Origin of the sequence: Dyadobacter sp. CECT 9275 (assembly GCF_907164905.1) — a bacterium.
Taxonomy (GTDB): domain Bacteria; phylum Bacteroidota; class Bacteroidia; order Cytophagales; family Spirosomataceae; genus Dyadobacter; species Dyadobacter helix.
Genome location: NZ_CAJRAF010000002.1, coordinates 1095759 through 1326444 on the forward strand (window position 1 = coordinate 1095759; position 230686 = coordinate 1326444).

The 230686-nt window shown below is 44.3% G+C and carries 216 protein-coding genes, 1 other RNA gene and 2 pseudogenes (2 of these 219 only partly in view); 140 read left to right on the top strand and 79 right to left on the bottom strand.

The annotated features are described in order from the left end of the window. The 6 genes from KOE27_RS12555 to KOE27_RS12580 all read right to left on the bottom strand — a co-directional run. On the bottom strand, nucleotides 1-225 hold the start of the coding sequence (locus tag KOE27_RS12555) for an alpha/beta hydrolase-fold protein (protein ID WP_215239224.1). Its footprint begins 1701 nt before the window's first position; the window shows 225 of its 1926 coding nt (coding positions 1-225); it begins with the start codon at nucleotides 223-225; its stop codon lies off the left edge, out of view. A 48-nt stretch (nucleotides 226-273) separates the two neighbouring features. Continuing rightward, nucleotides 274-1965: a glycoside hydrolase family 43 protein gene (locus KOE27_RS12560; protein WP_215239225.1), complete on the bottom strand. Its 1692-nt coding sequence runs from the start codon at nucleotides 1963-1965 to the stop codon at nucleotides 274-276. A gap of 64 nt (nucleotides 1966-2029) precedes the next feature. Next, the gene (locus KOE27_RS12565) at nucleotides 2030-3115 is read right to left on the bottom strand and encodes a Gfo/Idh/MocA family protein (RefSeq protein ID WP_215239226.1); all 1086 of its coding nucleotides are present in this window, start codon (nucleotides 3113-3115) and stop codon (nucleotides 2030-2032) included. A gap of 39 nt (nucleotides 3116-3154) precedes the next feature. Continuing rightward, the gene (locus tag KOE27_RS12570) at nucleotides 3155-4207 is read right to left on the bottom strand and encodes a glycoside hydrolase family 43 protein (protein ID WP_215239227.1); all 1053 of its coding nucleotides are present in this window, start codon (nucleotides 4205-4207) and stop codon (nucleotides 3155-3157) included. 148 nt (nucleotides 4208-4355) lie between these two features. Continuing rightward, nucleotides 4356-6170 carry a RagB/SusD family nutrient uptake outer membrane protein gene (locus KOE27_RS12575; RefSeq protein WP_215239228.1) on the bottom strand — a complete coding sequence of 605 codons (1815 nt, stop codon included), beginning with the start codon at nucleotides 6168-6170 and terminating at the stop codon, nucleotides 4356-4358. A 7-nt stretch (nucleotides 6171-6177) separates the two neighbouring features. After that, entirely contained in the window at nucleotides 6178-9417 is a 3240-nt protein-coding gene (locus KOE27_RS12580) for a SusC/RagA family TonB-linked outer membrane protein (RefSeq protein ID WP_229252758.1), read from the bottom strand. Nucleotides 9418-10056: 639 nt separating this feature from the next. Between KOE27_RS12580 and KOE27_RS12585 the strand changes: the two genes are divergently transcribed. After that, a complete protein-coding gene (locus KOE27_RS12585) occupies nucleotides 10057-14172 on the top strand; it encodes a hybrid sensor histidine kinase/response regulator transcription factor (protein ID WP_215239229.1) in 4116 nt (1371 codons plus the stop codon). A 163-nt stretch (nucleotides 14173-14335) separates the two neighbouring features. Here the strand turns inward: KOE27_RS12585 and KOE27_RS12590 are convergent, their stop codons facing one another. Further along, on the bottom strand, nucleotides 14336-14875 hold the full coding sequence (locus KOE27_RS12590; RefSeq protein WP_215239230.1) for a hypothetical protein: 540 nt from the start codon (nucleotides 14873-14875) through the stop codon (nucleotides 14336-14338). 540 nt (nucleotides 14876-15415) lie between these two features. Here KOE27_RS12590 and istA (KOE27_RS12595) point away from each other — a divergent pair. The 9 genes from istA (KOE27_RS12595) to KOE27_RS12635 all read left to right on the top strand — a co-directional run bounded on the left by istA (KOE27_RS12595) (nucleotide 15416) and on the right by KOE27_RS12635 (nucleotide 24763). Further along, the gene (gene istA / locus KOE27_RS12595) at nucleotides 15416-16966 is read left to right on the top strand and encodes an IS21 family transposase (protein WP_215236846.1); all 1551 of its coding nucleotides are present in this window, start codon (nucleotides 15416-15418) and stop codon (nucleotides 16964-16966) included. Nucleotides 16967-16987: 21 nt separating this feature from the next. Next, nucleotides 16988-17737: an IS21-like element helper ATPase IstB gene (gene istB, locus KOE27_RS12600; protein ID WP_215236847.1), complete on the top strand. Its 750-nt coding sequence runs from the start codon at nucleotides 16988-16990 to the stop codon at nucleotides 17735-17737. A gap of 150 nt (nucleotides 17738-17887) precedes the next feature. Further along, nucleotides 17888-19741: a copper-translocating P-type ATPase gene (locus KOE27_RS12605; RefSeq protein ID WP_215239231.1), complete on the top strand. Its 1854-nt coding sequence runs from the start codon at nucleotides 17888-17890 to the stop codon at nucleotides 19739-19741. A 319-nt stretch (nucleotides 19742-20060) separates the two neighbouring features. After that, nucleotides 20061-22325: a heavy metal translocating P-type ATPase gene (locus KOE27_RS12610; protein WP_215239232.1), complete on the top strand. Its 2265-nt coding sequence runs from the start codon at nucleotides 20061-20063 to the stop codon at nucleotides 22323-22325. Nucleotides 22326-22385: 60 nt separating this feature from the next. Beyond that, on the top strand, nucleotides 22386-22595 hold the full coding sequence (locus KOE27_RS12615; protein ID WP_082218007.1) for a heavy-metal-associated domain-containing protein: 210 nt from the start codon (nucleotides 22386-22388) through the stop codon (nucleotides 22593-22595). Nucleotides 22596-22701: 106 nt separating this feature from the next. Continuing rightward, on the top strand, nucleotides 22702-23328 hold the full coding sequence (locus KOE27_RS12620) for a DUF305 domain-containing protein (protein ID WP_215239233.1): 627 nt from the start codon (nucleotides 22702-22704) through the stop codon (nucleotides 23326-23328). 198 nt (nucleotides 23329-23526) lie between these two features. Then, nucleotides 23527-23703 (top strand): four-helix bundle copper-binding protein, encoded by a 177-nt coding sequence (locus KOE27_RS29960; protein ID WP_310590076.1) that lies wholly within the window; start codon nucleotides 23527-23529, stop codon nucleotides 23701-23703. Nucleotides 23704-23950: 247 nt separating this feature from the next. Then, the gene (locus tag KOE27_RS30045) at nucleotides 23951-24127 is read left to right on the top strand and encodes a four-helix bundle copper-binding protein (protein WP_310590076.1); all 177 of its coding nucleotides are present in this window, start codon (nucleotides 23951-23953) and stop codon (nucleotides 24125-24127) included. 174 nt (nucleotides 24128-24301) lie between these two features. After that, the gene (locus tag KOE27_RS12635) at nucleotides 24302-24763 is read left to right on the top strand and encodes a hypothetical protein (RefSeq protein WP_082218010.1); all 462 of its coding nucleotides are present in this window, start codon (nucleotides 24302-24304) and stop codon (nucleotides 24761-24763) included. Nucleotides 24764-24969: 206 nt separating this feature from the next. Here the strand turns inward: KOE27_RS12635 and istB (KOE27_RS12640) are convergent, their stop codons facing one another. The 3 genes from istB (KOE27_RS12640) to KOE27_RS12650 are packed head-to-tail and all read right to left on the bottom strand — an operon-like array spanning nucleotide 24970 to nucleotide 27675. After that, nucleotides 24970-25707 (bottom strand): IS21-like element helper ATPase IstB, encoded by a 738-nt coding sequence (istB, locus tag KOE27_RS12640; RefSeq protein WP_215239235.1) that lies wholly within the window; start codon nucleotides 25705-25707, stop codon nucleotides 24970-24972. 48 nt (nucleotides 25708-25755) lie between these two features. Then, nucleotides 25756-27459: an IS21 family transposase gene (gene istA / locus KOE27_RS12645; RefSeq protein ID WP_215239236.1), complete on the bottom strand. Its 1704-nt coding sequence runs from the start codon at nucleotides 27457-27459 to the stop codon at nucleotides 25756-25758. 3 nt (nucleotides 27460-27462) lie between these two features. Further along, nucleotides 27463-27675: a hypothetical protein gene (locus KOE27_RS12650; protein ID WP_215239237.1), complete on the bottom strand. Its 213-nt coding sequence runs from the start codon at nucleotides 27673-27675 to the stop codon at nucleotides 27463-27465. Between the two features lie 664 nt (nucleotides 27676-28339). On the opposite strand from KOE27_RS12650, the gene KOE27_RS12655 reads away from it, so the two are divergent. The 10 genes from KOE27_RS12655 (at nucleotide 28340) to KOE27_RS12700 (ending at nucleotide 39294) form a co-directional block, all read left to right on the top strand. Further along, on the top strand, nucleotides 28340-28723 hold the full coding sequence (locus KOE27_RS12655) for a DUF6799 domain-containing protein (protein WP_082218011.1): 384 nt from the start codon (nucleotides 28340-28342) through the stop codon (nucleotides 28721-28723). Between the two features lie 611 nt (nucleotides 28724-29334). Then, the gene (locus KOE27_RS12660; RefSeq protein WP_229252759.1) at nucleotides 29335-30210 is read left to right on the top strand and encodes a hypothetical protein; all 876 of its coding nucleotides are present in this window, start codon (nucleotides 29335-29337) and stop codon (nucleotides 30208-30210) included. A gap of 29 nt (nucleotides 30211-30239) precedes the next feature. Then, nucleotides 30240-32249, top strand: coding sequence for an FAD-binding oxidoreductase (locus tag KOE27_RS12665; protein WP_215239238.1), 2010 nt, complete (start codon nucleotides 30240-30242; stop codon nucleotides 32247-32249). A 23-nt stretch (nucleotides 32250-32272) separates the two neighbouring features. Further along, entirely contained in the window at nucleotides 32273-33034 is a 762-nt protein-coding gene (locus KOE27_RS12670; RefSeq protein WP_215239239.1) for a hypothetical protein, read from the top strand. Then, nucleotides 33031-33801 carry a cytochrome c3 family protein gene (locus tag KOE27_RS12675; protein WP_215239240.1) on the top strand — a complete coding sequence of 257 codons (771 nt, stop codon included), beginning with the start codon at nucleotides 33031-33033 and terminating at the stop codon, nucleotides 33799-33801. The genes KOE27_RS12670 and KOE27_RS12675 overlap by 4 nt, the downstream gene beginning before the upstream one ends. Before the next feature lie 719 nt (nucleotides 33802-34520). Further along, the gene (locus KOE27_RS12680) at nucleotides 34521-34706 is read left to right on the top strand and encodes an SHOCT domain-containing protein (RefSeq protein ID WP_229208596.1); all 186 of its coding nucleotides are present in this window, start codon (nucleotides 34521-34523) and stop codon (nucleotides 34704-34706) included. A gap of 413 nt (nucleotides 34707-35119) precedes the next feature. Then, the gene (locus tag KOE27_RS12685) at nucleotides 35120-36502 is read left to right on the top strand and encodes an NAD-dependent succinate-semialdehyde dehydrogenase (RefSeq protein WP_082218017.1); all 1383 of its coding nucleotides are present in this window, start codon (nucleotides 35120-35122) and stop codon (nucleotides 36500-36502) included. 371 nt (nucleotides 36503-36873) lie between these two features. Beyond that, nucleotides 36874-37455 carry a hypothetical protein gene (locus KOE27_RS12690; RefSeq protein WP_215239241.1) on the top strand — a complete coding sequence of 194 codons (582 nt, stop codon included), beginning with the start codon at nucleotides 36874-36876 and terminating at the stop codon, nucleotides 37453-37455. Between the two features lie 39 nt (nucleotides 37456-37494). After that, complete coding sequence (locus tag KOE27_RS12695) at nucleotides 37495-37806, top strand: hypothetical protein (RefSeq protein WP_082218019.1); 312 nt, start codon at nucleotides 37495-37497, stop codon at nucleotides 37804-37806. Between the two features lie 396 nt (nucleotides 37807-38202). After that, nucleotides 38203-39294, top strand: coding sequence for an oleate hydratase (locus KOE27_RS12700; RefSeq protein ID WP_255573948.1), 1092 nt, complete (start codon nucleotides 38203-38205; stop codon nucleotides 39292-39294). Nucleotides 39295-39481: 187 nt separating this feature from the next. Here KOE27_RS12700 and KOE27_RS12705 read toward each other — a convergent pair whose 3' ends face one another. Both KOE27_RS12705 and KOE27_RS12710 read right to left on the bottom strand, forming a co-directional pair. Further along, nucleotides 39482-40717 (bottom strand): hypothetical protein, encoded by a 1236-nt coding sequence (locus tag KOE27_RS12705; RefSeq protein ID WP_215239242.1) that lies wholly within the window; start codon nucleotides 40715-40717, stop codon nucleotides 39482-39484. A 29-nt stretch (nucleotides 40718-40746) separates the two neighbouring features. Then, nucleotides 40747-41382 carry a Crp/Fnr family transcriptional regulator gene (locus KOE27_RS12710; protein WP_215239243.1) on the bottom strand — a complete coding sequence of 212 codons (636 nt, stop codon included), beginning with the start codon at nucleotides 41380-41382 and terminating at the stop codon, nucleotides 40747-40749. A 293-nt stretch (nucleotides 41383-41675) separates the two neighbouring features. Between KOE27_RS12710 and KOE27_RS12715 the strand changes: the two genes are divergently transcribed. The 11 genes from KOE27_RS12715 (at nucleotide 41676) to KOE27_RS12760 (ending at nucleotide 50952) form a co-directional block, all read left to right on the top strand. After that, nucleotides 41676-42137 carry a c-type cytochrome gene (locus tag KOE27_RS12715; protein WP_215239244.1) on the top strand — a complete coding sequence of 154 codons (462 nt, stop codon included), beginning with the start codon at nucleotides 41676-41678 and terminating at the stop codon, nucleotides 42135-42137. A gap of 29 nt (nucleotides 42138-42166) precedes the next feature. Next, nucleotides 42167-44143: a Sec-dependent nitrous-oxide reductase gene (gene nosZ / locus KOE27_RS12720; protein ID WP_215239245.1), complete on the top strand. Its 1977-nt coding sequence runs from the start codon at nucleotides 42167-42169 to the stop codon at nucleotides 44141-44143. 11 nt (nucleotides 44144-44154) lie between these two features. Next, complete coding sequence (locus KOE27_RS12725) at nucleotides 44155-45189, top strand: nitrous oxide reductase accessory protein NosL (protein ID WP_215239246.1); 1035 nt, start codon at nucleotides 44155-44157, stop codon at nucleotides 45187-45189. A gap of 12 nt (nucleotides 45190-45201) precedes the next feature. Then, nucleotides 45202-46455 (top strand): nitrous oxide reductase family maturation protein NosD, encoded by a 1254-nt coding sequence (locus tag KOE27_RS12730; RefSeq protein WP_229252760.1) that lies wholly within the window; start codon nucleotides 45202-45204, stop codon nucleotides 46453-46455. Then, nucleotides 46452-47207: an ABC transporter ATP-binding protein gene (locus KOE27_RS12735; RefSeq protein WP_215239247.1), complete on the top strand. Its 756-nt coding sequence runs from the start codon at nucleotides 46452-46454 to the stop codon at nucleotides 47205-47207. The genes KOE27_RS12730 and KOE27_RS12735 overlap by 4 nt, the downstream gene beginning before the upstream one ends. A gap of 16 nt (nucleotides 47208-47223) precedes the next feature. Next, complete coding sequence (locus tag KOE27_RS12740) at nucleotides 47224-47982, top strand: ABC transporter permease subunit (RefSeq protein WP_310590065.1); 759 nt, start codon at nucleotides 47224-47226, stop codon at nucleotides 47980-47982. Nucleotides 47983-48050: 68 nt separating this feature from the next. Then, nucleotides 48051-49007 (top strand): iron-sulfur cluster repair di-iron protein, encoded by a 957-nt coding sequence (gene ric, locus KOE27_RS12745; RefSeq protein ID WP_215239249.1) that lies wholly within the window; start codon nucleotides 48051-48053, stop codon nucleotides 49005-49007. 318 nt (nucleotides 49008-49325) lie between these two features. Then, a complete protein-coding gene (locus KOE27_RS12750) occupies nucleotides 49326-49721 on the top strand; it encodes an ArsR/SmtB family transcription factor (protein WP_019991102.1) in 396 nt (131 codons plus the stop codon). Next, a complete protein-coding gene (gene merTP, locus KOE27_RS12755; RefSeq protein WP_207509718.1) occupies nucleotides 49718-50305 on the top strand; it encodes a mercuric transport protein MerTP in 588 nt (195 codons plus the stop codon). The genes KOE27_RS12750 and merTP overlap by 4 nt, the downstream gene beginning before the upstream one ends. Nucleotides 50306-50311: 6 nt before the next feature. Beyond that, nucleotides 50312-50521 carry a GDCCVxC domain-containing (seleno)protein gene (locus tag KOE27_RS29635; protein ID WP_083940642.1) on the top strand — a complete coding sequence of 70 codons (210 nt, stop codon included), beginning with the start codon at nucleotides 50312-50314 and terminating at the stop codon, nucleotides 50519-50521. A gap of 26 nt (nucleotides 50522-50547) precedes the next feature. Further along, complete coding sequence (locus KOE27_RS12760) at nucleotides 50548-50952, top strand: bleomycin resistance protein (protein ID WP_229252761.1); 405 nt, start codon at nucleotides 50548-50550, stop codon at nucleotides 50950-50952. 37 nt (nucleotides 50953-50989) lie between these two features. Here the strand turns inward: KOE27_RS12760 and KOE27_RS12765 are convergent, their stop codons facing one another. Continuing rightward, nucleotides 50990-51604, bottom strand: coding sequence for a recombinase family protein (locus KOE27_RS12765; RefSeq protein ID WP_019991099.1), 615 nt, complete (start codon nucleotides 51602-51604; stop codon nucleotides 50990-50992). Nucleotides 51605-51724: 120 nt separating this feature from the next. On the opposite strand from KOE27_RS12765, the gene KOE27_RS12770 reads away from it, so the two are divergent. Continuing rightward, nucleotides 51725-54712, top strand: a complete 2988-nt coding sequence (locus tag KOE27_RS12770; protein WP_138279465.1) for a Tn3 family transposase — start codon at nucleotides 51725-51727, stop codon at nucleotides 54710-54712. A gap of 4 nt (nucleotides 54713-54716) precedes the next feature. Here the strand turns inward: KOE27_RS12770 and KOE27_RS12775 are convergent, their stop codons facing one another. The 14 genes from KOE27_RS12775 to KOE27_RS12835 form a co-directional block, all read right to left on the bottom strand. Next, nucleotides 54717-55175: a di-heme oxidoredictase family protein gene (locus KOE27_RS12775; RefSeq protein WP_215239250.1), complete on the bottom strand. Its 459-nt coding sequence runs from the start codon at nucleotides 55173-55175 to the stop codon at nucleotides 54717-54719. Nucleotides 55176-55311: 136 nt separating this feature from the next. Next, nucleotides 55312-57345 (bottom strand): heavy metal translocating P-type ATPase, encoded by a 2034-nt coding sequence (locus KOE27_RS12780; protein WP_215239251.1) that lies wholly within the window; start codon nucleotides 57343-57345, stop codon nucleotides 55312-55314. A gap of 13 nt (nucleotides 57346-57358) precedes the next feature. Then, nucleotides 57359-57979, bottom strand: a complete 621-nt coding sequence (locus KOE27_RS12785; RefSeq protein ID WP_215239252.1) for a hypothetical protein — start codon at nucleotides 57977-57979, stop codon at nucleotides 57359-57361. Between the two features lie 3 nt (nucleotides 57980-57982). Beyond that, a complete protein-coding gene (locus tag KOE27_RS12790; RefSeq protein ID WP_215239253.1) occupies nucleotides 57983-59194 on the bottom strand; it encodes an efflux RND transporter periplasmic adaptor subunit in 1212 nt (403 codons plus the stop codon). Between the two features lie 42 nt (nucleotides 59195-59236). Continuing rightward, nucleotides 59237-63628, bottom strand: coding sequence for a CusA/CzcA family heavy metal efflux RND transporter (locus KOE27_RS12795; RefSeq protein WP_215239254.1), 4392 nt, complete (start codon nucleotides 63626-63628; stop codon nucleotides 59237-59239). An 86-nt stretch (nucleotides 63629-63714) separates the two neighbouring features. Then, on the bottom strand, nucleotides 63715-64035 hold the full coding sequence (locus tag KOE27_RS12800) for a DUF6660 family protein (protein ID WP_215239255.1): 321 nt from the start codon (nucleotides 64033-64035) through the stop codon (nucleotides 63715-63717). 848 nt (nucleotides 64036-64883) lie between these two features. After that, a complete protein-coding gene (locus KOE27_RS29855) occupies nucleotides 64884-65015 on the bottom strand; it encodes a hypothetical protein (protein WP_255573771.1) in 132 nt (43 codons plus the stop codon). Nucleotides 65016-65129: 114 nt separating this feature from the next. After that, a complete protein-coding gene (locus tag KOE27_RS12805; RefSeq protein WP_215239256.1) occupies nucleotides 65130-66314 on the bottom strand; it encodes a hypothetical protein in 1185 nt (394 codons plus the stop codon). 159 nt (nucleotides 66315-66473) lie between these two features. Beyond that, nucleotides 66474-67475, bottom strand: a complete 1002-nt coding sequence (locus tag KOE27_RS29945) for a helix-turn-helix transcriptional regulator (protein WP_304488614.1) — start codon at nucleotides 67473-67475, stop codon at nucleotides 66474-66476. Between the two features lie 2 nt (nucleotides 67476-67477). Then, a complete protein-coding gene (locus KOE27_RS12815) occupies nucleotides 67478-68053 on the bottom strand; it encodes a GNAT family N-acetyltransferase (RefSeq protein ID WP_215239257.1) in 576 nt (191 codons plus the stop codon). 193 nt (nucleotides 68054-68246) lie between these two features. Beyond that, a complete protein-coding gene (gene mobC / locus KOE27_RS12820; RefSeq protein ID WP_215239258.1) occupies nucleotides 68247-70238 on the bottom strand; it encodes a conjugal transfer protein MobC in 1992 nt (663 codons plus the stop codon). A 14-nt stretch (nucleotides 70239-70252) separates the two neighbouring features. After that, complete coding sequence (locus KOE27_RS12825; RefSeq protein ID WP_215239259.1) at nucleotides 70253-71536, bottom strand: relaxase/mobilization nuclease domain-containing protein; 1284 nt, start codon at nucleotides 71534-71536, stop codon at nucleotides 70253-70255. Further along, nucleotides 71524-72003 (bottom strand): plasmid mobilization protein, encoded by a 480-nt coding sequence (locus tag KOE27_RS12830; protein WP_310590077.1) that lies wholly within the window; start codon nucleotides 72001-72003, stop codon nucleotides 71524-71526. The genes KOE27_RS12825 and KOE27_RS12830 overlap by 13 nt, the downstream gene beginning before the upstream one ends. Nucleotides 72004-72109: 106 nt before the next feature. Next, nucleotides 72110-73006, bottom strand: a complete 897-nt coding sequence (locus KOE27_RS12835) for a toprim domain-containing protein (protein ID WP_215239261.1) — start codon at nucleotides 73004-73006, stop codon at nucleotides 72110-72112. Nucleotides 73007-73180: 174 nt separating this feature from the next. Here KOE27_RS12835 and xth point away from each other — a divergent pair, with 174 nt between their 5' ends. From xth to KOE27_RS12860, 5 genes are all read left to right on the top strand, one after another. Further along, nucleotides 73181-73966: an exodeoxyribonuclease III gene (gene xth, locus KOE27_RS12840; protein ID WP_215239262.1), complete on the top strand. Its 786-nt coding sequence runs from the start codon at nucleotides 73181-73183 to the stop codon at nucleotides 73964-73966. A gap of 6 nt (nucleotides 73967-73972) precedes the next feature. Next, on the top strand, nucleotides 73973-74119 hold the full coding sequence (locus KOE27_RS12845; RefSeq protein ID WP_215239263.1) for a hypothetical protein: 147 nt from the start codon (nucleotides 73973-73975) through the stop codon (nucleotides 74117-74119). Then, on the top strand, nucleotides 74095-74379 hold the full coding sequence (locus tag KOE27_RS12850; RefSeq protein ID WP_229252762.1) for an ester cyclase: 285 nt from the start codon (nucleotides 74095-74097) through the stop codon (nucleotides 74377-74379). Before KOE27_RS12845 ends, KOE27_RS12850 begins: the two co-directional genes overlap by 25 nt. Nucleotides 74380-74538: 159 nt before the next feature. Then, nucleotides 74539-74817, top strand: a complete 279-nt coding sequence (locus tag KOE27_RS12855; RefSeq protein WP_215239264.1) for a hypothetical protein — start codon at nucleotides 74539-74541, stop codon at nucleotides 74815-74817. A gap of 169 nt (nucleotides 74818-74986) precedes the next feature. Next, entirely contained in the window at nucleotides 74987-75562 is a 576-nt protein-coding gene (locus tag KOE27_RS12860; RefSeq protein WP_215239265.1) for a hypothetical protein, read from the top strand. A 13-nt stretch (nucleotides 75563-75575) separates the two neighbouring features. Here the strand turns inward: KOE27_RS12860 and KOE27_RS12865 are convergent, their stop codons facing one another. From KOE27_RS12865 to KOE27_RS12880, 4 genes are read right to left on the bottom strand one after another with little or no spacing between them, the layout of a single operon-like run. Beyond that, nucleotides 75576-76079: a GNAT family N-acetyltransferase gene (locus tag KOE27_RS12865; RefSeq protein WP_215239266.1), complete on the bottom strand. Its 504-nt coding sequence runs from the start codon at nucleotides 76077-76079 to the stop codon at nucleotides 75576-75578. A gap of 16 nt (nucleotides 76080-76095) precedes the next feature. Then, nucleotides 76096-78219: a DEAD/DEAH box helicase gene (locus tag KOE27_RS12870; RefSeq protein WP_215239267.1), complete on the bottom strand. Its 2124-nt coding sequence runs from the start codon at nucleotides 78217-78219 to the stop codon at nucleotides 76096-76098. Nucleotides 78220-78221: 2 nt separating this feature from the next. Continuing rightward, the gene (locus KOE27_RS12875; protein WP_215239268.1) at nucleotides 78222-79535 is read right to left on the bottom strand and encodes an ATP-binding protein; all 1314 of its coding nucleotides are present in this window, start codon (nucleotides 79533-79535) and stop codon (nucleotides 78222-78224) included. Further along, nucleotides 79532-81334, bottom strand: a complete 1803-nt coding sequence (locus tag KOE27_RS12880; protein ID WP_215239269.1) for a tellurite resistance TerB C-terminal domain-containing protein — start codon at nucleotides 81332-81334, stop codon at nucleotides 79532-79534. Before KOE27_RS12880 ends, KOE27_RS12875 begins: the two co-directional genes overlap by 4 nt. Nucleotides 81335-81461: 127 nt before the next feature. Between KOE27_RS12880 and KOE27_RS12885 the strand changes: the two genes are divergently transcribed. Then, nucleotides 81462-82379: a BRCT domain-containing protein gene (locus KOE27_RS12885; RefSeq protein WP_215239270.1), complete on the top strand. Its 918-nt coding sequence runs from the start codon at nucleotides 81462-81464 to the stop codon at nucleotides 82377-82379. Here KOE27_RS12885 and KOE27_RS12890 read toward each other — a convergent pair. Both KOE27_RS12890 and KOE27_RS12895 read right to left on the bottom strand, forming a co-directional pair. Next, entirely contained in the window at nucleotides 82376-83347 is a 972-nt protein-coding gene (locus KOE27_RS12890; RefSeq protein WP_215239271.1) for a DUF4238 domain-containing protein, read from the bottom strand. The two genes, KOE27_RS12885 and KOE27_RS12890, sit on opposite strands and share 4 nt — an antisense overlap. A gap of 84 nt (nucleotides 83348-83431) precedes the next feature. Next, entirely contained in the window at nucleotides 83432-83644 is a 213-nt protein-coding gene (locus KOE27_RS12895; RefSeq protein WP_215239272.1) for a hypothetical protein, read from the bottom strand. Between the two features lie 221 nt (nucleotides 83645-83865). Here KOE27_RS12895 and KOE27_RS12900 point away from each other — a divergent pair. Next, nucleotides 83866-84282, top strand: a pseudogene (locus tag KOE27_RS12900) (XRE family transcriptional regulator). An 83-nt stretch (nucleotides 84283-84365) separates the two neighbouring features. Here KOE27_RS12900 and KOE27_RS12905 read toward each other — a convergent pair. Together KOE27_RS12905 and KOE27_RS12910 are read right to left on the bottom strand one after the other, a co-directional pair. Further along, complete coding sequence (locus KOE27_RS12905) at nucleotides 84366-86990, bottom strand: hypothetical protein (protein WP_215239273.1); 2625 nt, start codon at nucleotides 86988-86990, stop codon at nucleotides 84366-84368. Next, nucleotides 86990-89623 (bottom strand): hypothetical protein, encoded by a 2634-nt coding sequence (locus KOE27_RS12910; protein ID WP_215239274.1) that lies wholly within the window; start codon nucleotides 89621-89623, stop codon nucleotides 86990-86992. Before KOE27_RS12910 ends, KOE27_RS12905 begins: the two co-directional genes overlap by 1 nt. Nucleotides 89624-89979: 356 nt before the next feature. Between KOE27_RS12910 and KOE27_RS12915 the strand changes: the two genes are divergently transcribed. The 18 genes and pseudogenes from KOE27_RS12915 to KOE27_RS13000 all read left to right on the top strand — a co-directional run bounded on the left by KOE27_RS12915 (nucleotide 89980) and on the right by KOE27_RS13000 (nucleotide 104033). Beyond that, a complete protein-coding gene (locus tag KOE27_RS12915; RefSeq protein WP_215239275.1) occupies nucleotides 89980-90147 on the top strand; it encodes a hypothetical protein in 168 nt (55 codons plus the stop codon). A gap of 73 nt (nucleotides 90148-90220) precedes the next feature. Continuing rightward, nucleotides 90221-90463, top strand: a complete 243-nt coding sequence (locus tag KOE27_RS12920) for a hypothetical protein (RefSeq protein WP_215239276.1) — start codon at nucleotides 90221-90223, stop codon at nucleotides 90461-90463. A gap of 99 nt (nucleotides 90464-90562) precedes the next feature. After that, a complete protein-coding gene (locus tag KOE27_RS12925) occupies nucleotides 90563-90889 on the top strand; it encodes a DUF4134 domain-containing protein (protein ID WP_215239277.1) in 327 nt (108 codons plus the stop codon). Between the two features lie 11 nt (nucleotides 90890-90900). Next, nucleotides 90901-91242 (top strand): DUF4133 domain-containing protein, encoded by a 342-nt coding sequence (locus KOE27_RS12930; RefSeq protein ID WP_215239278.1) that lies wholly within the window; start codon nucleotides 90901-90903, stop codon nucleotides 91240-91242. Then, entirely contained in the window at nucleotides 91223-93229 is a 2007-nt protein-coding gene (locus tag KOE27_RS12935) for a TraG family conjugative transposon ATPase (protein WP_215239279.1), read from the top strand. Before KOE27_RS12930 ends, KOE27_RS12935 begins: the two co-directional genes overlap by 20 nt. A gap of 583 nt (nucleotides 93230-93812) precedes the next feature. Continuing rightward, the gene (ltrA, locus tag KOE27_RS12940) at nucleotides 93813-95474 is read left to right on the top strand and encodes a group II intron reverse transcriptase/maturase (RefSeq protein WP_215239280.1); all 1662 of its coding nucleotides are present in this window, start codon (nucleotides 93813-93815) and stop codon (nucleotides 95472-95474) included. Nucleotides 95475-95584: 110 nt separating this feature from the next. Next, a pseudogene (locus KOE27_RS12945) lies at nucleotides 95585-96058 on the top strand (TraG/VirB4 family ATPase); the annotation flags it as partial. Further along, complete coding sequence (locus KOE27_RS12950; RefSeq protein ID WP_215239281.1) at nucleotides 96055-96732, top strand: conjugal transfer protein TraI; 678 nt, start codon at nucleotides 96055-96057, stop codon at nucleotides 96730-96732. The pseudogene KOE27_RS12945 and the gene KOE27_RS12950, both read left to right, overlap by 4 nt. A gap of 8 nt (nucleotides 96733-96740) precedes the next feature. Further along, a complete protein-coding gene (locus KOE27_RS12955) occupies nucleotides 96741-97382 on the top strand; it encodes a hypothetical protein (protein WP_215239282.1) in 642 nt (213 codons plus the stop codon). Between the two features lie 6 nt (nucleotides 97383-97388). After that, nucleotides 97389-98021, top strand: a complete 633-nt coding sequence (locus KOE27_RS12960; RefSeq protein ID WP_215239283.1) for a TerB family tellurite resistance protein — start codon at nucleotides 97389-97391, stop codon at nucleotides 98019-98021. Nucleotides 98022-98032: 11 nt separating this feature from the next. Beyond that, complete coding sequence (traJ, locus tag KOE27_RS12965; protein WP_215239284.1) at nucleotides 98033-99154, top strand: conjugative transposon protein TraJ; 1122 nt, start codon at nucleotides 98033-98035, stop codon at nucleotides 99152-99154. 11 nt (nucleotides 99155-99165) lie between these two features. After that, a complete protein-coding gene (gene traK, locus KOE27_RS12970) occupies nucleotides 99166-99783 on the top strand; it encodes a conjugative transposon protein TraK (RefSeq protein ID WP_215239285.1) in 618 nt (205 codons plus the stop codon). 33 nt (nucleotides 99784-99816) lie between these two features. Beyond that, a complete protein-coding gene (locus tag KOE27_RS12975; RefSeq protein ID WP_215239286.1) occupies nucleotides 99817-100209 on the top strand; it encodes a hypothetical protein in 393 nt (130 codons plus the stop codon). Then, nucleotides 100184-101500 (top strand): conjugative transposon protein TraM, encoded by a 1317-nt coding sequence (gene traM / locus KOE27_RS12980; protein ID WP_215239287.1) that lies wholly within the window; start codon nucleotides 100184-100186, stop codon nucleotides 101498-101500. The genes KOE27_RS12975 and traM overlap by 26 nt, the downstream gene beginning before the upstream one ends. Before the next feature lie 28 nt (nucleotides 101501-101528). Then, complete coding sequence (gene traN / locus KOE27_RS12985; protein WP_215239288.1) at nucleotides 101529-102356, top strand: conjugative transposon protein TraN; 828 nt, start codon at nucleotides 101529-101531, stop codon at nucleotides 102354-102356. Nucleotides 102357-102379: 23 nt separating this feature from the next. Further along, nucleotides 102380-103174, top strand: a complete 795-nt coding sequence (locus KOE27_RS12990) for a hypothetical protein (protein WP_215239289.1) — start codon at nucleotides 102380-102382, stop codon at nucleotides 103172-103174. A gap of 308 nt (nucleotides 103175-103482) precedes the next feature. Continuing rightward, nucleotides 103483-103755: a helix-turn-helix domain-containing protein gene (locus tag KOE27_RS12995; protein ID WP_215239290.1), complete on the top strand. Its 273-nt coding sequence runs from the start codon at nucleotides 103483-103485 to the stop codon at nucleotides 103753-103755. Next, entirely contained in the window at nucleotides 103752-104033 is a 282-nt protein-coding gene (locus KOE27_RS13000; protein WP_229252763.1) for a hypothetical protein, read from the top strand. The genes KOE27_RS12995 and KOE27_RS13000 overlap by 4 nt, the downstream gene beginning before the upstream one ends. A gap of 469 nt (nucleotides 104034-104502) precedes the next feature. Here KOE27_RS13000 and KOE27_RS13005 read toward each other — a convergent pair whose 3' ends face one another. From KOE27_RS13005 to KOE27_RS13015, 3 genes are all read right to left on the bottom strand, one after another. Continuing rightward, the gene (locus KOE27_RS13005) at nucleotides 104503-105555 is read right to left on the bottom strand and encodes a DUF932 domain-containing protein (RefSeq protein WP_215239291.1); all 1053 of its coding nucleotides are present in this window, start codon (nucleotides 105553-105555) and stop codon (nucleotides 104503-104505) included. A 485-nt stretch (nucleotides 105556-106040) separates the two neighbouring features. Beyond that, nucleotides 106041-107321: a site-specific integrase gene (locus tag KOE27_RS13010; protein WP_229252764.1), complete on the bottom strand. Its 1281-nt coding sequence runs from the start codon at nucleotides 107319-107321 to the stop codon at nucleotides 106041-106043. A 545-nt stretch (nucleotides 107322-107866) separates the two neighbouring features. Continuing rightward, nucleotides 107867-108319, bottom strand: a complete 453-nt coding sequence (locus tag KOE27_RS13015) for a hypothetical protein (protein WP_215239292.1) — start codon at nucleotides 108317-108319, stop codon at nucleotides 107867-107869. Between the two features lie 434 nt (nucleotides 108320-108753). Between KOE27_RS13015 and KOE27_RS13020 the strand changes: the two genes are divergently transcribed. From KOE27_RS13020 to KOE27_RS13090, 15 genes are all read left to right on the top strand, one after another. Continuing rightward, nucleotides 108754-109392 carry a hypothetical protein gene (locus tag KOE27_RS13020; protein ID WP_215239293.1) on the top strand — a complete coding sequence of 213 codons (639 nt, stop codon included), beginning with the start codon at nucleotides 108754-108756 and terminating at the stop codon, nucleotides 109390-109392. A gap of 177 nt (nucleotides 109393-109569) precedes the next feature. Continuing rightward, nucleotides 109570-110985, top strand: coding sequence for a replicative DNA helicase (locus KOE27_RS13025; RefSeq protein ID WP_215239294.1), 1416 nt, complete (start codon nucleotides 109570-109572; stop codon nucleotides 110983-110985). A gap of 1 nt (nucleotide 110986) precedes the next feature. Continuing rightward, nucleotides 110987-111340, top strand: coding sequence for a helix-turn-helix domain-containing protein (locus tag KOE27_RS13030; protein ID WP_215239295.1), 354 nt, complete (start codon nucleotides 110987-110989; stop codon nucleotides 111338-111340). A gap of 44 nt (nucleotides 111341-111384) precedes the next feature. Then, the gene (locus KOE27_RS13035) at nucleotides 111385-112008 is read left to right on the top strand and encodes a hypothetical protein (protein WP_215239296.1); all 624 of its coding nucleotides are present in this window, start codon (nucleotides 111385-111387) and stop codon (nucleotides 112006-112008) included. Nucleotides 112009-112239: 231 nt separating this feature from the next. Then, nucleotides 112240-113439, top strand: coding sequence for a DNA cytosine methyltransferase (locus KOE27_RS13040; RefSeq protein WP_215239297.1), 1200 nt, complete (start codon nucleotides 112240-112242; stop codon nucleotides 113437-113439). Between the two features lie 292 nt (nucleotides 113440-113731). Then, the gene (locus tag KOE27_RS13045) at nucleotides 113732-114094 is read left to right on the top strand and encodes a hypothetical protein (RefSeq protein WP_215239298.1); all 363 of its coding nucleotides are present in this window, start codon (nucleotides 113732-113734) and stop codon (nucleotides 114092-114094) included. A gap of 122 nt (nucleotides 114095-114216) precedes the next feature. Further along, nucleotides 114217-114489: a hypothetical protein gene (locus KOE27_RS13050; protein ID WP_215239299.1), complete on the top strand. Its 273-nt coding sequence runs from the start codon at nucleotides 114217-114219 to the stop codon at nucleotides 114487-114489. 6 nt (nucleotides 114490-114495) lie between these two features. After that, the gene (locus tag KOE27_RS13055) at nucleotides 114496-115137 is read left to right on the top strand and encodes a DUF3560 domain-containing protein (protein WP_215239300.1); all 642 of its coding nucleotides are present in this window, start codon (nucleotides 114496-114498) and stop codon (nucleotides 115135-115137) included. A 25-nt stretch (nucleotides 115138-115162) separates the two neighbouring features. Then, nucleotides 115163-115417: a hypothetical protein gene (locus KOE27_RS13060; protein WP_215239301.1), complete on the top strand. Its 255-nt coding sequence runs from the start codon at nucleotides 115163-115165 to the stop codon at nucleotides 115415-115417. 11 nt (nucleotides 115418-115428) lie between these two features. Beyond that, nucleotides 115429-115869 carry a phage N-6-adenine-methyltransferase gene (locus tag KOE27_RS13065; protein ID WP_215239302.1) on the top strand — a complete coding sequence of 147 codons (441 nt, stop codon included), beginning with the start codon at nucleotides 115429-115431 and terminating at the stop codon, nucleotides 115867-115869. Between the two features lie 56 nt (nucleotides 115870-115925). Next, complete coding sequence (locus tag KOE27_RS13070) at nucleotides 115926-116669, top strand: DNA methyltransferase (RefSeq protein WP_215239303.1); 744 nt, start codon at nucleotides 115926-115928, stop codon at nucleotides 116667-116669. Nucleotides 116670-116898: 229 nt separating this feature from the next. Further along, nucleotides 116899-117276, top strand: coding sequence for a DUF7694 domain-containing protein (locus KOE27_RS13075; protein WP_215239304.1), 378 nt, complete (start codon nucleotides 116899-116901; stop codon nucleotides 117274-117276). A 1-nt stretch (nucleotide 117277) separates the two neighbouring features. Then, nucleotides 117278-117550, top strand: a complete 273-nt coding sequence (locus KOE27_RS13080; RefSeq protein ID WP_215239305.1) for a hypothetical protein — start codon at nucleotides 117278-117280, stop codon at nucleotides 117548-117550. Next, entirely contained in the window at nucleotides 117531-117920 is a 390-nt protein-coding gene (locus tag KOE27_RS13085) for a YopX family protein (protein WP_215239306.1), read from the top strand. The genes KOE27_RS13080 and KOE27_RS13085 overlap by 20 nt, the downstream gene beginning before the upstream one ends. Nucleotides 117921-117923: 3 nt before the next feature. Beyond that, complete coding sequence (locus KOE27_RS13090; protein WP_215239307.1) at nucleotides 117924-118280, top strand: RusA family crossover junction endodeoxyribonuclease; 357 nt, start codon at nucleotides 117924-117926, stop codon at nucleotides 118278-118280. A 116-nt stretch (nucleotides 118281-118396) separates the two neighbouring features. Here the strand turns inward: KOE27_RS13090 and KOE27_RS13095 are convergent, their stop codons facing one another. Continuing rightward, a complete protein-coding gene (locus KOE27_RS13095) occupies nucleotides 118397-118993 on the bottom strand; it encodes a hypothetical protein (RefSeq protein WP_215239308.1) in 597 nt (198 codons plus the stop codon). Nucleotides 118994-119004: 11 nt separating this feature from the next. Further along, a complete protein-coding gene (locus KOE27_RS13100) occupies nucleotides 119005-119247 on the bottom strand; it encodes a hypothetical protein (protein ID WP_215239309.1) in 243 nt (80 codons plus the stop codon). Nucleotides 119248-119624: 377 nt separating this feature from the next. Here KOE27_RS13100 and KOE27_RS13105 point away from each other — a divergent pair, with 377 nt between their 5' ends. From KOE27_RS13105 to KOE27_RS13285, 37 genes are all read left to right on the top strand, one after another. Next, complete coding sequence (locus KOE27_RS13105; RefSeq protein ID WP_215239310.1) at nucleotides 119625-119957, top strand: hypothetical protein; 333 nt, start codon at nucleotides 119625-119627, stop codon at nucleotides 119955-119957. A gap of 13 nt (nucleotides 119958-119970) precedes the next feature. Beyond that, nucleotides 119971-120246, top strand: coding sequence for a hypothetical protein (locus KOE27_RS13110; RefSeq protein ID WP_215239311.1), 276 nt, complete (start codon nucleotides 119971-119973; stop codon nucleotides 120244-120246). 234 nt (nucleotides 120247-120480) lie between these two features. Next, entirely contained in the window at nucleotides 120481-120885 is a 405-nt protein-coding gene (locus tag KOE27_RS13115) for a hypothetical protein (protein ID WP_215239312.1), read from the top strand. A 245-nt stretch (nucleotides 120886-121130) separates the two neighbouring features. Next, nucleotides 121131-121391, top strand: a complete 261-nt coding sequence (locus KOE27_RS13120) for a hypothetical protein (protein ID WP_215239313.1) — start codon at nucleotides 121131-121133, stop codon at nucleotides 121389-121391. After that, complete coding sequence (locus tag KOE27_RS13125; protein ID WP_215239314.1) at nucleotides 121354-121992, top strand: ERF family protein; 639 nt, start codon at nucleotides 121354-121356, stop codon at nucleotides 121990-121992. The genes KOE27_RS13120 and KOE27_RS13125 overlap by 38 nt, the downstream gene beginning before the upstream one ends. 19 nt (nucleotides 121993-122011) lie before the next feature. Continuing rightward, complete coding sequence (locus tag KOE27_RS13130; RefSeq protein ID WP_215239315.1) at nucleotides 122012-122239, top strand: hypothetical protein; 228 nt, start codon at nucleotides 122012-122014, stop codon at nucleotides 122237-122239. Between the two features lie 130 nt (nucleotides 122240-122369). After that, entirely contained in the window at nucleotides 122370-122582 is a 213-nt protein-coding gene (locus KOE27_RS13135) for a hypothetical protein (protein WP_215239316.1), read from the top strand. A 73-nt stretch (nucleotides 122583-122655) separates the two neighbouring features. Continuing rightward, complete coding sequence (locus KOE27_RS13140; RefSeq protein ID WP_215239317.1) at nucleotides 122656-123135, top strand: hypothetical protein; 480 nt, start codon at nucleotides 122656-122658, stop codon at nucleotides 123133-123135. A gap of 1 nt (nucleotide 123136) precedes the next feature. Beyond that, nucleotides 123137-123520, top strand: a complete 384-nt coding sequence (locus KOE27_RS13145) for a hypothetical protein (protein WP_215239318.1) — start codon at nucleotides 123137-123139, stop codon at nucleotides 123518-123520. 215 nt (nucleotides 123521-123735) lie between these two features. Beyond that, nucleotides 123736-124773 carry a reverse transcriptase/maturase family protein gene (locus KOE27_RS13150; RefSeq protein ID WP_215239319.1) on the top strand — a complete coding sequence of 346 codons (1038 nt, stop codon included), beginning with the start codon at nucleotides 123736-123738 and terminating at the stop codon, nucleotides 124771-124773. Nucleotides 124774-125046: 273 nt separating this feature from the next. Beyond that, nucleotides 125047-125526: a DUF4494 domain-containing protein gene (locus tag KOE27_RS13155; RefSeq protein ID WP_215239320.1), complete on the top strand. Its 480-nt coding sequence runs from the start codon at nucleotides 125047-125049 to the stop codon at nucleotides 125524-125526. After that, nucleotides 125523-126050: a hypothetical protein gene (locus KOE27_RS13160; protein ID WP_215239321.1), complete on the top strand. Its 528-nt coding sequence runs from the start codon at nucleotides 125523-125525 to the stop codon at nucleotides 126048-126050. The genes KOE27_RS13155 and KOE27_RS13160 overlap by 4 nt, the downstream gene beginning before the upstream one ends. Before the next feature lie 242 nt (nucleotides 126051-126292). After that, nucleotides 126293-126553 carry a hypothetical protein gene (locus KOE27_RS13165; RefSeq protein WP_215239322.1) on the top strand — a complete coding sequence of 87 codons (261 nt, stop codon included), beginning with the start codon at nucleotides 126293-126295 and terminating at the stop codon, nucleotides 126551-126553. A gap of 9 nt (nucleotides 126554-126562) precedes the next feature. Then, nucleotides 126563-126853, top strand: a complete 291-nt coding sequence (locus KOE27_RS13170; protein ID WP_215239323.1) for a hypothetical protein — start codon at nucleotides 126563-126565, stop codon at nucleotides 126851-126853. Nucleotides 126854-127384: 531 nt separating this feature from the next. Next, nucleotides 127385-127618 carry a hypothetical protein gene (locus KOE27_RS13175; protein ID WP_215239324.1) on the top strand — a complete coding sequence of 78 codons (234 nt, stop codon included), beginning with the start codon at nucleotides 127385-127387 and terminating at the stop codon, nucleotides 127616-127618. A gap of 39 nt (nucleotides 127619-127657) precedes the next feature. Next, nucleotides 127658-127888: a hypothetical protein gene (locus KOE27_RS13180; protein ID WP_215239325.1), complete on the top strand. Its 231-nt coding sequence runs from the start codon at nucleotides 127658-127660 to the stop codon at nucleotides 127886-127888. A gap of 213 nt (nucleotides 127889-128101) precedes the next feature. Beyond that, nucleotides 128102-128380, top strand: coding sequence for a hypothetical protein (locus KOE27_RS13185; protein WP_215239326.1), 279 nt, complete (start codon nucleotides 128102-128104; stop codon nucleotides 128378-128380). 21 nt (nucleotides 128381-128401) lie between these two features. Then, nucleotides 128402-128905 (top strand): dATP/dGTP pyrophosphohydrolase domain-containing protein, encoded by a 504-nt coding sequence (locus KOE27_RS13190; protein ID WP_215239327.1) that lies wholly within the window; start codon nucleotides 128402-128404, stop codon nucleotides 128903-128905. A 294-nt stretch (nucleotides 128906-129199) separates the two neighbouring features. Further along, entirely contained in the window at nucleotides 129200-129451 is a 252-nt protein-coding gene (locus tag KOE27_RS13195) for a hypothetical protein (protein ID WP_215239328.1), read from the top strand. Nucleotides 129452-129770: 319 nt separating this feature from the next. Further along, nucleotides 129771-130226 carry a hypothetical protein gene (locus KOE27_RS13200; protein WP_215239329.1) on the top strand — a complete coding sequence of 152 codons (456 nt, stop codon included), beginning with the start codon at nucleotides 129771-129773 and terminating at the stop codon, nucleotides 130224-130226. Nucleotides 130227-130306: 80 nt separating this feature from the next. Further along, nucleotides 130307-130807, top strand: coding sequence for a terminase (locus tag KOE27_RS13205; protein ID WP_215239330.1), 501 nt, complete (start codon nucleotides 130307-130309; stop codon nucleotides 130805-130807). 4 nt (nucleotides 130808-130811) lie between these two features. After that, the gene (locus tag KOE27_RS13210; protein ID WP_215239331.1) at nucleotides 130812-132161 is read left to right on the top strand and encodes a hypothetical protein; all 1350 of its coding nucleotides are present in this window, start codon (nucleotides 130812-130814) and stop codon (nucleotides 132159-132161) included. 6 nt (nucleotides 132162-132167) lie between these two features. Next, on the top strand, nucleotides 132168-133967 hold the full coding sequence (locus tag KOE27_RS13215; protein WP_215239332.1) for a hypothetical protein: 1800 nt from the start codon (nucleotides 132168-132170) through the stop codon (nucleotides 133965-133967). Between the two features lie 225 nt (nucleotides 133968-134192). Next, a complete protein-coding gene (locus KOE27_RS13220; protein ID WP_215239333.1) occupies nucleotides 134193-134435 on the top strand; it encodes a hypothetical protein in 243 nt (80 codons plus the stop codon). 221 nt (nucleotides 134436-134656) lie between these two features. Beyond that, nucleotides 134657-135190 (top strand): hypothetical protein, encoded by a 534-nt coding sequence (locus KOE27_RS13225; protein WP_215239334.1) that lies wholly within the window; start codon nucleotides 134657-134659, stop codon nucleotides 135188-135190. Nucleotides 135191-135255: 65 nt separating this feature from the next. Then, nucleotides 135256-136140: a hypothetical protein gene (locus KOE27_RS13230; RefSeq protein ID WP_215239335.1), complete on the top strand. Its 885-nt coding sequence runs from the start codon at nucleotides 135256-135258 to the stop codon at nucleotides 136138-136140. Between the two features lie 27 nt (nucleotides 136141-136167). Next, the gene (locus tag KOE27_RS13235; RefSeq protein ID WP_215239336.1) at nucleotides 136168-136527 is read left to right on the top strand and encodes a hypothetical protein; all 360 of its coding nucleotides are present in this window, start codon (nucleotides 136168-136170) and stop codon (nucleotides 136525-136527) included. 37 nt (nucleotides 136528-136564) lie between these two features. After that, nucleotides 136565-136924, top strand: a complete 360-nt coding sequence (locus KOE27_RS13240; protein ID WP_215239337.1) for a hypothetical protein — start codon at nucleotides 136565-136567, stop codon at nucleotides 136922-136924. Nucleotides 136925-137154: 230 nt separating this feature from the next. Then, nucleotides 137155-137526, top strand: a complete 372-nt coding sequence (locus KOE27_RS13245) for a hypothetical protein (protein WP_215239338.1) — start codon at nucleotides 137155-137157, stop codon at nucleotides 137524-137526. Between the two features lie 371 nt (nucleotides 137527-137897). Then, nucleotides 137898-138806, top strand: coding sequence for a hypothetical protein (locus KOE27_RS13250; RefSeq protein WP_215239339.1), 909 nt, complete (start codon nucleotides 137898-137900; stop codon nucleotides 138804-138806). Nucleotide 138807: 1 nt separating this feature from the next. Beyond that, entirely contained in the window at nucleotides 138808-139905 is a 1098-nt protein-coding gene (locus KOE27_RS13255) for a hypothetical protein (protein ID WP_215239340.1), read from the top strand. A gap of 301 nt (nucleotides 139906-140206) precedes the next feature. After that, the gene (locus KOE27_RS13260; protein WP_215239341.1) at nucleotides 140207-140833 is read left to right on the top strand and encodes a 2OG-Fe(II) oxygenase; all 627 of its coding nucleotides are present in this window, start codon (nucleotides 140207-140209) and stop codon (nucleotides 140831-140833) included. Further along, nucleotides 140823-141857 carry a hypothetical protein gene (locus tag KOE27_RS13265; RefSeq protein ID WP_215239342.1) on the top strand — a complete coding sequence of 345 codons (1035 nt, stop codon included), beginning with the start codon at nucleotides 140823-140825 and terminating at the stop codon, nucleotides 141855-141857. Before KOE27_RS13260 ends, KOE27_RS13265 begins: the two co-directional genes overlap by 11 nt. Beyond that, nucleotides 141854-142390, top strand: a complete 537-nt coding sequence (locus KOE27_RS13270) for a hypothetical protein (protein ID WP_215239343.1) — start codon at nucleotides 141854-141856, stop codon at nucleotides 142388-142390. The genes KOE27_RS13265 and KOE27_RS13270 overlap by 4 nt, the downstream gene beginning before the upstream one ends. Nucleotides 142391-142815: 425 nt before the next feature. Continuing rightward, nucleotides 142816-143424 (top strand): hypothetical protein, encoded by a 609-nt coding sequence (locus tag KOE27_RS13275; protein ID WP_215239344.1) that lies wholly within the window; start codon nucleotides 142816-142818, stop codon nucleotides 143422-143424. Nucleotides 143425-143679: 255 nt separating this feature from the next. After that, nucleotides 143680-144240, top strand: a complete 561-nt coding sequence (locus KOE27_RS13280) for a hypothetical protein (protein ID WP_215239345.1) — start codon at nucleotides 143680-143682, stop codon at nucleotides 144238-144240. Nucleotides 144241-144390: 150 nt separating this feature from the next. Continuing rightward, on the top strand, nucleotides 144391-147762 hold the full coding sequence (locus KOE27_RS13285; RefSeq protein WP_215239346.1) for a hypothetical protein: 3372 nt from the start codon (nucleotides 144391-144393) through the stop codon (nucleotides 147760-147762). A 3-nt stretch (nucleotides 147763-147765) separates the two neighbouring features. Here KOE27_RS13285 and KOE27_RS13290 read toward each other — a convergent pair whose 3' ends face one another. After that, a complete protein-coding gene (locus KOE27_RS13290; RefSeq protein WP_215239347.1) occupies nucleotides 147766-148023 on the bottom strand; it encodes a hypothetical protein in 258 nt (85 codons plus the stop codon). 414 nt (nucleotides 148024-148437) lie between these two features. On the opposite strand from KOE27_RS13290, the gene KOE27_RS13295 reads away from it, so the two are divergent. The 13 genes from KOE27_RS13295 to KOE27_RS13355 all read left to right on the top strand — a co-directional run bounded on the left by KOE27_RS13295 (nucleotide 148438) and on the right by KOE27_RS13355 (nucleotide 162713). Continuing rightward, nucleotides 148438-150258, top strand: a complete 1821-nt coding sequence (locus tag KOE27_RS13295; RefSeq protein WP_215239348.1) for a hypothetical protein — start codon at nucleotides 148438-148440, stop codon at nucleotides 150256-150258. Further along, nucleotides 150258-152852: a hypothetical protein gene (locus KOE27_RS13300; RefSeq protein WP_215239349.1), complete on the top strand. Its 2595-nt coding sequence runs from the start codon at nucleotides 150258-150260 to the stop codon at nucleotides 152850-152852. Before KOE27_RS13295 ends, KOE27_RS13300 begins: the two co-directional genes overlap by 1 nt. Nucleotides 152853-152902: 50 nt before the next feature. Beyond that, nucleotides 152903-155428, top strand: coding sequence for a hypothetical protein (locus tag KOE27_RS13305; protein ID WP_215239350.1), 2526 nt, complete (start codon nucleotides 152903-152905; stop codon nucleotides 155426-155428). 1 nt (nucleotide 155429) lies between these two features. Then, a complete protein-coding gene (locus KOE27_RS13310; protein WP_215239351.1) occupies nucleotides 155430-156914 on the top strand; it encodes a hypothetical protein in 1485 nt (494 codons plus the stop codon). A gap of 59 nt (nucleotides 156915-156973) precedes the next feature. Then, on the top strand, nucleotides 156974-157525 hold the full coding sequence (locus tag KOE27_RS13315) for a hypothetical protein (RefSeq protein WP_215239352.1): 552 nt from the start codon (nucleotides 156974-156976) through the stop codon (nucleotides 157523-157525). Nucleotides 157526-157689: 164 nt separating this feature from the next. Next, on the top strand, nucleotides 157690-157938 hold the full coding sequence (locus tag KOE27_RS13320) for a hypothetical protein (protein ID WP_215239353.1): 249 nt from the start codon (nucleotides 157690-157692) through the stop codon (nucleotides 157936-157938). Nucleotides 157939-157944: 6 nt separating this feature from the next. Beyond that, a complete protein-coding gene (locus KOE27_RS13325; protein WP_215239354.1) occupies nucleotides 157945-158346 on the top strand; it encodes a hypothetical protein in 402 nt (133 codons plus the stop codon). Next, nucleotides 158343-158705: a hypothetical protein gene (locus tag KOE27_RS13330; RefSeq protein ID WP_215239355.1), complete on the top strand. Its 363-nt coding sequence runs from the start codon at nucleotides 158343-158345 to the stop codon at nucleotides 158703-158705. Before KOE27_RS13325 ends, KOE27_RS13330 begins: the two co-directional genes overlap by 4 nt. After that, the gene (locus tag KOE27_RS13335) at nucleotides 158702-159112 is read left to right on the top strand and encodes an N-acetylmuramoyl-L-alanine amidase (RefSeq protein WP_215239356.1); all 411 of its coding nucleotides are present in this window, start codon (nucleotides 158702-158704) and stop codon (nucleotides 159110-159112) included. The genes KOE27_RS13330 and KOE27_RS13335 overlap by 4 nt, the downstream gene beginning before the upstream one ends. A gap of 316 nt (nucleotides 159113-159428) precedes the next feature. Next, nucleotides 159429-159947 carry a hypothetical protein gene (locus tag KOE27_RS13340; protein WP_215239357.1) on the top strand — a complete coding sequence of 173 codons (519 nt, stop codon included), beginning with the start codon at nucleotides 159429-159431 and terminating at the stop codon, nucleotides 159945-159947. Further along, on the top strand, nucleotides 159944-160453 hold the full coding sequence (locus tag KOE27_RS13345) for a hypothetical protein (protein WP_215239358.1): 510 nt from the start codon (nucleotides 159944-159946) through the stop codon (nucleotides 160451-160453). The genes KOE27_RS13340 and KOE27_RS13345 overlap by 4 nt, the downstream gene beginning before the upstream one ends. After that, the gene (locus KOE27_RS13350; RefSeq protein WP_215239359.1) at nucleotides 160453-160818 is read left to right on the top strand and encodes a hypothetical protein; all 366 of its coding nucleotides are present in this window, start codon (nucleotides 160453-160455) and stop codon (nucleotides 160816-160818) included. The genes KOE27_RS13345 and KOE27_RS13350 overlap by 1 nt, the downstream gene beginning before the upstream one ends. Beyond that, nucleotides 160818-162713, top strand: coding sequence for a right-handed parallel beta-helix repeat-containing protein (locus KOE27_RS13355; RefSeq protein WP_215239360.1), 1896 nt, complete (start codon nucleotides 160818-160820; stop codon nucleotides 162711-162713). Before KOE27_RS13350 ends, KOE27_RS13355 begins: the two co-directional genes overlap by 1 nt. A 7-nt stretch (nucleotides 162714-162720) precedes the next feature. Here the strand turns inward: KOE27_RS13355 and KOE27_RS13360 are convergent, their stop codons facing one another. The 3 genes from KOE27_RS13360 to ssrA form a co-directional block, all read right to left on the bottom strand. Continuing rightward, on the bottom strand, nucleotides 162721-163284 hold the full coding sequence (locus KOE27_RS13360; protein ID WP_215239361.1) for a helix-turn-helix domain-containing protein: 564 nt from the start codon (nucleotides 163282-163284) through the stop codon (nucleotides 162721-162723). A 29-nt stretch (nucleotides 163285-163313) separates the two neighbouring features. Next, nucleotides 163314-164459: a phage integrase SAM-like domain-containing protein gene (locus tag KOE27_RS13365; protein WP_215239362.1), complete on the bottom strand. Its 1146-nt coding sequence runs from the start codon at nucleotides 164457-164459 to the stop codon at nucleotides 163314-163316. A 214-nt stretch (nucleotides 164460-164673) separates the two neighbouring features. Then, nucleotides 164674-165045: a transfer-messenger RNA gene (ssrA, locus tag KOE27_RS13370) on the bottom strand. Between the two features lie 739 nt (nucleotides 165046-165784). On the opposite strand from ssrA, the gene KOE27_RS13375 reads away from it, so the two are divergent. Further along, the gene (locus KOE27_RS13375; protein WP_215239363.1) at nucleotides 165785-166921 is read left to right on the top strand and encodes a plastocyanin/azurin family copper-binding protein; all 1137 of its coding nucleotides are present in this window, start codon (nucleotides 165785-165787) and stop codon (nucleotides 166919-166921) included. Then, nucleotides 166918-168405 carry a DUF7133 domain-containing protein gene (locus KOE27_RS13380; protein WP_215239364.1) on the top strand — a complete coding sequence of 496 codons (1488 nt, stop codon included), beginning with the start codon at nucleotides 166918-166920 and terminating at the stop codon, nucleotides 168403-168405. The genes KOE27_RS13375 and KOE27_RS13380 overlap by 4 nt, the downstream gene beginning before the upstream one ends. Nucleotides 168406-168518: 113 nt before the next feature. Here the strand turns inward: KOE27_RS13380 and KOE27_RS13385 are convergent, their stop codons facing one another. After that, nucleotides 168519-168989 (bottom strand): Hsp20/alpha crystallin family protein, encoded by a 471-nt coding sequence (locus tag KOE27_RS13385; RefSeq protein WP_215239365.1) that lies wholly within the window; start codon nucleotides 168987-168989, stop codon nucleotides 168519-168521. Nucleotides 168990-169054: 65 nt separating this feature from the next. Further along, nucleotides 169055-169351, bottom strand: coding sequence for a hypothetical protein (locus KOE27_RS13390; protein ID WP_215239366.1), 297 nt, complete (start codon nucleotides 169349-169351; stop codon nucleotides 169055-169057). 408 nt (nucleotides 169352-169759) lie between these two features. On the opposite strand from KOE27_RS13390, the gene KOE27_RS13395 reads away from it, so the two are divergent. The 3 genes from KOE27_RS13395 to KOE27_RS13405 all read left to right on the top strand — a co-directional run bounded on the left by KOE27_RS13395 (nucleotide 169760) and on the right by KOE27_RS13405 (nucleotide 174498). After that, entirely contained in the window at nucleotides 169760-171163 is a 1404-nt protein-coding gene (locus KOE27_RS13395; RefSeq protein ID WP_215239367.1) for a purple acid phosphatase family protein, read from the top strand. A gap of 65 nt (nucleotides 171164-171228) precedes the next feature. Then, nucleotides 171229-172749, top strand: a complete 1521-nt coding sequence (locus KOE27_RS13400; RefSeq protein WP_215239368.1) for an ArnT family glycosyltransferase — start codon at nucleotides 171229-171231, stop codon at nucleotides 172747-172749. 69 nt (nucleotides 172750-172818) lie between these two features. Next, nucleotides 172819-174498 carry a glycoside hydrolase family 32 protein gene (locus tag KOE27_RS13405; RefSeq protein WP_229252765.1) on the top strand — a complete coding sequence of 560 codons (1680 nt, stop codon included), beginning with the start codon at nucleotides 172819-172821 and terminating at the stop codon, nucleotides 174496-174498. Between the two features lie 107 nt (nucleotides 174499-174605). Here KOE27_RS13405 and KOE27_RS13410 read toward each other — a convergent pair whose 3' ends face one another. After that, nucleotides 174606-175685, bottom strand: a complete 1080-nt coding sequence (locus KOE27_RS13410; protein WP_215239369.1) for a glycosyltransferase family 9 protein — start codon at nucleotides 175683-175685, stop codon at nucleotides 174606-174608. A gap of 57 nt (nucleotides 175686-175742) precedes the next feature. Beyond that, entirely contained in the window at nucleotides 175743-176609 is an 867-nt protein-coding gene (locus KOE27_RS13415) for a lipopolysaccharide kinase InaA family protein (protein ID WP_215239370.1), read from the bottom strand. Nucleotides 176610-176914: 305 nt separating this feature from the next. Between KOE27_RS13415 and KOE27_RS13420 the strand changes: the two genes are divergently transcribed. From KOE27_RS13420 to KOE27_RS13435, 4 genes are all read left to right on the top strand, one after another. Continuing rightward, a complete protein-coding gene (locus KOE27_RS13420) occupies nucleotides 176915-177331 on the top strand; it encodes a hypothetical protein (RefSeq protein WP_215239371.1) in 417 nt (138 codons plus the stop codon). A gap of 364 nt (nucleotides 177332-177695) precedes the next feature. Continuing rightward, the gene (locus KOE27_RS13425) at nucleotides 177696-178607 is read left to right on the top strand and encodes a metallophosphoesterase (RefSeq protein WP_215239372.1); all 912 of its coding nucleotides are present in this window, start codon (nucleotides 177696-177698) and stop codon (nucleotides 178605-178607) included. Nucleotides 178608-178661: 54 nt separating this feature from the next. Beyond that, nucleotides 178662-178847 carry a hypothetical protein gene (locus KOE27_RS13430; protein WP_215239373.1) on the top strand — a complete coding sequence of 62 codons (186 nt, stop codon included), beginning with the start codon at nucleotides 178662-178664 and terminating at the stop codon, nucleotides 178845-178847. Further along, nucleotides 178844-179395 (top strand): HD domain-containing protein, encoded by a 552-nt coding sequence (locus KOE27_RS13435; RefSeq protein WP_215239374.1) that lies wholly within the window; start codon nucleotides 178844-178846, stop codon nucleotides 179393-179395. Before KOE27_RS13430 ends, KOE27_RS13435 begins: the two co-directional genes overlap by 4 nt. A 1-nt stretch (nucleotide 179396) precedes the next feature. On the opposite strand, the gene KOE27_RS13440 is transcribed toward KOE27_RS13435, so the two are convergent. The 27 genes from KOE27_RS13440 to KOE27_RS13570 all read right to left on the bottom strand — a co-directional run bounded on the left by KOE27_RS13440 (nucleotide 179397) and on the right by KOE27_RS13570 (nucleotide 208114). Then, complete coding sequence (locus tag KOE27_RS13440) at nucleotides 179397-179792, bottom strand: RapZ C-terminal domain-containing protein (protein WP_215239375.1); 396 nt, start codon at nucleotides 179790-179792, stop codon at nucleotides 179397-179399. Between the two features lie 40 nt (nucleotides 179793-179832). Further along, the gene (locus tag KOE27_RS13445; protein ID WP_215239376.1) at nucleotides 179833-180378 is read right to left on the bottom strand and encodes a hypothetical protein; all 546 of its coding nucleotides are present in this window, start codon (nucleotides 180376-180378) and stop codon (nucleotides 179833-179835) included. A 52-nt stretch (nucleotides 180379-180430) separates the two neighbouring features. Beyond that, nucleotides 180431-180895 carry a hypothetical protein gene (locus tag KOE27_RS13450; protein WP_215239377.1) on the bottom strand — a complete coding sequence of 155 codons (465 nt, stop codon included), beginning with the start codon at nucleotides 180893-180895 and terminating at the stop codon, nucleotides 180431-180433. A 215-nt stretch (nucleotides 180896-181110) separates the two neighbouring features. Then, nucleotides 181111-182514 (bottom strand): serine/threonine protein kinase, encoded by a 1404-nt coding sequence (locus tag KOE27_RS13455; RefSeq protein WP_215239378.1) that lies wholly within the window; start codon nucleotides 182512-182514, stop codon nucleotides 181111-181113. Beyond that, on the bottom strand, nucleotides 182502-182786 hold the full coding sequence (locus tag KOE27_RS13460; RefSeq protein ID WP_215239379.1) for a hypothetical protein: 285 nt from the start codon (nucleotides 182784-182786) through the stop codon (nucleotides 182502-182504). Before KOE27_RS13460 ends, KOE27_RS13455 begins: the two co-directional genes overlap by 13 nt. A gap of 32 nt (nucleotides 182787-182818) precedes the next feature. Further along, nucleotides 182819-183409, bottom strand: coding sequence for a DUF4339 domain-containing protein (locus KOE27_RS13465; RefSeq protein ID WP_215239380.1), 591 nt, complete (start codon nucleotides 183407-183409; stop codon nucleotides 182819-182821). A gap of 15 nt (nucleotides 183410-183424) precedes the next feature. Next, complete coding sequence (locus tag KOE27_RS13470) at nucleotides 183425-184216, bottom strand: caspase family protein (RefSeq protein WP_215239381.1); 792 nt, start codon at nucleotides 184214-184216, stop codon at nucleotides 183425-183427. A gap of 1 nt (nucleotide 184217) precedes the next feature. After that, nucleotides 184218-185558, bottom strand: coding sequence for a PP2C family protein-serine/threonine phosphatase (locus KOE27_RS13475; RefSeq protein WP_215239382.1), 1341 nt, complete (start codon nucleotides 185556-185558; stop codon nucleotides 184218-184220). 56 nt (nucleotides 185559-185614) lie between these two features. After that, nucleotides 185615-186184 (bottom strand): FHA domain-containing protein, encoded by a 570-nt coding sequence (locus tag KOE27_RS13480; protein WP_215239383.1) that lies wholly within the window; start codon nucleotides 186182-186184, stop codon nucleotides 185615-185617. Nucleotides 186185-186250: 66 nt separating this feature from the next. Further along, nucleotides 186251-186997: a hypothetical protein gene (locus tag KOE27_RS13485; protein ID WP_215239384.1), complete on the bottom strand. Its 747-nt coding sequence runs from the start codon at nucleotides 186995-186997 to the stop codon at nucleotides 186251-186253. Nucleotides 186998-187121: 124 nt separating this feature from the next. Then, nucleotides 187122-187745, bottom strand: a complete 624-nt coding sequence (locus tag KOE27_RS13490) for a hypothetical protein (protein ID WP_215239385.1) — start codon at nucleotides 187743-187745, stop codon at nucleotides 187122-187124. Between the two features lie 28 nt (nucleotides 187746-187773). Then, nucleotides 187774-188391, bottom strand: a complete 618-nt coding sequence (locus KOE27_RS13495) for an FHA domain-containing protein (RefSeq protein WP_215239386.1) — start codon at nucleotides 188389-188391, stop codon at nucleotides 187774-187776. A 139-nt stretch (nucleotides 188392-188530) separates the two neighbouring features. Continuing rightward, nucleotides 188531-189250, bottom strand: coding sequence for a hypothetical protein (locus tag KOE27_RS13500; RefSeq protein WP_215239387.1), 720 nt, complete (start codon nucleotides 189248-189250; stop codon nucleotides 188531-188533). Next, nucleotides 189241-189825: an RNA polymerase sigma factor gene (locus KOE27_RS13505; protein WP_215239388.1), complete on the bottom strand. Its 585-nt coding sequence runs from the start codon at nucleotides 189823-189825 to the stop codon at nucleotides 189241-189243. The genes KOE27_RS13500 and KOE27_RS13505 overlap by 10 nt, the downstream gene beginning before the upstream one ends. A gap of 147 nt (nucleotides 189826-189972) precedes the next feature. Further along, a complete protein-coding gene (locus tag KOE27_RS13510) occupies nucleotides 189973-190380 on the bottom strand; it encodes a hypothetical protein (protein WP_215239389.1) in 408 nt (135 codons plus the stop codon). 162 nt (nucleotides 190381-190542) lie between these two features. Then, nucleotides 190543-191076 (bottom strand): hypothetical protein, encoded by a 534-nt coding sequence (locus KOE27_RS13515; protein WP_215239390.1) that lies wholly within the window; start codon nucleotides 191074-191076, stop codon nucleotides 190543-190545. Nucleotides 191077-191226: 150 nt separating this feature from the next. Next, on the bottom strand, nucleotides 191227-193233 hold the full coding sequence (locus tag KOE27_RS13520) for a hypothetical protein (protein ID WP_215239391.1): 2007 nt from the start codon (nucleotides 193231-193233) through the stop codon (nucleotides 191227-191229). Then, nucleotides 193224-193844: a hypothetical protein gene (locus tag KOE27_RS13525; protein ID WP_215239392.1), complete on the bottom strand. Its 621-nt coding sequence runs from the start codon at nucleotides 193842-193844 to the stop codon at nucleotides 193224-193226. Before KOE27_RS13525 ends, KOE27_RS13520 begins: the two co-directional genes overlap by 10 nt. Then, complete coding sequence (locus tag KOE27_RS13530) at nucleotides 193841-195889, bottom strand: hypothetical protein (RefSeq protein WP_215239393.1); 2049 nt, start codon at nucleotides 195887-195889, stop codon at nucleotides 193841-193843. The genes KOE27_RS13525 and KOE27_RS13530 overlap by 4 nt, the downstream gene beginning before the upstream one ends. A gap of 12 nt (nucleotides 195890-195901) precedes the next feature. Then, on the bottom strand, nucleotides 195902-197431 hold the full coding sequence (locus tag KOE27_RS13535; RefSeq protein ID WP_215239394.1) for an Hsp70 family protein: 1530 nt from the start codon (nucleotides 197429-197431) through the stop codon (nucleotides 195902-195904). Then, entirely contained in the window at nucleotides 197428-200958 is a 3531-nt protein-coding gene (locus KOE27_RS13540; protein WP_215239395.1) for a hypothetical protein, read from the bottom strand. Before KOE27_RS13540 ends, KOE27_RS13535 begins: the two co-directional genes overlap by 4 nt. A gap of 12 nt (nucleotides 200959-200970) precedes the next feature. Further along, on the bottom strand, nucleotides 200971-202539 hold the full coding sequence (locus KOE27_RS13545) for a hypothetical protein (protein WP_215239396.1): 1569 nt from the start codon (nucleotides 202537-202539) through the stop codon (nucleotides 200971-200973). Nucleotides 202540-202548: 9 nt separating this feature from the next. Next, complete coding sequence (locus KOE27_RS13550; RefSeq protein ID WP_215239397.1) at nucleotides 202549-203007, bottom strand: hypothetical protein; 459 nt, start codon at nucleotides 203005-203007, stop codon at nucleotides 202549-202551. 25 nt (nucleotides 203008-203032) lie between these two features. Next, nucleotides 203033-204307: a hypothetical protein gene (locus KOE27_RS13555; RefSeq protein WP_215239398.1), complete on the bottom strand. Its 1275-nt coding sequence runs from the start codon at nucleotides 204305-204307 to the stop codon at nucleotides 203033-203035. A 59-nt stretch (nucleotides 204308-204366) separates the two neighbouring features. Further along, the gene (locus KOE27_RS13560; RefSeq protein ID WP_215239399.1) at nucleotides 204367-205056 is read right to left on the bottom strand and encodes an SH3 domain-containing protein; all 690 of its coding nucleotides are present in this window, start codon (nucleotides 205054-205056) and stop codon (nucleotides 204367-204369) included. A 242-nt stretch (nucleotides 205057-205298) separates the two neighbouring features. Beyond that, a complete protein-coding gene (locus KOE27_RS13565; protein WP_215239400.1) occupies nucleotides 205299-207392 on the bottom strand; it encodes a tetratricopeptide repeat-containing sensor histidine kinase in 2094 nt (697 codons plus the stop codon). Between the two features lie 2 nt (nucleotides 207393-207394). Beyond that, on the bottom strand, nucleotides 207395-208114 hold the full coding sequence (locus KOE27_RS13570) for a LytR/AlgR family response regulator transcription factor (RefSeq protein WP_215239401.1): 720 nt from the start codon (nucleotides 208112-208114) through the stop codon (nucleotides 207395-207397). 286 nt (nucleotides 208115-208400) lie between these two features. Here KOE27_RS13570 and KOE27_RS13575 point away from each other — a divergent pair, with 286 nt between their 5' ends. The 6 genes from KOE27_RS13575 to KOE27_RS13600 all read left to right on the top strand — a co-directional run bounded on the left by KOE27_RS13575 (nucleotide 208401) and on the right by KOE27_RS13600 (nucleotide 218921). Continuing rightward, on the top strand, nucleotides 208401-208997 hold the full coding sequence (locus tag KOE27_RS13575; RefSeq protein ID WP_215239402.1) for an RNA polymerase sigma factor: 597 nt from the start codon (nucleotides 208401-208403) through the stop codon (nucleotides 208995-208997). A 132-nt stretch (nucleotides 208998-209129) separates the two neighbouring features. Beyond that, nucleotides 209130-210344 (top strand): FecR family protein, encoded by a 1215-nt coding sequence (locus KOE27_RS13580; RefSeq protein WP_215239403.1) that lies wholly within the window; start codon nucleotides 209130-209132, stop codon nucleotides 210342-210344. Between the two features lie 312 nt (nucleotides 210345-210656). Next, nucleotides 210657-214202, top strand: a complete 3546-nt coding sequence (locus tag KOE27_RS13585) for a SusC/RagA family TonB-linked outer membrane protein (RefSeq protein WP_215239404.1) — start codon at nucleotides 210657-210659, stop codon at nucleotides 214200-214202. A gap of 15 nt (nucleotides 214203-214217) precedes the next feature. Further along, entirely contained in the window at nucleotides 214218-215792 is a 1575-nt protein-coding gene (locus tag KOE27_RS13590) for a SusD/RagB family nutrient-binding outer membrane lipoprotein (RefSeq protein ID WP_215239405.1), read from the top strand. Nucleotides 215793-215912: 120 nt separating this feature from the next. Then, the gene (locus KOE27_RS13595; RefSeq protein WP_215239406.1) at nucleotides 215913-217205 is read left to right on the top strand and encodes an amidohydrolase/deacetylase family metallohydrolase; all 1293 of its coding nucleotides are present in this window, start codon (nucleotides 215913-215915) and stop codon (nucleotides 217203-217205) included. A gap of 45 nt (nucleotides 217206-217250) precedes the next feature. Beyond that, nucleotides 217251-218921 (top strand): selenocysteine synthase, encoded by a 1671-nt coding sequence (locus KOE27_RS13600; RefSeq protein WP_215239407.1) that lies wholly within the window; start codon nucleotides 217251-217253, stop codon nucleotides 218919-218921. 98 nt (nucleotides 218922-219019) lie between these two features. On the opposite strand, the gene KOE27_RS13605 is transcribed toward KOE27_RS13600, so the two are convergent. Then, nucleotides 219020-219331 (bottom strand): EthD family reductase, encoded by a 312-nt coding sequence (locus KOE27_RS13605; RefSeq protein ID WP_215239408.1) that lies wholly within the window; start codon nucleotides 219329-219331, stop codon nucleotides 219020-219022. Between the two features lie 467 nt (nucleotides 219332-219798). Here KOE27_RS13605 and KOE27_RS13610 point away from each other — a divergent pair, with 467 nt between their 5' ends. The 3 genes from KOE27_RS13610 (at nucleotide 219799) to KOE27_RS13620 (ending at nucleotide 226147) form a co-directional block, all read left to right on the top strand. After that, complete coding sequence (locus tag KOE27_RS13610) at nucleotides 219799-223125, top strand: SusC/RagA family TonB-linked outer membrane protein (RefSeq protein ID WP_215239409.1); 3327 nt, start codon at nucleotides 219799-219801, stop codon at nucleotides 223123-223125. Nucleotides 223126-223145: 20 nt separating this feature from the next. After that, the gene (locus tag KOE27_RS13615; RefSeq protein WP_310590066.1) at nucleotides 223146-224735 is read left to right on the top strand and encodes a SusD/RagB family nutrient-binding outer membrane lipoprotein; all 1590 of its coding nucleotides are present in this window, start codon (nucleotides 223146-223148) and stop codon (nucleotides 224733-224735) included. A 161-nt stretch (nucleotides 224736-224896) separates the two neighbouring features. Further along, nucleotides 224897-226147, top strand: coding sequence for an outer membrane beta-barrel protein (locus KOE27_RS13620; protein ID WP_215239411.1), 1251 nt, complete (start codon nucleotides 224897-224899; stop codon nucleotides 226145-226147). 14 nt (nucleotides 226148-226161) lie between these two features. Here the strand turns inward: KOE27_RS13620 and KOE27_RS13625 are convergent, their stop codons facing one another. The 3 genes from KOE27_RS13625 to KOE27_RS13635 form a co-directional block, all read right to left on the bottom strand. After that, the gene (locus tag KOE27_RS13625; RefSeq protein WP_215239412.1) at nucleotides 226162-227727 is read right to left on the bottom strand and encodes an FG-GAP repeat domain-containing protein; all 1566 of its coding nucleotides are present in this window, start codon (nucleotides 227725-227727) and stop codon (nucleotides 226162-226164) included. Nucleotides 227728-227885: 158 nt separating this feature from the next. Beyond that, nucleotides 227886-229463 carry a carbohydrate-binding domain-containing protein gene (locus KOE27_RS13630; protein WP_215239413.1) on the bottom strand — a complete coding sequence of 526 codons (1578 nt, stop codon included), beginning with the start codon at nucleotides 229461-229463 and terminating at the stop codon, nucleotides 227886-227888. A 186-nt stretch (nucleotides 229464-229649) separates the two neighbouring features. Beyond that, on the bottom strand, nucleotides 229650-230686 hold the 3' end of the coding sequence (locus KOE27_RS13635; protein WP_229252968.1) for a PVC-type heme-binding CxxCH protein. The gene runs 1798 nt beyond the window's last position; only the last 1037 of its 2835 coding nucleotides appear in the window; the start codon falls outside the window, past its right edge; the stop codon is at nucleotides 229650-229652.

The following is a 230686-nucleotide window of genomic DNA, read 5'->3' on the forward strand; positions in this document are numbered from 1 at the left end:
GACTGGGTATTTTTTCTTTTTATCAAAACCAGGAGGTTTATAAATCAGCGCCTTACGTATGGTACCAACCGTATTCGACCGATACGTAACCGAATCAATTTTCCCTATGGGCACACCCGCCTGTGCAACATCATAACCTGCGGGCATTTTTTTTAGGATTTCCTGCGCGTTACCCGCTGGCGCAAACAGCAAAATGCCCATTAAAAGGGAGATAAACTCTTTCATCGTTTCAAAGGATGTTTTATAAATTATTACATTACTATGCGCTAACCCTTATTTTGATATCTTCGGATACATTGGGTCGTTACCACTATATTTCAAATATTTAAAGGAGGCATTATTTGTTGCTGGTTCACCGTTTGAAGTGGCATACATACCAAACAGGCAACCAATAAATCCTCCCGCAACCTGCGTGCTCAGAAATTTAGCGTCAACATTATCTTTCAGTAGCTGCCAGGACGCTCCCTTTGAAAAGTAAAAGCTGTAAGAATCGCCTTCGGCTATAATGCGCAGTTTAACCGGTTTTGAAACATCGGTGAAAGGCATTTGTGCCAATAGCTCCAAATCCTTTTTACCGGTCCTGCTTTTGTAAAGCTGGATCATCGGCTTACCATTTTCAATGGATTTACTCAAAAAATAAAAATGAGATTCATCCTGAAAAATGGTCAGCCCTGCTTTCTCGTTCTCAGACCTAGCGGAAAATGTAAGTTCCACTTCGGTTGTGCAATACAAATGCTGCTGACGTTTCCCGATAAAGGATGGATTACCCATTTCCATTATCGTTTCCGGTTTTAATTTCATCGTCAGGCCACTTTTCTTTGATAACGAGAATGAACTGCTATCGATAGTTCTCATAAAAAGTAGCGCCGGATCCAGCGTTTTTTCAAAAGTGAGGGTGTACGCAAAGTTACCAGCCTGCGGATTTGCATCCTTTTGCTTTACTTCCTTATAATTTACAGTATACTCATATTTGATTTCTTTGCTATGCGGATTAATGATCGGCCAGTCATTCTTCCATTCAACCGGTGCCATGAAAGTTTCGCGGCCTGTATTGTAAAAATTGCCCTCATAAGGTCTTACAGCAAGAAAAATGGCATAGGTTTTGCCATCCGGTCCGTCCACAAACTGCGCATGACCGGCCGAGGTGATCGGGTCTATACGGTCATCTGGCAAGCCTTTTTGAGTCAGAATCGGATTATTCTCATACGGAATAAAAGGTCCCCAAACCGATTTGCTGCGAAAAACAACTTCTGTATGGTTGACCGAAGTTCCGCCTTCTGCAGCATACAAATAGTACCAGCCATTTCTTTTCATGATGTGCGGTGCTTCAATCCATACCGGCTTCGTGCTTAGGTCTACCCCACCATTGACCAGCTGTTTTTCCTGGCCTGTTACCTTCAATGTTACAGGATCAATTTCATAAATCCGGATTGTTCTGTGGCCAGGGTATAACGGTTTTCTCTCAGGAGCATCACTGTTGTAGACGATATAGTCTTTGCTGTCTTCATCAAAAAAAAGGGATGGATCAATGCCACGGACCTGCGGAACGCGAACAGGATTACTCCACGGGCCAGCGGGGTTTCTGGAGGTGACAATGAAATTCCCGTCGTGGTCAATATCAGTACAAGTAACATAATAGGTACCGTTGTGAAAGCTGATGGCGGGAGCAAACAAACCTCTGGTGAGTTTTTCGCCCATAAAATCCATTTGTGAAGGGCGATCAATCACATTTCCGATCTGCTTCCAGTTTTTAAGATCCTTACTATGAAAAACGGGAATACCCGGAAAGTATGAGAACGTAGAATTTACCAGATAATAATCCGTTCCAACCTGCACTACACTGGGATCAGGGTAAAAACCAGTTAAAACAGGATTGACAATATGAGTAGTCTGCGCACTTGCGCATGAGCTAAAAAATAGTGCGCCGACAAAGAACACACTACTAAATAAATCTCTGATCTCCATTTAAATACCTTAATCGGCCTTTTTGGCTATCTAATCTGCGGAGACAAGCCGCTGAAACACCTGCCTATATTTTTACAACTTTCCCCGAGGCCGCCGATTTGTAAATGGCTTCCACTACCCGTATATCTCTGAGCCCCTCTTCTCCCGGCACGAGCAGATCCGAACCCTGCAGTATCGCGTCGCAATCTTCGTCCATCTGTTTGGCCTGCTGATTTTTGATAGCAAATTCAATCAAGGTACCGTCTGACATACTTCCTTTATTGCCGTTGTAACCCGACTGCGGTTCAAGCCTCGCCCATCCTTTTTCATAATTGACCCGCAGGTAATTCATATTGATACCAAAACTGGTCTGACAGGATGCTTTTGCACCGCTTGGGAAATCCAGCATAAACATCATGGTTTCTTCCACTTCTTTATAAATCTGCGGACGGGTGGTAGAAGCCTGGGCAAAAACACTAATGGGTTCCTCTCCGGTTGCCAGCCGCGCACCCTGCAAAGCGTACACGCCCATATCACCCATGACGCCGCCACCGAGCGCTTTCTTTTGTTTCCAGTGATCGGTGCGTGCATCAAAATAACCTGCCGCGCTGGTAACCATTTTTACTTTACCAAATTTTGGCTCCTTGGCAAGCTTCATAATGGCCTGGATATTAGGATCATGCTGACACCGGTAGCCAATCGCCAATTTCACTTTGCTGCTGTTGCAAGCCTTGATCATCGCCTCACAATCTGCTACCGAGGGCGCCATAGGTTTTTCGCAAAAGACATGTTTGCCTGCCTTTGCAGCGCGCACAACATACTCCCGGTGCATCGAAGGCGGCAATACTACATATACTACATCAATATCGGGGTTGTCTGCAATCTGATCGAAATTTTGATAGTTATAGATATTTTTATCCGGAATATTATATTTTGTCTTCCAGGCCTCGGCTTTGGAAGGTGTGCCGGTAACAATACCGGCCAGATAACATTTTTGGGTCATCTGAAGCGCCGGTGCCAGAAGATCTGTGCTGTAATAGCCCAGCCCCACCAGGGCGATACCCAGTTTCTCCTTTTTCGGAGCCGTAGCCGCCAGTAGCGGGTTACCCGAAAATACAGCCGCTCCCGCCAAAGCCAGGGCTGATAAAAATTCTCGTCTTTCGATTTGCATAGTAATTTTTGATAGAAATGAATAATGATATATTTATTATCAAGGAGTTATTGTCTTAATATTTCCATTACTATCTCTGAACAGCTCTCTTACTTTTATATTGCGCAGATGGGTTTTCCCCGACAGTTCAGCATCATGATAGAACAGATACCATTTCCCCTTTACTTCAACAATCGAATGGTGCGTTGTCCAGCCTTCAACCGGAGTCATAATGACGCCCTTGTAGGTAAAAGGACCGTAAGGTGACGTTCCCTCTGCATAACACAGCAGGTGGGTGTCGCCCGTGGAATAAGAGAAATAATATTTTCCATCAAATCGATGCATCCATGCTCCTTCAAAAAAGCGTCTGCTGGCATCGGAGGCAAGCAAAGGCTTACCTGTTGCGTCCAGGATCTGCACATCTCGCAGCGGCTCCGCGAATGATAGCATGTCTTCCTTCATCAGGGCAACCTTTGCACTTAAAGCAGGCTCGTTTTCATGGCCTTTGCCAAGATCGGTCTTTAAAGTTTTATTGTAAACGCCCGTATGCCAGCGCTGGAGCTGCCCGCCCCAGATACCTCCCAAATACATATATGACTTACCGTTAGCATCTGTAAACACAGCCGGATCAATACTGTAACTTCCTTCAATAGGCTTGGCCTGGGCTTTAAAAGGTCCGCCCGGTGCCTTGCTGGTAGCAACGCCAATGCGAAAGACGCCCTCTTTGTCCTTCGCAGGAAAATAAAGAAAGTAAGTCCCATTTTTGTAGGCGGCGTCCGGGGCCCACATTTGCTTATCAGCCCAGGGTACATCTTTCACATCGAGCACCACCCCGTGATCGGTCACTTTACCACCGATCTTGTCCATGGAATACACGTGGTAATCGCGCATCTGAAAGTGCCCGCCCTCATCGTCCTGCGGTACCTCTGCTTCCACATCATGAGAAGGATAAATATAGATTTTCCCATTAAAAACATGGGCTGACGGATCTGCTGTGTAAATACCTTCAACCAAAGGTTTGATTTTTTCAGGCGTTTTCTGGCAGATCGCCTGTCCGGAAACGGTGACAGCAATCAAAAAACTGATTATCAGATTTTTATTAAATCGTCTCATTATTTATTTTTTCATTAAAAAGCCTAAGCGTTGGATTTTTACTACTTGTCTGAATGGATCCGATCAGCCGCAAAATCAAATCCTGGGACGCAGCACCACTCCTAGCAGTCATACGTCCCAGGCTTATTGTTTTTATACCACTTTGTTACTAGTAACCTGTATTTTGTGGAAATTTAGGACCCTCTACCACCCTGTCAATCTGCGACTGCGGGATAGGACGTAACATGTGGAAATCTTTGATGTAAGGAGCCGCCTCTTTGTTCCACTCCTGCACACGACGGACAAGTGAGCGTGTTCTTACAAGGTCATGCCAACGCTGCCATTCCCCGAAAAACTCACGGCTTCGTTCGTCAAGGATAAAATCCAGTGTTACGTCAGCCGAAGTGATGGTCATAGCCGCGGCAGCAGCGGCATTCTGAGCGGAAGTATTGGTTTTACGGAATGCTGCGCGCTGGCGCAAAACATTAATCATTGCCGCGGCTTGGGAAGCCTCACCTGCTTTGAAATGCGCCTCAGCACCGGTCAGGTATACATCAGCAAAGCGATACAAAACACATGGGCGTGTAGAAGGATCATTGAAATTAGCACCTCGGCTGGGGTCCATGTATTTTTTTAATGCCGGATAAATGCTGTTGTTCCAAAGACTTGGCGGCACTACAATACCCTTAAATGGCCTGGACCCTACAAACTGGGGGGCACCTGGCACTTCATAGTCGGGCAGCCAAACGGCTGTGTCCGCACCCGGTACGGTCGTGTAACCAATCCCCCGGCTGTTGTTGGCAGCAGTAGCTGAATTGGTGACAGCCGTGTTTGAGATATAAACCGTGTAAAATGAATTTGCAAAACGAGAATCGACATCACGGTTTGTGAAAGCCTGATCCAGAAAATAATTTTTACCAGCGCGCGTACCGGTGGCCTGCTTATCTGAATTAGGACGCATACGCACGTATGGCCGGCCATAGTACGAATCGCGGATCATTCCGGAAGTTCCGTTGTTGACAAAACCTCCCGAAGCATTTTTGAAGGAATTGATACCACTGTTGTTCGGATAATTCCAGTTGGTGAACCAGGGGGTCAGGTTTTGCGCTGCTCCGCCCCCGGCAGCTCCACCGACGCTATAATAACCATACTTGGGATCCAGCACATGGTCGCTGACAAACATCGTTTCTTTTCCATAGTCGTTTGCAGGCACAAATGCGTCTCCGTAATCCTGCCATAGATCCAGACCATAAGCAGATTTGCTCGCAATAATTTCATCACAGATTTTTGCAGCCTGCGTAAAATCAGCGGCCGTATTATTCAGCCATCCGCGGGTTAGATATACTTTGGCGAGCAGGAATTGTGCAACGGGTTTGGTTGCCGCCTTTCCAAGAAATGGAGCGGTAGGCTGGTTAGGCAGGTCGGCTGCCGCTTCCGTAAGGTCCTTAATGATCAGTTCATAAACCTCTGCCGCAGGCTGCCGCGAAGCTGCCTGTGAGGCTACGGTTATGAATTCCGTATGCAGCGGCACATCTCCCCAGGTCTGTACAAGGTAGAAATACCAGAAAGCTCTCAGAAATTTGGCCTGCGCCAGGTACTGCTTCCGCGTGGTTTCAGGTAATTCAATTGTCTGACCATACTGAAGCACGCCGTTCAGGGTGTTGATATCCTGGAAGGCAATTCCCCATGCTGAACCAAAGTTACTGCTATTCAATCCATTGTAGGTATACGCATTACCCGTACCCGCATTGACACCTTGAATAAACTCGTCGGTTCCGGCTTGCATTTCAACCGTAAACCCTTCGGTACCCCATTGGCTCCGAATATCGTTATACACCCCTGCTATGCCTCCCAGTACACCTGAAGGACTGTTAAAATAAGAAGGGACAATTTGGGACTGCGGATGCTCTTCGAGCACTTTTTCACAACCGGAGCTAAGTGAAACGATGAGCCCGGCAGTAATCAGAATTTTTATAGATTTCATGATCGGATTAGAATTTAAGGTTAACACCCACAGTGAATTGTCTTACCGGAGGATTATTAAGATTGACCGAGATCTGACGTTCCGGCGTTCCTCGCTCGCTGGAAGCATCCGGGTTGAGCGTCGACTGACCGCTGGCGTAGCTGTTTCCTTCCGGATCTATCGCCAGATTATCTTTCACCAACGGAGAATAGATGATGAAAGGATTGGTCAGGTTTACATAGATACGGGCCGATGTAGCGCCGATCTTTTTGATCAGATTACTTTCAAAAGTGTAACCCAGGTTGATGCTACGGCATTTGATAAATGAACCATCATAATACCCAAGCGTAGAGCCAAAGTTCGCCACAGCTCCGCTGGCATCGGGAGCAGGAAATGCGTTGGTCGGATTTGTTTCTGTCCAGTAATCCGTTTTCACCTGGTTCACCCGGCTTTGGTTGAAAAAGGCAAATCCTCCTGACCCTGTTGAGTTACCGGTGAGGTAAGGCACAATTACTTTCATTCCCATCCGCGCATAAGTAACAACGGACGCATCAAAATTTTTGAAACTGAACCGGGTGGTAAGGCCTCCCTCCCATTTGGGCTGAAAATTACCCAGCAACTGACGGTCATTTGCATCAATCTTTCCGTCACCGTTAAGATCTTCCACTCTGATTTGCCCAGGATGCTGTACAGGAGAAGTTTGTTTAGCCAAAGTACCATTTTCTTTGTCGGCTGTTTGCCAGATACCCAGCTTTTTGTAATCATAGATAACTGAAAGTGGTTGACCCACAAACCAGCCCGCACCTATGTTAGACATTTCCTGGGGTGTTGTCAGCTGCGTGATTTTCTCACGGTTGAAGAAATAAGTGGCATCTACGCTCCAGTTGAATCCTTTTGGTTTTCTGATGATCTCAAAGGTGGCGGCTACTTCCACCCCTTTGCCTTCTGTTTTACCAAGGTTTTTCAGCGTAGAACTGGCACCGTTACTCGCGGGAAGCGGCACTGATAGCAAAATATTCTTGGTTTTTTGATGATACCAGTCTACCGAACCAGTAATACGGTTGTTCAGAATTCCGAAATCGATACCAATATCCACCTGTGCTGTAGATTGCCAGGTCAGGTCACTGGCCGGAAGACTGGTTACCGTATAAGCCAGTTGCTGGCCTGCAGTACCCGTTCCGAAATTGTAGTATCCTGCTGTTAATGCTCCGAGCGTTGAATAGGCACCCACATTCCTGTTTCCGGATATACCCCAACCACCACGTAATTTAAGATTGGAGATAAAATCGGCTGATTTTATAAAATTTTCTTCGATCAGGTTCCATCCAAGACCGATAGCCGGATAGTTAAAATACTGGTTCCCGGGAGACAGTGTTGAAGATCCGTCTCTGCGAAGCGTCATGGTCAGCAAATACTTGTCGGCGTAACTATAGTTAAGCCTTCCCATGTATGAAAGCAAGCCGGTTTCAGAAAACGAGTTCCCAAAATCCGAACTTGCGACAGGCTGACCCGATGCAAGCGAAAAGTTTGATGTTTTGATATAATCCGCCGGTACCCCTGTTACCGTGAAACGGCTACCCAGCGAGTGATTTTTGGTATACTCATAAAGTGCTGTAAAGCCCAGCTTGTGCTTGCCAGCAAATGTTTTATCGAAATAAAGCAAGTGCTGAAGATTTACATCCCAATATTCTGTATTGCTGATCTCGGCATTCGATGACGCTTGAGTGGTAGCAGAATTGAAATAGGTCAGCGGACCATTGTAGTTATTGAAATTGGACTGGCTGAAATTCAGACCCGCGTTGAACCGGTATTTCAGTCCCGGTAAAATATTGACCTCCGCAAAAATACTGTTGAATGTCCTGAGCGCACGTGTACGGCCCATGTACGAATCTTTTTTGGTCAGAATCGTAAGCGGACTTACACCGGCCGCATCAATAGAACCTTCCGCAGGAAACATATTAACGGTACCATCCGCATTATAAGGCGACGCCAGGGGTGTCAAACGCACCAGTCCGCCGGGCACGCCTCCCCCACCGGGCGTTTTCGTATAGGTGAGGGTATTCAGCGTATTGAGCCCGATTTTCACATGTTTTCCAATCTTCTGATCGATAGTCGCGCGGATGTTGAACCGTTGGAAACTCTGGCTCGGGATGATTCCGGTTTCATTGAAATAGCCTAACCCCAGTGAATACTGTGTATTTTCGCTACCACCCTGTACGCCCAATTGATGGTTAGACATAAAACCCGGCTTGTAAATAAGATCCTGCCAGTTGGTGGAAATACCTTTATCAAGTGCTTCCTGTTCTTTTGGAGTCAGCACATAACCGGATGTTCCCGGGCTGGTACGGTTGTATTTGGCCGCATCGGCTTTAAACTGGGCATACTCGGGGCCATTCATCACATTGAATTTTCCCATGACCCTTGTTTCTCCGTGATATCCGTCATAGCTGAATACCGGCTTACCCACCTTACCTCTTTTCGTTGTTACCAAAATTACCCCACCCGAGCCACGAGAACCATAAATCGCGGTTGCCGAGGCATCCTTCAGTACTTCAAGACTGAGGATATCGTCGGGGTTGATGTCATTAAGGCCTCCAAATGGTATTCCGTCGACTACCACAAGAGGGCCATCCTGGCTGTCGGCAGTACCTGAACTTGTCGTAAGGGTCCGGTTTCCCCTGATCCTGATTTGCCCCTGCGAACCGGGCGTACTTCCATTACTAATGATTGAAACGCCAGCTGCACGGCCTTTCAGTTGACTGATCAGGTTTGGTGCAGGCACTTCTTTTAACGTGCTTTCACTTACAGACACAACGGAGCCTGTTACGTCCCTTTTACGCTGCACCCCATAACCTACAACGACTACTTCTTCCAATACCCTGCTATCTCCCTTGAGGGTAACGTTGATCAGTTTTTGTGATCCAACCGTGATTTCCTGAGAAACATAACCTACAAGAGACACCACCAGAACCGCATTTCCGCTGTCAACCACAAGCTTAAAGTTTCCATCCGCGTCGGTAATGGTACCTCGGGTGCTGGACTTTACAAGAATACTGGCACCAGGCAAACCGGCGCCGTCTTCACCTGTCACCTTACCGCTAATCTCTATCTCGGCAACTGACTCGAATCTTTGTTTAACGTTATGGTTCACCAAAGCTCCACCACTGGCAAAAGCGCTGGCCGAAGTCCCGCCCAGCAATAAAATCGGCAGCGCGGATAAACCCGCAATCCTCGCCACCATGTTACGGTTTAATAGACAATCGTGCATAATTTAATTATGGATTAATATGTTAGGTTAAATGGAATTAAGGACCCGGAATGGCCTCCACCCGGGATCAGAAGTACGTGCACGCCGGCCCGCAATTTTTTCAGGGAGTATAATATCATGTCATAGAATTTGAGGTTTATAAGATGTTCAGGACTTCAGGTAGTTATCATGGACGGTAAATAAAAATTCAATCTGCTACTGTGGAAATAAATTAGTGTCAATTTGACAATACTAAATTTGGACATAGTTATACCGTTCCAATGTATCTGCTCATCTGAGGCGTTCAGATCACAATGGCGATCCGGACTGCTTTTGAGTGCTAAGCATGCACATGAGGACTGTTCATAATTTTTTCCAGATATTATTTGATTTATTTTCTACAAAAGTAGTTCACGACAACACTCGGGTGTGAGCATATTTGTTCATTTTAAAGATACAATTGTTCAAATGCGCTAAAAAAATGCCCGATTCGGAGACAATCTTGTATTTTTAGCATTATTTTCCCGTTTTTCGCATAGAAATTATCATCAAAAGGTGGAGGCATCATATCATGCAGGGAGTATCCTCTCTGCAACCGTTTAAAGCAGTTTAAAATCTAGTCGCTATATAATTGGGTTGCTATTTGAATCTCATCCATCCATGCACTCCAGGATCCTTTTTATAATCCGTTTTACTTACTTAGCTATCCTGCTAAGCTCGGTACTGCCTGCTGCACAAGCCCAGCGTATCGAGCCCAAATTTACATCGCTTACCTCGACAGACGGGCTATCATCCAATACCGTGACTGCTATTTTAAAAGACAGTCATGCCCTGATGTGGTTTGCAACTGACGACGGACTGAACCGATTTGATGGCACAGATGTGCAGGTGTACCGCCATAACAAGAAAGATTCCACATCGCTAAGATCCAGTGATATTTCCAGCTTGCATCAGGACCACAAGGGCCGGATCTGGGTGGGTACGATTGGGGGAGGGCTGCACCTCTACGACAGAAGAAAGGATTCGTTTGTGAGTATCCCCTCTCCGCATAGCGTCACAAGTATCACCAGTGACGCAACCGGGAAACTCTGGGTAGGCACAACAGGTGGACTCGTTCATGTGGACGCAGAGAGCCATCAGATCCATACATTTTCCGCTGTATCCGACATTCCCGACCAGATATCCAAAGGCCTGATACTCTCCGTTACCATCGACAGCAAGCAAAGAGTATGGATCGGATCAAAAAATGGTTTGTTCCGAATCGACCCGGCCCATCAAGACGATGAATACATTAACTACCTGGAATTTTTACCGAACGAAGATGGCGCCCGTACCGTAAAGTCTATTCTCGAGGACCGTCATGGAAATATATGGGTAGGTACCTACAGTGGTTTAATTCAGCTTAATGCGGACGGACAGCTCATCAGGCACTTTCAGTACCAACCGGGCAATAAAAATTCTCTGAGTACCAATATGGTCTTTGCAATCGCACTGGAAAACGACCATCACATCTGGATTTGCACGGACGCCGGACTTAACATTCTTGATACCCGCAACGGAAACATTTCGCGGTACAGCCCTGATCCTAGAACGCAGTTCAGTCTGACTAACAAATCGGTGCGCTGCATACTGTTAGATAATGAAGGCATCTGGTGGCTGGGAACCTATAAGGGGGGCGTGAATAAGTTTGATAAAAATCTGGCGATTTTCGGATTGAAAAGATCTGATGTGAACGACCCGTATGGTTTGAGCGGACCGTTTGTCACCTCTTTTGCCCAAACCGGATCCGGAGAAATATTTGTAGGTACAGATGGCGGAGGACTTAATCAGTATAACCGCAGCACCAATCTTTTCAGGAAATTCCCGATCAATCCTAAAAACAAGAATGCCGCCTCGGGACTGGCTATTCTGACGCTCGAACTAGTATCTGAAAATGAACTCTGGATCGGAACGTTTCAGGACGGGCTCTTCCGGTTTAACCCAAAAACAGGCGGCTACACACAGTACATCCGTGGGAAAGATTCTACCAGCCTGAGCAGCAATGAGATTTTCTGTCTCGAAAAAGACAAGTCAGGCAAGCTGTGGGTCGGCACCAATGGCGGAGGCGTACTGTTGTTTGATCCGGCAACAGAACGGTTTACAAGATATTTCAATCAGGGGACGCCGGTTTCCCAGCGGCCTATTCCGCTCAATGGCTACATCCGGGATATTTTACTGGACAAACAGGGCAAGCTCTGGATCGCCTCACACGGCACAGGTATTGCTGTCTATGATCCGGTCACCCGCAAATCGGTGCTGCTGGATAAACAATCCAGCAACCTTCCAGGCAATATCGTGGCATCTATTTTAGAAGATAAAAAAGGGAATATCTGGGTGGGTACATTTGGAGAAGGATTGGCCCTGTATGATCAACGATCCGGAAAATTCATTTCTTACGGAGAAAAAGAGGGATTAGCCAGTAATACCATCAACAAGATACTCGAAGATGCCCAGGGGCGCATCTGGGTAAGTACCAACCAGGGGATCAGCTCTTTGGATATTAAAAAGAAAAAATTTACAAACTACACCACGCACAACGGAATTCAGGACCGGACATTTGTACTTGGCTCGGGTCTCCGCGCTTCGGATAACATGCTTTTTTTCGGAGGAATTGCAGGATTCAATTACATCGATACGCGTAGCCTGCCCTCAGCCAAAAACATGCCACCCATTATTCTGAAAGATCTCAGGATAGGCAACCGTATTATTACTCCGGCCGATTCAAATTTCATAGACGCCGATATTTCAGTGGCCAAAACAATCAGCCTGGACTACAAACAGAATTTTTCGATTGGGTACGCCGCGCTGGATTACACCAATCCCAAGCAGGTACATTACCGGCACAGACTCCTGGGCATGCAAACCGACTGGAACGAAACCGGTCTGAATAACTTTGTCAGCTACACCAACCTGGGACCGGGCAATTATGTATTTGAAGTGCAGGCCAGCAGGGACGGTATTAACTGGAGCCCTCAAACCACCTCGGTTGAGATTATCGTAAAACCGCCTTTCTACCTTACCATCTATGCCTATATTTTTTATATTCTGACACCGCTTGTCATTTTGTTTTTAATGAGGCGCCGCGGTATACAAAAGCTGCAAAGGCAGTTTAAAGAACAGCAGCAACGTGCGGAAGCTGAACAAGCGCAGGAACTTGACAGGCTCAAAATAAAGTTTCTTACCAATTTGAGTCATGAGTTCAGAACACCCATTACCTTGATTCTGGCACCGGTGGAGACTTTGCTGGCCAAGACCAAAACGACGGAACTGAATCCCCCGGTGGAAGCTATAAAACGGAACGCAAAGCGACTGCTCAACCTGGTGGATCAGCTGCTGGATTTGAAAAACATGCAGCAGCAGGAGGTAAATCTGGATCTGTGCCGTAACGATATCATTTCATACATTAAAGATACCAGTGATCAGTTCAGCGACCTTTCGATCAGAAAAGGTATTCAGTTTAAAACTGTCAGTACGCTCAGCCAGCTATACATGGATTTTGATGCAAACAAGCTGGAACGGATCCTGTTCAACCTGCTGTCGAATGCCTTCAAATTTACGCCTAATGGTGGCCAGGTAACCCTGGAAATTTCTCAGCAAACCGACCAGGAAGAAAAACAATGGCTCCTGATCACTATCACTGACACCGGTATTGGTATTCCTCAGGATAAACACGACAAAATTTTTGACCGCTTTTTCCAAAATGACACGGACCCTTCCGTACTCAACCAGGGAAGTGGCATCGGCTTGTCTATCGTTCGGGAATTTGTACAGTTACACCAGGGAACGATTACGGTCCAAAGCCATCCTGGTTCTGGTACTACCTTCATCGTTAAGCTTCCCGTCGGAACTGACTGCCAGCCAGTATCTCTACCTGAAAAGCGTAATCCTGAGCCGGCACAAATGGCTATTGATACTTTCGTCATCAAGCAGGAAAAGCCTAATACCGAGGATCCCTCCAATGTCCTGATCATTGAAGACAACGATGAGTTCAGACACTATCTCAAAGAAAGTCTGATGCCATTTTATAACGTAATAGAAGCCATTAATGGAAAAGAGGGCTGGCAGAAAACCCTGAGCCACCATCCCGAACTTATTGTAAGCGATATTGCAATGCCTGAGATGGACGGCATTACCCTGAGCCAGAAAATCAAATCCGACAAAAGGACGCAACATATTCCAGTCATACTTTTAACCGCTTCGATCGGTGAGCAGCAGCAACTGGAAGGCCTCAGCTCCGGAGCAAACGATTACCTCACAAAACCATTTAATTTCGAAATTCTGAATGCCAAAATCAATAATCTGATCCTGCTGGGCCGTTTGTTAAAAGGAGTGTATTCCCGGCATATCAAAATATCAGGGCAGGAGCCACAGATCCAGTCTAACCAGGAAAAGCTTCTAAAAGATATCCTTTTTTATATTGAGGATAATCTGCATACCTCACAGCTTAGCGTGGAAAATCTTAGTAAACACGTGGGAATGAGCCGCGGAACTTTATACAATAAAGTACTTGAAATGAGCGGACAAACGCCAATCGAATTCATTCGCTCGATAAAGCTCGAAAAAGCGGCGGTGCTATTGGAAAACAGTGATCTGAGTATCTCTCAGATTTCGTACATGACAGGCTTCACCGCACCCAACTACTTCGCAAAGTCCTTTAAAGCCAAATTTAATGTACTACCGACCGAATATAAGTCAAAAAAAAGGATGCATCGCACGCAACTGACAGGCAAGATGTGAACAGACCTGCAGCCCACGGATATGCCGGAAGATACACAGGGTGTCAAACGGATCAGGTATACGCCTTCATCTGCCCACCCTGCGTGCCCGCTTATTTCGCGTAAAGATCCCCGCCTGTATCATAATGAAGTGGTTAGGTCATAGAATATTCCAGTTCGATTGATCAGTCCTGACGAAAACGGATTGCCCAATGTAATGGCACAAAACTTACTCCCTCCATACCGTTATTCTCAATTTTGAATTTATAGTCTTTTTTTAAGGTTTCTTCCAGCGCATATAGCTCATCTGGTGTAAACTGGGTATCCTCCCTCAAAAGAAATTCCAACTCTCTGATATCACCAGAAGGGCCAATATAATAACGCACTATCACCGTTTCATTTTTAAATTTGTCAATTATTGAAGCGAATTTCGCTATAATAATATCTTTTACTTTCTTTTGCTCTGATTCTGTCGTCACAATATCGGTTAAAATATGATCCCTGATTTTGGCTGGCATCTCGATCTTTTCATTTTTAAGGGTATTCCCTGAATTCGCAATTCTCAAATACCCTGGATGCGAGTTGCCACTTTCAGTTTTATCGATATGTTCGATATTGTAGGTTGCGTCCTTTACTTGGAATGAGGTCATTCCCAAATACCTCTGGGCATTGGAAATATTGTAGTTTAGCAATAATAATATTACTATAAGTTTCGACTTCATCATTCGGCTGATTAAGTGTCTCTGGGATAAATCAATTATGCTGATGAACATGGTACTGCTGGTACATGTGGTGGAGTGTATCATTTTACCCCCCATTAAAAATTAGTCGGAAAAGTTAAGCCAAATCCTGCCTTTTATTCCTATATCTTTACGCCTTTTTTCAAAATCCCCTTTCGTTTTTGATCCACATTGGGACTTGTCCTGAAAATCATTTTTTATCCGCTTAATGATGTCATAGTACCTTCCGACCTGTCAATTTTTTTGTGCATTACTTAAATTTTATCGAAAGTAAAACGAGAACCGTATCCGGCCCCAAAGGCCAATGCTGGGATTAAATCTTCTTTCTATAATCTTTGGGTGGAAAATTCGGTGAAACTGACCACCCCAATTCGGTTTAAACTGACCACCTGTTCCGGGCGAAATTGACCACCCCATTTCGGATCAAACTGACCACCTGATTCCGGAGTAAACTGACCACCTGAGAGATTAGAAAATGCTGTAGAATCAACCATATTTTTGGCACGAACCAATCGTGTAAAAGGTATGGCCAATTCGACAATCAGCATGAGCAAAATAAGACAGATTTTACGGATGTACAGCCAGGGCCGCAGCAAGCTCTGGATAGCGGAACAGACAGGTGTTTCCCGCAATACCGCTAAGAAGTACATGACCACTTTTGATGCGAGCGGACTTACCTTTGAACAGATCAACAGCCTGAATGATAAAGAGCTGGATGACTTTTTCGGAACGGTTAAACAGCAGCCACCGCAAGACAGATTGTTGAATCTGCAACGTTGTTTTCCGCAAATAGACAAAGAATTAAAACGGACAGGTGTTACCCGTCATATGCTTTGGGAAGCCTATAAAAAGGAATTTCCGGAAGGATTTGCTTATACCCAGTTTTGCTTTCATCTGACCAAATGGAAGGCCCGCGTTAACCCTGTGATGCATCAGGACCATAAGGCCGGCGATAAGCTGTACATCGATTTTGCAGGTGTTAAATTAAGTATTGTAGATAAAGAGACTGGTGAATTAACTGAGGTTGAAGTGTTTGTGGCTATCCTGGGAGCGAGTCAACTCACTTACGTGGAAGCAGTCAGTAGCCAGCAAAAAGAAGATCTGATCGCAGCTTGCGAGAATGCACTTCATTATATCGGTGGTGTGCCGGCAGCAATTGTTCCGGATAACCTTAAAGCTGCTGTTATAAAAAGCAATAAATACGAACCTACGCTGAACGAGGCCTTTGCCGATTTTGCTGATCATTATGGGACTACGATATTACCTGCACGCGCTTACCGGCCAAGAGATAAGGCGTTGGTGGAAGGTGCTGTCAAAATCGTTTACAGCCGTATTTATGCGCCTTTAAGAAAGCAGGTTTACAACTCACTGACAGAGTTAAACGCAGCTATATTGATTGCTCTCGAGGCTCATAATAACCAACTGCTTCGGGGCCGTAATTACAGTCGCAGACTCCAGTTTGAAGAAATTGAGCGCAGTGCTCTGGCCCCGCTTCCGATCCTGCATTATGAGTTCAAAAAACAGCTACATGCCACTGTAATGAAGAACGGACATGTCTGCCTGAGCGTTGACAAGCACTATTATAGTGTCCCATACCGGTTTATCGGCAAGAAAGTCAAGTTGTTGTATTCCAATTCTGTGGTTGAAGCATATTATCATTACGAACGTATCGCCCTTCATAAAAGGCTTAAAAGTCCCTATAATTATTCTACCGATAAAGAACATCTGGCCAGTACACACCGCTTCGTAACAGACTGGACACCAGATCGATTCTTGGAGTGGGCTTCCTCGATCCATGAAGATGTCAGGTTGTATATTCTTAAAATCCTGGATCGCAAACAGCATCCCGAACAGGCCTACCGCTCCTGTATTGGTATCCTCTCTTTTGCGAAGAAAGCTGGTGAACAACGCCTGATCAGCGCGTGCCAAAGGGCTTTAAGCTATGGTATCTACAACTATAAAACAATCCAGACTATACTGGAAAAAAATATGGATCAATATGAAGACAGCCTGTTTGCAGACGAATTACCCATGCCCAAACACGATAATATCAGAGGCGAAGACTATTATCAATAATCCTTTAAACAATTAATAAAAATGAACACAAACACTTTGGAAAAGTTACGCAAGCTAAAATTTTACGGCATGTTCCATGCCTTTAAAAGTAGCCTGGAAAGTGGAAAGACTAATGATTACACGGCGGATGAGCTTTTAGCTCATCTAGTTGACGCTGAATGGGATGACAGAAATAACCGTCGGGTCGAACGCCAGATCTTGTACGCACGGTTCCGCTATAAGGCCATGGTCGAAAATATCCACTATCATGCTGATAGAAGTATTGACCGTAATCAGATCATGCGCCTAGCAGAATGCTCCTTTATTGGCCGAAATGAAAACCTACTGATCACAGGCAGTACCGGAATCGGTAAAAGCTATGTAGCATCTGCGATTGGTCATCAGGCATGTATACTTGGCTACCGCGTAATGTATGCCAGTACTCCCAAATTGTTTGCCAAACTCAAAATGGCCAAGGCGGATGGATCCTATATCAAAGAAATTACAAAAATAGAACGGCAACAACTTCTTATCCTGGACGACTTTGGTATCCAGCCGTTCGATGCCCAGAGCCGGGCAGCACTGATGGAAATCATAGAAGACAGGCACGGAAAAACATCCCTGATAATTACTTCTCAGTTGCCTGTTAGCAAATGGCATGAAGTAATAGGAGAAAAAACCATTGCTGATGCCATTTTAGATCGTATAGTACATGATGCACACCGGGTTGAATTAAAGGGGGAATCAATGAGAAGAAAACGAAAAACGGAGCTCGAAACCAGCTACGAATAATTATAACTTTTATTTACTAATTTTGAATCGCTTCTACTAGCATTTTCTACTACCGGCCGCCAGTTAATTAGGTGGTCAATTTGCCACGGAATCAGGTGGTCAACTTCTCCGAAATACCCAATCACAGTGCCGATCCTTTTACTATCGCATATGATCCAGCAGTGGATTGGTTTTAACTGGACGTTTGCAGGTGATCAATATGTGCTTTTAGCACTAAGTACGATCATATACTTTTATGGGGGCTGGCCGTTTCTGACGGGCCTTGTCAGGGAGCTGAAAAGCAAGAACCTGGGGATGATGACCCTGGTGGCGGTTGCTATTACTACTGCGTATGTGTATAGTGTAGCCGTGGTTTTTGGGCTGGAAGGGATGGACTTCTTTTGGGAGCTGGCTACCTTGATTGATATTATGCTAATCGGGCATTGGCTGGAAATGAAATCGCAGATGGCAGCTTCGCAAGCCCTGGAATCGCTGGTCGCTTTGCTTCCTTCAATGGTCCATGTTGAAAAAGATCATCAGGTAACTGACATCCCATTAAAAGACCTTCGCAGCGGTGATATATTACTTGTCAAACCCGGCGAAAAGGTCCCGGCCGATGGATTGATCCTGGAAGGTAGTTCTTATGTGAACGAAAGCATGCTCACCGGGGAGAGCGTGCCCGTCCAAAAGCAGAAAGACGATAAAGTAATTGGCGGAGCAATCAACGGCGATGGTGTTTTGAAAGTCCATGTTACCGGTGCAGGCAATGAAAGTTACCTGCAAAAAGTAATTGATATGGTCAAGACAGCCCAGGGAGCTAAATCAAATACTCAGAATTTAGCTGATAAGGTTGCGAAATGGTTAACGCTGGTTTCAATTACAGTTGGGATCGTAACTTTCATTGTCTGGTATACAGGCGGCAAGGATCTTGCGTTTGCTCTGGAAAGAATGGTTACAGTCATGGTAACATCCTGCCCGCATGCACTAGGCGTTGCTATTCCCTTGGTCATTGCTATTTCAACCACACTATCTGCAACGCACGGGCTTTTGATCCGAAATCGTACCGCTTTTGAAAATGCGCGTAAACTTACCACAATCATTTTCGATAAAACGGGCACATTAACCAAAGGCTCCCATGAAATCCAACAGATTATACCAATTGACGAGCAGTTATCAAAAGATCAGATTTTGCAGTATGCTGCCGCCGTACAACAGAACTCGGAACATCATATTGCACATGGGGTCATCAGAAAGTTAAAAGAACAAGGCTTGCAGCTCTGGGGGTCAACTGATTTTACTTACATGCAAGGCATTGGTGTGACCGGTATCGTAGATGGCAAGAAAGTGGTAGCAGCCGGACCTAATTATTTCAAGCAGGAAAACAAACCGGTGCCCGCTATTCCCGACCAGGTCGATCAGGCGACAGACACGGTGAACTTCATACTTGTTGATGGCAAACTGGTTGGTTTGATCACCTTCGCCGATAGCATCCGTGAAAATGCAGCCCAGGCTATCACTGAACTGAAAAAGATGAACATTAAAACCTTCCTTCTTACAGGTGACAATGAGAAAATTGCGGAAGCAGTCAGCACGAAGCTGAATATGGATGGATACCTGGCAAATGTGCTGCCCCATGAAAAGCAAGACAAGGTCAAAGAGTTCCAAAATAAAGGTGAGATTGTTGCCATGACTGGTGATGGGGTTAATGATGCGCCTGCACTTGCTCAGGCGGATGTAGGCATTGCCGTTGGTTCAGGGACTGATGTGGCAGCTGAAACCGCCGATATCATCCTGGTAAACAGTGACCCAATGGATGTAGTGCAAATGATCACTTTTGGAAGGGCTACATATCGGAAAATGGTGCAAAACCTAGCCTGGGCAGTAGGTTATAATGTGATAGCGATTCCATTAGCTGCCGGCGTTCTGTATCCTACTTTTATGTTGAGCCCGGCGATGGGTGCAGTTCTTATGAGCGCATCCACCATTGTTGTTGCCATTAATGCAAAACTGCTCAGAGTAAATTAAATAGCTCAGTGATGACAAATCGGCATTTTGATAAAATGATTAAAAGTAGGTTGGAATCTTTCCAGCCTACTTACCAGCGCAGGGATTGGCTTGATTTAAGCGACCGGCTGGATAGACATGAAAATAAAAAGCCCTGCCCGTCCCACACCATGTACCGCAATAAACGCAAGCGCTTAAAGCGAGATTAGCAGCACCGACAGTAATTTACTGAAACAAATAGTCTTCTCTCTTAAATTCTAAAAACTATGCACATCTCGTAGCTAATTGTGTAATAAGTTTTGTGTGCCCTGACTTAATTTTGTATAAACACTACAAGACGATGGAAGCACTCATTTCAGAAAAAGCAAGCGCTATAAAGCCTTCAAAAACTACATATAATAAGAAGACTTTCCCCGTCTTGGGCATGACCTGCGCAGCATGCGCTGTAAGTGTGGAAAGCATCCTTAAATCAGCAAAAGGAGTCCACGATGCAGGCGTAAATTATGCGAATCAAACAGCTTGGGCTGAATATGACCAAACCCTTAAGCCAGTAGACTTACAGAATTTAATCCGCTCTGTCGGCTATGACCTGATTGTTGATTCACAGGACCCACAGCTGGAGCAGCAACAAGCCCAGTTAAAACAGTATGAGCAGTTAAAGAAACGTACAATCTGGGCAGCCGTTCTTTCTTTGCCAATTGTAATCATCGGGATGTTTTTTATGGACAAAGTCCCTTATGGAAATTGGATCATGATGGCATTGTCAGCGCCTGTTGTATTCTATTTAGGACGAAGCTTTTTCATTAATGCCTTTAAACAGGCTAGATACGGCAAAGCCAACATGGATACCCTGGTTGCTTTAAGCACCGGGATTGCATTTGTGTTTAGTGCCTTTAACACCATCTATCCCGAGTTCTGGCATAGCAGGGGCTTGCATGCACACGTATATTATGAAGCAGCAGCTGTCGTCATTGCATTTATTTCCCTGGGGAAACTCTTGGAGGAAAAAGCAAAGTCCAATACTTCGTCAGCGATCAAAAAATTGATAGGCTTGCAGCCTAAAACCGTCAGGGCTATTGTCAATGGCTTAGAGCAGGAAATACCAATAGCGGCAGTAAAGGCTGATAATATCTTACTGGTCAGACCTGGTGAAAAAATCCCGGTTGATGGTGTTCTGACAGATGGAAGCTCATTTGTGGATGAAAGTATGATCAGCGGGGAGCCTGTGCCTGTGGAAAAAAGTCAGGGAGAACAAGTCTTTGCAGGGACAATCAATCAGAAGGGTAGCTTTCAATTTAAAGCACAAAAGGTAGGAGGTGATACGATCCTTGCCCAGATCATCAAGATGGTGCAAGAGGCCCAGGGAAGTAAAGCGCCTGTTCAGAAGCTGGTTGACAAGATAGCCGGTATTTTTGTGCCAGTCGTGATCGGTATCGCTGCACTGACATTTGTAACCTGGATGCTGGTTGGAGGCGAAAATGCGTTTACACACGCCTTTTTAACTTCCGTTACCGTGCTTGTCATTGCCTGCCCATGCGCACTTGGGCTCGCTACTCCTACCGCCATTATGGTAGGTATAGGGAAAGGCGCTGAAAACAATATCTTAATCAAAGATGCCGAAAGCCTGGAACTAGGCCATAAGGTAAATGTGGTAATCCTGGACAAAACCGGCACCATAACCGAGGGTAAGCCTGTGGTTACTGACATTTCCTGGAATGCAATTAAGGGTGAGCCAAAGATATTCAAGCAAATACTATTTGCAATAGAAGCCCAATCAGAACACCCTCTGGCAGAAGCCGTGACCAGCTTTCTCAAAGAGGAAAGCATTGAAGGTGTAAGCCTGCAGCAGTTTGAAAGTTTAACGGGTTTGGGCGTAAAGGCCAATTACGATGGGACTGAATATTTCGTCGGGAACAAAAAATTAATGGATGAGAATAATATCAGCATCAATAGCGGGCTTTCTTCCGGAGCAGAAAAATGGCAACAACAGGCAAAAACAGTAATCTACTTTGCAAATAACACAGAGGTAATATCAGTCATTGCCATTGCTGACAAAATTAAGGTTACGTCCAAGAAAGCTATTGAAACATTGCAAGACAGAGGTATCCAGGTTTATATGCTGACAGGTGATAATAAACAAACGGCAGCTGCTGTGGCCCAACAGGTTGGATTGAAACATTTTAAGGCAGATGTAATGCCTTCTCAGAAAGCAGATTTTATTAAAGAGCTGCAATCAAAGGGAAAGATAGTAGCCATGGTTGGGGATGGGATCAATGATAGTCATGCTTTGGCTCAGGCAGATGTCAGTATTGCGATGGGTAAGGGATCGGACATCGCTATGGATGTTGCAAAAATGACTTTGATTACTTCTGATCTGAACATGGTACCCAAAGCATTAAAGCTTTCAGGCAAAACAGTTAAGACAATAAAACAAAACCTGTTTTGGGCTTTTATCTACAACCTGATCGGTATCCCAATTGCTGCCGGCCTAATGTACCCCATCAATGGTTTTTTACTTGATCCAATGATCGCCGGAGCGGCAATGGCACTCAGTTCGGTGTCAGTAGTAAGTAATAGTTTAAGGTTAAAGACAGCGAAGCTTTAAAAATTTGCATCAGCAAGAATACGTACTTACAATTAATTCAAATTCAAAACAGACAATTTAATGGAAACTCTAAAATTCAAAACAAATATTAAATGCGGTGGTTGTGTGGCAAAAGTTACATCTGGTTTAAATGAAACCGCTGGAACTGGTAATTGGGATGTGGATATTAATAATCCGGAAAAGATTTTAACGGTAAGCTCTGACGGTAATGAAGACAGTATCATATCAGCCGTGAAAGAGGCAGGCTTTGTTATAGAGAAAGTAGAGTGATCATAATATTTAGATTGTCCTGCATCAAGCAGGTAATGGCATAGTTTTTTTATTACTTAATCAGCCTGAGAATCAGGCTGATTAAACTTTATTTTAAGACAACCCCATGAAGACAACGTACAGAATGTTAGGACTTGCAGTTCTTATGGCTTTTACCACCGCATGTTCGGACGATAACGATGGTGATGATAAAATCACTATTCAAGCGCATGACCAAAATCAAATGATGACAGTGATGCACGATATGATGGCCGAAATGGAAACGATGAAAGTAACCCAGGATCCCGACATTGACTATGCTACTATGATGAAAATGCATCATATGGGTGCAATAGAGATGGCTGAATTAGAGTTAAAATCTGGAAGCAACAGTGAAATGAAAGCTATGGCGCAAGCCATAATTGATGCTCAGCAAAAGGAGATTGCTACCCTAGACTCATTTCTTGCCAGCGCTACGCCTACAACAATGAATATGGAGTTCCATATGAAAATGATGGAAGGAATGGAGCGTATGGAAAAACAGTCAGATCTTCAGATCATCAATGGCAGCATAGACCAGGATTTTGCCACATTAATGATTGGGCATCATCAAAGTGCCACGGAAATGGCTCAAATGCAATTATTAATAGGTAAAAGTGCTCAGCTGAAAACCTTATCAACGATGATTATTGAGGAACAAAACAAGGAAATTGCAGCGTTCCAGGCATTTTTACTAGCGAACAGAAGTAAATAATTTTTCATATAAAAATAAAAAAAATACCTTATGGCACATCAACAATTCAAAGACTGTATTGATGCCTGTGTGGCATGTGCAGTAGCTTGCAGCCACTGTGCAACAGAGTGCTTAAAAGAAGAACATGTAGCCCATATGGCCAAATGTATCCAGTTTGATCTGGAATGTGCTGCTATTTGCCGCAGCGCGGCAGAAGTAATGAGTTTGGGAAGTAGTTTCAGTGCACACCTATGCAGGGTTTGTGCAGACGTTTGTAAAGCATGTGCCGAAGAATGCGAAAAGCACGCTGAAATGGGTATGGATCACTGCCGGCAATGTGCAGAAGCTTGCCGACGGTGCGCTGAAGCGTGTGAGGAGATGGCCACACCGGTGTAAGGAAGATGCAGCGTTCCAGGCATTTTTACTAGCGAACAGAAGTAAATAATTTTTCATATAAAAATAAAAAAAATACCTTATGGCACATCAACAATTCAAAGACTGTATTGATGCCTGTGTGGCATGTGCAGTAGCTTGCAGCCACTGTGCAACAGAGTGCTTAAAAGAAGAACATGTAGCCCATATGGCCAAATGTATCCAGCTTGATCTGGAATGTGCTGCTATTTGCCGCAGCGCGGCAGAAGTAATGAGTTTGGGAAGTAGTTTCAGTGCACACCTATGCAGGGTTTGTGCAGACGTTTGTAAAGCATGTGCCGAAGAATGCGAAAAGCACGCTGAAATGGGTATGGATCACTGCCGGCAATGTGCAGAAGCTTGCCGACGGTGCGCTGAAGCGTGTGAGGAGATGGCCACACCGGTGTAAGGAAGATATTTTATCGAAAAAGTATAACGGATAATCCGTAATGGTTATCCGTTTTTATTTTGGATGATACGGCAATTTGGTTGGATTCCGATCATATTAAAAACTGATCCTTGTCATGTTTATATACTGTATTTTGAGGTAGATTTGTTGAAATCGTAAATATCTGATAATCAAATGAAAACGCAACAATTTATTCTTTTTTTAGCATTTCTTCTTTTTTTAGCTGGAAATGGCTCTTATGCACAAAATTACAAAATGCCAGTACCTTCTATTGATGCAACTGGAAAGATTACTGATGCAAAAGGAAAACACATTGGCTGGGTTACCAGTGATGGGATAATCAAAGATGCAGCAGGAGTAAAAATCGCCCACATCGACGATGCCGGGAATGCAATCGATGCCATAACAGGAAAAACCTCGGGCAAAGCCGCAAAAAACGGCACTTACCTTTATCATGTAAAAAGCGGGGCCATTGACAGCTTAACAGTATCTATCCCTATGAATGGGATATGCGAAGTCAAAGATACAAGTGGAAAAACCGTGCTTTTGGTTCATGAAAATTATAAGCAGTATGGAGCCTGCGCGATGCATTGTCTTCAGATGAAAAGCGCGCACAAAGATATGAAGATGAAATGATTGAAAGTTTGTGATATTTGCCACACCCACATTCAGGTCAGGGATCAGTTTATTAATATGTTAATTGTCTGATAATTAACATATTAACATTTTTCCCGTGAATTGTCTATTTCGGAGATATGGGGGCAGGCGTTTCGGAGCATATAGGGCCAAGCGTTCCGGGAATCATTGGGCCACTTTCCACGTGCAATAATAGTAATTTGCCTTTAACTACTCAACTGTTTTTTCTTTCGTAAGGAATCACCTTCAAGCTCAATACGATGTGATGAGAAAACAATTCGGTCAAGAATCGCGTCAGCAATGGTATTCTCCCCAATCAGGCCATGCCATTTAGATACCGGTATTTGTGTTGCAATGATCGTTGAAGATTTATCGTACCGTTCCTCAATGACATCGAGCAGGACATTTCTGGCTGCCTGATCGATAGATACCAATCCAAAATCATCCAGGATCAGCAGTTCCGCCCTCTGTATACGTTTGATTAGTTTATGATAGGTGCCTTCGAGTTTAGCCAGCTTTGCAATGTCAAAAAATCTGGCGGTATTGTAATAGATGGTTTTATTGAGGAGTTGGCAGGCTTTAATCCCGAGACATTGAGCGAGAAAACTTTTACCGGACCCAGTGGGCCCGGTGATGATCAGATTTTCCTTTTTACTAATAAAGTTTAGACTGAGCAGCCGCTCAAAGTTTGTTTTGTCCAGGTTCCTGGTGGCCTGGTAATCGATATCAGACGCGGCAGCGTCTTGCTTAAAACCGGCCCTGAGGATTAGGCTTTGGATGTTTCGGCTTTGTCTGCTTTCCCATTCTGTGTCCACCAGAAGGGACAAGAAGTCATCCAGAGAATAATCCTGGTACAGATGTTCGTTGACGCAGCGATGGTAGAGCGTGGCCATGGCGTTCAAGCGCATTCGGCGCATTTTTTCAAGGGTGTTGTGTTCATTCATAATTGTTATGGTTTATAAAATTTACTGGGATCAGCATGGCCCGGAATACTACTTGTAATGGCTTGCGCCGCGGATATTGTTATGTTCTGGAATAGTCAGCTCCGGCTGTTGATTGAGATCTTCCATATCCAAGTTGTTTTTAAGGATGTTTTCAATCGTATGATAAGATGCCTTATGGTACAGCAGTGCACGCTTGCATGCATTTTCCAAACGTGAGCGGTCATATTGTTTAAGGAAAGCCAGGATGCCCTGCGCCTGCTTATAGGCGACTTCGGGATAGCTGTACTGGCCTAATAACTTCCTGATATATTCCAGCGTACAACTGCCAACCTGTGTGGCACGGTCTTCAAAATGCTGTGGTGACCACTGCTGGTAAGCACGGTGCGTAGAAGGCATGTGGTCGGCCACAGTGGTGTAATGGCCTGGCCTGTAACTTCTTTTATGCAGGGCAATACGGTCGTGGTTATAAAATATCTCCACATGGTTATGGTTATACTGGACTTCAACAGACAGGCCGGTAAAACGGTACGGGACACTATAATAGTTGTGGTCTTCGCTCAGGAAAATATGGGAAGTGCGTTGGACTTTGGCCCTTCTGTAATGGCGGATGCTATAAGAGCCGGCAGGTAAAGCCTGGAGATATTCTTTTTCAAGGTCCACGAAGTGGCTCCGCCTGGTACCGCCGCCATGAGAGAATAAATAATCATTATATTCATCCAGGAGATCTTTAATGGACTTATTCAGTTCATCCAGACTAAAGAAGGTGAACTTGCTTAAAGGATAGAAGATCCGCTGGTATACCAGTTCAACGCTGCGCTCAACAAGCGCCTTATCCTGAGGGTGATGCGGGCGGGCCGGATCGACCACACAGCCATAATGCAAAGCAAAATCGGTAAGCGTCCTATTAATTATCGGGGCATATTTACTGCCTTTGCTGACAGCAGCTTTCAGATTATCCGATACAATAGCCTGTGGTACACCACCAATCCATTGCAGGCAGGATTCCAGGCAAAGAATGAGGTCCTCCCGTTTTTGTGAAGCAACAGCTTTTACAAAAGTATACTGGCTGCACGGCAGGACACCTACAAACACCTCTACTTCAATCTGCTCTCCGGTAGTTTTATTGATGTAGGATGAGTGTTTGCCACAGAAGTCTATAAAAAGCTTTTCTCCGGCCTTATGATCCAGCTTACCGCTATGATTATTTAAGGAGCGCCATCGGCGATAATGAAAAGTAAACTGAGTGTATTTGTAACCCTGTGGGTTCTGTTGCAGGTATTCTTTCCAAAGTGCCTGAAGAGTACACCCTGGCTTGCGCAGCTGCTTTTCGAAGTAAGAAAAACGTGCAGCTAACAGTTCGTAACGCTGCTTTTCCGTCTGTGGCTCTTCCGTGAAAAGATCGCGTAGGTCTGGCTCCGTAAGGTTGATAAGCTCGTCAAAACCAAGATTCAGCGCTGAAAAGCGGCTGGTATAATTATCGACGGTCTTACGGTTAATCTTTAACAGATCCGCAACTTTCCTGTTACTTAACCCCTTTAATTTTAATGCAATCAAGCTTCGTATTTCCATGATATTGATCCTTTGTCCGGCCATGTCGCTGAGATTTAATTCAGAAACAAGGCTATGATAAATCATGGAAAGTGGCCCAATGACTTCCGTTTTTAAGAAGTTAGATTGCCTATAATAATAGATCAGGATCGGATTAAAGGTGATTTTGGCCCATTGACTTCCGTTTTCAGAAGCTCTGACCAATTCTCACTCGAAGGAATTGGCCCAATGACTTCCGAAATCGAAATCATTATTGGCCCAGTAACCTCCGTTTTCCAGCCTAAGTGAGCAAGCTTGACCCGACGAAAACTTGGCCCAACGACCTCCGAAAATGATCCTGAATTTTGGCCCGTTGATTTCCGTTATGACTGGCCCATGATACTCCGAAATGATTGGCCCGGTGAAGTCCGTTTTAGACATGAATGGATCGTGTAATAATTAAACTAAAAAAATGTGTTAAATATCATGCAGCATAATAACCAGAATTTTGCAAAGGATATTGGACTTAGTCCAATAGTTTAGACAATATGTGATATATACAACCTTTAAACAGGCTTTTGCAATATTTTTAAAAACAAGCGCACCGATCTTTAACCCATAGTAAATCTAATCATAGTTGCAAAGAAACCTTAGAAGAGAGTTTAAAAACTAAAAAAATGGAAATAGATAATGGTTTCAATTTTTGGAGCAATGCATTTCATGATTTGTGTGGATAGTACTTTTTTCTGGGAGTTTTTGCAGCTCCATACATTATCCCGGTCAGCAAAGTAAGAAAGATTTCCCCTTGATATTTTGAGGAAGCGATTCGGATAAACTTATAAATAGATGCAAAAACTAACAATGTTATTTTTAGCCTTTACTTTCAGTTTAGGCGTAATTGCACAGAATCTGGGAATGGTCATGATAATTTAAACAATAATTCTTCCTACTCAATAACAGAAATCCTTTTGGGAGTAATTTTAATTGTAGTAGTCATCGCATTGGTGATGCGAAGTTTTAATAGTTCCAGAATTGGAAAATAATTGTCGAGTTGTCAAAGAAATAGTAAAATAATTTATTTAAACAGGCAACCATTTACAAAACTATGGAAGCCACAACTTATAAAAAGATGAAAAATTTACTAATGTTAATTATAGCTCTTGCTTTAAGTACCACAGCATTCTCCCAGGCGAAAATGGGCGAAAAAATGAAAATGAATCACAAAATGGACATGAAGAAAGACCACATAATGATGAAGGATGGGCGAATGAAGATGATGAAAAATGGCGAAGAAATTCCTATGGATAAAGAAATGACAATGCAAAATGGTACGAAGGTGATGGCGGACGGGATGTATACAAACAAAGATGGTGCAACAATGACAATGAAGAATGGTGATATGATGGACATGGAAGGAATGATAAGCAAGATGCCATTGAAGGGAAAATCAACCAGGAAAGGTAGAATGGGCAAAATGAAGATGCAGTAATAGAAGAGTTGGAGCAAGGTTCCGTTATAAGTTTACGGTGTCAAAAAATAAAAATGGATAAAGGTGTGCCCATAGCATTTTGAAGGAATACCATTGAAAGAGATCATAATCTTAAGAACATGCTTATTGATAAGCAAAAGCAAAATGGAAGCACCAAAATTTAAATTAAGAATACAATACTGATGATACCTTTTCAATTAGTACGGTTATGTTTGCCCATGATGACAAAACGGATATAACATAAAGTTGGACGAAGAGAAACACGAGATAGACGTCAAGAAATACCATGTAATGATGACCAAATGAAGATAGAAAAAATGGTACATACCTTTAACATCTCAAATGCGGAGCTACTTATAGCTTAACTGTTTCTGCTCCAATGAATGGAACTTGTGAAGTCAAAGATAAAAATGGGAAAACGGTTCTTCTGGTCCATGGGAACTACAAACAATATGGTGGTTGCGCCTTACACTGTCTTCAAATGAAAAACGAACATAATGATATGGAAATGAATTGACACCAAGTAAGTAATTAAGTGAAAGGTATCGTATACAATACAAATTTAATTTTTCGAAACTCATAGTATTTTAAAACAGATAAAAATCATCATTATGGAAACATCAATTTCAATAAGCCGTATTTCTTTTGGTACAGGTTGTAGACTATTTATAGAGAGTAAAAGTACAGGTTTGTCATTAATGGTGGGCTTCATCATTATTTTATTTGCGTCTCCTTTCATCATTGGCTGTAATGGTAGTAATACTAATAATAGTCTAAAAACAGACTCTACTGCACAATCTAACGTGCAAAGGAATGGCGACGTTACTGAGGAAATCCATAAGGGAATGGAAATGATTAAATCCGGCAACGAACTGGTTAACAAAGGGCAAAAAGCCAATGATAAGTCAATGATAGATAATGGGATGGCTCAAATGGATAAGGGAATGCAAATGGTAAAAGCCGGACAAAGTACCATGAATAGGCCTGAACATGAAAATGAAGATATGGATGATAAAATGGCAATGGGTGATAGCATAAAAAAGACAGCAGGAAAAGATATGGATATGAGTGATAACGGAATGAATATGATTCATCAGGGATTAGACGTAGCTAAGTCTGGCAAAATGATTACCCAGCATGCACTAAAAAACAAGGATAAGCCGATGATGCAAACCGGCATGAGTATGATGGATAAAGGTATGGCGATGATTACCATGGGTAAAGAAATGATGGGAAAAGACAGCAACGTTATGGCCGATAAACCCATGTCTGATGATATGGATATGATGGATAAAGGCATGGCTATGATGGATATGGGCAAAGGTATGACCAGCAAAGCTATGGGACCAGCAGATAAGCCCATGATGGATGATGATATGGATAAGGGTATGGATATGATGGACAAGGGCATGGACATGATGGGAATGGGCGCAGATAAAATGAAAAAAGACAAAAAACCAATGCCTATGAAGGATGATGATATGTAATTTTAATAGACGACCATAAATATTCTACGATGAATTTGTTCCGTTGTATCATTTTTACTGCTCTTTTCTGCATAATTTTTACTGTTTTTGCATTTTCCGCTATTGCACAAACTGCTGATGAGCATGAAGGCCACCATCCCGACAAAGTAGCAGCAGATACTGCTGCTTCAATGAATAAGATGGCAAATGCAAAAGATGCCAGCGGTGCCACGAAGGATATAGGTGCTGGTAAGAAAGCCAGTGGAATGGGGGCAGGCATGGGCGATATGATGAAGGATATGGGCAAGCCTACCAATAAGGAAATGTATCCTACACTGATGCAGGCAAATGAGCTCACCCCGGAAAAACGTATTGAAATAAACCAGTTAGCAAATAAGCAAATTACCGAAGGTAATGCCTTGCTGGATATAGGTTTAAAACAACTTTCAGGTGCCACCCGTTTGCAGGATCTGGAGGCTATCAAAGAAGCAAACCAACAGATGCACCGCGGACAAATGATGCTGGAAAGCGGCCTGGAAGGCCAGCGGGCATTAGCAGAAAGTATAGACCCACGCCTTACAGCTTTACAATGGTTTAACAGGGAAATGAACCTTAATGCCATCGAAAATGCAAAAAAGCACAGTTTTATGGGGCTTTCCTGGTTTCATTACATCACCATGTTTTTGCTCACCGCGTTTGCAGTAACGATGGTTTGGATGTATTTCCACAAAATGAAACGTGCCAATGCACTTGTTGAAAAATTATCGGGCAATCCAAAAGAGGATGTACCACCACCAGGTTCGGATAAATCAGGTGCAGCATCTGCCGCAGATAAACCGGGCACTATTCCGACTGCTTCCCCTGCTGATAAAGCCGGAGCACCACCTGCTGTAAATCCCGATAGTGCACCATCAAAACCAAATTCATGGACAGGTACTTTGCTTGTTGCAGAAATTTTTTTAGAAACGCCCAATGTAAAAACTTTCCGCCTTACAGAACCAGGAGGTAAAAAAATCCCCTTTAATTTCCTGCCCGGCCAGTTCATTACAGTAACCATTAATCCAGCGGGTGTACCTGTAAAACGTTCGTATACGATTGCTTCCTCGCCCACACATACAGAATATTGCGAAATAACGGTGAAGCACGAAGAGAAGGGAACGGTTTCGCATTATATGCACAACGAAGTTCATATTGGAGAATTAATGCAGTTTACCGGGCCCTCTGGCAAATTCACTTTTACAGAAACACATGCAGACAGCGCTGTATTCATTGGTGGTGGCGTAGGATTAACGCCAATGATGAGTGCCGTCCGTTATTTGACAGACCGCTCCTGGAAAGGTGAAATATATTTTTTCTTTGCATGTAAGAATGAAAGCAGTATTATTTTTCGAGAAGAACTATTATACCTGCAAAAACGCTACTCTAATTTACATGTGTTTTTTGTACTTAGCCAACAACAAGGCGAGGCCGGGGTGGACTTTATCCCCGGTCCTATTACTAAAGAAATAATAACAGAACGAGTGCCGGATATTATATCCCGTATGATTCACATTTGCGGGCCAAAACCCATGATGGATGCGGTAAAATTGATGATGGATGCGTTAAAAGTGCCTAAGGAAAATGTGATGGTAGAGGTATTTGCCGGCCCGCCACCAGCAGCTAAAACGCCGATACAACCAACTGGTGCTCCTGTAAAACCACCAGAGGGAAGTGAAGCAGCGCAGCCAGCTGCCACACCTGAAGAAGGAAAAGCTGCGGTGTCCCAGAATAAAGAACCTGCTTCACCTGAGCAAGATAAGGGTGGGGTGGTCACGTTTGTCAAATCAAATAAAACAGCAGTACTTACAGCGGATAAGTCGGTACTCGAAGCATCGGAAGAGGCCGGCGTTAACATCGATTATTCCTGCCGCGTTGGAACATGCGGTGTGTGCAAAATAAAGTTGATTTCAGGTATGGTGACCATGGCCGTAGAAGATGCATTGACAGAGGAGGATAAGGCGGAAAATATAATTTTGGCTTGTCAGGCAAAGGCAACCGAAGCTGTTTCAGTTGATGCTTAAATTTTTACGAAAGGAATACATAAATGAAACGGGAACGCACCATCATGGTCTCCATGCTTATACTACAACTTATTTTGTGGTTAGGCTTTTTGGTGCATCAGTCTCCACGGTTTGCAGGTAGCCTTACCGGTGGCATACTGGCAATTACAGCCGCTTTGCTGATGATTGTGCCGCCTCTTTTATATTCAGCCACCAAACGGATACCTTTTTTTAAAGAAAAAATTACAAAGAGTATTTCAATGGGCACATTACTTACCTGGCATGTTTATACAAGCATCGTTGGTGCCATTCTTGCTATACTCCACACGGGCCACCGATTCGAAAGCAATCTTGGTATATGGCTTACCGTAATGATGATGCTTACGGTATTAAGTGGTTTTACAGGAAGGTATTTTCTTAGTTATTCATCAAAAGAAGTCAATGAGAAACAAGCTGAACTCAACCTTTTGGCTACGCAATACAACCAGTTAATTAATGAGATAGGTAAGCAACCAGAATCAGGGGCGAGTCATGTTGTCTCCAATAATTTGATAAGCCGTGCCTTCAACAGCTTTGTAGGCACTCAGGGTATTGCTACAGATCCTAAATCCCTGCTATCGCACCGGGCTTTGCTTTTGACTGAGTCCATTGCGGATCTTGAATATGCTATTAAAACACACGAATTACTAAAACGAAGAACAGCCCGATGGTTAAAAATCCATATCATCACATCTTCTGCGTTTTATATTTTACTGATACTGCATATTTGGTCAGCCATTTATTTTGGGTTAAGATATCTTAGATGAAAAAATTAATTGGCATACTTATTCTTATATTTTACATAGCGGTAGTTTCTCACTACGGTAATTTTGATTTTACAGAAAAAAATAGCTGGCAAGCACAAGCAAGTCCAGGTAAATTGTCTTCTGCCCATGAAATGCTTTCAGCCAATTGTGCAACCTGCCACACGGCTACAATAGGTGTCGACAATGCAAAATGTATCACCTGCCATGGCGATAACAAGGCCTTACTAGAGCGGCAGCCCACTGCTTTTCACGGTGTGATCGGCAATTGTTCCTCCTGTCATATTGAACACCAGGGCCCAGATGCGAATTTGCGGGTGATGGACCACGAGGCAATGGCGCTTCTTGGTGAAAAAATAATTGGCGATGAAAAAAAATCTTTTCAGTTAGATGAATCAATCATACCGGCTGACCACCCGCTGGTTTCAGATCAGATTGCAAAACTTAATTGTGCCACCTGCCACGGCACAAAAGATAAGCATCTTGGTTTGATGGGCAATAATTGTGCATCCTGCCATGCCGCTACCCAGTGGACAATTCCTGAGTTCCAGCATCCGTCGGTACTTTCTATTAATTGTTCCCAATGCCACCAGGCTCCGCCGAGCCACTATATGATGCACTTCGAAATGGTTTCTAAAAAGGTTGCCGCCCGAAGTGATGAAAAAGGGAACGGTTGTTGCGAAGCTGTTTTAGTTAATCAATGTTATTCTTGCCATAAAACAACTTCATGGAATGATATCCAGGGAGTGGGTTTTTATAAACACCATTAAAACACATTGAATAAGCATCTGCTATACTTCATCAAACCAATGAAATGAAAATAATCGACTATAGTCAAATGCTAATCGATGGCCAATGCTATCTGAGCTTTATGGCGCTGTGGATGCGCCAATGCTAGGAAAAAGCCTAATGTAAAAAGCGGTATTGAAAAAATCGAAGGCACCATTGGTAAGCCCTGAAATTGCTGCTGCTATTTTGCTTTTTAGCATCAAATAAGCAAGCTTTATCAATGGCACTGTTCTGGTGGTAGATGGAGGAAGGGTGCAGGTATATAATCAATAGCAAAGGTCTGTTTAATAACAACCTTAGTTTACAATGAACAAAGCACTTTCGCTGTAACCGTGACTTGTATCCGTTCTCTCATTTTTATATCAGTAAATTATGCAACTTAAACCCAAAGGTATGTAAGATTATTCGTATCAATAAGAGGAACTTTGCTATGAAGGGAAAACCACTTATGAGGATTGATTAAATACATAGGTATGGATACCGGGTTGTAAAAAAATAAAATTGAGGATTGTCATTTCCAAACATGACCACTATCATAAAGCGCTGAAAGAAGAGGTTCTACTTTTAATCAAATTTAAATAGCTTGTTTTGAAGTGGTTACAATAACTGCTTCCATCTATTCCGTTTAAAGACTTCTCATAGTTAATCTTCTAATTTTAAAAACAAAAAAATGTATAACAGCGGTTATCAGTTCGTGGGAATGCACTTTATATGGTGGTTCATTTGGCTAGGATTAATTTTCTGGATTTTTGCTACGCCTTACAATATTCCAGGTCAGCGAAAAAAGAAAGATACTCCTCTTGACATTTTGCAGAAGCGTTTCGCTTCAGGACAAATAACAAAGGAAGAATACCAGGAGCATAAAAAAATTTTGCGGGTAGTTTAACCATATTAAATAACTGCAACAAATCTATCTGTTAAAGATAAATGATTTTCTTTTAAACCGGTAACCATCAGGTTTAGCTGTAGAAATGTATGAAGAAGCTACTGCCTTTCATTGCTGCCTTTTCTTTAAGTTCATGTGTAATATTTGCCCAAGAACACAGAATGGAGAAAATAGGCAAAAGGATTTGGTCTAAAATGATTTAAATGATAAACAGTTGTGAGCATATCCCTAATTGTGCTGACCGTTTCGGCATTTGTCTTCTTTACCGGCCTTTCTGTTATGGCAAAGCATAACTAGCCCCTAGTTTTTGCACAGTCTCACGGTGTTAAAAAATTGTTCTTCTGTGCGATTCAAAAAATGAATACGAGAAGGCAAAGAACTTGAAATATTAATCAAACTAAAAAGAAATAAACATGTCTATTCAAACAATTAATCCCACAACAAACCTTGCGCTCAAGACTTTTGAAGAAATGACAGAGGAGGCAGTGGATGCTGCTGTAGCACAAGCCTTAACAGCATTTGGCGACTGGAAAAGAACCACTTACGAGCAACGTGCCCGTTTATTGCACAAGGTAGCTGACTTGATGCGCGAAAAAAAAGAAGCATTGGCAACAACAATCACTTTGGAGATGGGCAAACTCATCTCCCAGGCGGAAGCTGAAATAGTTTTAAGTGCTGATATTTTTGATTACTACGCCGACAATGGTGCCGTCTTTCTCGCCGATAAAAATCTTAGCCCCGAACATGGAAAAGCGTTTATCCGCCACAGCCCAGTAGGTGTGCTGTTAGGTGTAGAACCGTGGAACTTTCCATATTACCAGGTGGCCCGTTTTGCCGCGCCTAACATAATGATAGGCAATACAGTGCTGGTAAAACATGCGTCCATCGTGCCTCAATGCGCCATCACCATAGAAGAATTGTTCAAAGAAGCGGGTGCCGCACCGGGCATTTATACCAACCTTTTGATATCAGGCAGCCGCGCTTCGGTATTAGTGCGCGATAAAAGAATTAAAGGGGTTTCCCTTACTGGCAGCGAGGAAGCGGGGGCAAGCGTAGCATCTGAAGCCGGCAAAAATTTAAAAAAATCTGTTCTTGAATTGGGGGGAAGCGACGCCTTTATCATATTGGAAGATGCCGATATTGAAAAGACAGTTGAATGGGCAGTTGTGGGTAGAATGAATAATAACGGGCAATGTTGTGTGGCATCTAAACGGTTTATTGCCGTAGAAGCTGTGGCCGACGAGTTCCTGGAACGATTCAAAAACCGGTTGTCTAATATAGTGGTCGGCGACCCAATGGACAAGACTACTGAATTAGGACCCCTGAGTAGTGAAGGCGCAGCAGTACAGTTAGCCGACCAGGTCAAGCGGGCTGTAGATGCAGGAGCAAAAGTATTGATAGGTGGCAAGCGTGTTGACCGCCCTGGCGCTTTTATGCAACCTACTATTCTCACCGATATTAAACCAGGCAATCCTGCATATCTGGAAGAGTTGTTTGGACCGGTTGCCTCTTTTTACCGCGTCAAAAATGAGCAGGCTGCTATTGACCTTGCTAATGACTCACCATTTGGTTTAGGCGGTTCTGTTTTCACGCAAGACATTGAACGAGGCCAGCGGGTGGCTGACCAGATTGATACCGGAATGGTTTTCATTAATCACCCTACATGGACACAAGCTGATTTGCCTTTTGGGGGCACCAAGCGTTCAGGTTACGGACGTGAGTTATCAGAGTTAGGTATTGATGAATTTGTAAACAAAAAACTTATTCGCACAAGCGAACTAACCGACCCTTTTTAATAATCTCTAAATAGCGCTGTTATTCATTTCAAAGCTATTTATTTCCTGCTGAATAGAACCATAAAAGTCCACGGGAGTGATATATGGATGCTTGACAGACAAACAAATGTCGGTGCTAAAAAATAAACAAGAAAACGACTTTTGTTCTTTTATTACAATTAGAGCAGAAGCTGATGCGGCTGAAAAAGAATTTTTTAAGTAGGATTTTTATGTACTAGGAAATGTCACTTTAATCATCGTTGCGTCGCACTCTTGTGCATTTTGTATAACAGGCAGCAATGAACATTTACCAGAGCGAACCAAATGACATTCAACGGTACGCAAAATCGCCAATGATGCTTTCCCATGTTGAATTTGAATAATGAAAATGTATGTGTGTTGTAGAAATGCTATCGCGATTAATTAAAATTCGAAAGAATTGGCAATTGTTTCTTTTAGCTGCCATGATAATAAATAACCAACAACTGTCTGCGCAAGCACTAAAAGCGACTAATCCACCAATGTATTTTCTGAATACAGGAGTGTTTTTTTCACCCTCAATGGAGGATACTTATTTCAGTCCGGCATTGGATGTAGAAACGGGATTTTGGAAAATGAACAACAAGAATTTTTTTAGCTGGGGCGCTTCTGCTGAGGTTTGGCACTTTAGCAGTATAATGTATGGATTAAATAATCCAACCATAAAGAATAATACTGATGCTTTTATTAATCTGAATGGGATATTTTATTATGATAACAAGATCATCACTCCATATGTGATGCCAACCTTTTCTTTTGTTTCAGATTTTAAAGATGTTGGTATTGCCGCAGGAATTGCCTTGGGGCTAACTCACAAAACAAGCAAAAGGTTAGAAACCTTCATACAAGCGAAATCAATCAGATTTTCTAAACCACTCAATTATCTGAACATGAATTTTATTATGATTGGACTATCTTTAAAATTATCAGAATGAATTATACGGCGAACACCAGGGCATTGTTTAAAGAGAGTAATGAATATTAATTTTTTCTATAACAAATTCTGGAACCACGGTCCGGCGAGAAATTTTTGGAAGTTGGACCGGGTCCCGGCATTCAGGCGCTGCCCTGTAGCGGAGGCTTTGCTACCGGGAGGTACACTCGATGTTCTGGATATACAGCGGAAGATGCTGATGCACTTGACCACCTGGCAACAAAAAGGCACGTTATCAACATACGGGCAAAGTTTGGAGATGCGCAAAATACCGCTTTATCAGGATGCCGTATTTAATGCTGTGTACATGATAGGAACCCTCGGGGAAATTCCGGATCAGCCCGTGCGCTGATGGGTTTCTCCGGCTACTCAAACCGGACGGGCGACTTTATAACAAGCGAAGTTATTATTGACACGGATTTTATATCTCTTGCTGCCTCTAAAAAAGAAGGCATGTGAGGCGGGCTTTGCGTATGAGCGGAGTAGCGACCAACCATTTCTTATTTCACAAGATTTAGGCGAAAAGACAGAGGTACTTTAATGCCACGAGACAATATGAAATTCATTTATATGAGCCCGGCCTTATTGCTGCCATGAAGCAGCCATTGCATCGCACTCTTGTACAGAAGGTTCAACCACTCACCATTGCAAAGCATTATTCGCACAGGCCCGCCTGGTCTGCAATGGCAGGGTTGTAACACCAGACCCAGACGAGCTCTTCAACCACCTGCTCGACATCCGTCAAGCGATTTCCACGCACCATCAGTCGGAAAATTTACCAATAGAGTCGATTTTCGAACCGGTTTTCTTTGACTCTCGCACCTGGGAGTTAGTTTCCTCGCTTTTTTGTTTGCAGCCCTGGCATTCAATAAAGCAGTTAGCGCTTTGTTTCAACCTTATTGAGCATCATCAGATTAGCATCGACACGCTGCAGGGGTTGGAAAAAACAAGATATAACCAGTTCGATACGCTCATCTTCCCGACACTCCGCTGGTTAATTGATCAAGGAGTCCGTTTCAGACACAACAGTGAGGTTACAGACATTATATTCAAGCAGGACGATAAAGGCAAGTTGTTCGCGCAGGGCCTGACATATATACATTCAGGGGAAGAACACACCTTAAATTTAGGGCCGCAGGCTTGTGTGTTTGTAGCAAACGGCTCGGTCGCCTCAGATTTTTCTATTGGCGAACATAACTCCGCGGCCTTAATGACGGAGCGGCCTGGAAACGACTGGAACTTGTGGCATAGCCTTTCCAACAAAGTGAAAGGATCTGGCGATCCGGTCCAGTTTGTAAACCGGATCCGTCAGACAACTGTCGTTTCATTCACAGTTACCAGCCCTAACAAGAAGATTTTCCAGCTCATGGAACAACTTAGCGGTAATGTCGATGGCACGGGCGGCCTGACGACTTTACACGCTTCAAACTGGCAGATTTCCATTAGCCTGCCCTATCAACCCTATTTTCTGGGACAACCCGAGCACATTTCCGTATTCTGGGGATACGGATTATCGCCTTACACGTTAGGTAACTTTGTCAAGAAAGCCATGGTAGAGTGCTCAGGGGAAGAAATCCTCAGAGAAATTATTAGCCACTTAAATTTTAGCCAGGACCAGCACAAGATAATGGAAGGCACCAATTGCCGCCACCTGATCTTTCCGTATTTTACCGCGCCGTTGCTACCCTCGGCCGACAAGCCGGAAGTAGTCCCCAATGGAGTCGGTAATCTTGCCTTTATTGGTCAATTCACAAACGTGGATGATTATCCCTGTCTCAATATCGAGTATGCAGTCAGGTCAGCTCGGCGGGCGGTATACAAGTTGCTTGGGCTGGGATAGAATCGCAGCAAGCCAAAGGCGCTGCGATGTTCTTTACAGCGCTATCATATCCAACAGTCAATCGATGTATATGAAAGACAGTATTACATCCGCTATGTTAACACCACTTTCGGATTCGGCCTATAAATTGACAGAGACTTTATACAGCTCCCATTATAATCAAGCAAACCTCTAGGGCACTTTAAGTTCAATGGTCGCAAGCAGGAAAAGACGGCTCCCGCCGCAAATAGCCCCAGAGAGCAATTCCGATCCCACATGCCATGAGCAGGGCTGCGCCGGCCAAAAGAACGGATGCACCAGCAAATGCAATTTGAAAAACTGTATTGAAGCCCTGAAACAATAAGAAAGACTCATTTAAAAAAATTCCGGCAACAAAAATATAAAGGCCTGCCGCAGCTAATTTGTTCTGAGGCAATATCTGGGTCATACTTAACCAGGCCAAGACAAACAATGTTATCATGGCCAGCAAGACCAAATGCAGGTAGGCGATGATGATAGGGCGAACGCCGAATGCAAAATGGGCTAGGACGGGAACGGAGGATGCTGCCTGCAAGCCAAATTTGATTGTCGCTGCGATTGCTGCTAAAAGAAGCATCAACTTTATTACGTTTGGTTGACCGGATGTGATTTGAGAGGTATTTCGCCAGATTGTTCTAAGCAGCCAGCACCATGTAGCCAGTTGAATGACACTGGCCAAAATCGTCAGAATTTGTAGGCCAAGCGGACGTAGCATCTCGTTAATGGACAGGAAGTAGGTCAGCACACAACAGATAGTGAAAAGATAGAGAAAAACGTCGTTTCTTACCTGGATGATTCTTTTACGATGTAGCCACTGCTGCAACAATCCCAAAGAGGCAAAAGAAAACCAGCCGTTATACTGAAAGTGAAGAAAAAAATAGATAGAAGCCAATTTTAGTGGAGCATTGCCCATCTTGGAAGCCATCACGTACGCGAGTGAGAATGTGCCAAGACTTGATAACACGTTAAAAAACAAAGCAGCTAAAAACCATTTTCTCCAGGGTGCATCACGAAATTGATTGCTTGTGTCGGTTTGGAAAAAATACAAGAAAACGATCCCTACCAGTATCGAAAGGCTCGAAAAAGCAATCGAAACAGCGCCATACCCTTGAAAAAGGAAGCTGACTAACATCCCGTATGAGCAAACAAGGTTAAATGCCAGGAGCGACGAATATTTTGTCGGCAAATTCTCACCGGGCTTTGCACTGCTGATGACTGCTGCGATAGCGAGCATTAATACCTGCGTTAACCATCCGGAGAATGCAAAATGGGAATGGGCATGAAGCACAAATCGCTGCTCGACCCATGGAAACGGCAGCAATATCTTCAACCGCATCAGCAGCCCCAGGCAGGCTACGATAAAGAGGTTGGCAACCGAAATCATTGCCCAGGATCTAATTGTCATTCGCTGGAAGAACATAAAACAAAAACTGGCTATTCGATGATTGTCTGCATCCCCTGCAAGCGATCAAGCGACTTGAGGAAAACCTTGCCCTTGGCAATGCGGACGCTCCCGCGCATTTCCAGGCTCTTGGTAGCACGGATCACAGTTTCAACACGCATTCCTGTCAGGTTTGCAATCTGTTGTCTTGTCAGCAAAACCTTGCCACAGTTATGGCAAACATTATTCGTGTTCCGCTGCAAGTACTTGTAAAGTTCCCATACAGTCTGCTCCGGCGAGTGGGATGCCAGCTGTTTAACCAGGAATAGCTTAAATCGTAGTTTTTGCGATAGCATTTGGTTGAACATCATACTGATTTCCGGATGCTCCTGTAAAAGTCTATGAAATGGATCGATTCCCAGTTTAATAACCAAGCAGTCGGTTTCGGCGACAGCGGAACAAGCATACGGCTGCCGGTCAAAAACCGGCAGCTCGCCAAAACACTCCCCGGGCCCTGCTAGCGCTTGCAACGTTTCTTTCCCATCATGGTGGAAATTTGACCAAGAGACGGATCCTTCCAGTAACTGAAAGTAAAAAGCCGCGGGCTCCCCTTCTTGAAAGATTACCTCCGTTGCCTTTACCTTTTTTACCGTCGCGCCGGCGCCAATCAAGAGTTCTGGTTCTATCATTGTCGGTTCATATTTCAACCAAGATAAATAATGGCATTTCGGGGAATTATGACCACATCACATCTCTAATGATGATAAAGTTCATTTTTTGCCCAACTCGCTGATTACAAACAACTTGCCGGCACAAAGTTCAATCAATTGCCACTCCGCTTCCTTTTTCAGGGCATTTGGCTGTGGTTTATGCGTCCACGCATAAAGTGGACATACCCTCATTCCTACATTTGTAACCAACGGAAGAAGCAATGGTACCAATTTTTACTCAAAAAAATACTACACATTAATTCTACACAAAAATGAAGACAACAATTAACATTTTGATCAGCGCCCTATTGCTTTATGGCTGTGGTCAAAAGTCGGAAAACGGCAGCGACACAACTGCAAGCGAGAATAAGCCCAAAATTGAGGACTATGACCCGCAAAGGGGACAAGGCAAATTCGACAAAGTAGAATTACCGGCCAAATTGGACGACGCAATGGCTAAAAACGGGAAGTCTGTCTTTGATTTGAAATGTTCGAGCTGCCACAAATTGACAGACGAGAAGCTTGTCGGTCCAGGTTGGAAAGGTGTAACTACCAGGCGTAAGCCGGAGTGGATTATGAATTTTATTACCAATCCCGACGCAATGATCGACAAAGACCCGGAGTTGCAGTCGCAGCTTGAAATCTGTCTGGTAAGGATGCCCAATCAGAGCTTGTCCGACGATGATGCCCGGCACATCCTTGAATTTATGCGCCAGAATGATGGTGTGAAGTAATCTACCCTATTCTCTCAAATCAAAATTTTATGAAGACAACTAAGTACATCCTAGGCGCAGTTTGTGCAGCGGCCACCCTGGGCACAATCTCCTCGTGCAAACCCAAAAGTGCAGACACGGCGATTGGGGGCGATGCCGCCGCCAAAACCTACGTTGCGCCAGGCAAATATGACGAATTCTATAACTTTGTTTCCGGTGGTTTCAGCGGGCAACTTTCCGTATACGGGATTCCATCCGGCCGGTTACTGCGCGTGATACCTGTATTTTCCATGGATCCCGAAAAAGGTTGGGGGTTCAGCGAAGAGACCAAGCCAATGCTCAATACTTCGCACGGTAGTGTGCCCTGGGACGATCTGCACCATGTGCAGCTTTCGAAGACAAACGGCGAAAATGATGGACGCTGGGTGTTTGTCAATGGAAATAACACCCCCCGGCTGGCAAGAATCGATTTGAAAACATTCCGTACCGCCGAGATCCTGGAACTACCCAACAGCGGCGGTAACCACTCCTCGCCGTTCATTACAGAAAACACGGAATATGTGGTGGCGGGGACTCGTTTTAGCGTACCAATGGATGAGTCTGATGGAGACGTGCCTATTAATACCTACAAAAAGAACTTCAAGGGTACTCTCAGCTTCGTGAGCGTCAATCAGAAAGACGGCAACATGGATATCGCTTTTCAGATCGAAACCCCCGGTGTCAATTTCGATTTAAGCCGGGCGGGAAAAGGCCCTTCGCATGGCTGGTTTTTCTTCTCTTGTTACAACACCGAACAAGCCAATACGCTGCTTGAGGTTAACGCCTCCAAAAATGACAAGGACTTTATCATGGCAGTGAACTGGAAAAAAGCTGAAGAGTATTTGAAGGCCGGAAAAGGGAAAAAAGTAAAGGTCAGGTATGCGCACAATAAGTACAGTGAGGAAAGCCACACTTCCGTTTCTGAGCTGAAAAACGAAGTTATAGTGCTCAATTCAAAGGAGCTCAAAGACCTGTGCTACTTCATCCCATGCCCTAAATCTCCGCATGGCATCGATGTTGATCCGACAGGAGAGTATATGGTCAGCAGCGGAAAGCTCGCTGCCCTGATCCCGGTTTTTTCGTTTTCCAAGATGATCAAGGCGATCGAAAACAAATCGTTTGAAGGGGCCTATAATGGCATTCCGGTCATTAAGTATGAAGCTGCACTCTATGGCGAGGTTCAAAAACCTGGGCTCGGTCCGTTGCACACCGAATTTGATGGACGGGGAAATGCCATTACGACGATGTTTGTTTCATCCGAAATTGTGAAGTGGAACATCAAGGACCTTAAAGTCATCGACCGCCAGCCTACATTCTATTCTCCCGGCCACTTGATGGTTCCCGGAGGCGACTCGAAGAAACCCGACGGCAAGTATGTGATTTCATATAACAAGATAACCAAAGACCGTTTTCTACCTACCGGCCCGGAGCTCGCCCAGAGCGCACAGCTCTTCGATATTTCTGGCGACAAAATGCAGCTGATACTCGATTTCCCAACCATTGGAGAGCCTCACTATGCACAGGCAATCAGGGCGGATAAAGTTAAAGAACAGTCGTTGAAAACATTCAAACTGGAGGCCAACAAGCACCCGTACGTTTCGAAAGGCGAGGCCCAGACCAAAGTTGTCCGGGAAGGAAACAAGGTTCATGTGTACATGACAGCAATACGCTCGCACCTTACACCTGATAACATCGAGGGCGTCAAGCTCGGGGACCAGGTCTATTTCCACCTGACCAACCTGGAACAAGACTGGGACGTACCGCACGGATTTGCTGTCAAAGGCGCCAACAATGGGGAGCTGCTCGTGATGCCAGGTGAAACTCAAACCCTGAAATGGGTTCCTGACCGCGTGGGTATCTTTCCGATCTACTGTACGGACTTTTGCAGCGCGTTACACCAGGAGATGTCAGGCTACGTCCGCGTCTCTGGCGCAGCCAGCAAAGTTGCCCTTGTAGGAAATACAGGCACTAACCTACCTGCTGAATAACTGAGGATCCCATGAAAAAACCGCAGATGCTTGCTATACACAGAATCCTGCTGATCATCTCGGGGATTGCCTTGTTGCTGGTCAATTACTTTCCGATATGGCGGATCGAGCTGAGTGCACCTCAATATCCTGAGGGACTAGAGTTGCTGATTTACAGCGATAAACTGGCAGGTAATGTCGATATCATCAATGGCTTAAACCATTACATTGGCATGAAGACCTTGCACACCAGTGACTTTATCGAATTTTCGGTCCTTCCGTCTTTGATCGTATTCTTTGCACTGCTTTTCATTGGAGTGGGTATCTGGGGCAAGCGCTCGGGCGGTTATTTTGCTATCGGGCTGTTCGCATTGTTCGGCATTGTGGCTATGGTCGACTTCTGGAAATGGGAATACGACTATGGACATAATTTGAATCCTGACGCTGCAATCATAGTGCCTGGCATGTCTTACCAACCACCACTTGTCGGCTTCAAACAGCTTCTGAACTTTGGTGCTTATAGCATACCCGCAACCGGCGGCTGGCTTTTTATACTTACGGGAGTAGTGGCGGCTGGTTGCATGCTGCGCGAATGGCTTGCTAGCAGAAAAACGAAGCAAACCCTGGGCAAAAAGCTGTTTGTTCTTAAGCTGCTCATCCTGCCCGCAGGCCTGATTACCACACAGGCCTGCGGCCCTTCCGGGCCGCAGCCTATTAAGCGTGGGACAGATGCGTGCAGCCATTGCAAAATGACGATTAGCGACCTGAGGTTTGGCTGTGAGATGATTTCAAAAAAAGGCAGGGCATACAAGTTTGACGATATTAAATGCATGACCTCATTTGTCTCCGAAGGGGATTTCGATAAGGCTGCTGTGGAAGTCTTCTACCTGTCCGATTTTAAAACAGAAGAGCTTAGGCCTGCCACCGAGATGTCTTTGCTGCATAGTGAGCAGCTCAGAAGCCCGATGGGAGGTAACTGCGCAGCATTTGAAACCCCCTCCTCCCTTGCCGAAGCCCAAAAGCAGTTTTCGGGCACCTTGGTCGAATGGGATATGCTGCTAAAATGAAACCCTATCCTCATGAGTAAGCTCAATAAGATCAGCGCTGCCTTGATGTTGCTTGTCTGGAACGGTTCAGTACTACACGCCTGGTCGAAAACAATCCGTGTGGGCCGGCAATTTGGTGTTATAAACATTAAAGAGGCGATCCGCATGTCTGCCGCAGGCGATACCATTCTTGTCTACAAAGGGGTTTATAGGGAAGGCAACATTGTGATCGACAAGCCGCTGGTTTTCAAGGGAATCGATAAGCCAGTACTGGATGGCGTAAACAAATACGAGGTCCTTTCGGTCAGGTCCCCCCATGTTGTCGTCGATGGCTTCCATATAAAGTCTTCCGGGCAATCCTCCATGCAGGATATCGCCGGAATCAGGGTTTACAATACGCATCATGTTACCGTAAGGAATAACCTACTGGACGGCAATTTTTTCGGCATCTATTTGCAGCAGTCCAAACACTGCGTGATCGAAGACAACCGCCTGCTGGCTTATGGCAAGGCTGAGCACCTGATCGGAAACGGCATACACTGCTGGAAAAGCGATAGCCTGACCATCTCCGGAAACCGGGCCCAGGGGCACCGCGACGGCATTTATCTGGAATTTACCACCAACACGCGGGTGTACCGTAATGTGAGCCACGAAAATCTGCGTTATGGGTTACACTTTATGTTCGCCCATCACAACACCTATACTTTCAACACTTTCAGCAGCAACGGTGCCGGAGTGGCAGTTATGTACACCCATCATGTGCACATGCAAAACAATACTTTCAAGGACAACTGGGGCGACTCGGCCTATGGCATCCTGCTGAAAGAGATTTCAGACAGTCAAATTGAGAACAACCGTTTTTCAGGGAACACGACCGGTATTTTCATGGAGGGTGCCTCCCGTATACAAATTAAAAAGAATGAATTTCGGTCCAACGGTTGGGCATTAAAAATTCAGGCAAGTTGTATGGAAAACCAGGTAGAAGCCAACAACTTCCAAGGCAACACCTTCGATGTGGCCACCAACAGCTCCCTGGTGCTGAATACATTCGATAAAAACTACTGGGACAAATATGAAGGTTATGATTTAAACAAAGATGGCGTTGGGGACGTGCCCTACCGGCCGGTGAGCCTGTACTCGATGATTGTCGAGCGTTTTCCAGCTGCGATGATCCTGTTCCGCAGCTTTATGGTGAGCCTTTTAGACCGCACCGAAAAAATGGTCCCAGGCATCACCCCCGAACAACTCAAAGACACGCTGCCGGCAATGAAACCTGTGAGATTATGATATCCATACAAAACATTTCCAAGCAATTTGGCAAGTTTAAAGTGCTCAACAATGTATCCTTTGATTGCGGCCAAGGGCAGTGCATCGCACTTATCGGTCCTAACGGCAGCGGTAAGACAACGATTATTAAATCCATTCTGGGAATGGTGCACCCCGACACCGGCAGTATCAGTTTTGAAGGAAAAGACATCGCCAGTGACTGGCTCTACCGGAACCACATCGGTTACATGCCTCAAATCGGCCGCTATCCCGAAAATATGAGCATAGGACAGGTGCTCGACATGATGAAGGATATCCGCAAATTGCCGGACAGCCAGATCGATCATGAGCTCTTCGAAGCGTTTAACATTAGGGCTCTGCTCGACAAACGAATGGGAACACTTTCTGGGGGAACCCGGCAGAAAGTGAGCGCCTGCCTGGCCTTTATGTTCAGCTCGAAGGCGTTGATCCTTGATGAGCCGTCGGCCGGCCTGGATCCTGTGTCATCAGAGATCCTTCGGGAAAAAATACTGGCCGAAAAAAAGAAGAACAAGTTGATAATCATCACTTCCCATATATTAAGCGAGCTCGACGAGCTGATCACCGAAGCCGTCTACATGCAGGATGGAAGCCTCAGGTTCCATAATAGTATTCAACAGCTTCAAAAACAGACCGGAGAAGGCAAATTGGCCCGTGCGATCGCCGCCATGATCAGGCAACAAGACCTGCAAGCTGCCAAAGGACACACCGCAATACTAACCGCAGTAAAATGAATGGCGTATGAAAAAGATGATCAAATATATAATTGCCGATATCCTTCGCAGCCGGATCATGATCGCCTACACGTTAGTGCTGCTTGCCATCTCGTTTTCAGTATTTGCCATTGAGGACAACCCATCCAAAGGCATATTAAGTCTTTTGAACATCATTTTGTTTATCGTTCCACTAGTAAGCATCATATTTTCAACCATTTACATATATAATAGCGGTGAATTTATCGAGCTACTCGTTAGCCAGCCTTTGCCGCGCAAAACCATTTGGCTAAGTATGTTCGCTGGTCTTGCCATATCTTTGAGCTTATCGTTTCTCGCAGGAGCCGGCTTCGCTATTTTAATATATGCCATGTCTGCCACCGGGCTCATCATGATCGCGACGGGCATCTTGCTTTCCTTCATTTTTGTGGCGATTTCCTTTTTGGCCTCCGTCAGGATTCGTGACAAAGCCAAAGGGATTGGTGCCGCTATTATGCTCTGGCTTTATTTTGCCATGCTTTTCGATATCCTGGTGCTCTTCTTCCTGTTCCAGTTCTCGGAGTACCCAATCGAGAAAGGAATGGTTGCGCTCACGGCGCTGAACCCTATTGACCTTAGCCGAGTGCTGATCCTGCTGCATATCGATGTCTCGGCGATGATGGGATATACCGGGGCTATATTCCGCCAGTTTTTTGGGACCGGCAGCGGTATGCTCATCGCTTTGATCATAATGCTTGTCTGGACAGTGGTCCCACTCGGCCTATCCACAATCCGCTTTAATAATAAGGACCTGTAAATCATTATTCAGGGATCTACAATCCCTTCTCCTTAGTTCCAAATTTTCATTTTCAAAACAACCACCTTATGGAAACCATACCTGCTATCAATGTCACGCTGATCGAACCCCGTCTCAGACATGCTACAATCTTCAAGCATTTTGACGAGCTACTTCCAGGACGGGAATTAATTATTTTTAATGATCATGACCCAAAGCCACTATATTATCAATTGCTTGGTGAGAGGGGGGACACTTTCACCTGGAAATATTTGCAAGAAGGCCCCGAAAACTGGCAAGTGAAAATTGCGAAAAGGGCAATGGAGGATAAAGAAGAAACAGTCGGGCAAATCGCCTCCAAAGACATCCGCATGGCGGATGCTTTCAGAAAGTTGGGCATTGATTTTTGCTGTGGTGGAAAACGGAAACTAAAAGATGCGCTGCGGCATGCAGGCGTAACGCCTGAGCAACTGGAAGAAACCCTTATTGCGGCCGCCACATTGCCAGCAGCCCAGCAGCCTCTGAACTTTGCAGCATGGCAGCCGGGCTTTCTGATCGACTACATTGTCAACGTACATCATCGTTATATCCTCGAAAACGGCCCAATTATTGAAGGGCTAGCCAGCAAGGTAGCGAGCCGTCATGCTGACCGGCACCCGGAGTTATTAGCGCTGTCCGAACAGGTACAGCAATTGCTTTCGGACTTGTACAGCCATCTGGAAAAAGAAGAAGGCATCGTATTTCCAGCAATTAAACAAATCGCAAACACGGCAAGCAACGAGTATGCGCAGGACGCACCAGACCTGAATCTGGTTGTCGGGTTGATGGAGGCCGAGCACGCCTCGGCCGGGGATGACCTGAAACGGATTCGCGAAATCAGCAGCAATTACCATTTGCCGCAAGGAGCATGCAATTCTTATACTTACCTGTTTGAAAAACTGAAAGAATTTGAAAATGATCTGTTCAACCACATTCACCTGGAAAACAACATCCTTTTCCCCAAAGCGCTCGAAATAGGCCGGCAACCACAAGGCCAGGCAGTGTAGGCTCTATTCATTCATAGCATTATGGTCACAATCACCTGCCGCACGAAAATATGAGGTTTTTCTTACAAATGTCCGGAAAACGGCGTTAGTAAACTACGCTTTTAGTTTTGAGGCATAATTTATACACTGTTCTATACGCAATTTCCAGTTGCTTTGAAATAGGGTTCTTCTGGTCCGCCAACCCGGCCCCAACCGCAGCGGCGGCCGCCAATGAGTTAGTTTACTCTGTTTGACTATCTGCACATAGTTTTTAATCTTCAAAAGTATTTAAGCAAATACTTAAATACTGTTATATTTGCCCAAATATTAGTGGCAGATATGGAAGATGTAGAAAAAGAGTCAGATCAAATTAGTAGCTGCATCCGTTTGTTCGCGGATCAAGAGCAGATCCAACTATGCAAGGAAACCTTAGACGAAAATGAAGACGCTTTTACCAGGTTAGCGCAGGTTTATGCGCTTGCTGGAAATGAGGCCCGGCTTAAAATACTTTATCTTATCCAGCAACAGAACGAGCTTTGTCCTTGCGATTTGAGTGATATTTTGCAAATGACCGTCCCTGCTATTTCTCAGCACCTGCGAAAACTGAAAGATGCCAGTTTAGTACGTACCAGAAAAACTGGACAAACTATCTTTTATTCGATCATACCTGATCAGGCCAGTATCATCGGTCAACTATTTGTTGATATCCCCAGTCAAGAAAGTGTAGCCTTATGAAAGCGTCCAAAATCACCGCTAATGCCAGCATACTAACTGCATTGGCAAGTTCTGTTTGCTGTATCACACCATTATTGGCCATGGTGGCCGGGACAAGCAGCTTGGCAACCACTTTTGATTGGATTGCGCCTGCACGTCCTTATTTTATTGCTGGAACCGTATTGATTTTGGGTTTTGCATGGTATCAGCAGTTAAAACCCGCTTCCGAAGACTCATGTAATTGTGGACCTGAAAACAAACCATTTATGCAAACCAAAAAGTTTTTAAGCCTGGTAACCCTTGCAGCAGTACTTCTGATTGCCGTCCCAAGTTATTCAGGACTGGCCTATCAGCAAAAGCAGGAAGCACAACAACCGGTTTCCAAAACAGACCAAACAGCCTATATAAAAATTAAGGGAATGACCTGTGAAGGGTGTGAACATCATGTTAAACAGGAAGTTAATAAGTTAAAAGGCATACGGCAGGTTCAGGTCTCGTATAAGAATGGCAATGCAACCGTTAGATATGATAGTACGAAAACGTCACTGGCAGAAATTAAAAAGGCAGTCGACGCTACTGGTTATAAAGTTGTTGAAACAAACTAAGCAGTTATGAATTTAATATTGGAATCCATACTTACTTGTCCGCATTGCGGCACCCGACGCTTGGAAACAATGCCTGTTGATGCATGTATGTACTTTTACGAGTGTACAAATTGCAAAACATTGTTAAAGCCTGCTTCCGGTGACTGCTGTGTTTTTTGCACTTATGGAACCCAAAAATGTCCCCCGATACAATTGAATAAGTCGTGCTGTGCTTGAACTAAATGATATCAGTATCTATGAAAATGAAGAAAACGATCCCAGCTCTTCCTGTTAAAAACATTGACGAATCCGTTAAATTCTATTCTGAAAAGTTAGGTTTTACAGCACCTTATTATGACGATGGCTTTGCAAAAGTAGTCCGGGACGAAATTGAAATCCACTTGTGGGCATCTTCGGATGAAAGCTGGAAGAATAAAGGCTTATCCCTGGTAGCAGATCCAATTTGCAGTGGGGCTGAAAGCTTTCTGGCAGGCACGGCCAGTTGCCGGATTGAAGTCCAGGGTATTGATGAGTTGTACGAAGAATATAAAAAGCAAGGTGTAATTTATGATACTGACACTGTTGTACAAGAGCAGCCATGGGGAGACCGGGAATTTCCGGCACTAGACCACCATCGCAATCTGTTAACTTTTTATGAGGAGATTTAGAAAAGCCAAGATCATCATTGATGCTAAATTAACGCGGTTAAAGAGTATCCTTCGCTTTGGATAGGTAGTTGTAAACTGTTCCATAAGCTATTCCTAGTTGTTTAGAAATCTTGTTCATTGATAATCCTTGCTTTTGCAAATCAAAAATTTCATTCTGTCGATCCATTGATATAGTTGGCCGTGAAATACGTTTTCCTTGTGCTTTTGCCCTTGCCATACCGGCTTTAACCCTTTGGCTGATCAGTGAGCTCTCAAATTGGGCCAGAGAAGCCATCACATGAAATATCAGCTCACCAGTCGGCGTGGTGGTATCAATATTTTCCTGATAGGAGATAAAATCTATTCCCATACTCTGAAATTCCTTCATGGCATTGACCAGTGCCTGGGTTGAGCGGGCAAAGCGGTCATACCGCCAAACCAGGACTACATCCAGCTTTCTCTTTCTGGCCGCTTCCATCATCAATTTATACTGGACCCTGTCTTGGGTTGTTCCGGAAGCGTAGTCTATAAATTCTCCCATGACTTCAAAGTTTCGTCTTTGGGCGTAGTCCCGTAACTGGTCCAGCTGGGTCTGTGGATCCTGCCCTTTATCCAGAGTAGATACTCTGGCATATAGTGCTACCCGTTTGGCCCGATTGTTCTGTTTTTTCATTTAATTGCTTATCAAAAAGGAACTCCTTTACAAATATACTTTTTAACGCTTAAAAACAGGCTTTAAACCTATTGCAGACGGGGTGAATTTTGATACCCTTTTTGATAGCCCCATTTTCATATGGCATCACGATTTTTGAACCAATCCCAGCGTGAACGTTACGAAAAGGTCCCGACAGAAATATCAGAATATGACCTGATGCAATTTTTCCAAATCACGCGGCAGGACAATATTTTTCTTAAATCGTTCAGAGGGGAGCACAACCGGCTAGCGATCGCACTCCAGATTGGGATTGTCCGGTTCATGGGTTTTCTTCCAGACAAATGGCAGCAGCAGATCCCGGCAAATGTAGCTGCCATGGTAAGTAGGCAACTGGATTCTGATATTGAACTGTTATTAATATACGGGCAACGGGATAAGACCAGAACGGAGCATTTAAATGTAATCTTAAAATATTTGAAATTCCGCCGGTGGCAGCCCCTGGATGAAATCTGGCTTTTGCCCTGGCTGCTCGATAAGGGGATGGAACATGACAACCAGCCGATATTGCTCAGGCAAGTGTGTTTAAAACTGGGGCAGGAAAAAATTATGAGGCCGTCTATTGGGACATTGGAAAGGATTGTTGGTAGCCTGGATGAACAGCTGCACCAGGAAACCTATCGAAGGCTTAGTTTGCTGCTGACCGAGGAAATGAAGGCCAGGCTGACGCAAATAGTCGAATTGGACGATACCGGCGGCATCACTTTGCACCGTTGGCTTTGCCAAGTCCCCACCAGCAATACGCCCAGGGCTATTAACCAGACGTTGGAAAAGATCAATTTTTTAAAATCATTAAACGTCCATGAATGGGACTTATCGGTAATAAGCCTAAACCGCAGAAAAAGGCTGGCCCAAATAGCCAGGAATGTTTCTAACAAGTATCTACAGCGGATGAACGCTACAAGGCGGTACCCGATTTTAATTTGCTTCCTGTATGAGAGCCTGATAGATACCAATGACAAGGTGTTGGAAATGTTTGATGATTATTGGGAGCACATTGTCAACGGATCAAAAAAGCAACTCGACACATATCAGCAGACCTTGTTCAAATCACAGAACGAGGCGATGAAAACCCTGTCCCAGACTGTTAGTATTATCATCAATGACACCATTACAGACGATCAGCTCCGTACCTGTATTTTTGAAATATATCCAAAGGAAATGCTCAGGGAGGCATTACTGGTAACCGGGGCTGCTCTTCGCCCAGCCAGGCAAACTTACTTATACTATCTGAACAACTACTATACAACCTTAAAACAATTCACCCCTAACCTTCTTAAAACCATTGACTTTCAAATTGCCCATTCCAAAGATGGCTTTCTGGGTGTGCTTGATATTTTGACCGGGTTGCAAACGGGCAAAAGAAGAAAACTGCCTGATGACGCGCCGATTGATTTTATAACGCCTTCCTGGAACAAACTGATTTTTGAAAACGATCAGCAACAGCCGGAAGCCCTTCCACAACGCCAACCTTACGAATTATGTGCCCTGGCCAACTTGCGGGACCGGCTCCGTGCGGGCGATGTATTTATCAATATCTCCCGAAAATATGCCGACTTTAACTCGTTGCTTCTTTCAAATGTGCAGTGGGAACTGCTACGACAGGATTTTTGCAATCAAATGTCAATGCCAACTCTTCCCACCGAGCGTATCGACCAGCGCTTGCAAGAGCTGGAATCACTGTTGAAACCGCTGGATGAGCTCTTGAATGCGGGTGGAGAGATCCGGCTTGAAGAAGGCATCCTGGTAGTGCCTGCATTGCCGGCAGAAGATGTACCCTTTTCAGCAAAAGCACTCCGGGAACAAATCAATCAACGGCTCCCGAAAGTCAACATCACAGATATAATTAAAGAAGTGGATGCATGGATAAATTTTTCCGAACATCTTCATGGATTGGAAAATGAACCGCGTAACCAGGAACACCAGTCTATTTTATATGCGGCTGTTTTTGCATCCGGATGTAATATTCCTCTGTCGGATTTGGCTAGGTCTTGTGAGATTGATTATCAAACGCTTTGGTGGACAAGCAATAACTATCTCTCAGAAGAGAATCTTAAAAAAGCCAACGATGCACTTGTTAACTTTCATTATCAACAATGGTTGAGCGGCTATTGGGGCGGGGGCACACTTTCATCCTCGGACGGGCAGCGGTTCCCGACCAGCGGGAAAATCCGGAATGCGAAGGCGCTCCCCAATTATTTTGGTTACGGTAAGGGAATTACCTTTTATACACATACCTCGGATCAATATAGCCAGTATGGCAGCCGGAGCATTTCGTCCACCGAAAGGGACGCCACTTACGTACTTGATGAAATTATAGGCAATGAAACCGATTTGACAATACTCGAACATACAACCGATACGTCAGGATATTCGGACCTAATCTTTGCGCTGTTTGATCTGCTGGGTATGGATTTTTGTCCAAGGATCCGGGACATAAAAGATCAGCGGCTGTGTAAAATCAAGGATCGGGAATGGGAATACCCTGCTTTGAAATTCACCGGTCGTGTTAATCCTGATTATCTCAAACAACATTTTGACGAACTTCTCAAAGTCGCAGCTTCCATTAAATCAGGGCGTGTAACCGCTTCATTGCTAATCTCTAAGCTTCAATCGTACCCGCGCCAAAATAACCTGATGTATGTTTTGCAGGCTTATGGCCAGCTGGTAAAAACCATTTTTATCCTTAAATACCTGCTTAGCATGCCTTTACGTAGAAAGATCAACACACAGCTGATCAAAGGAGAGCAGCTGCACAACCTAAGACTTTATCTTTGGTTTGGCGGCGATGGGATTGTACGCAGAAAACAAGAAGAACAACAGCAAAAAGTGGTCAGGAGCTTGAACCTGATCACCAATATTGTCCTGGTATGGAACACGGTTTATATACAAGAAATTATCAAAGAATTACACCAGGAAGGATATCCGATAGATGAAAATGACTTTGAATTTATCTCTCCTGCTCCATTTGCCCATATCAACCGGTTGGGAAAATACTCCTTCAACACAAACCCGGATCTTGGAGTCAATGGCTTACGGCCTTTGAGAAAGCCAAAACTAAATACATAGTTTACTAACGCCGTTTTCCGGCTATTTGTAAGAAGAACCTCGTATTGGAAGGCGGTGTAAAGCGGGAAAATGTAGCGCCTGCCGGGATAGTTTCAGGTACATATCCGGGCAAAGCCCTGTTTTGTAACTGAGGGCCACCCAGATGAAGAAATTTATTGCCGGTCGCATCGGTTTGACCAAACCTGGTCAACGACGTGAACAATGTCCCCTTACCATCACCTGCATGACAGCTTCCGCAACTGGTCGCTACAAAGACGGAACCCAAACCAGTTTCACGGGTAAAGATCTCATCATTGAAAGCAGCATCACCGGCTAGAAACCGCGTTTTCTCGGCTGGCGAAAGCCCTTCAATAGGCCCATCCAGAATCTGATCGTCAGCTGGCACCTTGGGTGTAATCCGCTCACAGGATACGATTAAGACGGCTTCAAAAATGATTGTAAGAATAAGTAACCGTTTATTCATTTAGATTGTTCTTAACAAAGTTTTAGATAGACCTAAAATTAATATAAAGGTAGTTTAAATTTTATCAATGCAAATATTGGGGCATAAAAAAAACCTCCGGGTGTAGCCTGGAGGTTCTGTATTGTAAAAGATACTGTTATATCTTCTTACCCTGAATGCGGAAAGCATTCAAGATTGCCAGTAGCGCAACACCAACATCAGCAAAAACTGCCTCCCACAAGGTTGCAATCCCGCCAGCTCCCAGAAGAAGGACGATTGCTTTCACCGACATAGCCAGGATGATATTTTGCCAGACAATCGAACGGGTGATCTTTCCTGCCCGTATGGCTGAAACAATTCTGGATGGCTGGTCATTCTGTATAACTACATCCGCTGTCTCGATGGTCGCATCAGAGCCGAGCCCGCCCATTGCAATGCCCGCATCAGCCAGCGCTACGACCGGGGCGTCATTGACACCATCCCCCACAAAGGCCAAACGCTTACCGGCATCTTTGAAAGCCTGCACTTTTTCAACCTTGCCTTCGGGTAACAAATCCCCATAAGCTTCATCGATGCCCAGCCCTTTTGCCACTTTCTGGGCAACTGCATTCTTATCCCCCGAGAGCATTACAGTCTTGATGCCCAGGGCATGCATATCCTTGATAGCCTGGGCCGCATCCTCTTTGATCTCATCGGAAATGGTAATGTAACCTGCATATTTGCCATCAACGGCTACGACGACAATTGTTTCCTGGATCTGCTTGATTTCATCGGGGTAAGAGATGTAAAATTTATCCAGTAATTTTAAATTACCGGCAAGCAGCTCTTTACCTGCAACCCTGCCTTTCAGGCCATGACCTGATATCTCTTCTACATCCGTAGGATCTTCTATTTTCTTACCTTGCTGGTATTCGATAACAGCCCGTGCCACCGGGTGCGTGGAAGCACTTTCCAGCGATGATGTCAGATGAAGGAATTCTTCCTTATCCAGGCTGGTCTCAACCTGCTGCACTTTAAATACACCTTTGGTAAGGGTACCTGTCTTGTCCATGACAACAGTGTCCACCTTGGTCATCACATCCAGGAAGTTCGACCCTTTAAACAGTATCCCGTTACGCGAAGCCAGGCCAATACCACCAAAGTAACCCAGGGGAATAGAGATCGTCAGTGCACATGGGCAGGAAATAACCAGAAAAACCATCCCGCGGTAGAGCCATTGGTTGAATACATAATCTTCTACAAAGAAGTATGGGATAATGATAATGGCCAGTGCCAGAAAGAATACAATGGGTGTGTAGGTTTTGGCGAACTTGCTGATAAAAAGCTGGGTTGGTGCTTTTCTGGCAGTAGCTTCCTGCACCATTTCCAGTATCCTGGAAAGTTTCGAATCTTTAAAAGCAGTCGTTACTTTCAATTCGATTGCCCTGTCCAGGTTGATCATCCCGGCAAGGACCGGGCTTCCTTTTTCTTTTGTATCCGGCTTAGACTCGCCTGTTAATGCGGCGGTGTTAAAACTGGCTGATTCCGTCAGCAGTTCACTGTCCAGGGCTACTTTCTCACCTGGCTTAACCATGATGATATCCCCGATGGCAGCATCTGAGGGGTTGATGACCTTGTTGCCCCCATCGCGTTTAACGGTCACTTTATCGGGCCGAACGTCCAGCAGCGCTTTAATTGAACGTTTCGAGCGGTTGACAGCCAGATCCTGAAAGAGCTCGCCTAATTCGTAAAAGATCATTACTGCAACGCCTTCTGCAAATTCTCCAATATAAAATGCCCCTAACGTCGCTGTTGTCATCAGGGTAAACTCGTTGAAAAAATCCCCTCGGATGACCCTTCTGAATGCTATTTGTATGGTCTTGTGGCCTGCCAGCACATAGGCAATAACCATCAGCCCAATTTCGACTGGTTTTGCAACGGGGATGTCAAGCACTTTGTTTACCAGCAGAAAACCCAGCAGAATTACAAGGCTCAGCCATAACGCCCACCGGCTTTTGATCAGGCTTGCGCTTCCTGTTCCTCCGCTATGGTCGTGTCCATCCCCTTCACTGTGGTCGTGATCATCATCTTCTTCTTCATTATCATGATCTTCACCTTCGGCGTGATCATGGCCTTCATGACGCTGTTTTTTAGCCAATTCGGTATCGACTGGCTCCTGCTGCCCAGGCTTATTAGTTTGGTTTTTTTCCATGATATAACCTTTTTTAAATTTCTACTATAAAGTTTAACATGGCCAGGCCAATGAGTGTAAGCCCGGTTATGAGCTGCTCATAGTGTTCCAGCCAATGGATATTAATGCTTTTGATGCCTTTGCTTCCAAGGTTTACCATCAGCATCATGCCTGATAAGGTCAGCACGTTATAAATCACTACGATTGTCATAACTGCGTACCATCCGATAGCCCCGGCATTCAAGAAATAGGCATTGATCTCAAAGCAGGGTGAGAGAAACATCATCAGCATCAGCGATAACAGTATCCTGCGGTTGCTGCCATATTTCAATAATTTTTCATCGATATGGCTATGTGCCTGATGGCGGTAATACTGCATGACAAACCAGGTCCCCAGTAGCAGTAAGAACAGGGGTACAATCTTGCTGGCAATGATGCTTTGATTTTCTGAAAGCTGAAAACCGGCAAAGCTGACCATCAAACCAAATATGGTGGTACTTAATGTATGCGCCGCACCGGCCAAAAATGTGGTATTTAAAACTTGACGCCTGCTCCAACCCATAGACCTGCCAATCGTGACGAAAGGCAGCCAATGGCTGGGGATCAGCGCATGGATCAGGCTAAGTGCGACACTGCCAAGGATAATCTGGTTCATAAGTTAATGGCCTTCTTCTTCCTCGGAATTTTTAAGTTTTGATAGCATTGCATAAGCCCCTTTAAGGACAATCTTTGCATTTTGGACATTAAAATCCTGTGAAAATTTGACTTGTGTATACCCATTTTCTGACATCCCTTTCGTTACTGGGACCATCTCAAAGGCCGTTCCCTCAGACTCTTCTTCTTGTGAGGTACTGTCAGCGTGAGCAGTTTCCGGGCGTTGTATGAAGATATAAGAAGTCCCTTCAAAATCGACAATGGCCGGGCTCGGGAGCGCAGTTACAGGATTTGCGCCAATTTCGATCACAGCCTTCACAAAATTCTGTGGCAAAAGGCCCCTGTCGTCTTTTTCAAGGTGGCAATGCACGCGCACTGTCCGGTCTTCATTGATCTTTTGATTGATCAAATACACTTTGGCCAGGTATTCCTTGCCGGGGTTGTTACTGACTGTGAAGCGCACCAATTGGCCCAGCTTGATTTTGGGGATATCCTGCTCAAAAATGGAAAGCTCGACATGTAAGTGGTCAGTATCAACAATTTCAAACATCACATCGGTCGGGTTTACATATTTTCCAAGGTTGACATTGACCGTCGTGACAGATCCGCTGATGGGCGAGCGTATTACGGCGCTGTTGACAATTGTGCCCTTTTCTAACGTATTCAGGTTTATACCGGCTGTAATAAGCCTTTCCCTTAACCCTGCTAACCGCGCTTTCTGGGCCTTTACCTCCGAGGTTGCTTGCTGTAATACTTTTTGGGCATTGATATTTTCTTTGCTTAATTCCAGCTGACGGCTGTACTCTTGCTGGGCATATTCTAACTTACTTTCCGTTTCCAGGAAATCTTGCTGGATCTGAATAAAATCAGGGTTTTCGATTATGGCCAGTATTTGCCCTTTCTTTACCTGCATACCCTGCAACAGCTCTGTTCTTCTAACAAAACCGCCCAGTGGTGCTGATATGCTCACCAGGTTTTGCGGCGGGATATCAATCACACCATTGGCAGTGACTACATCGCTTAAATTACGGGTACTGGCTTTGCCTAGTTCGACGGCGGCAGTTTCATATTGCGCTTGGGTCAGCTTAACGATATTCTCTTCCCCCTCGTGTTGCTCCCCCTCTTGATGGGCTGGTTCCTGTTCTTTCCGCTCCTGCTTTTCGCCACAAGCCCAAAGGCCTGTCAGAAGAAACAAGACAACTAATACATTTTTCATTGTATATGGATCATTAGTTAACGATTGATAATTTGATGTGGGTCATTGCTGTTTAGCCAGCAGAAATTCAATTTCAATGACCGATTGGTTATAGCTTCCCAGCAAGTCCAGGTAAGTTGACCTGATATTTAAAGCCCTGGTTAGTGCCTGCGAAAATTCAACATAACCAATTTCGCCCGCTTCATAGGCTTTTGTGGCGTTGCCTGCGATCACATCAGCCAGAACCAAGGTTTTTTGTTCATATATAGCCAGGCTATGAGTTGCACTTTGATAAGACTGTACCGCTTGTTGCAAGCTATTGCCCACCTGCATCCGCGCAAGCTCCCACTGGTTCTGCGCGACTTTCTCATTAAGCTGTGATGCTTTTACGCGTGCCCGGGGTGCGCCGCTAAAAATTGGAATAGACACGCCAAGTTGAAGTCCCTGGAAACGCTTTCCGGCCCCATAAAAAACCTCGGTACCGTTGATATTTTGCTCGCCAATCAAAGACTGATTGAAATATCCGATGCTGAAATCTGGTAGCAGGCTAGTGCGCTCAACGGCCGTTGTCTGTCTTTCAATGGCAATCTGCTGGCCTAGGTATTGCAAATATGGATTTGAACTAATGCCTGCCGTATCGAGTGCAATAGTGCCAAGGGGGCGCTTTTCCAAGGTATCACTCTGCGCTTCCATAGGAACTGAACTGTTGAGCAGCATTTGCAGCTGTCTTTGCAGGACTAGCAAATTGCCCTGGTTTTGAATGACCCGCGCCTGGATTTCACCCTGCTCACTTTGGGCGACCGAATATTCAAGTTGCCCTGTTTCGCCGGTCTTAAAACGAAGGGCTGCGGCTTTGACAAACCGGTCAGCTCGTAGGCCTTCCGCCGTTAGCATCTGCTGTTGTTGTTTTAAAAGGACCTGCTGATAGTAATTTGCTTTAACCTGTCTGATCAGCTCGGCCCTTGTCACTTCCAGTCTTGCCTGCACACCGTTAATCTGGGCAGACAAAAGCTCCCGTCTTCTGGTAACCACCTTTGGGTGCGGCAAGGTTTGTGAAATATTGAACTGGTTATCAAACCTGTTACTGTTGTATTGCCCACCCATCCAGGAGATATCGGTTTTTGCGATCTCAGCTGAACTACCAAGCAGTGCACGCTGGTAATCGATCTGGTAAATTCCCCCTTTTACTTGAAGGTTTTTGACGATAGCTTCATTAACGGCTGCTTCAAGTGAAATTTTTCGGCCTACAATCACCGAATCCTGCGCCTGGGCACTGGGGGCGGCAAAAGTGCAGGCGGCAAAAACAAGTAGAAGTGCTGCGGCAGGTTTAAACGCAGCGCCACCAAAATGCTTCTCGACAATTAGGTACAATACCGGCAGCACCAGCAGCGTCAAAAGTGTTGCAGATACAAGCCCCCCGATAACCACAGTCGCCAATGGGCGTTGGACTTCGGCACCTGAGCTATTGGACAGGGCCATGGGCAAAAAACCAAGTGACGCCACAAGGGCTGTCATCAATACCGGGCGCAAACGAGTCTCGGTACCCTGAAATATAGCCTTTTTCAAATCGGTCATCCCTTCTTTACGAAGCGAATTGAACTCTGCAATAAGCACGATACCATTTAAGACAGCCACGCCAAAAAGTGCGATAAAACCAATCCCTGCTGAAATACTAAAAGGCATTCCACGCAGTGAAAGGGCAATGATACCACCGATCGCTGACAGCGGGATAGCCGTAAGAATCAACAGGCTTTGACGCAGCGAGTTAAACGTGAAATAAAGAAGTACAAAAATAAGCAGCAGTGCAATCGGTACGGCGATGCTTAAACGGGTTTTAGCCTCTTGTAGATTTTGAAACTGGCCTCCATAGGTTGTGTAATATCCGGTGGGCAGCTTTACCTGGCTATCGATTTTGGTTTGCAGCTCCTTGACAATGCTCTCCACGTCCCTACCACGAACATTAAATGCCACTGTGATCCGGCGTTTTGCATCCTCCCTTTGGATCTGGTTAGCACCCGTTTTCATCTCAACAGTAGCGATCTGCCCGAGCGGAACCTGATCTCCATGTGACGTAGTCACAAACAACCCACGGACATCTTCTAGGGTCTGGCGGTCCTGGCTTTTAAGCCTGACGACCAGGTCATACCTTTTTTCACCTTCATAAACCACACCTGCGCTGCTTCCTGCAAAGCCCGTATTGATGGCCCGGTTTGCATCTTCAATGCTAATTCCGAACTGAGACATGCGGTCACGATCAAAATTAACAACGATTTGCGGCAGGCCGCTCACTTCTTCCACATACAAGTCCTGGGCCCCTTCAACAGAAGCCACCAGTTTGCCGATCTTGTCTGCCTGCTGGGCCAGTACGTCCAGGTCTTCCCCGAAAATCTTGATTGCAACATCCTGTTTAACCCCTGAGATCAGCTCATTGAACCGCATCTGGATAGGCTGTTGAAAACCAAATGTCACACCAGGAATCGTCTGGGTGAGCATGGCCTGCATTTTTTCTGCGAGTTCTTCCCTTCCTTCGGCTTTTGTCCACATCGATTTTTCTTTTAATATGACCATCACATCACCGGCTTCCACCGGCATGGGGTCTGTTGGTATTTCAGAAGCGCCGATTTTTCCGACTACCTCTATGACTTCATCGGGAAAATTCTTTCGCAGCACACTAGCTGCCTTCTGGACAGCATCCACCGATTCGGAAAGTGAACTACCTGTCAGCACGCGCATTTCGATAGCAAAATCGCCTTCGTCGAGCTGCGGGATAAACTCGCCGCCCATATTTAAAAACATCCACAGACTTAGGCCGAAAAGTGCCAAAGCAGTCACGACCACGATTAGTTTTTGCCGGAGTGCAAAACCTAGTGCTGGTAAATACAACCTGTGAAAAAAAGCAATGATCCGGTCTGAAATATTGGGCTTATGCTCGTTTTTCTTACTTAAAAACAGGGCCGATACCATCGGCACGTAAGTCAGCGAAAGAATGAATGCCCCCAGTATAGCAAAGCTCACGGTCTGAGCCATAGGGCGGAACATTTTTCCTTCAATGCCCACCAAAGCCAGGATCGGCAGGTAAACAATCAGGATAATGATCTCACCAAAGGCGGCTGAACTTCGGATCTTGGAGGCTGACTCGTAGACTTCATTATCCATTTCCTGCTGTGAAAGCCTGTGGGTGTATTTTTTGCCCATAATATGATGTAGTGTGGCTTCAACAATGATCACGGCGCCATCCACAATCAGGCCAAAGTCAATCGCCCCCAGGCTCATCAGGTTTCCTGAAACGCCAAACAGGTTCATCATGCTGACTGCAAAGAGCATCGCCAGCGGGATCACCGAAGCAACCACAAGCCCTGCGCGCAGGTTTCCCAGCAGCAGGATCAGTACAAAGATGACAATCAGTGCCCCTTCGATCAGGTTCTTTGAGACTGTGCCAATGGCATTATTGACCAGCTTGGTGCGGTCCAAAAACGGCTCGATCACCACACCTTCCGGAAGTGTTTTACTGATCTGCTGGATCCTTTCTTTTACATTGCCAATCACCTTGGCAGCATTAGCGCCTTTCAACATCAATACCAATCCACCTACAACTTCGCCTTCATCATTGCGCGTCATTGCCCCATACCGTACAGCTGCGCCGTACTGCACCGTTGCAATATCGCGGATCAGTACGGGCAGACCATTTGCCGTTTCTTTGACTTGGATGCTTTCTATATCTTTCAGGTTGGTGATCAGCCCTTCACTTCTAATAAAATAGACATTAGGTTTTTTATCAATGTACGCCCCGCCCGTATTCTGATTGTTTCTTTCTAGCGCAGAGAATATCTCAGCCATCGAGATCTGGGCACTTCTTAATTTGAAAGGGTCAACCGCTATCTCGTACTGCTTTAAAAACCCACCAAAGCTGCTTACGTCGGCAATTCCTTCTGTGCCCAGAAGCTGCCTTCTAACAATCCAGTCCTGGATGCTTCGGAGCTCCATGGGCGGGTATTTTTTCTCATACCCTTTTTTGGTATGCAGTACATACTGATATATTTCGCCCAGTCCAGTGGTTACCGGCGCAAGCTCGGGAGATCCAGCACCAGGCGGAATCTGTTCTACGGCACTTTGCAGGCGCTCGGAAACCTGCTGCCGGGCCCAGTAAACATCAATGTTATCTTTGAAAACGATAGTAACTACCGACAGGCCAAACCTTGAAATGGAGCGGATCTCCTCTGTGCTGGGGATGGTCGCCATGGCTGTTTCAACCGGAAACGTTACCAGGCGCTCCACTTCTTGCGCGGCTAGTGAAGGGCTGCTTGTAATGATTTGTACCTGGTTATTGGTAATGTCGGGTACAGCATCAATGGGTAGCTGTGTCAGCGAATACCCGCCCCAGATGACAAGTGCCAGGGTAAATATTCCTATAACGAGCTTATTGTGAATTGAAAAATGAATGACTTTATCTAGCATCTGGACTTAGAATTTGTGTAGAATGAGCCTATAACTGGGACTTATAAAGTCACAGCGACAAGCAAACCGTAAAAGAATGGGTTACACTAAATCCTGGGAGGTTGCCAGATAGATGCCAGATCACCGCCTTTGCTACCAGCCGTGTAGGTGAAAGCATCATCGTTAAAAAATGGCAGGGAAGCAGCATCAGGTAACAAAGCAACTGGTTGCTGAAGCGTTATGCCCGCGCAGCAGGCACATATACAAAATGGTGAGCAAAGGTCATTGGTGGCCTGATCTTGGCAATCAGCGCTGGCATCAATGATGGTAATAGTATCTTTATATGAGACACGTGCTGGCTTATCCTGGCACGGAATGCAGGATAGTACCACGGTGAAAAAAGCCAATACATATATCGCTAATCTCATAATACTGTAAAAGTAGCTCAATAAAACATGCAACAGGTAGGCAAAAACAAATAAGATCTGATCCATATTTGCAGGACTGGCGTGCAACCACCCCAGTAGGTTGAATAAATCAACTTTTGTGACAGATGAAAAGTAAGAATGTTATACCGAACTTCTCCAATCGCACCAAACCGGCAAAGTCACCTTGCCACTCATTCTTGAAAGGATCAAACCGTCCTAAGCCATCTACCTTTATGATGATTCTCTATTGTCTAATAGGGTTTTTGATGCTCGTTGCAATTTTTCTTAAACTAAGGCACCTTTTCATTGCACACTAATGCGGAGCGACAAAATGTTGTTGAAGAGTATAGCGTATTGATTTACATGCACTCATCAGTACAAAAGACATTCTAGCATTCGCTAATTTTGGTATCCACTTCCTTAGACTAGCTGAGTACAATTAAACGTGCCCACATGTGGATATATGTACGGAATAATTAATTGTGCATCAAGCTTTTGAATGTCAAATGTCGCTAAAAGAGAGGATTACGAAAATACGACCGTATAATTGAACACTTGAAAAACGAAAAGTATGTCTCCAGTATGTGAAACCGTAAATTGAGACGGTCTCCCTTGATACCCGCCACTTGTAGTGATACTGGAAAGTCAAAGATTTGACCACAGCCTAGAAAATGAAGCAGAATAAGCTCTCTCCCCGATACAGCAAGCAGATGAAAGAAATCATCACGGTGCATGCTAAATAAAGGCTGGCGTAAAGCTGACCTGCTTTTGGGACTGCTGTTAGCGCAAAAAAAGGCTAGGTATGAACCTAGCCCGGTGAAAGTTGCATTTGTGAATGTTGCAGGAAGCTAATCTCCTTTTTTGTGCTTATGTGCTTTCAACGAAGGCGTATTGCCTGGTGATTCCTTATTGTCCCGTTGGCGCTTGTCTGGTTCTCCCGTCGACTTGGCAACTTTTTTAGGTCCTGTCTTGATTCCCATGACTGTTATAGTATTAAGTAATAAATCAATAGTCACAGGTACAAAAAAGCTATGCCATTGATCTGTAATGGGATTATCTTAGTTACGACAGACAACGACAATCATTCTGCTCTATCACAAATCCTTAATTTGCTCAGTCAATCTGGTCATTATTTCAATCAGCAAGGTCTTATCTCTTTCCTCAACCGTATAGCTTTTTACTCGAAGACTACTGTGAGAGATATCGGCGCGATGTGGCGTGGACAGATGAGGTGCCACAGATTGAAAAATTGCTGATAATGAACGCGCTGATATAATATTGGAAAGATCGGCGGCCTTGAAAAATAGTGATAGTTGATCGACCGTGAGATTGCAAAGCACCTTATCTGAGGTCTTTCTCTCATACTTTCTGACCTTCTTGAAAGAACGATCGTCAAGCGCAGCCACTGCGGGATGAGTAACTTTTGACCGAAAGTCAATCTCTTCAATAAACCATGTATTGATCGTCAGGCTTAGATCGTCGAAATGATTGCTAAAAATCATGTCCTTCATAACAGGAATTTGATTGAAGGTTTTTTGTAAAAGGGCAAGATTCTGCATTGCCAGGGAGGAATCGCCAGGAATGTCCACCATATGAGAGAATTTGAACGTCAAATATTTGACAAACAGTGGCGAATTGAAATTTCGCTCAATCATGATCACTTCCAAGCGGTCGAATAGCTCGGTGGTCGCTGCCAAAACATTGGAGTAATTGACTGCGTTACAAACACTGACCCAATAATCCACCTTCCCGATCGTGATCTCACTATCACGATGATTGAAGAAAATATCACTAAATGCACCAATCACGAGTTCTGATAATTCAAGATTATCCTGCATGACGTCTCGGTTCCCAAGCTTACGTAAATCGTGGGCGTCAGGATCAATGCTAAGCATGTTCAGAGAGAGATCTCGATCTACAAGATTCTTGTAGCGCTTGACGATAAATGCAGACACCTGGCCAAGACAGGAAAGGACACTTCCGAGCGCATGACGAAAGTTGTCAGCTCTGGCCGGAATTTGACTTAAGTTGTTACTCGCAATCTTCATCAGGCTCACCGCCGCAGAGAGATACTGATTTACTATATTTTTTATTTGCCGGTGTTTTCGTTCCTGAAAGACAAACTGTTTGAACATCAGGATAAGTCGTTTCTCTTCCTGTGTGGCTTTTTCTACGATCGCTATGGATTGTTCGTCGTCCAAACTTTCCGGCTCTGTTCTCCGTGGATCTAGCTCGTTAACCATTTGGTCTAACCAGTCTAAAGCATACTCATGTCCCATACGCTAGTCATTAATTACGTGATGAATATCTGGGACAAAACTCAGGGATTTAAGTCGCGGAAGAAATACGAGAAAACAACTATTTAAAGGTTCGGGTACTACGCAAAAAGACGCAAATCGTCTACGCAAAAACACGTATTTCGGCCTGCATTGGTTGTATTAGCCATTTTCCCAAATTTGCAGCCGATTGAGTAGCTCGACTCGATTGGAGACGCCGAGCTTCTCATAAACGTTTTGAATATGTTTGCTGACTGTCCGTTCAGAGATATAAAGTTCGTTGGCAATGTCCTTGTATGCCTTTCCGAATCGAACAAGTCGAACGATCTCTTTTTCCCGTGAAGTCAACCCGACTGTACTTAGATTTATCTCAAATCGCTGAGTGGGTGAGATACCGTTTGCCTCCAACTGCTGGATCATTTGCTCGATTAAATCAAGCTTCGACAATGAGTCGCTGCCATCAGCGCTCGCGAGTTTTAACAGTTGTTCGTATTCTTCACGGCTCTCCCGTATTGAGCGCCTGATGAACAAGACTGTTATTACAATAAAGCCGACGTTCGTTAGTAAAGCTTCCGGAACCTGGTGGATCCTGAAAAACGCAAAAAATGGAAGAGATGCCCAGGGAACGACGGCAAGATAGACTGCCGTCACTTCAAAGAAGCGCCGATCCTGGATGTCCTTCTTATACTTGTCCTGAATGGATTGCTGTATTGTATAAAGAAGTACTAACGCATAGGCAGCAGGTATGACCATGCCGTAATTGATAGCGTGGTCTATATCGCCGTCGTACACGAACTTCAAAGGAAAAATGACCGCGAAAGGTAGTAGAATGAAGAGTGGGACGCCGTACAACGCATGCCAGCGGAGCCTATTCAGCTCAAATGCTTTATAGAAATAGAACGGAAAATAGGCTCCCATTAAAAATCCCATCCCGTAGGCGATGGCATATTGAACCACAATGGGCGGGGTGCTAAGATTTGGATCTGGGAAGAAGCCGCTTGCGATGTTCTTCGAAATCAGAAAGAGAAGCAAACCCAGGTAATAAAGCCTTCGCTTATCTCTGGGATGCGATAAATAATAAAAGAATTGATACACGAACATAATCAGTTCGAGTATGATGAACACGAGTGTCACCACGTGCATATCTGTACCTCCAACGCGCATTTCTACTGACCATTTCTAATGAGAAAGAGATTGTATCCAAAGTCCAGCTGATTGTAGACGTCGAGCCCGAACTTCTTATACCACGGCAGGTTTTTGACTGTGGAAGTCTCCAAATAGATAGGTCGTTTCATTCGTTCCGACTCAGCTACAAGGTCTCGCATCAACTGTTTTCCAACGCCATTGTTCTGGCTATCGGGGCGCACGCCAATGAACCAGAGGTAGTAGATTGGATCAGCGGGATAATTTTTCGAAATCGCCTTTTCTCGGCTAATGGCCTTCGAAATGTTTCCAAAACCAATACCATTCAAAATCAATTTGACCTCTAATAAAAGCGACTTTAAAGTTGTTTTCTTCCGTTCGGGGAACGACACCAACGCACATCCCTTCTTGTCGTCCGACAGGTAGACCTTACCGAAAAGCTTGCATGTTTCGTACGAATAGTCCATCAAAGCGCGAATGCGATTGAGTCTCCGACCGTCGGGCGGGATGAGATAATTTACGCTTTGATTGTCTTGAAAAGATTGGGTCAGAATGTCGATAATCAACCCTTTGTCTTTCGCTGTCGCTTCTGTCATCATCAAAAATTTTGGTGAAACAAGTCCTGTTAATCAGCGAGGAGGATTTGCGAACTTAAATAACATTTACGGAAACCGTAAGGAATTTATTAGAATTTTATTAGAATTATTTGCACGTTGGATGCGCATATGGAGGTATCGTTGTGACTCTCAGTATATTAATTTAAAGGTGGTAAAACTCTGAGAACAGCTGGTCTCAATCGTTGTTTTTTCGAACAATTAGGTGTTGTAGTGACGGATCTTCAAGAATGCGCCGCATTTCAGACTGTACTATTTCATCCACTTCTCTTTTAATTTGAAGGTAGTTCTGCTGGACGATATTCGAGTCAACGTGACGTACGATTGGCAATTGAGAACTGTCATCTTTTGCGCTTGCAGTTCGAGTCGGTGTCGTGAATTTCGCATGAAAACCTTTCAGGTCTATCCGCTGGTCAGGGTTGTCTGCAACAAAACCCACGAACTCTCCGGAGCTTAATGAGGCAATCGTAGAAGGCGGAATTGCCAATTCCAATTGCTGCGATTTGCTAACAGACGTGTCCATTCTGTTAATTGAAAGTCCCGTCCGATCCTGCATAATTTTCCCGAAACGTTCCGACAGTTGCTTGGCAGTTTCGCCACTCACTTGCCCACTTATGACATTTCCTGTAATGTTCATGATCACCTCGGCATACTCCCGGCCATAGTCTTTCTTGAGCTGACTGAAATCTTGAATGCCGATTGTAGTCGCTACCTTATTGGACCTAGCAGTTGCGATAAGCGTGTCCATGTTATTCAGGTATACGGTGGGAAACTCGTCAAAGACAAGACTGCATTTCAGCCGTTTGGGCTGATTGACCAGTTTGACCAGGCGCGTAATATATAAGGAAAGCACAGCCCCGTAGGTTTGGATTTTCTGTGGGTTATTGCCCATACACAAGATTTTGGGATGCTCTGGATTATTAATATCCAGGGAGAAATCATTACCCGATAATACATAGTAAAGCTGCGGAGAAGCCAATCGAGCAAGGGCGATTTTGGTCGACCCAATTTGACCTTCCAATTGCTGCATGGCTTCGTTGAGATACGCAGTTACAAAAGGATTGACGAAAACTTCGATCTCCTTTTCCGCCCGTAAAATGGTAAAAAGGCGATCGTAATCCATCTGCATGAGCTCAATCACATGAGGTAGCGTGCAGTATTCACCGTCTTGGTATCGGCGCAAGAACCATATCACGGCAGTCATAAAGTTGATCGACGACTCCACAAAGAAGTCACCTTGTCGCTTGATCCATTCGCGGTTCAATCCCATTAGTATTGTTCTTGCTGACTCTACCGCGTCGGTGATATCAGTCATGCTTTCAGCATCCAATGGGTTACACCTGTGACTTCGGGATAGATCGTCAAAATTGATTGTGTAGAACTCAGGGCTAACCTCATAATGCTGTTTATTCTCGGCCCATGCTCGGTACGCTAAGATCGACAAGTCGTTGTATTTGAAGTCATAAACAAACATGGAATAGCCCTTAGCGATGTGCTGAGCGATCACGTGCCGGAAAACAAAATGGGTTTTTCCGGAACCCGGCGAGCCGCAAACTAATAGTCCTCGAAATGGATTGATTATATTGATCCAACTCCCTCGGAATCTGTTCTTATATCGGTATTCGGCGGATAAGTTGATTGAAAACTCATTCTCAATGCGGTTTTCAAATTGCGGAAAGGTCTCACTATACTTGTTGAAAATATCATTGCTGAGTCGGCTTCTGATAATTTTTGAAAATTGGCTGCCACCCGAAAGAATCATCAGAAAACCAGCCGAACAGACAAGAATATACAATATGGTCAGAGCTGTGTTGGGAATCAAAAGCCTGAGTAAGAATGTGCTTATGAAATACAACAATAGGCCCGACGCTAATTGTACAAAGCCACGCCTTGCATTGACGTTCTCGCTTTTCTTGCCTTTGATACCCACCAAAGAAATAAGTAAAAACCCCAGCGCAATGGCCTTCGATTTCAATGGCGATGATAGTAGACCAGAGCGTGCTATTTTATCTAAAATCCTGTCGGAGATAGACGATGTAAGCTCCCATTCAAAGAATGCCTGATAGCAGAAAAAGTAGAAATGAAGAGCCAGCACCGTAAGGCTGACCAATCTCGTCATATCGGTAATCTTCCGAAGACTCTGATCGTTTTCACCAGTATTTGAAGCCATATTGATTCACTATTTTAGAGTTGTTGAGACAGACCTTTTTTCTTTTTACGCCGTTTCGAGCGTAGCTGGCTCGGCGTCGAGCCATCCTGTTTTGCAGGATCAAAGAGCGCGTCGGCGGCATCTATTTCACTGCTGCTAGACCGTAAATCGCCGCCGTAAAATCCACCGAGAGCTTCATTTCGATTGGCATTGGCGGGGTCAGCGGAAAGTTTCTGCCGGTTTAGATGTTCGTAAGCAGGATGGTTTTCATGAGGCGCGCAGCGCTCTTGAATGGCCTTCGCGCTGTAACTTTTTCCCAGAGAGCTGCCCTTGAATACGGATCGTGTTCTGTGGTCTACGTAGGTGATTCCGTAAATCTGACCAGCATCATTCTGCCGAATTACTGTTTCAATCCCTTCTCTTCTTAGCTGGTTTGTGAGCTTTTCCAAAGTGGTATTGGCCTTCCCGAGCAGCGCAAAATCGATCGTATTTTTGACTCGGTTCTTATCGGGTTGGCGCTTGTGCTCATTTGCCTGGAAGCGCTCTGATAGATTTTTTAACGTCGGCTTCTGTGCGAAATCGCTTGCTTTAATGGGAACGCCGACTCGCTCACCTCGCTCATTGATAAGCCGGTAATTCAAGCCTCCTTTTTTGTAAGTCCTGGAATCCTCACTGCCCCTGTCGGCAGCTACGTTGAACTGATTTAAGACAGCATTTAACTCCGGAACGGATGTGAATTTGTACTGATCTATCACGGCCGAGAGCACATTAGATATGGCCCTTTTTGTCTCAGTCTTACCATAATTGGCCTTGACCATAGCTGGCTTAATCACGAAGGAATCTCTTTTTCGCTCATCAGCCTTCACTAAATTGAAGTCGATTTCAATCTGCTTTCTTGCCTTTTCTGACTGGTTCTTCCCGATGTTTTGAGTCTCAATCCGACGACCATCCGCCGCAATTTTTACCGACACAATATGGATGTGTGGGTGACCAGAATCATGGTGTTGATACACGAGAAACGGTTGATTTCCAAAGCCGATCTTGTCCATATAAGACTGCGAAATCTCTTTTAAATCTGACTGAGAAAGTTGCTCTGATGGGTCGAAGTTCAAAGAGATATGGACTGCATTTCGGGTGACATTCTCATTCAGAGCAGCGAGTTTTAACAGCATATTCAGCCGTTGCTTCTCCGATAAATTGATCGCTTCGTCGGGATAATTTGCTGCCATAATGCACTCTGCAATGCCCTCTCTCAGCTTGTTCTCATTGTAGTGAAACGTCTGCCTGATCGAGTTACCTGTCTTAATTATTGCAACCATGTTTTCGCTGCTTTACTGATCTCCAACTGGATGGTTTCGATCATTTTTAATACTGCTTTCTTGTCCAGCTCATACTCAGTTAACCAGGAACTGTATTCGCTGATTTGCGAGAGCGTTTGAAGCCTTTTGACTGCCTGATTAAAATTGTTGCCGATAGCTGAGAGTTCTCGGCGAAGCTCTATCAATGTAGACATTAGCGAGTCCAGTGACTCATTGCGATAGTTGACCGTAATGGGCTCGGACAGTATTATTTTCCTTGCGTAGTCACTAATCTTGCGGCAAGTCGTCCGTTGTACTTTTCTTCGAATCAGCTCACTCTCCGCGGCCGTCAACCGGATATGAAGCCACTTATTTCGGTTCTCCTCTGTCTTTTTCATACCTGTGTTGATTGATGTTTTGTGTCTGATTTTATGATATCCCCCGCCAGCGACTTCGGAGCGTTGGGGCGGCCTCCGCGGCGCGGCCAGATCCTGAGGTTGTGATACAACCTGACATCTGGCCGATTGCGGTTAAGAGGCAATCCTCCGGATTTTGGATAGGCTCTCTTTTTGAGGGATCTGATTATGACTGAGATCAGAAATAATTTTCCGGAGTCTTACTAATGAGCCATTCGTTAAGGTCTTTAAACCCCTCGTAGAGCGGACTTCCATCCTTGTACTTTTCGCTGATCCCCCTAGCTGTCGAGCTGCACTTAAAACCGGCAGCATCGCGGTCGAGGTAAAGGTTGATTTGCTCGTGTCTTTCCAGGAAATCTTTTGACCGGCCAAAAAAGGAGACTGAGTTTAAAATCACATAGTCTTCCTGCATCTCGCTGGCGTTTGCCGTGATGGTTTTATAGGATAAAAAATCAAACAGTCCTTCGAAGACGGATACCACTGAGGCTCCGTTTTTTATCGTGGTTATATCCTTGGGACTGCTGGCAACTTTGGCAAAAGAATTACGTAGTTCATAGCCACCTGAATCATTTTTTAAACCAACAGCGAAATACTTTCGCTCTCGCACTTTGTAATAGATCTGCCGGCAGTAATGGGCAGCAATTTCTCCTGGGATGCATCGTGATGAAATGTACCGTATTAACGACGGGCTCGTCAAGGCACCAGTAGAAAGGATCTCAATATTCCGTCGGCTCACAGTTGAGATGTTCGGAGCCGTATGTGTTGTCGGTTGATGAAATGATAGATAATCTGAAAAAATCCTGACGACTTCACGGACTGAACATTGGTAGAACGTTACCGCGAAATCCACCAGATTTCCTCCCAAGCCAATTCCGTGGTCATACCAACGGTTCAATTGCCGATTCACTTTGAATGAGGCCGTCCTTTCATTTCTAAATGGCGACAAATACCAATGGTCGACATTCCTGATATTGACTGGTTCAAACCCGAGCTCAAACAGGTAGTCAACAATGTCAAATTCTTTGATTTTGGCCAACGTTAAGAGTTGACATTTTCCCCTCGTTCTTTCCCACATTTCAGTCTTCGTTTAGTTTGTAGTGGCGAAAATAAAGAGGCTGAATTTCAGACACCTATCCTGTGTAAATTCTCCCTAGGGGCAACCAGGCTGCAAATTCCCTCGTCTGTCAAAGTTTGCAAACTAGTCTGGTCTGATTTTTCTGGTCAAAATACACAGCTAACTCAGTTTGGAATGAAGATCGCTACCTACAATATTAACGGCGTTAACGGCCGCTTACCGGTTCTTTTAAAATGGCTCGAAGAAGCTAAGCCCGATGTTGTGTGCTTGCAAGAATTGAAAGCGCCGCAAGACAAGTTCCCGGAGCGGGCGTTATTGGACGTAGGATACAATTCCATTTGGCATGGGCAAAAAATGTGGAACGGGGTTGCGATACTCGCCAGGGATTTACCTCTTCAGGAAGTTCGGAACTCACTTCCTGGCGATGAGAGCGATTTGCATAGCAGGTACATTGAAGCGATCGTCGGCAGAATGCTTGTATGTTGCCTTTATTTGCCAAACGGAAACCCTGCGCCAGGACCAAAGTTCGATTATAAAATGGCGTGGTTTAAGCGATTGAAAAAGCACGCGAAATATCTGTTGTCGGAAGAGGTGCCGGTTGTACTGGCAGGTGATTATAATGTCATCCCAACGGAGAAGGATGTTTACAAACCTGAGCGATGGGTAGATAATGCATTATTTTTCCCGGAGCCTCGCAAAGCCTACAAAGAATTGGTTGGCCAGGGCTGGATCGATTCAATCAGGCATCTGCATCCCGACGAAACGATTTATACTTTCTGGGACTATCTTAGAAATGCCTACGGACGGGATGCCGGTCTCCGCTTAGATCATTTACTTTTGAGTCCGCAAATCGCTCCGCGTCTGGTCGCGGCAGGCGTGGACAAGCACGTCCGGGGTTGGGAGAAGTCCAGCGACCATGCACCTACGTGGATTGTTTTAGCGGATGAAGAAGAAATATAGCGTTTTATGAAAATCGGCTATCAGAATCTTTCAAGATTTCCGGAAGCGATCAGTAATCACTTTGGCAGCACGCTTAGCGACTATCCTCAAATGCATTTGTATTTATCAATCGCTCCGCACCTGAGGTTATGGATAACGGCCCGGCAGGGATGATCTACTTTTTCAATGATATCCTTCGCCCGGCAATGCCTGACATCCATGTAACAATCCGTCAGCAACTTTCCGAAGGCGACTTGGTTACAACGCGCAAAACGATTAGCGGAACTCAATGTGGAGCCCTGTTAGGTATTCCGGCTACGGGTCGGGCGGTTAACATTGTCGTGATTGATATCGTCAGGGTAAAAGACGGCAAGTACCTTGAACACTGGGGGATCACCTCGCTCCCGGAGGTATTATCTCAACTTCAAAACTAGGGTATCTTCAACCAGCATTTGAACTCCTGCTAGCGTTCGGAAACGGACCTTCGGCGGGAGTTTCTGTTTGACATATGCACCCACAATCCTGGGAAAATTCTCCTTAGGATCGTTTCAGACGCGTTTTATAAATTTGGAAGATCAAAATTAAATCCAAACATGATGAACGCGAAAGAACTGGCAAGTGTGTATGATACCATCATGAGTATCCCTGGTATGAATGATCCGATCAAGATCGACCTGAAAATCAGCAGGCGAAACGTCTTGCTGTTGAGCCAGGCCATCAACAAAGCTTTGTCATCGGAGGCATCCGCCGACTCAGTAAACTTGATTGACATTTGTTCGCCCGAATCGAAGGAGGAGCTGACCACATTTTCAACCGAGTGCCTGCACAAGTCGGGGTTGAATGAGCTGAACGACCGCCTTTCCAAACTTTGACCCTTCCAGGACGAGTGATTTTCAAATGGTATTCCAAGTTTAGTAATCCACAGCAAAAATTTAATATGACTGCGACTTGAGTCTATGAATAGAAAAAGATACTTTTGAGATCATGCAAATGATACTAAAAATATCTTCAAGCTTTCTTCATCAACAAACTTCTAATATCATGGACTCAGCGCTTCAAACAACCGACAAGGAGATATTTCGGATAATTGGTATCTCTGATGCCGACTTCGAGAAAATCGACAACTCTGATTGGATTTGGTCGGTTTATCCGTTTGAAGCTGGGGATGAGAGGCCTATTGCAGCGTTCTCTGAATTTGCAAGTGCTTTCAAACTGGCGTGCCGGTTAAACGATTTCGTTGAAGGTGGTATGGGGGTTAAGCCAATTCTCAGAACTGAAACCGATATCGAGCTTGACCGATATCATCAACTTATTGAGGTAGGCATGACACCTTTCCTGATATGTTTGAAAAGCCAGGGAGGCGAATTGGAAGTGATTGACGGGGTCAGTAATAATCTGGATGAAATCAGCCTGGAAAACGATATTTCGGAGCTCGTGACAAATTTGAAAATTAGAAGGAGGATTGGTTGGGAGTTTGATCTCGTTGGAACGTTTTGGGCTCCGAGCCGTCGACTAGCGATCAAAAAGGCTAGGACATTCAGTGCAATGATTTCCGAATTACAGGACCGAGTGCCGGGAGTGTTTGAGAAGGCAATTCTGTCTTACAGTCATTCGTAAGTTTAAATTATGGTCAATTCCGCTTCTTCTCCCAATCATTGCGGTCGAGTTGGTAGACCGCGCAAAAGTCCTCATCGAAAGTGCGGTTTTCAACAAAAGAAAAGCCCAGCTTTTCATAAAACTTTCTGGCTCTCACATTGGAAGCAAGAGGATCGATAATAATTGCCGCCACTTCGGGCGATGCGAAACAACGGGCAATGGCCTGGTGCATCATTTCAGTACCATGACCTTTACCGAGGTCACTAGCCTCACCAATCCAAATGTCTATCGCGCGAAGGCCAGGGGCTACATCGCCCCAATAGTGGCTATCTTCTAATAAAGGATCAATGATTTGCACAAAACCGATCGGGCGACTGTCGAGTTCGGCGATCAGTTGCTCACGCCATTCTGGTGACCTTAACAATTCGGTTTCCCATCCCCAATCATCGTTTGGATCTGAGGCAACCGTGTGAGGCTGCTCATCCCAATGCAGCAACAAGTTCAGATCATCAATGGTAGCTACTCGGAATTCGATCATGACTATTAAAGCAAAACTACGTAATCGTTACAAGATTTATTCGGCTTAGAAAATTTTGGGCATTTTCGAAGTCGTAGTATTTTGTAGTTAAAAGCTCTACTTGATATTCAACAGGCAAATGCTCGCCCCATTTGGAAAAAGATAATAAGGATGGATTTGCTTTAAAGTCTGCTGCGACATGCGCCATTAAGTCAACATGAAGCTCGATCGATTGTTGAAAAATATCTGACAACTCCTGAGACAACTCTCGAAAGGTGAAACTACTATCAGATTCTTCATACGTAAAGTTTAGATTAAGCTTCCGAAAGAAGAAATTTAGCGTACGATTCACAAGGGTGCCTTGGAAAGTGAAGAATTTTATAACGTTGTCTTTGTAGAGAACGGGCCTGTCATCTTCAAGACACTCAATAGCAAATCCTGAAAACTCTTTTCGTAGTTGCCGTAAGGCTTCGGATGCAATCTCATCCATCCCGGTCAGCTCCTTTTTCGCAACTAAAACTTCCAACATTCTCTCGCGAATTTTGGAATGCACAATGCCACCATTTCCGGAGAATGCTGGTTTCTTGCCGTCACTTGCTGGCGTGACACTGATTTTGGCGGCCTTGTGATCAATGTCAATAATTTTCCAAATTTTCGCGGCCAGCAATATGTTCTCATTCACTTCCAGCTGAGGAGAAAACGGCATCTCCCCAATTGGTTTTTCCTGATGAAGTATTTTATAGGCTGGCTCTGTTTTAAAAACCGTATAGAAGTCCTTAGAATTTACAATGTATTCCCCATCGACACCAATGATGAGTTGCCTATTGATCTTCTCTAATAGATTTGTTTCCAACAACCACGCTACAATGTCTCTAAGCTCATGCTCTTCGATATCCGTAAAAGCATGATTGCTCTGAATATTTTCCCAAAGTTTGTTGAAATCGCATTCGGAGAACTGCTTGACATAAGCAAGTACCTGATGAAGAAGAATATCGTATGATTTCTTCGCTGGTCGAAGCGGCTCGATATAGCCCTCGTCAAAAAGATCTAAGCAGGCTAGTGTCTGTAACAGCGACCAAGGATTTGTCGCATAGAAGAGCAGCTTGCTTTTTTCACCTTCGCGCCGCCCGCTTCTCCCAAGCCTTTGTACTAAAGACGATATGGATTGAACCGAATCAATCTGAACGACCATATCCACCGATCCAATGTCAATGCCAAGTTCCAATGTCGAGGTGCAGGCTATTGCAAAAGGGTATCTGACATTTGTTTTGGCAAATGTCTCAATGTACTCTCGTAGTTCTTTGTGAATTGAAGAATGATGTGAAAAATAATAAGGATGCCCTTTCACCTTCTCTGAACGTCTTTTAAGCTTGACAGCTACCTCTTCACAACGACTTCTGCTATTGGGAAAAATCAGGACTTTATGGTCTTTCGTTTCGAAATAAAGGTTATTCAGCAGATCAGCTGGCAGGTCTGCACCATCCGACAAATGATATCTTAGCCTAACATCTATCTCCTTTGCCGACTTGTCTAGCAAGACCTTGGTGTTGGCTTCATCCCCCGTCATAGCCTTGGCCTGCGCATAATCTCCGATCGTGGCCGATAACCCGACAACAAGTGCCTTTTCAGAATTCAGAGGTTTTAGACGTGCAAGAATGGATTTCAGTTGGATACCCCGATCAGCGCCCAAAAAAGAGTGAATTTCATCAATAACAATGTAACTGACTGAGCCGAACAACTTGCGTGCGTTTTGAGGCGAATTTACAAGCATAGCTTCCAAGGACTCCGGCGTAATCAGAAGCACGCCACTTGGATTCTTTATGAGCTGCTCTTTCAGGCTGCGGCTTGCCTCACCATGCCACTTTGTTACCTTGACATCCAGATATGAACATAGATCTTCGATCCGCTGAAACTGATCATTAATCAGCGCGATGAGCGGTGAAATGTAAATGACCTTCACACCGGGTTGTCGGAAATCTACTTTGGACAAGATGGGAAGGAAAGCCGCTTCCGTTTTTCCGGAGGCGGTACGAGAAGCCAAAATAACGTGCTCGTCGGACGAAAGTATTTTTTTTATCGCTGCTGCCTGAATTGGGCGCAGATACTCCCATCGCTTGTCGCGAATGTATTTTCTTATCGGTTCAGACAGTAACTCAAACACACTTAAAGTTCTTCAATGTCGGCAAAGATTGATTCGTCCGGTCTCTCGTCGTGAATTTCGATCTCGCCGAACAACTTGCTTTTGTCCACCCCAGGATTCTGTCTAATAATGCTCAGAATATTCAGAAAATCACGAATAACTTCGCGAGGAGTTAGGAATTCTGCCGCGCCAGGTTTGTTGTACAGCTCTTCCATAAACTGGTGTATGTCGCCATCTGAAATGTCAAGCTCGACAGAGTAGTGAAAATCGAAGACCGCTTTTAGTTTTTTGAGCAAAACGAAAATTTCATTGTTATCCAGCGGAAGTAGTCTTATGACAGGTTGGGCAAAATCGCGGATTTCCAGAGTTTCAAACTTATTGGTCTCTAATCTAGACTTTAAGGCCTGATAACTAAAAAGGCCACGTCTTGGATTTTCAAGAACCTCCTTAGTTCCCGCAAAGTTGATAAACAGATTGCTGACCTTTCCTTGAAAGCAATCATTGTAGATCGTAAGAATCTTCTCATAATTCTTCTCACGCATGACTGAGGTAGAGATCTTGTATAAATTGATCGCTTCATCCAAGTTAATCATGAACCCAGCATAGCCTATGCTCACAAACAACTTGCAGAAGTTTTTGAGCATGTCATAGAAATTGAGGTCGTTGATTATATCCCGCACGCCCAAATCCTGCCTGGCTTCTGTCCTGGTTCTGTATTCGCCTTTGAGCCACTTCAACGCGTTCCGCCGTAAAGCGTCATCCTCTTTGATAAATCCGTCGTAATATTTGGTAATTACCCAGCTGAAATCAAATCCGCCGACCTCAGTAATCTCGTTGACGGTACGAACGATGTTTTGCTGAATGAGTTGGCTATGCTTTTCATCACGAATCTCGCCGAGGCTGATATTGTGGCTCGTAGCAGTCTGCATCATAATTTGCTCGATCCATTTGTCCAGCAAGGTAGATAATGCACCTCCCTCGGGTTTTGTCTGGATCGCGATATTATCCATGATTGCTGCGTACAACGCAACTGCCTTCCCGTCGTTGGAATAGAGACGGTTGTCAGGTGTAAAGTCCGCGTTGGCAACCACAAACTTCTGTTTGAGCGCAACTGTATTCAGAAGGTGGAGCATGAAGGACTTGCCGGATCCAAAATCTCCGATCCAGAATTTCACAATGCTATGACCATTTTTCACATCATCGAGTGCTTTTAAAAAAGCTTCAACTTCGTCCGATCGTCCGACGGTGATATGTTGTACACCAATCTTCGGCACAACGCCTCCAAGTAATGAATTAATGATAGCGGTAGCTTCTTTGGGTTTTACGTTGGTAATCATGCAGCAAAAATCTTTTTATAATAATTTACATTAACTTCGAATCCCTCTTCATTCTCCTCAATCAATACGTCATCAAGCAACTCCATGCACTGGTCGTTGATGCCGTCGATCAATTGATTTTTAAAAAGCCCATTCTGTTTTGCGAAAGATTCTATTTTATCAAATTCCACGGAGAATTCCTCGCTTTCAAAGAGTTGAAGACACTGGCGTTGTACAGCAGACAGGTTTACGGCGCTTTCTTCAACGTTTGATTCGGCAGGTGGGGAAGCTGAATCGACTACTATGATCAGTTCATCATCTGTCGGCGATTCAAGATTATCGCTTACCAGCTCATTTTCGTCCCGCAAATACTGGCTTAAAATACTAACTGTTCCCGCGTGCTGTTTTTCAACTAATTGAACCGCCGAGATATCAATAGCTATCGACCTTCTTTTGGGTGCATAAATACTGGATACACCCGTTAAGGCCTTTTGCAAGTCCTTTGTGTTAACTAATTCGTCAACAATGGATTGGAATTGTTCGAATTCCTGCTGTTTTGAGAAAAGCCTTTTTTGAATTGTTTTATTCAGCTGCTTGCTGTCAACTTGTTTAGAGTTGAGGTCGTGCCAGATATAATGTAGATAGAATCTTAGGCTCTCTGCCTTGTTCCGAGTTGCTAGAAATTTAGACGCTTCGTAGAAAACGTGCTCAACATGAGGATTTTTTGAATTTAATTCTCCCAAGCGATAGAGCTGTGAGATCGTCTCATTTTCGTCTGCCAGCTGATTTTTTGTAATTGCTTCGAAATATATCTTCCATCTACCAGTCCCTGTTTCGTTCAGAGCAATTTCCGTCAAATCATCCGGCTCGCCTACGTGCGGCGAACACTTTTTGACAGCATCGTCAATGACTACGGCCAATCGTTCATCAAATAACGCTTTGATCTCAGGAGAGTAAGGGTAAAATTCCGCCTGTATTTTGCGTTTGTGGTTCCATTGATCCCGGACAACTGATTCACATCTCTTGTAAATGACTTGGTAGGCTTCCTTCTCAACAGACTCCTTATGGTTTCGGACATCATAGTCGGTCCAATAAGTCGTTTGGGATTTTTGAAACTCCAGCGACTTCTGTGCTATCGCTTCAATCTCGCGACTCAACGTGGAGGCTTCCTTCTTTAGAAAGCTGTTGATTTTCTTTATCGACGCGATATACAACTTTACAATTTCCGTTTCACAACCTTCAATGGAATTGAATACGTTGGCGTCATTCCAAAATTTGTTTAACCAGCCGACCTCTTGTTTCGTGAGAGCAAGTTTTTCCTTGTATTTTTTGCCAAGTTTATATTCATCGGCATCGTAAGCTGGCGTGTATACTGATCTGCTCTCGAAATCAGCATAGTAATTCTCATAAGAGATTCGAACGGGATCTGGCGAAACCTCAATAATGGTCTCATCTTGAAAGACTGTGGGTTTGTTCACTGTTTTCTCCAGGTCAGACCATGATGCCATTTTCGCGCGCTGAGCACGGACATCTTGTGTCGTCATATATCGTGGGGACTCTGCCTCTGTTTGCCTGCCGGTGCGATGGCTAGAATTAATGTTTGAAGTCGGCGGATTGGAAGGTGCCTGCTTATCTGTCTTTACTATGAGATAGAAAATGACAATGCCCAGAATAATAATAAAAAATGTCATGGTTTGAGGGTTTGCAAACCTAATATAGAAATAGTTGTGATAAATCGCCAGTCTCGTCTTCCAGTGCATTGCTCGTGACTCCAAGCCACGAACTTCCTGTAACATCAAAATCGGAGCAAAACTGGCCATTCCTTTCAAGCCGGCGAAGCTAAGTCTTCATAGAGCCATCAAATACCGTTTAATAAGTTGTCCAATTTTGTAGAAGTAGGTAACATAATAAAGTCACTTGTTGGCAAAAACCTAACTCAAACTCAAAATGCTCAACACCTCCCACTTCGACATTTACGATAGCGGTTCGTTCCGCCAATTCTGCGGGCCGGCTCAGGTTCACAAAGATTTGAATACGCTTTACGGGCTGATTGTCGGCATTCAGGCTGATGGTCACATTAATGACAGCGAGATTGAAATGCTCCGCGGGTGGATCGGCTCTGTTTCCAGCTTGCAGGCCAAAGCTCCTTACAACAAGTTTGTCGCCAAGATCAATGCCATTATCAGCGATGGTGTCGTTACGGCAGAAGAGGCGGAGGACTTGATCTGGCTTTGCAAGAATTTCCTGGATTACAACCGGAATCCCTATTATGATGTGATAACCTCTTCGACGCAGCAGCTAGGCGGCTTTCTGGCCGGGATTTCGGCGGACAAAACGATCAACATCGAAGAGCTCACTGCCCTCGGCAACTGGTCATCCGAAAATGCGCCGATGTTCAAAACCTGGCCCTTTGACACGCTGCTGCCCGCCATTGAGCGAATTCAGGCCGAAAGGCAACTCTCGGCCGAGGATCACAGCGAGCTGCTCACATTCTGCCAATCCATTACATCCATCAAACCAGCCGAGCAAAAAAAGGTGAACATCCCCATCAAGTTGCCGGAGCAACAGGTTTCGATCCTGATACAGGAATGCACCTTTTGTTTTACCGGAGAGTCTTCGAGGTATTCGCGGAAGGAACTGGCGCAGATTGTTGAAATGTACGGAGGCATTGCCGCCGACTCGGTGACTGCAAAACTGCACTACCTGGTGATATGCGACGTGCGAAATCCTGCCTGGGCATTTGAAATGTATGGGAGGAAGGTAGAAAAGGCCATGAATATGAAGAAGAAAGGCGCCGGGCCGGAAGTGGTTTTTGAGGAGGATTTGTTTGCGGCTCTGAGTGATTTAGGGCTCTTACGTACCTAAACACCATGCCTTTTTTCTTCAATAGACTTCCATTCATCGAACACTCTCTTAACTTTTTGCAGATGGTCAGAATTGCTTGCATAAATATCATCTACGCAATTCCACGCTACTAAAGAATTAAACAGTGTGACCGTTTCTGTCGGTGCCTTTTCATAAAGAACCTTCTGAATATCAGTGTTTTGAATGGGATATCCATAATGCTTCATGTGAAGGTACTTACGAGAATTAATTGGAAAAATAAACTCAAATGGACCCGCCATTGGCGCATAACCTTTCTCAGTCTGCAAAAATCCAGGATTGTCCGAAAGGATAAACTGATGATCATTCTCGCAAGTCAAAACAGTCCAAACACTGTTAACATGTTTTTCTATCATTATTTCCCGATGCCGAGTTTCCGGTTGGAGGGAATTATTAATCAGAAAGGTATTGTGAAGATCCTTGGGAGTTCGCTGCGCAAACATTAACGTAGCTAAGTCATCCATGGCATCTGAATTTTTCAAAAGGCCTTTGTATAGTTCATAGTTTTCACCCTCGAGGGCCAAATCAGTGAAGTTTTTCTTAAAAGAATCCTGCAATTTTTTGTTTCCCGCCTCGTCAAAAACCGCATTTCGTACATATTTCGTTCTGGTTCTCAAATGAATGATAATATCACTTAGCCTAATCTTCTCATCCATGGAAATTGTAGGAGTCTCATTTTCAAGAATCTTCCACAGCTCCAAAAAATCACCCTCGTAGGACTGGTTCAAGGTATTTTCGACGTACAAGGGATCCACAACATCCGATGACAAATCAAAATAAAATTGGTCGACTTTATAGTAATTCTTCTCATACCCAACGGCCGCCGGAAAGAATGGCTTTCTAGCATGAGCAAATGGTTGTCGAACCTTAAGTCGGAAGAGTTGACCATTCACATTGGTGAACTTTTTTAAAAAAACTTGTGGGATTATGTGATGATCTTTTGAGGCCATAACAGATTGATTTTGTAGGCCTAAAACAAAAAGCTAGAGAGAAAAATTCGGCATAAATTAGCTGCGACAAACTCGTCCGGATAATCAGCTTTTCATCTTCCCAACATCCTGGAAGAAAAACACCAGCTGTTTGAAAGGGACAAACCGGTCGTGACCTTTCGGGTCATAACCGGATTCCCGGCTGAAAAATGTGAAGCCGGTGTACATATCCCAAAGATCTTCAATCCAGGTCTCAGCGTCACTTTGGCTAAGCAGCTCTTTGACCTTCCGACCATAGGCTAAGTAAAGCTGGTGCAATGCCGAGCCTTAAGACTCCTTTGAGTGTGGCAGTGTGTCTAATTTGTTGATTATAAGTTTGGTTCAAAAGCCTGCGTTTACATTTTCTGCTAAGCACAGGCTGCCGTGGCTTGTTCCCAACGCAACCGGCCGGTAACATACATTGTGATCTCGGTAACATATCCGAGCACTTCCGGGCAGATTTATATAAATTACCTTTTTTAACCAAACCCCCTTTCCACATGGCACATACTACCTCCACTCCGAAGATCCACGAGGGCTGTAACTTAAAACGATTCAGAGAGTTATGTAACTACAAGCAAGACGCGCTGACGTTTGAGCTCGGCGCAGATTGAAACCAGCAAAAAATCTCCCTCCTTGAACAAAAAGAAAAGATCGATTCCGATATTTTGGAGCAAGTCGCGGCGATTCACAAAATCCCGGCTGAGGCGATTCGGAATTTTGATGAAGATCAAGCTATCACGGTTATTTCCAGCACCTTCAACCACAACGCCGCTGTTGTGAACAATAATCCCGTATTTCATCCAATTAAAAAGCTCATTCAGCTTCACGAAGAGAAGATTGCTTTGTATGAGCGGATGTTGAAGGAGAAGGATGAGATGATGGGGAAATTGGAAAGATTAATTGATGGTAAATAATTTTTCCTATTTGAGTATCCAGACGCGCTAAATAAAAACGGAAATCTCTTTCCATTTCCTAATGTTTTCATCAGAATAGATAACTATAAATTGAAACTTTGCTCTAATCCCATTTTTCTTATGTTGTCAAGCCACTGGTAAATCACTGTCGGGGAATACCTTGGTCGACCGGAAGAGTCAAGCTCTTTTTCCAATGCAATCGCCATTAACGCATATTCATTTTCAAGCGAGGTGTTGAATATTCCCTGGTCGTCTGTATTAATGGAGACGAAAAGCTGAGGACATTCATCAAGTAATGCGTTAGAAGTTTCTAGTCCCAAGTTATAGAATTTCATAATTGGATGCTTTGCATAGCTTCCAAAGGTACCAATAAGGAAATTTGACGTTGGATTACATTCAACTCCAATATTTAATGACTTAACATGGTTCCGGTACAACCGCTGCACTTCTGCTACTAACTTTATGTAGTCTTGCGTAATCTCAAACTGACGAATGCTCGCGCCTTCTGACTTTACACGAGGATTGAAATGGTATTGCTGATAGAGCCATTGTACTGCTCGGCTTTTTCGGATCTGCGAATTGCTCGGGTACGAATAATTTATTTTACATCGATCCCAGTAAGTCAAATTGGTAATCTGATCCAAATTATTAGTATCAAATTGGTATAGATTCGGATCATCACCCCTCAACTTCCATGAATCAAAAAAAACCATATGCGAGAAGTATGTGTTTTTTTGAGTATTGTCAAGGCTGTCTGAGTAAATCTCTCGAAATAGGCCTTCGTAAGTTTTTTCTAACCTGTTCACTTCCGTCCTGCAAATGTCTATGCCAAATTTCCGTATTCTAGCCAAAAGCCAAACAATATTATCTAAAATCATTTCCTTCGGAAGCATCAACTTCATTTTCTTAAAGCAATAAAATTCTGCAACGTCAATACCGAGAGCGAGGGCATGACCAACTCTATCTCCCTGATTTAACCCTAAAAAAAGAATTGCTTCGTCGATTGCTCTAATTCCATCTACAACATCGTAAAAATCTTCTCCAACGTGAAAGGTAGCTGAAAGCTTATGCTCTGATTGTGACATCCGGAGTTGATTCTGCGCACCGCTGAGCTTATGATCCTTCAAGTATCGGAAAGCGTGAGCAAACACTTCTGGCCTTGCCGAAAATTCAGATGATGCTGCGTCAATACCTCTGATCAATTGCGATTTGTCGTAAAATGACTCACGTAGCCCAACTATGGCAAATGCCTGACGTTTAATCTCTGATCTTAGCGCTTGATGACGAGATGTCACACTACTTACAAGAGCATTTTCTATTCTTTGATCAGATTTTTTTATAAAATGCAGGGTATAAAAATGGCGTTCGGTTCTGATTGATTCAGATTCGTTAGTAGACTCCAGCATTGGATAGTGTCGTTGAATAGCCTTTTCATCAATCATAGCATGATATTTGTCAAGGCTGTCTCGCAACTGGATAGAGGTGAGCTTTGGAGCAATTCTTGTCTCAAAGCTCAATAATTTATTAAATTTCAAAGAATCATTAACTGCCATTCCAACGAAGGCAACCTCATAAATGCTCCCTTCTGTAATAAATAATTCTTTTCGATCTTGGTATTTTAGGAAATTACCAAACCCAGTCTTTAAATTAATCTGAATTAGTTCAGACCTCAATGTATATTTGATCAACAGATATGCATAAAGTAAATGTTGATACGAAAGGAAGCTTGGGTCATGGGTATAAATTAACTTAAAATTTTCATAGAGGAATTTTCGTTCACCAACCAAGAGAAATGAGCCGTTAAAATTTTGATCAGACATTTCCTTTGGAATGGCATAATCCGCGGCCTGAAAACCCCCATTGTATTTAAAATGATATCCCATCAAATACCGTAATGTTTCAATTTCCTCTATTACGGATTCTCGATTTAAAACTAACTCATAGGAGTCAGTATTATTTGATGGATTACCCAATAAATTCATATTTATTTCACCAACACTTACACCGTTGATTTTACAAAATAGCCATTGTCTAATATATGCTGCTTTGAGAACCAAAATGTTAAGCTGTTTTTCCTTCACGTTGAAAGAATTGGAAACAGAGGTGAGCAATCGCAGATCCGCACTGAGTTTCCGGAAGGCACTCTCATGGCTACCTGGATGGTTCATTAGTGACATCCAACTTAAATCAAATACAGGTCCCGAACCCTTCAAATGGAAATGATTTTCTGCTATGCCTTGGTTTAACATTACTCTTAGGCGGCGATTATTAGATGAAATCACCGGACGCCATGCAAAATAGTCTCTCCTACGCTTGGACCTTACATCCATATATGCCAAATACGAGCATGTAAATAGATCTTCACCCAGCGGGTGAGACATTTCACGCCATTTCAGCAAATGCTTATACTCCACAAAAGGCTCCAAATTGCTTTCTGTCAATACATGCTTGGTAAAGTGTACTAATAGGTAATAAATTGATTTCTTTCTACTTTGATGGTAATAGTCCAGAAACCAATCCTGGTCTAGTTTTTGATATACATTTATTATCTCTTCCAAGCCATAGTGCGTGAATAAACTATAACCCTTTTCTAAAAAATCTGCCTGACTGAAAAAGGGGTGAAAAGACTCATTCGCTCCTGCGGATAGAACTTTATCTGGGCACTGCTTCCCAAAAATTATGTTAATAGCATCCTGTAAATTGTCCATCAACGCATCTGATTTAAATAGTTTTTGATACGATTAAGGCCATCCTCGAGATCTAAATCCATGAGTTTTCTAAATTCCTCTAGTTTTTCTCTCGGGTAGGAGCTATCTGCAAAACTCTTAACAACAGTATTCATAGCTTGCTTAGCCCCCCGTGGAGACTGCTCTTGTGGATTGGCAAAATATCGATTGTAATTTCGCAGCAATTCCCGAGCTGTATTCTTATCTTGTTGGCTAAATGTCTCTCTTTCGTCAGACATATCGAACAAGCCGTCAACAATATCAAACACATTCCGATTTTCGTCCATGTCATTCCATTTATGATAGACAGGATGATCGACTACCTTATGTTTGAGATCCAATGCAATGTAAGGGTACTTTTCCTTGATTCTGTCCAAAGCCTGATCGGCGCTTATCAACATATAGTCTTTTATCGCCGCGCTGTAACTTCCGACACTATCACTTTTATGCTGTCTCTTACTGATCTCATCGAGTGTCTGCAAAAACTCTAAGTAAAACATGTTGTTGTTGAGGAAGCTTTGGAGGGAATTTGACTCATTCCATTCCAACAGTTCTCGATACAGTTGACTACTATTAGCATCTTCGCTAGTCTTCATCAAGGAACGCCATACGTCAGTCGCAAACATGCTGTTGGATAATGGAGCTAGAGGGGAAAATATGGCATGTTCAATATTCCCTCCTTGACTATTTAGTTCTTTAAAAAATGGGCTTTCCTTTTTGTCGCGATAGTCATTTTGATAAACGCCTAGAAATTGAATAAAAAATCCCAACCAGTATCTTTCTTCATCGCTCAATTCATCCCATTGATTGAGTCTAAAAGTGACCCAATCTCTCCTTTTACCGCCTCTTCGCTGAACAGGAAATACTTCGTTATATCCGTTGAAGTATCCGCCCATAGTTGCTTGCATCAGCTTGCTGGGATTTGACCTTTCCATAATTTTGGTTCTGACGGCCAAATAAATAGAAATATAATCTAAAAACTTAACGGCTAACTCATCGTGATTTCTTACGTTGTCATAAAACCTCTTCAATACAGAATAAGTATCACCTAAGGAAACGTTTCCTGGATTTTTAGGATACAAAAGATAATTAAAATCGTTTTTATTGGAAATATCGAAATGTTCTCGAATGATACCCATAAAATTTAAAAAGTGAAGATTCATCATTTGGAACTCTTGTTTTTCCAAATTTATAAAAATGTCGACCAGTTTTGAAGGGAGCTCATTTTGGGCAATATCAACGATATAATTTTTAAGATTTGAAAGACTGTCGACGGACAGCGTTATAGCACCAATCAGGCTATGAACTTGACGTAATGTATTTGGGATAATAGCGTTCAGCCGGTAGGTGGGCTTGTTAATAAATACACCGGTCTTGCTGTAAATTAGATCCAGCACTACATCTTGCAAATTGTTGCCAACAAAAACCTCTGTTCCGATTTTATCCGATTCGGCATATTGTGATAAATAATTAAGTGGCTTATTTTCAGTGAAAAGTTCCTTATCTATGTTTATAATAAACTTGTCAATTTTAGGAGTAACATATTTACCTTCGCGAAACTCGATTGGTAAAGGATTTGTGTCAGTTATCACCGGCATCGACAGTATATGAGAAAGAGGAAAAAGCTTTTCGACGTATCTGTTTGCTTGAATTCTCAATGGGTCGATATGAAAATTTCCTTCTCTTGGGCCATTCTCATTTATGTTAATTCTCTGCGAATATCCTCTACCTTCATTTATTGTAATGGTGTGGCTTGTTTTCCGATCTTCAAACCTAGCTGGTAGTCTCCCAAACTGGTTTAAAAAATTATTCTCGACTGATTGATAGACCTGCTCTATTCTGCAAGAGACGAGGATTAAAATTTTATGCTGAATTAAGAATTGTCGAATGTCTTCGAGCATTTTATAGGTATCTGCCATGTTTAGATCAAAATCATCAATGGCAATTACAAGAAATTCACATTGCTCCACTTTATCGAGGTACACGTCAATAAGACTTGTAAAACTAGAATACAAATTACTGCCGTAGGCTAGCGCACTTAACGCATCAATAGGCTCACGATCATAAATGTACTTTTTTCCTCCGTTTATTACTTTTAGATTAGTGAATACTTTTTGAAATTCTTTTAATACCAGCCTTTTGTCATCATGATTTATCTCCTTTCCTGAATTTGAGAAACTATTTTGAAATTTGGAGAACATCTTTGCGACGATAATTTCAAAGAGTGTTTCCTCTCCTTTGAATAAAGAGGGATCTATAATATCCAAGGAGGCAAATTTTCTGTTTATTATTTCAGAAATAGGGAAATCCAAGAAAAAATCAACTTTTTTGAATTTTTGTATGTTCGTCAAACTTTTCAGGAACGAAACCATCGACGAACTCTTTCCTCTACCTCGTTCTCCTGAGAAAACTATTATGTTGTTGTATACATCCAAATCAGATTTAGCACTTTCATTTTGCCTTACTATTTCATAAGTGTTCCGGAATGCATCCTTATAAATTTTGAAAAATATGGATTTAGAAAATTCTTTACCATCTTCAATTCTTACTTTATATTCATCTGAAATATCAATAAGGAGAGTTGTCGAATGCTGATTGTTTTTCAATGAATTCATACTGTATAGAGGTTTAATTTTATCAATATGGGCTATGACTGCTGCAACTAAATATTCTGCGAAATCCTCTGGCATCAAACTCCCCATGCGGGGGTATATTGTTCAGCAGGGCTTGTGTAAAAATCGTAATTTAAATCATATTTATTCAAATCCAAACGCCACATACTCAATCCCAGGAGCTTTGTATAAATGAATTTTAACACTTATCTTATAAGACCCTGTTATTTTCGGGTACAACAGTCGCAGCAGGGGTACAACAAAAAGTTGTACTTGAAGAGCTTTGATTTCTGATGTTGTTTTGTCATGTCCTTTCGAGAAAGGCAAGAGCATTCATCCACTTCAAAACAGCTAGGCTTATGTTACCACATTTCACCTGGACGGATTACTCTCTGGCAGTGGCGGTTATTGGGATTGTCTATTATTTGATCGTCGGTGCGCTGTTCTACCGGCAGGAAATCAAAACGTTTTTCAGCTCGCAAAACAAGCTTTGGCAGCGGGCGGAGAAGCCTCCCCCGAGCGGCTAACCAACTAAGTGAGCCGGAGGCTGTTGAAAGCGAAAAAGCTGAACGGAAAAGACCACCCTGGCAAAATGAAGAAGTGTTCGGTAAGGTGGAAGAGCTGGCCCAGCAAATCAGGATCAGCATATCGGAAGCCTGCCAAAAAGGATATGAACGGAGAGACCTGATCTTTCTGATCCAGCTATTAATCAAATACTTTTCTGCCATCAAAGGCAGCCCGTTCCGCCCGGCGATCGATAATGTGATCACTTCGGAATCAGCAAAATATGGCTTCATCAACCTCAGTGCTGTAGAGCTAGAGGAAGTCTGGAAGGAGGTTTAATGATGAGCCCGCTCTCCTGCGCTCCCTGGTCAACCGATCAGGGAGCTGCAAGGAGACAAACCAAGCAAATCAATTCAAAAACAATAATCAACGAGGCGTATGAAATGTGGGAAAGCAGCCCTTTCGATCAGGGCAAAACAAGTATGGGCATCAGCATTGCTCGCAGTGGTGACAACCGTGGTCAAAGCGCAAGACGGTGCGGCAGGTATTTCAGAAGCGGACAGCCAGGTGCGTAGCTATTTTGAGCCGGGTACACAGCTTATGTATGCCATTGGCGCGGTACTTGGTCTAGTAGGCGCAGTGAAGGTCTTCCAGAAATGGAATGCCGGGGACAATGATACCGGCAAGGTCGCAGCGGCGTGGTTTGGCAGCTGCATTTTCCTCGTAGTGGTGGCTACTGTGCTGCAATCTTTCTTCGGCCTATAAAGGTAACCGTTATGGCGGGCACAAGCGTTTACCAAATCAACAAGGGGATCAATACGTCCATTGAGTTCAAGGGTCTCAAAGCGCAGTACATCTGGTATATGGGTGGGGCGGCAATCGTGTTGTTTGCAATTTATACACTGCTGTATATCTGCGGGATCCGTTCTTACATCTGCGTGGGGATTGTGGTTTGCCTGGGTATTCCGATGATCATGGGGATTTACCATTTGAGCTCGGCATATGGAGAGCATGGCGTCACCAAGATGCTGGCGCGGCGAAGTATTCCCAGATATGTGAAGTCTAATTCGAGGCGCATTTTCAAAACCAGCACGATTAATGGAAAAGTTACTGGATGATCTGATCCCGATCATGGATGTGGAGCACGATTGTATCCTATCCAAGCAGGGAGACATCACGGTGGTATTTCAGGCAGATTTGCCTGAAATATTCACCCTCTCTGACCACGACTATGAGGCGTTTCACCAAACGTGGGTGAAAGCGCTCCGCGTGCTGCCAGCACATTCGGTCTTCTACAAGCAGGATTGGTTTGTCGACAGTCGCTATCAGCCGGACTTTTCCCGTGAAGACAAAAGTTTTTTGTCCATGCAAAGCGAGCGGCATTTCAACGAGCGGCCGTTTTTGGATCACAGCTGCTACATCTTCATCACCAAAAAGCCAGCAAACCGGAAGGTTTCCAGCTCGCTGGTATCAAACCTGGTCAGGCCAACGCTGATGCCCGAGGAAACGATGGACGAGAAAGTATTGCAGGATCTGCATAGCTGTGTCGGCCAGTTCCGCCACATCATGGAAGACAGCGGATTTGTAAAGCTGCGCAGATTGAAAGACAATGAGCTTTGGAGCAGCGGCGCGAAGGCAGGAATCATTGAACAGTATTGTTACCTTTCCGGCAAAGGTGAGCCATTGATCAAGGATATGCAGTTTGATGAAAACATCCGGATCGGCAGCCAGCACTGTCAGCTCTACACGCTGGCAGATACCGAAGACTTACCGGCAACCTGCGGTTCGCAAAACAGCTTCGATCGGTACTCAACCGACAAGACCAAATTTAGCATTGGGTACGCTTCCTCATTGGGCCAACTTTTGAGCTGCAACCACATTTACAACCAATACATTTTCATCGACGACGGGCCGAAAACGCTCAGGAAGATGGAAACCAAAAGGTTGCGGCTCCAATCGCTGGCAGCTTATTCCCGAAAGAATGCGATTGCGCTCGACGCAACAAATGCATTTCTGAATGAAGCTATATCAGGACAGCGGATGCCGGTGAGGGCGCATTTCAATCTGCTGGTTTGGACTGAAAAGCAGAAAGAACTCAACGAGCTGAACAACAAAGTTTCCGCAGCACTAGCCCAAATGGAAGCTGTCGCAAAAAAGGAGACAACTGGTGCACCCCAGATTTATTGGGCAGGCATTCCCGGCAACGCGGCGGATTTTCCAATGAATGAGACGTTTGATTGTTTCGCCGAGCAGGCTTCGTGCTTTCTGAACCTGGAAACAGGTTATCGCTCTTCGATCAGTCCGGTCGGCTTACGGCTAGGTGATCGGCTCACCGGAAAACCTGTTCACGTCGACATCAGCGATGAGCCAATCAAAAGAGGGATCTGTACGAACCGGAACAAATTCATTCTCGGGCCCTCCGGAAGTGGCAAGTCGTTTTTCACCAACCACATGGTCAGGAGCTATTATGAGCAAGGCTCGCATATTGTGCTGGTGGATGTGGGGCACTCTTACAAAGGCTTGTGTGATCTGGTGAATGGCTACTATTTCACATATCAGGAAACCAATCCAATCAAGTTTAACCCGTTCCATATCGCAGAGGGGGACTCGCTGGATACTGAAAAAAAGGAAAGCATCAAGACGCTGATCTTGGCACTTTGGAAAAAGGACAATGAGGTTTTTAAGCGGAGCGAATATGTGGCTTTGTCCAATGCGCTGACATTGTACTACGCCTACATTAATGAATACGAGGAATTCGCCTGTTTCAATACCTTCTACGAATTTCTGAGGGACGAGTTTGTGCCGATTCTGGACGAGGACAAAGTCAAAGATAGGGATTTTGATGTGGCCAATCTTCTTTATGTTTTGCGGCCATACTACAAGGGAGGGGAATTCGATTACCTGCTGAATGCGACCGAAAACATCGATCTACTGAACGAGCGGTTTATCGTCTTTGAGCTGGACAACATCAAAGATCACCCAATCCTGTTTCCGGTCGTAACGATCATTATCATGGAGGTTTTCATCAGCAAAATGAGGAAGCTGAAAGGGATCAGGAAGATGATATTGATTGAAGAAGCCTGGGTGCGACGAGAAGCCGCATAAGTGATTGTCTGGCAATATGACCAGACCCGCTGTTTCGTCAGCGGTAACCTACCGACACATGCATCGCTGGTAACGGTGGTGTGTGAAGCTGTCGGGACAATGCAGCCTTCCTGGAAAGGAGGAGCAAAAGCCGTGAGGCTGCGCAACTGTCCCTAGTATCAGGGGATATGGGTGCTAGGTTGAGTGGTATGGCTAACATAAGTGAACCGTCGTTTGAACCGCCGTAACTTCGAATAAGCCAAAGATACTGATAGGCTTTAACCCAAAATGGGACGCAGTCGGCTACCCCCGTCCATGCATGGGGTACACGAACAAAGCACTGCCGGTGGATAGACGGGGCCTAACCCACTCATATGTCACTTATGCGGAACTCGGTAAGCCCGTATCGTTCCTGCACTTAGGGCAGGAAAGCAAACCGTAAGGCGAGCCGATAATGGTGCGGGTAGAGGATTGCAGAGAAAGCGAAAGCCATCTGATAATAAGATGGATAGGGGTTTAAATGTCACCCCACGCGAAAGCGGGCAGACTTCTGCATGGTAACTTATTACAATAACCTTACAGAACTTTCAAAGGAGGAAAGCAAATGAACGTAATTAAAAAGACGTGTGCGCCTGCCAACAAGGCCGAAAACTGGGACAGCATAGACTGGGCCAGTTGTGAGGCTGGTGTCCGAAAGCTGCAAGAGCGTATTGTAAAAGCTCAGAAAGAAGGCAAACATAACAAGGTGAAAGCCCTGCAATGGATGCTGACGCATTCGTTCCACGCCAAAGCTTTGGCCGTGAAACGAGTAACTTCAAACAAAGGTAAGAATACAGCGGGTGTGGATGCAGTTCTCTGGTCTACGCCAAATGCAAAGTATCAGGCCATTACCGACCTGAAAAGACGGGGATACCAACCCCAACCGTTAAAACGGGTGAACATTGCCAAGAAGAACGGGAAGCTACGCCCTTTGGGCATACCTACCATGAAAGACAGAGCCATGCAGGCCTTACACCTGATGGCGCTGGAACCAGTGACGGAAACCATAGCTGACAGCCACTCGTACGGCTTCCGCAAGGAACGCAGTACGGCCGATGCCATGTCACTTTGTTTCAATCTGCTTTCAAAAAGGGTATCGCCACAATGGGTATTAGAAGCCGACATCAAGGGATGCTTCGACCACATCAGCCATCAGTGGTTACAAAACCATGCGCCAACCGATAAGGTAGTGCTGCAAAAATGGCTGAAAAGTGGATTCATATTCGAAAAGAAACTATTCCCGACAGAAGAAGGCACTCCGCAAGGAGGTATCATTTCCCCTACTCTTGCCAATCTGACCCTGGATGGCTTGCAAGTCTTACTTGCAGAAAAATTCAGAAAGAGACAGGCTAATCTGGAATTGATTGTTCCAAAGATAAACCTTGTCCGCTATGCTGACGATTTTATTATCACGGGTACTAGCAGAAAGCAACTCGAAAACGAAGTGCTGCCCCTGATCAAGGATTTTCTATCGGAAAGAGGGTTAGAGCTCTCCATGGAAAAAACCAAGATTACGCACATTACAGAGGGGTTTGACTTTCTTGGCTTCAACATCCGTAAATATGATAACGGCAAGCTTCTGATTAAACCATCCAAGGACAGCCTGAAGCGATTCTCCGAAAAAGTGGCGGCAATCATTGATGCCAATAAAACTAGTCGGCAGGACGTACTCATCAGGCAGTTGAACCCAGTTATCACGGGATGGGCAAACTACTATAAAAGCTGTGTAGCATCCGAGACTTTCAGGAAGGCAGATTCACTGATATTCAAAAAGCTGTGGGCATGGGCTATGAGAAGGCACCCCAAAAAGGGCAAGTTCTGGGTCGCAAGCAAGTATTTCCGCAAAGTCAAGAACAGAAACTGGACATTCGCCGTCGATACACCTGACTTTAAGAGCAGAAACGAAGTGTTCTCTCTGAAAAGGTTGTACGACACAAAGATACTCCGCCACGTTCAGATTAAGCAGGAAGCTAACCCCTTCGATCCTGAGTGGAAACCCTATTTTGACCAAAGGGAGGCATACAAGATGCTCGAATCCCTTGGGGGTAAGAAGTCGCTACTCCACTTGTGGAAGCGGCAAAAACGCACCTGCCCCTTCTGCGGCAAACTAATCGGACGAGAGATCCCCTGGGGTACTATTGCCCTGATGGAAGAAGGACAAAAGAGAAACTTCCTCGTTCATGATGTCTGTCGAAGAAGCTACCACCAATTAAAATTGAAGTTATGATGAGCTGGTTCCTACTTAGGAATTTTAAGTTACCTGAGCCGTATGAGGGGAAACTCTCACGTACGGTTCTTAGGGGGGAAAGCGGGAGTAATCCTGCTGACCTACCCGACAAGGCGATCGCAAAAGAAGGCATGGCGGATTACATCAAATACCTTTTCAAAACGGTCCGGAAATATTTGGGCGAGGCGATTGTAGTTACTCAGGAAGTAGAGGACATTATCAGTTCTCCCGTAGTCAAGCAGGCCATTATTAATAACAGCGACTGCAAAATCCTGCTAGACCAGAGCAAGTATCAAAACAAGTTTGGCCAGATACAGGAACTGCTTGGCCTGACTGAAAAAGAGAAAACACTTATTCTTTCCGTAAACAAAGCCAACGATCCGCTCCGGAAGTACAAGGAGGTTTTTATCAGTTTGGGAGGGACGCTCTCACGAGTGTATCGCACCGAGGTGAGCTTGGAGGAGTATCTGTGTTACACGACCGAAGAAAGCGAGAAAATCAAGGTGATTGATTACGCGGCTCGTTTCGGCAGCATGCAAAAAGGGATTGCGGCATTGGCAGAGGAGATCAGATCAACATCATGAGAAAGAACATTCTATTTTTCACATTGGCCTTCGCACTTGTCGCGACACCGGTCAAGGAAGCAGAAGCAGCGAATCCTTGGGCGGCGATTATCAAAGCAGCGATTAAAAAGGTAGTGAAGGCGGTCGATTTGATGATCCAAAGGCGGCAAAACAAGGTAATCCGGCTCCAAAATGCACAGAAAGCTATTGAAAACACAATGGCGAAACTGCAACTGGATGAAATCACCGACTGGGTAAAAAAGCAGCGGGATCTTTACAAAAAGTACTACGACGAGCTCAAAAAGGTCAAGGGAGTCATCGCTTATTACTTCAAGATCAAACAGATTGCTGACAAAAACTCAAAGTTGGTCGACGAATACCGAAGGTTTTGGGGATTGGTTTCCAATGACAAGCATTTCACCACACAGGAGCTAGACTACATCTTCAAGGTGTATGTAGGCATCCTGGAAAATTCCTCCAAGAACGTTGACCTGCTGAAAATGATTGTCGAGTCCTTCACGATGCAGATGACTGATGCTAAACGGCTTGAACTGATCGAAAATGCGGCTGACAAAACCGACCAGCTATATAATGACCTGACTAGGTTCAACCAGGAAAATGCGATGCTAAGTATCAGCCGGGCCAAAAGCCAGCATGAAGTGGGTGTGATGAAAAAGTTGTACGGGATCAACTAACCTGGATTATGAGAACAGTCCTGATTATCCTGACCATGATTTTCATCAATACGAGCTTGCAGGCGCAAACATTCAAGGAATGGTTCCGGCAAAAAAAGACGCAGAAGAAGTACCTGATCGAGCAGATCGCCCAGTTGAAGATCTATTTGGAGCTCACAGAAAAAGGCTACAAGATCGCCAAGGAAGGCTTAACGATGATCGGCGACTTGAAAAGAGGTGAATTCAAACTGCATAAAAACTACTTCGATTCATTGAAGGTGGTCAATCCGAAGATTGCTGATCTACCGAAAGTTGAATGGATCGGGACATTTTACGGAGAGGTCAAAAGCGTGTGTAGCTCCTGCATTTCGAAACTCAGTCAAAGTGGGTATTTGACAAGCGATGAGCTGGCTTACCTGCGATCGGTTTTTGATCGTGTAACTGCGGACTCGGACAAAATCCAGACGACTATAAAAGAGATTACCAGTGACGGGAACCTGGCTATGACCGACAACGAGCGATTGAAAAGGATCGACGAGCTTTACGATCAAATTCTTTTCAACTACACGTTTTCAAAGGCGTTTTGCAACGAATCCGCGGTGCTGGCAGCAGCCAGGATGAAAGAGAAAGAGGATGTGGTAACCGGCCGACAATTACACGGCGCAAATTGAAACGCAATGAGAATCGCCCTGATAGTACTTATAGCAATCGCGTTGGCCGTTCCGAACCAGACAAAAGCGCAAACTCCCGAGGTAACTCAATTGATCTTAAACATCCAAAAGCTGAACCAGCTGCGGAAGATCCTCAAAGAATTGAAAGCTGGGTATGACATTCTTTTTAAAGGTTATACGACGATTAAGGATATTTCCAAAGGAAACTTCAAGCTTCACGAGGCATTTCTGGACGGGTTGCTAGAAGTAAGCCCAGCTGTGAAACGCTACAAACGCATTGCAGAAATCGTGGATTTTCAATTGAAACTGGTTTCCGAATATCGAGCAGCGTTCGCACAATTCCAGTCAGGGAAGTACTTTAATAAGGACGAGCTGGATTATATGTCAAGGGTTTATGCCCGGTTAATCAACCAAAGCATTAAGAATCTGGACGCACTTACAATGGTGGTGACTGCCAAGAAAATGCGGATGTCGGATGATGAACGCCTGGCAGCAATCGACAAAATTCACGAAGAGATGCAGGATCAATTGATATTCCTGCGCCATTTCAATTCAACTGCCGCCACACTCGGCTTGCAGCGTGCCAAAGTTTTTGTGGAGGTAGAAACGAGTGCACACCTAAACGGCGTCAATCCATAATCCAAAATTTTATGAATGCATTGATTAGAACCGCCTTAGTAGCGGTGATTGGCATCGCTTTGCCTCAAATGGCTTCTGCACAAGGGTATCCAGATCAGATCAGCGGACTGCATAGCGTGCTCGACAAGCTTTATGATGAAATGATGCCGATGTGCGCAAAGTTGATTGGCGTAGCCAGGGGAATAGCAGGGTTTGCAGCAATCTGGTACATAGCAGCGCGCATTTGGCGACATCTTGCAAATGCGGAAGCCATCGACTTTTATCCTCTGTTCCGGCCATTTGCGATTGGGTTTGCCATTCTGATTTTCCCTTCGGTGTTGGCGATGATCAATGGGATCATGTCGCCGGTAGTCAACGCCACCGCTGCAATGGTGGATGGCTCGAATGAGGCAATCACCATCCTGTTGAAGAAAAAGGAGGAGGCAATTATGAAAACCAACGCGTGGCAAATGTATGTGGGCGCAGCGGGCAATGGCGACCGGGACAAATGGTATAAATACACGCACGGAAATGAGGAGCCTTCGGGTGAAGGAATTTTCGCAAGCGTAGGCAATGATATCAAATTCTCGATGGCCAAGGCTTCCTACAATTTTCGCAACTCTATCAAGGAGTGGCTGAGCGAGATTTTGCGGCTGCTGTTCGAGGCTGCTGCGCTTTGCATCAATACGCTGAGAACATTTCAGTTAATAGTGCTCGCCATCGTTGGGCCGATTGCTTTCGGAATTTCAGTTTTTGACGGGTTCCAGTTTACGTTAACCGGCTGGATTGCCAGGTACATAAACATTTTCCTTTGGCTGCCAGTCGCAAACATCTTCGGGGCCATCATCGGAAAGATCCAGGAAATGATGCTGACGCTGGATATTAGTCAGGTTGAAGGTGCGGGTGATACCTTTTTCAGCTCTACGGACTTAGCCTATCTGGTATTCCTCATTATCGGTATTGTCGGGTATTTCTCGGTTCCTGCGGTTGCAGGGTTCATTATCCAGGCAGGGGGCGGAAACCCTTATCTGTATAAGGTAACCACACTTTTCTCTCAAACGGCGACCGGTTTCGGCAACAGAGCATTTCCCGCTGGCGGTGGCTTCGGGTCACTACCGAGAAACACGGCGATGCCTAAATCTCAGAATTTTTAACCAATCATGTCATGTTTACAAAAGCCAAAAATCTGGAAACAGCATTCCGGCATGTGCGCGGATTTACAATGCTGGTGGTGGTGGGCTGCATAGGTTTCTGCTGCTTTGCGATCTACAAAAGTTATCAGCTGGTGGATGAAACTCAGGACAAAGTCTACATCCTGGCAAGCGGAAAAGTGCTCGATGCCTATGCGTCTGAACGAAATGAAAATATTCCGGTCGAAGCCCGGGATCATGTGGCCACCTTCCACCGGTACTTCTTCACCCTCGACCCTGACGATAAGGTGATACAATCCAATTTGGTAAGGGCTCTTTATCTGGCAGATGTCTCAGCCAAAGCTCAATATGAAAATTTGAAAGAGTCGGGCTACTACGCCAGCATCATCTCAGCGAACATTAGCCAACAGATCAGCATTGATACGGTGGAGGTGAAGACCGAAGATTATCCTTACCAATTCCGATGTGTTGCTTCCCAGCGCATCATTCGCTCCACCAGCATCGTCACCCGGCGATTAGTGACGGAAGGCTTTCTTAGAAGCGTGTCCAGAAGTGATAACAATCCGCATGGATTCCTGATCGAACGATGGACAACGCTTGAAAACAAAGACATCAATGTTCAAAACCGATAGCTTATGTTTTACAATTTCAACAGACACAGACACATGGAGGCGGAAATGGCCGACAGTCTTGGCCGCAGTGTACCAGAACCAGCCAAGTTTCAAGGAAATCGGAAATGGGGACTTTGGAAAAGAATCACTGTGAGGTTGGCACGACTGCCGCTGAAATGGCAGCACGCGCTGTTAGTTGCGCTACTCTCGGGTGGAATCGGATACAGTTTTTCGCTGATCCTGCCCGACTATCAAATTGCCGCATTGTCAAGGGTCTTCACAAACGATAGCAGAAACCAAAAGATAATCAAAGCGGCGACGCCAAGTCCTCGCCAGCAGGCTTTTGAAGCGTATGTCGACAGCTTAGAGCATGCACACGTCCGGGACAGCATTTATCAATCACAACAAACCGCAAAAGGTTATGCAGAACAAACCATACACCCGTAAATTCTTACAAAAGCGTAAGTTTTATACAGTCCTGCCACTTCTGGTTTTTCCATTTCTCACATTGATCGTCTGGGCATTATTTGGCAAGGGAGACGGAGGATTGGTTTTATCAAAAGAGCGAAAAGGGTTGATTATGAGCCTTCCAGATGCCTTTTTGAAAGATGAGAAGGATTTGAATAAAATGGGCTACTATAAGAAGGCTGCCGAAGATTCTGCAAGGCTCCGTGATCTGATTGAGAAAGACCCGTACTATCAGGACACGCTACTTGCCTCGAAATCCGGCCCTTTGGGTGTGCCGCTCAAAAATCTGGAAGGGCCGGGAAAAACTAAGAAAGGAAGCGCTGGCCAAACTTCTGAAAATGCTGATCCGGCTGACAAAGAGGTGTTCAAAAAACTTCAAGAACTGGACAAGGTCTTATCAAAAACCAGCAATCCAAATTTTGACGATCCCGCTAAGCCCAAAGTAGCTGCGGCACAAGAGGAGGATACAAATCACGAGCGACTTGCGCAGTTAGAACAGATGATGGCTGGCCTTGGGGAAGAAGACGAGCCAATCACTGAGGTCGATCCGGAAATGACCGAGCTCAATGGAATGCTTGACAAGATAATGCAAATTCAAAATCCGGATCTGCAACTTGAACAGACTCGAAAGCTATCGCTTGAAAACAGAAAGCAGGTCTTTCCTGTAACAGCGGTCACTGACCAAGTGCATTTCACCTTTCTTAGTGGGCAGCGCGAACCCGAAGATAGTTTAAAGCATCTCACTTCGAATCAGATAAATGGTTTTCATTCGCTAGAAGATCATCGAGGTGCGAGCCAAAATCAAAACGCAATTGAAGCGGTGATCGATCAAAATCAAACGCTCGTGACGGGAGCTACCATCAAATTTCGGTTGACCACGGACGTCTTTATAGCGGGCACTCGTATCCCGGCCGGTAGTTTTGTGTTCGGAAAGAGCAGCCTCAATCAGGAAAGGCTTCGCGTTAATATTGAGTCTGTCAAGTCTGGAAATTCTTTACATCCCGTCAGCTTAACGGTTTATGACATGGATGGAATGGAAGGAATTTACGTTCCCGGCGCACTTTCTCGCGATGTTGGTAAACAGTCCTCTGACCGTGCGATTCAAGGGATTAACATTCCAATCATCGACCCTTCTTTCGGCGCACAAGCCGCAAGTGCAGGTATCGAAGCTGCGAAGACATTTCTCGGCCGAAAAACAAAGCTTATCCAAGTTTCATTGAAGGCTGGCTATAAGGTGCTTCTCAAAGACGCCAACTCCAAACCGATCTAATCTCAATTCATTCTAAGATTCAACTATCATGAGAAATTTTCTTTTGAGTCAGCTACTGCTATGCCTGAGCTTTGTCGGAATAGCCATTTGCCAAGGCGTCGAAACGAGCGCTATACAAGCAATTCCACTTGAAATCACCACCAGCAAAACTACCCACCTAGTATTTCCATACAACATCAAAACGGTGGACCGAGGGAATGGAGAAATCCTCGCGCAAACGGCAGCTGGCTTTGACAACGTCCTGCAAGTCAAAGCCGCTATGGCATCTTTCGATACGACCAATCTGACTGTTATCACAGGTGATGGGACGCTTTACTCGTTTATAGCGAGCTACTGTCCGAATCCTGTCTCAATTAATATAAGAATCGGTAAATCAATGAACGTTGGCGCTACGTCAGTAGCAGAACCAAACGAAGCGGAGATTGAGCATGCGTTAATCCAAGCTAGTCAAAACGATTCCAGTAATGTCAGTATAAAAGATCAATCTTCTCAGGCAAAATTAGAGCTATCAGGTATTTACATCTGCGGCGATATTTTGCTTTGCAAACTGACGCTTACCAACAATTCGCCTATCAAATATGATATCGAGACCCTTACGCTTTCCATCAGGGACAAAAAACGACCTAAGCGTACAGCGATTCAGGAAACCTATATCAAGCCATTCCGCGTGCTGAGTGATACGACCTCAGTCGGCCCAAACGCGCAGCACACTTTCGTTTACGCAATACCCAAGATGACAATTCCGGACAAAAAGCTTTTGTCAATCGCGCTCTATGAAAAAAACGGCGGCAGGCATCTGAACCTTAAAGTTCGAAACAGGCATATCCTGAAATCCCTTCCATTGACGACTAAATAATTCAACCTTAAATCATAGAAATCATGAATGAGAAAAATTTCGAATACCTACGCGATCAGGTAAAGTATTCAGGTTTTGGCGACGGGCTGGAGGCTCAGCTGAGAGAGAACATCAAAAAGCAACCGCTTGAATTCAGCGTGCAACATCAAACAGCATTCGGTAAAGATGAGGTAACAAGTACGCTGAACTTCAAAAGGTCATCGATTACCGATATGTACTTTTTCAATAACTATCAGACTTCTATAAAACCTGACAAGTCAACCGAAAAGGTGAATCAAACCTTTTACATGGGCAAGGATAACAACATCACCCTAAAAGAAGGTTACAATCTAATAAGTGGCCGGGCAGTGAACAAGGATCTGACCAACAAGGAAGGAAAGATTTACAATGCCTGGCTTGAAATGGACTTCAAGCAAACCGATGCAGCCGGTAATTTCAGACTCAAACAATATCACCAGAACTACGGTTTTGACCTAAATAAGGAGTTGGCTAGCCTGCCGATTAAAGAACTCCAAAATAATCAGGATCGTGAAAGGATCATCGATTCCCTCCAAAAAGGAAACAGGCAGCTCGTTACGTTTCTAGAAAACGGCACAGAACAACGCAGACATATTGAGGCCAATCCCCAATTTAAGTCTGTTACCGTCTACGATGCAAACATGCACCGAATCTATTGCAAGCAATCACAGCAGGTTTCGAGAGGAATCGCCAACAAAAGTGAACAAAAGCCGGCTGACGAGCTCGTAGGTGGCGAAGGAGAGTATCATCGTGCGCCTAAAAAGCCAAAGAAATCAAAGTCAATGTCGATTAGTCAGTGAGCCATGGATATCGGAAACCAACTAAACCGCTTTTTTGGGAAGATCAGTGCCGACGCGAGAATTAACGTTACCCACATAAGTGTCTTCACCGCGATTCTCCAAGCAGCCGGGAAACTCGAAACAGGTACACTTTGCATGTTTGGATTTGAATTAATGCAGCTAGCCAAAATATCAAGCGGCAAAACGTACTACCGAACGGTACGCGAACTGAGTCAGTTTGGGTATATCGCATATGAGCCATCATTTAACAAAAACAGGCCCAGCAAGATTATCCTACCGGAATAAAGTCTCCAAAACCTGTATCTATAATGAACATCGAAGTCATCACAAAAGAAGATTTGCAATTGCTAAGGCGGGAGCTTTTAGAAGACTTGAAAAAGATTCTTACAGCGACCCGAACGGAGCCACGGAAATGGCTGAAGAGTGCCGATGTACGTAAAATGCTCAACATTTCGGCCGGCACGCTTCAAAACCTCCGGGTGTCGGGTCATTTGAAACCCAACAAGATTGGAGGCTCATTTTACTATGCATTGGGAGATATCGAGCTGCTGCTCCATGCGGAAACTAAAAGAAAGAAATGATGGAAAGACCAATTTCAAAGCATTTTGCAAAAATCCTGGCTGACCGCCGGGTGAAAGTCTGGCACGTGGGAACGTATCTCGCATTGTTACTAATTTGGGACCGGAACCGTCAGTCTAGCCCGTTTCAGGTAACTCGAGCACTAATCATGCAACTCGCCCGCACTCGAAGTTCTGCTACGTACCACAAGTATCTAAAGGAGCTCGAAGCGTTCGGATACATCAAATACCTGCCCTCTTTTCATCCCAAGCAAGGCAGCAAGGTATGGCTTGTCAAGTAATTGCAATTTCTATGCAGGCTTGTCTCAATGCTGGAAACAGCTGCGGAAACAGACTACCTTGGATCTGAAATAACAAAAAATCATTGGAGCTATGATCATTGCATTCAGTATGACTTCGGTCATGGTTTACGGTTTACTCTTGTTTTCAGCTGGGCTAGGAATACGGCTCTTAATAGGAAGGCGCAGATTCAACAGGCGAGGACTTGGCGGCGCACAATTCTATGATAACTATTGGAGTGCGATATTCATTTCGACGCTAGAAGGTCTTTTTATGCTGTTCTCTGCCGGATGCATCGTCGCTGGGCTTCTCTTGTGCTTAGTCGAAATCTTAAATACCAGATAGATTAGAGTTTCTATGACAATCAACCGCCTTCGGATCGGAGCCAATTGAGGCTTCGACCCGAAGGCGGCTTTTGTTTTCATATTTATAAATTTAAATGCCGCCCCGTCTCCGGGGGCGGCGATTCTTTTAGTTAAGATTGAAAGCATTTGTACCTCGGCGGGCAAATTCATCACACAAGTTGAATGCTGCCTGTCCTCGCAACTGACCTGTTCCACCGAGCACAATTGATTTGAGTTTTGCTTCGTCGTCGGTAAACTTGCGGACATTCTGAAAATACCCTGTGACTGCATTGTAAGCGCCAAACACGGTTCCCATCGTAGTCCGGAGCTGCTGAGTAGGATTACTAAGCGCATATTCATACACATCATCGACAATATTAAGGAACTGGGTAGACAGCGCATGAACCTTTCCGTCGCGAATATTCCCGAGGACTTCCTTGTTTGGTGCCATCGCAATTTCGATAAGCTTTTTTAGCTCGGGATCACTAATACGCTTCTTCGCCCAAGTGTTGAATACCTGACCGACTTCGTCGCTAAACCGGTTGGCTATACCCATCAAGTTATGTGCTGTTCTGAGCCGGTCCTTAGCATTGCTGGTGTGGCGAATTTTAACAACATTGGTCATGTTTTTCATAGCAGCGTTCAGCGTGTTTGCGCATACGATCCGGACCGGTGTAAACGCAGCCGTGATACTACCGCTACCGTCGTGGGAGGTCGTAAGAAAGAGATATTTTTCGATCAGGTCATCGGCCCCAACTTGAATATAACCCGGCAACTTGGCGGTAATAAAAATCCTTTCTCCTTTGCCCAACGCACCAGCAGTCTCATACAAAATCCCGTCCCCACCCACGATGCTGTCAAAGAATGTGAATGCATCGCGATTTTGAACTATCTGGTATTCTCTACCAACTACACCGAGTACCGCTTTTGTATCAGCTCGCATAGTTGCGAAATACCCCCCGACCGGCACAAAGGGTTCTGATTGATCGCTTCCCTCAGACGGCAAATTAGCCAGGAGAGTAGCCTTTTGAACCTCGTAATCCAGGCCCGCAAAAGCGATCGCCTCGGCGCTAGTTGGGTATTCGTCGACGATCCGTCCGAGGCAATGCCACGGTTTTTCCTTTACAGAAAAGAATGAGTGTTCGCCGGTAGTCTCGTTGAAATTCAAATTGTGAGCCATGATCTTAACATGTTAGAAGTTGAAAATTGTTTTTCACTCTTCCTCTCGCTCTCTTTAAATGGATGTTTGACAAAGAAAAAACGAGAAAAAGTAAGCCCTTCTAACAGTGGCCCTTTATCAGCCAAAAGGAAATGGAATAAGTGCACGCATGTGCTGGCGGCGTGATTTTGATAGGTCTGAACAATAGAAAAGCCGCCATTATGCCGGAAGCTTTTGGCGGCTTTAAACAATAACTGAAATACTAGGGCCACTTATTTAGCTGCCCTTTTGCCGAGTTTGTTTGTCAAACATACCTTGAGGGTCAAAACCTCTATTAACTCTTCGTAGGTAGCCCTTCAAACAAATAACTTTTCTGACTAAATTGTGTCTTTAATGGCTGGCTGCGGACGGACTTATGTTTAATCATGGTGGATTATCACAAACCGTCCGCGCTCTCCACCTATGGATCCTACTTACATGTCACTCAAAAAGTGAAAAAGACGAACCTAATCGCTGTTTTTGGTATGGAGTAGTTCAGATAGTCTTCTCATGTCCTGACTTAATTTTGCATCAACGACCTTTGCATATATTTGGGTAGTTTTTAAGCTACGATGACCCAGCATTCTGGAGACACTTTCTATCGGAACACCATTGGAAAGTGTGACAGTGGTCGCAAAAGTATGCCGGGCTAGGTGAAAGGTGATCGGCTTTCGAATGTTACAAACATCCCCGATTTCTTTGAGATATGCGTTCATCTTTTGGTTAGATAACACAGGAAGCAAAAGACCTCGCTCTGCGCCTGCATGATTTTCGTATTTTCTTAGTAGCCTTAATGCCTGGGGCAGCAGTGGAATTCTAGCAACTGAGTCTGTTTTTTGCCGTTTAATATTAATCCATTTTTCTCCGACAGTGCCTTCGCCAATGTCCGACGCTTTTAGTTTCGCAACATCCGCGTACGCAAGCCCAGTGTAGCAGCAAAATAGAAAGATATCTCTCACCTGTTCAAGACGAGGAATATCGAAATTCTTACCTTCAATGGATTTCATTTCCTGCTCAGTTAACGCTGTCCGGTCCACTTCGTGTTTTGCCATTTTGAATGCAAAAAAGGGGTCGCGAGGTATGAATTCGCTTTTAACACAGATCAAAACGATCTTTTTCAAGTTGGCCAAGTATTTCATCGTAGCGTTATGCCCGACTTTTTTAACGCTTTTGAGGTAAAATTCGAAGTTGGAAATAAATTGAAAATTTAGTTTACTGACATCCATCTGTTTAGCATTGAACTTCCAAAAAATAAATTCACGTGTGTGCCTTAAGGTTGTCTGATAGCGCAAGTAGGTAGCATATGCGTATTCTATCCCTACAAGATCATTGATCTTTGAATTGTGATCTTCAAACACTTTCAATAAGTCAACTGATTTTTCGTCGACACCTAACCACTTGTTTTTAAAAACTTCAATCGACATCACCAATCCTTCCTGAATAATCTGCCGTTGAATACCATGCGCTTTACCAATAAGAGAATCCAAAAAAACATTGATCTCTCTAGCTTCAATTGATGATCCCTTGACTCTTCCGGAGTCGGCCGACCATTTTTCCTCCAGAACCGTCTTTCCTGTCGATGTCTCAAACCTTGATCCGCCAATCGTGACCCTGATATAAATTGGCAATTGGCGGTTCCGATTGATCTTTGACTTTCTAACTGAAAAAAGAACATTCATGCTTGCTTCCATCTCTCCGTTTTTTTGTTTAAAAGTATATTTCAAAAACTTATCATTCAAGATGTTCATTTTGTGAACATCTTACTGTTTCACAGCACCTTACAAGTGTCGAAGGGACGAATTCGGGACTAAATTTGGTAGGATCAGATCAGTCCCGAATTCGTCCCGTGGCTTTTGATAAAAAATGAATGTTTTGCAATCTCCGGCAGAAAAGAAAATGCGCGAAAATGATTGATCTACGGGCATTTTGAGCGTTTAATTGTACTTAGAGTGGAAGCGGAGGGAGTCGAAACCACACCCACAAAAAGCTAATAATCAAACTCTTAGACACCCACAACATTCATTACCACCGAATTCGTCCCTTAGGCCTGAACTTAGAGTAGCGGAAAAAAGCAAAAGCCCGTAAATCAGTTTTACGGGCTTTTGAAAGATTTGATTATTACTCTTGTGGAGACGGAGGTTGAAGAACAGCCCGGCAATACAATTTCTAATAACCGCAATTTTAAAGGATTTGGCCGCTTTTTATGGTCCGAAAATCTCTTTGTTTAAATGGTGGTAGCCATTTTTGCGGTCGTTCCCTGTCGATTAATTAATCAACTATGACGCATCCGCAGTTAGTTTGGACGGCTATTTTTCAAAGCGAAACTAAGGCTTGACAAATTTGCAATGCCTATATTTTTCCTTACGATTGATGTAAGTTTTTCGCTTGATCCTGGCCGGTCTACCTGTGGGTGATTGGATACGCCCTTACCCTTTCCCAGCAGAGCCTCATTTCGGAGCGCCTCTTTATACATTGATTGAACGGCGTTTCTTTCTGCTTCAAGTTCCATCACCTTCTTTTTTAATTCTTCAACTGGATGCTCTGACTTTTTTCCAGTGAGAATATAAGTCGAGTCAAAATCATCAAACTTATTCGCCAATAAGGCAAATATCTGCATGTTCGGCTTACTCCCCCTATTGGTGTAATTGTAAAAACTTTGCGGGGTCTTACCTATAGCTATCGCAACCGGCGTAGGACCTCCTTTTTCGTTGATCCAATCTACAAATCGATTCATAATTTCTTTCATAGTTTTATTCAATTGTTTGTTTTAATTATTCGATTGTTTATATTTGTAATCATTAATAAATAATAATTACACTATGGGTAACAAAGATAAACAAGAGTTGAACAATTCCAAACAAGTGAAAGACTTGAATTATTTATTGGATGTGTTCCCTAAGTGGTTTAACGTATACAAAACCATTGCAGAAAGGCTTAACAGTAAGGGTATTAGGACCGCGTACGGCAAAGAATACGCGTACAATAATGTTTATCAATGCGTGAAAGGAAGATGGTACGATCCCAATATTCATGAAGAATTGGCCACAATTCGAAAAGAATATATAGCGAAACAGAACAAAATTAAGAATCTGGAGTCAATCGAAGCGCGCTAAATCTCGCAAAATGAGCAGTTACGAATATACCCGCGCTTGGTTTGATTTTGCTTTTGAAAATACAGACATGGTGAGCGGTAATCACACCGGAGTATACCTATGGAATGTCGAACTGAATAACCGGCTAGGGTGGGTCAAGAAATTTGCTTCACCGGCTTCCCAGGCTATGATGGCAAATGGTATAAAATCCTACAATACCTATAAAAAAGTGCTATCAGATTTGGTAGAATGGGGCTTTATCGAAATGGTTCAGGAATCGAAAAATCAGTACACCGCTTGCATAGTTGCTCTATCAAATTTTGACAAAGCACTTGACAAAGCACTTGACAAAGCACTTACAACGCACTGTACAACGCAAAGTGAAAGCACTGTACAAAGCATTGATAGTATAATTAAACCAATAAACCAACAAACCAATAAACCAATAAACATAGAGTTTCAGGTTTTTTGGGATTTGTACGGGAAAAAGGATGACAAGGTAAAATGCCAAAAAAAATGGAATTCATTGACGGATAGTGAACGAGAGCTAATCATTGATGACATCCCGAAATACAGGACAACGATAACCGAAATAAAATACCAGAAGAACCCGCTTACTTACCTGAACGGCAAGTGCTGGCTTGACGAAAGGAACTTTGGATTGCCCGAAGCAAAAGTTTACCCCATTCAGCCACGAAGAAAATATCTAAACGATCCGTCACCATGACAAATAAAATTCCTGTCGGACTGGTAAAAAAAATGATGATTTCCAGCCAAGAATCAAGACAAGACTTGAAACAGCGGCTAAAAACGCATGAAGGAAGGCTAGAATCGCTTTACGAAATGCTGGCCGATGGAGACATAACAGACGATCAATTCAATCACTTTTACGCAATTTCTCTACGTGGATCAAATAGCTCCTCCCCAAAGTTTTGAGATCGAGAAAGACGTACTTTCTGTGATCTGCAACAGGCCTGAGCTGATTTATCAGGTCGAAGACCTCTTGGATGATGATTGTTTTTACAACAGCGACAACCGGTATCTTTTTTCAGTCGTGATGAAAGTACACTTCTCCGGCGTGGCAGTTACGCAAAGCTCTATTCTTCCACAAATTATTACATCCGGACGAAAAGACATTCTGGATCATTACCAGCAAATGAAGAAGTATTTCACATCGGAACGGTCGCTGGTGAACAATGCAGAGGCCCTGGTTGAGTTATCTACAAAACGTGCACTTTTGACAAAATCGCTCAGGATTCTGCAAATGATTGAACTGAACGAAACGATTGAAGACATCGAATCTGAGGTAACAGATGCTACAAATATCGTGATGACGCGCAATAAGCAGACGGAAGCGATTTCCATGGGTGAAGCCGTAGACGGTCTTTATGACCTAATGCACCGGGATCCGGTTAATGGAATTACCGGGATACCGACCGGAATTAGCTCACTGGACAAGATTACCGGTGGTTGGGAGTATGACGACAAGGTGATTATCGCAGCGCGGCCGGGAATGGGTAAAACGATTGCGGCTACGTTTCATTCGTTTCATTCGGCTTCTATCGGCTATCCAACTGCTTTAATTTCCTTGGAAGTTCGGCCGGCAAAGCTCGCAGGACGGATGATGTCCAACGCTTCTGGATTCAATTCAAGTGACATCACAAAAGGGCGGCTGGCGGATAATCAGAAAAGAATTATTACCGAGATTGGAGACAAGTCGAAGTCTATCCCGCTTTACTTCTACGACAATACCAGATCCAGGGATATTAACGACATCTGCAGAACGATACGGACGTGGCACCGAAAGTACGGGATTAAGATTGTTTATCTTGACTATATCGGACTTTGCCGGGACAGAACGATTCGGAACTCTTCTGATAAAACGGCGATAACTGAAAGCGTTCAAAGCAAGTTGACGGAACTTGGAGATCACTTAGGAATCCCGCTAATCATATTTTCGCAGCTCAATCGAGGCTCAGAGGAAAAGTCTGACAGGAGACCCACGCTTAGCAATTTAAAGAGCTCAGGGAAACTGGAAGAAGACGCGACAAGGGTAATTTTCCTTTACCGGCAGGATTACTACGATTCCAACGAATCCGAAGCCAGAGGAGAGAACTTTATTCCTAGCAACGACATGGAATACATCTTTGCAAAGAATCGCGAAGGAGAACTTGGACCGGTTCTGCTAAAATGCAACGTAGCTCAGAACAGGATTTACGACAACAATCAGACAAGTCACATCCATTCTGCCAAGCAAATCGAAGACTATTACAAGAACACAGCGCTCAACGGAATTCCAATGTCACTAGGTTTCGCATAATATGAAAACACCCACCATCGACCAAATAGTAAAAGTCCTGTACGAAACCATGCCTATGGCAAGACGTGAGCAGGTCGTAAACTCAGCTAAGGAGATTCAAAAAATATTTGGTAACAATCCAAAAAAACAATTAGTTATGAAAAACACGTTCAAACAAGGAAATCTCTGGGCCGCCTTGATGGTATCGAAAGCCACAAAAAACATATCGCTTGACGAAGCTGCTTTCGAAATAGGAGTATCTAGATCTACAATGTATCGAATTAGAGATAATCACCCGCCGTCAGTTGAAACGCTTGGAAGGATTTGTAAGTGGCTAAAAGTATCACCATTAATGTTTTATGACCTATCAGACTAGGTATTTATTTAATTCATGATCGGCAAATACAAATCAGAACAGAGATGAAAACACAAAGTGAACAAGAACTTGCCAAGGACTTCATTGCTTTTTTTCAAGATCAGGACATGTACTTTGAAGTGCCGGTTGCAGGTGGAATCATAGATATAGTTGTCAAAACAGATCTCATAATAACCGCTATTGAGGTAAAAACGTGCTTTAATTTTGCTGTTCTGGAACAAGCGATAAGAAATAAGAGATTCGCTCATTACTCATACATCGCAGTACCTAAGGGAAATAAAAGATGGTTTCAGGAGCAGGTTTGTAAAGATTACGGCGTCGGACTGCTTGAATCCTGGAATGGGTATGTGTCCGAAATTGTTCGACCAAAGCTAAACAGGAAGGTAGTAAGGATTTCAATAGAGCAATATCATAAAGAATCTGTTGCGGGGTCGCAAAATGAAAGAATGACTGCTTTTAAAAACTTTGTGAAACAGCTTCAATTGATGGCAATCAGATACCCGGCGGGTATAGAATTCAATGATATTTTCAAAACTGGCTACTCGCATTACTCATCTGTTAGCTCTTTGAAATCTTGCGTTTCGCAGTATGTCTCACGTGGAATAATTACCGGTATCAAAATAGAAAACGGGAGAATCTATCCGGTTCCAAACACTACACCGCCATGATCGGCAAATACAAATCCTTAACCGGAAAGTCTGAATATGAAGTTTTCTGGGGGGCGCATACAGACGGAAAGAAAAAGACGCAAAGCCTGATGTGTAAGCGGACAAAGTGCTCAGTCGCCGGAGCTGTTTTGAATGATCCTTTTCCGATTGACGAAAAATATATTACCTGGTTGTTAAAACTTAAATCCTGGGAGAAGATTCCAGAAATGTAAATCTGTAAAAATTAGAAATGTGGATCTTACCGAACAATCACCCATTATCCTCTCACTTTGCCCAGGAATACGCGGAATCGAACGAGGACTTGAAAGAATATTTCGATCAGTCCGAGTTGCCGCTTATGTGGAAGTCGAAGCCTTTATCGTGGAAAACCTTCTTACGGCAATGGAAGCGGGTTTGGTGGATGCAGCACCTATCTGGTCGAATCTTAAAACCTTCAACCCGGATCCGTTTCGAGACCGCATTGATGGAATCATTGGAGGTTATCCTTGTCAACCATTTAGCCTTGCAGGAAACAGAAACGGGGTTCAGGATCCAAGACACCTTTGGCCGTTTATATACTCGATCGTTAAGCAAAGCAGGCCGACATGGTGCTTCTTTGAAAACGTCAGAGGGCACTTATCAATGGGATATCCAGAAGTTTACCGAAACTTACGGGATCTGGGTTACCGTGTTGAGCCAGGAATCTATTCAGCGGAAGAAGTCGGCGCTCCGCACCAAAGGGATAGATTATTCATCCTTGCCATTATGGAAGACACCACTTTCTTCCGAGAACGAGGGGGGAGTGTTGGAAATACGCAGCGGAACGAATGCAAAAATCAAGCTCAGGGATCAGTCGGTGCATTGGGGAACTCCACTTGCCTCAGACCACGGAGGGACAACAAGGGAAGATTTCAGTCCCAAATTATCAGAACAGATTCAGAATTTTCCGACCCCGATTTCCAGTCCCTGGAAATCGGGTCACTCCAACCTGAACCGAAAAAATGCTCCACCGCTCAGCGAGGTAGTTCTGAAAAACTGGCCGACACCAATAACCAGCAGGGGCGACTATCAGAACCAGAAGAATGGAGAAAGGGCCCCGAAGCTGAACGGAGCAGTAACGAATTGGCCAACACCGGTTACGATGGACAAAATGGCTCCAAAGACGGACAAGGCACTGATCAGAGAGAAAGTGGAAATTCGACCGGGTCGCGCAAGTTTTTCAAATCTTCGGGACTCCGTAATCAGCGGCTCTATGACAGATTTCCAGCCGGACAAGGTGAACATCAATACGACTGGGAAGAGTCGCGCACGATTGAATCCAGCCTGGTCTATACAGTTAATGGGTACAACTTTACAGAAGATCTTCACCGTGCCATTGGCAATTCAGTGGTTGAACAAACCGCAGAAATAGCGTTCAGGGATTTACTCAATAAGCACTTTTCAAAGCAATAAACGAGTATGAACAACACTCATTCAGCAATCATTATCACGGATGATTTAAAAATCTTCGTTGATGGCATCCCGGACACCTGCGATCACGATGATAAAGGAGACCCAATATTATGGTCTGCCTCCGGAAAAACGATCCACTGGCACACTTACCAGCAGTGGGCTCATCTACCTTCGAGGGAGAGACACCGGCTTATCTGCGACTATCACGACGAAATAGAAGATCCGGTAGTTGGCAGTTGTGTAAGCTGCTCCAAATGTAAAAAACCATTTTCACCACCAATGTTTTAAACCAATGAACGATTCTCAAAAACTCGACAACATGAGCAAAATACTGCTCGCAACATCTACCATTAATTACATGGCAAATACAATAAATGGAGTGATTATAGACTTCCAGAATATTGAAAATTGTCAGACAACTACGCAAAGTGATTGGCCGAAGCAAATAATGGCCGAATCATTAAAAAATAAACAAGAATTTATGGCCGAAATGACTAAAAAACTTTCTGATATAGTCGAAGAGTTTGGCAATTATCTAAATGACAATGACATTGTGTGTGAGATTGATATGAGAATTAACCGCGCTCCATGCGAGATTTTACTTTTAGGTATGGATGAATGCGAAAATAGCTACGACCGAGCGGAACTGGAATGAAACAATGCACTCACCCCGGCTGCACCTACACAGTTTTCGGAAAAGGCTACTGCAAAAACCACCAGGGATACCGACCGGATTTCAAAAGTCACAAATCAAAAAAGCATGTTAAAATAAAACCGGTGAGCAAAAAGCATTCAAAGGAGCTTAAAACGTACAGCCAGCTACGTAAGGAGTTCCTGGAAAAGTTTGAAAACATGTTTTGCGCGGTTTATCCGCACCTGTTGGCAACTGAAGTGCACCATACCAAGGGCAGGGGAAAATACCTGAATGATACCGATACATGGTTGGCAGTAAGCCGGGAGGGGCATATCTGGATACACGAAAACCCTAAGCTGTCCCGCGAAAGAGGGTTTATGAAAAGCAGAATTAAAATGTCGGATGATTTAACGTAAAAACACATGAACACTTACAGCAAGTATTTCCCAAATGTTTTTCTAGCAAAATGTGAAGAGCAGCACGAAAAAGGCTCGACGATCATACTGGAAACAAGATACGGCCAGGAGCATGAATGCATAGTATTTAACCTGATCTACCAGAAAGACGGATTTTTCTTTTATTCAATCGTTCGCGCAGATGGCTTTAATGTGCAAGAATGGGCGAAAAGAAAAGCAGAACGATTGAATAATGCAAGTACTCGGGCTAACGCCAAAAGTAGTGCGCTTTGGGAGGCTTCCCACGAAGGCAAAGATTTCCTCACGCTGGCAGAACCTATTAAAGCAGGACACCACAGCGAAGGAAGGCACCGGGGCCTTATAGAGAGAAACCATAACCGGATGAGCAAGTCGGTCGAGTTTTCTCAGAAGGCAGACGAATACAGCGCCAGGGCAGACTATTGGGAAAGGAAAGCCGACACAATCAATCTGTCCATGCCGGAAAGCATTGAATATTTTGAATTCAAACTTGAAGAAGCAATCCGGAAACACCAAGGCTTAAAGGACGGAAGCATTAAAAGGGATCATTCGTTTTCCCTCACTTACGCAAAGAAGGAGGTGAAGGAGCTGACCCAGAAAGTCGAATTGGCTAAAAAGCTGTGGGAATAATTTAACCAAGTCAAACAAAAAACTTATGAAAAATTACGTAGTAGGCATTCATGCAATTTTCGAGCACAATCTTAAACTATTTACAGTTACAGCAGAAAATGAATACGAAGCTGTAAAAGCAGCAATGGTCGAATCATGCGACTCGGAAGAAGATAAACAATATGAAATTGATCATCAAAACTCAGATTATTATCCCGATAGTTACGATGAACTAAATAATGTTTACGAAGAGATGGCATTTTCTGTCATCGAGGTCGGTTCTTTTTTACTAAACAATTAACGATTTAACTAATGGCCTCCTACGAAAGTAAAAGTTTAAATGATGAATGGTATACACCAGAGTACATTTTCAAGGCATTGGAGTGCGAATTCGACTTGGATGTTGCCGCACCATTCGACCTTACTCATATTAAGGTTCCAGCCAAAGCGTTCATTCACAAGGATTCACTTAATGAAAGATGGGAAGGATTTGTCTGGATGAATCCCCCGTTTAGCGGTCGAAACAGCAAAGAGAAGTGGCTGGATAAAATATTTAACCACGGAAACGGGATAGCCTTAACGCCGGATCGTACCAGCGCTCCATGGTGGCCTGTTGCTGCAAAACAGTGTGATGCACTACTATTTGTAACTGGAAAAGTGAAATTCATAAAGCCTGATGGCAGCACAGGAGATTCGCCGAGCACAGGCACTACGCTTTTTGCCTATGGAGACAAGGCTGTTGCTTGCCTGTAAAATGCAGAAAGAAATGGATTAGGAATTGTTTTAAGAGTTCGTAAACCAACAGAAAAATGCCAATAAGCCACGTAGAGCACTGCGATAACATGGAATTCATGTCCCGGTACCCGGATAAGTTTTTTGACTTGGCTATTCCAGATCCTCCGTACTTTTCTGGCCCAGAAAAAAGGAAGTTTTATGGGCAGCAGTTTTCATCCATAAAAGTTAAGCGCGTGGATTACCCCGTAACGTCAACCTGGGGGCTTCCTTCCGATAAAACATTCGAAGAAATATTTAGGGTTTCAATAAATCAGGTTGTTTGGGGCGCGAATTACTTCCCACAACTTGGACCAGTTCATAAGACACCACGAAGAAACGAATTTGATGAGTGGCTTACGGATCATCCAAAAGGATGGATTGTATGGGATAAATGCAATGGAACTTCGAGCTTTAATGATTATGAGTTGGCCTGGACATCATTTGATTTACCCACAGTCATATTCCGGTTCATGTGGTTAGGGATGTTTCAAGGGAAATCAATAGCCGAAGGACATATTCAGCGCGGCAATAAACAGAATAATCAAAAGCGAATCCATCCGACTGAGAAGCCATTTGAATTGTACATGTGGACTTTTTTGAATTATTGTCAACCAGGATTTAAAATTTTGGACCCGTATTTAGGGTCTCAGTCGAGTCGTATTGTCGCTCATGATATGGGATTCGATTATTACGGCTGTGAAGCAGATATTACTCATTTTAATTCCGGATGCAAACGATACGATCAACACATTCGCCAATTATCCCTATTCTCCGCATGAAACCCTTCCTAACCGCTTTCTTTCAGGTCATGTTTGTTTGCGCTAATACAGTAATGCTTTCACACAGCAATTACCCGGGTGTGGCAGTGTGCTCATTCCTGATCAGCTTCTTATGGACTATGAATGTCAGGTCTGCATTGGGTACATGGCAAACGCGAGCTTTATATTGCTTAGGGGCTTGCTGTGGCTCGTTGACCGGGTTGTTTCTTTCAAACCTAATTGTAAAAGAATGAATAAGGATAAACAACGAAGAATAGAAGCTCGGAAACTTCTGCTAAGAAAAGAAGATCCTTTTGTAGAGATTGATCTGTCCAAGATAGATCATCCTGCTTGGATGACAAGGTGCTTTCGCAATAACAGATATACAGTTATGATTGATGATCAATGCAAAGTATCGACAGGAACGGCGATTCGAGCGATGGTGCAAAGCCACCTTAATCTTCCTATTCAGAATCATTGGTCCGAGATGCAAAGAATCAAAAATGTCATTTTTGGCCCCGAAACAACGGCTATTGAATATTATCCAGCTGAGAGTAGGTTAGAAAATCGGGAAAATATTTATTGGATGTGGGTGTTTAATGATGGATTATTGCCAATTCCAGTTTGATATGGTAGCAAATCTTAGAAAAATGCACGAGTGGCTACTTGCGGCTAGACACCGAGAGGCTCTGAAAGCAGAAAATTACGAGCTGTGCAAAATGATTCAGGAAGAAATTGACGAAAGGATTGAAAATAATACAATCAATCATGCTTTCATGGATGGCTTTCGATATTGGGATAAGAATCTAAAAAAATTTACAGGCCCTCCGAATTTTGGGCCCTACAACGGACTTTTTAAAAACTATAAATATCATAAAGAAAATGAGAGAGATAAAATTTAGAGGGAAGCGCCTTGATACACATGAATGGGTGTACGGATGGTATGTTAACAAGAAGAAGGACAAACATCAAATTGTTACAAGCGAAAGTATATTTCCTGTTTCGGTAAAAGATTTTACCGTTGGTCAATTTACCGGACTGATAGACAAAAACGGCGTTGAGATATACGATGGGGACAGGATACTTTATTCAAATGTATTGGAACGTGGAGAAGGGATTATTACATTCCATCTTGGATTCAATATCGAGTGGGACTTAAATACGGTAGTGACATCCAATCCTTCATTGATTAGTCCTCTGTTTTATTTTGGATGCGCAAAGGAAATAGAAGTGATCGGAAATATTCATGATAACCCGGAGTTGATCAAATAGCTAATGACCACAGAAATAACCTTCCCCGGCAACATCCCCGGCATGAATGGGAAAAATGGATTACTTCGGACTAATTGGCGTAAAAGAAACCGCATCCGTGATAAATGGATCTGGCATGTTAAGGCGGCAACCAAAAACAAACATCCCGGCCAGGTAAAACTATTGTTGACCCGCTACGGTTTTTCAACTCCCCTGGATTACGACAACCTGGTTGCAACTGGCAAGATTCTCATAGATGCTATGGTTCATGCTGGAGTGATCGTAGACGATAAACCGGCCATTATTTCGGAGCGTGAATATGTTCAGGTAAAAACCTCAAAGGACGGTCAGAAGACAGTGATAACTATAACTGATCTGTAAAGCCTTCAAAATGATCGACATTGTTATCAATATGGCAATAGGCGAAAGACTTTCTGTTGATTGATATACCGGATCCTGATGGGGTGATTTTGTGAAGCTTAATGAGATGCTTAAAATTATGCCTTAAAAAAAGGCGATAATGACATAGGATTGTTGTGAATTCCCTGTAAGTACTCCCGCGACTCAACCTTTAAAAGATTGTTATACCACAATACAGCCTCTTTTCTAGTTACTCGGTATATCTTCATCGCTGTAAGGGCAGAGATAACAAATGTCAGCAATGAAAAATTTACAATAATCACTACGTATATTGGAGTATTATAAAACACGCTCCAATTGAAATTATGAGCTAATTTACGTTGTAGATTTGATATGTCAGGATTGCTTGACCGTATCATTTCAATGCTTTTCTCTAATTCGTAAGATTGCAAAACATGCATTCTGTAGAAATTAAAAAACATGCGTAAATGAAGGGCGGAAGATCTTCTACATGAATGTAGATCAGAGGCAACTTCATTGACAGCAAGAATCTGCTTAACAACCTTGAAGTCTTCCAAGTTGATGTTGTCGTTTTTACGGAGATAATCCATAACCTCCCTCTGAAATTCAGAAAATCGCAGTCTTGAAGCGGTATATTTTTGAATCGACCTAAGCCTATTCGTGTAAGCCGCAGCGGAAAATGCCGCTATGAATAGAAAAAGAGTAAAGCCCATGCTTAAAATATTTAAGATTGCTGAGATTGGTTCGCTGGAGTTGTATCTAGTCTTTTCTCTAATATGGCGATAAACTTATCGCGGTAATCTTTGTTTTCGTCTGAAAGAGCTTTTATTTGCTTATCCTTTCCGCTTATAATTTGCCTGATAAGCAACACTATTATCAACAAACAAACCGCTAAAAGGGCACCTGCCAGGCCCCATTTTGATTCAAGAGCGCTATACAAATCCTTGAACCATAACGCAATATTCATATATTTCTTTTATTTATTTGTAGAAGGGAGCGAAAATTAAATAGATTTTTATCATAAGAATATTCACTACACCAACTACTTGCTATCAAGCAACATTCCTCTAAAAATCATGGTTTTCCATGAGGAAGCCCTAATCCTTCAAAACATGTCCTTCTCCTGGCTGGTTTAAGCCTTGCCATGTCCGGGGAAAGCATGCGTGTTGACTTGATACTGTTGACATGAAGCGCGAAGCATAAATGACTGAAAAACAAACTATTGAGTTATTTCCTTTGTTATTTTCAAACATTTTACAAAAATAACTATTCAATTGTTTGTTTTATACGCTCAATTGTTTGATATTTGTATTGTCAACCTGAGACAATCAAATAACAAACAAGATGAATCCACAATCAACCACCGACCAACAAAAAGCACTCTTCGCACATGCGGAATATATTTTCGCTACAATGCCAGGATTCGAGAAGGAAAAGGACTGTCTGATTCAAGGAGCGCTTTTGACTTTCAAGATTGATAGCGAATACGGAGACTTTAAAGTTTCGACAGAAGTTACAATGCAGGACACTGTTCGCTCAATTCAGGAGCGCCTTCAGGAAGAAATCGAAGCTCGGTACCGGTATTTGACTGATCTGGACAGCAGGGATGCGGTTGAAGATTTGGGGCGGTCATTTAAAGCTTTGACCATGGGTTATTCAGGTAGGCTTACACTTTAAACCTTTTTTCGATATGAAAATTACTTATAAATCCATTCGCGATCTTAACCAGGATAAGTTTTACGCCAAAAGTGTTAGTTCTAGCCACGTTTCATATTCTGCGTACTATAAAGAGGCAAATTTTTCAGGGATATGGGTTTCAATTAATAAAATCCTTGGGACCGTGTTTATCTCATCAGTCCCGGACTATGAAACAGAAGCTGAAATCATCACCGAAGACGAATTTATTGAATTCTACGAGCAGGCCAAAAAGAGTATCGAAAAGAACCTTCCTGTTTACGCATATTAAAGAAAACACCAGTAGCGGATATGCTGTGTTTAATTCCAGTCCCATTTTTTCACCTAATAAATTATCATGAAATGAGGTAAAGATAAGTAGTGTATATCCCTACCCGAATGGGAGTGTTCGGCTAGTATCGGAACGAGGGTTCCGCGGATATCTAAGTTTTGTAGGGTAGCGTCGCCAAAAGTGGCCTTGCTGGTTCGAATCCAGGGCGCTGACAAAGTTCTAAACCAATTTTACATGAAAACTGAACAAGAATTAATCGACCTCATAATCAGCTACGAAGCTGCTTGTGAATTAAGAGGTGTAACTCCTTTAACGATAGAAGACTTTGCAAAGCACCCGGAAGAAGACCGCGATTCAGATTTTGCTTCCCATCAGCTTAATGTAATCTGCAGTGCGTTTTGGAATGGCGAAAAGATTGATTATACGAACTTTAGACAAAAAAAGTATGAGATAATTTGGGTTTGGAATGAGAATACCGCTGGTGGTTCCGGGTTTTCGTTCGGCGGCGTCCTTTGCCTCGCTTCGGCTTCGTTTGTCGGCGCCCGCCACTCGTACCCTTCTGATCGAATAGCAAGGATAGGAGCAACTCGCTTTGTAGATATTTATAACCGCTTTCTTTCTCCATACAAACCGAAATGAAAACGTATTTCATTCTCCGAATCTGCTGGTTACCGACGCTGGGTTTGATTATCTACCTGAAATCGTTCGCTGTTTCCTCACTGAACTGGTTCGCAAGCAACCCAACGATGTACAATAAGAGTACAGGTTATTTACCGCTTATTGTAATAATTACGCTGGCCGCACTTTCCCGTAAAATAATCGCGCGATGGAATGGAAACTGACCTGATTGAAAGAGTTCTCGTGCTGATCCCGGAGGCTAAACCATGGCTGATCGGAATCGCGATTCTGCTGATTTTTCTGATGGTGTCTACCAGCGTTCTGAAGCGAGACAAGAACAACGTATAGGCATAACCGAAAGAGCAATGACAGAGGAAGAAATATATGAAATGGAATCGGAATTAGCCTGGCAGCAAATACAAAATCCTGACAACGGAGATCGGTACGACACAAAAGGAAATTATTCACATACAGAAAACCTAAACCAATATGTCACTTATTCAAAAATTGATAAAAATACAGACTGAGCTTAAAGCTCCTAAAAGCCAGTATAACTCTTTCGGCAAATATAACTACCGTAATAGTGAAGATATTCTTGAAGCCGCAAAGCCTCTTTTAAGCAGAGAGGGGCTTGCGATCTTAATAAGCGACAGTATCGAGCTTGTTGGTGGGCGGTTCTATGTCAAATCAACCGCATTGATTACAGACGGAACAGATTCAACTGAGGTTTCTGCATATGCTCGTGAAGAAGAAAGCAAGAAAGGGATGGATGGGTCGCAGGTAACCGGAGCTAGTTCTTCTTATGCCAGAAAATACGCCTTAAACGGTCTTTTCGCTATCGACGATAACAAGGACAGCGATCATTCGAACACTGGAAAGGATCAACAAGAAGCTCCAAGACAGTCCATGGAGACTAAAACAAAGACTGAGCAAGCAAAATCGAAGGATGGACGAAAAGCACCTGAAGCTTTAATTTCAGGCACTGAGAACTGGGAGAAAGTAATTACCAAGCTTACCGAAAAGGGGAAAACTGAGCTAGACTGGAAAAATGAAATAAAGTCATTTTATGTCATCACTGAAAAAGACGAAAAGCTTCTTTTTGAGCGCATGTCATGGCTACCATTTTAAACACTAAACAATAAAATAAATGGCTGAATTTTTAGAAGGGTTTATTGTAAAAAAACCGAACGAGAAAGCGCCTGAATTCGTACTGGCGACAATATCAATGAAAGTTGAAGATGTTATTTCATCGCTCAAAAAGAACGAAAAGAATGGGTGGGTTAACCTCAATGTTAAAAAGTCAAGAGACGGAAAACTTTATGCCGAAATTGATGATTGGGAACGAAATAGAAGAACGAACGATGACAGATGGTAGCCTACAAATTCCTTCTTACCACGTCTATCTGTTCAAAAGCTCCGGCATTAACTCGGCGCACTCTGCCAACGTATTTAACACGTTTAAGCCAGCCTTAAAGAGAAAGTATTTTAGCTCTTTATGTGTTTGGGTGGCTCAATTCGGAGTACTATGGGATGCAGCTTATGGGAAATTCAGAACTGTTTACGAATATGACCATGAGGCTGATACGATTTGTATCGCAAGTTTTATTCCTGGTGGATACGGATGGAGCGGGGTATTGAGAAATCCGGGATGTAGTTATGTAGCCGCCTATGACGAGTATCATGCTCGGAAAGAAATAGAGCAACAAAAAAGGGTTTAGGAGTATTACGGGCCGCCTGCCCTTATCTGGCTCCGCTTTGCGGGATTGATTCACATTTATCAAACAAAATAATATGGAAGCACAAGTTTTAACAATCACAGCATTAAATGCACAGAATGCCTTTAACAAGGCTAATTCTGAAATAAAAAAGACTCTTCAAAGTCTTTGGCCAGATCATAATTTCAACCGGGATATTACCGAGATGGTGGATAGCTACGAAGCGGCTTGCGAACTGGAAGGAATCACACAATTGACCATTGCTGATTTCGAATTTCTCCCAGAGCAGGACCGAGAATATCATTTTGTTGATCACCAGCTTAATATTATTCACCGAGCCTTAAATGAAGGGTGGACATGGAAAGAAGGTGAACGAGGTTACTATCCAGTTTTCAATAGGGCCGCTGGTGGTTCCGGGTTTTCGCTCGGCCTCGTCGGTTACTGCTCTTCGTCTTCGACTGTCGGCGCCCGCCGGACCTATAAAGACGAGAGATTAGCAATGCACTCGGCTAAAAAGTTCCTACACCTACATTCTGTAATCCAAAACAACGAATAAGATGAATATCAGAGAACAAGTAAAAACAATTGAAGACGCGTGCCGGTTACGCGGTGTTGAATACAGCGATATCACACCATGGCCTGAGCCTAAAAACGACTTTCAAAAAGCTGTAAATAATTTCGCCCATAGCGTGATTGTAATCGAGGCTCTTAATGAAGGCAAAGTTCCGGACTACGACAATGGTGAGCCAAAATTTGAACTGTGGTGGGATATGAGGGGTCAAGCCGCTGGTGGTTCCGGGTTTTCGTTCGGCGGCGTCCTTTACCTCTATTCGGATTCGTTTGTCGGCGCCCGCCTCGTTTTTATCGAGGAAGAAAATGCAGAATACTTTTCTACCCAGTTCCCGCACCTGTTTGAGGGTTTTATGGTGGTGAAAAAATAGAAGAAATAGGTTGTGTGCTGTTGCCGCTGGTGGTTCCGGGTTTTCGTTCGGCGGCGTCCTTTACCTCTATTCGGATTCGTTTGTCGGCGCCCACATATGTAAGTCATTAATTAATTTATTGACAGCACAGACCTTGCCCACATGGCAAAAAATGACCTCTAAAATTTTATGGGGCTTTGGTAGCGAAAGTGAAGATGACCCGCAAAGCATAGGCAATGAAAAAATTCGGGAATTTGTACGAGAAGATTTGCAATAGAGAAAACCTATTACTGGCCGACCTGCACGCGAGTAAAGGAAAATCCAGGCAGAAAGATGTGAAGTTTCATATTCAAAATCGTGAAGCAAACTTGGAATTACTTCATCAGATGTTGGTAAACAAAACTTTTAAAACTTCCGAATACAAAACCTTTACCATTTTCGAGCCTAAAAAGCGTATTATTTCAAGGCTACCTTATTTCCCTGACAGGCCAGTACAGCATGCTATCATGAATGTGGTTGGTCCTATCTGGCTATCCGTATTCACAAAAGATACTTACAGTTGCATAAAAGGCCGGGGCGTTCACCTCGCATTGAAAAATGTGAAGCTCGCCTTGAAGGATGTTCCGAACACTACATATTGTCTCAAACTGGACATTCAAAAGTTTTACCCCAGTGTTGATCACAAGATTTTAAAACGGATCATCCGGCTTAAAATAAAGGACAATGATGTTTTGGATCTGATTGATGGCATTATTGATTCATCACCGGGCCTTCCAATTGGCAATTATCTAAGCCAGTTTCTTGGGAATCTGTATCTGACATACTTTGACCATTGGCTTAAAGAAGTCATGCGTGTAAAATACTACTTCCGGTACTGTGATGACATGGTCATCTTATCAGGATCGAAACAATATTTACACCAGTTGCTCGCAGACATCCGTCTTTACCTTGACATTGATTTGAATCTTGCATTAAAACCTAACTATCAGATTTTCCCTGTCGAAAGTCGCGGTATTGACTTTCTGGGATACGTAATCAGGCACGATTACGTACGGATGCGAAAAAGAATAAAACAAAGCTTTGCCAGGGCAATAGCAAAAAGAAAACCGAAGTTCAGCCTCGAAGCTTACAAGGGCTGGGCAAAACATGCAAATACTCTCCACCTCATAAAGAAACTTAACGATGACTCAAATAAAAAACTTCAAAGATTTCGGGATAACCGCCGAATTCAAAGGGATGGAAGGCGAGAAAATAGATATATACCAGGTCCTTAACAAAGAAATTGAGGTTCACCGGTATCGAATAGAAAACTCCAAATATCCCGAGAAAGGAAATGGCAAGCGCCTCGATATGGAAATAGTTTTCGATGGCCGTAAAAGGGTTGTGTTTTCAGGGTCAGTGATTCTTCAGGAAATAATCAAAAAGATACCGCTCGCATCATTTCCGTTCAGAACGGTGATTAAAATGATCAACCGACGTCACGAATTTACCTGACTGACGATGCGGTTAAGAGTCTCAGATAAATTTCACCTTTAATTATAAAAATCATGGCCTCATGGTACAATGCGAAGATCCGCTATCAAAAAGAAGATGAAGCGGGGAGCCTCAAAACAATTAACGAATCATACTTGATTGATTCTGTAAGTTTCACTGAAGCCGAAGCTCGGGCTTATAAACAGATTGTAACTGGCGCAAGTGATTTCGGTGTAATCAGTATTACCCGCATGCGACTTGCCGACCTGTTTATCTACGAAGAAGGGGAAAAGTGGTACAAAATAAAAGTTGTGTACTTCTCCGTGGACGAAAGATCAGGAAAAGAAAAAAAGGTAGTGAACTACATGCTGCTGAATGCAGAAAGCGTGCAGCAAGCTCAGGACAGGATCATTGAAGAGCTCAGAAACTTCCTAATTCCGTACGAAATCGAAAGCGTCTCACTTACACCAATCCTAGAAGTGTTCCCGTATCAGGCTCCCGACGAACAAGAGGTGCCGGATAATTTCAGGCCTGTTTCGGACGCGCAGCCATGAAAATTATTTGTGCTCACTGTAACAAAGAGGCGGACTTGCCAACAGGGAAAGTCAACTACTCCGTAAAAAAGGGATGGAAGGTATTTTGTTCGCGATCATGCTCTTCAGCGGCGCGAAGAGCAAACAGGACACCGGAAGAATGGAAGCAAATTAAGGCGGATTACGACAAAAAAAGGCGCGCTGATCTTGGCGACGTCCTTAAAATGCAAAAGGCTGAATACTTCAAAAGAACCTACGATCCTGTCAAAGCCGCTATTCAAAGAAAAAAGAGGATGCCTTCGCACGTTGAGTATTGTCGCCGACCAGAATATCGACAAAAAAAGAAGGCATACGACGAAGTCTATCAGGCCAAAAGGCTTTATGGAGAGCACTGGGAAAGTGCAATCATATTAAAAAATCTTGAATGTCATATCGATAACAGAGAAGTGAAACAATCAAATAATTTAATTAACAAATCACAAAAACGAAAACGGTTATGGACCAAAATTCTGAATCAAAAATTGAACTCACTGCCAACAACTTGAAGAACGCCCTTTGGGATACCCTTCAAAAAGTACAGTCCGGCAATATGGAGCCCGGTCAAGCAGATTCTATTGCCACTTCGGCAAGGGAGATATTAAGAACAACTTCAGTTCAACTCAAAGTGGCCCAGCAGTCAAAAAGGCCGATCCCCTCAGACGTGCTGTCGTTTTCTGAAAACCAAAAGTGATTTTCACGGCGCATGCATAATAGTGTGCGCCAATATGTATCCGCATCCAGCATCAAAATGAAAAAACAAGCAAGAGTCTCTATAAAGGAGCCTGTAAAACCTACAAAGGAAGTCAAAGCCGATTTATCGAAAGGAATCTACAAAGGAGAGATTCGGAGTATCGTCGGCCAGCATAGATTACTTGTCCGCGCATCTGGTAAGGAGTCGTTCATTTATGTCGATAAATCCGGAGTTGAAGCGATAAAGGAAAAGTACGGAAAAGACTTCATCCGGAATTGCGGGGTTGTTAAAAAGGATCATAAGCCACAATTTAAATAAAGACTCAAGATGTCAAGGACAACAACTTTATTAAGAAGGCCAGACGGATCAAAAGTTGAAATAACCGTTGAGTTTTGGGTGAATATTCGCAAAGAAAATTACTCCGTGGTTGTTAATTTTTGCGCCCCTGGAAAGCGGAAATTTAAACCGTTGTATGATTCGGATACTTGGCAGTATCGAAACCTTTCTTTGCCTGAGCGACTGGAATATGCACGGAAAAAGCAACTGGAAGTGTGCACCGAAGAAGAAATTTACGAAGCAAAATTAAAGTGTTGGGAATCTTTAAAGCCTGAAAAATAATGGGAGATTTCATTTCATCCAAAACGGTGGCGACCAGGAAAGAGCACAAATGCTTTACCTGTTGCAGAAATATGCCAAAAGGCAGCACAATGTTAGCTAGCACAAACAAGGAGGACGGTCAAATTTACACCTTGTATATCTGTCAAACTTGTGTTGACGTCATCCATGAGTTTCCCCATTTCGAAGGTAGTGAGTGGCTTTACGAACATGAGACAATTCGTGAAGCTCTCGCGCCAGGTCAAACCCCGGAGCAGCTACTGGAGGATCTGAGAAATTCAAAACCATCATTAAACAGTTAAACACCATGGCAGCAACAAGAATAATGCCCATGCACATCTGGGCCTTGCTCGACGCAAATTTACGGCGTCAAACCGGTTACGGAGCCTGGTACTGGTACGGAGTTGAAAGAAAGAAAAGATCAGTACCTATGTCAAGATTAAATTTAATCGTAGCAAGGTTATCTTGGAGGAATTCGCCGGAAGGAATTGAATTTTGGGAGCAGGTTTATAACGAGTACAAAAATCTGAAACCATGAAAACTGAAAAACAGGAATTAGAAATTGAAGTAAAATATTTTGAAACTGACGATGAACGAGCAGACAAAAGGAACGGCTTGAAACTACGAAACAACAGCCCGGAGCTAATCAATTACGCCGTCGAATTTTCCTTAAAAATGCACGTAGACGAGGGTATTATTACATTAGAAAGGATTGACAACGTATTGATTACAAATGTTGCCGTCTATGTAATTGTGTTTAAGCAGTAGTCTGGGTTTATAATTAGATACTTTAAAAAAGCAGAAACCATGAAATTTAAACCTGGGCAAATCTGGGAAACACGCGACGGGAAAAGTCACGTGGTGATAGTAAGAATTTTAGAAGAAGAAGCAATGTACCCGGTGAGAGGTATAAACGACTGCTGGACGGATGCAGGTCGATATATAAGCATTGGGTACATCAGGGAATACAATTTTATGGACCTCGTAAAACTGGTCGGCTTCGTAAAAGTAAAATCAAATAACAGTTCAAAACCTTAACAGATTTCAATAATGGAAATATTACTGATGCTGGGCTTGATGGCTGTCGTAATGGTAGGCGCTCAGATTTTTGCCGAATTGCTAATAGTTATTCTGAAATTATTTTGGATGTTCTGTTGCCTAATCGGTTCCTGCCTACTTGGTATTTCGCAGTGGATCACGATTCAAATTATGAAAGTTTGGAGTTTAAAACCTTAACATAAACGAACCCTTATGAGCTCATTCGGACAAATATTTTTCACTACCGATAAGTGGAAAGATGCATTCCAGTGCTGGGACGATAATCAGCATTTGTATGAAGGTAAGATACAGATGGTTATCAACACAAACTTTTTCACGTCTGGCTATTGGATTGAAGACATCGGCAAAGAGCTGGCGCACGGCGACATCGTGTACGATTCTAACAAAAAGGTGCAGGCGCTAAAAGCTAGAATTGAGTCGGAAATAGACAGGGCCGAAAGCGATGGATGTTCCCCGCAATTTGTAAACTAAAAACCTTAACAGAGTCGAACCATGAAATCATTCGAAGATTTTTTGATCGAGGTCTTTATTGAGCGTTCCGAAAACCCCAACCCGGAACACGTTCAAAACGCGGCAAGGAACTACGAGAAGATGCGCGCCATGTTTCCATTTATCGACGCGGTACATCACGCTTCGATTGAGGCAGCACAGCGATATTCTGACCAGAATGGAAAAGGCAATCAATCCCTATTCGACCTGGAAAAAGAGCGATTCCAGTGGAGCCAACGAACATTCCGGGCGGCGAGCCCTTCCGGTTGTCTTTTCCACCTTCGACGGGAAATTAAGGAGATAGACGCAAGCCTGAATGCTGGAAACCCCGACCCGGTCGAGTTCGCGGATGCTCAAATGATGCTGTGGGATACAATGCAGCGGTGCGGCATATCCCTGGATGAAATGTTTCAGGCATTCCGCGACAAATTCGAAAAGAACAAGCGTCGGAAGTGGAACCAGCAACCGGAAGGTCACTATGAGCACGAAAGAGGAATTCACGATTAAACTTTAACAGCTATGAACCAGGAATACGGATGTGGCCTCGATTCAGAGGTGTTTGAGTGCCACCGATGCAAAGGCCAGTTTAATCATACACAAGGTACGTGGTTACCTGCCGGAGAAACAGAAATCCAATTTATGAAGGAGATAGAGGGGCGTAGTTTGGGGGATACGAGATTCTTTACCTGGGACCTTCGTGAACCGGAAGTGATAACCAGCGACGATTTTACTTGTTACGATTGTATAACTGAAAACGATGTTTTCTTAGAGCTATGATGAAAATATGTAAAGAACAGTTTATTGAGCGAAGACAGAATCGTATCTCCTAAAAGAGCAAAAGAAATAATTTCTGGCGTCTTAAGAGATCAGTCTTATTTTATTTGTCATAAAGCCAGTATTGATGGTAAAGACATTTGCTGCAGAAAATTTTACGATGAGATGGGGGATAATAGCCAGTTGATTCGAATAGCTGAAAGACTTAATGCCATTCAGTTTGTTGAGATGCCGGAGACAGAAAAATTGCCAACCTGGAAAGAAATGCATAAAAGTTAATTAATCCAACCCAAACAAACTAAGCGATTCAAACGGAGGCTGCTGGTAAGGCAAAACGGCTTCCGGAACGTCGGTGTTAACGCGGGAATTACAAATTCCGTCGTTTAAGGCTCATTCGGGTTAATCCAGGATCGAAGTACAACGACGGGTACTATCGGCAGCTTTGTGAAGTGAGAGATGTTTTAGAAAAAAGTTGAAAATATTTTATCTAAGCGCTTTTTTGTACCTAAACAATAAGTTGTAAGTAATTTTATTTCGTTTTTATTACATTTGGAATATTTAGTATATTTGAGAAAAATTGAACCATAAAAATACAGCCATGAGAAAACTTGCCATTTTTACGCTTCTCTCACTTTTCTTCCTTATAGGCGCGTTGGATGCGGCGCATGCCCAGGTAAAAGACAAGGATAAGAGTGAAAGCAGATTCCTGCCATTGATATCCAAAACAACCGGTAAGACGATTGATACCCTTTCTAATGCCACAACAAAGAGGCAGACGGTTAAGGCGGAAGGTTACTACAACACCGTTTCTATCATAACCACTTTAAAAAAGAACAGCGGCACCATGGCCGGGAAATTGTATTTCCAGCTTTCTCACGACGGTATTCATTTTGCCAGGGCAGGAGGCGCTGATTCATTAACCGTAACCAATGTAGACTCGCTAAGCAAAGAGTTTAACATATCTCCTTCCAGAGCTTTGTTTTACCGAATCGAGTTCGTCGGATCTGGTACTCAGTCAACAAGGTTCAATAGTACCGCGATTTTGAGGAAATAAGTATAGTGGTGGTAAGGTAAAAGCCCGACAACTTAATCAAGGGTCGGGCTTTTTGTTTGAATAACCTAAATTATCCGTATATGGCAGGAGGGCGGCCAACAAAATATGACGGGGGGTATCACCCTAAATTGGCCTACAAACTTTGTCTCTTGGGCCACACAAACAACGAAATTGCTGAATTTTTCGATGTAAATATTGATACGATTTACGAATGGCAAAAAATACACGAAGAGTTTTCCGACGCACTTACGCGCGGAAAAGTTGTAGCAGATGCAAAAGTTGCCCAGGCGGTGTATAAAGCAGCTATAGGTTTCAGGCACAAGGAAACTAAGTTTTTTGTAATCCGGGATGAAATAAAGACCGAGGACACAATCAAACAATATCCTCCTGACATGAAAGCTGCAGCCATGTGGCTAAGCAACAGAACCAAAAATTGGAGAGCTCGCCCAGCAGAGCAAAAGCCGGATGGCGATGGAGAGGAAGGCGGAAGATCAAAATCAATAACCTTTACGGTAAAAGACCCAGTTAAAAATACTCAGATAACCCTGGATATAGGTGGAGCTAACGAGGAAACAGTTTGAAGCGATGCAACTTTTGGAGAAACCGAAAGTTAATTTCATTTTATACGGAGGCGCTATCCGGGGGGCTAAAACCATTTGGCTTGCGATTACATTTGCTTATCTGGCCATTTTCTATCCGAATTCCAGATGGGCGATCATGCGGGCAGACAGGCCTAAAATCAAAAATAACCTTCTCCCGTCGGTCAACTTTGTTTACTCTCAAAGGGAAATAAGTCAACATATAGTTGACCGAAACCGTCAAGATTTAACTTATACTTTTGAAAATGGATCCGTGATTCAATTATTTGCCGAGAGTTATACTCAGGACAAAGATATGACGCGTTTTCATGGATTAGAAGTAAATGGATTCGGATGTGATGAACTGCCGGAGTTCCAAGAACAAACCTTAGACAAATGCTTTGAGCGTGCCGGATCATGGCTGAATGCGGGTTACGGAGCAAACGGAAAGAAACCAAGGCCATTGGTTTTGGGGTCTGCCAATCCTACCAAGAATTGGGTAAAAACCCGGATTTATGACAAGTGGAAAGATGGATGCCTACCAGAAGGATGGGAATATGTACAGGCCAAAGTGTCAGACAACCCGTATGTCCCTGAATCGTATAAATTGAGTCTCAAGGCCAATATGACCACAATTAACTACCAGCGATTTGTGGATGGTGACTGGGAATGGGTAGAAAGCAATGGTCACGAATGGCTACACGAATTCAACTACACACAACACGTCCGGAAAGTTGCATACATGCCGGGCCTTCCAACATATTTAACCTTCGACTTCAACGTATTGCCCTACATGACAATGCTTTGCTTTCAAGTCGAAGAGATCGCAGGTGGGTACAGGGTAAGATTTTACGATGAGTTCTGTTTAGAACACCCGAGAAACACCGCAGAAGATGTTTGCAAAGCGTGGATTCAGAAATATCCAAAGGTTTACGGATCGGCTCCGGTGAGTTACTGCGGTGATGCCTCCGGGGAAAATAGAATACCAGGTTTTGGTGAAAGAAAGGCGTTTAACCCGGTCCGGGAAACTTTAAAACCATTTTTACACTCGTCATCCAACCGGGTTTACAAAAAGCAATTCTTCAATGAATTTCTCCGGAAGTTTCTAAACGACATACTGAGCGGCCATTTGCCGGTTGAAGTTTGGATTGATGAAACGAACTGTCCCAAATTGATCAAGGACATTCAAGAAACGCTTGAAAGCCAATCGGGGGGATTCACAAAAGAAAAAGTAGTCCAGGAGAAAACCGGATTGAAATACGAGAAAAACGGGCACTGCGTCGATGCTTTCAAATACGGATTGCTTTCTGTGTTCTCAAAAACTTATGAAGAAAAATATCACAAAGTTCAATATTAGCCAGCCATGATATCAATAGGACAGGGAATATCAATTATGCTCCCCAGGATTGACAGCCAAACCAGGCACGAGTTTTATGATCGTACCGTAGATCGTCGGAAGTTGTACCATGCAATGATGACCGGCGATGACATTGAATCATATCTCATGCGGTTTGAACGGAGAGAAACGGCGGAGCAGTTCAATTTACGAAAGCGGGTTACCCAACAGTGTGTTTCCCCAGCCATAAACGAGGCTGCGGCTCAGTTTTATAAAACCTCCCGGTATCCCAACATCAAAAAGGAGATTTCGTATAAAACTGATTCGGGAAAGTTGGCCAGGCTGGAAGAGGCTTTAAAAACCTTCTGCTACGGCGGTGATGTTCAGTCTTATCTAGCGCTCGAATTTGACCGAAGAAGCCTGATCGATCCAAACGCCTTTCTAGTAATAGATTTCTCTGATTTCGATGCAATGCAGAACCAGAAGCCCGGATGTTACGGCGTTTTTGTGCCTTGCGATAATGTGGTTGATTTTGAATTTCTTCCGAATGATGAACTCAATTACCTGATAATTGAAAGGGGTGTAGAAATATTTGATAAAGACGGGCTTATTGTAAAACTCAAAGACTACATCGGGTACTTGGGTAATGAAATCCTGATTTATGAGGAAATTCACGAAGATAGAAGATTGCTTTTAGGCGAGACAGTGAGCGCCGGAGCTACATCTTACAATTTCCGCCAGCTTGAATCAGCAGCTGGCCAGGTGCAGGCCTACCGACTTGGTTACATTAAAGACCCGATAACCAACTACCGAACCGTTATTTCCCCGCTGGATACAGCCGAAACCGTTGTAATGGATTTGAATAACGATAAATCCAATTACGACCAGACTAAAATGTTTCACTGCTTTCCGCAGAAATTTGCGTTTGAAAAGCCGTGCCCTGGTGTTGATAGTTTGACGACGTGCAACCACGGGTTTGATCCAGCAGGCAACAAGTGTGCGGCATGTCACGGCTCAGGCATATTGATCCATGAAAGTGCCAGCGACGTTATAACATTTCCTTTGCCAACAGACAGCGAAGACTATCCGGTAAAGCTGTCGGAAATGGTTCATTACGCAGAGATGAGTATTGACATCATAAAGCATCTTCGAGAAGATCTTGAAGGCTCAAAAATGGGAATCATGCGGGCCATCTTCAATACCGAATCTGCCGTAAAAACAGACGGCAAGGTAAAAGTTGAGAATACAGCAACAGAGTTCACCATTAAGGCAGACGACAAGAATAATACCCTCCTTCCCTTCTGTGAGCACAAAAGCAAGTTTTACAAGTTCATTGTTCGTCAGATTGCGTTGTTTAATGATCTGGCCGACGGACTTCAAATCTTGTTTGAATATCCAGCATCTTTAAGGCTCGAAACAGTTGAAGAGCTTCAAGCCAAATTTGCAACATTGGTTAACGCGAACGCCAGCCCTACCCTACTCGACGACATTGAAAAAGAAATCGCTTCAAAACGGTTTGTCGATGATCCGGAAGGCTTAAAAAAATACGAAATCTGGAAAATGCACCGACCATTTAGAAACCGGCCCAGCACAGAGGTGGAATTTGCCATCGGAAACGGATCCGTTCCAAAATACCTGGAAGTATTATGGGCGAGTTACGAACAAATCATGACTGAGCTGGAAAATGAGAATTCAGGATTTTACAACAAGGCTTATGCCGAACGGGCAAAACTTATAAAAGAACGCGCTCAGCAGTATGTAGCAGAATTAGAGCCAGCGGTACCAGAAGGCGGGTTTTTGAATCAACCGAAAGTACCGTTAGGGTAAGAATATAATCCGCCTGGGATTTGTAACAGAGGTATTCGCCCTGATAAGCGGGAAGTTGTCATAGACCGATAATGATTAAATAAGGCGCTTTATCCCTCCGGGGCTTCGGCTCGATATAGGTAAAGTGTTGGAGTGAGTTGGGCGAATGGAAAGATATCATGACTCATTTAATCAAAGACTGACACCGGGAAAGACTGGTATTTTTTCACTTTAAACACTAAGGCAATGGCACAACGCTTAAAAGCAAAGTTTAGAATAATGTCTGTGGCGCCTCAGTCTGAGGGCGCAAGTACAGTAGAATTAAAAGCCAGTGCAGTGTATGGCACTGAGGGAGTAAATGCGGATTTCACTTCGGTTACTCCCTGGGGAGAGCTTCGCATGGGGATAGAGCTTACAGCTCCGGCAGCATCCGTTCTTAAAGAGGGAGACGATATTTATTTGTATCTCGAAAAAATAGAAAAAGAGTAACAATGACATTCGCAGTTTGTCCAATGAACGATTCGGCCCCGCATGACATTTGGTCAACAGCCTGTGAATGCGGGTGCCGTGTTACATTTGCCGAAAATGGCAATATGACGATCATTCACGAAGCCCATGATGAATGTGTGGTAGAGTCATGGGGTGTTTTCGAGCAAGAAAAATTACCTGAACCATGACAAATCAAAGTTGACTTAATATAATCACTGGTTATGGTTACAAAACTGGGCTACAACACAAGCATATTCGAGGGTGCCAGAGCGCTTATTGAATCGCATCATGTAGGTGTGGATCTAATTATGTGCATCCTTGGACGAAGAATTTCTGATGGAAATTTCAGAGCAGTTTACGAACATGCATTAGATCCTACCAAAGTTATAAAAATAGAGTACGGATTCAGCAGAAAAGATACTCATGATTGCATAATGCAAAACAGCTTTTGTAACATCCAGGAATTCCTATTGTGGCGAGAAATTGAAGGGTTAACAGGCAAACTCAAATGGGTAAAAAATTGGTTTGCTCCAATTGAATGGATTAGCCCTAGCGGACATATCATGTGCATGGAGAAAACCGAACAACTCCCTGATAGAAAAAGACCTGGTAAAATCCCTGAATTTCTCTGGGACGTTAAGCAAGAAAACTTCGGATGGATCGGAGATAAGTTTGTTTGTCACGATTATGCTCACGTTTCGGCACTGATCACATACGAAAAGAAGTTTCAAAAGGTTAAAGACTACTGGAATTAAAATAATACAACGAATTTATAGCAGTTCCCGTAAAAGCATTCACCAATTATCAATAAAATACAATTGTGGACGACAACGAACGTATCAAAAAGATTGAAGAGATTCAATTAGCCCTGGAAGCCTCTGTAAAGAAGGCCGAAGATCAGCTGTTTGATCTGTTGATGCTCAATTGGTCGGAAGTCAGGAACAACCCATCAACGATCCGCAGATTATGGGCAAAGTTTGCGCGTGAACATTACCTACCGCTTATAACTCAGTTCAAAACGGACATTGAAACCGTGTTGGTTCTGAATGAGGAATACTTTGCCGCCACCGGAACAACCGAAAAGGTTAAAAGCATCGCCAAAACGGTCAGCACCTATGTTGATGATCGGATGGGGATTGATGCCACTGGGAAAATCATCAAAGAGGGATATCTTGATACTCTTATCCAAGATCAAACCGCCAAGCGAAAAGTTCAGCAGTACTTTTACAAAACCAGGTCCCTAAAAAATGAAACTTCGCTTAAGTTAGAAGTAAAAGAGCTGGTAAAAGGCGTTGAGAACAAGGGAGGCGTTGTTGATAGGTTTTTCAAGGACAATGTTTACGATACTTACCAGGAAGCAGACCGGTTGACCCAAAACCAATACGCGCAAGAATTGGAGCTGCCTGCTGCTCTTTACGTAGGTGGGTTGATCGAAGGATCACGGGCATTTTGTAAGGAACGGAACCGGAAAATATTTCTCCGGGAGGAAATTGCTTTGTTTGGAACACCTGAGGACACATTTGGCGGATACTCGGACAAATCGAAAGGAAAATTTGACGGAAAGCCCAAAGATGGTTATGATCCTTTCACGCAATGCGGCGGCCACGGGTGCCGACATCATCTTTCCTGGCTGACGGCTGAATTTGCAGCCGTCCGGGATAAAACGTTACAAATTGTTGATGGTAAACTTGTTAGGATTTCGTAAATTGCATAAAACAAAACCACTATATCAATGGAAGAGCAAGATAAGTTAGAATCTCCCGACCCTCACTCATGTTATTCACCAGAAATTTTTTGGAAACTGTTTAGGGGCGGTGCATACAGAAGCGAGTGTAGTAATTTTGCAAAAATATATCCTGCACTTTCAGCCGAAGACATAGAAATTCTTTTGAGTGTTAGGGCGAATCTACATGAAACTATTAAAGTTGAGCATGAATTCATCACAGAAGATGGATTTAACTATAGTTTGGTTAGGTTTATTAAAAGATCTGCATCATTTCCATCCCGGAAATTTGTTTGGGGGGATTGGAATCCTACTCAATCAGATTTCATTAATGAGAAAATTATAGAAGCTTTGGATTCTATAATATAGGACACGCACCATGCCTAACGACGACGAACCGACCTCAATGGAAGAGCAACTAAAGATAAAAGCCACGGATCGAGATACACAGGTCTTGTATGAAAACTTTTTAAGGGTTATTCAGAAAACTAAGGATGAAAATATTCACGAATGTGCCTGGTATCCGTTACATCTTTCCGATTTTGACTCGGAAAATGAAAAAATACTCGAAGTATGGGGGCCCGCTTTTAAAGAAGCCTCTTTAAGATTAATTCAAGATGGGTATCATGTAACAGAATTAATGTCCAACTATGGTTACGGTAGAAAATATAAGGAGATTTTAATTTGTTGGAGTGATGAAGCTTTAAAACAAGCCCAGGAAACAGGATATCCGTTTTTAAAACTACCAGATGCAATCATTGCCTGAAGACGACGAACCAACCCCAGCGGAAAAGCAAACAACAGAAGCATTTGAAGCGCTACCAGAAGAACAAAAGGTTCAGTTCTTTGTGACTTACGCCATGATGCTACTCGACAGAGATCAAATTAAGAACGTGATTCGCATACTCCAACAAAGAATAGGATGATTGTTTTGATATTCTCTATTTTTTTGCATTAATTTATATCGTTTTTATTTCATTTAGAATAAAATTAGCCATGGCCCAGGAAGAACAAAAATATCTCGCTCAAAAAGACGGTTACTCATCTCGCTATTTCACAATGAAACAGCTTGAATCAATGGGTACAGATCCAGGAGGTGAATCATACGACGGCTGGAAGATTATCGAAAAGCCGGAAACCCCTGACGAGATAAAACCAAAGGCTCCGAAAGAACCAAAGGCTCCGAAAGAACCAAAGGCTCCGAAAGAACCAAAGGCTCCTGGTACAAAAAAGCAACCAAAAAAAGAAGATAGCCATGAATCTACTGGAAAATCAAAAAAAGGTGATGGGGGCGACAATATCGATCCCGAACGTTCAGCGCAGCCGGATCCCGCATCAGGTAGCGAAGGGGACAGCAAAGCCAACTGATCATATTGCAAAAGTCCTGGGAAGATAATCACAGGACTTCATGTTCAATTCTAATCAGTTAGCGGAATGTCACAGAAAAAACAAACAATGCTTGTTATACAGCATACTAGCAGTACGCACAAGCAGGACATTTCAGAAGCAGAGTTTAATAAACTTCGTCCGGAGATCAAATCGAAATACAAGATCTTGGAGAGAAGCGAGGTTAAAACACCTGCAGAAATAAGTCCAATCGACAATTAAATCTTTGGGTATCCACCCGCATCGGAAAAAAAATACTTGGTAGCCTGTACCGCACACAGGAAGCAATCAAAATTATTTTTCACAATTGGCAGAAGTGCCGCACAACTCTTGGAGGAATCCGACATTCATCTATGGAAATAGAACAACTTTTAAAGATCATAAGCCAGATTCTAGGTATTCCAGTGGCACAAGCCAAGGAATTAATAGAAGCAGAAGATGGCGAAAAAGCAGTAGCAGACCTAAGTAAAGAAAATCTCAAAAAGAAGTTTGACGCCGGGCATAAAAAAGGTATGGGACAAAGCGCCGAGACACTTGCTAAGGCAATTTCAGACGAATTAGAGATTGATGTCAACGGCTCAACACCGGCGGATATCGCTTCTTCACTGAAAACTGCATTTGAAACCAGATCAGCAGAAGGTATTTCAGAGGAAACCGTAAAAGGCACCGAGGCTTATAAAGCTCTGCAAGCAGATTTAACCCGCGCACAGCAGGAACAAAATAAACTTGTTGAGAAAAAGGTCAAAGAGGCTTTGAAGGAAAAAGAGGCTGATTACCAGAAAAACCTGAAAGCCGCAAAACGAGAGGCTCTTAATACCGAGCTGACCGCAAGGGCCGAAAAGTGGCTGACTGACAACAATGCAATACTGCATAAGGATCCAGAAAAGCGGAGACTGCAGATAAAGGAATTGGTTGATAAGTTGGGTTCGTTTGAAATCGAGCGCGACGGGGAAACCTTCCTGATTAGTAAGGACGGACAACCGTTGACTGATCAAAGCGGACACAATGCAGGTTTGGATCAAGTGTTCAAAGATTATGATCACCTTTTTCACTTCCAGGAAGTACAGCAGCGCCAATCAAGCGGGCTGCCAGCCGGTGGAATACAATCAGGAGGTCAGTCGAAGTTCACTCACTTTAAAGGAAAGGTTCCAGAAAACCAGGATGAAATGAATAAGATCAATTTGGAATACGCTGAAAAGAAGATTTCCAGAGAGGCCTACCAGGAAGTTAAAGCGGCTTTTGCTGAGCAACCAACAAAATAAAATGGCATTAGGAGTATTTACCCCGTCTGTTATGCCTCAGATTTTAGCGAATCTTGAGGACTCAATGACAGATTCCCGTGTACAGCAACGTCATAATCTCATGCCGAAACATGAGATACTTCGTCTTGTGAAAGAGCAAGAAACAGCAACATTTGAAAGTGTTCGGCCAAATGACCGTAAGTGTGAGGAGTTCAGTGTTGCATGGCTGGAGGAATCCGATACCGAAGCAACCGTTCATACATCAGTCGACGCTATTCACAGAGCGCCTTGCTCTATTTCCGGCGAGCAACTTCAAAGCAACAAAAAGACCTACAAGGTAGACAAGTCGGTAAAATATACCGTAGAAATCAAAGACGAAGATTGCGGTAACATGTTCGATACTGAATCAAAAGTAGCTCTTGCACTTCTTCAGGGTCAGAAAAAACTTGTTGCCGCACTAGCGAAAACGCTACCTGGATATATCTATGCTTATGCCGGGGTCAATCAGGCAGATGGAATTGATTTTGACGGTAATATTGGAGAAAACGACTCGACAGATCCGTTCGTAACAATTGCGCCTGCTGATCTCATTGCGGAAAAAACCATTCCATATCTGACCATGCTTGCAGAGTTCAATACACTGCAAAATCCAATATTGGTAGATGGAGGTATGTTTTTCCTTGATCGTTGGAAGGCTCAGGCACAAGCGGGAACCAACGCGGGTGATGTTGGTAACGAAAACTTCTGGGCTTTGGCAAACTACAACCAAGATATCTGGAATATGAACAAAGCCGGTTATCTAAACTGGGCGTTTGTTATCGACCGTGGGAATTTGGCTCTTCCGATTGTTTCTTTCTTCCCTCGCTTAGGTGGGGATAACGAGGTTGTTGCAGATAAATATATCTACAGTATCCCTCTTGCCGGTATTACACTTGGCGGGCAACCGGTTTACATCGACGTTACTTACACAAAGTCAGAATCGCAAATTGGTTCGACAGGACGTTGTGAATTGGTCCATGTATTCAACATGGAGTTGAAATTCAATTTATGGCAAGCCCCAAGATACACGACTGATCCTGTAACTGGAATCATCGCGCTGAAAAAAGGTTTAGCCGCGTAAACAAATAACGGATGGCGTCTGCTTGTTATAATTTGTGGAGAGTATACACCAACAGCAAAGGTAAATCCAAATGGGTTAATGAGGGACCGGCACCAGATATGTCGTGTCCCTCATGTCCTGATATAGGATTCCCGCCTGATGGCTATTGGAACGGATCAGCGGCGTGTTCTGGTGGAAATATCCAAAAATACGTGGCCGACGGTCTGGGTGGCGAAAGATTGGGTGATATTCTTGTTTATTCTTCTCCTGTCTGCAATGGTGATTACTACTTAGGACAGGGCCCGATTTCAAACTACTACCCATGAGCATATCGGATGAATTGCTAATCCACAAATTGTTTTACATCGACAACATGATTTCTCCTGAAACATGTATGACGATGTATCTGGATATGAGCGAAAACGCGGTATTCCAGTCAAGTATGGTTTCAGATAAACGAGGTGACCGAAATGCCGCAACCGACACAAATTATAATGACATCACTCATGACGGAAGGATTTCAGAAACGGCCTTTGCACATACTTACACAGAAAAAACCAGAAACGCTTTGGCGCTCATCGCAAAAGATGTTGCGTCAATTTTGGGTGTTGATACAAACCAGTTTGAACCTTGGCAGTGCACAAGATATCGCAGCGGAGGCCTGTTTGATTATCATGATGATTGCGGTAACTGGGCTTCTAATGAGCGTCTTTATACAGTTATGCTCACACTTCGGGCTCCCGACTTCGGCGGCGGAACTCATTTCCCAAGGCTAAACAAAGAGATACCAAGCAAAATGGCAAGGCTGTTAATTTGGCGGAATCTAGATGAAGACTTCCTGTGTGACGGAACCTCAATGCATGCTGGAATGCCAGTTGGGAAGGAAGGGGAAGAAGACGAAAAAATGATTGTTGTAACCTGGGTAAGAAGACTTAAGTATGTATCCTGATTGTCTGGAAAATCTGTTGGGTTTAATAAGCGAGGATTGCTCATGCACCGATCTTGGCGCTATTGCCAACGAGTCGAGCATAAATCTATTTGTCGATCAAGATCCAAATTATGACGCATGCCGATTTAAAGTTGGATCAAGTGATTGTGATTTGATCTCATTGCTCAATAAAAGCCGGGCCGAAGCATATCGTCAGGTTTCCATGGATTTACCAGCAGTGTTGAGCAAATCGATCAGTGTCAAAGCGGATTCGATGTATTACATTGGTCAGCCAAGCATTGGAAGATATCTTTTAACCTCGGAAGTACCTGCTCATCCATCAATCAAAATTGCTACCAATGTACGGCCAGGTGCTTATGTTGGAATTAAGAAAATAGGGCTAATGCTTTCCCCTGTTTCCGGGGCTTTTGACTTGGATCTTCGGGTTTACCGGCTGTTGAATGAGACTGAAAGGGAACTGCTGAAAACATGGTCGATTAATGTTGCAAACTTTTCAGTTAATACTAAAACTGTTGAAGAGCTGCGTCTGCCATGCGACGGGTATACCTATTTGATCGAATATGACTTCGATCCAGAAGTTTTCCGTGTTCCTGAAACCAGATATCACTGCTCATGCGGGGATAAAATCAAAAATGCCAAGGATTTCATTTATGAGCAGATATTTGATGAGGCTGGGAATAAAGCCGATGTCAAATCCTACGGAATTTCCATACCCGCAACAATGGGATGTGAACAAGGATCTGTCGTGTGCTCATTGATGAATAATCCTGATTACAAAACTGTAATTGGCTTCATGGTTCGTAATAAAACCTTGCAATTGGTTTTACAAAAGCAGGTGACCCGGCAGGAGGTAAATAGAACCACGCTTCTTTCTCCCGAGGACCTTGCCAACGCAATAAGTAATTTCAGCATGCAATACACAAACCGGTTAACCTGGTTTCAGCACGAAAAGAATTTCAACGTGGACGGGTTTTGTCTAAGTTGCGGCGGACCCAGAAAAATAAATATGCTTACAGGGCGATGACCATAAAAGAATTCCGACTTCATCTCGCTAAAATCAAACAGCGTATCAACGATGAGCTACCGAAGTTATCGGAGCAAGTCGCTGTTGCAACTCTCAGTTTGGTTAAGGATAGAAGTATTGAGGAAGGTATCAGCATTGGCGGGAACGAATCAAATAAAGCGGAGTATTCCAAAAAAACATTTCCAACAACCCGATTAAAAGGGAAAGAAAGAAACGCTGGAGGTCGCGCTTACATCGAAGCAAATGCCCTGGGCAACTGGGCCGGGTTCCGACAAGCGCAAGGCTTAAAATCTGACAAAGTGAATCTATCCTATACAAACCGTATGTGGACGGGAATTCAGGTATTAAGCACGACACAAACAGGATATGGAAAGTTCCAGTCCATTATCGGGGCCGCTGATCAGGAAACAAGGGATAAAATAGAGGCAAATGTGGAGAGATTCGGCATGTTTCTCGATCCAACGCCTGACGAAATAGAAATTGGCCGGGATTCGGCTACTGTTGTTATAAACCGCCTGATCCGAGATGTGTAATGTATATACTGGTCCGGGACGTAGTGGAAAAATGCACAGAAAACTGTGAAGGTGTTAAACTTTCTCAGATATGTGAAAAAGCAAATGCAGCGGAGTCGATTAAGGTGGATTTCTTCGGAATCATTCAGGTAACCGACGACTTTTTGTTTGGATTTTTATCTCAGTTAAAGAATACTGAAACCTCATTAACACAGCTTCAATATGTCAGAACTCCCGCTTACATCCGCAGAAAAATTCAAAAAGTTTGTCAAGTTGTGGGGCAGTAGGATACTCGTGGTTATCGCAATCGCTTTTTTCCGCATTGTCGCTGTTGTTTTCCTTGCTGTCGGATTAGCAATACTACTTATCGCCATGCTGGCTATCGGGGCTCATAGAACAGGCGTTTTAATGCGTCAATTATCATCCATTTTAATAAACTCCCCGCTATGACACACGAAGTTGCGCGCGTCCTGGCTACTGCATTAATGCCGATGTATAACCATCAGCTCGTTACAGTGTTGGGTGGTTTGGTTAAAATGGCCTTGACCGACAAGGGAGGTAAAACCGTACGATTCCCAGTACCCCACAGCGACGCATCCCAGCCAATGCAGATTGATAACAATGCTTTCATTCCGGATGCCAAACAAAGGGCAATTATATATTTCGAGGGCACCGATTCTGATATCGTATCCTTCGATCGAGATAAAAGCCGAATGAGAACAAACTTGAAGCTTATTTGCTGGTACAATCTGAACATGTTCCAGGTTGAAGGTTCCAATTCGGTGGCGGTTACATTACTTAACAACGTTTTGGGTCTATTGCCGTCAGCATCAGCGCTACCTGGGGAAATCCTGGCACTGAAAACCGTAGCCACGAAGGTTATTGATAAAGGACCAAATCTTTTTTCTCAATACACCTATAAAGAAGAGCGCAGCCAGTACCTTCAGGATCCTTATTACGCATTCGGGATTGACTTATCCTGCACATATCAAATCAATCACACATCGGATTGCCATGGAAAACTTATACCGGTCGATACTGTTGAATGCTGTTAGTATTTCGCTGATCGCCTCTGTTATCGCCTTTGTGTACGTCACTATTCTAACCCAGCCGGGCCACGTGCTTTCCTGGTGGAAGCGATTTGTCTGGGACGCCTATGGAATAGTTATTAAAACTCAGGAGCAACAGGAAAAATACCTCTGGGTGTTAAATCCAATTCTTGAATGTGAGCTCTGCGTTTCGGGACAGCTTGCCCTTTGGCTTTTTATTTTCACAATACCATTTAATTTAATCGGGATTATTTTTTCTATATGTCTGTCGATACTGCTAACGAAAATACTGAGCCGGTTGCTGGCTTAATCCAAATACCTCATACAGCCAAATCTTTTGAGGCGGGAGGCCATACCTATCATGTCGAAGACTCGCTATCCATCGAAAGATACAAAGCCTTCCAGCGGATGGAAATTGAACTCGGGTATGGGTATAATTTCTCAGCACTCACAGATAAACTTCAGTTAGCCTATCAGTACCAGAACGAGAGAAAATTTGCCGACGTTTCGGTGATCCTTTATCAGTTAATCGAGGGTGCAGTTGCAATCAGTGAAAAGAAACCTACTGCTTTATACGTGGCTACTCTATTCATTAACCGGTCCGATGAAGACCGGACGGTATGGAGCCGGACAATTGCCGAAGAAAAACTGAAAGACTGGAATAATATCGACGCCAATTTTTTTTTGATTGTGGCTCTAAGCAGAGTAAGAAATTTCGGGAAGAGTTTGAACGAAATTTCCCAGCTACTCGAATCAGTAGGCGCAATAAACAAGACGATAGCGGACGACCTGTTTCCTGCCGATCCAGAATTAAACAGTTAAGCGATTATTGGGCAGAAGTGCAACACACAATGCTGGAAGTTGCTTCATTCCCGGATCAAAACCGAATGGACACCTTTGATTTCTTTCACCAGTACCGCGTGTGGGAAAAAAGGGCGAAACAAAAAGTTGAACAATTAAGATCGAAGAGCAGTGGCAGACATAGAAAGTAAATATGACCTGGACGTTTCCAGCCTGTTGAATAAACTCAATCAGGTTGAAAACGCTTTTGGCGCCCATGAGGAGAAAATAAAAAAACTTGCCTCAATTGATCCATTCAAACAGGCATCAAAGGGTGCTGCAACTTTTGACAAAGAAATGTCAGAGGGAGTGCGCACCTATGCGATGAACGAAGAAGCCGCCAGGGGTTTGACCGGTGAGCTAAAACGTATCGGCGATGAGATGGGAAAGGTCAACACCAAGAAAAAAGAGTTTGTAGCCGCTGATAAATACAAAGCCGTAAAAACAGAACTTTCCTCAGTAAAAGAAGAGCTCAAAAAGGTAAATAAAGAACTTGACGAGCAAGCCAACAAAGCAAAAGGAGCATCCGGTGGATTCGGCTCTATGTCAAAAGGAATCGGCATGATCAAAGGTGCTTTCCAGGCTTTTATTGGTTTGCAGGCTGTTCAGTTCATTTATAATCTGGGAATGTCGGTTTTTAACACGACCGCTCAGTTTGAAAAATACAGTAAAGTTCTTGAAAACGCACTTGGTAGCCAGGATTTGGCGGAAATGAGCATGGAAGCTCTTAAAAAAATCGCCGCTGAAACTGCTTTCGGGCTGGATGAGTTGACGGAAGGTTATGTGAAGATGGTAAATAGAGGCTTACGTCCATCCACCCAGGAGATTGTGAAACTAACCGATCTGGCGGCTTCTCAGGGGAAATCCTTTGATCAGTTGGTTGAAGCTGTTTTGGATGCGCAGACCGGCGAGTTTGAGCGACTCAAAGAGTTTGGTATTAAAGCAAAAAAGACCGGAGATGATGTTTCACTGGCCTTCAAAGGGCAAACCGTAAAAGTAAAAGCCACCGAGAAAGCAATTTACGATGCGGTTATTGCAATGGGTGCTATGAACGGAGTAGCTGGCCAGAACGCGGAACTTATGGAAACCCTTGGAGGGAAAACCAGCAATTTGAGCGACAATATTGATAGCCTTGCCGTTAAGCTGGGTGATGTATTAATGCCCGTTTTTAACGGAGTTCTCAACGGCTTGAATAATGGTGTTTCGGCATTGAGTTCTCTTTTGTCTTCTTTTACCAGGTGGGCCGGGATCACAGATGGCGTTGAAAGCTCTCTTGCTGATCTGAATGACCAGCAAAAAATAACGATCGATGCTGAGAAGAGATTAAACCCGCTTATCGCACGGTATGAAGAGTTGAAAGGGAAGACCAACCTCAATAAACAGGAACAGGAAGAACTCCGGAAAGTAATCGATGAGATTCAGAAGATCGTTCCAATGGCCGCCACCGCCTTTGATCAATACGGAAAGGCCCTGGACATCAACAAAGATAAAGTTGATGAATACATCAAAAAGAATCAGGGGTTAACCAAGGAAATGAAGCTCCTTGCCAATCAGAATATCACCAAAGAACTGGACGATTTAGGCAAAAAACAACTCGTTCTCATAAAGGAATTGAACCAGGGATATGAGGAAGTATATGTAAACGGAGTCAGGAGCGAACAGAAACTTACCAACGAGCAGATCGTTAAAAGACAAATTGCACTCAACGATATTAAAAATCAAACGATCAAACTCCGCCGGGCCTTGCGGGGATTGGATAGCGATTACGTGAGGCCAACCGGCGAATTGCCGACAACGGGGGGTACATTAAGCAATGCGGCACCCGGGTTAAGTGACGCAGAAAAGAGAAAACTGGAAGAGGCTCTTAAAAAATACAATGAGGAGCGAATCAAACTTGAACAGGAATATGGGAAGGAAAGGCTCGAACTGCTCAAAGATGATGAGCTGAAATATATTGACGAAAAAGCCAAACTAGCCAAAAAGGAGATTGAGCTCGAAAGACAGAAATACCTGGCCATAAAACAGGCGGCAAAAGGCAAATCGGCAAAACTTTCCAGCAATGAAAATGCCATATTTGACGCCCGTAGCGGTTTCGTTGACGAAAAGGCAGAGATGGAGAAGCTTAAATTCATCAATGACAACGAAAAAGAAATTACCAAGATCCTTTCAAACGAATATCAGAAACAGCTTCAAGAGGTTGAATATAAGTATGAAGAGCTTTTTAAAAAGGCCCAAAAATCCGGTATCGATATCGTAAAACTTGAAAAGCAGAAACAGAAGGAGATTAAAGAAATCGAGCTTAATAACGCCCTGGGAAACCTGGATAAGGAGGCCAATATTAATATTCAGGGCTCCGAACTCGATGTTATTCAGGCTCAAATCGATGGCCGGATTGATCTGGAATTAGAAGCCAGGAAAAAGATGCTGGAAATCGAAAAAATGTATAATGAGCAGAAAATTAAACTTATTGAAGAGTCCGGTACTGATGAGGAAAAGGCCCGAATTCTTCCACTTCTAAAAGCCAACAAGGAGATTGAAAAAGAAATAAATGATCTCAACAAAAGCATAAAAGGAATGACTTTCGATCCAAACGCTTGGATTGAGAAAATATTTGGAAAGGACGGAGGGGAAGCCTTCAAAGATGCAGCAAAAAGCATTGGTAGTAGCATTAAAGAACTTTACGACGCACAGGAGCAGCTTGTCCAAAAAAGAATCAGCCGGATAGAAGAAGAAATCAGCGCAAAAGAAGGCCAGGTAGCAAAAGAGCAGGAATTGAATGAGCAAGGCGTTGCCAATAACCTTTCGCTTCGTCAAAAGGAACTTGCTGAGCTGAAAAACGCCAGGGAAAGAGCGCTGGCTGATCAAAAAAGAATTCAGCGCGCCCAGCTGGTAATAGATACCGCTTCCCAGGTAAGCGCAATGATCACCGCAGCTTCCAAGGTGTTTGCCGGTTTTTCCAGCATACCGGTTGTGGGCGTAGGTTTGGGTATTGCCGCCGTTGCTTTGATGCTTGGCGCCTTTGCCGCTGCCAAAATAAAAGCATTTCAGTTGGTGAATCAGCAGAAAGCGGAGTACGAATTCGGCGGCCGAATTTCCGGCCGTCGTCACTCGGAAGGTGGTGAAGATGTAAACGTTGAAGACGGCGAATGGATCGTTAACCGGAAATCATCAGCAAAATATGATGGACTTTTGGAAGCGATCAACAAGGGAAATGATAAATTGGTAATGGATTATCTTGTCAGGGATCTTCTTGCCAACACTGGCGTTACCATTTCGGAGCCCGAACGAGAGAAATCAATGCGGTTCCTGCAAGAATATAAAGCAGCGATGACCCGAAACGATGATGAGCTTGTAAATGAAATCAAGAATCTTAGAAGCGAACTGCAGGACATCAAAAAAGGGACCAACCGCATACCTAAAACTCAATTGGTAAATGTGGCACCAGGTAAATACGCTGAGATTTCGGATAGCGCGACGGTGATACGGGATTTGGGGAATAGATAGGTACTATCTCCTGTAACACTTTATACTCATTGTTTCATTTGGATTTGCTGGCTTCCAAGCTGCAATAAGCTGTTCTTTTATTTTGTCAATCTGCTTATTGGTGAATTTACAATGTTCTGTTTTGATCTTTGTGCCAGGATCATCCCTTGAAACAGTAATATATTGAACGCAGTCCCAGCAAAATTTCTTTTGAGGCACTGGTAATGAGTTGTCGCAGGAAACAATTAGGGTGATAATTAAAATGCAGGATAGTTTTTTCATGTCAGGGTTGTTGATAAACCAAAGGGTTACGAAATGTAACCCTTTCTAATGTATTTACAAAAATTTGTTATTTACCGGCTTTACCACGAAAGACAACCCTAAATACCTTTGACCAAAAACTTTCCTTTTTAACCTTGATAACCCTCAGTTTTACAGAGAAATTCTGTCGACTTCTAACAACAAAAATTCGATCTACAATACGGTACTCGAACCTATCGAAGGTATAGCGCCGCAGATTATCAGAAGCTATCAAGTCGCCTACCTGTGGTATTATCTCATAATTAGTTTCATAGCTGCAGTCAACGCCAGGTTCTTCAATTCCTTCGACCCAAATAGATATCATAAGATTCAGTTTTATTTCTAAGCAAATTTAGCGTTATTTATTTCGTTTTTATTTCATTTAGAATAATTTTCGTGTCCTACATCTATCACCTCGAATACGCGACCAGAACGAAGGTTATCCAGCCTCAAAGCGTTGGCAAAATAGTTGTTGCCCGTGAGCAGGACGAAGCGTTTTTCCGTGAAAAAATGAATGGATCGGTGGTAGTGGTCGGTGAAGATTATGATTTTCTCAGGGATGCCGAATTCTTCGCCCTTGAATGTTGCCAGGAAATCACCTTTCTGATAGAGCGCACTTGCGGAACAACGAAAGAATTATTCTGGGAGGGCTATTTTACGCTATATGACATTGAATGGGATTTGGATAACAGGACCGCGACAATAAAAAAGGTAAATGTCCGGGATCGTTACAATGTGATATTCTCCAACTGGCACAAAGAAGTTAACTGGTTTGGATACATTCCACCACACCGGCCCGCCGCAACATACCCTTCTGTTCATCCACTTGTCAGATTCAATAATACCACTCTTGGCTCGCCTGAGTACAATCCAAGCGGATCAACAACATGGACGAGAGGGTTCTATTTTAATTACGCAATCCTTTTTTTAGTAAAAGAAACACTGAAAGAAACCGGAGCCGAGGCATATTCAGATATCACAGAGGCGCAAATGTCCCAGTTTCTCACAGCTGAAACCAATCCGGTAAACGGGAAAAGCAACTTTTTGAAAGACGTGATTCTAATGCACATTTCAGATGCAAAAAGACCTGGATCTACCGAATGGGCCGATACCGGGATTGTAACCCTAAAAGAGGTTTTGGCTGATCTAAAATCGCTATACAATGCATACTGGTTTGTAGATGATGACGGCCATTTCCGGATTGAGCATCTGAGCTTTTTTTCAAACTTTTCGTACACGCCGCCTGGCATAACGCTGGACTTGACAGAAGTAAGGTTTAAAGATGCGATGAAGGGTACAAATCAGTATTCATACCAAACAGAACTTTTGAAGGGCCGGGAAGGCGTTGAACAAACAATCAGCGCTGCAGGCTACGAAGCAAAATCTGAAGTTTGGACGCAGTTCGCAAACCCGAGCAGTCCCGAGTTTTCCGGTGCTTACATGGTTTATGGCGAAAGCTGTGTCCCGCGTGATGATAAAGGAGAGGCGTCTACTGAATTCAAAATCATCAACCTGTTCACAACTGATTGGAGGACCGTGACCTTTAAGCCAGACACAGTGCCAGATCAGGGATGGGTATTAGTTCATGTTACCAATTTTCTAGCCGAGGACGGCGTGAATTATGGATGGTGCCCCGTGTCTGGGGATCGATATATAAACGGCGACCTGTCAATGACCAGGCTCTACTTTGAGTTCGGCCGAACAGATCTAAGCTTCAATTATGGCATGTTCTCATGGCAAAAAGAACAACCCAAGCTTGTTGATCCGGAATCAAACTACATCACCGAAAGACCACTGAAGGCACGGACCGTTAAACGGGTAAAAACCTTCAAAGCGATTGAACTGGATATGTGCTGCGGCGATGATTACGACTTTTCAGGCTTCATAAAACATCCGCTTGACGATAATTGCGTGGTAGAGCAGCTCGAATACGACACTGAGCAGCAGATTGTTACCATGACCGTGAAATCTGCCAATGAGTGCACAGATATTCCTTTTCCGGACTACGAAGAAATACTCGAACCAAATCCAGATTGTCCGCTCGAAGGCCAGTTATTAAGAACTGAGCAGACCCGCAGGTACAGCGCTCATACCGCAATTAATTACGTGTACATCACTGAATTTACTGATTACTACGCCGATGGAGAATGCGGAGAATATACAAAAACCAGGGAGACGCGCACAGTGTCGCCTAAAAGAACAAACGGGCCCAGATAATGAATAATCTATTACATTCTCTTCCATTTCAGCAGGACGCCAAGCGTCTTTCATCCTGCTATTGCGAGGGACAGGGTTTTGATCCGCCGTCTTTTAAGCTTTATTCAGAGGCCGACCGGCTTCCTACATTTTCAATACGACTTCCGCCCATAGGTGAAGAGCCAGACTTGACCTATGCAAACGAGTGTATCCATATTTCGTACTGCGACGGGTCGCCAGCGCAAAGTCTGACCATGGAAGAAGCTGGCGTGCAGATTTATAAGGATAGCGCTTCTTACTACATCGTTTACAAAGGAGATCGTATACCAACACTCGGCCTGGAATGTGGTAAATGTTTCCGTATGCGGATCATGAATTACTATTCCGAAGTTTTTTGGGTTACGCAGACGCCAGAGGCAAAAATTAAGATTGAGTTTTCTAACAATGGCCAACAACTCGGAGACGTACCATATCAGAGTTTTATTGTTCAAAAACTGCTCATAGATGGCGAAATCTGCTCATTAGATGCAGATCTTTTTGAGAATCGCAAAACTGAAAACAGCGGGAAAGAAACAATCTCCTATCAGCGGCTTACTTACCGGAAAAAGCTTACGATTTATGCGGCCCCTGATTTTATTTCTCAGTTGCTCGCTTCGGCTCCGATGCATGACGGCTTCAAAGTTTCGCAGGGAGCAGAAGAAATAATTGCATTAAAAAAACGGGTAAAGGTTGATCAGACCCAGAACGGATGCTGCGATTATGACATTGAGGTGACGCTACCTTACAAAGATTCCGAAATCATTGGTGGCGTTTGTCAATCCGATACCGACCCGACTTTGGTTTTGGTTGATATTCCCGAAGACCTACCAGATAGTTGTGAAGTAGATGACGAATGGACCGCCACAAGTGAGGTGATGTGTTTGAAGTTTGGCCAGGTGCCGCCGCCTATTGATCCGCCTATCACCCCGGTCGGTACGCCACCAGTTGGAACAACACACCCGCCAGAGGGCCGGGTGCTTACAAACATCACCCTTACGGTTTCCTGTACCAACCCATGGATTAGCGGCGGGATTAAATACAAGAAAAAAATCACCAAAACAATTGCAGACGGAGAAGGAGGGTTTACGACCGAGTTGAGCTTTGCTGAGCCGTGCGATCTTGTTATTGTGACTCACTCTGTTTCAAGTCCGCAGTGCGAAGCAGGTTTGCCACCCGCCGGAACACCACCGGTTGGAACCCCGCCTGTGGGTACGCCTCCTGTTGGTACTCCGCCAGTCGGAACCCCACCAGTTGGAACGTCTCCAACCGAAAAATACCAATTAGTTTTAGGCACAACCGGGTCCGGGTTTGACGCGTCCGCAACGCATGGCATAGCGCCGGAATGGGTTGAAAGGATTGAAGCGTTCAACTATTCATGGGGATGGGGAATTACAGGAGTTGCGGTATGGGTGCCATGGGATAACTGGGAGCCGACAGCTGGAAATTTTCAGACCGCAGCAATGAACCGCGTGATTTCGTATTTAAATGCCAGAAACCTTGACCTTCATATTGTTTTCATTGCACGAAGGACGGAAGGAGACGGATTTATTACCAGCGATGAAACGGTTAAGGGAAGCGACGGAACCGTTTGCAAAGAAGGCCCAACCGGAATCTATCCGTCATACGGCTGCGTAAGAACCAACGCTTTAATCTATACGGCTGTTGCCGCATTGGTGAACGTTGTCAAAACATATTCTCGCGCCGGAGTAATGACATTAGGTGGCGGAACAACCGGGGAATTTGTAAACCACGTATTTAACGGAGAGGATCATAGGGAACTTGGAGATTTCTGCACAGACAGCCTTACCCGTTTCAATACATGGTGCACAACAAGGGGACTCGCTTCGGCTGGAACCCCTCCTATTATTCAGGGAACCGGCATAGATTGGCCGCATCCTGACTGGGGAGACGCAAGAGGTGTCGAATTCGGAAGATTCCTTTCTTACTGCCAAAAAAAGTACTACAAAAATTTCTGCGATGCGGTTAAGTCCGTGTCGTCACTCAAGTGCATTTATTTCTATGCAGCCGCAGCAAACAGCCAATTAGCCGCAACCAGCAACGCTAACATGAATTACATCGCCGCGCCCGGTGACGGAATGTATGGATCAGAGGGCGACGGATTGTACGGACATGACGGCAAGGTTCTTTGCAACTCGGTCAATATTGGCACAATGCCAAACGGTATCAGTTGCGTTGAATTCGACCCGGATGATTTAAGCACCTGGCGGTATGATCACGGAACTACGCCTCCCTACTGTAATGGGAATTTGAATTACGGAATCATGAAAAGTTCCATGGAAAATCTATACGCGAAGGGTTGTATGATTATTCACTGGGCAATGTCCTTTTGCCCGTCGGAAATAGCCGGAATGTCCGAAGCATTGCAGCAACTAAAAGTAAGCTATATCGGGAAAACATACGTTCGACCTACATTGAACGGGGCAAACACTGTTGAAGTTGAAGTCACTGCAAAGTATCGGGCAGGAACAAATCTGAACGACGGAATTGATGCAAGCACAAAGTATATCAAGTACACTGATAATGATTTTTGGGGCGGAGTAAACCCACCAGCATAGCCATGGCAATAACAAGAATAGACATACCCAATACCCGGCCAGCGCCTTACGTGGTAAGCATTAAGCGCGTTGGTGAAAATACGGAATTGTTGACATCTTTCGTAAATCCTATTGCGACCTTCGACGCAATTATCGGAGGTGATCAAGTATATGAGGTAAAAGTTACTGATGCCAATGGGAATGTATCAACTTCCACTTTCAATCTGGACTGCACACGTCCAGATGATTGCCAGGACGGCCCGATACTGCTTGGAATTTTAGAGCACGATGCCAATGGGATGACATATAAGTTCCACGGGAATGGCGTTTTCCAGATTGACCGGAAAGTATACCTAAACGGAGTTGTTATAGAATCCGCATCCGGTGTCGACTTCCCTGCAAGCGCCGAAGTAAATGTATCTTTCAGCTCTCCGCTTGCCGCCGGATCGTATGTGCTTGCTATCAGGGGGAAAAGCTGTTGGAGTGAACCGACCACTTTGGGCTTCACAATTACCGACAACATTATTCTTGCATGGTCGCTGGGATATCCTGCATACGACTATTCTGAACTGCTTGGTAAATTCCGAATCTTAGCCAGTATTTCCCGGGCCGGAACCTACCGGCTACTAATAAAAGATGCCTCAGACGACAGTATAAAACACGATGAGGATCACATTTTTTCACCTGGAGGTATTCTGTATATTAATAACTTTGATCCAGGCGAATACGACATAGATCTTGGTGGTGGCCTATTAACAGGTTCTTTAAACATCTTGGATTTGCCGGAAGACTGCGATACCGGGCCAGAGGATCTAATCGTTTCCACTGTCACAAAAAATCAACTGGTTTACCGCTGGCACGGTATAAACGTATTTACCTTACGACATTGGATTGAACTTGATGGTGTTATTGTTGTTGCTCCAATTTTTGTAGACCCGACCGGCGCGGTTCTTACCATTAACTATCCAACTTTATCGCCTGGTGACTATGACTTAAAAGTTCAGGGTGTTAGCTGTTATTCAGAGGTAGCTACTTTGCCTTTTACCATTGAGGCCGAAACGCTTGCGATTCAGACAATCGTACCTGAATTACTTACAAATGGCAGATACAAGTTAAAAATCACATTCTCGGGCGGCAAGCCGTTGTACATGTTTCATGTTCGCCAGTTAACGAACAACACAATTGGAACATACGGGAATGTCACAGGAAGTCCGACGGAAATTACACTACCTTCTGGCATCTTGCCGCAAACAATAAAGGTGAAAGTTATTGACAGCCTTGGCGCCGAAGATGAAGAGAATGTCGTTTTACCATCGGCGGACATTTCCTTAAAAATGATCCAATGGGTGAATTACTTCACAGGCAGCACTTCAACGCCAATGTCTGCAAACGGGGTAACTTATCCAATTGGAGATTCTGCTGATTTTCATTGGGATATTGAAGCAACTTTACCAAACGGCGGACTTTGGCTTTACGGAGAAAAGAAAATTGAAAAATATGTTTCCGGTGTGTGGGTTCAAAAAGACTTGGCCGCCGCCACTGGCCAACCGGTAGGGTTAGACGTAACAAGTGGGACGACAACAATCAGTCTTCTGAGCCCCAGAAACTCGCAGGTAGTAACCATTGACGGCCAGAATATTTTTAAAACCGCTGGCCGGTGGCGGGCGACTTTTATTTTCCGTAAAAATTCTGCAAACTCTGAAATTGTGAAGCAAATCACAATAGACTTCACTATTTCAGTCCCGGCCACATTAAGCGGTATGCTTCTGCATAGCAGAAACGGCGGCACACTTGGAGCTTCAATAGCAGAGATTCCAAGCTATGGCGGCTCCTATCCAAAACCAACGCCACAATGGGATATCACGGTTGATAATTTCAACGGTGTTCAGTTTGATAATTTACTGTACTACATCCGGCAAAAAGTGAATAATGCCTGGGAAACAAGATATGTGAGCTCTAAAACTTACGGAAGTCTGCAAACAACAGTCAGCGATTCAAGTCTTTTTCGTGATGCTAATTTTTCAACCGTTCACGTTTCGATTCTTGCGAATGTAGTTCAGGATTGGCAAATTGAAATTGTTGCCCGTGTTGGATCGGGCACGGTAGCTTCGCGGATGGCCGAGTTCACATTAAATCTTGCGGAAACCGCATTTTTAAATGATGGATTGATTCGCCGATCAGCAGGCGGGAAAGATTTTTGCATTGTCAACGGCATGGATTTCGGAATTGAAGTTCTTTCTTCCGGGAACATTAGGCTATTCCACCCGGCCACAAGATCCAGCTTTAACGGTCAAAACACTGTTTACCCCTGGCGATACATTGATCATGTAAGGATTCCGTTTAAAACCGGGCTTGATCCAGAGGATATAAACGATGAGTTCGTTTACCTGGAAGATCTGGTTTCTCCTACCGGTGTCCCGTGGGCGAAAGGCAGTTACAGTATAGCAATACTTTGGTTCGACAACAATGTTGATTCCTACGATGATGTTCTCAGCGGGGGAAATCTACCGTGGGCCTATAATCTGGCCGGACCTGGAAATGAAAATCACGCAAGCCACGCAGCAATGCCCGACTACATTTATTTCTCAATAATATAAGATGGCAACAGAAATAATATTACCAAAAATATTCAGAGAATTATCGTATTCTTCGATTGCAGAACAAGACACGTCGATTGTAATCAGCAACATGTCTGACAAGATATTTGCGGTTGATAAATATGATATTGCCAGCTCAGAGGCCAGGGCGTTACAATTATATTCTCACCTTCATTGGGGCACCACAGGAGTCACAAACGATAAGCTCTGGGATACGGTGCGCTGGTATGGTGAATCGGTAACGGATAAAGTAAATTCGATTGTCAATCACAAGGATTTCTTGTTTTGGGCAGAAATGCGCGAAAACGGATTTTCTCCTAGCAACGTGGAGGCCGTATACTCACAAAGATTTGATAATCTTGGGGTTGCTGACCCAACCGATACAAACCAAATGCAGGATTATTGGGCACCTGGTGGAGTGGGAATAGATCTGTTGACATACACAAATTCACCAACCAGCGGGGACTGGAGTAATTTGATTACCCGGTATTCATCCGAAACCGAGGCGAGGAAGGAAAAAAATGGAAGTGTTACAGATTTCATCAACAGCGGGGCTCATGAGTATCGCAACTGGCTTGCAATGGGATACCTGGATGCATTTCATAGAGTCCCGGAACATGCGTATGTGTATGGCGCCATTATTCAACTCGAATTAATGCACCTGGCTATACGCCGAAAAGCAGTAATGTTCTGCGAGCCAATACTGGAAGGGGCTGCATGGTTCAATTATCGGGCCGGGTCCATGCAGTCGGTTAGATTTGCAAATCCGGCTGGAACAATTTATAAAAGCGTTTTAAATACGGTACCAGCAGAGATTTCATACCGGCAAGGCATTATTTCGCACGAATGGGGCGAAGGAATGACACATTGGGGTCCATCATCCAGGGACACAAAAGATATAGCTCGCTGGGTAAGGTCTCATAATGGCGGCTTGACTACATGGAAAACAAAATGGAAGGCAGATAACAGCAGTAACATTGTTGATTATGACTTTAATAACCCCACGCAGCCAGCCAGAAGCCCAGGCGACAACCCAAATAACTACCCAGATCCTCAAATAATACCTCCATCTTTTGGAGGTCCGGTCATTTCGACAATTCATAAGTCGCTGGCCGGTAGATATATGGCATCTATCACCAAAAGCAAGCGAAATAAACTATTCTGGCCGTCTTTCGAATGGACGACAAAGGGAGGTACCGTGCATCATGACGGATATTTTGACGGAACCGATCCGGTTTTAGGCTCTCTTGGCGATGGCAGCATAACTACTTTGAATAATAGAAATTTCGGTCAACATAACGCAGCTAATCAGTTAAGGTATAAAAAGCCGATTTGTGTATGGGGTGCGAACGGATCTGACAAGATAGCTCACTACTGCAATCCCGTAGCCGGAATCAATGAGGAGCAAGAAGTTACGATAGATGTAAGCGGAGGCCCATACACTTTTACGGCTGTTGGCCCCAATTGGCAAGTTTTCAATCTTTAATATTAGGAAATTTATATCGTTTTTATTTCATTTAGAATAATTTAAAAAATCTATTAGCCATGGCAATAAATAACAACTGGTGCAGTGCGAACTGTCCTGTCGATTGCGACGATACGCTCGTTGTAGTGCCTGATTTAGGGTGCGAAGCGCCTAACAACGACGAGATTGATACAATCTACTGGTCAAATCAGATCTTATCGGAAGGAGATGTTACCGAATGGAATGAGCGGCTTGATAACAGCGGAACGGCGGAAGCTAATACGATCCGGAGTATGCCGGTAAAAGGTAGCCTGCCCCGTGTGGACCCTGCATTCAAAACATCTCAACTGGGAACTGCCATTCCGATGGAGGTTGACAGGGTGATGTCTTTTATCGTTGAAGACGACAAGGACACAACTTTCAACTTCCTGAAAACCATTCAATGTGGTATGTCAAAACGGTTTTGGCTTAAATCCGGAGGGCACATGTACGGCGGACTAGAAGGTATTGTTGGAACCCTTGTTTCATCCTATGAAATCAACCCAGACGCGGAAACGATGGCGCACAACTGGCAGGTTCAGCTGCGTTTCAAATCAAAATGTTTCCCTGATCGCGTAGCTTCCCCGATATGAGGTTTTTGATTCTCCTACTGCTATTAACCGGCTGCCGAACTTTACAAAAGTCGGTGGTGCGTGCTGATAGCAGTAGCGTGAAGTCTGAACAGACAAACAGCAAGTTCAATCGGGAAATTGTTACCGAATACCGGTTTGATACGCTTTGGAGAACCAATACGGTAATGGTTCCTGATGTAAAATTTGTCGATGTGCCTAAGCCATACGGAGTTCCGCAGCCTTACATAGTCCGTCAGACCGTCCGCGAGAATGCAGAAGTAAAAACCACCAAAGCTGAAGAAGTAAAAACAAAACAGGTTGAAAAAGAAAAAGAGGCAACAATACCACCGATTTTACAGTATTCCGGACTGATGCTTGCCATAGCGGTTTTAATAATCGCGATAACCCTACTAATTCGATTATTTAAAAAATGAGTACTGATGTTTACCAAATGGTGGCTCGAAGCACTATCACAGCAAGACCGTACAGTTGCCCTGATTCTAGCCCTGGCCATTGGTATTTCGACGGTTTCTGGTGTTTCAGTTTTTTTATATAAAAAAAGCGAGGAAAAGGATGAGAAAGGCTATATCCGGCTGGAAGTTGTACAAAGAAAACAGGATAGTTTGAATGCGGTACACAACCGAGAAATGGCCGAGTGTAACCTTGAGAAGCTAACTATAAAAGACGAACTGTACAAGATTTACCTGAACGACTTAAAAGAACAGCGAGACAAATACCAGGCGCTTGATAACCAACTTTCCCCTATTGTGAAAAAGTCAACTACTGATGCTCTACGAAACAGTAAAAACCTAAAACAACTCAAAGAGGAGGTTACGCAATGAAAAGCAAATGGATCATTCTTATCATAATTGTGCTGACCGGAATCGGGGGTAGCCCCCGGTCCCAGTCCGATAAGGTACAACCGAAACAAGCAAAATACGATATCGTTGACAGTATTAGGATCAAAATTGATAGCATCGAAGCAATCAAAAAGCAGATCCCGGAGATTGCCAGCAACGTGGTAGAGAAAACGAACACGCTTAAAGTTCTCATAAAAGAACAAAAAGTTCAGGGCGATCTCATAAAAACTACTTTGAATGCCATTCGATACGATCGAAGATGGATTGGAGATGTTCAAGAGGTTAAGCCTAAAAAGGACTCCTTGATAATCAAGACAGAAATTAAGCCAATTGAGGAATGAGAAAGATAGATTACCTGGTCGTCCACTGCACTGCTACACCTCAATCGGCCACGGTTGAAGCGATAAAAAACTATTGGAAAAATGTAATGAAGTGGAAGAATCCGGGATACCATTTCATGATTAAGCCGGATGGTGAAGCCGTTTCTTTACTTCCGATTACAGAGGTTTCAAACGGGGTTGCAGGCTTTAATTCCAGGATAATCAATATCAGCTATATCGGTGGGGTTGAGAAGAGTTTGAAACCTGTTGACAATCGTACCCCTGAGCAAAAAGATACCATGCGCAGGCTCTTGAAGGATCTCAAAGAGATGTTCCCTAATGCAAAAATTCAGGGGCACCGTGATTTTCCAGGTGTGCATAAGGATTGCCCAAGTTTTAACGCAAAAGCCGAATACGCTGATTTATGAATGCTGTTGTCGCATCTATTCCAACCTTAATGATTGAGCACCGGAAGGTAGATGTTTTTCGGCACCGGGCCACTTTTACAAATCCTAACGGAGATGCTATAAATATTGACTCGTTGGATCCGGCAATGTTGATTTACAAAGGCCAAACACTCTTAGTGACAATTGAAGATGAAGATTGGACCAAATCATTGAACCAGACATCGGCCGAAAAGGCAGCATCTTTTTTCGCCGCAATGGATTGCTTTACAAAATACCGGTACCGATTTTACGACAGAGCCCAGAACCAGACAATTTACGAAGGACCTTTTAAAATTATATGAAAACTGTTTCAACGCTTTCAGGAGAAGAAGTTCACGTGTATGTTGAAGCCAGCATACCAGCAAAACTTGTACTTGAAAGTGACGGAGAAGACAGTGAAGGGGCTGTTCCGGTTTTGGACTCCGAAGGGAAACTTGACGTTTCTGTTCTTCCTGATACTTACCAGCAAATAACTTTTCCCGCCGGAGAAGCTATACCCAGCGGGCTTCTGGTTGCTGTTATAGACGGGTATGCCTACAAGGCGGACTGTACAAACATACTTCATCTTTACGCCATTGTGGGCATTTCAATGATCGGCGTAAGCGCTTTTGAAACAGTAATAGTTTCGAAAGATCCGCAGGTTGAACTGTCCGGATGGGGCCTTCCAAGCGCTCACACAATACTTAGATGCGGTAAACAGGGGCAACTCGTAAATGTTCCTCCAAACGACGCACTCTTTAATCTCATTGTCGGAGTGGTACAATCTGCCGACAAGCTTAATTTTCATATTCAAAACTACATAATAATAGAGCCATGAAATTTCTTCAAAACAACGCCGGCACAATACGGGAGGTTGCAGGTTTGAGTACATCTGCAGGCTCCGGCGACGCCAACAAAATTATTGAAACCAATTCAGCCGGGAAATTAGATGAGTCTTTTTTGCCCGCCGGAGTTGGAAAGGGAAGCCGAGCTTATACAGCCAGCGAAAATATTTCTGCCGGTGATTTTGTGAATATTCATGAAGTTACAGGCGCGCCCAGGATCCGTAAAGCAGATGCAACCGGGATAGGCAAGCGTGCGCATGGATATGTAACAGCCGCCATTAACAGTTCCGCTTCCGGGACTGTATTTTTTGATGACATAAACCCATCGCTGAGCGGGCTGACAATTGGAGAAGAATACTTTCTTTCGGACACAGACGCAGGGAAAGTGACTACCTCAATTCCTTCCGGAGCGGGTAAAATATGCCAAAAAATAGGCTACGCTTTAAGCACAACTGAGATTCAGGCAACAATCGAGCAGCCTATCGTACTCGCAGCATAATGAAAAAACTCTTAGCGCATGACGGCGGAGTTATCAAGGAAGGGCATACGATTGCTAAACTTCCTGTTTTCTCAACCGTTTCTGATGTCAGAAATGGGAAAGTTGATGATTATGAACTGGTAATTCTTCTTTCAGAAGACGGGTTCAAAACCTACTTCTATGACGCAAATGATAGTTCATCCGCCGATAATGGGGACGAATATCTAGTTTCAACGGACTCTGAACGTCGTTATGTGCTGACACAGAATTACTATACACAAGCATTTCTCATTCAAATGAGAGATCTTGTTTTGGCCCAAGTTACAGAAACATTGGCAGATATGACAGCCAGGCTTGAATCACTTGAAAATTCATCACTAGGATAATGAAAACAATACTTTCAATACTTTTCACATTCGTTTCCATTCAGATTTACTCACAAGACACGCTAACACCAGAAGGGAAGCTCAGGTATCGAATCGGAATAATTAGAGGAACAAAGATTACACAGATGCCCAACTACGCCCTGAGTAATGCTTTGCGGGATATTGCTAACGCTGCGGTATCACGCGTTCCGTACGTAACTATGGCAGAACTAAGGGCAGGTAAGGCAGATACAGCTAGGGTTGTTGAAATTAATGAGGGAAAGAAATCTGGGAAATTTATATACGACCCCACAGACACCAGTTCCGCCGACGATTCTGTCCTGACAATCAGGAACGGGGGCAGGCGCTATAAAAGACAGTACTCAGGACCTTTTAATGCGGCATGGATGGGTATAGTGGGAGATGGAACCACGGATGAGTCGGCTCTATGGCAGAAACTTTTAGATAATGCCGCCATTAAAGATATTTTTTTTCCATTACCCGAAGTATCCTACAGGATTAATTCGATCACAATACGTTCTAATAAGACTATCACGTTTCAAGATGGAGCGGTGGTGCACGGGCTAGGGCTGCTGACTACCTACCAGCGCATGGTGAATATGGTGGACATCAGTAACGTAACTATAAGGGGTTACAGAGTGGTTTTTAAAGACACAAAAACAGCTTATCCTGGTATTAATCCGACACCGAACAGTCAGCGGCATCTATTCCTAATTCAGGGGTGCTCCAACATTGTGATTGAAGGCATCGCTGCAAATGACAGTGGAGGTGATGGCTTCTACATTGGCGCCACGACTACTCAGAAGTTTTGCCAGAATGTGAAATTAATAAACGTGAGTGCCGATAATAATAAGAGGCAAGGGCTTTCGATTGTATCAGGGAAATCGGTACATGTAACAGGATCATCTTTTACTGGGACAAAAGACGATACCCCAGGTGCCGGGATTGATGTAGAACCAAACGCATCAGACGAATTTTTGCAGGACATACGCATTACTGACTGTAAAACGGGAAGCAATGAAGGTGGCGGGCTACTTATAGCCCTTAATGCTCTGAACGGCTCCTTAAACCCGGTAGATATTGTTGTCACGAATCACCACGATTATGCGAGTAGATACGGGTTCATTGCCAGTCCGGCTATAGGTACAGCTTATGGTACGGTAATAATTCAGAACTCTACATGGGAAACCAACGGATTGCATAACGCACTTGTGAGTAATTACAGTGCGTCTTTCCCACGAATTAAGTTTGAAAATTGCCAGGGAATTAATGCAAACGAGGAAAACAGTGCTGCAACGACTTACGGAACAGCAATGATTGTATTTAGAGAAGCGGCAATGTCCGGTTCCACATACATCGGAAATGTTGAATTTAATAATTGCCGTGTTACTGAAACCAGGGCAACCAAACGGGTTAAAGTTGGTATACTGGCCATTGATTACAACACAACCGCTAATCCTTCCGGGATGGTGAAAGACTGCATAATACATAATGCAAGATTTGATGGATTTACAGACTTCAACAAGATTTATGTTAAAGGTGAAGTTATAATACGCGATCCGGCAGGAGCTCTTTCATTTGGAGTTGGCAACTCAACACGAGCTTATGATTTCTACGCGTACGCCCCCCTTTTTCACAACGGAAATTCAACAGGACAAACACTAGTTAATTTGGCTGACGTACAGCCAGGCTTTCCGCAGGTAACTTTTGAAATACGTACTCACAATCTGCTAATAATAGATCCGGCCTCAGGAGACAACATTTTACCTTTGTCTTCCGGTGCGGGAAAGAGAATATCAAGCGATGTAATCGGATCAAAAGTGACATTATACAAACTATCAGCAGATAGTTGGATCATATCTGAGATTACAGGCACATGGACAGTGGAACCTTAATAGAGTTTTAAGCCAATCTCAACATTACCCCAACAACCCGGTAAACGCTGGTGATCATCATCCGCTCTAATTTAAATAGGGCGGATTTTTCATTTCCAAGGAAAATATAATCTGGATCTGAACTTTTGAAGTAGCCGATAAATGAACCTTCTTTGTGTGAGCACACAATCAGATTTTCAGGTACAAGCCGGTTGATAATGGTAAATCGAAGTGCTATCGTACTACCGGATGGGATCGGGCCAAATGCCGGACCGGTATATTCGCAAATCTTATCGCAGTCTGAGAAAAGCCTGATGGTGTTTAATCCTTGAACAATCCCTTCAAGGTTCGTCCAGGAAACAGCCGGAATATGTTTTAAGCTTACGTGAGTTATTTCACCGGATCCTGTTTCCCACCACAGCGGGTTTACATTGAAAACATTTATGAGGGATTCTGTTAATCTTTTAGGTATTTTTCTATGCCCGGATTCGATTAATGAATAATTTGCCTGGGTTATGCCGAGTTTGCTCGACATTTCTTCCTGGTTAAGTTCAAGATGCGTTCGTAAAATTTTAAGTCTCGCTGAATTCATATCAAGGCTCATAACGTTGAGTAAAATTTTTAGGAGTCTACCCTACTATTCCACTCGGACAAAATTCTTTTTTCGTTTACAGATCCGTAATGCTTTACTTGCCTTGTAGAAGTATGCCCCAGCATCTTTGCTACTGTTTCATAGCTGAGTTTATATTCATTAATACAAATATCAGTGAAAGTTTTCCGGGCAATCTTATTTGTCAGGTTCTTCTTAATTCCGACGGCCGCCGCGATCAGCTTCAAGTAGTCGTTTGACTTCTGGCCGGATATTTTTGGAAGATTGTTGACACCTCCATATTTTTCAATAAGGTATGCGGGGTACCCATCGATTATAAAAATCGCTTCCTCTTTTGTTTTGATCCGTTTTATTTTCATCCACTCCCGGCCACCAAAAGTGTATCTTGAAGCGTCAGAGGCATTAATATAGTCTCCAATGTGAAGGCCGGTGTAACACATAAAAAGAAAACTATCTACTACCTTCTGCAGCCGATCACTCCAATTGTGAGTTTTTAAAAGCTGAATTTCATGCTGATCCAGGCATGTGATATCAAGTTCCTTTTTCCATTCAAGTGAGATACCTTTAAAAGGGTTGCTTTCGACATAGCCCTCCCTTTCTCCGAATCTGAAAAGCCCAATACAAGCCTGAACGATTTTATTGCAGTAATCGGTGTGAAATTCGCGAGCCCGAAGCCATTTCCAGAACCCTGTGATGTGCCGACGCTCTATACTCTCAACGTCTTGATCCTTTTTGATATATTCCTGCAGATATCTAAAACACCTGGTGTAGCGGTCAATGGTGGCAGCCGCCCGGTCTTTACTTTTTAGCTCAGAAAGAAATAACTCACCCATTTTTGAAAGTTTACAGCTTACCTCTTTAATACCCAAATAAATTTCCCGTACCTCGTTTGCGTTTAAATATTTGCCCTTTGATCTTGCCGCCAGGTAAATTTCGTTCAACTCCGACCGGATCATTTCCAGCTTCATGTTTATGTCCTGGACTCTTTGGGTTGTCCCTTTTACTCTTTGTTTTTTGCTATCCCACTTTTCGGGCTCAATAGAAACGCCGACAGCAAATTCATTTGCCTTAATACCGTTGATTGTAATTCTGCAATTTACCGGGCACGTCCCGATACTATTAATTCTTGCTTTCCTGATCACAAATCGGATACGCATTCGGATGATTTTTTTAAGAAGGTGAGCATTTTGCTGAGTTTAGGTGAAAAACTAAATCAACAAAAGACTACCATCGTCTTTAGGCTACCATTTTTGCGCCTACCATCGCGACAATTTATATTGCTTACAAATTAGACTACCTATACTATTTTGCCACCAAAAACGGTGACGCAGGCAAGTCATAATTCGCTTTCCTGCGTCATAAAAAGGGAACTTGTGGAGACGGAGGGATTCGAACCCTCGTCCAGAACAGGGAAACCCTGCGCCTTCTACATGCTTATCCGTGATTTAATTTTCGAGCCTGACAAGGTTCACGGCGGACCCGCGTCATAGCCTTAGATAATGGTGTCTCGTTGGATTTCCTTATCACTATTCCAACCAGCGCTGCGGTTCGACACCTCTGGACCCATCCGGCAGCACGTGGGATGGAGAGATGATGGCATTTGGTTAATCCTCCGGATTAAGCAGCCATGGCGTAGTTAGATTCGCCAGTTATTGTTTGAGAATATTATTTCCGGGAGGTACTCTCAACTCCCGACATGCTTACACACAGACCTTCAACCCGCTGTCAATACCGGTCGCCCCCTTATTTAGAAAGACCTCACAGCTCGCAGCCCTGATAACTGCCAGGTAAAGTATTAATGCTATGAATTTACATTTTTGATACCAGATAAGTTCATTATTTTCCAGGCATTTTTTACAGCCGCCTTACGATACATCGCTATAAGCTGGTTACCAAAGAGATAAAGAAAGTAAAATCTCCTGTTCCTCATTTTGCCAAGCCTTCTTCCGCTTATGACAATGGTCCATCTAAAAAGTTGTCCCTCACTTAAACTTCTTAAACACCCTGCCCGCAAAGCCAGCAGGGTGTTAACTATACAACCTTAAAACCCAATTTCTTTTATTTCAATACTGATTACCGCTGCTACGTGGTCGTGCAGGATTCGATGTCCAAATATATTGGAAATAATCCTAAATTTGGAATAATTCCTTATTAATATTTTCAGTAAAATTATTTCGAAGCGGTTACAACCATTTTAACAGACTCCATGTCATTGTATAACACTGCACAACGCCAAGCTGGTACCTGCGAAATTGAGATTCATATATATAATAGTGGGGTTATTTGGTAAAGACCTGTGATATTTTCGCAGGTCTTTTTCCAACTGCCAAAATCATGCATGCGGCACGGTATTCGCCCGGCTAATCTCTCATCAAAGAGCCTGAGGAATATACCTCTAATAAATAAACAACATTTCTTCCCTTCCGGCCTTTTCTGAATGAATTTTGCTTTAAATTTCGGATTGTAACCGTAAGGAAATCCTATGCCTAAACCTAAGATTTATTTTTTGCCGTTCATTTTCATTTTGCTTTTTTCAGAAATATGCCTTGCACAAACGGATCCTGAAACTGTAATTACTATTAAAGCCATTGCCGGCTTACAGTTTGATCTGGTAAGATTTAAGGTAAAACCCGGAGCGCCCGTCAAGCTTATTTTCACTAATACGGACGACATGAGCCATAATCTGGTGATCAGCCAGCCGGGCTCAAGAGAGGAGATTGTGAATTTGGCGCTGGAACTTGGAGACCGTGGACCGGCCATGAACTTCGTTCCCGAAACGCCCAAAATTCTCTGGTCGTTACCGGTACTCGCCCCTGAGGAAACAAAAACTATTACATTCACCGCGCCGAAGAATCCGGGGGTATATCCTTATGCATGTACTTACCCTGGTCATGGTTTTGTCATGTATGGTGCTATGTATGTCACAACAGACGAGATGCCCGCGATACAGCGGGACCTTCATATCCCTGAAACGAGACGTACAGTGGCAAACGCAACCTCCAGCTCAGACCATAACCACAGCACCAGGCCTCGCTCCGATTCTCTTAAAAAACAGCACCCTTATCGGCTGATTGCTCCGTATATACACCGCGTGTTTATTGAAAATGCCGGTCCGGCAGCCATTGCCGTCCATCTGCCTCAGCAGTTATCCTATTGCTGGGATGCTGGTGCATGCAGGCTGCGTTTCGCCTGGGAAGGAGAATTTCTGGACAACACAGCCTTCTGGAAAGGGCACAAAGATGCGGACGTAAAAATATTAGGAAACATTTTTTATCAGGATAAAACCTTGTTTCCGCTTCGGTTGGGCAATGAAAAATCAATCCCGGTTGTAAAATTTAAGGGATACAGCCTCATCAACAGATACCCCGAGTTTCATTATACCCTAAACGGGGTAGATGTATACGAACTGATTTTACCAAAAAAAGATGGCTCGGGATTGGTGAGGACTTTCCGCATTCCGAAGGTATCCGGTCCGGTGTGGTTTGCCTTTAATGAGGACGACGGGATTACCTATTCTACCATTAAAGGTGAACAACAAAAAGGAAAGATCAAATTGTCGGCAGCCCAGGCTACCCGGTTTACCATTACCATGACCAAAAGGAAAGACTCGAAATTATGAGAGCATTCATCACAATTATTTTCATCAGTTGCATATTATCTTTCTTAGGGCATCATCAGGTTACAGGACAGACCGTTCTGCAGAATTCTTATCAGATAGAAAACATTACTACACCCGACGGGTTATTCCCCGAAACCGGTGCAATTGACTTTTTGCCTGACGGCAGGCTCATCGCCTGTTTTTTAAGAGGAGAGGTAATGATTTATAATACCCGCGACAAGACCTGGAAATTATTCGCCGAAGGTTTGCATGAACCACTCGGCATATCGGTTATCAGCAATTCGGAAATACTGGTGATCCAGCGCCCCGAACTCACCCGTTTAAAGGACACCGATGGCGACGGGCAGGCGGATCTGTACGAAACCGTAAATGACGATTTCGGAATTTCAGGTAATTATCACGAATATAACTATGGCCCGCTGAAAGATAGCAAAGGCAATTATTTTCTTGGGCTTAATACAGGCTCCTATGCCGGGAGGGTCATGAAAGAATACAGGGGAAAACGGGATACCATCGGCCATGCTTACAAAGGCCAGATGTTTTCACCAGTCTCTTACCGGGGATGGATCATGCAGCTCACGTCAAAAGGGCAGCTCATTCCCTATGCAAGCGGTCTGCGTTCTCCGAACGGACTTGCCCTGGACGCCAGCGATAACCTGTTTGTGACAGACAACCAGGGCGACTGGGTAGGGACTTCCCCTCTTTACCATATCCAGAAAGGCAGATTTTACGGACATCCTGCCAGCCTGGTTTGGGAGAAAAACTGGGCAAAAGGAGATCCTATACAACTGCCCGTTGAAGAACTTGACAAATTGAGAACCAAAGCCAGTGTTTTATTTCCGCACAACATAATAGCCAACTCGGCAACTCAGCCGATTTTCGATTATACCAAGGGAAAATTCGGCCCTTTTTCGGGACAAATGTTTGTGGGGGATATGAATACCGGTCGGCTGGTGAGAGTATTGCTGGAAAAGATCAATGGTGAGTTCCAGGGTGCTTGCCTTCCCTTTCTGGACGCACAGGGATTACACAAAGGCAATAACCGGCTCGCTTTCGCTCCGGACGGGAGCTTATGGATAGGACAGGCGGAGCATGGCTGGGCTGGAGACAAAGGAATTCAACGGATTGTTTTTACCGGCAAAAACCCGGCGGATATCCTCAGCATGAACCTCACAGAAACAGGTTTTGACATTAGCTTCACCAAAAAGATGGATCAGGCCAGTGTTTCTGATTCGGCCAACTATCATTTCCGGCAATACTATTACGAGTACCATGCCAAGTATGGTTCTGACCAGTTTGGCCTTAAAAATGTTCCGGTTTCAGACATCAAGGTTTCGGCTGATGGCCTGAGGGTGTCGATTTCTTTGGCTTCGCTGACGCCGGGTTTTGTTTACGAACTAAAACTGGGTGATATCAAGGCTGCTGATGGCGATCCTCTGGCGAGTAAGGTGATTTGTTATACACTGAACAATCTAAAAAAATAATTCGTAGCGTTCGCAGAATAATGAAGTGAGAAGCAAACCCCTTGCTGCATAGTTCTGACTGGTGTATATCAAAAAACCTGGCTTTACCGCCAGGTTTTTTGATATACACGTCACTAATTCACGTTCACCTCTTGTGCCGGCTTGTTGGTTTCCGGATTTTTGGGCAGGGTTACTATAAGTACCCCGTCCGTATAATCAGCACTGATGTTTTCAGTCAGTACTTTGCCGTTCAGCTGGAAAGAGCGTTCAAAAGAGCCCGGCTCATATTCTTGATAGGTATATTTGTTTGCGCTGTCACCTGCTTCCGGAGCTGCGTAGGCGATGGTGAGTACATCATTGCTGACGGATACCTTAAAATTACTTTTGCTGAGACCCGCAGCATAGAGCGAAATCTTAAAGGAAGATTCGTTGTCTTCTATATTAGCCGCTTTTCTGTTTAAAAACTGGCCGCGGAATGCCTCTTTCCAGGGTGCTTTTCCACCAAATTGTCCTGAAAACATTTTACTGAAAGGGCCGCATCCTCTGCCACCTCTGAATCCAAATCCGTGATGATGATGTGTATCTGCTGTTTGCTGGTTGTTCATGACTTTACTTGTTTTTGAATTGAATAATTGTTTGTTAAGAATGGAAGCGCCAATGGCCTCTGGTGTTAATTAATTGGGATAATGGTTTGCTGCGAAACATTTGCACGAACCGTTATCGGTCCCGTCCACTGATTACGGTCTGCCGACGGAGTGATCCCGCCGCTAACATAGGCGCTGTGCTGTCCGGCGTGCAGTCGGTAAGCGGGCCTCCCAGCCATACGGCGAACCAAAGCGATCACCCCGCCGACGAGCAAAATACCGACCAGTAATTTGAAGAGCATGATCATAATAAAAGACACCAGGCCTACAATTACGGTGGCGCCAATAAGGCGGGGGAATATGAAACGAAGGTTATTTCTCATGGTTTTTGTTTTTAACAGTTAATTTCTAATGATGACGTTTGATCTTTTCTTTTACTTTAACATGTATGAAAATTTGTTTTGAATAAGGTGAAGCTGCGTTTCATGTTACAGTTAACGGTTCCGGCTGCTGCCTTATGTGATAGTGGACGGACAAGCACCCCGTTTTACTTTAAAGTTGTTAAAATATTTTTCAGGAAAAATAAAAAAATGCCATAAAACCCTATTATTCAGATATATATACAAAAATTAAAACAACCTCACCATGGAAGTACCGGAAAAATTCACGCACGGGACATTCCTCTCCTGACTATGAAAAGTAACTCTTAATAATCCAGAGCACCGCCTTTTCACTAGCCCGAAAACGGCATGGCTTAGTACCATTAATTGTAAAGTACACTACGATCAAAAATGAGACTTAACGGTTTTACCCTTCTATCAATACTCGCCATTCTTTCGGGCATTCTGAGTCCTGTGCTTTTTGCGCAGAAAAACAAAACTTATCCCGCCTCTCCTTTCCCTGATCGTGTTATTCTCGGATTCAAAGGTGACCCTGCCCATTCACAGGCCGTTAGCTGGCGGACGGACGCTACCATCCTTAACGCAATGGCCGCTATTCATGAAGCGGACCCCTCGCCAGATTTTCAGCCGAAAGCAACCGTGGTGAGGGCAACCAGCCAGCAGGTAACCCTGGATGGAAGCCTGGTTACTTTTCATGAGGTGAATTTCACAGATCTCAAACCCGCAACGCAGTATGTTTATCGGGTTGGGAACGGATCGTACTGGAGTGAGTGGTTTCAATTCACTACTGCATCAGAGAAACGAGAGCCCGTATCTGTCCTTTATTTCGGCGACGCTCAAAACGACATCCGATCCATGTGGTCAAGAGCCATCAGAGGTGCATTTTCCAAAATGCCAAAAGCAAACCTGATCATCCATGCCGGTGACCTTGTCAACCATTCCTACACCGATGCGGAATGGGGCGAGTGGTTTGAAGCCGGAGGCTGGATAAATGGCATGGTGGCCAACCTACCATCGCCCGGGAATCATGAATACGTTGGAGATGGTACCGAAATCAGAAAACTGTCCGGACACTGGCGTCCTCAATTTGCATTACCTGAAAACGGCCCCGAAGGCCTGGCAGAAACGGCTTACTATATTGATTACCAAGGAATCAGATTTATTTCCTTTGATACCGAGGCAGGTCTTCAGCAGGCATCCGTAATGGACAGACAGATTGCCTGGCTCGAAAAGGTACTCCGGGAAAACACAAACCGCTGGACCGTGATGATCCATCACCACCCGGTACTTTCGACTAATTCTTCCAAAAAAAGAAGTAACGACGACTGGCACACCAAACTGGAACTGCTCTATAAAAAATACAAAGTGGATATTGCCTTACAGGGACATGAACATACCTATGCCAGGGGTGTGAATATTCCGATAGGGCAAAGCAGGAAAAAGCCTGATGGCCCCGTATATGTCGTTTCCGTAAGCGGCCCTAAAATGAGTGGCCTCGCTCCCCAGGACTGGATGGACCGGGCCGCTGCAAATACCCAACTTTACCAGACCATTACCATCAGCGAAGACAAGCTCTCCTACCAGGCATTCACCGTCAGTGGGGACTTGTATGACACCTTTGAACTGATCAAAAACAGAAAAGGCGTAAATCGGCTGAAAGAACTTTCAACGGAAATCAAAATAAGGGAACGGGTGGAGCTGCCTGAGCGTATGCTTAAAAGCCTGAAAGAGGAAGATCTGAAAGAATACAATGAACGTTTCAGGGCCTACAAAAAAAGAAAAGGATTGAATTGAGGTAAGTAAAATCTGAGTTTTCGTCGCTTAATGAAGCATCTTCCTACTCAGTAAATATCAGCAAGTTGACAAAGAAAGCGCTTATCCTCGGTTTTTTCATACTCGTTAAATTCGCGCTTCATTATGTCATCATCGCTCCCGAATATGATTTGCACCGGGATGAATACCTGCACCTCGACCAGGGCAAACACCTGGCCTGGGGGTATCTGTCGGTTCCGCCTTTTACTTCCTGGATTTCCTTTCTGATCCAACTGCTGGGCAATTCGGAGCACTGGGTAAAATTTTTTCCTGCACTTTTTGGAGTACTGACATTGGTGGTTGTCTGGAAAGCCACTGAGAAACTGGGAGGGAATTTGTTTGCACTCATACTGGGTGCTACGGCTATCACCTTTTCTGCACTGCTGAGGATTAACATGCTCTACCAGCCAAACTCTGCCGACGTGCTGGGCTGGACGTTGCTCTACTTTTTTGTGCTTCAGTATATCCAAACCGGTACAAATAAATGGCTTTACCTCGCAGCTATGTTAGCAGGGATAAGCTTTTTAAACAAATACAATATTGTTTTTCTGGCAGCAGGCCTGGCGCCTGCACTTTTGCTGACACGTCATCGTAAATTATTCACGAATAAGGGGTTGTACCTGGCAGTACTCCTTACATTCCTGATCATCCTGCCCAATCTGATCTGGCAGTACCAGCATCATTTTCCGGTGATACACCACATGAAACTACTGTCAAAAACCCAGCTGGTAAATGTAAACAGGCTGGATTTTCTCAAAGAGCAGGTACTTTTTTTCCTCGGATCGGCGTTTGTCATCCTGGCCGCTTTCATTTCATTTTTTATTTATCCTGCCTTCAGGAAATACCAGGTTTTCTTCTGGTCATTTGTTTTCACCTTATCACTCTTTACCTATCTGCGCGCCAAAGGCTACTATGCCATAGGGCTTTATCCCATTTTCATCGCATTTGGATCGGTTTATCTTGAAACAATATTTACCAAAAGGCTGGCCTGGCTTCGCCCGGTGGCTGTTCTGGCTATTATTGGGTTATTCATCCCGGCTTTCAGGGTTGCCTTTCCAATGAAAAGCCCTGCGGATATTGCCCTGGATTCAAAAACATATAAAAATTTGGGGCTGCTGCGCTGGGAAGATGGAAAAGACCATGAGCTGCCTCAGGATTTTGCAGATATGCTGGGCTGGAAAGAATTGGCGGAAAAAGTGGATGCCGCTTACGAAAAAATAAGCGACAAAAAACATACCCTGGTACTCTGCGATAATTACGGGCAGGCCGGTGCAATCAACTATTATTCAAAATTTAAAAACATCAGTGCCGTTACCCTGCATGCCGATTATATAGACTGGATTTCGCTGAACGACGAAGTAAAAAATATAATTCTCGTGCAAAATGCTGATGACGATGACAAGGAACGAAAAAAGGAAAAACCCCTTTTCAGGGAAATACGCCAGACAGACAGCTTAAAAAATCCATTTGCCCGTGAATTTGGAACCAGTATCTATGTTTTGCTTGACGCCCGGGTTTCTATTAACGACATTCTCAGAAAAGACATGGAAGAAAAAAGGTGGCGCTGAGGCTTATGCAACAAAATCCGGGGGCAATAGTAGTTTTTGGCACCACCCATGTTTACTTAAGCCAAAGCAATGTCTGGTATAGAAATCACTACCCGGAAATCAATTATGAAAATGATCAGAACTTTTCTAATCCTCTTTTTTACCTGCTTAGGACTATCCCTCTCCCAGGCTGCAGACATTACGATTAAAATCACCAACAGGTACCTCAACCTTCCCGTTTCTCAAAAGCAAAACAGAGGTACCATGCAATTTGAGGTAGGTGGGAAGCAGGAACGCGCCTTTAAAATACGACTGGCAGCTGACCCAGAGTATTGGGTATTCTGTGATATGGCCGCCTTACGAGGACAGACGATTAAAATCAGCTATGATGGCCATGCCGCAGGGTTGGATAAAATTTACCAGGCTGATCAGATAGCGGGGCAGGATTCACTTTACAGAGAAAAAAATCGTCCACAATTTCATTTTACTTCCAGAAGAGGCTGGAACAACGACCCAAACGGGCTGATCTTTTACGAAGGCGAATACCACCTTTTTTACCAGCATAATCCTTATGAAAAAGAGTGGGAAAATATGTCGTGGGGGCATGCCGTAAGCGAGGATATGCTTCACTGGAAAGAACTGCCAACTGCTCTGAGTCCTGATCACCTGGGTACTATGTTTTCGGGATCAACCGTAATTGACTACAACAATACTGCTGGTTTTAACAAAGGTAACACCCCGGCGATGGTGGCTGTCTACACAGCAGATTCTCCCGAAAAGGAAGTTCAGTGTATTGCGTACAGCCTGGATAAAGGTCGCACCTGGACGAAATATGATCAAAATCCGGTGATCGACTCAAAAGCAAAATGGAACAGCAAGGACACCAGAGATCCCCGGGTATTCTGGTACAAACCCGGCAAGCATTGGGTGCTCGTACTGAATGAGCGCGACGGCCATACCATTTATACTTCCAAAAACCTGAAAGACTGGAAAGCCGAAAGTCACGTTACTGGTTTCTGGGAATGCCCTGACCTGTTCGAACTTCCCGTTGACGGCGACAGAAGTAAAACCAAATGGGTTATGTATGGTGCTTCCAATACTTACATGGTCGGTTCATTTGACGGCAAAACCTTCCGGCCGGAATCCGGCAAGCATTATTATACCACCGGTACGATATACGCAGCACAAACCTTCACCAACATTCCTGAGTCAGACGGGCGTAGGATACAGATCGGCTGGGGCAGGGTGTCGCATCCGGGAATGCCCTTCAACGGCATGATGCTCCTGCCCACAGAACTGACCCTGCAAACCACCAAAAATGGGGTAAGGCTGTTCAGCGTCCCGGTGAAGGAAACAGGCAAATTGTTTAAGCTGATTCATCAATGGCCTGTATTAGCTGCGGCAGAAGCCAACAACAAATTAAAGGAATTCAAAGATACTGACCGGCTGCGTATCAAAACAACGATAAAGCTATCGCACGCTACCAGTGCGGGTTTAAGTCTTTTTGGACAGAACATTCTCAATTATGACCTGAATTTCAATCTGGTGAATGGGGTATTTTACTCACCGGAAGATATGACGAGTGCGGAAATCACAGCGGATATTTACATCGACCGGACATCCATCGAGGTATTTATCGACGGGGGTGCTTACTCATATTCCTTGGAAAGGCGGGCCGCTCAGGGTAACAAGGAAGGGTTTCAGTTTTGGGGAAATGCCATTGAGGTAAAAGGGCTGGATGTTTACAGTGCTGATACGATCTGGAAGTAGGGAAATCTGTGCGAATTTTAATGACCGGTCTCCGCTCTGGAACTCCGGCAGAGGCCGCTTCATACCCTGACGCAGTCTCAGCACCACGCCCAACTCGTAAGGAGGTATTACATTTCCTTTTTGTACACATCCCGGTTTTTTCCCTTTTGCAACAGTATGCCCCGTACAGCATCGATATAGTCTTCCAGCCCACTCACATTGGTATTGATAGCAACACTTCCGGGATTGTATGGTTCATAAGATTTTTCGGCAGTTACCTTGAATAATCCAATGGTTGGAGTTTGAACACCGCTGCTGAGGTGCATCATACCGCTGTCAGCAGCAATGAAAACAGCAGTATTGGCAATGAAAGATCCGATCACCCGGATATCCGGATGCGAATAGACCGGAGCCTTAAAATCAATCTGTGAGATGTTCTCAACTGGCAGAACCTCGATAATATTACAGCCAGGAAACTCCGTTTTTAACCTTTCATAAAATACCTTCCACCAGGTATCCGGATAACGTTTATCACCTGTTGCATTGGTAAAAAGGCAGATAGTCGGGTTAGCGTTCAAGACCAGCTCGTCCAGAATACGTTTTCCCTGCTCTATTTCCGACGGAGATAATTTCAGGTCCAAAGGGGCAATTTTTTGCTCACGCTCACCCAAACCCCATTTTTTTAAATAATTCCGGAAACGGTACACGGGAGATTTACCCAGATGCGCATGATCAGGATAATTTCCGGAAGTATCCTGCTCGGCGTCTCCAAAGAAGCGGTATTTGGCATTGGCCATCCGGGCGGAAACTCTTCCGGAAGAAGAACCGCCGACAACGTTTATCACCATATCGTAACGTTTTCTTTTAATCGCTAGCCAACCTCCCAGATATCCAAAGAAATCACTGAAAGGCTTTTTAGGCAACTGAATAATGGTGTCCACATTATCATAGTTACGGAATACCAGCGGTGCCAGATTACCCTTAACGAACAGGTCCACACGGGCATGCGGAAGCGTTTCCTTAATTTCCTGTACAAGGGGGGTAATCAGCAAGAGATTTCCCAGCCTGTGATTAGGTCTGCTGATCAGTATTTTTACAATTTCGCTCTTGTCCGACGGACCGTTACCTGTTTCTGCAGGACCAATGTTTCTGGTCAGCTTCTGCATCAGAGCCCGTCTCCATGCATTTATTTTTTTATCAAAGGTCATTTATAAAACACTTCTTTTTGATTTGCTGAATATAGGCAACACATTGTTGAAAATTAATCACCAGCTCTGCACATTCCCACTTATTTCTGTGAAGTAACAAAAAAGCAATGCATTGCAGGGCTGGCTCCAATACCGCGATATGCCTTTTCTATAAAAATTTTCAAGCGGGGTCAGGGTATACCTCCTTAAGGTTTTACGAAATCTGCGCAGATATAACCTTCTTTTGTTATCCGCCCAGAACAGATCAACAGCAGAATCAGGCGACTCTCCTGCTTCAACAGCATACGCCCTGATCAGCTTTTCGAGGTCTGCCTCCGGAATTTCCAGTTTGCCGAAATTTTGCAGCCCCTGCCGGAAATTCACCTTCATAAATCTGATGCGGTTCAGGTCCACCAGCGAAAACTGGTACCCTTCTTTCGTGGGTTTCACCAGCATATTGGTTAAGGAAAAATCGTCATGGTATACCCCGGCTTTATGAAGTTTGATGATGAATTTAAGAAGATGATGATACAAAAGCGATTGATGCGGTTTATTGTTCAAATTTCTTTTAAGTGTCTCGCGCAGGGTTTCATAAGGATGATAGACACTTATAAAAAAACTCCTTTTGAGCAAACCCAGATTGTAGTAATTGATCCATCCTACATGTGCAGGCGTACTGATCCCCCTTTTGTTCAGGTTCTGAGAGTTCCTGAACGACTTTTCCGCTTTTGACCTGGAAAACAGGGAGTAACCCAGCCTGTTAAAAAAATACATTCCCTTAAAGTCTTTAATCACAAAAGTACCCTGCGGGATCTCTATCTTTTTGATCACATTGCGGTTGTCCAGTATCACCGCCCCCATATTGTCGAAGGTTTCTGAAAGGCTTAGTGCAAATTCTCTAAGGTCAGAAAAGTCATTCCGGATATCGTATTCTATCGTATTCATGAGTGAGTAGTTAAGTTTGATCTGATGTGTCTGACATCTTGGACGGCCCAAAATGCTTTTTGTAACTATACGCTAACAACGGGGTATAACGTTGCATTTTCCGGAAGCCAGAACCCGTATACGCTAAAACCACAAGTTTTTTACCGGTGACTAAAAAATCGCACCAGTGCACGATCAAACCGGCTACGATCCCGGTAAATCGTCTGCGCGACGATGCTTAAAAAGAGGTATTGATTGAAAAATTGAACCTTCGTCGGTATATTTGTTCCTGTGACAATTCTAATACCCACTAATTCATATTACGCATGGACCCGATTGACCATTTACGCAATGAGATTAAATCACATTTCCCTGAATCATCAGAGCTGCACCTTTCCGGTTCGTTTCCCAAACACCGCCGTTATAATTTTTACTTTAAAATAACCGACAACTATCCCCACCTGCTTTACCTGAACTGGGACGGAGAAATAAGGTTTACACTGAAATGCCTGGAATTCAGCGATGCGGACCTTCTTCAAAGCCTGATGGAGGCGTACCCGGAAGCGGGAATGAAGATTTTTAACATCGGACAGCCCAAACGCACGGTTTCATTTATTTATCGCAGTAAAGACGAATTATCATTTACTGATTTAAAGGGACCTATTGATATTCATTTCGACTGGAATCATACATCGTGCAAAAAATTAATGGAATGTGTGGATCCTTCACAAAAACCGGCATGACCCAGCTCAAAAGAATATGAGAGATAAAATGGCGCACTACTGACCGCTTGAACGGCATACCTCTGGCACATGAAGAAAAACATTTCCGCTGCCCCTGTACTACTTCGCCGGCTATATGAAAGGTACTTTTGTAATGACCAGGCCGGCCCCATGTCATAGCTTATCCTCCTTATGGTTCATTTCTCTATTGTCCACTACCAAAAAAAATAATGATTTTTGGTTACCTCCGCCCCTCCTCTCCTATATATACATAAACACGGTTTAAACAGGGCCATAATCAAAATGGAAATCAATCACGTATACATAACATCGTTACCCCACTCTGATGATGTTGGCATCTTAAACCGACTTTAATTTTTTACTTATGACAGATTTCATCGGAGACATCCACGGACACGCAGACAAACTTGAAGAATTACTGCTTAAAATGGGTTACACGCACCGGAACGGAAGTTATTCCCATCCCGAAAGAAAGGTACTTTTTGTTGGAGACTATATCGACCGCGGGCCGAAAATCAGGGAAACCCTGCGAATAGTAAAAGATATGGTGGATAGTGGCAACGCAACTGCACTCATGGGAAATCATGAATTTAATGCTATCACATTCCATTATGAGCTGGAAGGCGGCGGACATTTACGCAAACACCTGATCAAAAACATGATTCAGCACTATGAAACCATCAGGCAGTTCCATAACCGGCAGAAAGAATATGACGATTATATTGAATGGTTTAAGACACTTGCTTTGTTTCAGGAGACAGAAAGTTTCAGAGCAGTCCATGCGGGTTGGGACAACCAAAGCATTGCTTTTTTAAGTAAAACATTACCAAATGGAAAACTGACGGATGATCTGATTTATAAGTCTGAAAAAAAAGAAACTGAACTGACCACAGCATTGGAAATTACCTTACGAGGTAAGCAGATCACCCTCCCCGCAGGCCATTATTACGAGGATGAAGATGGAACCAAACGCAATGAGATCAGGGTAAAGTGGTGGAAAAACCCCATGCAGTTGTCGTACAGCGAGATCAGCGTGGATCCCATAGCGACATTGCCTGAAACCCCTGTCGACCTAAGTTTACTGCCAAACGCCGATTATTATAATCATGAAAGCAAGCCTGTATTTTTTGGTCATTACTGGTTACGGGGTACTCCGGTGCTGATTCAGCAGAACCTTTGCTGCCTTGATTTCAGCATCGCAAAAAATGGACACCTGGCGGCTTACCGGTTCGACGGGGAAAAGGAGCTAAGCGACAGCAAACTGGTATATGTATAAAAATAGAACAGATACCCGGGAAAATGACCTGTTACAGATTAACAGCCTATCATTATGAAAATAGTTGAAGAAATAGTACTCTATCTTGAAAGGATAGGAAGGCTCGACAGCCGGGATATCCTGTTTTTGCGAGAAACGAGTTACCTGAGCTATTATTTTAGGACGGAGTCCGAAAAGGATGAATATGAATACCAGTGGGGGCTGAACTTTATAAATAGTACAAAACGTCTCGCAAAATGAAAAAAACTGACTCCTTTGACCGTCTTGAAAAATTTGTGCTTGAACTTGCCAGGTACGCCCATAAAGATCAAGTGCGCAAGTATACCGGCGAACCCTACATTCATCATCTTATAGGCGTGGCTAACCTTGTGAAAGAATATGGCGGCAGTACTGAAATGGTCTGTGCAGCCCTGCTGCATGATGTAGTTGAAGATACTTCCACAAGCGACGCACAACTCTATCAGATACTAAGCGCAACAGAACTTTCGGAAGAGGAAGCCCGAAAGATCGTTTCTCTCGTGATGGAGCTTACCGACAGATTCGTAAAAGAGAACTATCCCGACCTGAACCGCCGACAGCGAAAAGCTTTGGAATGCGAACGATTGTCACAGATTTCGCCTGACGCTCAAACCATCAAATTATGTGATCTAATCGATAATTCCTCCACGATCCGCGAAAGCGGGAATGACTTTGCCCGGGTCTATCTTGCCGAAAAACAGGATATACTAAAAGTGATGACCATGGGGAACCCGCAACTTTATGAACGCGCCATGCAGACAGGCCGCTGACCTATTCCGGGAATTCCCTGTGATTTTTCACTACGGTCACCTTATCCTTGAATTCCTGCAACAACCATTTTTCAGTCTGTTCGGCAGCGTACAGTGAGCGATGCTGCCCGCCGGTACATCCGAAAGATACAGACAACGAGTCATAACCGCTCTTCAGATAGCTGGTAATGCTCCGCTTCAGAATTGCCTGTATCTCAAGCAGAAAGGCGGGCATATCCGTTTCTGTCAGCAGATAATCGGCAACCGGGCCGTCTCGTCCCGTTAATGGTTTCAGATGATCCACCTGTCCAGGGTTTTTAATACACCTGCAATCAAAAACGAAACCTCCGCCATGGACTGAGGTTTCGACCGGGTATCCTTTCAGAAAAGAAAAGCTTCTGACTTCTACGGCAATCATATTTTAGATAATGGTGATGTGTTTTCGGATTGGAAGAGAATTATAATTTAACCGGGTCGTCGTCTCCAACCTGCACCGATCCCCGCTTAATATCAATGGAGGAAATATCAAAACTCCTTTTGTCACCATCCGCCTCGGACTCAACATCAAAGGTGATCTCCACCTGGATTTTATTATCGTTATCGTCCACAAGTACACCCATCAATTCCTGGGTAGTGGATGCCGAAACCCGCTCACCCGAAGGCATATTGGCCCGTAAAGTCCAGGCCAGGTTACCCTTTAGCTCCCCCAGCGCCGACTCATAATCATTAAATCCGACAGTTCCGCTTTGCGACGGATCCAGAAAAGTGAGCAGTCCGCCGGGTTCAAGTTCAAGCGTCAGTTCATGGTCGGGATCCAGATAGGTAATTCCTTCAAAAGGGCTTCTTGCCCGCTCGCGGCCTTTATCCTCATTCATGATGACACATATTCTTTTGGCAAGCTCTTCCGCAAAATCTTTTTCATCCCCTTTACCGCAGCCCGCCAGGGCGGTTACGCAAACGAATGCCAGAACAAGATATTTCCCTGTATTTGATTTGAACTTCATAACAACTGAGCAGTTAGATTACATTTAAAAATTGATTATTAAATACTTCACTCTATTTGTATTTTTGATAGTAGTCGTAAAGCGGATTTCGATCGGTCATTTCGTCAAAACCGATTGATGCTGTGCCGTAAACTTCTTGTGCCTGCGCGCAGGTGTTTTTTCCATAAACCGAAAAACCGTAGATCGTTCCATCTTTGTATACATGCAGCGTCAGCGACTGGCCCAGTTCACATTCCTTACATGGAAACTTACCCTCGCAACTGGCTGTCCACAAGGATTCCATGTCCAATACATAATACCCCTTTTTCGTATATTTCCAGCTGTTGATCTTAAATCGGGGATCCTTGCCGGTTACGGGATTTGATTGTTTCATTAATCGCACCGTAAAGTTGTAGGCAAAGGCGTTGGCAACTTCCGCATCTCCGGACTGCTCCTTTTTTATCTTCCCGAATAACAGATAACCCATCCCGCCCGCGATACCGATAAAAAACAGGAGAACCAGTGTGTTTTTCTTCATTTCCTTTTGTTTATTAAATGAAAATTATCCCATGGACAATAAAATCTAAGATGGCGTAATCTTTTATTTTGGTATTGATCATTGACATATTTCAAATCTTTACACCTGTTTATGAACCTGCCGGGACCGATTCATTATTCGCATTGATGCCTCCCGCTTTGATGAATAGGATCAGAAACAAAAAGGTAATCCGCTGCTCAAAACTTTTTTCGCAATTAACTGGAAGAAACCATCAGAGCCAGTATCAGCACCACGATATTGATAAAAAAGAAAGCAATCAGCAGGCCGATCATCCCCGAAGCAGGCTCATACTCTCCTCCTTCATACACTACGTATTTTTCAATCAGTTTTTTCTGGCTGGCTTCCACAACGAAATAAGTAACCACAGCAGACACCGCCTGGATGAGGAAAAACATTTGGAACAGTTCATCATCGCTCAGTTTATGATAAGGTATGAGCATATAAGCCATCATGCCAACAAAAGCAGCTCCCAGAAAATACTGCACCGCATTATTGCCATTATCCAGCCGCTTTGCATTTCTGGACAGCATATACCCCACCGCTAAACCTCCTCCGATGAAAGCCGCAATGGTGATAGCCACCTGCGAATATACCCTGTAAACAGCCCGTGGAGGAGGAGGGGTGATTCTTGGTGGTGGAGGTAAGGTCTCACCCGTCTCAATTTTTTGCTCTCCTTTTGGCGGTTCGGGCCGGGGCGTTTTAGACTCGTCCACAACAATTTCCGTAGGGCCCGTCTTAAATCCTGTTACGCCTTCCTTTGCAGTTACCGCAAGCTGAAGTGCTTCCAGGAATTCGGTGCAGCTGGCATAGCGTTCTTCCCTTTTTTTGGCCGTTGCTTTAAGCAGTACCTCATATACCGGCCTGGGATAGCCAGGTACTTCTCCAAGTGGTTTGAAGAGTACGTCGTCCATTAGCTGCTCATGAATGTACGGTTCCTCCCCAGTGGTGAGGATGTAAAACATCAGCCCAAGGGCATAGATATCCGTCAGATGATTCACTGTTGTAGGGCGCAGGTGGTGCTCCGGGCTCTTGTAGTATTGCGTACCCGAGGTAGTAAGGCTTCCCATGGAACTGATCTTGATATGTTCCATTTCCGTTTCCTCCAGTATCTTGGCTATTCCAAAATCCAGCACTTTTATATTTCCTGTGGATGTCAGAAAGATATTGGAGGGCTTTACATCCCTATGGACCAACCCTTTGCCATGTGCGTGTTCAAAAGCCGGTAATATCTGACCATACCATTTCATCACGATGTCGAGCGGTAGCGCGGCTGAACCCTCCTTACTTTCCTTTTCCAAAACATAAGCTTCCAGATCCTGCCCGTCCAGATATTCCATAATAATAGCCACCGTCTGCTCATCCTGGTAAAAATCCATTGCCCTGACGATATGGTCATTACGAAGCGAAGCCATGATCATGGCTTCCTTCTGGAAGTGCTTGCGCAGGGTAACATTTTCTGCATTGCTCTTGTGCAGTATCTTGATCGCAACTTCTGCACCCAGATCATTTTGGGCATAATAAAGTGCCCCCTGTGCTCCCTTGGCCGAAATCTCACTCAGGATCGTATAGTCCTTAATCTTTGAATTTATGAATGACATGATAGAAAAGGATTTCGTACACGAATTGTTTGAATTGTTGTATTGAGCGCGGACTTTCCTAGCCAAATCCTGATGACGGCTACAAGCAGCTTGGCCTGCGTACAAAAATGGGTACGGAGCGCTGCCCGGACCAGGTCTGCGTCATCTGTGAGTACTTTAATCGCGACTTCGGCCCCCGGTTCATACTTAGCATAAAAAAGAATACTGTTCTGCCCCGCTGAGATTTCACGCAAAAGCGTGTAGGCCTTTATTTTGGTGTTAATCAGTTTCATAAGTTGGGAGGTGAGCTTATTCGGTTGTCGGTTTACCGATTGAGTGCCGACCGAATATTTGAATCGGTTCTTGCATCATTTTCCATGCAATCATTGGTACCCAATACTTTGTAGTCTGCATTGGATCCGTCTTCATCTACTTCGAGCAGCACCCTTACTTCATGCTTGCATTCGTAACCTCCATAGGGCTGTCCATACCAATAGGACGTTACGTCAATGGAATATCTTTTGTCATCACATTCCCAGTCCTTCATATAATAGGTGGCATTTTTCCCGGTACTCGGATTGCAGACCTTCATCATATTGGTTGCAAACTTACTGGCAAACGCTTCTGCAACTTCCTGAGAACCTTCCTTTTTGGTGCCTACTATATAGACGGCTACCACGAAGATGAATGCCACCACTCCACCAACATACCAGTAGTATCTTGAGTTATCTTTTACTGGGGCCAGGTGCCTGTTGGTCCGATTCCACATTTCGGGGGCATCTTTCAACTTTTTCCAGGGGCCCAGTTCTTCATACCATACCAGGGTATCCGGCGGGAGGTTAAAAATGTTGATTTCTTCGATCGTGTAAGGGCCCATCTGCGAGCTGCCTTTCAGAAAATAGTACTTCTTTTCCATAATGGTGAGTATACATTAATATTGGGTTATAATCAGGTCTTTGGCAAAATGTCCGTAAGCCATGGGATGCTGAGGCGAACCGTAGCGTTGTCTGGCCGTCTTCGAAACATTGTAATGTAAATACTCAAACAGCTCCTGGATGGTGACTTTCCGGTCCTTATTGGTATCCGAATATCCTCGTAAGCCTCTCAGCAGGAAGTAGCTAAAAAGCCCTTGCTCAATTTCCGACGATTCCAGAGAGGTTTCGTCCGGTCTGGAAGACATCAGTATCAATACATCGCTTCCTTTGACGTCCTTTGCCGTTACGGGTGGCGGGACTTTCAAAGCCCTTTTCTGGGTAATTGAACCTGAAAAACAAGCATCAGCCATACAAATTTTTGTTCTGGCCCGGCACCGTTTGAATATCTCCTTCACCTCCCGGTGTAATAGCAGGCTACCTTCGCTTCCATCATAATCGTATGGAATAAATGCACCTGGGTCACCATGTCCCGAAAAGTAAAAAATCACTTTGTCCTCAGGTTTTGCAAACTGGAAAATGTACTTCATAGCAGCAACAATTTCTGCCTTCCCTGCTTTCCTGTTCACCATATAGCGGATCTGATTGGATGGTATATTCCCCCCCGCATTGCTCCTCAAAAAAGTATAAAATTTTTGTGCATCCGATACTGTATATCTTAAATCCCCATCGGTTGGCGGATAATATTTGTAATCCGCCACTGCAGCCACGATAGCATAAGTGGTCCCGAACCCACGGGAAATGCACAGGCACATCAACACGAGCGTGAGGTAACAAAAGTGGTATTTCATTTCAGCTTTGCGGGTTAGCGTTGGAGTTGTTGTTGTTTTCGGGCGCCGAATTTTCTTCTATACTATCTTCCTTTTTATCTTCCTTCTTACTCTCTTTCTGGCTTTCCTTTTTCTTTTCGGATGACTTCTTATTGCTTTTACTATCATCCTTACCCACATTCTCCTTTTTTGCCTTATCGTCTTCTTTTTTCTTATCCTCCTTTTTTGCCTTCCCCTCGTCACTTTTTTCCGGTTGTGCCGGCTTCGGCTGAAATTCTATTTCAAACCCTGAGTCAACCGGTTTCTCTCTTTTTTCTATTTTTTTATAAAGGTAAAATCCTCCCCCAACCACAACCGAACATAATACAGCAATTACCGCCAACACAATCGTCCGATTGACCGACTGGATAATCGTATTTGCCACGGCGAGCGGTTCAGGCGGAAGAGGAGGCTGCACCGGCGGCGGGCCGACCCTCCTTTTACGCTCCCCATCCTTCCCCTCACCCTCAGAATGCTTGTTTTCGGACACTTCCTCGTCCGGATTGGCATCTTCCGCAAGAATTACGTCTCCGTCGTCCTTTAAAGTCAGTACAGAGGAAGTCCAGGCTCTGGCGCTTCCCGTGGCCGACTCCACTCTGACCAGATATGCGGAGTAATTATCCATTGATTTAACCAGACAGTTCTTTTCAATCTGTCCTAACTTGTCGGTGTCAGACCCATCCGAAGCCAGAATATTCACGAGTTCGTCTTCTTCAATCCCCTCCAGGATACCATCAGTACACAGGAAAAAGTAGTCTCCGGCCTGTATATCGGTTATCTGATTTACATCGGCCTGTGTGGGGCGATTCTTGCGGCCTTGCACAGCACGATCAATGACATTTCGCTGCGGATGATGCAGTGCTTCTTCGGGTGTAAGATCCCCGGAAAGTACCAGCTTGTTGACCCACTTATGATCATTGGTAACAAAACGGATGGTTCTGTCCCGGATATGATATACCCTGCTGTCCCCAACGTGCGCAATGGTAGCACCGTTTTCGTGCAAATGTAAAAGGGTAAGTGTAGTACCCATGCCTTTTGCACCAGGGTTTTGGGAAATAAAATGATCTATCTGTTCTTCAGCGTAACAAAGGGCGTCGGCAATGAGAGTGGGGTTGGAAACCCCATCAATTTTGTATCGAAATGCATCACAGACAATACGGCTTGCTTCCTCTCCTTTCGCATTTCCGCCAATCCCGTCACAAACTACGAATAACCTGTCTCCGGTTTGTGCACTCCCCTTTTCCGGGAAAATATTATCTTCATTATTATCCCTGCGGCCGATCTCATGGAGGGCCAGGGGCTCGTATATTTCTATTTTCATCATGGTTAAACCTGTTCAGGAAGCATACTTTGTTGTCAGCTGACGGCCTGCGGGGCAAATCAGTGGGTTATCACTACGGTTTTCATATAGCCCTCTCGCTTCACTTTCCTCGAAGCCTCGGATGAACTTTGGGTAGATTCCTTAGTTTTTAGTACAATTTTGGTTCTTCCCAACTGTACGGTATCTCCATCCAAAAGGATGATTTTGTCATATTCGGAGAGCCGCCGGAGCGCATTAATGAAAGTTCCATTGGTGCTGCCGATATCGGAAATAATGTAAATCAGCTTACCATCAGCCTTTTCTTTGACCTCTATGACGGAATGGTTCCTGCTCATAAAGGTATCATTGGTTTTGATCATCACTTCGCAGGGTTTATCTGGCGAATAGCGCCCTATCCTGTTTTTCCCAATTTTAAGAGGAAAGGTCTGTTCAGGAGTGAACTCGTCGTGGACAACTATCCAGCCCATTTCGGAAACCTCAGGGATGGCAGACCGGTCTGGCTCGTCCTTATGCTGGGCGGGTTTTGCTATTTTTTCAGCAGGTACCTTTATGGTGGTAATCTGCTTGCACTTCGGGCATTTTATTTCAAGGTCATTTCCGGGGCGCAGGCTGGGGTGCTTGGAATCCAAAACCAGATTCTGTTTACAGTGCGCGCAACGGCCTATTGTAACAAACATAATTCCAGAGAAGGTCAATTAAAGAATACTATTCAGGTCCAGGGTCTCATCGGAGTCGTAATCCTCGTAGGTGTCGTCGTTTTCATAAGCGTCTTCTGTATCATCCTGAGTCGGCTCATCCTGGTATTCAGCTTCATCTGACAGCTCTTCCTCAGCTGTATACTCATCATCCACGTACAAGGCATCAATGACGCCGTCGTGGTCTATATCCATTTCCACCACATCGAAGGAGCCATCTTCATCCGTATCCACAAAGAATAAGTCCGGATAATTCTCATCAGTGTCCACCGCCTCAATTATTTCGTCGGTACCAGAATCCCTGCCGTCTGTAACGTCTCCCTGGGCTTCACCTCCGACTTCTATAGCATCCACAGTTTCATTGTGTTCCTGCGAACCTATCCCGCCAGTCTGATCTATGATTGCGTTACCGTTCTGATCAGAGTCTGGCTCTCCCTGGGGTACCGTTTCATTTGGTGTATGAGCGATTGGGGTCGCAGGGGTCGTAACAGTATTGGTGTTTGCCTCAGGAGCATTTTCCGGTTCGTTGGGATCCTGATCCGGGACAGCGTCGGCCTCCGGATTTCCTGCAAGGGCCTCGATAATATCATCACTGAATTTGATACCAGCCGCAACCGCCGCCCCCGTTGCCGCCCCTGCGGCAGGAGCCCCTATTCCTGCCAGGTTGTTTTTCGGCCTGTCCGTATTTTTCTCCGGGGCTCTATGTCCTTTGTTGGTCAATTCGGGATCATTCGTACTTTCAGCCATGATTGGTATTTTAGGAAATGATTTAAGCCAAGGAGGGCATTCATAAATTACAACTATTACTATACTTCGCCCGGAGCCGGATGGGTAACCTTCTGTAGGTAATTTTTTGTTTTATAATATCTGCTCAAGCCCATTCAGAAATATCCATATCATTGTTCATATCTATGGCAATGTCATCCTCGCCTTCACCAATAACAACATCTGAACCTTGGTCCATATCCTCTTCATCTCCGTAACTGACAATTTCTTGTTCCTGCGCATTTTCGTCAATACCGAGGTCATACCACTGGTCTCCATTGATATCCACAAAATGGGAGTCGGCCACAAAATCGCCGTTCGTGTCTACCCCGGCATATTCAAAAACGCCATCCTGATCGATATCAAGCAGCACAGTATCCATCTGGCCGTCGTTATTGATGTCATACTCTACAGCATCTATTATGTCGTCCCCATTCATATCAAATGCCAAACCGTTTATCACTTCCTCTTCGGGCACTGCTGAGTCTCCTGCAATTGCACCATTTGAAACTTTACTGGCTATTGCTTCACTATAGTCTGAGTCCTGTTCCACAGGCTCGGCAGGAAGTTCACCTGTAAGCTCAAATGACTCGTCTTCGGACGATACGTCCAAGCCATCAATGATATCATCGCCATACTGCACACCCATTGCCGCAGCAAAACCTCCCGCAGCACCAGCTGCTGCTGCCTGAATCTTTTGTTTATTTTCCTTACTCAGTTCCTTTTTCATAACGTTTTACACTTTTTAATGGATTCCACTATTTTACCAGTATCGCCTTACAGTTCCTGCAATTCTTCTTTTTCGCGATCAACTCCCACCTCATATTACCAAAATGGGTATTGCAGTTAGGGCATACATACACTTCCTGGAACCAATCGTCCAGTTTTTCCTTCTGAACCTGAAATTCCAGCGCTTTATTCCTAAAAATGGATCCTACAGGAAATATAATCCTTAACAGCTTTTCCAACCAGTTTCCTTCTCTGATCACTGCCAGTTGATGCTTACGCTGGCGGTACTTATCAAATACTGCCCTAAGCTGTTCAAACTGATCGGATACGTCAACCACCTGTGGTTTGCGCTGAGGCTTTTGCGCATTACCCTGACCTGCCGGTTTTGCCTGTCTGGCAATTTTTTGAAAAAGCTGCTCGGCTTTGATTCGTACCTTTCCAACCCTTAGTTCATCAGCAGGATGCAGGACATAAGAACTGACCATCTGACCGTTTACAAATGTGCCATTGGTAGAATCATTATCTTCAACCAACATTTCATTTTCGGAGATCGGTGTAATATAGGCATGGGTGCCACTTACCGACGGGTGATCAGGTATGCTGATCAAATTTTCAGGATTTCGACCGATGGAATACTTTTTTACCATAACGAAAAGAAGGATAAAATTTCAGGCGATTCTGATGATATATCGAAGTAGGTACAGAAAGGTAACGTCGTTTTTCTTATTTTTTTTAGTTCTGCTCTTAAATCAAATAACACATGAGTTTATCGCATGGCCACTTTGATTAGAGGGCGGACCGAAGCCGCAGGGCCTGTTTATTAAATTTACTATCGGGCTCGGAGGCAATTTGGTCGATTAGTTTACGTGCTCTTCTACGTTCGTTCATTTTCAGGTAGGCCAGGGAGAGAAACCACTCTCCCTCCTGTCTGACCTTCTTGTTCTGAGATCGTAATGCTGCTTCAAGTAAAGGAACTGCTTTTTCAGGCTGCCCTTTTTTCATAAGATCCACCCCGGAACGAAATTTCTCATACGCTTTTAGTTCACCGCTTTTTTCCTGGAAAGCAGGATACTCCGGCCTGCTCATCACAAACGATTTTTCAAGTGTCTGTTCGTACATGCCATAAAGCCTGTCGTTCTGCTTGTGCCGGTAATTCACTATACCCACCCCGAAAACAAACAATACCACCGCAGCGGCGGCGGCCCATCCCCAGTTGATACGGGTTAAGCTGAAAACATTCCCGGGCTGGTCAGGAATCAGCGGCCTGACCGTTTCCGCCTGTACAGCTTCCATCTCTTCCTCTTTTAACCTGGCATGTATACCCTTCAGGTGTGGCATAAGTGCCATCGACTTTAATGCCCAGTAAACATCCAGATATGCCGCAGCCTCCTGCTGCAGTGCGGGGTTCAATCCCAGTTCCTGTTCCAGCAAGGCTGTTTCCTCCTCAGAAAGTGTCCCGTTGGCTCTTCCTTCGATACGTTCGATTTGTTCGTCTGTCAGTGCCATTGTTCAAAGTCTGAGACAATTTCCTTTAATTTTTTCATGCATTTATGTCTTTGGTTTTTAGCAGTATCTTCCGATATACCCAGTACCATACCGATTTCCCTCAGTGATTTGGCTTCCAGGTAAAACATCCGGATCACCTCACGGCAGTTCCCGGTCAGTTTCTCAAAAGCCTTTTTTACCAAAGCTATTGTTTCATTGCCGATCGTATCCTTCAAAAAGGAATCGTCGCTTTCAGGATCCTGATCGTCTGACAAGGGCGTATTCAGTCTGAAGCGCGCACTTTTCAGTACGGTTTGCCAGTTTTTTTTGCAATAGTCAAAAACGATCGTGGAGATTTTGGCCTTATCGAGTACAAAACGACCGGTCTGAAGGTTAAAGTAAAAGCTTTGAAGCCCCTCCTGGAAGCAATCCTCCGCATCCATTTCCGAACCGCTGTTTTTGAGTACATAGTTTCGGAAACCGGGATAAACTTTTCTGTACAGACATTCTACCGCATCATTTTCCTGATTTCTGAGGCCTTGGTAAAGAAGTTGTTCGGTTGAGTATGGTAAGCAAACAGTTGAGTTAGGGTTCACGTACTGAAAAAATGATGGGTTATAAATCCTAATAGCATCACTAAAATAATAATTTTAGTCTTAACTAACTCCCCGTGAACAAAAAAAGTAACTATTTAAATACAAGAAGTTTCAACCCGGGCAAGCCAATGCCTGGCGGTTCAAGGGTCAGTTGTTGCTCCGGACAAAGTATTCCAGAAGAGCACCGAGCCCGTGCATCGCCAGGATTTCGTCCCGTTGTTCTTCATAAAGCGCGAAGGATGCCGGGCATTCGGCCTGGATTTTTTTCTCGTTATTGCTGATCTGAACCAGGAAACCAAGAGACGATGCGATCTCCCAGGCGCTTGGATCCTGACCGGCCTCAGCCCTTTGGGCCATCTGTACCATTTTTGGTATGTTGCTGTTGAGCAGGGCAAAGTTGTTTTGCTGATAGGATTCACAAGGGCTGTCTGTGACGCCGTATGAGGAGGTTTCATACCGGCCCGACTCATTACTTGTGCACGCCTGGCCAATGACTGACACACCGATAAAAAAGACAACTACCCTAACGGATTTGAAAGCGGATCTGATTTTCATAAGAGTTCCTGTTTATAATGATTAACATGTACATCATTATATAGGAGGTCCTCTCAAAAGGTAATCGGGGGACGAAGGGATTTATGCAAAAATTTAGTATGCGTCCGGTAGACCTAGATTTTAACGAAATTGGTAGAATGCTGCTTCCTGAGAACTTACGATTTAAAGATTCTTTACGCCTGGAAGTGCCAATGGAGCCGAATATCCTATATATTTCATTTCCTTGAACTGCTTGGAGTCCAGCTTTATGACATAATCATTCTTTAGTGTTTTTTCAATTAAGGAAAGATCATCCACAGATATCTTTGAATTGCTTTTTATTAAAAAACTCAATTCTAGAATTTTACCCTGACGTGTTATCTTGTAGTTTACGAATAGCGTGTCATCAGGGATAGGACGCGATTTCAGCTCAAAAGATTTCTTGATGAGGCCATCCCTCCGTTTTGATTCATCTTTACCCATATCAATGGTCGAAAATGCGACTCTAGAAACATTTACAGGTATGATGGCCAGATCATTATCAAGCTTGTTTGATGCATTGGAATACAACTTCCGTGAATTCGGATATGAAGACCTTTGGCTAATTTTGTATGAAATTCCATCCGAGGTAACCTTTTCTTCGAGCTTCGTTAACTTGTCCTGACCAAAAGCATGTTGTGTGAACATGCAGAGAATAAAAATCTGTAACTTTTTCATAATCTTATTATTTTGGGCAACTTGAACTATTGAAAATTTCAAACATTCCTCCTGGTTTCGAAGATGGGCGTACCTGAAACGGCAGGGCGCGTAATATCCGGACCCGTTCAAAAAGGGTGTTTATCGGAAGGACACAAAATTTAAGTAAAATTACCAGATCCGGAATCCTGCCCTCAAACCAAATTTACTGATACGGGCATCAATTTTCTGGTTTGCCGTATTCATGTGGGAGACGCGGGAATTATAGATACTTCCCAGGCCATTATTACCAAAACATTCAAGAAAGGCACCAAAATGTGCTTTTTGGATTTCTATTCCAAGCGCACCGGTAACGGACAAAACGGTTTTCTGAAGCTGGTCAGTGCCGGACACCTCCTGAAATTGAGAATAATTTTTGTACTCGTAAGATATCGGAATCAAAATCTCGGGACCAAATCTGAGATAGGGACGTAAACGTTTGGGGTTGGTATTGGGCTGATGCAGCTTAATCGACAAGAGGCCATTCATTCCGGAGAGTTTAAAATCTTCCAGAGCCGACTGGTAACTATCTACCGAGGAATAGCTGCTCTGAAAATACTCCACACCAATTACGAAATCTGCCAGATTTTTGTGATCAATGTATGACAGCTGCACGCCGGCAGAACCCGTCCAACCGTTTTCAACCTCTTTCTTCTTGTCGGCAATCTTGTATTTAGGAACAACCCCCGCAAATCCGGCCACCAGTTCCGGCTTCCACCACGAAATGTTGTTACATTTTCTGGTTTCCGCTAATCCCCTCCTTACTTCTTCATTCAATTCTTCCTGGTTACAGACTTTCAAAAGTTTCATCCTTTCATACACGCCCGGCGTTTTTGAACACTCCCCGGCTACCACCATTTTCTGGATCTGTTCCCGGTAGAGTCTCAGAAGACTGTCACTCCGGACCATCCTTGTTATGGAATCACCAAGGCTTTTATGCTGATTCAATACTTCGGTGATGTTATCACAGTCTTTCAGATATGACACATTGGCAATCCATAACGATCTCGCACGAAGCAAGTTACAACCATACAACTCTTTCTTTATCAATAAAATACCTCGTTCGTAATCTTCCCGGCCCTTACACTCAACAGCGGGCTTCGCAGGAATTACAACAGGGCTCACGGAAGGTAACGTAGCTATATACGCGTCATATTCGGTTTGAATACAGGTCCGCATATCCGTGCGGATTTCCTGAGGCATCTCATCAATCCAGGAAAACAAACTGGCATAGGCGCTCTTTACGGTGAGGATATTCAATGTATCCTGCCTGAGCATACGAATCTTTCTGAGCGTACTATTTAACTCATTCAAACGGCTGAGCAGAAAACCCGAAGCTGTGATTTTTTCCTTATGGGTACTGACATACCTGATCAACAGCTCTGAGTCACATAACCTTGCGATGCCGGACAACGATCCGATGCCCTCTGCTTCGGTTCTCAGCTCCTTTATCCGCATTTCAATGTCAGGAATATCTATGTTACGAATATTCCGGTAACTCTCCAGTAATGCTATCTGCTGAGGCAATGGTAGCCCCGACGCCTGGCTTTTATGATAGTTGCTTCCCCACCGTGTCAGTTCGTCGGTTACACGCAAACCTTCGGCATACTGCTCTTTTAAAACATTGTTTCTGTTTCCACCTAAAACCCTTGCATTATTAAAGTCTCTTTTCGCACCGACGGTATCCATCCGGCTTAACTTCTGCCTGCCCCTGTGCGCAAACTCAAAGCCGGTAATAATTCTCTGCTGAGCAGTCAGTTCTGCAATATTCCTTTTATTGATCTGTCCAAGACAATCCTCTATCCTGCTTTCAAAATACCCCAATGACCCGATATCCTTCAGTTTCCGGTATTCTTTAAACTTATCCACCGCCCCCGCATAATTCCCTCTCTTTCTTAGTTTTTCCCCCTCTGACAAAATTTCTTTCAGACGCGTTATCTGCCGAATTTTCTGACTAAAATTAGGATACTCAGCATGTGACCGATAAAGCTGGAGTGCATCATCCAGTTTTCCTGCATCCAGATCTTCCCCCGCCAGTATCCAAACATGATATAACTCCTTTTTAGGAAATAATTCTTGCGCAAAACCCTTCACGGATAAGAACGAAATCAGAATAAGAAGGTAAACTTTTATTTGCATATTTCCGGCGTTTGGCTGGTGAGGGTCGCTGCATACTTATAATAATTATTGGATATATATTTTAATCTGGAACGTCGTTTGTAAAGCTTGCATTTTTTGGCAGCAATTTGTGAATACAATATTGCGAGGCTATCCAGTTTCGGATTATCTCCGTCGGACTGCACAGCCATCTTGAAATAATATACCGCGTTAGTCGACTCTTCATTGTCGACAGCTTCTATGCCCTTGCGCAGATTTTCGTTAAAAGCAGCATTCATTTCCTCGGCCCTGGCTGTTATATTTTTCTCAACAACAGCGGATTCATTTCCTCTATGCACGAAAGACAAAAGCAAAATAATATTAATGAGTAAAATTAACCCCCCAATGGGATAAAAAAGTAATTTCCATTCAAGTTTATATTTTTTTATAGCTACAAAAGATCCATAAACAACTCCTATAAACATTCCCAGCAACATCCACATGATAACGGGTGAAATACTGTCGGTTACAAACAAAAGTCTGTCGACCGGAACGAAAAAAAATGCGCTCAGCCCACCCAGGAATTCTCTCAGAATGTAAATTAAAACCACGATAACCAGCGCGCCCCAAAAGCCAATTTTCCCATTATTCATATTTTTTCCGCTTTTTTGACAAACCTGTAAAAATAGATAGTACTCACTACAAAAAAGGCAAAAAGTAAAAATGACAACAATGGAGATTGACTGATAAGATACGGTTTTCGTGAAAGCCAGCCCTGGTCATTCAGCAGAAGGCCCAAAATGTACCTGAGCAATCCAAGATAGGCCGCGCCAATTAAACCGTACTGCACCAATTTGACAGCATATGCCTTTTTAGGAAAGACAGTTTTTAATTCAATAGGTATTTCCGTTATTCCATACGGTGATTTTGTTACAAACTTTAAAGAATAAAGTTTGTCCTTTATTAGTTGGATTGAATCCACCGTTAAATAAATTTCCGTTTCAATCTGGCCGGTGTAGCTATTAAATACCAGTTCCTTCTCGCTTAATGTTATCCCCTCGATTTTAGTGTCCAGTTCCACTCTCATTTTAACAAATGCCGAATTAATAAGCCTAAGCCTGATTAAATATCTCGCCACACCGCCCACCTCAATTTCCAGCAACCTGATTGCATTTACATTAGCACTCACGATCGGTTCCGTGAAAGAAGGATCAATCGCCAAAATTAAAGCCTGCGCAGCGGCCAGTTTCAGCTCCGCATCATTATATAATCCGGAATTAATCGCCTTCTCTAAATGTCTGTTATAATTGGTATTAATGCCAGACCTGCCAATGCCTGCAAACCATGTTGATAAATACCCATTTTCTATGGACTGGGAAACACTTGCCCAATTAGACTGATTGCCGCTAAGGTGACTGACCAAATCCTCAGGGCTGGCAAATTTTCTGGTATTGAGATAGAAAGGATAATTCCTGTTGACTGAATAAAGAAACCTGAGAAAGTCAACAGAACTGTTGTTATCAGAAATGAGTGAGGCAACCTGCGGAGCCGTCTCAGCAAGCCATATTTGCAAATACCCCTTGGTAAATAATTCCATCACCAGCCAGAACGACGCGGAAGCCTGGCAGGCCGCGTCCAGGAGTTGCTTCACATCATCATACTCCTCATCTCTAAACCTGAACGGCAACGAAGGGTTTAGGTGGTACAGAATTTTCAGATACCTTTTTTCCGTATCTTCTTCTTCTTCCAGTATTCTCTGAAATTCAGCTGTCCGGGAAGCACTGTCTGTCAACTTATTAACCAGCGGAGGCAGGAAGTTTTTATCTCTGAGGAAATACTCGGACATATCCTTTTTGCGAAAGGTTATCTCACCCAATTCTTCAACGGTTGATGCATATTCTCCCAGCCATTCAACAACAATTTTCCGCCATGCTTCATCTGTCATCCATTGATTCTTCAATGGATCCGGATGATCTTTTTTTGCTCTTGGTTTGAAATTGTTCTCCTGAAGGATTTTTAATACATAATCAACAATCTCATGCAGATGCATTCCTTTTTCCAATCCTTTCAACACGACAGAATTTGCGGTTGCCTCTTTGAGATGCCCGTCAAAAAGCGTGGATTCCAGCAGCAGATTAATGGCTTCTATTCCCGGCCTGACCCGTTGTTCATCCAACTGACCGGCATATAGCTTCCGGCTCTCCGGGGACTTAAGTTTGGTATAGGCGAGCCCCAGTTTTTTTTCAGCTTCATTGATGACCGATTCGCCATATTTGGCCTTCATTTTCTCACGTGCTACTCCATTGAGCAGTATTTGTTTTTCACGCCAGAAAGGTACCAGCACTTCAAAATTACGCTTGACCATTTCGTCTGAAATGGCTTCATTCTGCTTATAATCGAGATAAAGATTGTCGAAAGGGTTTTCCGAAACAATCGTCGTCCAGCTCCCCTCCTTATCGTTAAAATCATCAGGAACCACGGACAATCCCCCCGCTGCAGTTGAATGGCTCACCAGCGCCTCCTTAGTATTTCTGCCGGAAACCAACGGTTCTTTCGACGGCTTAATCTGTGGCGTACCACCAGCTGAAACGATCAGCTGCGGACTTTCAAGGCTTTCTGCTTTACTTCTGATGGTACCCTGTGGAGCCTTGTCAGATGAGGCACTCCCCTGAATTATACCCTCATTAGCGTTCTCCATATTTACCTCCCGTTATAATCTGATATCAATCGAATCAATCAACCCTTTCAGTTCCAGTACATCCAAATCATCCTCCGCGTCACTTTCCGGTTTGATTTTTAAAGCTGCTTTGGTACCATTCACTTCAACCGTTGCGTTAATGATACCCGACACATCAATTGACATACCTACCTCAACTCTCCCTGGCGAATTGCCCAGTTCCAACTTACCTCTCAGCGCACATTCGTCAGGATTAATGCTTTCCCCTTCGTATACAAACAGTACAGCGTTCTCCTCTGCCGGGAAGGTCTCGGCGATACTGAAAGGCAAGGGCGTATTCTTTCGGATGAGGTGATTGATGACTACCCGGTTATTCTGCCTGACTTCAATACCAATGGATTTAGAACTAACATCCACCACACGGTTTCTATTCCTTCCATAAAGTGCTGCACCCTGTGCAATAGCTGTATCCAGGTTATAACCCGGTATATTCTTCCTGACGTTTTTTCCGGAAATATTTTCCAGCATCCTGGCTATCATAGGCATTCTGCATGAGCCGCCAGCAAGCACAATATCGTCAATGTCATTCCAGGTCATTCCAGCCTTATCCAGTATATTCCGGGTAATGGCTTTACACAGCATCAGCAGATCCGCTGACCGTTCTTCAAAATAAAATTTGTTGTCATCATCCTCATCATAAAAACTGAATTCATCTTCAAGCCTTTCACGGTAAAGGTTTATTTCAGCTGTTTTACCGGAAGCATTTACCCACAGCGTCTTCTCCATGTTTTCAGAAAGTTCATATTTACTTTCGAGTGCCTGCTTCTGCACTTCCCATAACATGTCGTCCGGTATCTCTGCACCTGTTTGCCTCTCAAATTCGGCAAGGAGGTAATTTTCAATAATCGAATCCCAGTTCTTGCCTCCCAGCTCATCCGAACCGTCCGAAGCCACTACATGCGCTTTTTCTGACCCCATCTGTAAAACCGTGACATCAAATGTTCCTCCTCCCAGGTCAAAAACCATTACCTTTTTGGAATCCGAAAGACTGAAACCATAGGTGAGTGCGGCTGCAGTTGGCTCATTGATCACATCTATCACGTCCAGCCCTGCAGCAATTCCGGCCTTTTTTGTTTCATATCTTTCTTTAAACCCGAAATAGGCAGGTACTGTTATTACCGCAGGGATACTCAGGGTATCTATTGTATCACTTGGCGACAAAAGCCCCTTTCTTTTAAAATAGAAAAAAGCCTCTATCTTGAGCTTCTTCAATATCATTGCCGAATATCCCGTGGCCTTACAATTCACTCCGTTGATTAAATAACGGTGAGAAAGGTCCTTACCCATGTCTCTTTTAATAAACTCATAAATGGGTGAATTCATCTGCAGCTTCCTGTCGTTGGCCTTTTTACCAACGTAAGCAACCTTGCCGTCAAACCAGATCACCGAGGCTGTTGTTTCCTGCCCATCACTATTTTTGATGATCACGGGAATACCGGTTTCGTCGATACACGAAACACATGAAAACGTCGTCCCCAAATCTATACCAATACGCGGGATCATTTTGCTATGTTACTATATTCTGTTAACAGCCTGCTAACGGCCATAATAAATACGGGTTGAATGGACCTCTTAGATTCCTCAAGTAACGCGATATCACCAAACTCACTGATAATCTCCGAGCGGATGGAGGTCTTATTGATGTCAGACAGTTTCACCTCGGATCCTTCCGGGAACAGCCCCGTTCTCTTCCCAATAAAATTGAGCAACTTGATAAACTCCTCAAACTGTTCCAGTTTCACACCTCTCACCTTAGAGTTGCCGTTTTCAAATAACATTTCTTTTGATATGACATCGAAATGCGAAAGCAGCCGCTCTGAAACCTGAATGGGCTCACCTACCACATACCCTTCCATTTTGTCTACCTTCTGGGTTTCGTACATGTCCCAATCATCCATTTCATCTACCAGATTGTTATCCACCACATCACTGCTCATCAGTACTACTCCGCCCGAGGCTTCATCCTTGTGCCTCTTAGACTGTACCTGAACCAACAAAGCCGGCTTTATCTTTCTCTCCTCGTCCAGCAGCGGATATTTAAGGGCATTGAAGAACATTCCATTCAGAAACTTAACAGCGATACCATTGGCATCATACTTGCCGTAATCGATCCAGTTGATGAACTTGGCCGCATTTCCACCCCAGTGTAACCTTATGCCGTGCTCCTTGACAGCCTTAGACAATTTTCTGCCCGAGAAATCATCAATAGCCAGACAGATGTGACCCGCATAAAATGCCAGTGCCGCAAATTCAATAGCAAGGGTCCTTCTCAGCCAGGCAACATCCTTATTATTCACATTGCTGATCAGCCTTTTACCAATTTCTTCATCTTCCTTTTTCAGTATATAATTGAGGACGGAAGAAAATTGCACTTCGTGATTCAGTACCTTCTGCAGCGCACTTACGGCTTCGGCGGAGAACAGCAGAGACCATATCCTCGGATTACTTTTGATGACACTTGAAAGCTGGCCTCCGGCTAATCTGATTGAACAATCATAAATAATCCTGTTTTCAAACCATACGCTAAAATCGGTTGTTCCTCCGCCCACATCAATGCATACCGCGCCGAATGTTTTATTGGCTCTGTCGGCATTGTGCGTGTAAATGCGGCTGCTAGAAAAATAATGCCCAGCCGACTCCCCTTCTGAGACAAAAATCGGTGAGATATCTATATGAAAAGTACCGTTTGTCTTGGTAGGAATGGTAAAATACGTCTCATCTCTGCTTATATAGGCCGTTTTTTGATTCTGGTCGGCCGACACATAAATCAGACATTTGGGATCCTGTGATTCCCTGTAATCAGTATCAAATACAAATGAAGACGACAGGCATGCCTTCCACATGGCATTGTATGCACTTTTGCGCTGATCAGAAAAAGATTTGGGATAGGTACATTTAAATGCAATTTTCCCCAATCGGTTTGTTACCAGGTCCACCAGCAGCAGGAACGTCAAGGCCTGAATGAACGAATTCATCTTTGAATCATCGGAGTCCCATTTGATATTTGAGAAAACATTCTTTGGATAAGTATACTCACTTGGGAAGTAAATGAAGAAATCCAGCATCATATTTTCCGAAACACCGGAGGTATATCTCCTTAACGTAGTAGGCGTTGGCAGTTCAATATCATAGGTCGGGACAAAAAAGTTGTCTGACAATTCCGCTCTTTTTTGCGGATTTGAATTCAGAACACTCCGGACATACTTGGTAAATTCCAGTTTTAGTCTTTGAGGATTGTTATTTTGAAGATAATAGATATTGGTGTTGGAGGTACCAAAATCCACGCCGATGGTCACCGGTTCTTCTGTATCAAAAGAATCGTTGGCTATTTCCGGGTTCCTCCGTAATAAAATAATTCCCAGGGCATCTTTTTGATCACGCATTTCCAGCGCTTCCGGGAATGAATCGTAGCCTGATACCTTGATGATTTCCGCCCTGCTGCTCGAAGAGTTTGTTTCAAGTCTCTGTTCTTTCCGCGTCAGCGTAAAATGATTCGCATAATTTACCGGAACCATTTTAAATTTCTCACTGTCCGAGCAAAGAATAAAATACTGACACCAGAAATCGCCCAGGTAATTGGGGAATATATCCAGAACAGGTACTTCCGAGTCAACAATTTCTCCGTCCCCGGTGCGCCATCCATCCGATTTGTAGCGGTAAACTTTTTTAATCTCAACCAACTGACCGCTTACCAATGGAAGCTTGAACGAAAATTCAACCCTTCCATCTATTTTGGAAAATGCAGGCTTCAAAATATCCTGAATTTGTTCCGGTGAAAAAAACAGAAGAATTTCCTTTTTGAATGGTAACAGATATTCCGTATTTCCTGCGTTTAACAAACGCTCGTCCTTATTTAATATATCATAATCGGTCTTGCTTTTAAGCAGCGTTTCCGAAAGGAAGAACAGTTCCGGACGTACCCAGACAGCTCCGTTCCCCTGCAATTTGATTCTACTGATTTCAGTACCCGAAGCGCCGGAAAAAAAAGTCGGTAAAAATGATTCGTTGATCTCCCCCAAATCACCCACATGCGTTCCGTCCCAGAGATTTCCGTTTTGTTTTAACAGGGATGAAGTAATAATAATCAATTCCTTGAATTCGGAATAGTTTCTCTCCATACTCAGGCTATAATCTGATTTATAGCCATCTTTCCCGGCTTTATCTTTGACCAGGGGTTTCAGCAACTCCTGATATATCCCATATCGGGACAAAAACAATGGTTGATTGTTACTGATATGCTCCGGTATTTCGTCGGAAACTTTAACATTTTCCGACTTGATTTGCTCGGATTGAGCAAGGCCCAGTTCTGCCCTTATATCTTCCAGCCAATCAGCCAGTAATTTATTAATATTCCCAACATACAAGTGGCCATCCGCCCCGGAGACGCTGGTCTTGGCCAGAAGATTAAACCTTTCTATAAAATGTTCCAGCCATTTCCCAACCGATGCCAATCCTTGCTGCTTGGTGGGTGGTTTCAGAAAGCCTTCGTCATCCTTTAAGGAAAATCCTGGCAACTTTTTCAGTTTTCCGTTATAATCGGCTGATGTATATACCAATGTCGCCGGAGAAAATGCCCCGATGGGTATACCTTCAAATTTAATGATCAGAACATCCGTCCAGGCATATTCCACTCCGTTCTTTTCCAACTGTATTTTTTTGGGCGCCAGGTTGATCAGCGCACGACAAAATTTCTCATCATTGAACGTGACCGGCGAAATCACCAACCCTCCGAGATCCTGCTTCACGCTGTGCAAAGCCAGCAAGCTCAAAAGACCTCTCCATTCTTGTACGACTCTCTGGCGTAAAGGGTGCCGTTCCGAGCGAAGCGCACCTAAAAATGTGAGTGGCCTTGCGTAAATATCCGGAATGGAGGATACACCTCTTGTCTGAGCTGACTCGTCTATTTCAATTCCGTTGCTTATAGAAAGAATTACCTTTTGTTCATTATCTTCCCAAAGCGCGTCGGACGAAGGCTCGCTGATGTTGGCTCCGGCAGAAAGTTTTGGAAGATATAAATGCTTTTTAGACATAATCGGGAGGATTTAATTGTTTACCAGATTTCGTAAATTAAATCTGTTTGCAGCATCGTAAAAGATATTCAGATACTTACTTCCGGCTGTAATCGTTTCGTTTTTAATGATAGCATCCAGAAGCCCATCATTTCCGCGAAATGCATTGAAATCCAGCTTTTTGGATTCGCCCTTTATAATTTGCCCTACCACACCTCTGTTCTCTTCGGGATCAATCAGGTCTAATTTTCGATTGGAAATCGCTCCTTTGATCATTTTCCCGCTGTCTACCAGCAGCACTTTATCCCTGTCGTCAATGGCACTTATCCAGAACAGGAAGCTATTCAGATAGTCATCCATGGCAGCGTACAGATCACTGTTCATGGTATGCCTTGGATTATAAATAACACTTTCTTCCTTATAGTCTTTTTTAAAGTTTTCGGAATACCAGGGCTGAATGGTCACGTCCCGATGGTTTCGGCCTAGCTCTTTTTTTCCGTAGGTGAGGTATGCGTAGGAAAAAATCGTAAAATTCGATATTGCCTTTTTAAAATTTCTTCGCTGGTCGGTTAAGTCTTTACTGGCTCGCGTGAGCGGCAACATATTCCAGGTTACCTCCGCATTCTCCCGACTGGCCAGGAAATATTTTTTCCCATCCGAAACGTTATCGCCGGATTGAGCAAAGAAATCAAAAGACGAAAGCGCACTCACCATTTCTACATAATGCGGCTTATTTTCCTGCGTGGAACTACCTGTACTGAATTCTCCCACCTTTTGCGCAAGCGAATCGCCTATGAAATAATACTGATCAAAACCAAGCTCTTTGTCATCGTAATATTGCAGAGCAGCCTTGGTGGCAATCGGAAAATCGCTGGTGGTAACAAACATTGGTTCGTCGGCACTTTTTGCAGTATCTACTGAAAAACTAAAGTAAGGAAGTACCAGCGCCCCTCCCAGCAGTACCCGGCTATTTTCCGACCCCAAACTCGCGTGCATTTTTTCATTGAACTTAATGAGCTGCCTGGAACCCAGCGTTGGAAAACCAGCTGCGCCGGTACCTCCAAATATGGATCCTACTATAAATACCCGCAGGTCATTTTTTCCCAACGACTCTATGCCATCCCAAAGTAACTTAAACGGATATTCATCCATGGGCGGGTCAGCCATCACAACCGCTCCTATCGACGGGTGCCCTCTGAAACCTTCGTTAAGCGAGGTTGTCAGTTCCTTTTCGGTAAAAAGTACGTTCGCCAGGTCTGCGATTTCCGGCCTGGTTTGGGATATGTTGTCGTAGTTGATATACTTGGACAAAGTATAATCCCTCTCATCAAATATGCTCCATATAAACGGGGCGTCACCCGGAGGTATGATGATTTCGGTTTTGAAAGATTTGTTGTTTTCGGTTCTCTGAAATTTCTCTCGTACCTCGGTATACCTTTTTATCAATGACTTTGTCCTGGTCAGGTTGCCGTTTCCCTGGTCAGGATCAATCATGAAAATATGCAATTTATCAGGCCCGAGCCCGGCAGCACATAAATGAACCACGGATTCTATCACCCGGGAACCGGTTCCCCCGATTCCGATCAATACATTTTTTATCATTGGAATGAATTATTTACCGAATGGGATATATTTTACCGTACGTGGTGAAAAAAGAAAGGTTGTAACCCAGAATAATACAAAGGTCAGCACACAAAGCACCGCGAAATAGATCCCAAACCACTGTGATTCAATACCTTCGTCTGTATTCAAAAAAATGATCACAAACGTTAAAACAACGGCGATGAGGATTTGAGAAAAAAACATTGCCCGCCATGTGGTCTTGGCGGCCGGCAACTCTCCGGCAACTTTTTCCTGGCTGCCATAATAGAACCAGTAACCCGCAAAAAGGACGCTCAACAATGCCCCCAGCCCAAAAATAAGGCGTAATTCACTGGCGAGGTCTTCCGGATACTTCTCAGCAAGGCTGGGATTTTCAGAAAAATAACTGGCTAACAATATTGCAAAAACAACCCATAGTACAGCACCGGCCACGGCGGTCAACAAATAGTTAATCGGACTCTTATTCATTTCAGTTGAGGATTTATAATTGGATTTATTTCTTTTCGAGGTAAATATAGAACTTGGCAATTTTGGGCTGCATGGCGGTCACGTGGCTGGTGGATACGTCGGTGAGCAGCTTTTCCAGATTGAGGGTTTTGCCATACGCAACACTATCGACAGACGCTGAACTAATGTCCTTAACCCATTGAGGCATCGTAAGCGGGACGGTATTGTCCAACGTGAAATACACGGCATAAGAATACTTTCCCTCAGGGTCGTTATTGGTTATTTCCAGGTCCGAAGTGAGCTTAGCACCTGAGATTTTAACATTGCTTATTTTAACTTCTCCATCCGCGGCAACCGAATCTTTTTCTGACGCCGTCCGCTTAAAAACCTGTGCTTTAATATTGGCAGCACCATATCCCGGCGTCAGCTGATCCTTCTGCAAGATCAGCTCCAGGTGAGCCAGTCCATGTGTTTCTCTTTCTTTCATCGTGAAGGCAAACACATTGCCGTACTTTTCATAGGCCTTTTTGGGAAGGCTGCTTTTATTAATCTGCTTGCTTTGCCTGTCCTTTTCCAGATTCACCTCAAAACTTTGCGTTGGCTTGTTGGCAAATACCAGGAACTGATCTCCGGTGATGTAGGGCTTGTTTCTTAAACTCCTGAACAGCAGATCAATATTTGTTTGATCACCAAACACCAGTGCAAACAGCGTACGCTGTTTGTCAACTTTTATGCGCCTGAGGCCCTGTCCAAGGTCTCCCACAGAGCCATTAAAATCGCTTGTCACACCGGCAACACCCACTTCAATACCTTTTTCAATGCATTTATCCTTGATGGTTCTAACCACTGCGTTGATGTCGTTATTGCTGTAAAACAAATCAGTGATAAACACACTGACGCGCTGAGAAGTAGTATTCCTGATGGCATTGGCAAAGTCTGTCTTGTTATTGATTGTCCCGTCCGTGAAAATCGTTTTCTCATTTTTGGCAGAAACAAACTCTTCCCTGGAAATACTGTCCACCCGGCTTCCATACTTATAATATTTAATATCGGTTTCCCGCCAGGTATTCTGACAGGTGGCTTCTATATCATCGATGAACCTTCCAAAATTACTCTGCCCTGGCACCGAAAATCCTTCCATTGACCCGGTGACGTCCAGGTAAACATCTACGTTTAATGTTGCAGTACTTGCTGGTTTGTTTTCTGTGATTTCCGATTTGTCAAAATTCCACTCTACAGGATCATGGTCTCCACCACCACCGCATCCAAACAAAACTATTGCGAGAAATATAAAAATATTGAAGCGAAAAACTTTATGCATAATAGGTCAGGGAAAGTGTTAGCACAATTTAAGCGTTTTTAATAACAATGAGCATTTAACTATAAGAGTAAATTTTCGGACACATACCCTATCTCACCCGAATCCAGCGTCTGCACTTTCAACCATCCCTTTTTCCTTCCCAGTTTTAAGAGCAAATCCCCGTGTTGAAGCTGCTGCCGGATTTTAGATGAAGTACTTGCCTCCGACCTCAGATTCGCCCTCCCGGCAGTAACGCGTACAAATTGTGCTCCCTCCGGAATTTCAACAGCATAATTATATTCCCGAAAACCAGTATTGGTAACATGGTCCGGCGTTTTCTTGACCGGCAAATCCACAACTACCTCTTTTACAACAGGATCTACAACTTTCGCAACCTCGAAAGAATCTGGGTCCGCCGGTTCCGTACCACTTCTATCGTCTATCAACTCTGATCGTTTTTGCGGTTTGGGGCTGGATACCAGGCCCGAAGATGGGCGGGATAAATGGCTGCCCGTTGTTTTTCTTTTCTTTGGATGGGATGCCGCCGGACTATTTTTGTTTACAACCGCACGCGGGATATAACACACGGCACAGCTGCCACCATTCACAGCACAATGTTTGCAGTATACACAGGTGCTACATCCCGAACAAAATGAATTACTACCGGAGCAGCGCCTGAAAATATGATGGAAATCAAATTCCGGAAGTTTTAACAACCCTGTGGTACCAAAGGAAATACCCAACAAAGAGAGTAACAATATCTTTTTCACGCTGAGGGAGGAAGGGATCAGTACCAATTACTTCACAATGTAGGATAAACTTTTTAAACATTAAACTTATATGATTTAACCAAATGGTAATGCCAAAAAATTTGATCACCCTATATTCTTATTACAAAATCTGTTAAAGGATATTACAACCATTTCAGGAACGGTTAGGGTTATCAGTGCATGAAATTCGCGAAAATCAACGACGCATTTTGTTGACAGACTACCGCCAAATGACAAAAAACTCAGAACGAAACCAATGCCCGGGTAACCTGGGGAGCAGGATTTTCAAAACTGATCCTTAGGCCCGTTTTTGCGGAGAGTTCGTCTACAAGCCTTAGCCCAAGTCCTGACAAACTTTGTTCGGTATCCGCCCGGGATAAAATATCCAGATACTGTTCCTGACCAAACGCGCCCTCATTTTCAATTGAAAGAACCTTTCTGCCTGCATTTTGAGAAAAGGCGATACTGATTACCTCCCCGTTTCCTGAAGCTCTAATAGCATTCTGGAGCAGGTTTCTCAGAATTGTCTGAAGATAATAAGGGTCGGTAGATACGATGGTTTCCGGGGTGATCTGGTTATCGATCCTAAGATTTTTTGCTTCAATATTCAGCTGTAAAAGTTTCAGACATTGCTCGGCAACAATAAAGACATCTGTTGGCTGAATGTTGGTTTTAAACTCGTTCATCTGGGTTTTGGACCAAAGCAGCAGGTCTTCCATCGTCTCCAGGAGTGAACCGGTGGCTGTTTGTATCTTTGTGCTGAGCTCCGATTTCTGCGTTTCGCTAAGCAGTTTCGGATTAAGCTGCTGCAGTTTCAGAAACTGGTATACCTGACTGATCGGGGAGCGCAGATCATGACTGATAATACTGAAGAGCTTGGCCTTGGTTTGGTTGGCTTCCTGGAGTTTCCCAATAACACCGGCCAGTTCACTGTTTTTCAGATCCAGTATCTGTGCATTTTTCCTTTTGTTCCGATAAATAATACCGAGCAGAGCCAATGAAAAGACCATCAATCCTAAACCGGTACTTAACCACAACCGTTGTTTTTTTGCATCGGTTATCTGTATGTTTTTCAGTTCGATCTGCTGCTGCTTGTCTTTATTCTGATACAGTGCTTCGGCATCGGCGATACTTTTTTTGGACGCCTCCAGGTAGAGCGAATCCCGCAGGGGGATATACTTTTCGTAATAATCATTGGCCTGTTTCCATTGTCCGGTGGCAGCATAACACCGTGCCAGCGATTTGAGCAGTTCAACATATATCTGCGGGCCGGAGTCAGCACAAAGTGGCTCTGAAGCTACCAGCAATGGCAACGCCTTTTTGTATTCTTTTTTTGCCAGGTACACTTCCCCCTGCATGTATTTGACCTGGGACATCAGAAAATCGTCTGCCCAGTCGGCGGCCAGCTCGTTTGCCCTTGTGATGTACAAATAAGCGCTGTCAATCTTATGCTGGCTCAGATAATAATCCGTGAAACCAAGATCCAGGGCAATTTTGTTGAACCGGCCACGGATCAGTTTACTGGCGGGATCTATCATGCGTGCCACACTGTCGTAGTAGACCCTTGCCATGCCAAGATTTTTCATGCTCAGATATACGTCCGTCATGTCCTTGTAATAATGCGACAGATACGTCTTGTTCCTCACAATATACCCCCTGGCTTCCTTACTATAGGCAAGCCCTTTTTCCGGCTGGTTCAGTTCGATATAAAGTTCGGCCAGGTTCATCAGGTTGGAAACAATCACTTCCCTGTCCTTTATTTCACCGCTGTTGATCAGTTTTTTCTTTAATGCAATGGCCTGAAGCAAATATTTAACCTGAATTTCATACTCTCCCTTTAAAGTATAATAATTGGCAACGGTAGCGTACAGCGCTATTTTATCCCTTTCAGACCGGGTGGTATCAATAATTCCCAGTACTTCTTTCAGCGCTGCTTCCACCTTTTTGGTGTGGCCTGCCACATTATTGTACATAAAAAGAAGCCTGTTGAGCGACCGGCTGATCCTCACCGGGCTCTTCGCCTTTCTGGCGTAAGCCAGTCCTTTTTCGTGATAATAGAAGGTACTGTCTCCTAGGAGGTATTCCTCTGCTACGCCAAGATTAAAATTAAACAGCGCGAGGTAATAATTGTTCGTCGCCGGAACCATACGCAAAGCATAAGCGGCCACTCGTTTTTCCTGCTCGTAATCCTCCTGCTCTATCAGAGAATCGCAAATATGCGACAGTGCTTCCAGCTTGGCGGGTATGGTTTTATATGCTTTCAGGTCCGGCATGGCCTGTGCCGATATTTCTGATACCCCTGCAAGTGTGATAAGCAAAATCAGGAAAATTCTCATCGCTACAATTTGAGCTTGGCTACGGTGGAACGGTAAGTTTTCCCGACCGGGATCACTGTATTATTACAAATCAGCTCCGAATTTCTCAGCTCAGTGATATGCCCCAGGGAAACCGCGTAACTGCGGTGAACCCTCACAAACAGGCTAGGCGCAAGCTGTTCCATGAAAAAGGAAAGGGACGATAAGGTGAGGTAGTTTTTTCTGGTAGTCACAATTTTGGTGTAGTCCTGCATGGCTTCCAGGTACACAATTTCCCTTTGCGGCAATTTAATCCGGTTATATCCCTCCTTGATACTCAGCGTGTCCTGCTCAAACATCATCTCGTATGCCTCAGATTTCTGTTTCATATCCCAGTAATCACAGATCCGGCGGACCGTCTGGGCAAATCGTTCCTCGGTAAGCGGTTTCAGGATATAATCCAGCGCCGACAGCTCATAACCATCCAGAGCAAATTCAAGGTGGGAAGTAATGAATACAGCCATGGGCACCTGGCTTCTGATTTTCCTCAGCAGATCTATTCCGCTGGTTCCGGGCATTTCAACATCCAGAAACACCAGGTCGGGCTTTATGTACTGCACGGCTTCGTAACCCTCCAGAGCCATATTGAAAGTACCGCAGTCCTGTAGAAACGGATAGGATTTGGAGTACTCTGAAATAAAAAGTAAATCCAGTGGATTGTCGTCAATGGCAATAAATCGAATTTTAGCAGGGGTGCCCGTCATCACAACGTTGAAATTTAAATATTACGCCAATTTAACCAAAAGCTTTCTGTTGCAGCATCATAGCTAATTAAAAAGATTAAACGGTCAGGATTTCTCCGGACAGGCATCCAAAACACTGCTTTGCTCCCGTCCCAGGACCAGATGAATGCCACATTCATGATTATTTTGCATTTTGACTAAAAAATGAAAGGTGTACCAACATTTTGTTTAGATAAAAGCAATATTTTATTAACTTTAATTTTCCGAACCGCCTGCAGGGTTTGTTACCTATTTTACCTGATCTGACGTGCCTCTGAAAGTTGTCTACAATGAGCTGGAGTTACTTGAAAAAGTAGCACAAGGAGATGAACAAGCATTCTCCAGTATATTCTATATGTTCCATCAGGAACTAGGTGACTACGTGCTCAGGCTGACCAAATCATTACCGCTCACAGAGGAAATCGTCCAGGACATTTTCCTGAAACTCTGGACACGCCGTGAACAGCTTGCCGGTATACAGAACTTCCGAGCCTACCTGTTTACTGCTACGCGCAATCATGCTTTTAATATACTGCGGAACGAGGCGCGTAAGGCTATTCTGTATCAGAATTGGGTATCTGAACTGCCGCATTCAGAGGATCCCGATGCCGTCCAGGATCATGAAAAATACTATTCCTTCCTTGAAGCAGCCATTGCCCACCTCGCTCCCCAGCAGCAAAAAGTGTGGCGTATGAGCCGGGAGGACGGTATGAAACATGAAGAAATAGCCGAAAATCTCCAGCTTTCCAAAGAAACCGTAAAACGGCATATCAGCCTGGCTATGGCCTCCATTTCCAGGTATGTTAAAAACAACGCAGGAAACGTTTTAAGAATTTACCTGATCACCCGCACAATCTTCTCCTGACCTCTGAAACGCCGTCGGCCTGAGTTTCAGACAAAATTCCATTATTTTAAAAAATTTCAAAAATAAATTTCTTCCTATTGACCCTTTACCCAATTTTATGTGTCTTCTACATAAAAACGGGAAATATATCTCATGGACAGTAATCGCACAACTTATCTTTTTTACCGGCATTTTGATGAAACTGCCACGGAGGAAGAAAAGCTGGAACTTGCAGCATTACTGGAAAACTCTGAAAATGAAGCGCTCATCAAACAGTTGATGGAAGAGGCATGGCAATCTTTTTTTTCTGGCCGTCAGGTTTTTCCCGAGCAAAAGAGCAGGCGGATACTGAATAACATACTGAACAGTAACAACCGGCCGGAACAACCTGATTACGAAGAAGAAACCCAGACACTTCTATGGAGACGTATATCCATAGCAGTAAGTATACTTCTGGTTATCGGCACGAGTTTGTATTACTGGGCCAAAACGCCATCTTCCTTGCCAGCGGAAGTCGTCAGGACGTCCGGAGTCTCTGATATTGAGCCGGGTGGAAACAAAGCGTTACTTACCCTATCAGATGGAAGCACCATTTTACTGGATAACGCCTCCGAAGGCGAATTGACCAGGCAGGGCAATGTTTCGGTGATCAAAATTGGGAAAGGACAGCTTGCGTATAAAGTTACAAATACAGGGAAAGATGCACAGCCTGCCTACAACATCTTGAAAACACCACGCGGAGGGCAATACAACGTGGTGTTGCCGGATGGCAGCAAAGTATGGCTGAATGCAGCCTCCTCTATCCGTTATCCTACAGTGTTTGATGAGCACGTCAGAAGTGTTGAGATTAACGGCGAAGCATATTTTGAAATAAACACTGTTTACCGCAAGTCCCTCGCAAGCCAGGGCAAGGTACCATTTATGGTAAAAGTAAATGATGTTGAAGTAGAGGTACTTGGAACGCATTTTAATATAAATGCCTACGGAGACGAAGAAGCCGTGGAAACAACGCTGTTGGAAGGTTCGGTGAGAATCAGGAAGGGTGATAGAAAAAGTCTGCTAAAACCCGGCCAGCAGGCAAGTATATTGGAAAAATCAGTAGCGATAACTATCAAAAACGTGGATGTGCAACAATCCGTTGCCTGGAAAAACGGGTATTTCCGGTTTAATAAAACCGGCCTTCCCGAAATTATGCGGCAGCTTACCAAATGGTACGACGTAACTGTCCGATATGAAGGAAAGCTGCCCGACAGAAAATTCAGCGGGGAGATACCCCGAAGTGCTACCCTGTCGCAAGTACTGGAAATACTGGAAGTAAGCAAAGTACACCTGAATGTGGAAGGCAAAGAAATTGTGCTGAAGCCTTAGGCGGAGGAACGAGTTAATAGTAAACAGTTTATAGTCAACAGTTTACAGCACCGAGTTAATCTAAGTCATTATTATTATACCATAACAACCTAACTAAAAAAATTATGAAAACATTTTCTCCTCCCTGATTCTCCCGAAAATTTATCAGACCAGATGCAAAACAAAAAAATCAGGAGCGTTGGCCCGCCCCTGATTAAGCTCCCAAGTGTAAGTTGGGATATGTCTGGGCTCTCTTTTTCCCTTCCGGCAAGCCGGCTGGGAGTATTGTACCTATTCGCTTACAATTGACAACAGTTAACCCAAATCTCACAAATGTATAGAAAACTATGCTCTTACGAAAAGGGCCATGGAAGGTCTTACGAAAACTTTAATATCGTTAAGATAGTGAAACTTTCTGTTATCCTGATAATTCTCGCCTGCCTGCATGTACATGCCGCAAGTTACTCCCAAAAAGTAACCCTTGCAGGCAATAATCTTGCGCTGGTAAAAGTATTTGATATCCTGAAAAAGCAGTCGGGATATACCTTTTTCTATGACGATGCCCTTCTGCGGCAAACCTCCTCGGTCAATATTAACGTCAGGAACATCACGCTGGAAAAGGCACTGGACCTTTGCCTGGCGGGCCAGTCGCTCACCTATTCAATCGTTGGCAAAACGGTGGTAATCAAGGCAATGAAAACCAAAAGAACCATTGAAGAAGAAACCTACATCCGGGAGGAAAGTATCAGACCGGTGTTCGTCGGCAATGTGCAGTCCATCGGTATGCCTACCGTGATGCCGCTCCCTGCAAAGGAAATTACCGGAAAGGTACTGGATGAAAAAAAAGAACCGCTGCCTGGAGTGAGTGTGGTAGTGAAGGGTACATCCACGGGTACTGTCACAGATATTACAGGCCAGTTTAAAATTTCCCTGCCGAGCCAGGGTGGTACCCTGATCTTCAGTTTTGTAGGTTATGAAAGCCAGGAAATCCCGATCGGTAACGAAAGCATGCTGGATGTTCAGCTCAAACCGTCTGAGCACGCCCTTACCGAAGTAGTAGTCACTGCTTTTGGTATATCCAAGGAAAAAAAGGCCCTTACCTATGCGGTAAGTGAAGTTCGCGGAGAAGAATTTACCCAGGCACGGGATAACAACATTGCCAGTGCGCTGACGGGCAAAATTGCTGGTGTGGATGCCACGCAGATCAACGCAGGCCCTGGCGGTTCGAGCCGGGTGATTATCCGGGGAAATAATTCCCTGAGCGGATCCAACCCCAATCAGCAGCCCCTGTATGTGGTAAACGGTCTGCCGATCAATAACTCCAACAATGGCGCCAGCCAGAATACCTCCGGGTTGAATATTGACCGCGGTGACGGGATTTCGATGATCAACCCCGATGATATCGAAAGCATATCAGTCCTTAAAGGTGGTGCGGCCGCGGCCCTCTACGGAAGCCAGGCTGCCAACGGGGTAATCCTAATCACCACCAAGTCGGGGCGCGCACAGAAAGGCGTGGGTGTAGAGTTCAACTCCGTTGCGACCGTAGGAACCCCCAGTGAATTTCCAAATTTCCAAAACCAGTATGGGCAGGGACAGAACGGCAACATCCCGAAAACAGTAGCCGAAGCGCAGGCATCGGGCCGCTTATCTTATGGCGCAAAGGTTGACCCCTCCCTGCAGTATATGCAGGTGGATGGCAAGATGCACCCTTACGCGCCCATCAGCGTGAAAGACAATATCAAAAATTTCTATCGGAACAGTACCGATATCACCAATACCATCGCTTTCACAGCAGGTACTGAGGCCGTCAACGGCAGACTATCTATTTCAGACCTGCGATCCAGGAGTATGCAGCCCAATTCCTCCTACGGAAGACAGACAGCCAACCTGGCACTGATGGCCAAGCTTGGCAAAAACGATCTCTTCGTGGTTAAATCCGATGTGCAGTACAATATCGTAAAGGGAACAAACAGGCCCACCGTGGGCTATGCCGAAATGAATGCTGCATGGCCGGTTTACCTGGTTGCGAACACTGTAGATATCCGCAATCTGGCACCGGGGTATAACCTGGAAACCGGAAGAGAGTTGGCCTGGAACCCTGCCCCCGAAGCTCCGAATCCATATTTTATTGTAAACAAGATGGGGAACAATGATCAGACCAAACGGTACATCGCTTCCACCAGCGTACAGATGAACCTGACGAAAAACCTGTTTTTAATGGCAAAAGGCCAGCGCGACTTCCAGTATTACGAACGTTCGGATTTTGTACCAATCGGGAAAAACTCACAGCCCTTTGGTGCGCTTAATACCAGCAACGGCAACCAGCAGATCACCAACCTGCAGGCTACCATCAATTACAATGGTTCGTTTCTGGAAAATTTTGGTTTAACCGCCATGGCCGGTGCCAATCAGGAAAGAGCTACTTTTATTAACAATAACCTCAACGGAATCAATTTCGTAATCCCCGATTTTATCAGCCTCACAAACCTCACTACCATTACCACGACAGCAACCAGCACTCCGGCATATCACACAGAAAGCAGGACTGGTACCAATTCCCTTTTTGCATCCGCAGACCTGGATTACAGCCGGATGCTCTTTCTGTCCTTCACAGGAAGGCAGGATTGGTTTTCAACGCTGAACCCGGGGCATAACTCGATTTTCTATCCATCGGTAGGCGCCTCCGCCGTACTTTCCGAGATGATCAGTATGCCGCAGAAAATCAGTTTCCTGAAGTTGCGCGGATCATGGGCGCGGGTGGGCAGTGCCACGGTCAATGCCGGACAGGTGAATCAAACCTATTCCATTTCTACCACCAACGGCTACAACCTTCCGGCACAGAATGTATCGTCCAGGCTGCCAACACCCAACCTGAAACCTCTGACGGTAACTACCTCGGAAATTGGTTTTGATGCGAAATTCTTCCGCAGCCGTCTGGGACTTGATTTTACTTATTACAGCAAAGTAACAACGAATGACATCGTGGGTGTAAATATTTCAGAAGCCAGCGGATTTACTGGCGGCAATGTCAATATAGGCAAGGTAACCAACAGAGGTGTGGAGATACTGCTGACAGGCAACCCTATCAAAACCAATGACTTCAAATGGGATATCACCTTAAACTATGCTTACAATAAAAGTAAAATTGTAGAGCTGGCACCCACGGTTGCGGAGATTTCACTGGGTAACGGCATCCAGGGTGCCAGGATTGTGAACCGCCCGGGCCTCCCCTACGGTACGGTCATGGTGATCAGGCCCAAAACGATGCCAGACGGGACACCTATTTATAACTCGGTAAGTCACTTCCCCGAGGGCGAAGAAATCCCTTTTGGTGTAGGAAATCCCCCGCATACGCTGGGATTAACCAATACTTTCAAGTACAAAAATTTCTCTCTGAACGTATTGCTGGATGGCAAATTTGGTGCAGTTGGTTACAACAACCTGATGTTCTACGCCACACGGTTTGGCCTGACGCCCATGACCTTACCGGGCCGCGAAACAGGTCTGCAGCTCGAGGGGGTAGACCAGAAAGGTGACTCTTTCAGCTACCTGTGGACTCCTGCCAATATCCAGGCTTACTACAACCAGTTGGGAAGGGGATACTCAGCACTCTACACCTATAAAACTGATTTTGTAAAAGTGCGCCGTGTGGTACTAAACTACAATATCCCTTCCAGCATATTACGGCATGTAAAAATCCAGGCCGCCTCCGTGGCGCTGGTAGCGAGCAACCTTTTCATTCTTTACCGCGACAAACGCGTGAAGGATGCGGGTCTGGATCCTGAGTTTCAGGAGTCGGTAACCAATGCGCAAGGAACCGGTGGCGTGAACATGCCCAGAACGCGGAATATTGGTGTTAACCTGATGTTGAAATTTTAATTTCCTACAAGAGCAATGGACAAAAACTTTTATAAAATCATATACAGGGTAGCCGTACTAGGCTTTATGGCCGCCCTTTCGGCCTGTAACAGTGATGCGCTGACCGACCTGAACAACGATCCGAACCGCATTAATTATGTAATCCCGGGTTATCTTTTTACGCAGATCGAGCTGAACATGCCACAGCAAAGAATTGCACTACAACAGGGTATGCAGTATGTGGCCACCTATAAGGATGTACCGGATATCGGCGGTAAGCAGTTTGACTATATCCCGGGATTTACCTACGCCATTTATTCCTCGCAGTTCAATGCCATCAAACAGTGTATGGATGCATTGACCTCACCCGCCGACGTGAATAAAATTGCGCTCTGCCGCATCATAAGAGCATACGGGTACCATATCCTAACGGATGCCACCGGTGACGTCCCCTATTCTGACGCTTCCCAGGCCTTAAATAATGTATTAAAACCAAAGTACGATACGCAACAGGCCATTTACACGGATATGCTCAAAGAGCTGGATGAGGCTGCTGCGTCACTGACTGCCGCCCAGCCAACGTTCGGTTCCGCAGATGTGTTCTATAACGGGGACATTACAAAATGGAAAAAATTTGCTTATACACTAATGCTTCGTCTGTCGATGCGTTTATCCAACAAAGATGCGGCCACTGCAAAAAAATACGCCCTGATCGCCATCAACGGCGGTGTAATGTCAGAAACAACTGATATCGCTTATCTGAAGTACAGTGCCACCAGTACCAACCCGAGGGCTCCGTATACCGAATACCAGGCTGTACAGGATCCCGACAATGCGCAGGGTCAGAAGCTTTCCAGCACCCTTATCAATCAATTCAAAACTACACGTGACCCGCGTACGTATGTTCTTTCCGTGGTCTGGACAAAAACAGGCTCAACTTACGTAGCAGATACCACCATGGCCAGCCAGAAAGGAATGGTACCCGGTTCAATACTGGGCTATCCAGCCGACTTCCCAACCTATTCCGAATTTTCACCGATCTGGTGGAACCGCGACACATCGCCGCTGATCGTGCTCGGGCCGGCGGAGGCGCAGCTTCTGATAGCGGAAGCGGTGCTGAGAGGCTGGTACACAGGTACCACCGAAAAAGCCGCCTATGACCTGGCCGTTACCCGTGCCATGCAGCAGTGGGCACTATGGCCCAATGTACCTTCGCTGTCTCCTAATAACAGCACCATCTCCCAGCAAAGGATCACGGATTACCTCACCACTGGTTATCCCTACAAAACCAACGGCACTTTCGAAGAGCGGCTTGAGCAGATATCAACCCAGAAATGGCTGTCGCTTTTGGGAGACGACCATGAGGTATGGTCCAACTGGAGACGCACCGGATATCCCCGGTTCAATTTCAAAAACTGGCAGGGAAACCAGGCTTATCCGGGCTCTGTGACAGGCGGTGAAATGTTCAGAAGACTACCCTATCCTGATGAAAGAGCAACGAACAACGAAAATCAGCAGGCGGCTCTGGCCCGTCAGGGGTTCCCGCTCGACCCCAGTATAAAGGCCCAGAGCGATGCCTTACTGGGCAGAGTTTGGTGGGATAAACCGTAAGAAAAATTAATAATGGGATCAGTTCAGCTTTATCGGACTGATCCCATTATCTTAATACCGCTGTTTATGTTTCCGGAAGTTTAACCGCAATACCCTTTTTTAAACCTTAACCGTTAAAGTATGAGCCTGAAAACCTTCATTTTTATTACAACCCTCTGTATTTTTTCCTCGACCGTTTGGGCTCAGAAAAAGTATAGTATCATCATCAAAGGTGGTCATGTGATTGACCCTAAAAATAATATTGATGGGATTATGGATGTTGCCATTGAGGGAACACCCGGCGGCGAGGATGGCAAAATTGCGCTGGTAGCAAAAGATATCGACAAAAACCTGGCTGCACAGGTGGTAAACGCAAAAGGCCTGTATGTGACACCCGGATTAATTGATATCCATGTACACTTTTTTGCCGGAACGGATCCGAAAGGGACTTACCGCAATGGCCCCAACAGCCTGCCCCCCGACGGCTTTACCTTCCGTACCGGTGTTACCACCGTTGTGGATGCGGGAAGCTCAGGCTGGAAGACTTTTGAGACATTTAAAAAACAAACGATCGATATTTCTAAAACCAGAGTATTGGCAATGCTCAATATTGTTGGCGAAGGAATGGCGGGAGGAAAGTTTGAGAACAGCCTGGAAGAAATGGATGCCGCCAAAACCGCCGAAATGGCTAAAAAATACCCACAAGACATCGTGGGCGTTAAACTGGCCCATTTTTCGGGTCACGACTGGACACCCACAGACCGTGCCCTGGAGGCAGGCAAGCTGGCCAACATTCCCATCATGGTAGACTTTGGCGGGGCTAATCCTGTACTTCCGCTGGAAGAACTCTACCTTAAAAAATTCAGAAAAGGGGATATCTACACGCACTGTTTTGGCGGAAACAGTAATAACAGCGGAAGAGGCCGAGAATCCATTGTAGATGTATCCGTAAATAAAGTCAAACCTTATGTACTGGAAGCGCAGAAAAAAGGGGTCATTTTTGATGTGGGTTTCGGAGGTTCAAGTTTTTTGCTGGCACAAGGTCGGCCTGCTATCAGGCAGGGTTTTCTTCCCAACTCGATCAGTACTGACCTGCACACCGGCAGTATGAACAATGCAATGAAAGATATGAATAACATTATGTCGTTATTTATGGCCATGGGAATGGATTTCAAAAGCGTTATTGCCGCCAGTACCTGGAATCCTGCCCGGGAGATCAAAAGAGAAGATCTGGGAAACCTCTCGGTTGGCTCGGTTGCGGACATTGCCGTATTCAATCTGCGAAAAGGCAAGTTTGGTTTTTACGCAAGAGACGGCAAAATAGAAGGGAATAAAAGGCTCGAAACGGAGCTGACGATCAGGGCCGGCAATATTGTTTATACACTCAATGCACTGGTTGACCCCATCAACCTGCCCCGACCAAGCCGCAACTGACCACAGTACCCCATAGGAAAGTTAAATTCAATTAAATATAAAATCATGAAACGCAGAGATATTCTCAAGGCTCTTCCGCTTGCCGGTGGGGTTGTCGGCAGCATGGAGGCTTTGGCCGGAAACGACAAACCCATGAACTGGTTTAAAAAAGCAGCCGCAAATGTCACAGCAGTACAGGGGCCATTAAAAGCTGGTCCGCAGATATACCAGTCTATCGGTGTAGAACCGATCATCAATTGCCGCGGTACTTTCACCATTATAGGAGCATCCATAGAACTGCCGGAAGTGAGGCAGGCCATGGAGTATGCCTGTCAGTACAATGTGCAGATTGATGAACTTGCCTTTGGTGTGGGGCAGCGGCTTGCGGAAATTACCGGTGCCGAATGGGGCATGGTTTCGGCGGGCTGCGCGGCGGGCATGAATGAGGTAACAGCAGGCGTTATCGCAGGCGGGAACCCTGAAAAACTGATCAGAATTCCAAATCTTGAAGGATTTGAAAAGACCGAAGTCATTATTCCCCGATCGTCGCGGAATGTGTATGACCATGCCATTCGTAACTGCGGTGTAAAAATCATCACCGTTGATACCATTGAAGAATTTCAGAATGCATTGAATCCCCGCACGGCCATGATCTACATGATGCCGGGCGCTGCACCCTGGTCTGTTGAGAATCTTGCAAAACTGGCGAAACCTTTCAATGTCCCCATCCTGGTGGATGCCGCCGCCGAACGCCTTACGATACCCAATATCCATCTTCAGGCTGGTGCCGCGGTGGTAGCCTATAGTGGAGGCAAAGTACTGCGCGGGCCGCAGTGTGCAGGACTTCTGCTTGGAAACAAAGACATTCTCATGTCGGCATGGCAGGCAAGTGCGCCGCACCACGGGCCTTGCCGGGATAACAAAATCGGACGGGAAGAAATAATAGGTATGCTTGCTGCGGTGGAAACATGGGCCACCCGTGACCACAAGGCTGAGATGAAAACCTGGGTTTCCTGGCTTGAAACTATTTCGAAAAAAGTATCTGGCATCAACAGTGTCCAGGTTAACCTGCGTGACCCTGAAGAGGGTGCCTTGAATAACGCCACGCCTAACCTTACCATTACCTGGGACCCTGCCAAACTGAATATTACGGGGCAGGAAGTTGCAGACGAGTTATCAACCACCAAACCAAGGATTGCCGTGGGAACCGGGTTCCGCAGGGGAGCGGCCGCAACTTCAGGACCCGCCACAACTTCCATATCCATTGCTTCCTATATGATGGGACCTGGAAACGACAAAATTGTGGCCGAACGTGTGCATGAAATTCTTACCCGCAAGCGCAGTGCTCCAAAAGCTGCCGTTGAAATGAAGACACCGGCAGCGGATATCAGCGGGCGCTGGGAGGTGAGTATCGACTTTTATACCAGCAAAAGCAAACATACCTTCTTTATAGAAAAACAGGATTCCAACTGGCTCACTGGCACCCACAAGGGGGAATTTGCTACCAGAGAACTCGTGGGCAATATTGACGGCGACGAAGTGCGGTTCCAGAGCCGGTACAGCGTCCCGGGGGACAACCTTGTCATGACTTTTTACGGGAAACTTTCCGGTGATACCATTACCGGTGAAATAGATATGGTAGAATATGTAACTGCCAAATTTACCGCCAAAAAAACGGCCTATCCTACCGGGCGCCAGCGGATAAATATTCCAGCAGGCAGACCTTTGTCAACTTAACCTTCTGGGAACCCCATCTGCTAAAACTCCTGAAAGTCTGATGATTTTCAGGAGTTTTACTTTAAACGGAAGACCAGATACCTTCAGGCTGTGGCGGCCTACAATACCTTGCTGATCTGCATCACGGGAACCACACTGGTGAAATTCGGGATGTCCGAAAGGAGCTCCATCCCATGCTGTTCCAACGCGCTTTCCAGTTTTTCCGGATCCGGAAAAAAGATACCGCAAATCACGGTATAGCTGGCACTTGTCCCCGGTGAGCCGCCAGCCACACCCTCTTCTACTTCCACTTTAATCAAACCTTCGGGGCCTAAAAGCGCTTTGACCAACGGGGTATGGGTATTGATATAGTAATCCATATCAAAATTATCTTCGGCACTATTCGGATAAAGAACTGTAAGTTTGACCATGATGATGCTGGATAGATAAGATTTTGACCTAAAATTAACATTTTTCTTAAATGTCCTGCGTGTTATAATTTCATACACCCATTAGGTATGACTGGCTGCTGATTCCTCGCTCCTGCCGGAACCCTTCAGGATTAACCATCGCTCACAACCTAAAAGAAGCATAATTTCATGCAATAACGTTTTAGAACCAAGCACCAAAAGAATAGCCGACGGTAACAGGTCATCATACCTATAAATGCACGCAGGATAGTATATGTTTAAAACAAAAATTCTATAATAGAAACTTTGGCAGTTAGTCCAAAGAGAAGATATTTTACTCCCCGAGACGGGAATAAGCAACATATTATTATGTTTTTTTTATTTGACTGAGTCATATATTAAAATAATTTATTAATATTGTGTTAAATTTTAATTAACGTCTGGAATTGCATCTCCAGGCTTATAACCAAATTAACTATAACTTAACTATGGGAAAAAGTTTACACAGGCTTATTATCATGTTGATGATATTGAGCAGCCCTGTTTTCGCTCAAACGATTACAGGAACAGTTAACTCTAAAACCGACGGATCCGCGCTGCCTGGCGTTTCCGTTTTGGTAAAAGGGACTACAAATGGGACGACGACCGATGCGGCCGGAAAATTCAGCATCGCTGCGTCTCCTTCCAACAGCCTGGTTTTTTCTTTCATCGGGTACAAAAATGTTGAAGTACTGGTTGGAAGCCAATCTGTTGTGAATCTTACAATGGAAGAGGATGCGGCAATGCTTAACGAGGTGGTTGTTACTGCACTTGGTATTTCCAAGGATCAACGTGCCCTGGGTTATTCCACTGCCGTGGTAAACAACGAGGCGCTGGTAAAAACCGCTTCTCCCAACTTTGCAAACGCATTGTATGGAAAAGCACCCGGGGTAAACATCAGTACAACACCCGGCGGTGCAACCAGTGGTGTGGCTATCAACATCCGTGGTTTTGCTTCTATTACAGGTAACACGCAGCCTTTGATCGTGATGGACGGTATCCCCATCCGTAACGGAAACTTCAACAACGGCGACTACTGGGGCGACCAGCGTATCCGCGGTAACGGACTTTTGGATTTGAACCCTGCCGATATCGAGAACGTTTCTATTCTGAAGGGTGCATCTGCGGCTGCACTGTACGGATCTGAAGCGGTGAACGGGGTGGTTTTGGTAACAACCAAAACCGGAAAAGGCAAAAAGGGACTGGGTGTGGATTTCAGTGCGAGCTACAGCATGGACAAAATCGCATACCTGCCACGTTATCAGGATGTGAGAGGCCCTGGTTATATGCTCAATTATAGCAATGGCGGCCAGGACGAAGCCGGTTTTATTTACTACGATACCAATGGTGATGGTGTAGGTGACACCAGAGGTTTGCTTAGTGCGACCGTAAACTACGGTCCAAAGTTTGATGGAAAGCCTGTCATGGCTTTTGACGGAAAAATCAGACCTTATTCTCCATCAGGCAACAGCTACGCAGATTTGTTTCAGAATGCATCAAGTTCCAACGTCAACCTGGCTATTTCAAAAGTAAGCGATAATTCAACCATGCGCTTTTCTTTCACACGTCAGGACAACGGAATGATCAGCTATGCAGCTAAAAACAGCAAAAACATTGCGAACCTGAATGCCAGCTTCAACCTGAACAAAAAGCTTAAGACGGATCTGTTGATCAACTATGTGAACCAGCATACCCACAATCGTCCTTACAAGGTGGATCGGATGATCAACAACTTCACCGGGATGATGAACCGCTTTGAATCCGCTGACTGGTATAAGGCTACGTATAAAACAAGCCTGGGTTACAAATATGTAACAGGTACCAACCAAAGCTTGACCCCTAACGAAAACATTATTCGCAATGGTTTCAAAGGAGACATCGCAGATTATATGTGGAGTACGCGGGAAGACAAATATGACGAATACTCGGACCGTATCATTGCAGCTGTTACCCAAAACTGGGAGATCACCAAAGAATTGAGCCTTCGCGGCCGTATCGGTACAGACTTTACGCTGGAAAGAATTGAATCCAAAAACCGCAGTGCAATACCGCTGGCATTTGGCTATTCAGGTGGTTTTGGGATGAATAATAATCTTTACAACAGCTTGTACGGTGACGCCCTTTTGAAATACACCAAGGCCATTAACTCCGACATCACGGTGTCAGCTATGGCGGGTTACACTGCAACAAAGGCGCTAAGCACCTTGCAGGGAACAAGTACCAACGGCGGCTTGAGTACTGAGAACTTCTTTGACCTAGCCGCTTCTGTTAATAATCTGAGTGCAAGCAGCCAGCGCCTGCGGGAATTAAAGGATGCGTATATCGGGACATTGAATTTTGACTACAAAAACTTCTTCTTTGTTGAAGCAACTGGCAGGAGAGACCGTACCTCAAGACTGGCACCAGGAAATAATTCATTCTTTTATCCATCGGTGAATGCGAGTTTGGTATTTTCAGATGTATTTAATCTGCCAGCATTTTTCAGCTATGGTAAACTACGCGGATCATGGGGTATTGTGGGTAACTACCCGAACATTTATCAGGCTAATGTTTCCTACAACCAGGGATCGTATGCTATTCAGCAGACAGGCGGATCGTCCGTTCTTTACACTAACTTGAGTTCTACCGTAGGTAATGACAAAATACGCCCGGAACAAAAACATGAGATTGAATTTGGTTTGGAAACGAAATTTTTCAACAACCGTTTCGGCGTCGATCTTTCCTACTACAACGCACAGATTGTAGATCAGATCCTGCCGTTGTCGATCGCATCAACAACCGGAGGAACATCTATTCTGGCCAACATCGGTACGCTGAGGAACCAGGGTGTGGAGCTTCAACTGACTTATTCACCCATCAAAGGAACCAGCTTGAACGACCTTAATTGGGATATTATTCTGAACTTGTCGAAAAACAGCAACAAGGTAGAGAAACTGGCGAATGGATCGAGAGAATTGCTGCATGCAGATTTTGACGGTAACGCAGCACAGGTAAGATCCGTAGTGGGCCAGCCTATGGGAGATATTTATGCTCATGGCATCCTTAAAAACGCAAACGGAGAAAAAGTGGTAGGCCCGAACGGTCTGTACCAACTGGATGGAGCCAACTGGATCAAAGTAGGTAACGCCATGCCGAAACTGACCGGTGGATTGTTGAACAGCATCCAGTACAAAGGGTTCTCTCTTGACCTGACAACTGATTTCCGTTTTGGAGGCCACATTATGCCAACGGGTATCAACTGGCTTACATCCAGAGGGCTTACTGAGGAAAGCTTGAATGCGATGGATGCCGAGCACGGAGGTTTGAGATATTACATTGATGCCAATGGCAAAGGGGTTGCTCTGCCAGGTACTGCCAGCGCGCCAGACGGAAGAAAAGTATACAACGATGGTATGCTGATGGATGGAGTATTGGCCAGCGGAGAAAAGAATACCAACGTGGTGAACAATGGTCTCTATTACAATGCGACTTATAACTGGGGTGGTCCTCAATACGGTAATGCTCGTTATGAGTTGTTCGTGAAGAAAAACAGTTTCATCAAAATGAGAGAGATTTCTCTTGCATACCGCCTGCCGGCTCATATCACAAGCAAATTCGGCTCACAAAATGTTTCGCTATCCGTGTTTGGACGTAACCTGTTCTTCATTTACAGAACGATCAAAGATCTGGATGCAGAACAGACTGTTTCGGGTTCCAACTGGGTTAACAATATTAACAATGCCGGAGCAAACCCTTCATTCCGTACAATGGGTGTGATGCTGAGAGCTAGTTTCTAATTTCTAAAAAGAAGATGAAAATGAAAAAGATATCATTATTCGTATTATCAGGGCTTTTGCTGATTGCGGTTTCATGTAAAGAATCGGAATTTACCGAGCGCTACGCCGACCCTGCGAAAGTTTCGCAGACAACGATTGAAAAACAGTACACGGGGTTTCTTGGTGCTGCCAATGACTATATTCTCCCTAAGTACTGGAATTATTTTGTGGCTTTGCGGACAAGCCTCTTACGCTACACCCAGGCCGTAGGCTGGCCCAATGACCAGGGACAATATGTACCCGGCTCATCAGGTGTAGAAAGTGTATGGTTCAACTATTACAACGTGTTGGCCCAATATCGGGAGTTGCAAAAGGTATATGCCACTGCTTCTGCTGACGAACAGAAGGAAAAGCGTATTTTCCTGTTAACGGCTACGGTATACCTGTACGATTATACACAGAGAATCATTGATTTATACGGCGATATCCCTTTTTTGAAAGCGGGGATGTTGAGCACCAACGGTGGCGACTACGAGGCTTCTGCCGCTCCTTTCGACGGGGCAGATGTACTTTATACCAAAATGCTGGATGAGCTGAAGGCCATGTCTGCCGAGCTGAATACCATTACGCTGAACGTAGGTTATCAGAAATCATTCACCACTCAGGATTACATCAATAAAGGTGATCTGACAAAATGGAAACGTTATACCAACTCGCTACGTCTGAGAATGCTCAACCGTGTATCGGGTGCGGCTGCTTTCAGTACACGTGCCAATGCGGAAATGGCGGAGATCCTTGGAAATTCTGCTACTTACCCGGTTGTGGATGCGAACGACCAGAACATCCAGATCAATATTTTCAATGTAAATACACCAATTAACATCGACGATTTCCAGGGCGGACTGGAAGGTACTGGTTGGTATGCCAACACAGCAGGTAAAAAGATGATCGATCACATGAATACCAATGCTGACCCCCGCCTACCGGTCTTGTTTGAACCGGGTGAAAAGGCTGGTGGTACATTCACCGGAATCGATCCTCTGGCTACCAATGCCGATCAGACATTGCAAACCAATGGCGGTCTCATTGCGATTTACAACCGCTTTACGATCAGCCGGAACAAATTCCTGTTCGGTACGATTTTCAATGCTGCACAGGTAAGTCTGATCAAAGCGGAATACTACCTGCGTACGGGTAACGATGCTTCGGCTAAGACAGCATACGAAACAGCTATCAGCCAGTCGGTGAAATACTATAATGGTATCCTTGCGCTGAGCAACGCAACAGGTGTAGCCATACCGGTTGCAGCCACAGACGCGCAGATTGCTACCTATATCGCTGCGGACGGAATCGCCTGGGCGAAAGCGACCAGCAGTGCTGAGAAACTTTCATTGATCGCCAATCAGAAGTGGATTCACTTTAACATTCTTCAGTCTTATGAAAACTGGGCTGAAATGAGAAGACTGGACCTGCCTGTTCTTTCTTTTGTGACAGACGCAAGCAACAACCAGACTTTGCCACCGGTAAGATGGAACTATCCTAACAACGAGATCACCTACAACAATGCCAACTATAGGCTGGTCGCAGATAAGGATAAACTGACTACTAAGATTTTCTGGGATGTGAAATAGTCTTTGACAACAATCACATCGTAGACCTTATAGTTTTTTGATTTAGTTAATAGTATAAATAGGCAAGCCGGTTGGCTTGCCTATTTTTTTGGAATATAACGAATGTGTCCTTTGGTTAATTCTCCAATGTTCTCTACTTTGCCTATGTAAACACACCTCAGATGAATAAATTTCTCTCAGTATTTTTTTTAAACCTGTTCGCTACGGTTTCGATTGTTTTGGCTCAGGAGAATTTCCAGCCAGGTTACATGATTTCGTATACCGGTGATACCCTCAAAGGTTTCATCGATTATCGAAACTGGGTTATCAATCCTGACCAGATTGCGTTCAAAAAAACACCTGTATCCGAAGCCAGTGTTCATCTTGTGGAAGAAATAAAAGGCTTCTCTGTCAACAATGAAACATACGAGAAGGCGACCGTACAGCATGACATCAACCCCACACGTACCGAGGATCTGACCTATTCACCGGTTCCCAAATACGAAAAGCGAACCTTCTTGCTGATGGTTCTCTATCGCGGGCAGAAGAGTCTGTATTTTTTAAGGGACAGAGATAAACGGGTAAGCCTTTACATCAAAAACGAGGCAGGGGAATTCGTTCTTCTGGTCAGATATCGATACAGGGTGGAAGGAGGTAACGTTATTACCAGTTCGATGTATAAAGATCAGTTAGGTGCCTATCTTAATGACTGCCAGGCCGCTGCCAGGAAAATAAAATTATTGACTTATTCCGAAATATCCGTCGGCAAACTCTTTAAAGAATATTACACGCGCTGTAGCCAGCTGGAAGCAGTTTCCGTCACAGTTCCTGAGAAGCCCGGATTTGAATTTGGTGTTACCGCCGGAGCTACCGTTACCACGCTGAAATTCAGAGGAGATACGGATCTGGACCGTTTAAAATTTGATCCATCTCTCAGGCCCGCCGCCGGTATATATCTCAATGTAACAGTGCCACGGAACAATCGACGTCTTTCCATTTACAACGAGTTAATACTCAGTAATTATTCGTTGGCAAGTTACAGTTTGACTCCAGTGATTGGCGGAGCGCAAACGAGAACGGACCGCACGATAGGAATGAGTTATATCAAATTGACAAATTTATTGCGCTATCAGTTTTCGGCCGGGAAGGTGAAGTTTTTTGTCAATGGTGGCATTTCCAATGGTCTTGCTGTCAGCGAAACCAATAAGGAACGACTGGAAAACATTACCAGCTCGGGCAGTATTGTTCATGAAAACAAATTCCTGTCAAGAACCCGAAAATATGAGCAGGGATGGGTTGTAGGTGTGGGTGGCAGGGCCGGAAAAATTTCTCTCGAATTACGCAGAGAGGCAAGCAACGGCATGTCGGCATTTGGAGATCTTAATTCATCCGTAACCAGATATTTTCTTTTGCTTGGCTATCAGTTTCATTAAATGAGTCATGTCGCTCACTTCTTTTGATTGGTCAGCACCATCAACTGCGGAAACGATGTCACGCCCTGAAAAATCAGTTTGGTCATTTCGCCGATGGTTTGAAAATAGGAGCCGAGTACTATATCCAAATCGCCATCCTTGTCAAAATCGGCAACCTCCATCGTCATCCATTTCCCCGAAACCGCCATCGGCGTTGAAAAAGCCTTGAAGTTCATTTTTCCTTCATTTGAAAGATAAAGAAACCCGTGCTGTGGATTGTTAAGGTCTGAGTAGAAAGAGGTAGCCGCTATATCAAGGTCTCCATCGTTGTCAAAATCTCTGGCAACTGCTTTGCTGGCGCCGTAAAGCGGGTAAAACCAGGCCTCCCTAAAGTTATCCCGGCCATCGTTCAGGTAAATCCTTACACCATGATAATTTTTTGCAATAGCGGAATAATCCCAGTTGTCGCCATTGGTAAGCAGTATATCCTGAAAGCCATCTTTGTTGAAGTCGGCGAGTTCGAAGTAACTCGTTCCGTATGACGGCGGAAACTGTAGTACTACCTTCTCCCTGAACTTTCCATTGCCGAGATTGTAAAAAATAGAGACCTGCTCCCGGGCCTGGGCCATCAGGGCGATCACGTCAGGCTTTTTGTCCTTGTTAATGTCCAGTATCTCTGTTCTTCTGGCACCAGGGAGGGCTTTCAGAATGTTTTCCTTCGAAGGATCAAAACCATTGTACCAAAATAACTTTCCCGAATTGTTTCCAAAGCCTGCTATCACCACATCTTCTTTCCCATCCATATTCAAATCTCCGGTTGAGAATTGAACGGGCCGGGGTAGTGACTGAATGTTCACGGTTGCCGCCGATTTACCGGCTCTGTCAAGCGACATGAGCCGCCCGAGTTTCTGTTCGGAAGGGCTAAAAATACCAATTGTGAGAAGTCTCGGCGGCGCGTTTTTAGGGAAGTCAATATCTACGGGCGCTGTGTCCACCCACCAGGTGTCTTTCAGTTGAAATTGACTGTCCAGTACATAAAGTGCCTGCTGATCATCTCCGACATACAACTGCGACGTTCCCGGGTCAAATTTGAGCATCGTCGTTTTGGGCGCACTTTTATCTCCTATGGTAATATGCGCTGTTTTAAATAAGGGTAAAGTATCTGCAACGGCAGGAATACTTTTTTGTGGCAACGGTTCTTCGGGGGCTTCTTTTTCGTAATAAGCGACAATTTTTTCCCAGGCCTCCTCAGACAGCATGGCCGTTTCGGGATATACATTGAGCTCCCGCATAAGCTTTTCCTCACCAGCGGGCTGGCCGACGTACGGGTCTTCGCCAGGTTTTCTGACACCGAGACGAAGCGCCATGTTGGGCAGCACTCTGCCCACCCAGGTTTTTTTATCCAGTAAATCGGGGGCAGGAAAAAGGTGGCAGCCCGCACAGTACTGCATCGCCAGCTTTTTCCCATCCATGGTTGAATCTGCCTGTAACGACAGTTCGGTATGAGAAACGGGTAAGCTTTCTTCATTCCCCTGTTTTACGGAAAGGGAGGTAACCCAAACACAAAAAAATATTGCGGCACCGGCTCTGAATATCAGCATTGTTTATCTTATAAAGCGGCTGCCAGAATGCTCCCGGCAGCCGTAATGTTTACAAACTTCAAATCATACAATCTCATGCTTCATACCAGCCCTGATCAGGTCATTTTCGTAGGTTAACGAAAGCACCTTCCTATATATCTTTCCATTTACCAAACCCGCTACAACCCCTGGCTCCCGCTCACTTTGGTAACCATGCTGCTGGTAGTGAATGTCGAAGCCTGCGTTCCCCGGGTATAAATACCGCTGGTGTACAGTCCGTTCAAATTAGCGCCACCGCTTACACTTCCTCCGGTATATAACTTATAGGCTGTTCCAACTTTCAGTTTGGGGCTAGAAAAGAGCATGGTGGCGTAAGTTCTCGGGATGAGAAAAGTCAGCGTTTCTGCTCCGTCACCGGATGCTATATGTACCAGTTGATTCATGGTTCCTCCCCCAAGTATCACGGATGCCTGCGTACTTACGTTTGCTGTTGGCGTGCTGGTGGCACCGCCAATCCCGACGATGGTCCCCCCGGTAATTTTGAAAGTGTTGCGGTCGCAGTCAAACCCTTCCTCTGGCGCTGTAGAACCTACTGAAACCGTCTTTCCGCCGGTAACGGTTATCTTTCCGTTAGAATCAATTCCGTCGTTAGAGGTACTGTATGCATAGGTATTTCCGCCATTGATATAAATAAATGAACCTGCATTTATTCCGTCGTCTTTTGCGCTGACGCTGATATTGCCGTTATTAATGGTGATCACACTTTTACTTTCAATTCCCTCCCCTGCTGACGAAGTAACTTTTATTGTACCTCCGTTGATGGTCAAGTACGGGTCTATGGTATCATCGGTATCCCATGCAGCAGAGATACCTTTATCCACCACATTGATGGTGAAGTTGCCGTTATTGATCACAATGTAACCTTCCTCGCACTGGATACCATCTCCGGACGTAGTGATATTCAGTGTACCCCCGTCGGCAATAAAAGCATCATTGGTATGGATTCCGTCAGAGGTAGCGGCTGTTACCGTAATATTACCGCTGATTACCCGCACATAATCGTCGCTTGCAATGGCATGTTTGTAATTACCCTTGATACTCACGCTTCCGTTTCCGGAAAAAATCAGCTGTCCCTCACTAAAAAAGGTGGCTTTCATATCTTCTTCTCCGCTGGGGGTATAGGTCGCTGCGTCTGCGAGGGTATTGGAGGTATTATCCGCCAGTACCACAAAGGCCCTTTTGCTGGATTGTACATTAATAGCCGGTCCATCATTGTTGGTGATGTTCACACCGTTCAGGGTAAGTTTGAATTTTTTATCACTGTAAATTTTAACAGAACCGTTGGTGGTGGTACCCGACAGTACGTATTCAACCTCGGCAATGGTAGCGTTCACCACCACATCCCCGTTGGTTTCTGTTACCGAAACACCAGCACCAGCAGCCGGATTGGAAATGGCAACGGTACTTCCGAAACTGATCGTTACCACAGTTGAAAAGGTACTGCTGTCAAGAAGATCATCCGCATTTGCTGCTGTATCCGTATTACCCTCCGCAGCAGCCGAAGAAGTGGTGGTACTGTCGATCACTATGGAATTTTCTGATGTACTTTCATCTCCCGGTGTAACATCCTCCTTTTCTTTGGAGCACGACATCACCGTAGCTAAAGTAATACAATAAAAAACGAAAAGGAATATTTTCCCGAAACTTGCTATCCTAACGGGAATGGATAGCTGGCAGATTTTTAAGAATGGTGTCATTTTCTTGATGTTTTGAAATAGATGGTGCAACCTCTGATTAACCAACCTTACGCCAGGGCAGTGAATAATGATGCAACCTCATTTCAATTAACGGGGAGTGGCGATCAGCAGCGCTGGTGGGCGTAGCGATCCACAACCTGTAAAAACCCAACCTATAAAAACACCCAGACTTATGTCTTACACCGTCTACTCTTCCAGCACCTTTCCAATCAGCATCAGATTCTCATGATTCTCATGCGAATGATCCATTTTCCCCAGCTTGTCGTTCAGTTCCTTCAATACCTTTTTAGATTCGTCCGTGCCAATTGCCCCCACACGTTGAATGGTATACGGCAGTATCTTTGGCAATTTTGCTCTTTCGGCCATTTGCAGAGCCCGTTTCATATCCAGCGCCGCAAGCGGTTCCGCTGCATACCATACCATCAGAGGCAAATTATGATCGTCTTTATCTTCAGATTTCTGTGCGAGCGCATCCACAACCTCCCATCTCTGCCCCGGGTCCAGGCGCAGCATCGCCGAAGCGAGGTACAATCTTACCAAGGCAGAAGTATCGTTCTGAGCCAGTTCGGTAAATCTTTTCAGTGTTGCGGGAGAAACGGTCTTGTTTTCGGTCAGCAACTGGATGGCCCAGCTTTTCATATACTCGTTTTCATGGCTGAGCAAATCCGTCAAATCCTTTTCAGTAAGTCCTTTGGTAACATGCAACGTCCATAGCGCCCGCAGCTTACGGGTCGGGTCGGGATTGGAGTTAAGTATCTGCTTCAATGCTTTATGTACCTTTTTATTCGGGCCGCGTTCCTGCAAAATGGTCCGGGCCTGCCGCACATACCACTCGTTGGCATTTAACTGATAATTCACCAGTTCCATATCCGAAGCCTTTGACAGATCTACTTTAACCCATTTATCATTTTCGTGGGTGATCTTAAAAATCCTTCCCATCGTTTTATTGTGCACGTCCGGATTTGAACTGTGACACTGATTTTTATCGTACCAGTCAATTGCATATACTGACCCGCTCGGATCATATTTCATGTTCAGCCATTGCGACCATGAATCATTCATGGCCAGAAAATCTGTTTTATGTGTAGCCTCGTAACCAGACCCGCTCCGCTCAAAGTGATCCACGTTAAGCCGGGCACCGTTAATGTTATTCATAAAAATCTCGTTGCGGTACTCCTTCGGCCAGGTATCCCCTCCCAGATAAATCATCGCTCCGGCATGGG

Bases quoted from the DNA above. Each gene is read 5' to 3' on its own strand.
- KOE27_RS13380 (WP_215239364.1), top strand. From the start codon at position 166,918: ATGAGAGCATTCATCACAATTATTTTCATCAGTTGCATATTATCTTTC.
- KOE27_RS13515 (WP_215239390.1), bottom strand. From the start codon at position 191,076: ATGAAAAAGTTACAGATTTTTATTCTCTGCATGTTCACACAACATGCT.
- KOE27_RS13270 (WP_215239343.1), top strand. From the start codon at position 141,854: ATGACCATAAAAGAATTCCGACTTCATCTCGCTAAAATCAAACAGCGT.
- nosZ (WP_215239245.1), top strand. From the start codon at position 42,167: ATGAAGACAACTAAGTACATCCTAGGCGCAGTTTGTGCAGCGGCCACC.
- KOE27_RS12855 (WP_215239264.1), top strand. From the start codon at position 74,539: ATGATGAACGCGAAAGAACTGGCAAGTGTGTATGATACCATCATGAGT.
- KOE27_RS13280 (WP_215239345.1), top strand. From the start codon at position 143,680: ATGTCTGTCGATACTGCTAACGAAAATACTGAGCCGGTTGCTGGCTTA.
- KOE27_RS12560 (WP_215239225.1), bottom strand. From the start codon at position 1,965: ATGGAGATCAGAGATTTATTTAGTAGTGTGTTCTTTGTCGGCGCACTA.
- KOE27_RS13260 (WP_215239341.1), top strand. From the start codon at position 140,207: ATGAGCATATCGGATGAATTGCTAATCCACAAATTGTTTTACATCGAC.
- KOE27_RS12760 (WP_229252761.1), top strand. From the start codon at position 50,548: ATGAAGAAAACGATCCCAGCTCTTCCTGTTAAAAACATTGACGAATCC.
- KOE27_RS13030 (WP_215239295.1), top strand. From the start codon at position 110,987: ATGAAAACACCCACCATCGACCAAATAGTAAAAGTCCTGTACGAAACC.
- KOE27_RS13110 (WP_215239311.1), top strand. From the start codon at position 119,971: ATGAAAATTACTTATAAATCCATTCGCGATCTTAACCAGGATAAGTTT.
- KOE27_RS12685 (WP_082218017.1), top strand. From the start codon at position 35,120: ATGTCTATTCAAACAATTAATCCCACAACAAACCTTGCGCTCAAGACT.
- KOE27_RS12995 (WP_215239290.1), top strand. From the start codon at position 103,483: ATGAACATCGAAGTCATCACAAAAGAAGATTTGCAATTGCTAAGGCGG.
- KOE27_RS13530 (WP_215239393.1), bottom strand. From the start codon at position 195,889: ATGGAGAACGCTAATGAGGGTATAATTCAGGGGAGTGCCTCATCTGAC.
- KOE27_RS13225 (WP_215239334.1), top strand. From the start codon at position 134,657: ATGGTTACAAAACTGGGCTACAACACAAGCATATTCGAGGGTGCCAGA.
- KOE27_RS12935 (WP_215239279.1), top strand. From the start codon at position 91,223: ATGGAAAAGTTACTGGATGATCTGATCCCGATCATGGATGTGGAGCAC.
- KOE27_RS13180 (WP_215239325.1), top strand. From the start codon at position 127,658: ATGAAATTTAAACCTGGGCAAATCTGGGAAACACGCGACGGGAAAAGT.
- KOE27_RS12930 (WP_215239278.1), top strand. From the start codon at position 90,901: ATGGCGGGCACAAGCGTTTACCAAATCAACAAGGGGATCAATACGTCC.
- traK (WP_215239285.1), top strand. From the start codon at position 99,166: ATGTTTACAAAAGCCAAAAATCTGGAAACAGCATTCCGGCATGTGCGC.
- KOE27_RS13080 (WP_215239305.1), top strand. From the start codon at position 117,278: ATGGTAGCAAATCTTAGAAAAATGCACGAGTGGCTACTTGCGGCTAGA.
- KOE27_RS13310 (WP_215239351.1), top strand. From the start codon at position 155,430: ATGGCAACAGAAATAATATTACCAAAAATATTCAGAGAATTATCGTAT.
- KOE27_RS12775 (WP_215239250.1), bottom strand. From the start codon at position 55,175: ATGAATAAACGGTTACTTATTCTTACAATCATTTTTGAAGCCGTCTTA.
- merTP (WP_207509718.1), top strand. From the start codon at position 49,718: ATGAAAGCGTCCAAAATCACCGCTAATGCCAGCATACTAACTGCATTG.
- KOE27_RS13330 (WP_215239355.1), top strand. From the start codon at position 158,343: ATGAAAAGCAAATGGATCATTCTTATCATAATTGTGCTGACCGGAATC.
- KOE27_RS12740 (WP_310590065.1), top strand. From the start codon at position 47,224: ATGATCAAATATATAATTGCCGATATCCTTCGCAGCCGGATCATGATC.
- KOE27_RS12695 (WP_082218019.1), top strand. From the start codon at position 37,495: ATGAATATTAATTTTTTCTATAACAAATTCTGGAACCACGGTCCGGCG.
- KOE27_RS13385 (WP_215239365.1), bottom strand. From the start codon at position 168,989: ATGAACAACCAGCAAACAGCAGATACACATCATCATCACGGATTTGGA.
- KOE27_RS13060 (WP_215239301.1), top strand. From the start codon at position 115,163: ATGAAAAATTACGTAGTAGGCATTCATGCAATTTTCGAGCACAATCTT.
- KOE27_RS13460 (WP_215239379.1), bottom strand. From the start codon at position 182,786: ATGAAACTGATTAACACCAAAATAAAGGCCTACACGCTTTTGCGTGAA.
- KOE27_RS13375 (WP_215239363.1), top strand. From the start codon at position 165,785: ATGCCTAAACCTAAGATTTATTTTTTGCCGTTCATTTTCATTTTGCTT.
- KOE27_RS13265 (WP_215239342.1), top strand. From the start codon at position 140,823: ATGTATCCTGATTGTCTGGAAAATCTGTTGGGTTTAATAAGCGAGGAT.
- KOE27_RS12670 (WP_215239239.1), top strand. From the start codon at position 32,273: ATGAAACGGGAACGCACCATCATGGTCTCCATGCTTATACTACAACTT.
- KOE27_RS12735 (WP_215239247.1), top strand. From the start codon at position 46,452: ATGATATCCATACAAAACATTTCCAAGCAATTTGGCAAGTTTAAAGTG.
- KOE27_RS13130 (WP_215239315.1), top strand. From the start codon at position 122,012: ATGGCTGAATTTTTAGAAGGGTTTATTGTAAAAAAACCGAACGAGAAA.
- KOE27_RS13520 (WP_215239391.1), bottom strand. From the start codon at position 193,233: ATGCAAATAAAAGTTTACCTTCTTATTCTGATTTCGTTCTTATCCGTG.
- KOE27_RS12805 (WP_215239256.1), bottom strand. From the start codon at position 66,314: ATGGGACATGAGTATGCTTTAGACTGGTTAGACCAAATGGTTAACGAG.
- KOE27_RS13000 (WP_229252763.1), top strand. From the start codon at position 103,752: ATGATGGAAAGACCAATTTCAAAGCATTTTGCAAAAATCCTGGCTGAC.
- KOE27_RS12715 (WP_215239244.1), top strand. From the start codon at position 41,676: ATGAAGACAACAATTAACATTTTGATCAGCGCCCTATTGCTTTATGGC.
- KOE27_RS12565 (WP_215239226.1), bottom strand. From the start codon at position 3,115: ATGCAAATCGAAAGACGAGAATTTTTATCAGCCCTGGCTTTGGCGGGA.
- KOE27_RS13055 (WP_215239300.1), top strand. From the start codon at position 114,496: ATGAACACTTACAGCAAGTATTTCCCAAATGTTTTTCTAGCAAAATGT.
- KOE27_RS13065 (WP_215239302.1), top strand. From the start codon at position 115,429: ATGGCCTCCTACGAAAGTAAAAGTTTAAATGATGAATGGTATACACCA.
- KOE27_RS12725 (WP_215239246.1), top strand. From the start codon at position 44,155: ATGAAAAAACCGCAGATGCTTGCTATACACAGAATCCTGCTGATCATC.
- KOE27_RS13275 (WP_215239344.1), top strand. From the start codon at position 142,816: ATGACACACGAAGTTGCGCGCGTCCTGGCTACTGCATTAATGCCGATG.
- KOE27_RS13450 (WP_215239377.1), bottom strand. From the start codon at position 180,895: ATGAAGAAAAACACACTGGTTCTCCTGTTTTTTATCGGTATCGCGGGC.
- KOE27_RS13215 (WP_215239332.1), top strand. From the start codon at position 132,168: ATGATATCAATAGGACAGGGAATATCAATTATGCTCCCCAGGATTGAC.
- KOE27_RS12610 (WP_215239232.1), top strand. From the start codon at position 20,061: ATGGAAGCACTCATTTCAGAAAAAGCAAGCGCTATAAAGCCTTCAAAA.
- KOE27_RS13350 (WP_215239359.1), top strand. From the start codon at position 160,453: ATGAAAAAACTCTTAGCGCATGACGGCGGAGTTATCAAGGAAGGGCAT.
- KOE27_RS13145 (WP_215239318.1), top strand. From the start codon at position 123,137: ATGAATATCAGAGAACAAGTAAAAACAATTGAAGACGCGTGCCGGTTA.
- KOE27_RS13550 (WP_215239397.1), bottom strand. From the start codon at position 203,007: ATGAATAAGAGTCCGATTAACTATTTGTTGACCGCCGTGGCCGGTGCT.
- KOE27_RS12665 (WP_215239238.1), top strand. From the start codon at position 30,240: ATGAATTTGTTCCGTTGTATCATTTTTACTGCTCTTTTCTGCATAATT.
- KOE27_RS12650 (WP_215239237.1), bottom strand. From the start codon at position 27,675: ATGTCTAAAACGGACTTCACCGGGCCAATCATTTCGGAGTATCATGGG.
- KOE27_RS13250 (WP_215239339.1), top strand. From the start codon at position 137,898: ATGGAAATAGAACAACTTTTAAAGATCATAAGCCAGATTCTAGGTATT.
- KOE27_RS13115 (WP_215239312.1), top strand. From the start codon at position 120,481: ATGAAAACTGAACAAGAATTAATCGACCTCATAATCAGCTACGAAGCT.
- KOE27_RS13165 (WP_215239322.1), top strand. From the start codon at position 126,293: ATGAAAAAACAAGCAAGAGTCTCTATAAAGGAGCCTGTAAAACCTACA.
- KOE27_RS12795 (WP_215239254.1), bottom strand. From the start codon at position 63,628: ATGCTAGATAAAGTCATTCATTTTTCAATTCACAATAAGCTCGTTATA.
- KOE27_RS12960 (WP_215239283.1), top strand. From the start codon at position 97,389: ATGAGAATCGCCCTGATAGTACTTATAGCAATCGCGTTGGCCGTTCCG.
- KOE27_RS29635 (WP_083940642.1), top strand. From the start codon at position 50,312: ATGAATTTAATATTGGAATCCATACTTACTTGTCCGCATTGCGGCACC.
- KOE27_RS13300 (WP_215239349.1), top strand. From the start codon at position 150,258: ATGAATAATCTATTACATTCTCTTCCATTTCAGCAGGACGCCAAGCGT.
- xth (WP_215239262.1), top strand. From the start codon at position 73,181: ATGAAGATCGCTACCTACAATATTAACGGCGTTAACGGCCGCTTACCG.
- KOE27_RS13245 (WP_215239338.1), top strand. From the start codon at position 137,155: ATGGCCCAGGAAGAACAAAAATATCTCGCTCAAAAAGACGGTTACTCA.
- KOE27_RS12660 (WP_229252759.1), top strand. From the start codon at position 29,335: ATGGAAACATCAATTTCAATAAGCCGTATTTCTTTTGGTACAGGTTGT.
- KOE27_RS12605 (WP_215239231.1), top strand. From the start codon at position 17,888: ATGATCCAGCAGTGGATTGGTTTTAACTGGACGTTTGCAGGTGATCAA.
- KOE27_RS12580 (WP_229252758.1), bottom strand. From the start codon at position 9,417: ATGCACGATTGTCTATTAAACCGTAACATGGTGGCGAGGATTGCGGGT.
- KOE27_RS12990 (WP_215239289.1), top strand. From the start codon at position 102,380: ATGAATGAGAAAAATTTCGAATACCTACGCGATCAGGTAAAGTATTCA.
- KOE27_RS13420 (WP_215239371.1), top strand. From the start codon at position 176,915: ATGGACCCGATTGACCATTTACGCAATGAGATTAAATCACATTTCCCT.
- KOE27_RS13415 (WP_215239370.1), bottom strand. From the start codon at position 176,609: ATGAATACGATAGAATACGATATCCGGAATGACTTTTCTGACCTTAGA.
- KOE27_RS12835 (WP_215239261.1), bottom strand. From the start codon at position 73,006: ATGTGGGAAAGAACGAGGGGAAAATGTCAACTCTTAACGTTGGCCAAA.
- KOE27_RS13355 (WP_215239360.1), top strand. From the start codon at position 160,818: ATGAAAACAATACTTTCAATACTTTTCACATTCGTTTCCATTCAGATT.
- KOE27_RS13395 (WP_215239367.1), top strand. From the start codon at position 169,760: ATGAGACTTAACGGTTTTACCCTTCTATCAATACTCGCCATTCTTTCG.
- KOE27_RS13475 (WP_215239382.1), bottom strand. From the start codon at position 185,558: ATGATGAAAATAGAAATATACGAGCCCCTGGCCCTCCATGAGATCGGC.
- KOE27_RS13175 (WP_215239324.1), top strand. From the start codon at position 127,385: ATGAAAACTGAAAAACAGGAATTAGAAATTGAAGTAAAATATTTTGAA.
- KOE27_RS13240 (WP_215239337.1), top strand. From the start codon at position 136,565: ATGGAAGAGCAACTAAAGATAAAAGCCACGGATCGAGATACACAGGTC.
- KOE27_RS13185 (WP_215239326.1), top strand. From the start codon at position 128,102: ATGAGCTCATTCGGACAAATATTTTTCACTACCGATAAGTGGAAAGAT.
- KOE27_RS13220 (WP_215239333.1), top strand. From the start codon at position 134,193: ATGGCACAACGCTTAAAAGCAAAGTTTAGAATAATGTCTGTGGCGCCT.
- KOE27_RS13455 (WP_215239378.1), bottom strand. From the start codon at position 182,514: ATGTCATTCATAAATTCAAAGATTAAGGACTATACGATCCTGAGTGAG.
- KOE27_RS12885 (WP_215239270.1), top strand. From the start codon at position 81,462: ATGCTCAACACCTCCCACTTCGACATTTACGATAGCGGTTCGTTCCGC.
- KOE27_RS13345 (WP_215239358.1), top strand. From the start codon at position 159,944: ATGAAATTTCTTCAAAACAACGCCGGCACAATACGGGAGGTTGCAGGT.
- KOE27_RS13390 (WP_215239366.1), bottom strand. From the start codon at position 169,351: ATGAGAAATAACCTTCGTTTCATATTCCCCCGCCTTATTGGCGCCACC.
- KOE27_RS13045 (WP_215239298.1), top strand. From the start codon at position 113,732: ATGAACGATTCTCAAAAACTCGACAACATGAGCAAAATACTGCTCGCA.
- traJ (WP_215239284.1), top strand. From the start codon at position 98,033: ATGAATGCATTGATTAGAACCGCCTTAGTAGCGGTGATTGGCATCGCT.
- KOE27_RS12680 (WP_229208596.1), top strand. From the start codon at position 34,521: ATGCACTTTATATGGTGGTTCATTTGGCTAGGATTAATTTTCTGGATT.
- KOE27_RS12860 (WP_215239265.1), top strand. From the start codon at position 74,987: ATGGACTCAGCGCTTCAAACAACCGACAAGGAGATATTTCGGATAATT.
- KOE27_RS13535 (WP_215239394.1), bottom strand. From the start codon at position 197,431: ATGATCCCGCGTATTGGTATAGATTTGGGGACGACGTTTTCATGTGTT.
- KOE27_RS13095 (WP_215239308.1), bottom strand. From the start codon at position 118,993: ATGGGCTTTACTCTTTTTCTATTCATAGCGGCATTTTCCGCTGCGGCT.
- KOE27_RS13020 (WP_215239293.1), top strand. From the start codon at position 108,754: ATGGTGAGCGGTAATCACACCGGAGTATACCTATGGAATGTCGAACTG.
- KOE27_RS13105 (WP_215239310.1), top strand. From the start codon at position 119,625: ATGAATCCACAATCAACCACCGACCAACAAAAAGCACTCTTCGCACAT.
- KOE27_RS13510 (WP_215239389.1), bottom strand. From the start codon at position 190,380: ATGAAAATCAGATCCGCTTTCAAATCCGTTAGGGTAGTTGTCTTTTTT.
- KOE27_RS12850 (WP_229252762.1), top strand. From the start codon at position 74,095: ATGGATAACGGCCCGGCAGGGATGATCTACTTTTTCAATGATATCCTT.
- KOE27_RS12890 (WP_215239271.1), bottom strand. From the start codon at position 83,347: ATGGCCTCAAAAGATCATCACATAATCCCACAAGTTTTTTTAAAAAAG.
- KOE27_RS12915 (WP_215239275.1), top strand. From the start codon at position 89,980: ATGTTACCACATTTCACCTGGACGGATTACTCTCTGGCAGTGGCGGTT.
- KOE27_RS12570 (WP_215239227.1), bottom strand. From the start codon at position 4,207: ATGAGACGATTTAATAAAAATCTGATAATCAGTTTTTTGATTGCTGTC.
- KOE27_RS13585 (WP_215239404.1), top strand. From the start codon at position 210,657: ATGTATAGAAAACTATGCTCTTACGAAAAGGGCCATGGAAGGTCTTAC.
- KOE27_RS12790 (WP_215239253.1), bottom strand. From the start codon at position 59,194: ATGAAAAATGTATTAGTTGTCTTGTTTCTTCTGACAGGCCTTTGGGCT.
- traN (WP_215239288.1), top strand. From the start codon at position 101,529: ATGAGAAATTTTCTTTTGAGTCAGCTACTGCTATGCCTGAGCTTTGTC.
- KOE27_RS13205 (WP_215239330.1), top strand. From the start codon at position 130,307: ATGGCAGGAGGGCGGCCAACAAAATATGACGGGGGGTATCACCCTAAA.
- KOE27_RS12950 (WP_215239281.1), top strand. From the start codon at position 96,055: ATGAGAAAGAACATTCTATTTTTCACATTGGCCTTCGCACTTGTCGCG.
- istA (WP_215236846.1), top strand. From the start codon at position 15,416: ATGGCCAATTCGACAATCAGCATGAGCAAAATAAGACAGATTTTACGG.
- traM (WP_215239287.1), top strand. From the start codon at position 100,184: ATGCAGAACAAACCATACACCCGTAAATTCTTACAAAAGCGTAAGTTT.
- KOE27_RS12575 (WP_215239228.1), bottom strand. From the start codon at position 6,170: ATGAAATCTATAAAAATTCTGATTACTGCCGGGCTCATCGTTTCACTT.
- KOE27_RS13200 (WP_215239329.1), top strand. From the start codon at position 129,771: ATGAGAAAACTTGCCATTTTTACGCTTCTCTCACTTTTCTTCCTTATA.
- KOE27_RS12690 (WP_215239241.1), top strand. From the start codon at position 36,874: ATGTGTGTTGTAGAAATGCTATCGCGATTAATTAAAATTCGAAAGAAT.
- KOE27_RS13335 (WP_215239356.1), top strand. From the start codon at position 158,702: ATGAGAAAGATAGATTACCTGGTCGTCCACTGCACTGCTACACCTCAA.
- KOE27_RS12750 (WP_019991102.1), top strand. From the start codon at position 49,326: ATGGAAGATGTAGAAAAAGAGTCAGATCAAATTAGTAGCTGCATCCGT.
- KOE27_RS13405 (WP_229252765.1), top strand. From the start codon at position 172,819: ATGTCTGGTATAGAAATCACTACCCGGAAATCAATTATGAAAATGATC.
- KOE27_RS13580 (WP_215239403.1), top strand. From the start codon at position 209,130: ATGGACAGTAATCGCACAACTTATCTTTTTTACCGGCATTTTGATGAA.
- KOE27_RS12785 (WP_215239252.1), bottom strand. From the start codon at position 57,979: ATGAACCAGATTATCCTTGGCAGTGTCGCACTTAGCCTGATCCATGCG.
- ltrA (WP_215239280.1), top strand. From the start codon at position 93,813: ATGAACGTAATTAAAAAGACGTGTGCGCCTGCCAACAAGGCCGAAAAC.
- KOE27_RS29960 (WP_310590076.1), top strand. From the start codon at position 23,527: ATGAGTTTGGGAAGTAGTTTCAGTGCACACCTATGCAGGGTTTGTGCA.
- KOE27_RS12635 (WP_082218010.1), top strand. From the start codon at position 24,302: ATGAAAACGCAACAATTTATTCTTTTTTTAGCATTTCTTCTTTTTTTA.
- KOE27_RS13360 (WP_215239361.1), bottom strand. From the start codon at position 163,284: ATGAATTCAGCGAGACTTAAAATTTTACGAACGCATCTTGAACTTAAC.
- KOE27_RS13600 (WP_215239407.1), top strand. From the start codon at position 217,251: ATGAAACGCAGAGATATTCTCAAGGCTCTTCCGCTTGCCGGTGGGGTT.
- KOE27_RS13255 (WP_215239340.1), top strand. From the start codon at position 138,808: ATGGCATTAGGAGTATTTACCCCGTCTGTTATGCCTCAGATTTTAGCG.
- KOE27_RS13340 (WP_215239357.1), top strand. From the start codon at position 159,429: ATGAAAACTGTTTCAACGCTTTCAGGAGAAGAAGTTCACGTGTATGTT.
- KOE27_RS13490 (WP_215239385.1), bottom strand. From the start codon at position 187,745: ATGAAAAAGGAACTGAGTAAGGAAAATAAACAAAAGATTCAGGCAGCA.
- KOE27_RS13170 (WP_215239323.1), top strand. From the start codon at position 126,563: ATGTCAAGGACAACAACTTTATTAAGAAGGCCAGACGGATCAAAAGTT.
- KOE27_RS13630 (WP_215239413.1), bottom strand. From the start codon at position 229,463: ATGACACCATTCTTAAAAATCTGCCAGCTATCCATTCCCGTTAGGATA.
- KOE27_RS13605 (WP_215239408.1), bottom strand. From the start codon at position 219,331: ATGGTCAAACTTACAGTTCTTTATCCGAATAGTGCCGAAGATAATTTT.
- KOE27_RS12655 (WP_082218011.1), top strand. From the start codon at position 28,340: ATGGAAGCCACAACTTATAAAAAGATGAAAAATTTACTAATGTTAATT.
- KOE27_RS12705 (WP_215239242.1), bottom strand. From the start codon at position 40,717: ATGACAATTAGATCCTGGGCAATGATTTCGGTTGCCAACCTCTTTATC.
- KOE27_RS13005 (WP_215239291.1), bottom strand. From the start codon at position 105,555: ATGGCTCACAATTTGAATTTCAACGAGACTACCGGCGAACACTCATTC.
- KOE27_RS13035 (WP_215239296.1), top strand. From the start codon at position 111,385: ATGAAAACACAAAGTGAACAAGAACTTGCCAAGGACTTCATTGCTTTT.
- KOE27_RS12730 (WP_229252760.1), top strand. From the start codon at position 45,202: ATGAGTAAGCTCAATAAGATCAGCGCTGCCTTGATGTTGCTTGTCTGG.
- KOE27_RS12780 (WP_215239251.1), bottom strand. From the start codon at position 57,345: ATGGAAAAAAACCAAACTAATAAGCCTGGGCAGCAGGAGCCAGTCGAT.
- KOE27_RS13565 (WP_215239400.1), bottom strand. From the start codon at position 207,392: ATGAGAATTTTCCTGATTTTGCTTATCACACTTGCAGGGGTATCAGAA.
- KOE27_RS13545 (WP_215239396.1), bottom strand. From the start codon at position 202,539: ATGATAAAAAATGTATTGATCGGAATCGGGGGAACCGGTTCCCGGGTG.
- KOE27_RS12765 (WP_019991099.1), bottom strand. From the start codon at position 51,604: ATGAAAAAACAGAACAATCGGGCCAAACGGGTAGCACTATATGCCAGA.
- KOE27_RS13085 (WP_215239306.1), top strand. From the start codon at position 117,531: ATGAGAGAGATAAAATTTAGAGGGAAGCGCCTTGATACACATGAATGG.
- KOE27_RS12875 (WP_215239268.1), bottom strand. From the start codon at position 79,535: ATGATTACCAACGTAAAACCCAAAGAAGCTACCGCTATCATTAATTCA.
- KOE27_RS13100 (WP_215239309.1), bottom strand. From the start codon at position 119,247: ATGAATATTGCGTTATGGTTCAAGGATTTGTATAGCGCTCTTGAATCA.
- KOE27_RS12845 (WP_215239263.1), top strand. From the start codon at position 73,973: ATGAAAATCGGCTATCAGAATCTTTCAAGATTTCCGGAAGCGATCAGT.
- KOE27_RS12590 (WP_215239230.1), bottom strand. From the start codon at position 14,875: ATGATGAAGTCGAAACTTATAGTAATATTATTATTGCTAAACTACAAT.
- KOE27_RS12925 (WP_215239277.1), top strand. From the start codon at position 90,563: ATGAAATGTGGGAAAGCAGCCCTTTCGATCAGGGCAAAACAAGTATGG.
- KOE27_RS12620 (WP_215239233.1), top strand. From the start codon at position 22,702: ATGAAGACAACGTACAGAATGTTAGGACTTGCAGTTCTTATGGCTTTT.
- KOE27_RS12955 (WP_215239282.1), top strand. From the start codon at position 96,741: ATGAGAACAGTCCTGATTATCCTGACCATGATTTTCATCAATACGAGC.
- KOE27_RS13120 (WP_215239313.1), top strand. From the start codon at position 121,131: ATGGCTGATCGGAATCGCGATTCTGCTGATTTTTCTGATGGTGTCTAC.
- KOE27_RS12800 (WP_215239255.1), bottom strand. From the start codon at position 64,035: ATGAGATTAGCGATATATGTATTGGCTTTTTTCACCGTGGTACTATCC.
- KOE27_RS29855 (WP_255573771.1), bottom strand. From the start codon at position 65,015: ATGGGAATCAAGACAGGACCTAAAAAAGTTGCCAAGTCGACGGGAGAA.
- ric (WP_215239249.1), top strand. From the start codon at position 48,051: ATGGAAACCATACCTGCTATCAATGTCACGCTGATCGAACCCCGTCTC.
- KOE27_RS13210 (WP_215239331.1), top strand. From the start codon at position 130,812: ATGCAACTTTTGGAGAAACCGAAAGTTAATTTCATTTTATACGGAGGC.
- KOE27_RS12865 (WP_215239266.1), bottom strand. From the start codon at position 76,079: ATGATCGAATTCCGAGTAGCTACCATTGATGATCTGAACTTGTTGCTG.
- KOE27_RS12615 (WP_082218007.1), top strand. From the start codon at position 22,386: ATGGAAACTCTAAAATTCAAAACAAATATTAAATGCGGTGGTTGTGTG.
- KOE27_RS29945 (WP_304488614.1), bottom strand. From the start codon at position 67,475: ATGCGCGTTGGAGGTACAGATATGCACGTGGTGACACTCGTGTTCATC.
- KOE27_RS13235 (WP_215239336.1), top strand. From the start codon at position 136,168: ATGGAAGAGCAAGATAAGTTAGAATCTCCCGACCCTCACTCATGTTAT.
- KOE27_RS13470 (WP_215239381.1), bottom strand. From the start codon at position 184,216: ATGAAATACCACTTTTGTTACCTCACGCTCGTGTTGATGTGCCTGTGC.
- KOE27_RS13590 (WP_215239405.1), top strand. From the start codon at position 214,218: ATGGACAAAAACTTTTATAAAATCATATACAGGGTAGCCGTACTAGGC.
- KOE27_RS12910 (WP_215239274.1), bottom strand. From the start codon at position 89,623: ATGAATTCATTGAAAAACAATCAGCATTCGACAACTCTCCTTATTGAT.
- KOE27_RS13570 (WP_215239401.1), bottom strand. From the start codon at position 208,114: ATGACGGGCACCCCTGCTAAAATTCGATTTATTGCCATTGACGACAAT.
- KOE27_RS13125 (WP_215239314.1), top strand. From the start codon at position 121,354: ATGTCACTTATTCAAAAATTGATAAAAATACAGACTGAGCTTAAAGCT.
- KOE27_RS13435 (WP_215239374.1), top strand. From the start codon at position 178,844: ATGAAAAAAACTGACTCCTTTGACCGTCTTGAAAAATTTGTGCTTGAA.
- KOE27_RS13315 (WP_215239352.1), top strand. From the start codon at position 156,974: ATGGCAATAAATAACAACTGGTGCAGTGCGAACTGTCCTGTCGATTGC.
- istB (WP_215239235.1), bottom strand. From the start codon at position 25,707: ATGAATGAACACAACACCCTTGAAAAAATGCGCCGAATGCGCTTGAAC.
- KOE27_RS13365 (WP_215239362.1), bottom strand. From the start codon at position 164,459: ATGCGTATCCGATTTGTGATCAGGAAAGCAAGAATTAATAGTATCGGG.
- KOE27_RS30045 (WP_310590076.1), top strand. From the start codon at position 23,951: ATGAGTTTGGGAAGTAGTTTCAGTGCACACCTATGCAGGGTTTGTGCA.
- KOE27_RS13015 (WP_215239292.1), bottom strand. From the start codon at position 108,319: ATGAAAGAAATTATGAATCGATTTGTAGATTGGATCAACGAAAAAGGA.
- KOE27_RS13440 (WP_215239375.1), bottom strand. From the start codon at position 179,792: ATGATTGCCGTAGAAGTCAGAAGCTTTTCTTTTCTGAAAGGATACCCG.
- KOE27_RS13430 (WP_215239373.1), top strand. From the start codon at position 178,662: ATGAAAATAGTTGAAGAAATAGTACTCTATCTTGAAAGGATAGGAAGG.
- KOE27_RS13090 (WP_215239307.1), top strand. From the start codon at position 117,924: ATGACCACAGAAATAACCTTCCCCGGCAACATCCCCGGCATGAATGGG.
- KOE27_RS12880 (WP_215239269.1), bottom strand. From the start codon at position 81,334: ATGGCCAGTTTTGCTCCGATTTTGATGTTACAGGAAGTTCGTGGCTTG.
- KOE27_RS12710 (WP_215239243.1), bottom strand. From the start codon at position 41,382: ATGATAGAACCAGAACTCTTGATTGGCGCCGGCGCGACGGTAAAAAAG.
- KOE27_RS13010 (WP_229252764.1), bottom strand. From the start codon at position 107,321: ATGAACATCTTGAATGATAAGTTTTTGAAATATACTTTTAAACAAAAA.
- KOE27_RS13410 (WP_215239369.1), bottom strand. From the start codon at position 175,685: ATGACCTTTGATAAAAAAATAAATGCATGGAGACGGGCTCTGATGCAG.
- KOE27_RS13555 (WP_215239398.1), bottom strand. From the start codon at position 204,307: ATGCATAAAGTTTTTCGCTTCAATATTTTTATATTTCTCGCAATAGTT.
- KOE27_RS13495 (WP_215239386.1), bottom strand. From the start codon at position 188,391: ATGGTAAAAAAGTATTCCATCGGTCGAAATCCTGAAAATTTGATCAGC.
- KOE27_RS12825 (WP_215239259.1), bottom strand. From the start codon at position 71,536: ATGGTTGCAATAATTAAGACAGGTAACTCGATCAGGCAGACGTTTCAC.
- KOE27_RS13610 (WP_215239409.1), top strand. From the start codon at position 219,799: ATGGGAAAAAGTTTACACAGGCTTATTATCATGTTGATGATATTGAGC.
- KOE27_RS12815 (WP_215239257.1), bottom strand. From the start codon at position 68,053: ATGATGACAGAAGCGACAGCGAAAGACAAAGGGTTGATTATCGACATT.
- KOE27_RS13160 (WP_215239321.1), top strand. From the start codon at position 125,523: ATGAAAATTATTTGTGCTCACTGTAACAAAGAGGCGGACTTGCCAACA.
- KOE27_RS13070 (WP_215239303.1), top strand. From the start codon at position 115,926: ATGCCAATAAGCCACGTAGAGCACTGCGATAACATGGAATTCATGTCC.
- KOE27_RS13155 (WP_215239320.1), top strand. From the start codon at position 125,047: ATGGCCTCATGGTACAATGCGAAGATCCGCTATCAAAAAGAAGATGAA.
- KOE27_RS13620 (WP_215239411.1), top strand. From the start codon at position 224,897: ATGAATAAATTTCTCTCAGTATTTTTTTTAAACCTGTTCGCTACGGTT.
- KOE27_RS12770 (WP_138279465.1), top strand. From the start codon at position 51,725: ATGGCATCACGATTTTTGAACCAATCCCAGCGTGAACGTTACGAAAAG.
- mobC (WP_215239258.1), bottom strand. From the start codon at position 70,238: ATGGCTTCAAATACTGGTGAAAACGATCAGAGTCTTCGGAAGATTACC.
- KOE27_RS13075 (WP_215239304.1), top strand. From the start codon at position 116,899: ATGAATAAGGATAAACAACGAAGAATAGAAGCTCGGAAACTTCTGCTA.
- KOE27_RS13500 (WP_215239387.1), bottom strand. From the start codon at position 189,250: ATGGCACTGACAGACGAACAAATCGAACGTATCGAAGGAAGAGCCAAC.
- KOE27_RS13190 (WP_215239327.1), top strand. From the start codon at position 128,402: ATGAAATCATTCGAAGATTTTTTGATCGAGGTCTTTATTGAGCGTTCC.
- KOE27_RS12585 (WP_215239229.1), top strand. From the start codon at position 10,057: ATGCACTCCAGGATCCTTTTTATAATCCGTTTTACTTACTTAGCTATC.
- KOE27_RS13615 (WP_310590066.1), top strand. From the start codon at position 223,146: ATGAAAAAGATATCATTATTCGTATTATCAGGGCTTTTGCTGATTGCG.
- KOE27_RS13150 (WP_215239319.1), top strand. From the start codon at position 123,736: ATGAAAAAATTCGGGAATTTGTACGAGAAGATTTGCAATAGAGAAAAC.
- KOE27_RS13140 (WP_215239317.1), top strand. From the start codon at position 122,656: ATGGAAGCACAAGTTTTAACAATCACAGCATTAAATGCACAGAATGCC.
- KOE27_RS13320 (WP_215239353.1), top strand. From the start codon at position 157,690: ATGGTTCCTGATGTAAAATTTGTCGATGTGCCTAAGCCATACGGAGTT.
- KOE27_RS13465 (WP_215239380.1), bottom strand. From the start codon at position 183,409: ATGGAAAAGAAGTACTATTTTCTGAAAGGCAGCTCGCAGATGGGCCCT.
- KOE27_RS13525 (WP_215239392.1), bottom strand. From the start codon at position 193,844: ATGAATAATGGGAAAATTGGCTTTTGGGGCGCGCTGGTTATCGTGGTT.
- KOE27_RS13325 (WP_215239354.1), top strand. From the start codon at position 157,945: ATGTTTACCAAATGGTGGCTCGAAGCACTATCACAGCAAGACCGTACA.
- KOE27_RS13595 (WP_215239406.1), top strand. From the start codon at position 215,913: ATGAGCCTGAAAACCTTCATTTTTATTACAACCCTCTGTATTTTTTCC.
- KOE27_RS13485 (WP_215239384.1), bottom strand. From the start codon at position 186,997: ATGGCTGAAAGTACGAATGATCCCGAATTGACCAACAAAGGACATAGA.
- KOE27_RS13445 (WP_215239376.1), bottom strand. From the start codon at position 180,378: ATGAAGTTCAAATCAAATACAGGGAAATATCTTGTTCTGGCATTCGTT.
- KOE27_RS13290 (WP_215239347.1), bottom strand. From the start codon at position 148,023: ATGAAAAAACTATCCTGCATTTTAATTATCACCCTAATTGTTTCCTGC.
- KOE27_RS13540 (WP_215239395.1), bottom strand. From the start codon at position 200,958: ATGTCTAAAAAGCATTTATATCTTCCAAAACTTTCTGCCGGAGCCAAC.
- KOE27_RS12675 (WP_215239240.1), top strand. From the start codon at position 33,031: ATGAAAAAATTAATTGGCATACTTATTCTTATATTTTACATAGCGGTA.
- KOE27_RS12975 (WP_215239286.1), top strand. From the start codon at position 99,817: ATGGAGGCGGAAATGGCCGACAGTCTTGGCCGCAGTGTACCAGAACCA.
- KOE27_RS13625 (WP_215239412.1), bottom strand. From the start codon at position 227,727: ATGCTGATATTCAGAGCCGGTGCCGCAATATTTTTTTGTGTTTGGGTT.
- KOE27_RS13425 (WP_215239372.1), top strand. From the start codon at position 177,696: ATGACAGATTTCATCGGAGACATCCACGGACACGCAGACAAACTTGAA.
- KOE27_RS12905 (WP_215239273.1), bottom strand. From the start codon at position 86,990: ATGGACAATTTACAGGATGCTATTAACATAATTTTTGGGAAGCAGTGC.
- istB (WP_215236847.1), top strand. From the start codon at position 16,988: ATGAACACAAACACTTTGGAAAAGTTACGCAAGCTAAAATTTTACGGC.